General features: G+C 60.0%; 200 protein-coding genes, 1 tRNA gene, 5 pseudogenes and 2 riboswitches (1 of these 208 cut by a window edge). Of the genes and pseudogenes, 100 read left to right on the top strand and 106 right to left on the bottom strand.

Annotated features, from left to right (window positions below; genetic code table 11):
* On the bottom strand, window positions 1–2,454 hold a 2,454-nt coding region (cobN, locus tag AC1RP7_RS17055), incomplete at its 3' end, for a cobaltochelatase subunit CobN (protein ID WP_493183994.1).
* Between the two features lie 3 nt (window positions 2,455–2,457).
* Entirely contained in the window at window positions 2,458–3,528 is a 1,071-nt protein-coding gene (cobW, locus tag AC1RP7_RS17050) for a cobalamin biosynthesis protein CobW (protein WP_493182996.1), read from the bottom strand.
* A 103-nt stretch (window positions 3,529–3,631) separates the two neighbouring features.
* Window positions 3,632–3,844: riboswitch (cobalamin riboswitch) on the bottom strand.
* Window positions 3,845–4,049: 205 nt separating this feature from the next.
* A riboswitch (cobalamin riboswitch) is annotated at window positions 4,050–4,275 on the top strand.
* 121 nt (window positions 4,276–4,396) lie between these two features.
* Here cobW and AC1RP7_RS17045 point away from each other — a divergent pair.
* From AC1RP7_RS17045 to cobM, 4 genes are all read left to right on the top strand, one after another.
* Window positions 4,397–4,588, top strand: a complete 192-nt coding sequence (locus tag AC1RP7_RS17045; protein WP_057714565.1) for a CbtB domain-containing protein — start codon at window positions 4,397–4,399, stop codon at window positions 4,586–4,588.
* A gap of 11 nt (window positions 4,589–4,599) precedes the next feature.
* A complete protein-coding gene (locus AC1RP7_RS17040; protein ID WP_057714563.1) occupies window positions 4,600–5,307 on the top strand; it encodes a CbtA family protein in 708 nt (235 codons plus the stop codon).
* A complete protein-coding gene (locus AC1RP7_RS17035) occupies window positions 5,304–5,717 on the top strand; it encodes a cobalamin biosynthesis protein (RefSeq protein ID WP_102671349.1) in 414 nt (137 codons plus the stop codon). Before AC1RP7_RS17040 ends, AC1RP7_RS17035 begins: the two co-directional genes overlap by 4 nt.
* Before the next feature lie 81 nt (window positions 5,718–5,798).
* Window positions 5,799–6,545 (top strand): precorrin-4 C(11)-methyltransferase, encoded by a 747-nt coding sequence (gene cobM / locus AC1RP7_RS17030; protein WP_493182998.1) that lies wholly within the window; start codon window positions 5,799–5,801, stop codon window positions 6,543–6,545.
* Window positions 6,546–6,737: 192 nt separating this feature from the next.
* On the opposite strand, the gene nfuA is transcribed toward cobM, so the two are convergent.
* Both nfuA and AC1RP7_RS17020 read right to left on the bottom strand, forming a co-directional pair.
* The gene (gene nfuA, locus AC1RP7_RS17025; protein WP_008059275.1) at window positions 6,738–7,322 is read right to left on the bottom strand and encodes a Fe-S biogenesis protein NfuA; all 585 of its coding nucleotides are present in this window, start codon (window positions 7,320–7,322) and stop codon (window positions 6,738–6,740) included.
* A gap of 195 nt (window positions 7,323–7,517) precedes the next feature.
* A complete protein-coding gene (locus AC1RP7_RS17020) occupies window positions 7,518–9,827 on the bottom strand; it encodes a fatty acid cis/trans isomerase (RefSeq protein WP_493183000.1) in 2,310 nt (769 codons plus the stop codon).
* A 156-nt stretch (window positions 9,828–9,983) separates the two neighbouring features.
* Between AC1RP7_RS17020 and metH the strand changes: the two genes are divergently transcribed.
* A complete protein-coding gene (metH, locus tag AC1RP7_RS17015) occupies window positions 9,984–13,694 on the top strand; it encodes a methionine synthase (protein WP_340312144.1) in 3,711 nt (1,236 codons plus the stop codon).
* Between the two features lie 117 nt (window positions 13,695–13,811).
* On the opposite strand, the gene AC1RP7_RS17010 is transcribed toward metH, so the two are convergent.
* On the bottom strand, window positions 13,812–20,390 hold the full coding sequence (locus AC1RP7_RS17010; RefSeq protein ID WP_493183002.1) for an NEL-type E3 ubiquitin ligase domain-containing protein: 6,579 nt from the start codon (window positions 20,388–20,390) through the stop codon (window positions 13,812–13,814).
* Window positions 20,391–20,565: 175 nt separating this feature from the next.
* Here AC1RP7_RS17010 and AC1RP7_RS17005 point away from each other — a divergent pair, with 175 nt between their 5' ends.
* Window positions 20,566–20,784 (top strand): DUF2970 domain-containing protein, encoded by a 219-nt coding sequence (locus AC1RP7_RS17005; protein WP_057714552.1) that lies wholly within the window; start codon window positions 20,566–20,568, stop codon window positions 20,782–20,784.
* Between the two features lie 6 nt (window positions 20,785–20,790).
* Here the strand turns inward: AC1RP7_RS17005 and AC1RP7_RS17000 are convergent, their stop codons facing one another.
* Entirely contained in the window at window positions 20,791–21,876 is a 1,086-nt protein-coding gene (locus AC1RP7_RS17000; RefSeq protein WP_493183004.1) for an ABC transporter substrate-binding protein, read from the bottom strand.
* A gap of 523 nt (window positions 21,877–22,399) precedes the next feature.
* On the opposite strand from AC1RP7_RS17000, the gene AC1RP7_RS16995 reads away from it, so the two are divergent.
* Together AC1RP7_RS16995 and AC1RP7_RS16990 are read left to right on the top strand one after the other, a co-directional pair.
* A complete protein-coding gene (locus AC1RP7_RS16995) occupies window positions 22,400–24,058 on the top strand; it encodes a nitrite/sulfite reductase (RefSeq protein WP_090455659.1) in 1,659 nt (552 codons plus the stop codon).
* Complete coding sequence (locus tag AC1RP7_RS16990; protein WP_057714377.1) at window positions 24,042–24,536, top strand: DUF934 domain-containing protein; 495 nt, start codon at window positions 24,042–24,044, stop codon at window positions 24,534–24,536. Before AC1RP7_RS16995 ends, AC1RP7_RS16990 begins: the two co-directional genes overlap by 17 nt.
* A gap of 51 nt (window positions 24,537–24,587) precedes the next feature.
* On the opposite strand, the gene AC1RP7_RS16985 is transcribed toward AC1RP7_RS16990, so the two are convergent.
* Complete coding sequence (locus AC1RP7_RS16985) at window positions 24,588–28,475, bottom strand: dermonecrotic toxin domain-containing protein (protein WP_493183006.1); 3,888 nt, start codon at window positions 28,473–28,475, stop codon at window positions 24,588–24,590.
* Between the two features lie 188 nt (window positions 28,476–28,663).
* Complete coding sequence (sohB, locus tag AC1RP7_RS16980; protein WP_090455662.1) at window positions 28,664–29,686, bottom strand: protease SohB; 1,023 nt, start codon at window positions 29,684–29,686, stop codon at window positions 28,664–28,666.
* 201 nt (window positions 29,687–29,887) lie between these two features.
* On the opposite strand from sohB, the gene AC1RP7_RS16975 reads away from it, so the two are divergent.
* From AC1RP7_RS16975 to AC1RP7_RS16955, 5 genes are all read left to right on the top strand, one after another.
* Entirely contained in the window at window positions 29,888–30,598 is a 711-nt protein-coding gene (locus AC1RP7_RS16975) for a histidine phosphatase family protein (protein WP_493183007.1), read from the top strand.
* Window positions 30,599–30,662: 64 nt separating this feature from the next.
* Window positions 30,663–30,977: an SCP2 sterol-binding domain-containing protein gene (locus AC1RP7_RS16970; protein ID WP_007946492.1), complete on the top strand. Its 315-nt coding sequence runs from the start codon at window positions 30,663–30,665 to the stop codon at window positions 30,975–30,977.
* A 254-nt stretch (window positions 30,978–31,231) separates the two neighbouring features.
* Window positions 31,232–32,095 carry a LysR family transcriptional regulator gene (locus AC1RP7_RS16965; protein ID WP_057714369.1) on the top strand — a complete coding sequence of 288 codons (864 nt, stop codon included), beginning with the start codon at window positions 31,232–31,234 and terminating at the stop codon, window positions 32,093–32,095.
* Between the two features lie 106 nt (window positions 32,096–32,201).
* Window positions 32,202–33,347, top strand: a complete 1,146-nt coding sequence (locus AC1RP7_RS16960; RefSeq protein WP_493183008.1) for a sterol desaturase/SRPBCC family protein — start codon at window positions 32,202–32,204, stop codon at window positions 33,345–33,347.
* Window positions 33,344–34,423 (top strand): SMP-30/gluconolactonase/LRE family protein, encoded by a 1,080-nt coding sequence (locus AC1RP7_RS16955; RefSeq protein WP_493183010.1) that lies wholly within the window; start codon window positions 33,344–33,346, stop codon window positions 34,421–34,423. Before AC1RP7_RS16960 ends, AC1RP7_RS16955 begins: the two co-directional genes overlap by 4 nt.
* A 144-nt stretch (window positions 34,424–34,567) precedes the next feature.
* Here AC1RP7_RS16955 and AC1RP7_RS16950 read toward each other — a convergent pair whose 3' ends face one another.
* The 4 genes from AC1RP7_RS16950 to AC1RP7_RS16935 form a co-directional block, all read right to left on the bottom strand.
* Window positions 34,568–34,729, bottom strand: a complete 162-nt coding sequence (locus tag AC1RP7_RS16950; protein ID WP_173677945.1) for a hypothetical protein — start codon at window positions 34,727–34,729, stop codon at window positions 34,568–34,570.
* 107 nt (window positions 34,730–34,836) lie between these two features.
* A complete protein-coding gene (locus AC1RP7_RS16945) occupies window positions 34,837–35,070 on the bottom strand; it encodes a DUF465 domain-containing protein (RefSeq protein WP_057714363.1) in 234 nt (77 codons plus the stop codon).
* A 224-nt stretch (window positions 35,071–35,294) separates the two neighbouring features.
* A complete protein-coding gene (locus tag AC1RP7_RS16940; RefSeq protein ID WP_150814448.1) occupies window positions 35,295–37,406 on the bottom strand; it encodes a hybrid sensor histidine kinase/response regulator in 2,112 nt (703 codons plus the stop codon).
* Between the two features lie 226 nt (window positions 37,407–37,632).
* Window positions 37,633–38,322 (bottom strand): GntR family transcriptional regulator, encoded by a 690-nt coding sequence (locus AC1RP7_RS16935; RefSeq protein WP_007973313.1) that lies wholly within the window; start codon window positions 38,320–38,322, stop codon window positions 37,633–37,635.
* Window positions 38,323–38,462: 140 nt separating this feature from the next.
* Here AC1RP7_RS16935 and AC1RP7_RS16930 point away from each other — a divergent pair, with 140 nt between their 5' ends.
* From AC1RP7_RS16930 to AC1RP7_RS16895, 8 genes and pseudogenes are all read left to right on the top strand, one after another.
* Window positions 38,463–39,548, top strand: coding sequence for an ABC transporter ATP-binding protein (locus AC1RP7_RS16930; RefSeq protein WP_057714359.1), 1,086 nt, complete (start codon window positions 38,463–38,465; stop codon window positions 39,546–39,548).
* Between the two features lies 1 nt (window position 39,549).
* Window positions 39,550–40,467, top strand: coding sequence for an ABC transporter permease (locus tag AC1RP7_RS16925; RefSeq protein WP_015094870.1), 918 nt, complete (start codon window positions 39,550–39,552; stop codon window positions 40,465–40,467).
* The gene (locus AC1RP7_RS16920; RefSeq protein WP_007995935.1) at window positions 40,464–41,252 is read left to right on the top strand and encodes an ABC transporter permease; all 789 of its coding nucleotides are present in this window, start codon (window positions 40,464–40,466) and stop codon (window positions 41,250–41,252) included. The genes AC1RP7_RS16925 and AC1RP7_RS16920 overlap by 4 nt, the downstream gene beginning before the upstream one ends.
* Window positions 41,253–41,268: 16 nt before the next feature.
* On the top strand, window positions 41,269–42,336 hold the full coding sequence (locus AC1RP7_RS16915) for an extracellular solute-binding protein (protein ID WP_057714355.1): 1,068 nt from the start codon (window positions 41,269–41,271) through the stop codon (window positions 42,334–42,336).
* 136 nt (window positions 42,337–42,472) lie between these two features.
* Entirely contained in the window at window positions 42,473–43,669 is a 1,197-nt protein-coding gene (locus AC1RP7_RS16910) for an amidohydrolase family protein (RefSeq protein WP_492588181.1), read from the top strand.
* Window positions 43,666–45,153 (top strand): amidohydrolase family protein, encoded by a 1,488-nt coding sequence (locus tag AC1RP7_RS16905; protein ID WP_218497277.1) that lies wholly within the window; start codon window positions 43,666–43,668, stop codon window positions 45,151–45,153. The genes AC1RP7_RS16910 and AC1RP7_RS16905 overlap by 4 nt, the downstream gene beginning before the upstream one ends.
* A 12-nt stretch (window positions 45,154–45,165) precedes the next feature.
* The gene (locus AC1RP7_RS16900) at window positions 45,166–45,828 is read left to right on the top strand and encodes a flavin reductase family protein (protein WP_057714349.1); all 663 of its coding nucleotides are present in this window, start codon (window positions 45,166–45,168) and stop codon (window positions 45,826–45,828) included.
* 41 nt (window positions 45,829–45,869) lie between these two features.
* Window positions 45,870–45,947 (top strand): annotated as a pseudogene (locus tag AC1RP7_RS16895) (outer membrane lipoprotein carrier protein LolA); the annotation flags it as partial.
* A gap of 13 nt (window positions 45,948–45,960) precedes the next feature.
* Here the strand turns inward: AC1RP7_RS16895 and AC1RP7_RS16890 are convergent.
* From AC1RP7_RS16890 to AC1RP7_RS16820, 15 genes are all read right to left on the bottom strand, one after another.
* Entirely contained in the window at window positions 45,961–49,059 is a 3,099-nt protein-coding gene (locus AC1RP7_RS16890; protein WP_493183013.1) for an error-prone DNA polymerase, read from the bottom strand.
* Window positions 49,035–50,450 carry a Y-family DNA polymerase gene (locus AC1RP7_RS16885; RefSeq protein WP_493183015.1) on the bottom strand — a complete coding sequence of 472 codons (1,416 nt, stop codon included), beginning with the start codon at window positions 50,448–50,450 and terminating at the stop codon, window positions 49,035–49,037. The genes AC1RP7_RS16890 and AC1RP7_RS16885 overlap by 25 nt, the downstream gene beginning before the upstream one ends.
* A 7-nt stretch (window positions 50,451–50,457) precedes the next feature.
* The gene (imuA, locus tag AC1RP7_RS16880; protein ID WP_057714343.1) at window positions 50,458–51,075 is read right to left on the bottom strand and encodes a translesion DNA synthesis-associated protein ImuA; all 618 of its coding nucleotides are present in this window, start codon (window positions 51,073–51,075) and stop codon (window positions 50,458–50,460) included.
* A complete protein-coding gene (gene lexA / locus AC1RP7_RS16875; protein ID WP_007987463.1) occupies window positions 51,075–51,692 on the bottom strand; it encodes a transcriptional repressor LexA in 618 nt (205 codons plus the stop codon). The genes imuA and lexA overlap by 1 nt, the downstream gene beginning before the upstream one ends.
* A 165-nt stretch (window positions 51,693–51,857) precedes the next feature.
* Window positions 51,858–52,136, bottom strand: a complete 279-nt coding sequence (locus AC1RP7_RS16870) for a DUF971 domain-containing protein (protein WP_407516805.1) — start codon at window positions 52,134–52,136, stop codon at window positions 51,858–51,860.
* Window positions 52,133–53,095 (bottom strand): HEAT repeat domain-containing protein, encoded by a 963-nt coding sequence (locus tag AC1RP7_RS16865; protein ID WP_493183017.1) that lies wholly within the window; start codon window positions 53,093–53,095, stop codon window positions 52,133–52,135. Before AC1RP7_RS16865 ends, AC1RP7_RS16870 begins: the two co-directional genes overlap by 4 nt.
* Window positions 53,092–53,940, bottom strand: coding sequence for an ABC transporter ATP-binding protein (locus AC1RP7_RS16860; protein ID WP_057714336.1), 849 nt, complete (start codon window positions 53,938–53,940; stop codon window positions 53,092–53,094). Before AC1RP7_RS16860 ends, AC1RP7_RS16865 begins: the two co-directional genes overlap by 4 nt.
* Window positions 53,940–54,722 carry an ABC transporter permease gene (locus tag AC1RP7_RS16855; protein WP_429522441.1) on the bottom strand — a complete coding sequence of 261 codons (783 nt, stop codon included), beginning with the start codon at window positions 54,720–54,722 and terminating at the stop codon, window positions 53,940–53,942. The genes AC1RP7_RS16860 and AC1RP7_RS16855 overlap by 1 nt, the downstream gene beginning before the upstream one ends.
* A 146-nt stretch (window positions 54,723–54,868) precedes the next feature.
* The gene (locus tag AC1RP7_RS16850; RefSeq protein WP_493183019.1) at window positions 54,869–56,275 is read right to left on the bottom strand and encodes an ABC transporter substrate-binding protein; all 1,407 of its coding nucleotides are present in this window, start codon (window positions 56,273–56,275) and stop codon (window positions 54,869–54,871) included.
* A 214-nt stretch (window positions 56,276–56,489) separates the two neighbouring features.
* Entirely contained in the window at window positions 56,490–56,735 is a 246-nt protein-coding gene (locus AC1RP7_RS16845) for a 4Fe-4S dicluster domain-containing protein (protein WP_008050632.1), read from the bottom strand.
* 24 nt (window positions 56,736–56,759) lie between these two features.
* Window positions 56,760–58,490 carry a fumarate reductase/succinate dehydrogenase flavoprotein subunit gene (locus AC1RP7_RS16840; RefSeq protein ID WP_493183020.1) on the bottom strand — a complete coding sequence of 577 codons (1,731 nt, stop codon included), beginning with the start codon at window positions 58,488–58,490 and terminating at the stop codon, window positions 56,760–56,762.
* Window positions 58,487–59,239 (bottom strand): GntR family transcriptional regulator, encoded by a 753-nt coding sequence (locus AC1RP7_RS16835; protein ID WP_493183021.1) that lies wholly within the window; start codon window positions 59,237–59,239, stop codon window positions 58,487–58,489. The genes AC1RP7_RS16840 and AC1RP7_RS16835 overlap by 4 nt, the downstream gene beginning before the upstream one ends.
* Before the next feature lie 215 nt (window positions 59,240–59,454).
* Window positions 59,455–60,438: a Gfo/Idh/MocA family protein gene (locus tag AC1RP7_RS16830; protein ID WP_349736574.1), complete on the bottom strand. Its 984-nt coding sequence runs from the start codon at window positions 60,436–60,438 to the stop codon at window positions 59,455–59,457.
* A gap of 16 nt (window positions 60,439–60,454) precedes the next feature.
* Window positions 60,455–61,342 carry a Dyp-type peroxidase gene (locus tag AC1RP7_RS16825; protein WP_090455703.1) on the bottom strand — a complete coding sequence of 296 codons (888 nt, stop codon included), beginning with the start codon at window positions 61,340–61,342 and terminating at the stop codon, window positions 60,455–60,457.
* A 249-nt stretch (window positions 61,343–61,591) separates the two neighbouring features.
* Window positions 61,592–62,632 (bottom strand): AraC family transcriptional regulator, encoded by a 1,041-nt coding sequence (locus AC1RP7_RS16820; protein ID WP_493183022.1) that lies wholly within the window; start codon window positions 62,630–62,632, stop codon window positions 61,592–61,594.
* A 238-nt stretch (window positions 62,633–62,870) separates the two neighbouring features.
* On the opposite strand from AC1RP7_RS16820, the gene AC1RP7_RS16815 reads away from it, so the two are divergent.
* A complete protein-coding gene (locus tag AC1RP7_RS16815) occupies window positions 62,871–63,785 on the top strand; it encodes a SphA family protein (protein ID WP_493183090.1) in 915 nt (304 codons plus the stop codon).
* Window positions 63,786–63,910: 125 nt separating this feature from the next.
* On the opposite strand, the gene AC1RP7_RS16810 is transcribed toward AC1RP7_RS16815, so the two are convergent.
* From AC1RP7_RS16810 to AC1RP7_RS16800, 3 genes are all read right to left on the bottom strand, one after another.
* On the bottom strand, window positions 63,911–65,119 hold the full coding sequence (locus AC1RP7_RS16810) for a DSD1 family PLP-dependent enzyme (protein ID WP_493183091.1): 1,209 nt from the start codon (window positions 65,117–65,119) through the stop codon (window positions 63,911–63,913).
* Between the two features lie 74 nt (window positions 65,120–65,193).
* On the bottom strand, window positions 65,194–66,588 hold the full coding sequence (locus tag AC1RP7_RS16805) for a D-arabinono-1,4-lactone oxidase (RefSeq protein WP_492588168.1): 1,395 nt from the start codon (window positions 66,586–66,588) through the stop codon (window positions 65,194–65,196).
* 22 nt (window positions 66,589–66,610) lie between these two features.
* Window positions 66,611–66,997, bottom strand: coding sequence for a c-type cytochrome (locus AC1RP7_RS16800; protein WP_057714317.1), 387 nt, complete (start codon window positions 66,995–66,997; stop codon window positions 66,611–66,613).
* A 263-nt stretch (window positions 66,998–67,260) separates the two neighbouring features.
* On the opposite strand from AC1RP7_RS16800, the gene AC1RP7_RS16795 reads away from it, so the two are divergent.
* Together AC1RP7_RS16795 and AC1RP7_RS16790 are read left to right on the top strand one after the other, a co-directional pair.
* Window positions 67,261–68,886, top strand: a complete 1,626-nt coding sequence (locus AC1RP7_RS16795; protein ID WP_493183023.1) for an NADP-dependent glyceraldehyde-3-phosphate dehydrogenase — start codon at window positions 67,261–67,263, stop codon at window positions 68,884–68,886.
* 44 nt (window positions 68,887–68,930) lie between these two features.
* Complete coding sequence (locus AC1RP7_RS16790; RefSeq protein WP_340312219.1) at window positions 68,931–69,971, top strand: FUSC family protein; 1,041 nt, start codon at window positions 68,931–68,933, stop codon at window positions 69,969–69,971.
* 16 nt (window positions 69,972–69,987) lie between these two features.
* Here AC1RP7_RS16790 and AC1RP7_RS16785 read toward each other — a convergent pair whose 3' ends face one another.
* On the bottom strand, window positions 69,988–70,881 hold the full coding sequence (locus tag AC1RP7_RS16785; protein ID WP_218497317.1) for a DMT family transporter: 894 nt from the start codon (window positions 70,879–70,881) through the stop codon (window positions 69,988–69,990).
* Window positions 70,882–71,017: 136 nt separating this feature from the next.
* Here AC1RP7_RS16785 and AC1RP7_RS16780 point away from each other — a divergent pair, with 136 nt between their 5' ends.
* Complete coding sequence (locus AC1RP7_RS16780; RefSeq protein ID WP_046038550.1) at window positions 71,018–71,455, top strand: Lrp/AsnC family transcriptional regulator; 438 nt, start codon at window positions 71,018–71,020, stop codon at window positions 71,453–71,455.
* 56 nt (window positions 71,456–71,511) lie between these two features.
* The gene (locus AC1RP7_RS16775) at window positions 71,512–71,841 is read left to right on the top strand and encodes a YceK/YidQ family lipoprotein (RefSeq protein WP_493183024.1); all 330 of its coding nucleotides are present in this window, start codon (window positions 71,512–71,514) and stop codon (window positions 71,839–71,841) included.
* A 60-nt stretch (window positions 71,842–71,901) separates the two neighbouring features.
* Here AC1RP7_RS16775 and AC1RP7_RS16770 read toward each other — a convergent pair whose 3' ends face one another.
* Complete coding sequence (locus tag AC1RP7_RS16770; RefSeq protein WP_057714309.1) at window positions 71,902–72,573, bottom strand: Bax inhibitor-1/YccA family protein; 672 nt, start codon at window positions 72,571–72,573, stop codon at window positions 71,902–71,904.
* A gap of 123 nt (window positions 72,574–72,696) precedes the next feature.
* Here AC1RP7_RS16770 and AC1RP7_RS16765 point away from each other — a divergent pair.
* From AC1RP7_RS16765 to AC1RP7_RS16740, 6 genes are all read left to right on the top strand, one after another.
* Window positions 72,697–72,784 (top strand) — tRNA-Ser (locus AC1RP7_RS16765).
* Window positions 72,785–73,001: 217 nt separating this feature from the next.
* On the top strand, window positions 73,002–73,211 hold the full coding sequence (locus tag AC1RP7_RS16760) for a hypothetical protein (protein WP_493183025.1): 210 nt from the start codon (window positions 73,002–73,004) through the stop codon (window positions 73,209–73,211).
* Between the two features lie 232 nt (window positions 73,212–73,443).
* Window positions 73,444–73,779, top strand: coding sequence for a hypothetical protein (locus tag AC1RP7_RS16755; protein ID WP_493183026.1), 336 nt, complete (start codon window positions 73,444–73,446; stop codon window positions 73,777–73,779).
* 526 nt (window positions 73,780–74,305) lie between these two features.
* Window positions 74,306–75,358, top strand: coding sequence for an ADP-ribosylglycohydrolase family protein (locus AC1RP7_RS16750; RefSeq protein WP_493183027.1), 1,053 nt, complete (start codon window positions 74,306–74,308; stop codon window positions 75,356–75,358).
* 961 nt (window positions 75,359–76,319) lie between these two features.
* Complete coding sequence (locus AC1RP7_RS16745) at window positions 76,320–76,703, top strand: SMI1/KNR4 family protein (protein ID WP_493183028.1); 384 nt, start codon at window positions 76,320–76,322, stop codon at window positions 76,701–76,703.
* Between the two features lie 166 nt (window positions 76,704–76,869).
* Complete coding sequence (locus tag AC1RP7_RS16740; RefSeq protein WP_493183030.1) at window positions 76,870–77,202, top strand: DUF7957 family protein; 333 nt, start codon at window positions 76,870–76,872, stop codon at window positions 77,200–77,202.
* Window positions 77,203–77,268: 66 nt separating this feature from the next.
* Here AC1RP7_RS16740 and AC1RP7_RS16735 read toward each other — a convergent pair.
* Both AC1RP7_RS16735 and AC1RP7_RS16730 read right to left on the bottom strand, forming a co-directional pair.
* A pseudogene (locus AC1RP7_RS16735) lies at window positions 77,269–77,445 on the bottom strand (transposase domain-containing protein); the annotation flags it as partial.
* A 247-nt stretch (window positions 77,446–77,692) separates the two neighbouring features.
* Complete coding sequence (locus tag AC1RP7_RS16730; protein WP_105339730.1) at window positions 77,693–77,932, bottom strand: DUF2188 domain-containing protein; 240 nt, start codon at window positions 77,930–77,932, stop codon at window positions 77,693–77,695.
* A gap of 245 nt (window positions 77,933–78,177) precedes the next feature.
* Between AC1RP7_RS16730 and AC1RP7_RS16725 the strand changes: the two genes are divergently transcribed.
* Window positions 78,178–78,540, top strand: a complete 363-nt coding sequence (locus tag AC1RP7_RS16725; protein WP_493183032.1) for an NUDIX hydrolase — start codon at window positions 78,178–78,180, stop codon at window positions 78,538–78,540.
* A 202-nt stretch (window positions 78,541–78,742) separates the two neighbouring features.
* Here the strand turns inward: AC1RP7_RS16725 and AC1RP7_RS16720 are convergent, their stop codons facing one another.
* The 35 genes from AC1RP7_RS16720 to AC1RP7_RS16550 all read right to left on the bottom strand — a co-directional run bounded on the left by AC1RP7_RS16720 (window position 78,743) and on the right by AC1RP7_RS16550 (window position 109,470).
* Window positions 78,743–80,005, bottom strand: coding sequence for a hypothetical protein (locus AC1RP7_RS16720; RefSeq protein ID WP_493183034.1), 1,263 nt, complete (start codon window positions 80,003–80,005; stop codon window positions 78,743–78,745).
* A gap of 3 nt (window positions 80,006–80,008) precedes the next feature.
* Window positions 80,009–81,142, bottom strand: coding sequence for a nucleoid-associated protein (locus AC1RP7_RS16715; protein WP_493183035.1), 1,134 nt, complete (start codon window positions 81,140–81,142; stop codon window positions 80,009–80,011).
* 242 nt (window positions 81,143–81,384) lie between these two features.
* Window positions 81,385–82,179: a DNA adenine methylase gene (locus tag AC1RP7_RS16710; RefSeq protein ID WP_493183037.1), complete on the bottom strand. Its 795-nt coding sequence runs from the start codon at window positions 82,177–82,179 to the stop codon at window positions 81,385–81,387.
* A gap of 200 nt (window positions 82,180–82,379) precedes the next feature.
* Window positions 82,380–83,414 carry a phage late control D family protein gene (locus AC1RP7_RS16705; protein ID WP_493183038.1) on the bottom strand — a complete coding sequence of 345 codons (1,035 nt, stop codon included), beginning with the start codon at window positions 83,412–83,414 and terminating at the stop codon, window positions 82,380–82,382.
* Window positions 83,415–83,466: 52 nt separating this feature from the next.
* Window positions 83,467–83,673, bottom strand: a complete 207-nt coding sequence (locus AC1RP7_RS16700; RefSeq protein WP_057716592.1) for a tail protein X — start codon at window positions 83,671–83,673, stop codon at window positions 83,467–83,469.
* Window positions 83,648–84,505 (bottom strand): phage tail protein, encoded by an 858-nt coding sequence (locus AC1RP7_RS16695; RefSeq protein ID WP_493183040.1) that lies wholly within the window; start codon window positions 84,503–84,505, stop codon window positions 83,648–83,650. Before AC1RP7_RS16695 ends, AC1RP7_RS16700 begins: the two co-directional genes overlap by 26 nt.
* Before the next feature lie 9 nt (window positions 84,506–84,514).
* Complete coding sequence (locus tag AC1RP7_RS16690; protein WP_493183041.1) at window positions 84,515–86,851, bottom strand: phage tail tape measure protein; 2,337 nt, start codon at window positions 86,849–86,851, stop codon at window positions 84,515–84,517.
* A gap of 141 nt (window positions 86,852–86,992) precedes the next feature.
* Window positions 86,993–87,301: a phage tail assembly protein gene (locus AC1RP7_RS16685; protein ID WP_493183043.1), complete on the bottom strand. Its 309-nt coding sequence runs from the start codon at window positions 87,299–87,301 to the stop codon at window positions 86,993–86,995.
* Between the two features lie 11 nt (window positions 87,302–87,312).
* Complete coding sequence (locus tag AC1RP7_RS16680; protein ID WP_322617139.1) at window positions 87,313–87,816, bottom strand: phage major tail tube protein; 504 nt, start codon at window positions 87,814–87,816, stop codon at window positions 87,313–87,315.
* Between the two features lie 12 nt (window positions 87,817–87,828).
* A complete protein-coding gene (locus AC1RP7_RS16675) occupies window positions 87,829–88,992 on the bottom strand; it encodes a phage tail sheath subtilisin-like domain-containing protein (RefSeq protein WP_493183045.1) in 1,164 nt (387 codons plus the stop codon).
* 103 nt (window positions 88,993–89,095) lie between these two features.
* Window positions 89,096–89,683, bottom strand: a complete 588-nt coding sequence (locus AC1RP7_RS16670; RefSeq protein WP_493183046.1) for a hypothetical protein — start codon at window positions 89,681–89,683, stop codon at window positions 89,096–89,098.
* On the bottom strand, window positions 89,683–91,992 hold the full coding sequence (locus AC1RP7_RS16665) for a phage tail-collar fiber domain-containing protein (protein ID WP_493183048.1): 2,310 nt from the start codon (window positions 91,990–91,992) through the stop codon (window positions 89,683–89,685). Before AC1RP7_RS16665 ends, AC1RP7_RS16670 begins: the two co-directional genes overlap by 1 nt.
* Window positions 91,985–92,596, bottom strand: coding sequence for a phage tail protein I (locus tag AC1RP7_RS16660; protein WP_493183050.1), 612 nt, complete (start codon window positions 92,594–92,596; stop codon window positions 91,985–91,987). Before AC1RP7_RS16660 ends, AC1RP7_RS16665 begins: the two co-directional genes overlap by 8 nt.
* A complete protein-coding gene (locus tag AC1RP7_RS16655) occupies window positions 92,593–93,480 on the bottom strand; it encodes a baseplate assembly protein (RefSeq protein ID WP_493183052.1) in 888 nt (295 codons plus the stop codon). The genes AC1RP7_RS16660 and AC1RP7_RS16655 overlap by 4 nt, the downstream gene beginning before the upstream one ends.
* The gene (locus tag AC1RP7_RS16650) at window positions 93,477–93,803 is read right to left on the bottom strand and encodes a GPW/gp25 family protein (RefSeq protein WP_043302559.1); all 327 of its coding nucleotides are present in this window, start codon (window positions 93,801–93,803) and stop codon (window positions 93,477–93,479) included. The genes AC1RP7_RS16655 and AC1RP7_RS16650 overlap by 4 nt, the downstream gene beginning before the upstream one ends.
* A gap of 13 nt (window positions 93,804–93,816) precedes the next feature.
* Window positions 93,817–94,038 carry a hypothetical protein gene (locus tag AC1RP7_RS16645; protein ID WP_493183053.1) on the bottom strand — a complete coding sequence of 74 codons (222 nt, stop codon included), beginning with the start codon at window positions 94,036–94,038 and terminating at the stop codon, window positions 93,817–93,819.
* A gap of 55 nt (window positions 94,039–94,093) precedes the next feature.
* Window positions 94,094–94,654, bottom strand: a complete 561-nt coding sequence (locus AC1RP7_RS16640; protein WP_493183054.1) for a phage baseplate assembly protein V — start codon at window positions 94,652–94,654, stop codon at window positions 94,094–94,096.
* On the bottom strand, window positions 94,621–95,172 hold the full coding sequence (locus AC1RP7_RS16635) for a hypothetical protein (protein WP_493183056.1): 552 nt from the start codon (window positions 95,170–95,172) through the stop codon (window positions 94,621–94,623). The genes AC1RP7_RS16640 and AC1RP7_RS16635 overlap by 34 nt, the downstream gene beginning before the upstream one ends.
* Window positions 95,165–95,491, bottom strand: a complete 327-nt coding sequence (locus AC1RP7_RS16630) for a head-tail joining protein (RefSeq protein WP_493183057.1) — start codon at window positions 95,489–95,491, stop codon at window positions 95,165–95,167. Before AC1RP7_RS16630 ends, AC1RP7_RS16635 begins: the two co-directional genes overlap by 8 nt.
* 35 nt (window positions 95,492–95,526) lie before the next feature.
* Window positions 95,527–95,847, bottom strand: coding sequence for a capsid cement protein (locus AC1RP7_RS16625; RefSeq protein ID WP_493183058.1), 321 nt, complete (start codon window positions 95,845–95,847; stop codon window positions 95,527–95,529).
* A 68-nt stretch (window positions 95,848–95,915) separates the two neighbouring features.
* Window positions 95,916–97,982: a ClpP-like prohead protease/major capsid protein fusion protein gene (locus AC1RP7_RS16620; protein WP_493183059.1), complete on the bottom strand. Its 2,067-nt coding sequence runs from the start codon at window positions 97,980–97,982 to the stop codon at window positions 95,916–95,918.
* A complete protein-coding gene (locus AC1RP7_RS16615) occupies window positions 97,945–99,495 on the bottom strand; it encodes a phage portal protein (protein ID WP_116580515.1) in 1,551 nt (516 codons plus the stop codon). Before AC1RP7_RS16615 ends, AC1RP7_RS16620 begins: the two co-directional genes overlap by 38 nt.
* Window positions 99,492–99,704 (bottom strand): DUF6148 family protein, encoded by a 213-nt coding sequence (locus AC1RP7_RS16610; protein WP_116583236.1) that lies wholly within the window; start codon window positions 99,702–99,704, stop codon window positions 99,492–99,494. Before AC1RP7_RS16610 ends, AC1RP7_RS16615 begins: the two co-directional genes overlap by 4 nt.
* On the bottom strand, window positions 99,695–101,776 hold the full coding sequence (locus tag AC1RP7_RS16605; RefSeq protein WP_493183061.1) for a phage terminase large subunit family protein: 2,082 nt from the start codon (window positions 101,774–101,776) through the stop codon (window positions 99,695–99,697). The genes AC1RP7_RS16610 and AC1RP7_RS16605 overlap by 10 nt, the downstream gene beginning before the upstream one ends.
* Window positions 101,739–102,293: a terminase small subunit gene (locus AC1RP7_RS16600; RefSeq protein ID WP_493183062.1), complete on the bottom strand. Its 555-nt coding sequence runs from the start codon at window positions 102,291–102,293 to the stop codon at window positions 101,739–101,741. Before AC1RP7_RS16600 ends, AC1RP7_RS16605 begins: the two co-directional genes overlap by 38 nt.
* 162 nt (window positions 102,294–102,455) lie before the next feature.
* A complete protein-coding gene (locus AC1RP7_RS16595; RefSeq protein ID WP_493183064.1) occupies window positions 102,456–103,196 on the bottom strand; it encodes a hypothetical protein in 741 nt (246 codons plus the stop codon).
* Window positions 103,197–103,270: 74 nt separating this feature from the next.
* Window positions 103,271–103,594, bottom strand: a complete 324-nt coding sequence (locus tag AC1RP7_RS16590) for a phage holin family protein (RefSeq protein ID WP_057716591.1) — start codon at window positions 103,592–103,594, stop codon at window positions 103,271–103,273.
* An 824-nt stretch (window positions 103,595–104,418) separates the two neighbouring features.
* Window positions 104,419–104,865 (bottom strand): hypothetical protein, encoded by a 447-nt coding sequence (locus AC1RP7_RS16585; protein ID WP_493183065.1) that lies wholly within the window; start codon window positions 104,863–104,865, stop codon window positions 104,419–104,421.
* Window positions 104,866–105,086: 221 nt separating this feature from the next.
* Window positions 105,087–105,476 carry an antiterminator Q family protein gene (locus tag AC1RP7_RS16580; RefSeq protein ID WP_349736535.1) on the bottom strand — a complete coding sequence of 130 codons (390 nt, stop codon included), beginning with the start codon at window positions 105,474–105,476 and terminating at the stop codon, window positions 105,087–105,089.
* A 4-nt stretch (window positions 105,477–105,480) separates the two neighbouring features.
* Complete coding sequence (locus AC1RP7_RS16575; protein WP_493183067.1) at window positions 105,481–105,801, bottom strand: hypothetical protein; 321 nt, start codon at window positions 105,799–105,801, stop codon at window positions 105,481–105,483.
* Window positions 105,773–107,101 (bottom strand): tyrosine-type recombinase/integrase, encoded by a 1,329-nt coding sequence (locus AC1RP7_RS16570; RefSeq protein WP_493183068.1) that lies wholly within the window; start codon window positions 107,099–107,101, stop codon window positions 105,773–105,775. Before AC1RP7_RS16570 ends, AC1RP7_RS16575 begins: the two co-directional genes overlap by 29 nt.
* Complete coding sequence (locus tag AC1RP7_RS16565) at window positions 107,098–107,877, bottom strand: ATP-binding protein (protein ID WP_493183069.1); 780 nt, start codon at window positions 107,875–107,877, stop codon at window positions 107,098–107,100. The genes AC1RP7_RS16570 and AC1RP7_RS16565 overlap by 4 nt, the downstream gene beginning before the upstream one ends.
* Window positions 107,858–108,709 carry a phage replication initiator YdaU family protein gene (locus tag AC1RP7_RS16560; RefSeq protein WP_493183070.1) on the bottom strand — a complete coding sequence of 284 codons (852 nt, stop codon included), beginning with the start codon at window positions 108,707–108,709 and terminating at the stop codon, window positions 107,858–107,860. Before AC1RP7_RS16560 ends, AC1RP7_RS16565 begins: the two co-directional genes overlap by 20 nt.
* A gap of 1 nt (window position 108,710) precedes the next feature.
* On the bottom strand, window positions 108,711–109,208 hold the full coding sequence (locus AC1RP7_RS16555; protein WP_493183072.1) for a YmfL family putative regulatory protein: 498 nt from the start codon (window positions 109,206–109,208) through the stop codon (window positions 108,711–108,713).
* Window positions 109,209–109,248: 40 nt separating this feature from the next.
* Window positions 109,249–109,470, bottom strand: a complete 222-nt coding sequence (locus tag AC1RP7_RS16550; RefSeq protein WP_081500267.1) for a Cro/CI family transcriptional regulator — start codon at window positions 109,468–109,470, stop codon at window positions 109,249–109,251.
* Window positions 109,471–109,548: 78 nt separating this feature from the next.
* Between AC1RP7_RS16550 and AC1RP7_RS16545 the strand changes: the two genes are divergently transcribed.
* From AC1RP7_RS16545 to AC1RP7_RS16515, 7 genes are all read left to right on the top strand, one after another.
* Window positions 109,549–110,331, top strand: a complete 783-nt coding sequence (locus AC1RP7_RS16545; protein ID WP_407516850.1) for a LexA family transcriptional regulator — start codon at window positions 109,549–109,551, stop codon at window positions 110,329–110,331.
* Window positions 110,332–110,483: 152 nt separating this feature from the next.
* A complete protein-coding gene (locus AC1RP7_RS16540) occupies window positions 110,484–110,732 on the top strand; it encodes a DUF1654 domain-containing protein (RefSeq protein ID WP_493183075.1) in 249 nt (82 codons plus the stop codon).
* 321 nt (window positions 110,733–111,053) lie between these two features.
* Window positions 111,054–111,503 carry a tellurite resistance TerB family protein gene (locus AC1RP7_RS16535; protein ID WP_060540004.1) on the top strand — a complete coding sequence of 150 codons (450 nt, stop codon included), beginning with the start codon at window positions 111,054–111,056 and terminating at the stop codon, window positions 111,501–111,503.
* Window positions 111,500–111,703, top strand: coding sequence for a hypothetical protein (locus AC1RP7_RS16530; RefSeq protein ID WP_493183077.1), 204 nt, complete (start codon window positions 111,500–111,502; stop codon window positions 111,701–111,703). The genes AC1RP7_RS16535 and AC1RP7_RS16530 overlap by 4 nt, the downstream gene beginning before the upstream one ends.
* A gap of 65 nt (window positions 111,704–111,768) precedes the next feature.
* Window positions 111,769–111,969, top strand: coding sequence for a carbon storage regulator CsrA (csrA, locus tag AC1RP7_RS16525; protein ID WP_493183079.1), 201 nt, complete (start codon window positions 111,769–111,771; stop codon window positions 111,967–111,969).
* A gap of 150 nt (window positions 111,970–112,119) precedes the next feature.
* Entirely contained in the window at window positions 112,120–112,392 is a 273-nt protein-coding gene (locus AC1RP7_RS16520) for a hypothetical protein (protein ID WP_493183081.1), read from the top strand.
* On the top strand, window positions 112,389–112,850 hold the full coding sequence (locus AC1RP7_RS16515; RefSeq protein ID WP_493183082.1) for a hypothetical protein: 462 nt from the start codon (window positions 112,389–112,391) through the stop codon (window positions 112,848–112,850). Before AC1RP7_RS16520 ends, AC1RP7_RS16515 begins: the two co-directional genes overlap by 4 nt.
* A gap of 209 nt (window positions 112,851–113,059) precedes the next feature.
* Here the strand turns inward: AC1RP7_RS16515 and AC1RP7_RS16510 are convergent, their stop codons facing one another.
* Entirely contained in the window at window positions 113,060–114,037 is a 978-nt protein-coding gene (locus AC1RP7_RS16510; protein ID WP_493183084.1) for a putative phage abortive infection protein, read from the bottom strand.
* 118 nt (window positions 114,038–114,155) lie between these two features.
* Between AC1RP7_RS16510 and AC1RP7_RS16505 the strand changes: the two genes are divergently transcribed.
* The 8 genes from AC1RP7_RS16505 to AC1RP7_RS16470 all read left to right on the top strand — a co-directional run bounded on the left by AC1RP7_RS16505 (window position 114,156) and on the right by AC1RP7_RS16470 (window position 123,727).
* Complete coding sequence (locus AC1RP7_RS16505; protein WP_493183085.1) at window positions 114,156–115,961, top strand: DNA cytosine methyltransferase; 1,806 nt, start codon at window positions 114,156–114,158, stop codon at window positions 115,959–115,961.
* Between the two features lie 63 nt (window positions 115,962–116,024).
* The gene (locus AC1RP7_RS16500; protein WP_493183086.1) at window positions 116,025–116,267 is read left to right on the top strand and encodes a DUF4224 domain-containing protein; all 243 of its coding nucleotides are present in this window, start codon (window positions 116,025–116,027) and stop codon (window positions 116,265–116,267) included.
* Window position 116,268: 1 nt separating this feature from the next.
* Window positions 116,269–117,318 (top strand): tyrosine-type recombinase/integrase, encoded by a 1,050-nt coding sequence (locus AC1RP7_RS16495; protein WP_407516863.1) that lies wholly within the window; start codon window positions 116,269–116,271, stop codon window positions 117,316–117,318.
* Window positions 117,319–118,115: 797 nt separating this feature from the next.
* On the top strand, window positions 118,116–119,516 hold the full coding sequence (gene gabP, locus AC1RP7_RS16490; RefSeq protein WP_493183087.1) for a GABA permease: 1,401 nt from the start codon (window positions 118,116–118,118) through the stop codon (window positions 119,514–119,516).
* A 106-nt stretch (window positions 119,517–119,622) separates the two neighbouring features.
* Window positions 119,623–120,735, top strand: coding sequence for a choline metabolism transcriptional regulator GbdR (gene gbdR / locus AC1RP7_RS16485; protein ID WP_371318482.1), 1,113 nt, complete (start codon window positions 119,623–119,625; stop codon window positions 120,733–120,735).
* A 72-nt stretch (window positions 120,736–120,807) separates the two neighbouring features.
* Window positions 120,808–121,929, top strand: coding sequence for a Re/Si-specific NAD(P)(+) transhydrogenase subunit alpha (locus AC1RP7_RS16480; protein WP_102685615.1), 1,122 nt, complete (start codon window positions 120,808–120,810; stop codon window positions 121,927–121,929).
* An 11-nt stretch (window positions 121,930–121,940) separates the two neighbouring features.
* Entirely contained in the window at window positions 121,941–122,294 is a 354-nt protein-coding gene (locus AC1RP7_RS16475; protein WP_057712569.1) for an NAD(P) transhydrogenase subunit alpha part 2, read from the top strand.
* On the top strand, window positions 122,291–123,727 hold the full coding sequence (locus AC1RP7_RS16470; protein WP_493183993.1) for an NAD(P)(+) transhydrogenase (Re/Si-specific) subunit beta: 1,437 nt from the start codon (window positions 122,291–122,293) through the stop codon (window positions 123,725–123,727). The genes AC1RP7_RS16475 and AC1RP7_RS16470 overlap by 4 nt, the downstream gene beginning before the upstream one ends.
* 77 nt (window positions 123,728–123,804) lie before the next feature.
* Here the strand turns inward: AC1RP7_RS16470 and gbdR (AC1RP7_RS16465) are convergent, their stop codons facing one another.
* Together gbdR (AC1RP7_RS16465) and AC1RP7_RS16460 are read right to left on the bottom strand one after the other, a co-directional pair.
* Entirely contained in the window at window positions 123,805–124,908 is a 1,104-nt protein-coding gene (gbdR, locus tag AC1RP7_RS16465; protein WP_493183430.1) for a choline metabolism transcriptional regulator GbdR, read from the bottom strand.
* A 630-nt stretch (window positions 124,909–125,538) separates the two neighbouring features.
* Window positions 125,539–127,197 (bottom strand): arylsulfatase, encoded by a 1,659-nt coding sequence (locus AC1RP7_RS16460; protein ID WP_057714255.1) that lies wholly within the window; start codon window positions 127,195–127,197, stop codon window positions 125,539–125,541.
* A 524-nt stretch (window positions 127,198–127,721) separates the two neighbouring features.
* On the opposite strand from AC1RP7_RS16460, the gene AC1RP7_RS16455 reads away from it, so the two are divergent.
* Window positions 127,722–128,507, top strand: a complete 786-nt coding sequence (locus AC1RP7_RS16455) for a transporter (protein WP_493183432.1) — start codon at window positions 127,722–127,724, stop codon at window positions 128,505–128,507.
* A 93-nt stretch (window positions 128,508–128,600) separates the two neighbouring features.
* Here the strand turns inward: AC1RP7_RS16455 and AC1RP7_RS16450 are convergent, their stop codons facing one another.
* The gene (locus AC1RP7_RS16450) at window positions 128,601–129,143 is read right to left on the bottom strand and encodes a histidine phosphatase family protein (RefSeq protein WP_493183426.1); all 543 of its coding nucleotides are present in this window, start codon (window positions 129,141–129,143) and stop codon (window positions 128,601–128,603) included.
* Between the two features lie 17 nt (window positions 129,144–129,160).
* Window positions 129,161–129,370, bottom strand: a pseudogene (locus AC1RP7_RS16445) (oxidoreductase); the annotation flags it as partial.
* 296 nt (window positions 129,371–129,666) lie between these two features.
* Between AC1RP7_RS16445 and AC1RP7_RS16440 the strand changes: the two are divergent.
* Window positions 129,667–132,987: an Ig-like domain-containing protein gene (locus tag AC1RP7_RS16440; RefSeq protein WP_256353550.1), complete on the top strand. Its 3,321-nt coding sequence runs from the start codon at window positions 129,667–129,669 to the stop codon at window positions 132,985–132,987.
* 66 nt (window positions 132,988–133,053) lie between these two features.
* Here AC1RP7_RS16440 and AC1RP7_RS16435 read toward each other — a convergent pair whose 3' ends face one another.
* From AC1RP7_RS16435 to nirB, 4 genes are all read right to left on the bottom strand, one after another.
* The gene (locus AC1RP7_RS16435) at window positions 133,054–134,673 is read right to left on the bottom strand and encodes a methyl-accepting chemotaxis protein (RefSeq protein WP_429521438.1); all 1,620 of its coding nucleotides are present in this window, start codon (window positions 134,671–134,673) and stop codon (window positions 133,054–133,056) included.
* A gap of 94 nt (window positions 134,674–134,767) precedes the next feature.
* Window positions 134,768–135,208 carry a CBS domain-containing protein gene (locus tag AC1RP7_RS16430; RefSeq protein WP_218497508.1) on the bottom strand — a complete coding sequence of 147 codons (441 nt, stop codon included), beginning with the start codon at window positions 135,206–135,208 and terminating at the stop codon, window positions 134,768–134,770.
* A gap of 101 nt (window positions 135,209–135,309) precedes the next feature.
* Window positions 135,310–135,696 (bottom strand): nitrite reductase small subunit NirD, encoded by a 387-nt coding sequence (nirD, locus tag AC1RP7_RS16425; RefSeq protein WP_493182723.1) that lies wholly within the window; start codon window positions 135,694–135,696, stop codon window positions 135,310–135,312.
* A complete protein-coding gene (gene nirB, locus AC1RP7_RS16420; RefSeq protein ID WP_493182721.1) occupies window positions 135,696–138,257 on the bottom strand; it encodes a nitrite reductase large subunit NirB in 2,562 nt (853 codons plus the stop codon). The genes nirD and nirB overlap by 1 nt, the downstream gene beginning before the upstream one ends.
* 667 nt (window positions 138,258–138,924) lie before the next feature.
* Between nirB and AC1RP7_RS16415 the strand changes: the two genes are divergently transcribed.
* The 5 genes from AC1RP7_RS16415 (at window position 138,925) to AC1RP7_RS16395 (ending at window position 144,775) form a co-directional block, all read left to right on the top strand.
* The gene (locus AC1RP7_RS16415) at window positions 138,925–140,031 is read left to right on the top strand and encodes an acyltransferase family protein (protein ID WP_218497514.1); all 1,107 of its coding nucleotides are present in this window, start codon (window positions 138,925–138,927) and stop codon (window positions 140,029–140,031) included.
* Between the two features lie 378 nt (window positions 140,032–140,409).
* Entirely contained in the window at window positions 140,410–140,970 is a 561-nt protein-coding gene (locus tag AC1RP7_RS16410; RefSeq protein ID WP_340317428.1) for a lipid-binding SYLF domain-containing protein, read from the top strand.
* A 223-nt stretch (window positions 140,971–141,193) separates the two neighbouring features.
* The gene (gene gltS, locus AC1RP7_RS16405; RefSeq protein WP_150813964.1) at window positions 141,194–142,408 is read left to right on the top strand and encodes a sodium/glutamate symporter; all 1,215 of its coding nucleotides are present in this window, start codon (window positions 141,194–141,196) and stop codon (window positions 142,406–142,408) included.
* 167 nt (window positions 142,409–142,575) lie between these two features.
* Window positions 142,576–142,875 (top strand): hypothetical protein, encoded by a 300-nt coding sequence (locus tag AC1RP7_RS16400; RefSeq protein ID WP_090456009.1) that lies wholly within the window; start codon window positions 142,576–142,578, stop codon window positions 142,873–142,875.
* Window positions 142,876–143,035: 160 nt separating this feature from the next.
* Entirely contained in the window at window positions 143,036–144,775 is a 1,740-nt protein-coding gene (locus AC1RP7_RS16395; RefSeq protein WP_150813962.1) for a dipeptidase, read from the top strand.
* 160 nt (window positions 144,776–144,935) lie between these two features.
* Here AC1RP7_RS16395 and AC1RP7_RS16390 read toward each other — a convergent pair whose 3' ends face one another.
* Window positions 144,936–145,280 (bottom strand): DUF6124 family protein, encoded by a 345-nt coding sequence (locus AC1RP7_RS16390; RefSeq protein ID WP_340317437.1) that lies wholly within the window; start codon window positions 145,278–145,280, stop codon window positions 144,936–144,938.
* A 515-nt stretch (window positions 145,281–145,795) separates the two neighbouring features.
* Between AC1RP7_RS16390 and AC1RP7_RS16385 the strand changes: the two are divergent.
* From AC1RP7_RS16385 to AC1RP7_RS16355, 7 genes and pseudogenes are all read left to right on the top strand, one after another.
* Window positions 145,796–145,891, top strand: a pseudogene (locus AC1RP7_RS16385) (flavodoxin); the annotation flags it as partial.
* A 40-nt stretch (window positions 145,892–145,931) separates the two neighbouring features.
* A complete protein-coding gene (locus tag AC1RP7_RS16380) occupies window positions 145,932–146,423 on the top strand; it encodes a (R)-mandelonitrile lyase (RefSeq protein WP_429521441.1) in 492 nt (163 codons plus the stop codon).
* Window positions 146,424–146,496: 73 nt separating this feature from the next.
* The gene (locus AC1RP7_RS16375) at window positions 146,497–147,282 is read left to right on the top strand and encodes a carboxymuconolactone decarboxylase family protein (protein ID WP_493182720.1); all 786 of its coding nucleotides are present in this window, start codon (window positions 146,497–146,499) and stop codon (window positions 147,280–147,282) included.
* 2 nt (window positions 147,283–147,284) lie between these two features.
* Complete coding sequence (locus AC1RP7_RS16370; protein ID WP_493182719.1) at window positions 147,285–148,355, top strand: alpha/beta hydrolase; 1,071 nt, start codon at window positions 147,285–147,287, stop codon at window positions 148,353–148,355.
* Window positions 148,356–148,403: 48 nt separating this feature from the next.
* Window positions 148,404–149,459: an alpha/beta hydrolase gene (locus AC1RP7_RS16365; RefSeq protein WP_492624147.1), complete on the top strand. Its 1,056-nt coding sequence runs from the start codon at window positions 148,404–148,406 to the stop codon at window positions 149,457–149,459.
* Between the two features lie 80 nt (window positions 149,460–149,539).
* A complete protein-coding gene (locus AC1RP7_RS16360; RefSeq protein WP_340317447.1) occupies window positions 149,540–150,433 on the top strand; it encodes a LysR family transcriptional regulator in 894 nt (297 codons plus the stop codon).
* A 124-nt stretch (window positions 150,434–150,557) separates the two neighbouring features.
* Window positions 150,558–151,040: a DUF6130 family protein gene (locus AC1RP7_RS16355; protein WP_493182717.1), complete on the top strand. Its 483-nt coding sequence runs from the start codon at window positions 150,558–150,560 to the stop codon at window positions 151,038–151,040.
* Window positions 151,041–151,145: 105 nt separating this feature from the next.
* Here the strand turns inward: AC1RP7_RS16355 and AC1RP7_RS16350 are convergent, their stop codons facing one another.
* Window positions 151,146–152,123: a LysR family transcriptional regulator gene (locus tag AC1RP7_RS16350; protein WP_090456025.1), complete on the bottom strand. Its 978-nt coding sequence runs from the start codon at window positions 152,121–152,123 to the stop codon at window positions 151,146–151,148.
* A gap of 394 nt (window positions 152,124–152,517) precedes the next feature.
* On the opposite strand from AC1RP7_RS16350, the gene AC1RP7_RS16345 reads away from it, so the two are divergent.
* From AC1RP7_RS16345 to AC1RP7_RS16285, 13 genes and pseudogenes are all read left to right on the top strand, one after another.
* On the top strand, window positions 152,518–152,847 hold the full coding sequence (locus AC1RP7_RS16345; RefSeq protein WP_090456027.1) for a DUF485 domain-containing protein: 330 nt from the start codon (window positions 152,518–152,520) through the stop codon (window positions 152,845–152,847).
* A complete protein-coding gene (locus AC1RP7_RS16340; protein WP_493182716.1) occupies window positions 152,844–154,493 on the top strand; it encodes a cation acetate symporter in 1,650 nt (549 codons plus the stop codon). The genes AC1RP7_RS16345 and AC1RP7_RS16340 overlap by 4 nt, the downstream gene beginning before the upstream one ends.
* A 173-nt stretch (window positions 154,494–154,666) precedes the next feature.
* A complete protein-coding gene (locus tag AC1RP7_RS16335) occupies window positions 154,667–155,917 on the top strand; it encodes an OprD family porin (protein WP_493182715.1) in 1,251 nt (416 codons plus the stop codon).
* Between the two features lie 288 nt (window positions 155,918–156,205).
* A complete protein-coding gene (locus AC1RP7_RS16330) occupies window positions 156,206–157,909 on the top strand; it encodes an AMP-binding protein (protein ID WP_493182713.1) in 1,704 nt (567 codons plus the stop codon).
* A 101-nt stretch (window positions 157,910–158,010) separates the two neighbouring features.
* A complete protein-coding gene (locus AC1RP7_RS16325; protein ID WP_150813951.1) occupies window positions 158,011–159,519 on the top strand; it encodes a CoA-acylating methylmalonate-semialdehyde dehydrogenase in 1,509 nt (502 codons plus the stop codon).
* 89 nt (window positions 159,520–159,608) lie between these two features.
* Entirely contained in the window at window positions 159,609–160,499 is an 891-nt protein-coding gene (mmsB, locus tag AC1RP7_RS16320) for a 3-hydroxyisobutyrate dehydrogenase (protein ID WP_493182711.1), read from the top strand.
* A 2-nt stretch (window positions 160,500–160,501) separates the two neighbouring features.
* On the top strand, window positions 160,502–161,590 hold the full coding sequence (locus AC1RP7_RS16315; RefSeq protein ID WP_493182710.1) for an enoyl-CoA hydratase/isomerase family protein: 1,089 nt from the start codon (window positions 160,502–160,504) through the stop codon (window positions 161,588–161,590).
* A gap of 18 nt (window positions 161,591–161,608) precedes the next feature.
* Window positions 161,609–162,760, top strand: a complete 1,152-nt coding sequence (locus tag AC1RP7_RS16310; protein WP_493182708.1) for an acyl-CoA dehydrogenase family protein — start codon at window positions 161,609–161,611, stop codon at window positions 162,758–162,760.
* 66 nt (window positions 162,761–162,826) lie between these two features.
* A pseudogene (locus AC1RP7_RS16305) lies at window positions 162,827–163,597 on the top strand (cache domain-containing protein); the annotation flags it as partial.
* A 123-nt stretch (window positions 163,598–163,720) separates the two neighbouring features.
* Window positions 163,721–164,455 (top strand): methyl-accepting chemotaxis protein, encoded by a 735-nt coding sequence (locus AC1RP7_RS16300; protein WP_462687492.1) that lies wholly within the window; start codon window positions 163,721–163,723, stop codon window positions 164,453–164,455.
* Window positions 164,452–165,132: a TetR/AcrR family transcriptional regulator gene (locus AC1RP7_RS16295; protein WP_493182704.1), complete on the top strand. Its 681-nt coding sequence runs from the start codon at window positions 164,452–164,454 to the stop codon at window positions 165,130–165,132. Before AC1RP7_RS16300 ends, AC1RP7_RS16295 begins: the two co-directional genes overlap by 4 nt.
* Window positions 165,133–165,310: 178 nt before the next feature.
* A complete protein-coding gene (gene acmB / locus AC1RP7_RS16290) occupies window positions 165,311–166,495 on the top strand; it encodes a methyl acetate hydrolase AcmB (RefSeq protein ID WP_493182702.1) in 1,185 nt (394 codons plus the stop codon).
* Between the two features lie 107 nt (window positions 166,496–166,602).
* On the top strand, window positions 166,603–167,526 hold the full coding sequence (locus AC1RP7_RS16285) for a transporter (RefSeq protein ID WP_154908504.1): 924 nt from the start codon (window positions 166,603–166,605) through the stop codon (window positions 167,524–167,526).
* A 67-nt stretch (window positions 167,527–167,593) separates the two neighbouring features.
* Here the strand turns inward: AC1RP7_RS16285 and AC1RP7_RS16280 are convergent, their stop codons facing one another.
* The 4 genes from AC1RP7_RS16280 to AC1RP7_RS16265 all read right to left on the bottom strand — a co-directional run bounded on the left by AC1RP7_RS16280 (window position 167,594) and on the right by AC1RP7_RS16265 (window position 173,233).
* The gene (locus AC1RP7_RS16280) at window positions 167,594–168,622 is read right to left on the bottom strand and encodes an AraC family transcriptional regulator (RefSeq protein ID WP_493182700.1); all 1,029 of its coding nucleotides are present in this window, start codon (window positions 168,620–168,622) and stop codon (window positions 167,594–167,596) included.
* 54 nt (window positions 168,623–168,676) lie between these two features.
* Window positions 168,677–169,633, bottom strand: a complete 957-nt coding sequence (locus AC1RP7_RS16275; protein ID WP_090456048.1) for a LysR family transcriptional regulator — start codon at window positions 169,631–169,633, stop codon at window positions 168,677–168,679.
* An 86-nt stretch (window positions 169,634–169,719) separates the two neighbouring features.
* On the bottom strand, window positions 169,720–171,492 hold the full coding sequence (locus tag AC1RP7_RS16270; protein WP_493182699.1) for an acyl-CoA dehydrogenase C-terminal domain-containing protein: 1,773 nt from the start codon (window positions 171,490–171,492) through the stop codon (window positions 169,720–169,722).
* Window positions 171,493–171,610: 118 nt separating this feature from the next.
* Complete coding sequence (locus tag AC1RP7_RS16265; RefSeq protein ID WP_090456052.1) at window positions 171,611–173,233, bottom strand: acyl-CoA synthetase; 1,623 nt, start codon at window positions 173,231–173,233, stop codon at window positions 171,611–171,613.
* Window positions 173,234–173,463: 230 nt separating this feature from the next.
* Here AC1RP7_RS16265 and AC1RP7_RS16260 point away from each other — a divergent pair, with 230 nt between their 5' ends.
* Entirely contained in the window at window positions 173,464–175,734 is a 2,271-nt protein-coding gene (locus AC1RP7_RS16260; RefSeq protein ID WP_407516424.1) for a PAS domain-containing sensor histidine kinase, read from the top strand.
* Between the two features lie 10 nt (window positions 175,735–175,744).
* Entirely contained in the window at window positions 175,745–176,380 is a 636-nt protein-coding gene (locus AC1RP7_RS16255) for a response regulator transcription factor (protein ID WP_102672425.1), read from the top strand.
* Window positions 176,381–176,384: 4 nt separating this feature from the next.
* On the opposite strand, the gene AC1RP7_RS16250 is transcribed toward AC1RP7_RS16255, so the two are convergent.
* Both AC1RP7_RS16250 and AC1RP7_RS16245 read right to left on the bottom strand, forming a co-directional pair.
* Window positions 176,385–180,794: a response regulator gene (locus tag AC1RP7_RS16250; protein ID WP_493182697.1), complete on the bottom strand. Its 4,410-nt coding sequence runs from the start codon at window positions 180,792–180,794 to the stop codon at window positions 176,385–176,387.
* Between the two features lie 51 nt (window positions 180,795–180,845).
* Window positions 180,846–182,003, bottom strand: a complete 1,158-nt coding sequence (locus tag AC1RP7_RS16245; RefSeq protein ID WP_493182695.1) for an HD-GYP domain-containing protein — start codon at window positions 182,001–182,003, stop codon at window positions 180,846–180,848.
* A 281-nt stretch (window positions 182,004–182,284) separates the two neighbouring features.
* Here AC1RP7_RS16245 and AC1RP7_RS16240 point away from each other — a divergent pair, with 281 nt between their 5' ends.
* Entirely contained in the window at window positions 182,285–182,986 is a 702-nt protein-coding gene (locus tag AC1RP7_RS16240) for an EthD domain-containing protein (protein WP_493182694.1), read from the top strand.
* Between the two features lie 50 nt (window positions 182,987–183,036).
* Here the strand turns inward: AC1RP7_RS16240 and AC1RP7_RS16235 are convergent, their stop codons facing one another.
* From AC1RP7_RS16235 to AC1RP7_RS16210, 6 genes are all read right to left on the bottom strand, one after another.
* Complete coding sequence (locus AC1RP7_RS16235; protein WP_493182693.1) at window positions 183,037–184,035, bottom strand: 3-hydroxybutyryl-CoA dehydrogenase; 999 nt, start codon at window positions 184,033–184,035, stop codon at window positions 183,037–183,039.
* Entirely contained in the window at window positions 184,035–185,141 is a 1,107-nt protein-coding gene (locus AC1RP7_RS16230; RefSeq protein WP_493182692.1) for an NAD/NADP octopine/nopaline dehydrogenase family protein, read from the bottom strand. Before AC1RP7_RS16230 ends, AC1RP7_RS16235 begins: the two co-directional genes overlap by 1 nt.
* Before the next feature lie 96 nt (window positions 185,142–185,237).
* Window positions 185,238–186,212 carry an AraC family transcriptional regulator gene (locus AC1RP7_RS16225; RefSeq protein WP_493182690.1) on the bottom strand — a complete coding sequence of 325 codons (975 nt, stop codon included), beginning with the start codon at window positions 186,210–186,212 and terminating at the stop codon, window positions 185,238–185,240.
* 85 nt (window positions 186,213–186,297) lie between these two features.
* Complete coding sequence (locus AC1RP7_RS16220) at window positions 186,298–187,653, bottom strand: spinster family MFS transporter (RefSeq protein ID WP_493182688.1); 1,356 nt, start codon at window positions 187,651–187,653, stop codon at window positions 186,298–186,300.
* A 148-nt stretch (window positions 187,654–187,801) separates the two neighbouring features.
* A complete protein-coding gene (locus AC1RP7_RS16215; RefSeq protein ID WP_493182686.1) occupies window positions 187,802–189,052 on the bottom strand; it encodes an OprD family outer membrane porin in 1,251 nt (416 codons plus the stop codon).
* 630 nt (window positions 189,053–189,682) lie between these two features.
* Window positions 189,683–190,378 (bottom strand): winged helix-turn-helix transcriptional regulator, encoded by a 696-nt coding sequence (locus AC1RP7_RS16210; RefSeq protein WP_090456076.1) that lies wholly within the window; start codon window positions 190,376–190,378, stop codon window positions 189,683–189,685.
* A 103-nt stretch (window positions 190,379–190,481) separates the two neighbouring features.
* On the opposite strand from AC1RP7_RS16210, the gene AC1RP7_RS16205 reads away from it, so the two are divergent.
* The 5 genes from AC1RP7_RS16205 (at window position 190,482) to AC1RP7_RS16185 (ending at window position 196,031) form a co-directional block, all read left to right on the top strand.
* The gene (locus AC1RP7_RS16205; RefSeq protein ID WP_493182684.1) at window positions 190,482–191,423 is read left to right on the top strand and encodes a carbon-nitrogen hydrolase family protein; all 942 of its coding nucleotides are present in this window, start codon (window positions 190,482–190,484) and stop codon (window positions 191,421–191,423) included.
* 71 nt (window positions 191,424–191,494) lie between these two features.
* A complete protein-coding gene (locus AC1RP7_RS16200) occupies window positions 191,495–191,929 on the top strand; it encodes a GFA family protein (RefSeq protein ID WP_493182682.1) in 435 nt (144 codons plus the stop codon).
* Between the two features lie 261 nt (window positions 191,930–192,190).
* Window positions 192,191–193,603 (top strand): NAD(P)/FAD-dependent oxidoreductase, encoded by a 1,413-nt coding sequence (locus AC1RP7_RS16195; protein ID WP_407516432.1) that lies wholly within the window; start codon window positions 192,191–192,193, stop codon window positions 193,601–193,603.
* Window positions 193,604–193,619: 16 nt separating this feature from the next.
* Window positions 193,620–194,579 (top strand): alpha/beta fold hydrolase, encoded by a 960-nt coding sequence (locus AC1RP7_RS16190; RefSeq protein WP_493182679.1) that lies wholly within the window; start codon window positions 193,620–193,622, stop codon window positions 194,577–194,579.
* Between the two features lie 24 nt (window positions 194,580–194,603).
* Window positions 194,604–196,031 carry a GGDEF domain-containing protein gene (locus AC1RP7_RS16185; RefSeq protein ID WP_493182677.1) on the top strand — a complete coding sequence of 476 codons (1,428 nt, stop codon included), beginning with the start codon at window positions 194,604–194,606 and terminating at the stop codon, window positions 196,029–196,031.
* Between the two features lie 245 nt (window positions 196,032–196,276).
* On the opposite strand, the gene AC1RP7_RS16180 is transcribed toward AC1RP7_RS16185, so the two are convergent.
* A complete protein-coding gene (locus AC1RP7_RS16180; RefSeq protein ID WP_493182675.1) occupies window positions 196,277–197,179 on the bottom strand; it encodes a universal stress protein in 903 nt (300 codons plus the stop codon).
* Between the two features lie 486 nt (window positions 197,180–197,665).
* Between AC1RP7_RS16180 and AC1RP7_RS16175 the strand changes: the two genes are divergently transcribed.
* The 3 genes from AC1RP7_RS16175 to AC1RP7_RS16165 all read left to right on the top strand — a co-directional run bounded on the left by AC1RP7_RS16175 (window position 197,666) and on the right by AC1RP7_RS16165 (window position 200,536).
* Window positions 197,666–198,064 (top strand): hypothetical protein, encoded by a 399-nt coding sequence (locus tag AC1RP7_RS16175; protein WP_218497584.1) that lies wholly within the window; start codon window positions 197,666–197,668, stop codon window positions 198,062–198,064.
* Between the two features lie 332 nt (window positions 198,065–198,396).
* Window positions 198,397–199,569 (top strand): acetyltransferase domain-containing protein, encoded by a 1,173-nt coding sequence (locus AC1RP7_RS16170; protein ID WP_493182673.1) that lies wholly within the window; start codon window positions 198,397–198,399, stop codon window positions 199,567–199,569.
* A gap of 199 nt (window positions 199,570–199,768) precedes the next feature.
* Complete coding sequence (locus tag AC1RP7_RS16165; protein ID WP_493182671.1) at window positions 199,769–200,536, top strand: metallophosphoesterase; 768 nt, start codon at window positions 199,769–199,771, stop codon at window positions 200,534–200,536.
* Window positions 200,537–200,544: 8 nt separating this feature from the next.
* Here AC1RP7_RS16165 and AC1RP7_RS16160 read toward each other — a convergent pair whose 3' ends face one another.
* Window positions 200,545–201,498, bottom strand: coding sequence for a LysR family transcriptional regulator (locus AC1RP7_RS16160; protein ID WP_090456093.1), 954 nt, complete (start codon window positions 201,496–201,498; stop codon window positions 200,545–200,547).
* A 143-nt stretch (window positions 201,499–201,641) separates the two neighbouring features.
* Between AC1RP7_RS16160 and AC1RP7_RS16155 the strand changes: the two genes are divergently transcribed.
* Window positions 201,642–202,820, top strand: coding sequence for a M20 aminoacylase family protein (locus AC1RP7_RS16155; RefSeq protein ID WP_154908537.1), 1,179 nt, complete (start codon window positions 201,642–201,644; stop codon window positions 202,818–202,820).
* A gap of 38 nt (window positions 202,821–202,858) precedes the next feature.
* On the top strand, window positions 202,859–204,157 hold the full coding sequence (locus AC1RP7_RS16150; RefSeq protein ID WP_090456097.1) for an MFS transporter: 1,299 nt from the start codon (window positions 202,859–202,861) through the stop codon (window positions 204,155–204,157).
* A gap of 64 nt (window positions 204,158–204,221) precedes the next feature.
* Here AC1RP7_RS16150 and AC1RP7_RS16145 read toward each other — a convergent pair whose 3' ends face one another.
* Window positions 204,222–204,422, bottom strand: coding sequence for a YbdD/YjiX family protein (locus AC1RP7_RS16145; protein ID WP_090456099.1), 201 nt, complete (start codon window positions 204,420–204,422; stop codon window positions 204,222–204,224).
* A 199-nt stretch (window positions 204,423–204,621) separates the two neighbouring features.
* Here AC1RP7_RS16145 and ahr point away from each other — a divergent pair, with 199 nt between their 5' ends.
* Window positions 204,622–205,653 carry an NADPH-dependent aldehyde reductase Ahr gene (gene ahr / locus AC1RP7_RS16140; RefSeq protein ID WP_349736891.1) on the top strand — a complete coding sequence of 344 codons (1,032 nt, stop codon included), beginning with the start codon at window positions 204,622–204,624 and terminating at the stop codon, window positions 205,651–205,653.
* Window positions 205,654–205,778: 125 nt separating this feature from the next.
* Here the strand turns inward: ahr and AC1RP7_RS16135 are convergent, their stop codons facing one another.
* The 5 genes from AC1RP7_RS16135 to AC1RP7_RS16115 all read right to left on the bottom strand — a co-directional run bounded on the left by AC1RP7_RS16135 (window position 205,779) and on the right by AC1RP7_RS16115 (window position 210,193).
* Window positions 205,779–207,329 (bottom strand): ArnT family glycosyltransferase, encoded by a 1,551-nt coding sequence (locus tag AC1RP7_RS16135; protein WP_493182668.1) that lies wholly within the window; start codon window positions 207,327–207,329, stop codon window positions 205,779–205,781.
* A 3-nt stretch (window positions 207,330–207,332) separates the two neighbouring features.
* Window positions 207,333–207,611 (bottom strand): lipid-A-disaccharide synthase N-terminal domain-containing protein, encoded by a 279-nt coding sequence (locus tag AC1RP7_RS16130; RefSeq protein WP_095945709.1) that lies wholly within the window; start codon window positions 207,609–207,611, stop codon window positions 207,333–207,335.
* On the bottom strand, window positions 207,608–208,348 hold the full coding sequence (locus AC1RP7_RS16125; protein ID WP_090456107.1) for a glycosyltransferase family 2 protein: 741 nt from the start codon (window positions 208,346–208,348) through the stop codon (window positions 207,608–207,610). Before AC1RP7_RS16125 ends, AC1RP7_RS16130 begins: the two co-directional genes overlap by 4 nt.
* Window positions 208,349–208,396: 48 nt before the next feature.
* Window positions 208,397–209,374: an NAD-dependent epimerase gene (locus AC1RP7_RS16120; RefSeq protein ID WP_493182666.1), complete on the bottom strand. Its 978-nt coding sequence runs from the start codon at window positions 209,372–209,374 to the stop codon at window positions 208,397–208,399.
* A 198-nt stretch (window positions 209,375–209,572) separates the two neighbouring features.
* Window positions 209,573–210,193, bottom strand: coding sequence for a cell wall hydrolase (locus AC1RP7_RS16115; RefSeq protein WP_493182664.1), 621 nt, complete (start codon window positions 210,191–210,193; stop codon window positions 209,573–209,575).
* A gap of 142 nt (window positions 210,194–210,335) precedes the next feature.
* On the opposite strand from AC1RP7_RS16115, the gene AC1RP7_RS16110 reads away from it, so the two are divergent.
* Entirely contained in the window at window positions 210,336–211,187 is an 852-nt protein-coding gene (locus tag AC1RP7_RS16110; protein ID WP_493182662.1) for a CAP domain-containing protein, read from the top strand.
* Window positions 211,188–211,248: 61 nt separating this feature from the next.
* Window positions 211,249–211,974 (top strand): hypothetical protein, encoded by a 726-nt coding sequence (locus AC1RP7_RS16105; RefSeq protein ID WP_493182660.1) that lies wholly within the window; start codon window positions 211,249–211,251, stop codon window positions 211,972–211,974.
* 432 nt (window positions 211,975–212,406) lie between these two features.
* Here the strand turns inward: AC1RP7_RS16105 and AC1RP7_RS16100 are convergent, their stop codons facing one another.
* From AC1RP7_RS16100 to AC1RP7_RS16085, 4 genes are all read right to left on the bottom strand, one after another.
* Complete coding sequence (locus AC1RP7_RS16100) at window positions 212,407–212,556, bottom strand: DUF2474 domain-containing protein (protein ID WP_150814425.1); 150 nt, start codon at window positions 212,554–212,556, stop codon at window positions 212,407–212,409.
* Window positions 212,543–213,559: a cytochrome d ubiquinol oxidase subunit II gene (gene cydB, locus AC1RP7_RS16095; protein ID WP_489847747.1), complete on the bottom strand. Its 1,017-nt coding sequence runs from the start codon at window positions 213,557–213,559 to the stop codon at window positions 212,543–212,545. Before cydB ends, AC1RP7_RS16100 begins: the two co-directional genes overlap by 14 nt.
* A 17-nt stretch (window positions 213,560–213,576) precedes the next feature.
* Window positions 213,577–214,998 carry a cytochrome ubiquinol oxidase subunit I gene (locus AC1RP7_RS16090; protein ID WP_150814423.1) on the bottom strand — a complete coding sequence of 474 codons (1,422 nt, stop codon included), beginning with the start codon at window positions 214,996–214,998 and terminating at the stop codon, window positions 213,577–213,579.
* Between the two features lie 120 nt (window positions 214,999–215,118).
* The gene (locus AC1RP7_RS16085) at window positions 215,119–217,443 is read right to left on the bottom strand and encodes an FdhF/YdeP family oxidoreductase (RefSeq protein WP_493182659.1); all 2,325 of its coding nucleotides are present in this window, start codon (window positions 217,441–217,443) and stop codon (window positions 215,119–215,121) included.
* 459 nt (window positions 217,444–217,902) lie between these two features.
* Between AC1RP7_RS16085 and moaA the strand changes: the two genes are divergently transcribed.
* Together moaA and AC1RP7_RS16075 are read left to right on the top strand one after the other, a co-directional pair.
* Window positions 217,903–218,901 (top strand): GTP 3',8-cyclase MoaA, encoded by a 999-nt coding sequence (gene moaA, locus AC1RP7_RS16080; protein WP_154908571.1) that lies wholly within the window; start codon window positions 217,903–217,905, stop codon window positions 218,899–218,901.
* Window positions 218,902–218,906: 5 nt separating this feature from the next.
* A complete protein-coding gene (locus AC1RP7_RS16075; RefSeq protein ID WP_090456124.1) occupies window positions 218,907–219,806 on the top strand; it encodes a bestrophin family protein in 900 nt (299 codons plus the stop codon).
* A gap of 263 nt (window positions 219,807–220,069) precedes the next feature.
* Here AC1RP7_RS16075 and AC1RP7_RS16070 read toward each other — a convergent pair whose 3' ends face one another.
* Window positions 220,070–221,275 carry a molybdopterin molybdotransferase MoeA gene (locus tag AC1RP7_RS16070; RefSeq protein ID WP_493182657.1) on the bottom strand — a complete coding sequence of 402 codons (1,206 nt, stop codon included), beginning with the start codon at window positions 221,273–221,275 and terminating at the stop codon, window positions 220,070–220,072.
* Complete coding sequence (moaB, locus tag AC1RP7_RS16065) at window positions 221,272–221,811, bottom strand: molybdenum cofactor biosynthesis protein B (protein ID WP_150814417.1); 540 nt, start codon at window positions 221,809–221,811, stop codon at window positions 221,272–221,274. Before moaB ends, AC1RP7_RS16070 begins: the two co-directional genes overlap by 4 nt.
* A 285-nt stretch (window positions 221,812–222,096) precedes the next feature.
* Between moaB and AC1RP7_RS16060 the strand changes: the two genes are divergently transcribed.
* The 7 genes from AC1RP7_RS16060 to AC1RP7_RS16030 all read left to right on the top strand — a co-directional run.
* Window positions 222,097–222,987 (top strand): LysR family transcriptional regulator, encoded by an 891-nt coding sequence (locus tag AC1RP7_RS16060; RefSeq protein ID WP_090456130.1) that lies wholly within the window; start codon window positions 222,097–222,099, stop codon window positions 222,985–222,987.
* Window positions 222,988–223,133: 146 nt separating this feature from the next.
* Complete coding sequence (fdhD, locus tag AC1RP7_RS16055) at window positions 223,134–223,961, top strand: formate dehydrogenase accessory sulfurtransferase FdhD (RefSeq protein ID WP_493182655.1); 828 nt, start codon at window positions 223,134–223,136, stop codon at window positions 223,959–223,961.
* A 43-nt stretch (window positions 223,962–224,004) separates the two neighbouring features.
* Window positions 224,005–224,511 carry a cyclic pyranopterin monophosphate synthase MoaC gene (gene moaC, locus AC1RP7_RS16050; protein ID WP_493182653.1) on the top strand — a complete coding sequence of 169 codons (507 nt, stop codon included), beginning with the start codon at window positions 224,005–224,007 and terminating at the stop codon, window positions 224,509–224,511.
* Entirely contained in the window at window positions 224,508–224,759 is a 252-nt protein-coding gene (moaD, locus tag AC1RP7_RS16045) for a molybdopterin converting factor subunit 1 (protein ID WP_154908576.1), read from the top strand. The genes moaC and moaD overlap by 4 nt, the downstream gene beginning before the upstream one ends.
* Before the next feature lie 3 nt (window positions 224,760–224,762).
* Window positions 224,763–225,251 (top strand): molybdopterin synthase catalytic subunit MoaE, encoded by a 489-nt coding sequence (gene moaE, locus AC1RP7_RS16040; RefSeq protein ID WP_493182651.1) that lies wholly within the window; start codon window positions 224,763–224,765, stop codon window positions 225,249–225,251.
* A 44-nt stretch (window positions 225,252–225,295) separates the two neighbouring features.
* Complete coding sequence (gene chrA, locus AC1RP7_RS16035) at window positions 225,296–226,654, top strand: chromate efflux transporter (protein ID WP_154908580.1); 1,359 nt, start codon at window positions 225,296–225,298, stop codon at window positions 226,652–226,654.
* A 474-nt stretch (window positions 226,655–227,128) separates the two neighbouring features.
* Window positions 227,129–227,961 carry the 5' portion of an NAD(P)/FAD-dependent oxidoreductase gene (locus tag AC1RP7_RS16030; RefSeq protein WP_349736873.1) on the top strand. Its footprint extends 451 nt past the window's final position, so only the first 833 of its 1,284 coding nucleotides appear in the window; the start codon lies at window positions 227,129–227,131; its stop codon lies beyond the right edge, outside the window.

Genomic DNA, 227,961 nt, shown 5'->3' with positions numbered 1-227,961 from the left:
TGCTCGCGATGGTGTGTCAGCCACATTGGTGTCGACTGACACACCATCGCGAGCAAGCTCGCTCCCACAGTGGTCAGCTAATGCCTGCGAAATCAGTTGTGTGGCGAACAGTTCGAGGCGTTCGCGGGTATCGCCGGTGGTGCGCCACAGTTCAGTGCTGATCAACGACAAGGCATTCGGTCGTGGTCCAATCCACGGCTCGGCCAAGGCGCAATCAAGCGGATCGAATCCTAGTCCGAAGGCCTTGGCCAGCGCCCGCAGCAGACTCGACTGCGCACCCCGGCCATCGCCCCGTGGAATGCGCAACAGCGCCAGCAAGGTATCGATGCGCAATCGCCCGATGGGCGATTCGCCGAACACATGCAGGCCGTCGCGGATCTGCGACTCCTTCAAGTCGCACAGGTAAGTGTCGAGTCGCGGCAACCAGATCGCCGCATCGGCATCGCTGTCGAGTTGTTCGTCCAGTTGCAGTTCACGGTCGATGTGGGTGTCACGCACCAGTTGCAGGATGTCGCGCTGCAACTCTCGGGCGCGGCGCGGATCGAGCAGCTGCGCTTCGTAATATTCGTCGGCCAACAGCTCGAGGTTACGCAGCGGGCCGTAGGTTTCGGCGCGGGTCAGCGGTGGCATCAGGTGATCGATGATCACCGCCTGGGTACGCCGCTTGGCCTGGGCGCCCTCGCCCGGGTCGTTGACGATGAACGGATAGATGTTCGGCAGCGGCCCGAGCAAAGCGTCTGGCCAGCAATGTTCCGACAGCCCCACGCCCTTGCCCGGCAGCCATTCGAGGTTGCCGTGTTTGCCGACGTGGATCACGCCGTGGGCGCCATAGGTGTTGCGCAGCCAGAAGTAAAACGCCAGGTAACCGTGGGGCGGTACCAGGTCCGGATCGTGATACACCGCGCTCGGATCGACCTGATAACCCCGGGCCGGTTGAATGCCGACGAAGGTCAGGCCAAAACGCAGGCCGGCGATCATCATCCGCCCGCTGCGATACATCGGGTCGCTTTCCGGCGCACCCCAACGTTCGAGCACCGCCGCGCGATTGGCTTCAGGCAAGGCGTTGAACATCACCAGATAGTCATCCATGCCCAGGCTTTGCTGGCAAGGACGCAGGTCAAGGGTATCGAGGTCGTTGCTGACGCCGCCCAGTAACTGCTGGATCAGCGCGGTGCCGCTGTCTGGTAACTCAGCCGGTAATGGATAACCTTCGGCATGCAACGCCCGCAGGATATTCAGCGCCGCTGCCGGGGTATCGAGGCCGACGCCATTGCCGATGCGACCGTCGCGGGTCGGGTAGTTGGCGAGAATCAAGGCAATGCGCTTTTCAGCATTGGGCACCCGCGCCAGATCGATCCAGCGCCGCGCCAGTTCGGCAACGAAATCCATGCGTTCCGGCTGCGGCCGGTAGCAGACTACATCCGACTGACTACGCTCACTCCGCCACGCCAGGTCCTTGAAGCTGATCGGACGGCTGATGATGCGCCCGTCCAGTTCCGGCAAGGCAATGTGCATCGCCAGGTCGCGAGGGCCAAGCCCCTGTTCACTGGCGCGCCAACCCGGTTCGTTGTCCTGGGCGCAAATCGCCTGGATCACCGGAATATTGCGGCGGAATGGCCGCAGATGCGGTGCTTCCGGGCTGGACTGGGCAAAGCCGGTGGTGTTCAGAATTACCGAGACGCAGGCCTCGTCGAGCCAGTCCTCGACCACGCAAAGGCAGCCGGGTTCTTTCAGGCTCGCCAGCGCAATCGGCAACGGATTCAACCCCGCTGCCTGCAAACGTTGGCAAAAAACATCAATGAAAGCGGTGTTCGCCGCCTGCAGATGCGAGCGGTAAAACAGCACCGCCGCCACCGGTTGACCCACGTGCCAGTCGGCCTGCCAGTCGCTCAGCGCGGCAGAGTGTTTGTGCCGATGGTAAATCGCCGTACGCGGCAGGATTTGCGGCTCACCCCAGGTGTAATCACGGGCCAGCCAGCGGTTGGCCAGGCAGCGGAAGAAGTCGAGGGCGTTGCCCATGCCGCCCTGGCGCAGAAACTGCCAGAGCCGGTCGCGATCCTCGGCACCGACGGTGCTCAAGTCGCTGAGCTCCGGGTCCGGGCGATCATCACCCGGCACCAGAATCAGTTGCACGCCGCGCTGCGACAGCTCGACCAGACGCTCGATGCCGTAACGCCAATAGGCGATGCCGCCGTGCAGCGAGATCAGAATGACCTTGGCGTGGCGCAAGACTTCATCGACGTACAGGTCAACCGAGGCATGGTTCTGCACCTGCATCGGATTGGCTAGGCGCACGCTCGGGTAATCGTCGGGCAACTGCTGCGCCGCTTCGGCGAGCAGCGCCAGGCTGGAATCGCCGCTGCACAGGACCACTAGCTCGGCAGGAGTTTGTCCAAGGTCGGCAATGTTGTCATCCGACACGAAACCGCCGGGCTGGGTCCTGAGCAGGTGCATGGCTTACACGCTGAGCGCGGCGCGCAATTGCGCTTCGAGAACAGTGGCGTCCAGTTTCTGGCCGATCAGCACCAGGCGAGAGACTCGCGCCTCTTCGGCGCCCCACTGGCGGTCGAAATGCTTGTCAAAACGCGTACCCACGCCCTGGATCAGCAGGCGCATCGGCTTGCTCGGAATCGCAGCAAACCCCTTGACGCGCAGGATGCCGTGCTGGACCACCAACTGGGTCAGTGCGTCCAGCAGCAGGCTTTCGTCGGCTTGCGGCAGTTCGATGGAGATCGAATCGAAGGCGTCGTGATCGTGGTCATCATGATCGTCGTCGCCATCGTGATGATGGTCGTGGTGGCTGTGGCGGCTGTCGATGTGTTCTTCGGAGCCGACACCGAGGCCTATCAGCACGTCCAGCGGCAGGCGACCACTGCTGGCTTCGATGATTTTCACCGCTGGCGGCAATTCCTCGGCGACTTCCAGGCGCACACGGGCCAGGTCCGTCGGGTTGATCAGGTCGGTTTTGTTGAGGATCACCAGGTCAGCGCTGGCCAATTGGTCGGCGAACAGTTCGTGCAGCGGCGATTCGTGGTCCAGGTTCGGGTCGAGTTTGCGCTGGGCGTCGACCTGATCCGGGAACGCGGCGAAGGTGCCGGCGGCCACGGCCGGGCTGTCGACCACGGTGATGACCGCATCCACCGTGCAGGCACTGCGGATTTCCGGCCACTGGAAGGCCTGCACCAGCGGCTTGGGCAACGCCAGACCGGACGTTTCGATGAGGATGTGGTCGAGATCGCCGCGACGGGCCACCAGTTCGCGCATCACCGGGAAGAATTCTTCCTGGACGGTGCAGCACAGGCAGCCGTTGGCCAGTTCATAGACACGGCCGTTGGCTTCTTCTTCGGTGCAACCGATGGAGCATTGCTTGAGGATTTCGCCGTCGATGCCCAACTCGCCAAATTCGTTGACGATCACCGCGATGCGGCGACCCTGGGCGTTGTCGAGCATGTGGCGCAGCAGCGTTGTTTTACCCGAGCCGAGAAAGCCTGTAACGATGGTGACGGGGAGTTTGGCCAGTGTTTTCATCGGATGCCCTATGGCTAAGCTGGCGGGCATACGGGACGACGACCGGCAACGCGCACGCGCGTGCCTGAAGAGTTCGCCACCGGATCACCCCGCCCGGTTGAAAGTGAGAATCTGTGACGAGGCAGGTCTCCTGGCTGACGGTGTGCCGGGCTTGAGCCTGGCATTCGCTGCGCCTTCCCGCCGGCCTCATGGATTGAGTCAGCAGTGGCGTGGCAACGAACATCACCGTTCACAGTTGCGGGGGCAGCCGCGGCATTGACCGCGTTCCCTTCTTAGCTTCGACAAACGCCGAAGAACCTCGAAAGCGCAAGGCTACGCATGGTCTTGGGGCGGGTCAATGTTCATGCTGAGTTCTGTAGCGCCTGTAACGACCCAATCGCGAGCAAGCTCGCTCCCACAGGGGATGGGGCTCTTTGAGAAAAATGCGGTCAAATGTGGGAGCGAGCTTGCTCGCGATTGGGTCGACCCGGTTCCGAATTGAGAACCCCTGCCAATTGACGCCCAACCCCCGCCCATGCTCTCCTACACACCTTGTTACGGGTGCCCTTCACAGGGTGAAACGGGAAACCGGTGAATCATGTGCTTTACTCTTAAGCCATGTCAGTCCGGTGCTGCCCCCGCAACGGTAAGCGAGCGAAGCGTCAGATCCACTGTGCCACTGCGGCATGGGAAGGTGATGCTTTCAGGTCCAGGCGCAAGCCTTTGCCCCTCGTGAGCCCGGAGACCGGCCCGCAACACAAAGTGACCAGTACGATCACTGAACCAACAAACCCGCGGTGGGCGGGCGCTGTTTGAAACCTTGCGCGCCTGGTCGTGCGGGGTTTTGCATGCGCTCTTATTCCCCGCTGACAGACCAGAGGGAAACGCCATGTCGATCATCAGCAGCGCCGAACACACAGCCGCAAGCACCACCTCAACCCTGACCCAACGTCTGGCCGCCGCCGTCTGCGCGTCGATCCTGGGCGCATGCCTTGTGTATTTCGCCGGTTTCTCGCACATCGAAGCGGTGCACAACGCCGCCCACGATACCCGTCACAGCTCCGCGTTCCCGTGCCATTGAGAGCTGTCGACATGATCAAGCGTATTGCGCAAACCGCAGGTTTCACCGGGCTGCTGGCCGCCCTGTTGCTGACCCTGCTGCAAAGTTTCTGGGTCGCCCCGCTGATTTTGCAGGCCGAGACCTACGAAAAAGCCGAACCGGCCGCTGTTGAAATGCATGAACACGCCGACGGTGCGATGGCTGCTCACACTCATGATGCACAAGCCTGGGAGCCGGAAGATGGCTGGCAGCGCGTGCTGTCGACCACTGGTGGCAACCTGGTGGTGGCGGTCGGTTTCGCCCTGATGCTGGCCGGCCTGTACACCTTGCGTGCGCCGACCAAAACCTCTCAAGGCCTGCTCTGGGGCCTGGCCGGTTACGCAACCTTCGTGCTCGCGCCGACCCTCGGTCTGCCACCTGAATTGCCAGGCACTGCCGCCGCCGACCTCGCACAACGGCAACTGTGGTGGGTCGGTACCGCCGCCTCCACCGCCGTCGGTATTGCGCTGATCGTGTTCAGCCGTCACTGGCTGATGAAAGTCCTCGGCGCGGCGATCCTCGCCGTCCCCCATGTGATTGGCGCGCCGCAACCGGAGGTGCATTCGATGCTTGCTCCAGAGGCACTGGAAACCCGGTTCAAAATCGCTTCGCAACTGACCAACGTGGCATTCTGGCTGGCCCTGGGCCTGATCAGCGCCTGGTTGTTCCGTCGCAAAAGCGATGGTCAATACAACGCATGACTGACGTCAGCACAGCGCCGACCCTGGTGGTCGGTCTGGGCTGCCAACGGGGCTGCCCCGTCAGCACGTTGCTGGCGCTGCTCGATCAGGCGCTGGAGGCGCACCAGATAGCTCGTCATGAAATCAAGGCGCTGGCCAGCATCGATTCGAAGCGCGACGAACCTGCACTGATCGAACTGGCTCAGCAACTCGGCCTGGAACTGATGTATTTCAGCAGTGAGCAACTGGCCGCTTATGAACCGCAACTCAGCCATCAATCGCAAATAGCGTTTGAACGCACCGGTTGCTACGGCGTTGCGGAAAGCGCCGCACTGGCCCTGGCCGAACAACTGGCCCAGGCCCCGGCAAAACTGCTGATTCCACGACAAAAATATGCCCAGGCAACCCTGGCATTGGCTGGCGCTGCGTAAAAACCGATAATCCCCGCCTTTGATCATGAACATTCTTCATCTGAAGACCTGTTCAGCCCCTTTTTCCCACAGGAACCGACGATGACCGTCTACTTCATTGGCGCAGGTCCCGGCGACCCCGAACTGATCACCGTCAAGGGCCAGCGGCTGATTCGCAGTTGCCCGGTGATCATATATGCCGGCTCACTGGTACCGGCCGCCGTACTGGAAGGTCACTGTGCCGAACAGGTGGTCAACAGCGCCGAACTGCACCTGGAACAGATCATCGACCTGATCAAGACCGCCCACGCCAAAGGCCAGGATGTGGCCCGGGTGCACTCTGGCGATCCGAGCCTGTATGGCGCCATTGGCGAGCAGATTCGCTATCTGCGTGAACTGGGCATTGCGTTCGAAATCGTACCCGGCGTGACTGCCACAGCCGCTTGCGCAGCGCTCTTGGGCGCGGAACTGACCCTGCCGGACATTTCGCAGAGCGTGATCCTGACTCGCTACGCCGACAAAACCGCCATGCCACCCGGAGAGGAATTCTCCAGCCTGGCGCAGCACGGCGCGACCATGGCGATTCATTTGGGGGTCAGTCACCTGACGAAGATCGTCGAGGAACTGCTGCCCCATTACGGCGCCGATTGTCCGATTGCGGTGGTGCATCGAGCGAGCTGGCCGGATCAGGATTGGGTGGTGGGCACGCTGGCAGATATTGCCGGGAAGGTTGAATCAAAGGGATTTCGTCGTACGGCGTTGATTCTGGTGGGTCGGGTGCTGGGCAGTGACCACTTCAGCGAGTCATCGCTGTATCGTGCGGGGCATGCGCATCTTTACAGGCCCTGATTCACCACCAACCCTGTGACGAGGGGGCTTGCCCCCGTTCGGCGGCGTAGCCGTCGCAAATCCTGTTTACCCGTAAAAAACCAGGGCCGCTTCGCAGCCCAACGGGGGCAAGCCCCCTCGCCACAGGTTTCCAATCACCCATAAAAAAACGGCGCTCACGGGGCGCCGTTTTTTCAATTCGCAGCGAACACCTTAGTAGTAGGCGTTTTCTTTCTGCGTGTGGTCGGTCACGTCGCGAACACCTTTGAGCTCCGGGATGCGCTCGAGCAAGGTGCGCTCGATGCCTTCCTTCAGTGTCACGTCGGCCTGGCCGCAGCCCTGGCAACCACCACCGAACTGCAGGACGGCGATGCCGTCTTCGACCACGTCGATCAGGCTGACCTGACCGCCGTGGCTGGCCAGCCCCGGGTTGATCTCGGTTTGCAGGTAGTAGTTGATGCGCTCGTTGATCGGGCTGTCGGCGTTGACCATCGGTACCTTGGCGTTTGGCGCCTTGATGGTCAGCTGGCCGCCCATGCGGTCGGTGGCGTAGTCGACAACGGCATCGTCCAGGAAGGCTTCGCTGAAGTGGTCGATGTACGCAGTGAAGCTTTTCAGCCCCAGCGCGGTGTCTTCGGGTTTTTCTTCGCCCGGCTTGCAGTAGGCAATGCAGGTTTCGGCGTACTGGGTGCCAGGCTGGGTGATGAAGACGCGGATGCCGATGCCCGGGGTGTTCTGCTTGGAGAGCAGATCAGCCAGGTAATCGTGGGCGGCGTCAGTGATGGTAATAGCGGTCATGGAAACTCCTCGCAGGCTTGGGCGCAGTTTACGCCAATCAACGCGCCGGACAAAGTCCTAGTATTTTTGTCGGGAAAGATTGTCCACAAACCCCCTGTAGGAGCGAGCTTGCTCGCGATGGTGTGTCAGTCGACATCAATGCAACTGATCCATCATCGCGAGCAAGCTCGCTCCTACAGGGGGGGCGGTGATTGTTCAGAGGTTCTCGTAGCGATTCATGTCCAGCACGCCCTCTTCCACCGGATCGTTTTCGTGGATGTAGCGGCTCAGGTCATGGAAATAAGCCCAGAATTGCGGATGACTGCGGCGTATTCCCCAGCGTTCGACGATTTTCTCGAAGCTGTCGGTGTCCTTGGCGCTTTCCATCGCATCCACAAACGCCGGCACCTGCCCGGCCGGGATGTTGAACATGAAGTTCGGGTAGCTACTGAGCACACCCGGGAAAATCGTCAAAGTGTCGAGCCCCGGTTGATAGCGCAGTGATTCACCGAGCAAAAACGCCACGTTGCTGTGGGCACGGTTACGCAACAGGCTGTAGACCTCACGCTTGCCGCTGCCGGTTTCAATACGCAGCAGCGTAGCCTCCGGCAACTGATCGATGACCTTCAGCCCGGCGGCCGGACGCGAAGTCAGGCGGCTCAATGCCTGCTCGGCACTTTGCAGGTCCGGATCGATGTTTGGCCGCGAACAGTAAGCGCCGTCGCAGCGATTGATCGGGTCGGGCCTTGCATTGAGATCGCCATAACGGGCCAGCAACTGCATGGCAAAGTCGCGCTTGGGGTCCAGCGCGTCAAGCTTCAGCGCGGTCGGCTTGTCGTCGTCGATGGTCTCGTAGTCGAGCCACATCTTGAATTTGCCACTATTCTGATACCAGTCATCAAGGTAGTCATCCCGGGAGTCGGCGGGCATCAGGCGCAGGAAATTCTGTTCGGCACCGTTGCGGATCAAGTCGAAATACAAGCGCGTCTGAGCCTGATGGGACAGGTTCCCGAACACATCGAAGTTCACTGCCAGTTGATAATAGGTGCGCTCCAGCAGCGGATAGTCGAACAGCCATATAGTTTGCGGCACCTCACCGATCAGTCCTTTGGTCACCGAAGCACTGTCGAAATGGCGGAAGATACTCAGCAACGCATTGTCGTTGCCGGCCCACAGGGTCGACCAGCTCGGTGCTGGTTCATCGGCATAGCTGTCCCGGCGCAAGGCTTCATATTCGTTACGCTTGTCGCGGTAGTCGTGCCACAGGCTGAGGACGCTGCCGACATCATCGTTCTGCCCCGGCATCGCCAACAACGGCGTGGCCTGCCCGCGATAATTCGGTTCCGTGACATACAGGTCGTGCTCGGGCGCCTGGAACAGCGCCCAGAAATTATCGCGGATCACGTCCGTGGCGATCTGGCCGCGACACACTGGCCCACGAATGAACGTGCGCACAAAGTATTCGGCGTTATCGAGCATGAACTGATAGCGCGCCTGGGCCGGAATCGCTTCGAAAGTGGCAAACGGGTTGGCCCGGCTCTGCGGTCCATAGCCCGGCAATGCGTCGACCTGCCAGTTGCCGCTGTAGAACAGGCTCTTGACCCGCGCCAGCTTCGCCGGACCCAGCGGATAGGTGATGTGGGTCTTGTGCACGATCACGCCCTGCACCGGCCACAGGCGATAGTAAAACTGCGTGCCCGGATCATCGTTCGGGCGACGGGTGTTGATCAGGTCAATCGGCTGGCCGGTCGGGGTGCGCGAACGCACCCACTGGAAGAAATGCCCAGGGTCACCGTCCTTGAAGTAGAGATGGGCCAGGAACCAGTGCTCGTACAGCCAGCGCCCCACCAGGCTTTCCCGGGCTCCCGGTGAATTGAGCAGGTTTTCCCATTGCACCACCTGCAAGGCTTCCCTGGCGCTGGGCGCCAGCGCCTGCTGATCGATCGGCGCGCCTGCCGCCAGCCAGCGTTGCAGCGTCTGGTACTGCTGGTCGGTCAGGCCGGTCACTGCCAGCGGCATGCCCTCCTTCGGATGCTTGGCGGCATAGCCGTCGAACTCCGCGGGCATGGCACACATGTTTTCCCGGTTCAGGCCCAGGACGATGTCTTCCGGCAGCTTCGCGTTGGGTTGCAACGGAGTCTTGTGGCCAAGCTCCAGCATCCGCGCCATCAGTGCGGCCTGGTTGCCCTGGGCATCGAGCACCGAATAGAAGCCCTTTTGCTGCCAGGCCTGTTTGCCGGAGGCGTCATAGAACAGTCGGGTCGGTGCAACCGCCTGGCGGCGGTCACCGTCGTAGACCGGGACTTTGGTTGCGCCACGTGCCGCGCCCTCACCGCTGCCCAGGTTGAGCTGACAGGCGGCGTCATTGCAGGCGTGGCAGGCCACGCACTTTTCAGTGAAGATCGGTTGAATGTCGCGGCTGTAGGAAATAACAGGTGACATGGCAGAGGAAATCGCCGGGCCTTGCGCCACGGCGCCCCAGCTTAAAAACAGCAGCAATGTGCCGATGACGAAGCGATACGACATGTCCCTGGTCCCGAATCCTGAAAAAACGTCGCGATTCTACCGGTCTGTCACCCTTACCAACATGAACGATATTCATGCAAATTCGAGTCACGCTCCAAAAGCGCACAGGTTTGCTATCATCCCGGCCCTTCGTCATGGCCTTACCGAGTAGTCCAAATGTCCGATCGCAGCGTTCGCCTTCAAGCTCTCAAGCACGCCCTCAAAGAGCGCATCCTGATTCTCGATGGCGGTATGGGCACGATGATCCAGAGCTACAAGCTCGAAGAGCAGGATTACCGTGGCAAACGCTTCGCTGACTGGCCAAGCGATGTCAAAGGCAACAACGACCTGTTGGTCCTGACTCGCCCGGACGTGATTGGCGGCATTGAAAAAGCCTACCTGGACGCCGGCGCCGACATTCTGGAAACCAACACCTTCAACGCCACCCGGATTTCCATGGCCGATTACGGCATGGAAAAACTGGCGTACGAATTGAACGTAGAAGGCGCTCGCCTGGCGCGCAAGGTCGCCGATGCGAAAACCCTCGAGAACCCGGACAAACCGCGTTTTGTTGCCGGCGTGCTCGGCCCGACCAGCCGTACCTGCTCGTTGTCCCCGGACGTCAACAACCCTGGTTACCGCAACGTCACCTTTGATGAGCTGGTGGAGAACTACACCGAAGCCACCAAAGGCCTGATCGAGGGCGGCGCCGACCTGATCCTGATCGAAACCATCTTCGATACCCTCAACGCCAAGGCCGCGATCTTCGCCGTACAAGGCGTATTCGAGGAATTGGGCGTCGAACTGCCGATCATGATTTCCGGCACCATTACCGACGCCTCGGGCCGCACCCTGTCCGGCCAGACCACCGAAGCGTTCTGGAACTCCGTGGCCCACGCCAAGCCGATTTCCGTCGGCCTGAACTGCGCCCTCGGCGCCCGCGAATTGCGCCCGTACCTCGAAGAGTTGTCGAACAAGGCCAACACCCACGTTTCCGCGCACCCGAACGCCGGCCTGCCGAACGAGTTCGGCGAGTACGACGAATTGCCGTCGGAAACCGCCAAGGTCATCGAAGAGTTCGCCCAGAGCGGCTTCCTCAACATCGTCGGCGGCTGCTGCGGCACCACGCCGGGCCACATCGAGGCCATCGCCAAGGCCGTGGCCGGTTATGCGCCGCGCGAGATTCCGGACATCCCGAAGGCTTGCCGCCTCTCGGGTCTGGAGCCGTTCACCATCGATCGCAACTCGCTGTTCGTCAACGTCGGTGAGCGGACCAACATCACCGGTTCCGCCAAGTTCGCCCGCCTGATCCGTGAAGACAACTACACCGAGGCCCTGGAAGTCGCCCTGCAGCAGGTCGAAGCCGGCGCCCAGGTGATCGACATCAACATGGACGAAGGGATGCTCGATTCGAAGAAGGCCATGGTGACCTTCCTCAATCTGATTGCCGGTGAACCGGACATCTCCCGCGTACCGATCATGATCGACTCCTCCAAGTGGGAAGTGATCGAAGCCGGCCTCAAGTGCATCCAGGGCAAGGGCATCGTCAACTCGATCAGCATGAAAGAAGGCGTCGAGCAGTTCATCCATCACGCCAAACTGTGCAAGCGCTACGGCGCCGCCGTGGTGGTGATGGCCTTCGACGAAGCCGGCCAGGCCGACACCGAAGCGCGCAAGAAAGAAATCTGCAAACGCTCCTACGACATTCTGGTCAACGAGGTGGACTTCCCGCCGGAAGACATCATCTTCGACCCGAACATCTTCGCCGTCGCCACCGGTATCGAAGAACACAACAACTACGCAGTCGACTTCATCAATGCCTGTGCCTACATCCGTGACGAGCTGCCGTATGCGCTGACCTCCGGTGGCGTGTCCAACGTGTCGTTCTCGTTCCGTGGCAACAACCCGGTGCGCGAGGCGATCCACTCGGTGTTCCTGCTGTACGCGATCCGCTCCGGGCTGACCATGGGTATCGTCAACGCCGGGCAACTGGAGATCTACGACCAGATCCCGGTGGAGCTGCGCGACGCCGTGGAAGACGTGATCCTCAACCGCACCCCGGAAGGCACCGACGCCCTCCTCGCCATCGCCGACAAATACAAGGGCGACGGCAGCGTCAAGGAAGCCGAGACCGAAGAGTGGCGTAACTGGGACGTCAACAAGCGCCTGGAACACGCACTGGTCAAGGGCATCACCACCCACATCGTCGAAGACACCGAAGAATCGCGCCAGTCCTTCGCTCGCCCGATCGAAGTGATCGAAGGCCCGCTGATGGCCGGCATGAACATCGTCGGCGACCTGTTCGGCGCCGGCAAAATGTTCCTGCCGCAGGTGGTTAAATCCGCCCGCGTGATGAAGCAGGCTGTGGCCCACCTGATCCCGTTCATCGAACTGGAAAAAGGCGACAAGCCAGAAGCCAAGGGCAAGATCCTGATGGCGACCGTCAAAGGCGACGTGCACGACATCGGCAAGAACATCGTCGGCGTGGTGCTGGGCTGCAACGGCTACGACATCGTCGACCTGGGCGTGATGGTGCCGGCGGAAAAAATCCTGCAGGTGGCCAAGGAACAGAAGTGCGACATCATCGGCCTGTCCGGCCTGATCACCCCGTCGCTGGATGAGATGGTCCACGTCGCCCGCGAAATGCAGCGCCAGGACTTCCACCTGCCGTTGATGATCGGTGGCGCCACCACTTCCAAAGCGCACACGGCAGTCAAGATCGAGCCGAAATACAGCAACGACGCGGTGATCTACGTCACCGACGCCTCCCGCGCCGTGGGCGTGGCGACCCAGTTGCTGTCCAAGGAACTGAAGGCCGGTTTTGTCGAGAAAACCCGCCAGGATTACATCGAAGTTCGCGAGCGCACGTCCAACCGCAGTGCCCGCACCGAGCGCCTGAGCTACGGCGCAGCCATCGCCAAGAAGCCGCAATTCGACTGGGCGTCCTACACGCCGGTCAAACCGACCTTCACCGGAGCGCGGGTGCTGGACAACATCGACCTCGACGTTCTGGCCGAATACATCGACTGGACGCCGTTTTTCATATCCTGGGACCTGGCCGGCAAGTTCCCGCGCATTCTCCAGGACGAAGTGGTCGGTGAAGCCGCCACCTCGCTGTACAACGACGCGAGGGAAATGCTGCGCAAATTGATCGACGAAAAGCTGATCAGCGCTCGTGCGGTGTTCGGCTTCTGGCCGGCCAACCAGGTGCATGACGACGACATCGAGCTCTATGGCGATGACGGCAAGCCAATGACCAAGCTGCATCACCTGCGCCAGCAGATCATCAAGACCGACGGCAAACCGAACTTCTCCCTGGCCGACTTCGTCGCGCCCAAGGACAGTGAAGTGACTGACTACGTGGGTGGTTTCATCACCACCGCCGGCATCGGCGCCGAAGAAGTGGCCAAGGCCTACCAGGACGCCGGCGACGATTACAACTCGATCATGGTCAAGGCCCTGGCCGACCGCCTGGCCGAAGCCTGCGCCGAGTGGCTGCACCAGCAGGTGCGTAAAGACTATTGGGGTTATGCCAAGGATGAAGCGCTGGATAACGAGGCACTGATCAAGGAACAGTACAGCGGTATCCGCCCTGCTCCGGGCTACCCGGCCTGTCCGGATCACACCGAGAAAGCTCAGCTGTTCGCCCTGCTCGATCCAGAAGCCCAGGAAATGCGCGCAGGCCGCAGTGGTGTATTCCTCACCGAGCACTACGCGATGTTCCCGGCGGCAGCGGTCAGTGGCTGGTACTTTGCTCACCCGCAGGCGCAGTACTTCGCCGTGGGCAAGATCGACAAGGACCAGGTGCAGAGCTACACGTCGCGCAAAGGCCAGGAACTGAGCGTTACCGAGCGCTGGCTGGCGCCGAATCTCGGTTACGACAACTGAGTGATCAACTGAAAAAAACCTTGTGGGAGCGAGCTTGCTCGCGATAGCGGCGTATCAGTCAACATTGATGTTGAACATCAAGCCCCCATCGCGAGCAAGCTCACTCCCACAGGTGATTTACCTGCTTGAGGCAGCCGTCAGCTCCGCGACCTCCTGTCGGGACAATTCGATCATCTTCGCGTTGCGCGCCGCCCTCTGCTCGAAAAGCTGAGTCAGTAATGCCGCATCGTCAGCGCTTTCAACTTCCTCCTGAACATCCATCTCATCCAGCGCCTTGAACACCTCAGGATGTTTTTCCTTGAGATAACTTTCCCAATAGTCGCGCTGGATCAAGTCTTCAAAGAAACCATCGGACTGCTCTGCGTTGACGATCTCGATGCGCGCGTCCGCCAGTTGTCGAGCGGTCACTCCCGAGGCATAGGTCATGTGTTTCGGTTGCCCTGGCAGCTCCAGGCCGTCCGCCCATCCTTGTGTCAGCCCGATTCGATAGCCTAAGCGTATTTCGGCCTCATCCTGCCCGCTTTGCGCGGCGATTTTCCTCGCGAGGTCGTCGACCTTGTCCAGTCGAAACAGCTGCCGGGATAAATTCAGCAGTGCATGCCCCTTCACACTCGGGCGCCCGACGGGAATATCAAGCAAGGCATTGTGGGTGAAGACTCTGCTTTCCAGCCCACTGAACGTCAGGATTCGACCGTCGACACACGTGCCGTGGGTGCTGGAACTGGCAAACAGGATCTCCCGTAGTTCGGTATTGCTGGCGGCGGCTTCAATGACCGTCCAGACCCGCCGCGTCAGATCGGCGTTAGCCACCCTGAACTCCTGCGTATCCTGCAGTCGCGAAAGCAGGTGAAAGAACGCCGCATTGTCCGGTTCCGCCGCGAGTTGATTCCACATCCCGGTTTTACTGGCCACTTCCTCGGGAGGAAGATGGGTTAACCACGGTGTTTTTTGTTCGGTATCCGGCTCAGTCTCAGGCAGTTCCTCATCCGTATCGATGCCTTCACTGCTATCGTCGCCATCGCCGTTGGCGTCATCGATCAACTCGTCAAGATCGGCCCGCGAGATCCCCAGCACCCTGTCGTGGAAACCCGCTTCACGGTAATCCCTGAGGCGTTCAAGGCTCTCAAGCGACAGGTTGAAGTTGTCGCTCAAATCCGTACCGGCCGTCAAAACGTCATGGTCGCCACTCAGGGCCTGCTCGGGGATCGACGTGATGTCGTTGCCACTGAGATTGAGCGTGCCCAGGTGCTGGCTGTCGAACACCCCGTCCGGCCATTCGGTCAAATTATTGTTGCGCAGATCCAGCGTCTCCAATTGCTCGAAAACGCCGATATCAAAGGTATCCAGTTCGTTGTAGCTCAAGTCCAGCCAGCGCAGACGCTCCAGATTACTCAATGCGGCATACAGCAGTTCGGCATCGTCCATCCGGTTCGAGGACAACTCCAGACGCTCGAGCCTGTCCATGTCACAGACCGGCTCTGGAACGCCATCCAGCCCATTGCCATTGAGGTCCAGGGTTTTCAGGCGGGTAAAGGCCTTGAGGAACCCGTCGGAACCTTGCCGGGTAAGTTTTACGCTCGTCAGTTTCAACGTGCCGACATGCTCGAACGATGCCGGCACCTCAGGCAGGTCACCCAGTTGCAGACCGTTGAGATCCAGCACCGCATCAGCCACCGCGCCCGTGCTGCTCAGACCTTTTTGCCAGCATTCGACGATCCGCAAGGCAGCCTGCCTGCGAATGCTGGAAGATGTCATCCAGCCGTTTCCGCGAGATCCCCGGGTAAACAGCCAGTCATTCAATTGGCGCGTGAGCGTTTCATAGGTTTTCTCCCATTCGGCAATTTTCACGCTCGCAGCTTCGCTGCCCTGCATCTGTTCGATCATTTGCAAGGCGTCATCATCGGCGAGTGTCGGTTTCAGCCGTTGCAGGCGCTTTGTTAAAACTGCAACCCCTTCTCCCGCCGGGACTTCCGGCAGCGGCAACAATTGAAGCGCGATCGAACTGGCGCTTTCGAACGGCGGGAAATCCTGTGGCACCTGCTCCAGGTCGAACCGTTCCAGCGCGCCGGCCGGAAGACCTTTGGCCATTTCCATTCGATGCCGGGCTGCGTTGCGCATGGCGACGGCTTGAGGGGTTAAAGGTGTGCCCGCGAGGTTGGTCTTGAGCAGCGTCTCATCCGCAAGCGGCTCCGGCAGCGCGTTGACCCTGCTGTCGCGCAAGTCCAGCCAATACAGCTCTGGCAGCTCCTGTACCCCGGTCGGCCATTCTTGCAGCGCCGTGCCACTTAGGTTCAAGGACTTGAGGCGGGTCATTGCACTGACATCCAAGGTATTCAACGGGTTGTTGCTCAAGTCCAGGTATTGCAGTGCCTGCAATCCATCAAAAGCCTGCTGAACCCCGGCGTCGCCAACAATCCGGTTATTGGAAAGATCCAGATCAGTCAGTTTTTCAAGATCACCGGGCGCAAAGGGCACTTCAGTCAAACCGCTGCCACTCACGTCGAGTCTTTCAAGCCCGGGAAAACCGCGGACGAACTTGCGAGTCTGCTCGACGGGGGCACTATTACCCTTCAGATACAAGGTTCGTACTTCAGGGAAGGCACCGTCCGGCAATTCTGGAAACTCGCTCAACGCCAGGCTCGGCAGATCCAGTACCGAGGCATCGGCCGTCGAGCCGTAGCGTTTGAATGCGCCATTGCGCCAGCAGATTCTCAGGGCATCTGCCGTCCATGTACGTCCGATGATTTCGTTGGCCGCTGCAGGCATTCGCAGCGCGCGTTGGGACCAGTCCTCAAGATGCCGGTTGAGCTGATGATGCTGCTCACTCAATGCTTCGACGGCGTCGAATCTCGCCCCTGCGTCTTGCCACTGTTCGACAAATTGATTGAATAATCCCGCGGACGGGTCATTGATGCCTTCAGCAAGACGTTTCAACTCGCCCTTGCAGTAATCCCTGACCATTTCTTCCAGATCAACAAGGTGCCGGGGCTGACGCCGGAGATACTCATAGGCCTGCTTGAAGTTTGGGCGCGGCATGTTCGACCAATCCAGCGACAACCCGGACCAGAGTTTTTCATGCCCTTCGAAAATGCCTTCGGGGAATGTACTGATGGCTGTACCGGTGAGGTTAAGACGTTCAAGTCGGGGCAGTTCCAGAACCCCGGTTGGCCACTGATCCATTGACGGCGCGATCACGTCGAGCAGACGCAGATTGCGCAGCCGGCTTACGTCCAACGGCACGGGAACGCCCCAGGTTGAATACACGCTGAGCTCCTCGAGCGCCGTCAACGCACCCAGTCTCGACGGCATGTCTGCGGCGAAGGGCGCGGCTGAATACAGGCTCAGCCCCCTGAGGTCCGGCATGCTGCTCAGCACTTGGGGCACGGTGCTGAAATCGTTGCCCGTGGCATTGATCCGCAGTCTTTTGAGCTTGGGAAAATTCGCCAACAACGCATCGACATTGGCGTCGGTGATGCTTCGACCCCGGACATACAGATCACCCACATGGGAGAAGTCCGCCGACAGCGCAGGGATCGGGTCGTCACAGACCAACTCAAGCAATCTGTAGCGCGGATGCTCCCCGGCCAGCGGCGAATTACGCCAGGATTGCTTGAGACTCTGCGCGACCGAGGCCTTGCCTCCGAGCATCGACTCCAGGACAGAACCCGCTATCGGCTCGCCGACCCATTGATCGAGCGTCGCCTCGAGGGTCTCCCACTCGCGCATACGCTCCTGCAGGAGGCTATAAATCTGTGCGTCGGTTTTACCCGCGCGCAGTTGCGCCAGGATAAACCCATTGGCCTGCTGATCCGTCAGCGCCGGATACACGTCCTGTACCCGCGACACCAGAGAAGGATTCAAACCTTGCCCGCGCCCGCTGGCGTAGTAGCCCACCCGACGCTCCGTTACGCGTACGGGCGGCTTGAACGCCTTGCCGTTACCGCTGCGCTGTTCCAGCATTTGCGACAATTGCGCCCGATGCTCGAAGGCCGAGTCGATGACAGCCTGCTTCAGATCGACGCTTTGGCCCACGTGTGGAACGCCCAATGCGCGACGGGATTCATCGGGCAATGCGTGCATGATCGAGGCGTAAAAGTTATCGCCGGTGGCGGGCACGCCATTGAGCGTCTCGCCACGCTCATCAAATGCCTGATAGGACGGGCCGTTTTTAACCACGTACTTACGGATTGTCGCGGCCTCGCTACCAATGCCGTCGATGAGCGGACCCTCGATGTGGCCGTCGCGAATCTCCAGCCGCACCTCGCCGGACCACCCCGGCATTTTTTCCAGGGCATGCAGTGCGAGCCACCGGCTGTCAGCGGACAGCGCGGATTCCATGCGCAGGCCAGTGAAAGCCCGGGCCTGACGCCCCTGTTGTGCATACCAACGGGCCTCCTCCAGCATTTTCAGGGGAATTCGACTCATTGTTTTCAGGCGGGTGAGCTCTTCGGCATTGGCATCGAGCAGAACCCTGCGAGCGGCGGCATTACTCAGCCCCGGACTGGCGCGTTGCAATTTTTCGAGCAGTGGTCCGCCAATGCTGGGGTCGGCTTCGAACAGCCGCAAGGCGTGGGACAGCTCCGGCGGCGGCGCAAGATGATCCATGTGCATCTTGCGCAAGGCATTGTCCTCGACACCACAGGCCTCGGCGATGTCGAGCAGTTGCTCATCGGAAAAAGCCTCGGTGATATGGCCGATGCGCCGCAGCAGTGTCAGCCGATCCCAGGTCCGGGGACGCTCCAGCACATGGCGCCAGGCGCCATGCCCGTTGTGTTCGAGTATGGGTTGCCAGGCACCAGTATCAGTCGGATGCCGGATACGCCATTTCTTCAGCGAAGGGTCAAAGGTTGTTTCGTAGACCTTGCCACCCTGCCGAATGAAGGTTTTGCCATTTATCCGGTGCAGCCCCGACGCATCAGGGACTGAATGGCGAGGCAGGATGAGGTTGCGTTCGTAACCGCTCAGGTCAGGTTTCCATAAGCGGGTTTTGCCGTCGTCGCGTTTGATGGATTGCAGGCGCTCGACCAGCGGTTCGGGTTTCACCGCCGTCAGCTTGGCCAAGCCTTTGCCCGCACCGGCCATCACCGCGGCCAGCGCCAGATTCTCGGCCACATCGACCAGGTGCGCCTTGGCCGCCGTTCGATCTCCTTCACTCCACTCGATCGCCCCCTCAAACGACTCGTACAGCAGCTGACCCGCCATGACCGTCAGCATGATCTCCCCCAGTACCGGCACGAACATCGACACCATGTTCAGGCCCAGCATGCCTAATTCCAGCAGATGATTGAGCTTTTGCGCCCGCACTCGCGCATCGACGTCCGCCGTGGGCACCGCATGGCTGCGTGCGTCGGCGATGACTTTCTTGCGGTTTTGCTCGTAGAGATAAGTCCACAGATCACTGTTGGCGGACCAGATGCCCGCCACGCCTTCGCGAATCATCCCGAATGGATTGAGATAAGGATCTTCGACCGACTCACGTTTGCCCGCAGGTTCTGGCGGCAGCTCTTTGATGCGGGCGACGGACGACAACGGGGGCACGTACTGGAGGACCTTCAACCAGAATGAATGCAAAGGATCAGTCGGAGAGTCGGCGGCCTTGCGGGTGAACTGGCTGAAGTAATAAGGGCGGTCGGCGTAGGCGACGAACTGGCTGAAAAAGCGCTGGTGGGCGGTCGGCCCACTGCCACTGGCGGGCAATGCGTCCTGGGCGGTGAACTGACGCTTGAATTCTTCACGCAGCTGCTCAGAGGTATAGCGTTTGAGCGGGTGCTCGGGATCGTGGGGAATGTAGACGATGTAGTCGTTGGTATAACGATATTGTTCACTGATGCTGAACACGACGCAGCCCGTCATCCTGCGCTTCATCAGGTTCAGGTCACGAAACCAGACTGGCCTGCTGCCTACACGGGGATGGACCTCGCCATTAACCACCGAAAGGATCATTGCGTAATCGTCGGGTTCGATGTCTTTTTTCAGCAGCGCCAATTCAGCGGCTGCTCTCATTGCCGCTTTCTGACTGGCAATGAATTGCTCGGACACTGTCGATTTCTTCTGCGCAGCCGTTGCCTGGAAAAACGCCTCGACACGGGTTTGATACTGCGCGCCGATATCCAGCTTGCGGCAGAGTGAGAGGAATTGCGTGACCGACATGTTGAGGGCAGTGACCTCGAACGTACCAGGCGTGGAAGTCTCGACTACAAAGCCCGACCCGCGATGAAAGGCGCCCGCCTCGCATTCGGACGCTTCGCAGTTATGCAGTGCCGCCTGCAACAACGAAAGCTTCATCACCTCGAATGTGCTGATCTCGATTTCAAGATCGCTGACTTCCAGCGCTCGCCTCAGGCACACCAGGGTTTTGTTGACATCGGCCTCGACCCCGAACTGATCCTTCAGCGCCTTTTGCAGTATCGGCTCGGCAAAGCTTTCGGCATCTGGCAGCGACGACATGGTTTTGTCGAGCAGGGTCTGGCAAACCAGGCTGTCGTTGAAACGGTCTTTCAGTGCCTGCTGTTGCTCGCTGGAGGCTCGCGAGTACCAGCGCGGCGCGAGCGAGCCGCTGGCTTTTATGGCCGCCCGCCGCTGCGGCGTGGCATCGACCAACCAATCAGGCGTCAGCTGTTCAAGTAGTTCGCGGTGAATGCTGGTTTGGCCCGCAACCAGAGGTTGACGGGGCACAGAGGGGGGATGGGTAGACATTGTGTCGCTCCTGAAAATTGGAACGACAGAACATCATTTCAGTGAACCGTATCTGCGGTAGATAGTTATCGCATCGGCCCAGACTGATTTCAATATGCGTCGATTCGCAGGCCGGCCGCACCACTGGCCGGCAGATTGTCTATGCTCTGAGGACTTACTGACAGGCGAGGGATTTATGGACGATCCGGTCGACAACAAGCCGCCAACCTTCTGGCAGATGTTGCACAGCGTCATGGCGGCAGCGTTCGGAGTGCAGAGCAACAAGAACCGGGCGCGGGATTTTACCCACGGCAAGCCCAGTCATTTCGTGATCCTGGGGATTTTGTTCACCACGGTATTTGCCCTGACGCTGTTTGGCATCGTCAAACTGGTGTTGCTGCTGGCAGGGATCTGAAACGGCTCAGTGCATCAGGATTTGCAGGCTGAACGGATAGCGGTAGGACGCTGGTCGCCCCTTCGCCGACAGCTTGTGGAAATCCACCCCGAAATTCTGTGCGCTGCCCAACGCAAGCAGTTGTTTGGCTTGCGCCCGGTTAATCAATTGCAACAGCGGAAGTTGTCGGTCCCGACCGCCGTACTGGCTGATGTCGACCCCTTGGTCATAGTCATGCAGCTCAACCAGTGCCCAGCCACCCAGGCTGAAATGCCCGCCCAGCAACACGCTCAGGCGGTTGTCGAGCAGCGCTTGCAATGCTGCGGGTGAATTGTTGATGGCGCCGAACAATGCATCCTTGCCCGGAACACCGCCCGATTCGACATACGCCTGCATGACGCCAAACGCCATTTCGTCGTTGGCCGCCCACACCAGTGAAGTCTGCGGATAACGCTTGAACAACAGTTTGGCTTGCTCGTACGCGCGCTGACGTGTCCAGCCACCGTACACCAGCTGACGCAAACGCACTTGCGGGTGTTCGGCCAGCGCCCGACGCATGCCCTTCTCACGCAACTGCGCCGACGGCGTGACCTTCAAACCGGAAAAAGCCAGCAGGTCAATCATCTGGCCCGGGGCCACCGGGGGATGCAACCGAATCAACTCCTTGAGCATCAGGTAGCCGCCCTCCTCATCGTTGGGCACCAGGCTGCCGATCCAGTCGGGATACTTGTCGGGTCGGGCGCCGAGCAGTTTTACCTGATCCACAGTCAAGGCATTGTTGACCAGAAACAACTTCACCCCGCTGCCTTGTGCCAGGCGCAGCACTTCGGGGGCAACGGATTGTTCGTTGACGAACACAAGGTAGTCGGGACGATTGTGTCCCTGGAGGGCTTCGCGCGCCTGCTTGATGATGTTTTCAGGCACCCGGTCGGAGTACTGGATCCGCAGGTCCATGCCCAGATCCCTGGCGGCGGCCTGCATGAACTGCGAGTAACTGACCCAAAAAGCTTCCTTGGTGGTTCCCGGGTTAAGGAACAGCACTGACGCCGCTTGAGCGCACGGTCCCGCGACCATGCCCAGCGCCAGTAATACACCCCTTAGAAACTTCAACATGTGTCGTCCGAGCCCCCGGAAATTCGCCGCGCATTATAGCCAGCGAACGTCCGTAAAACGGCGACTTTTCCGGTTTTTGTCAGACAATCGTCGGAACCGGGCCCGGACGGGGTCGCTTACTGATGACTGACCCAGAATACCGCGGTCCCCACGACCAGAATGATCAGGAACAAAATGGCCCATGCATCAACGGTGCTATCGCTTTTCCGTGCTTTGGTTGGGTTGCTCATTGCATCGCCTCTTGTCGGTTTTATCGGTGATTGCATAAAGACTCGAGCAGAGTAAAGACGACGATTGCCCGCATCACAAACAGGGTCTTTGTAACAGCGCCCCTCATTAGTCGATTTGGTTCTTTACATATGCTCAAACATCACTTTTACGCATAACTGCAAACTGGTATCGTGCCCCGGCTCCGTAGGGAGTGCGCGGCCGTGCGCGCAGAATTGCCGAGGTATTATCGGACGCCAGCAAGCCAAAAAACGCCGCTGTTTCCGACCGGCCCAAGCCTGAGAACAGGACTTATATGTACGTATACGACGAATACGATCAGCGGATCATCGAGGACCGCGTCAAGCAGTTCCGTGATCAGACCCGACGCTATCTGGCAGGCGAGCTGAGCGAAGAAGAATTCCGCCCCCTGCGCCTGCAAAATGGCCTTTATATCCAGCGTTTCGCGCCTATGCTGCGAGTCGCCGTGCCTTACGGCCAACTGACTTCGCGCCAGATGCGAATGATGGCCAGGATTGCCCGCGACTACGACAAGGGCTATGCCCACATCAGTACCCGGCAGAACGTGCAGTTCAACTGGCCGGCCGTGGAAGACATTCCGGACATTCTCGCTGAACTGGCCACCGTGCAGATGCACGCGATCCAGACCAGCGGCAACTGCCTGCGCAACGTCACCACCGACCAGTTTGCCGGTGTCGCCGCCGACGAACTGATCGACCCGCGCCCATGGTGCGAGATCGTCCGCCAGTGGACCACGTTCCACCCGGAATTCGCCTACCTGCCGCGCAAATTCAAGATTGCCGTCAACGGTTCGACTTCCGACCGTGCCGCCATCGAAGTCCACGACATCGGCCTTGAGCCGGTGCACAACGCAGCCGGCGAACTGGGCTTTCGCGTACTTGTCGGCGGTGGCCTGGGTCGTACGCCGGTGGTGGGTGCATTCATCAATGAATTCCTGCCGTGGCAAGACCTGTTGAGCTACCTCGACGCCATCCTGCGGGTCTACAACCGCTATGGCCGTCGCGACAACAAGTACAAGGCGCGGATCAAGATCCTGGTCAAAGCGCTGACGCCTGAAGTCTTTGCGCAGAAAGTCGATGCGGAAATGGAGCACCTGCGCGGTGGCCAGACCACGCTGACCGAAGCCGAAGTGCAGCGCGTCGCCACACATTTCGTCGATCCGGACTACAAGGCGCTGGGCAACCAGACCGCCGCCCTGGCCGAGCTCGACCAGCAGCACCCGGGCTTCGCCCGCTGGCGCGTGCGCAACACCCTGGCCCACAAGAAGCCGGGCTACGTGGCCGTGACCTTGTCCCTGAAGCCAACCGGAGTTGCACCGGGCGACATCACCGACAAACAGCTCGACGCCGTGGCCGACCTGGCCGACCGCTACAGCTTCGGTCAACTGCGCACCTCCCACGAGCAGAACATCATCCTGGCCGACGTCGAGCAGGAGAAGCTGTTCGCCCTGTGGGGCGAGTTGCGCGAGCAAGGTTTCGCCACGCCGAACATCGGCCTGCTGACCGACATCATCTGCTGCCCGGGCGGTGATTTCTGCTCCCTGGCCAACGCCAAGTCGATCCCGATCGCCGAATCGATCCAGCGCCGCTTCGACGACCTGGACTACCTGTTCGACATCGGCGAACTGGACCTGAACATCTCCGGTTGCATGAACGCCTGTGGTCACCACCACGTCGGCCACATCGGCATCCTGGGGGTGGACAAGAAAGGCGAAGAGTTCTATCAGGTTTCCCTCGGCGGCAGCGCCAGCCGTGACGCCAGCCTGGGCAAGATCCTCGGCCCGTCCTTTGCCCAGGAAGCCATGCCTGACGTGATCGAAAAGCTGATCGACGTGTACATCGAACAACGTACCGAAGACGAACGCTTCATCGACACCTATCAGCGTATTGGTATCGACCTCTTCAAGGAGCGTGTCTATGCAGCGAATCATTAAGAACAACGAGGTCGTCGACGAAACCTGGCACCTGCTGCCCAAGGACTTCAACATCGACGAGATCAGCAACTGCGACGACCTCATCGTGCCGTTGCAGCTGTGGCGCGAACATAGCCGCATGCTCCTGGCCCGCGATGGCGGCCTGGGCATCTGGCTGGACGCCGATGAAGAAGCCGAGGAAATCGGTGAAGACGTGGCGCAATTCCAGGTCATCGCCCTGAACTTCCCGGCATTCACCGATGGCCGCAACTACTCCAACGCCCGCCTGCTGCGTGACCGTTACGGTTTCAAGGGCGAATTGCGGGCCATTGGCGACGTGCTGCGTGACCAGTTGTTCTACATGCATCGCTGTGGTTTCGACGCGTTCGCCATTCGCGCCGACAAAGACCCGCACGAAGCCCTTGAAGGCCTCAAGGACTTCTCGGTGACCTACCAGGCCGCTGCCGACGAACCGCTGCCGCTGTTCCGTCGTCGCTGACCGTCACCCCTTGAACCCCGACCCGGGGTTCAAGGGGTTTTACCCTTCGCGCTAAAACACCGGATTATCCACCAGCGGAATCGGACGCCCCATGGCGACCCAGTCGCAGTACAGCCGGACTCGATCTTCCAGCAACACGAACAGCCTGAACGGATTGTCCGCATCGGCCGTCCGCGTTTCGACACAGTGCAGCAACCAGCCCCACAACTCTTCTGACGCATCCGCTTCGTGGAGCAAGCGCCACACACGCGCCTGCAGCGACCAATAACCGACCCGGAAATCCGCCGTCAGGCTCAATCCATCCATGACCCGGAGCAACGCACTGCCCGATGGCTTGACGGCCAATCGTTGCCAGATCTGTTGCCGCGCCTCGCGCACGCTTTCATCACCCTCCTCCAGCCAGGGCGTCGCACTGCCGTAATCGGCACCCGGCTCACTCAACCACAAATTGATACCGGTGCGCTCACGATGACTCACCAGGCGCAACAACGTGTCTTCATCCGTCAGCGGATTGCCCCACAGTTTCACCCGGTCCCGGGACACCGCCTGAATCAGTATCGAGTAGGGAACCCGACCGATCCGGTTGCCTCGCAAGTCGAGCGAGGTGAAGTACGGCTGATCGGCGATGCCTATCGGACAATGGCTGATTCCGGTGTTTCTCAGGTTCAACACACGCAGTTCATTCATCCCCAATACCACGGGCGGTACAGTCAACGGGTTGTCACTCAGATCCAGCGTTTGCAAGCTCACCAGCTCACGAAACTGCGAAGCCGTGCGCTCCTGAAGCTGCAAAAAGGTGGAACTCAGGTTGAGCGTAGTGAGGTGGGGCATTTGCCGAATCGGTGGAGGCAACACACCTTCCAGCACGCCGTCTGCGTTGAGCCGCCGCAGGTCGACACGTTCCAGGTTCAGGGAACGCAGGTTCGGAAAACTTTCGAGAAAGACGCTCAGGCTCTCGCGCTCGACCAGGTGCAAGCCCCGCATCGATAGCTCGACGACCTCATTGAAGCGCACGTTCATCGTTGGCAACCTATGGTAGTCCTCGAAGCCCAGATCCAGCCTGTAACCAGAGAACGTCTCGCCGGACATGACTCTATTGATCTGGGGCGGGCATTTTTGCCAGATGCCCATCAGTTCGTCGCCCAATTCAATTCGCGTTTCACGCTCAAAGCCGATCACGGTTTGCAGAAGTTCGACATTGTGTGCCGCCACCTGCTCAGGGCTCATGCCTGCGGCGTCATCATCGTCCACCGCAAGAAAATCCACGTCCATGTCATCGACATCCAGCACGGCCTGGTCGATCCACTGGCGCAGATCGGCATGCAACTGCTGCATCTCGAGAATCAGGCGATCCACCAGCGCTTGAGCGCCGTTACCCGCCATCAGGAGCAGCTCATCCGCCTGGGCATCGGTGAAATCCGGATACAGATTCTTGACCTGCAGTCGCATGATTTCATGGGTCAGCGCAGCGGCCTGTGGCGTATTCGGAAAGCCGCCACCGCGCAACCCCGTGGCTTCGAAGGACAACCGCGAATCCATTCGATTCAAGCCGAGTATCAGCTCGGAGCGGGGCAAGGCATGTGTGCCAATACGCAGGCGCAACTGGCTGGCCGCGTCTGGGGAGCGCAGCGACATCGCCGCGCGTTCCTCCCCTGACAATAGATCGACCAGTGCGGTAAACAGATCCGAACCCTCGCCGTCGGTAGCCGCCATCGTGGAATACCGATAGCGATCACCGACCTTGATCAAGCGCCGGCAATCCGCCGAATCGGGCGGGCCGCAACGGTCCAGGACCCGGCCACTGATTGACCCGTCGTGCACTTCGATGCGTAAGTCTTTCGGCCAACCGGGCAGGCGTGGCAGGGAATGCAACGCCAGGACATCGGTTTCCGGATGGACGATCGAACGCAAGTACAGACCTTCATAAGCCCGGTTGAGTCGTGCATGTTGTTGATACTCCCGCGACTTGCTGTCCAGGCGCTTGAACAGTAGCAGCGCCTCGTCAGCATCGACGGGCCGATTGATGTCAACTCCCGAACGGTCGAGGATCTGCTCCACGGCGCTTTTCGGCAAACCTTGGTACTCACGCTGAAACAGGCGAACCCACTCTTTGTCCGAGTGCTGGAGCGCCTGATATCGGGCGTTGAACAATCCGGCCCGGGCTTGCGGGTCGGCGACGATTTCGAGTTCCTGATCGAGCTTGAAGCGTGTGATGGTGTCGGCGAGCAACGGCGTCGGCGGACGGCCAGTCTGCATCAGGCGCAGCATATCGTCGTCGACCGTACTGACCCGGGCGATCTGCGCCAATACCTCATCACTGAAGGCAGCAAGGGGTGTGCAGACGCCACGCATCAGCTCCACACGTGTCGACACCGGCGCCGGAGCCGATCCGGGTGCGGGCTCGGTCGGGGTTTCGGGATGCGGCTCGCTCCCGGGTTCCCGGGGTTCGTACAACGTTCCGGCGATTTTTTCTTCGCCCTTGAGTGCCGCCACCGCCCCGGCCAGCGGGAGTGCATTGAGCAAGCCGAACACCGTGCGCGTCACGCCCTCGGAGCGTTGCTCCGGTGTTTTACCGTTGACGGCCTGATCGAGGCCATAACCGGCGTCGATCAGGCCGGCCAGTACCAGGACGCCCTCACCTCCCGGAATGAACAGTGCCAATGGCCCCAGTCGGTTGATCCACTGCACGAGCGGTTCCACCACCGCGCTCAGGTTGTCGCGATTGACCTGGGCATCGTCGCGGATGGTTTTGACGCTGGCCATGGAGGCCTGCTTCATGGTCAGCACCAATTGCGCGAACGGATCGGTGTCGGCAGGCGGACGCTCAAGGTCGATATAGTCCTGCGGGTCCCAGAAACCGTCGTTGTTGAACAACCCTGCGTTCTTTTTCAGCCAGTGTTCCTTCGGGTAAACCGCCATGCCCTCCAACGCCGTCGACACCCCCGCATGGAAGGTACCGTCTTCACGATCGTCCTCGGCAAAATGCGCGACCAGCGCTTGCCGTGTGGCGGCAACCCTGCCTTGGTCCACGATCCATTGACGCAGGTGCCGGAAGTCGGCGAATTCATGCAAGGGTGAGGAGTTGCCGGGAATGTTCAGCAAGACCCGGCCGCTGTGACGGTGGCGATAACACCAGATATCGTCCGATGTATAGCGATAGATCGTCAGCCGACCGACCTCGATTGGCGCGCTGATGCGGGTGGGCGCCTGCACCTGGCCGATGGTCAACGCATTCCAGGTCTGCTGCGCTGGCAACCCGGCGGCCTGCATGGCCAAGACCAGGCCTTCCTGACTCAAACTGCCCTCCTGATGTTGCAGGCAGGCGCTCATGATAAAGGCGGCCTTGACTGAGGTTCTCAGGTCGTAAGGCGCCGCCTGGACGATACGCTTATCGGAGGGCCACGCGCGATCAAGGTAAGCCTGATAGCGGGTTTGCAAATCCAGCTCCCACACCCACTGTTTGAACGCCGCAGGCCTCAGGGCAATTTGCGTTGCCGGCCCATAGACCTGGGGCGTGGTCTGGCGATAAATGCCTTCGTAGGTGTGGTGATTGCCATTGCCGTGATCGGCGAATTCATCGACATGCTCCACGATGCGAACGGACGGACCGACATCGGGCGGTGTGTACAAGCCAAATGCGCTTTCGGCAAAACGCCCGTCACCGACGGTCTGGTAGTTCGCCAGCAACGCCTGCACCAGGGTTTGCGTGTTTGCCACCTGGCCTTGCTCGATACCGTCCTGCGGTGGGTGCCCGCGATAGCGGTAATCCAGGGTGACCAACAGGGCCTTTTGCGGGTCGATGTCTTGCCCCCATTTTGCCTTGATCAACTGGGCACCGAACTGCTCGGGAGACTGCGGCAAAGCCGCGCCCACCACAGACTTCAGTGTTTCGCGCAGCGGTGCAAGATCGGGATGAAGCGGTGTCTGATGGTCATTCATATGCGTTCCATGGCAATTATTCCGGAACACCAACATAACCAACCGCCGCATTACCGAAAGCAGGAACGGTCGCCTGCTGCCTACAGAGATTTCGCCGGGCCGTGGAGGACATCAGGCAAGTATTCGCAGGCAAAAAAAAAACCGGGGCTAATGCCCCGGCTGGATGTTTTGCAATATCTCCTGCCCCGTTACCAGAAGCGTTGCTGGGTCAAACGGCTCCACCAGCTCAGCAGCACACGATCGACCGAGCCGCTGGCGGCCATGCCAATGCGCTCTTGCAGGCTTTTGCGCTCGGCATAGTGCAGGTGATAAAGCTCGGACTGCCTGGCGCGTTCGGCGAGGTACTCGTCGCTGGTCTTGAGTTCATCGACCAGGTGTTTTTCCAGCGCCGCCACGCCAAGCCAGATTTCTCCGGTGGCCACTTCATCGATCGCCAGTTGCGGGCGATAGCGCGACACGAAGTTCTTGAACAGTTGATGGGTGATATCCAGGTCTTGCTGGAACTTCTCCCGGCCCTTCTCGGTGTTTTCGCCAAACACGGTCAGTGTGCGTTTGTACTCACCGGCGGTCAGCACTTCGAAGTCGATGTCGTGCTTTTTCAGCAAGCGGTTGATGTTGGGTAACTGCGCCACCACGCCAATCGAGCCGAGGATCGCGAAGGGTGCGCTGATGATCTTCTGGCCGATGCACGCCATCATGTAGCCACCGCTGGCCGCGACCTTGTCGATGCACACGGTCAAGGGCACGCCGGCCTCACGGATACGCGCCAGTTGCGAGGAGGCCAGGCCGTAGCTGTGAACCATGCCACCGCCGCTTTCCAGGCGCAAAACCACTTCGTCCTTCGGTGTGGCCAGGGTCAGCAAGGCAGTGATTTCGTGGCGCAGGCTTTCGGTGGCCGAAGCCTTGATATCGCCATTGAAATCGAGCACGAACACCCGGGGCTTGGCCTCGGGTTTTTTCTTCTGTTTCTTGTCGGTTTTAGCCTGGGTCTTGCGCAAGGCCTTGAGCTGATCCTTGTCGAGCAACGTCTGCTCCAGGCGTTCGCGCAGCCCTTTGTAGAAATCATTGAGTTTGCTGACCTGCAACTGGCCCGACGACTTGCGCCGCCCCTTGCTGCGCAAGGCCGCAAAACTGGCCAGGACCACCAGAATGGCGATCACCAGGGTCACGGTCTTGGCCAGAAAAATGGCGTACTCGGAAAAAAACTCCACAGGGACTCCTCAAACGATGCGCGGCTTGAACGCGCGCGGGATACCTCCAGCATACCCATGCGCCGACCTTGCTACCAGCCGTGAAAGCTCTGGTAACAGGCCTGTAACGGGCATTTCAAACAAGCGTATGTTTTTTCATTGACAGCACACCGCCATCCTCATAACCTCGCCAAACCTTCAACGTACCGGGAAGACGCGGACGTGGGCAGTATCTATTTGATTCGACATGGCCAGGCCTCCTTCGGTGCAGACGACTACGACGTGCTGTCGCCGACCGGTATTCGTCAGGCTGAAATCCTGGGTCAGCACCTGGCCGAACTCGGGATCAGCTTCGACCGCTGCCTGGCGGGGGATCTGCGCCGCCAGCAGCACACGGCCAACAGCGCGCTGGAACAATTCGCCGCGGCAGGCCTGCCGGTGCCGCTGCTGGAAACCGACTCTGCCTTCAATGAGTTCGACGCCGATGCAGTGATCCGCGCGCTGTTGCCGGCCATGCTGCCGGACGAACCCGAGGCCCTGGACATCCTGCGCAACGCCGCGCAAAACCGTGGTGAGTTCCAGCGTATCTTCGCCCTGATCATCGAGCGCTGGTTGGCCGGCACCTACGACACACCGGGCCTGGAGAGCTGGCTGGGGTTTGTCGAACGGGTGAGGGCCGGTCTGCATCGCATTCTCGACCAGGCCGACAACACCCAGAAAATCGCCGTGTTCACGTCCGGCGGCACCATCACCGCCCTGCTCCACCTGATTACGCAAATGCCTGCCCGGCAGGCCTTTGAATTGAACTGGCAAATCGTCAACACCTCGCTCAACCAGCTTAAGTTTCGTGGTCGCGAGGTGTCCCTGGCTTCCTTCAACAGTCATGTGCACCTGCAACTGTTGAAGGCCCCGGAACTCATCACGTTTCGCTGAGTCCGGACTATTGTGACCCTGGCTGTAATCACCCAGCTCTTATTACCCAAGAAAGGATCGAACCATGACCTCCGTAGCTGATGCCGTACAAGCAATGAAAGCCAAGTTCAACCCAGCCGCTGCCGCCGGTCTGGACCTGGTCTTCGGTTTCCGCATCGACGACACCAAGAACTTCTCGCTGATCGTCAAGGACAGCACCTGCGAGCTGCAGGAAGGCGAGAACCCGGACGCCCAGGTGACCCTGGTGATGGACGGCGAAACCCTGCAAGGCATCGTCGACGGTTCGACTGACGGCATGCAAGCGTTCATGGGCGGCAAACTGCGCGCTGAAGGCGACATGATGCTAGCGATGAAACTGTCCGAGCTGTTCCCGTCGTAAGCACCTGGTTCCCGAACTTCGGGAGCGTGCCTGCTGCAAACGAATCCCGCCCTTAGTGGCGGGATTCGTCGTTTTTGCTGGTCCTGTGGCGAGGGGGCTCACCATCGTTCGACTGCGAAGCAGTCGCACAACCAGAGATTTCGACTTGTCGGAAGGACGTCAAGGGCCGCTTCGCGCCCCAACGGGGGCAAGCCCCCTCGCCACAGGTCAGGTGGTGCTCTTACAATGCGGGCACTTACACCACCGGCCACCCCATGGACATCGACCTCGCCCGCACCTTCCTCGAAATCGTTCGCCATGGCAGCCTGGCCGCGGCTGCCGAGAAGCTCCATGTCACCCAGACCGCGATCACCGCACGGGTGCAAAAACTCGAGAGCCAACTGGGCAGCACCCTGTTCGTGCGCAATCGTGCCGGCGCCCGCCTGACGCCCAATGGCGAAGCGTTCGTGGTGTATGCCAATCAGCTGGTGCAAACCTGGGAAGCCGCGCGGCGTGATTTGCCGTTGCCCGAAGGTTATCGCGATGTGCTGCACATCGGTGGCGAGGTGAGTCTGTGCAACCCGTTGATGCTCGGCTGGGCCGGCGAGATTCGCAAGAACATCCCCAGCCATGCCCTGCGCATGGAAATCCGCGACGGCGAAAACCTGCTGCGCCAACTGGAGTTAGGCGTTCTGGATGCCGCGCTGGTGTATCAGCCCGAATATTGGCCGCGCCTGCAGGTCGAGCAGATTCTCGAAGAAAAACTGATTCTCGTGCGCCTGGCCGACAAGCCCGATCCTTATGTGTACATCGATTGGGGCGCTGATTTTCGACGCCAGCACGACGCCGCGCTGCCGGAGAAGGCCAAGGCTGCGCTGAGTTTCAATCTGGGCCCGCTGGGCTTGCAGTATCTTCTCGAAAACGGCGGCAGTGGCTACTTCCGCACCCGCGTCGTGCAGAGTTATCTGCAAAGCGGCGCCCTGGAACGGGTGCCCAAGGCGCCGGAATTCAACTATCCGACCTATCTGGTCTACTCGCGCGATCGTGACTCGCCGACGCTGCAACGCGCCTTCGACCTGCTGCGCAAAGTCATCGACTCCGACGAAGACTGGTCGCAGCGATGGGATCCGCTGACCTGAGACCGGTTTGCACCGGATCATGGCCGTTGTGTCCTTAAGGTTCGGTCCGTCAAATCACCGGGATCGGCTAATCTGAAAGAGATAACAAAAACGACAGGTGATTGCAGTGAGGCAGACCACCGAAGGATTCCGCGGCCGTTACCGCGCCGACATTCATCCGCTCTACAACCCCTGGCTGCATGGCGCGTTTGTCCTGGTGTTCGGGGCACTGGCAATCAGCGTCTTCTGGAGCAACGTACAACAGGTGCGGCCAGCGGAATGGCTGGCGGTGCCCGTCACGCTGCTGCTGTTCAACCTCGGTGTGTACATGGTGCATCGCCACCTGGGGCATCATAAAAAGAGCTTCGCCCGGCTGTTTTACGCCCGTCACGCAGGCGACCACCACAGCTTCTTCACCCCCGGCCACATGACCTACGACAGCGCCCGCGACTGGCGGGTGATTCTGTTTCCGGCGTGGCTGATCGTGCTGCACACCCTCGCCGTCGCCCTGCCCCTCTGGTGGCTGCTCAAGCACATCAATACCAACGTCGCCGGATTGGTCGGCGGCCTTCTTGTCCTCGGCTACCTGACTTATGAAGTGTTTCATGCCTGCGAGCATCTGCCGTCGCGCAACCCGCTCACACGGCTGCCGTGGATCCGCCAGATGCGCCGCCTGCACGAACTGCACCACCGCCGTGAACTGATGCAGGCGCGTAATTTCAACATCGTTTTCCCGCTGATGGACTACCTGTTCGGCACCCTCTATTGGGAGCCTGAACCTGAACCGCTCAACCCGACGAGAACCCCCATGACCCGCATGCAGCATCAGGTTGTCATTGCTGGAAACCCGATCCAGGTACTTGCCTACGCCAGCACCGTGACCCTTTGGCCGCAATGGCATCCGTCGTCGCTGCGCATCGACGGGCCAAAAGGCCCGCTGCATGCCGGCGCACGTTTCGAGGAAGACATCCGTGCCGGCGGGCGCGACGGGCACTTGCGCTGGGAGGTGGCGGAGTACCTGCCCGGGCGGCGCTGGAGCGCCGAGGCCCGGGGTGACCACGGCCTGTCGCTGGTGGTGACCTATGAATGCGATGCCACAGGCGAAGACACACGTTTCGTCCGCACCCTGGAATATCAGTTCAGCGGCCTGGCAATGCGCATTGCCAACCGCTTGTTGCTCAAGCGGCGCATAGACCGGGAATCGGCGGCGTCGATGCTGGCATTGCGCGACATGGCACAGAAGTATCTGGCTGCGACAGGGGGCGGCGTGTGAGCAGAACCTTCAAATGTCTGTTGCTGGTCATCGTCGTCATCGGCGCCTTCCTGCTGCTGATGCCCACCAAGGTGCGGCCGGTGGCCTGGACACCACAAGCCGCGCCGTCCCTCACCAGCGGAATCTACGCCGACAATCAGCGGCTCAAGGAGGTGGAGCGCGTCGGCGCCGCCAATATCGACGGGCCGGAAGCCTTGTTGCTGGAAAACGACACGCTCATCACCGGCCTGCACGACGGGCGCCTGATCCGTACGAGCCTGGACGGCAAGACCACTAGTATCCTGACCGATACCGGTGGCCGGCCACTGGGCCTGGCCCGGCATCCCAATGGCCTGCTGGTGATCGCCGATGCCGTCAAAGGCTTGTTGTCCCTCGACGCCCAGGGACGCCTGGTGGCCTTGACCACAGAGGCCGACGGCGTTCCCTTCGGTTTTACCGACGACGTGGCCATCGACAAACCCGGTCACTACGCTTATTTCAGCGATGCTTCGAGCCGCTTCGGCTATGGCCACGACGGTGAGGCCGTGATCGAACACGGCGGCGACGGTCGACTGCTGCGCTACGACTTCCAGACCGGCAAAACCTCGGTTGTGCTGGATAAGCTGGAGTTTGCCAACGGCGTGACCCTGGGGCCGGACGATGCCTATGTACTGGTCAATGAAACCGGCGCCTACCGCATCACTCGTTATTGGCTCAGCGGTCCGAAGGCCGGCACCCAAGACCTGTTTATCGACAACCTGCCAGGGCTGCCGGACAACCTGTCGTTCAATGGCCACGACCGGTTCTGGGTGGCGCTGTATGCCCCCCGAAACTCCTTGCTCGACGCCACGGCGGCGCATCCGTTCGTGCGCAAGATGATCGTGCGGGCCATGACCGTCTTGCCCAAGCCCGTGGAAAAACACGGATTTGCCCTGGGCCTGGACCTTGATGGCAAAGTGATCGCCAACCTGCAGGACGGCAGCAGCGACAATTACTCCCCCATCACTACCGTGCGCGAGTATGGGGACTGGTTGTATTTCGGTTCGCTGAAAGCCCGGAACATGGTGCGATTGCCGCTAAGTAAGGCATTGCAATGAACAGTCCCCTTCCTGAACTCACCGAAGCCCCCCTGTAGGAGCGAGCCTGCTCGCGATGGACTCAAATGCACTGCGTTTAGTCAGTAAACATACGGCATCGTTAACGACCATCGCGAGCAAGCTCGCTCCTACAGAGGGCGGTGTTCATTCTGGATCGATGTCGACACCCTCATCATCCGGCCACTCATCGATGCCCGGCTCTTCCTCGGGATTGACTGTGGTGTGTTCGGGGCTCAGGGGTTCGGGATGAGTGGGGATCGGGTCGTAGCCACCCTGTTGTTCGCTGGGGTATTTGGGCTGGGTCATGAGGCACCTCGTTGAGAGCCATAACAGCGGTCTCTGAACATTCGAGGTGCCGGTTGTGATGCCGTTCCAACTTTCCCGCCACCGGTCGTCGGTGGCAGCTCGCTGGGTCAGGACGACGAGCCAAGTTGCTTGACGATCTTGTCCTTGACCAGCAGACGTGCCTCCTTGAGCTTCCTTACGGTGTCATCGTTGGACTTGGCCTCCTCTGCTTTCACCACTTCGGCATCCGCCTGGGAATACTTGTTAAGCAGTGAATCCAGTAACGGATCCTTGGTGCGTTTCTGCTGGACTTCTTCCTTTGAGCGTTTCAGATCCTGATAAAGGTCATGGGGCACCGGCATGGAACACCTCCGTTTGTTGATCGGCAGCGAAACGCGATCAATTGCGTTCACCAACTATCAGAATGGCCTCGGTTAGCCCGTTCTGTCGACCACCTGTCAGACCAGCGGTGTCCGTTCGTCGTCCGGTCGCCAATGCGATAAAACCTTGCCTGCACCGGCGCCTCCACGGGTTGACGATCACTCGGTCACCTTTGAAAACCTGCGTGGAGAATCACCTGTTTTTGTCAGCCGTTAAGCACCGTGCGCACCATCTGCGTCAGTGCCTCGGGGTTGTAGGGTTTGCTCAGCAGGTGGGTGTCGGGGCTGAGCTGGTGATTGCGCGAGATGATGTCGCGGGTATGCCCCGAGGTGAACAACACAGCCACCGGTGGCTCCTGCACTTTCGCCCAGGCCGCCAGGTCCGAACTCTTGATCAGGCCGGGCATGACCACATCGGTGAAAATCAGGTCCACCGCCAGCCCTTCCAGCAACATTTGCATGGCGACGTCACCGTTGGTGGCCGTGAGGACCTGATAGCCCTCCTCGCGCAACAACTCCACCGCCGATACCCTCACAGCCTCATTGTCCTCGACCACCAGGATGCGTTCGTGCCCACCCCGTTGCGGCACATCAGGGCCCGGCGTTTCGCTGGGTGCCGCGCGCAAGGTGCGGGGGAAGTACAGCTGCACCCGGGTCCCCCGCCCCACGTCGCTGGCGATTTCGATATGACCGCCACTCTGCTTGACGAAGCCAAACACCATACTCAAGCCCAAGCCGGTGCCCTGCCCGTCGGCCTTGGTGGTGAAGAACGGCTCGAACGCCTGGGCCAGCACCTGCGGCGGCATGCCGACGCCGGTATCCGTCACGGACACCCGTACATAGTCCCCGGGGGCAATGCCCTTTGCGGCGCAAAATTTGCGATCGAGGACGATGTTTTCCGCGCACAGGTCAATCCTGCCCTCGCCTTGAAGGGCGTCACGGGCATTGATCGCCAGATTGAGAATGGCGTTTTCCAGTTGGTTGCGATCGACAAACACATTCCAGGAATCTTCGGGTGCCGTCATGTGAACCTGAAGGGTTTCACCCAGGGCACGCAGCAACAGCTCCGCCAGGCCATCGAAAATCTGCCGCAAGGTGAAGACCGCGGGTGACAACGGTTGGCGGCGGGCGAATGCCAGCAATTGCGAAGACAGCTTGGCACCGCGCTCGACAGCGGCAATCGACGCCGAGACCCGGCGCTGCACATTGGCGTTACCCGGCTCATGACGCGCGAGCAAGTGCAGGTTGCCGGCGATCACTTGCAACAGGTTGTTGAAGTCATGGGCCACACCACCGGTGAGACCGCCGATGGCTTCCAGCTTCTGTGACTGGCGCAGTTGTTCTTCCGCCGCCAGCCGCGCCTCGACCTCATCGGCCACCCGCTGTTCCAGGTTGCGGGTGAACTTGAGCAGGGACTCTTCGGCGGTCTTGCGTTCGTGGATGTCGATCAGCACGCCGGGGAAACGAAACGCCTCGCCCTGCTCATTGAACTCGCAACAACCACTGGCGAGTACCCAGAGGTAGCTGCCATCCGGGCGCCGGATCCGGTATTCGACGTTGTAGGGCTCGCCCGTCTCCACCGACAGTCTGACTCGTTCCTGAACCCAACTGCGGTCATCCGGATGGATCCGGCTTTCAGCGATTTCCTGAGACAGGTTTTGCAGGTCTTGCCCGGGTGGATAAGAGAACGCGCGAGCGAAGCGCTCGTCACCCGACATCACGTTGGCCTTGATGTCCCAGACAAAGGAACCGAGCAAGGCGCCGGCGTTCAGCGCCAGGCGTACCCGTTCGTTGTCGGCGCGGTAGGCGTCTTCAGCCGCCTGTCGCCGGTGTTCGGAGATCACCCGATCGGTGGTTTCCACCACCATGGCCATGACCCCGGCCGGGCACCCGTCATCGTCGGCCACCGGGCTGTAGTAGAGGTCCATCCAGACATCTTCCGGAACCCCGTCACGCAGCAGCACCAGTTCTTTGTTGCGATAGGACAAGGTGCCGCCCGCCAGGCAGGTGTCGACCACGTGGCGATTGAATTCGGCAACTTCCGGCCAACCCAGTTCCACGGCAGAGCCGAGCAGATACGGATGACGCCCACCGGCAAACTTGGAATAAGCGTCGTTATAGATCATGTACCCGGACTGGCCCCAGAGCATCACCATCGGCAGTGGGGACGCGAGCATCAACTGCACCGCGCTGCTCAGGCTCCTGGACCATGAATCGAGCGGGCCAAGTTCGGTCCGGCTCCAGTCGAACGCACGAATGCGCCCGGCCATTTCGCCGTTCCACCCGGAGCACCCGTGGCTTTCCTCTAGAAACTGCATCGGCTGGCTCTATCCCGGTAAGTTGCACCCGTTTGTTTCGAGCATCCTGCACGCTATTCGTTTCATAGAGGTATAGCTGATTCTCGCGGGCCACTGGAGATCCCTTGTGGGAGCGGGCTTGCTCGCGAAGGCGGTGTGTCATTCAACATATTCATCTGCTGATACACCGCTTTCGCGAGCAAGCCCGCTCCCACAATTTGGTCCTCGGTAACCGAGAGTCCGTGCACTACACCTCGATCAAGTGCTTTAGCGGGTTGTAACTGCTTTTCAGGGTGGCCGCGACATCCAGAATGGCCTTCTCGATGCCATTCAAATGCATGCAGGTCAGTTCGATGGCCGCACTCTGGTTGCCTGCTTCGATGTATTCGATCAGCCGCAGGTGTTCGTCGTCGCGACAGGCTTCGTGGCTGTCGTCATCCAGAGCGGCGGCATACAGCGACGCCCGGGAAATCAGCTTCTGGAACCAGTCGAGCAACACCGGGTTGTTCAGGCTGCGGGCCAGTTTGATGTGGAACTCGCCGAGCAGGTGAATCAACCGCTCGTGATCACCGCTTTGATGCGCTTCATCCTCCAACAGCAAGTGATCGCGCAGGTCCTGGGTCACCGCCGTATCACGCCGACGGCACAGTTCGCTGACGATGCCGATCTCGACCAGGCGACGGGTTTCGAACAGCGAACGGATCTCTTCGTCACTGGGCAGCGACACCGACGCACCTTTATTGGGCTCGGTGGTGACCAGCCCGTCGGCTTCCAATTGCTTGAGCGCGGCCCGGACAGACGTGCGGCTGACATTGAACAGCTCGGCCAAAGAGGCTTCGCCGAGCTTCATGCCCGGACGCAACGAACGCTTGCTGATCGCCTCGTAAACCCCTTGGTAGACGCGGTCGACCGTAGTTTCCAGTTTCTTTTCCGTCATTCATCAACTCCTTGCGCCCTGTGCAAACGACCCTGGCGAATGAACAGCCATTGAAAAAGGGGCTTGCACGGACAGATTAATCCGGGTATTTCTAAATTGCATCCAGATTTTGCATACAATAATTAGAGGAATGCACCATAATGGGTCATCCAACAGCAATCGAAGTGCGAAACGTCTCAAAGCGATATTCCGACGATCCGGGGCTGGCACCAGCCCTCGATAACGTCTCGGTGGACATTGCCGACAACGAATTCTTCACCCTGCTCGGCCCCTCCGGCTGCGGCAAAACCACCCTGCTGCGCACCATCGCCGGCTTCGAGCATGTCAGCGACGGTGAGATCCGCCTCGCGGGCGAGCCGGTCAACGATTTGCCGCCGTTCAAGCGTCGGGTCAACACGGTGTTCCAGAGTTACGCGCTGTTTCCGCACATGAGTGTTGCGCAGAATATCGCCTTCGGCCTCGAGATGCAGGGCCTTGATCGCAAACTGATTCCGCAGCGGGTCGATGAGATGCTCGCGCTGGTGCAAATGCAGCACCTGGCCAAGCGTAAACCGGCCGAGCTGTCCGGCGGCCAACAGCAACGGGTGGCTCTGGCCCGGGCCCTGGCGCCAAAACCCAAAGTGCTGTTGCTGGACGAACCGCTGTCGGCCCTGGACCTCAAGCTGCGCAAGGAAATGCAGGTCGAACTCAAGCGCGTACAGAAAGAAGCCGGGATCACCTTCATTTTCGTCACCCACGATCAGGAGGAAGCGCTGACCCTGTCCGATCGCATCGCCGTGATGTCCGCCGGCAAGATCCTGCAAATCGGCTCGCCCAATGAAATCTACGAACGGCCGCAACACCAGTTCGTCGCGCAATTCATCGGCGACATCAACTTCCTTCCCGGCCATATCAAACGTGGCCAGCAGAACGAAAAGCTCTTCGTGCCCAACGGCATGCCCGTGGAAATCCCCTGCCCGGCCCAGGGCTTTGACGGCAGCAAGGTGCAACTGGCGTTCCGCCCCGAGCGCTCGCAACTGGTCGAGCCGACCCAACCGCATCACCTGCGCGGTGTGATCGAGGCCGTGCTGTATGTCGGCACGGCCACGCTCTATCAATGCCGCCTGAACAACGACATCAAGGTCATGCTGCGCGAGAACAACGAAGGCCTGAACCACGGGCGGGTGGTGGGTGATCGCGTCGCGGTCAACCTGCCGCCCCACGCCTGCCTGCTGATGGAGGCCTGAGATGAGCGTCAGCAGCACTTCCCCAGCCCTCAACCGTGCGCTGTTGCTCAGCCCGGTGGTCCTGACCCTGCTGGCCCTGATCGCCATTCCGCTGGGCATCATGGGCTACATCAGCCTGCTGCCGCGCAACGTCTATGGCGGCGTCGACTGGCAGGCCGACTGGCAATTGCAAAGCTACGTGCAACTGTTTTTCCAGGAAGGTTTCGACGGCGAACTGGAGCTGAACTGGGTCTACGCCCAGGCATTGCTGCGCTCGGTGTTCCAGGCCGGTGGCACCACGGTCCTGTGTTTCCTGTTCGGCTTCCCCGTGGCGTTGTGGATGTCGAGCCTGACACCCCGTCGGCGCAACCTGATGGTGTTGCTGATCACCATCCCGTTCTGGACCAACCTGCTGATCCGCAACTACGCCTGGCTGATCATCCTGCGCGAGCACGGCTGGGTCGCCCAGAGCCTCAACGCGCTGTTTCCCCAGGCCGGTGGCATCACCCTGCTCTACAACGACTTCGCGGTCAGCGTCGGCCTGGTCTACAGCTTCCTGCCGTTCATGATCCTGCCAATCTACTCGACCCTGGAAAAACTCGACTGGCGTTTGGTGGAAGCCGCCTATGACCTGGGTGCCAATCGCTGGCACGCGTTGCGGCGGATCATCCTGCCACTGTCGATGCCGGGGGTGATCGCAGGTGCCTTGCTGGTGTTCGTGCCAAGCCTGGGCGCCTTCATTACCCCGGCGATCCTTGGCGGCGGCAAGACGCTGATGATCGGCAACCTGATCCAGCAGCAGTTCGGTACCGCGCGCAACTGGCCGCTGGGCAGTTCGCTGTCGTTCCTGTTGCTGGGGATCATGTTGCTGTCCCTGGTGCTCTACGCCCTCTATAGCCGCAATGCCGCCAAGACCCAACGCCCGGGAGCACAAGCATGATCGCCCTGCACCTGAAGAAACTGCCCCTGACCCGTGAAGTCAGCCTGTTGATGCTGGCCTATCTGTACCTGCCGATCTTTGTATTGATCGCCTACAGCTTCAACGCCAACCGCTCGGCGACGGTGTGGACTGAGTTTTCGTTCGCCTGGTACGGACGCATCCTGGCCAACCCGTCGATCCAGACCGCGGCGCTCAACTCGATCATCGTCGCCAGCATCGCTACGGTCTGCGCCACGGCGATTGCCCTGCTCGCGGCACTGGCGACCTACCGGCCGTTCTACGGACAGAAAATGGTCGAGGGCGGGATCAACCTGCCACTGATCCTGCCGGAGATCGTCACCGCCGTGGCCACCCTGCTGCTGTTCATGGCACTGGGGATCAAGCTCGGTCTGCTGACGGTGATCGTCGCGCACATCGGCTTCTGCATTCCCTTCGCCTACCTGCCGATCCGCGCGCGGCTCAATGACCTGGACAAGAGCCTGCTGGAAGCGGCGAACGACCTGTACGCCAACCCCTGGCAGGTGTTTCGCCGGGTGACCTTGCCGCTGCTGTGGCCGGCGGTGCTGTCCGGTTCGGTGCTGGCGTTCGTGGTCAGTCTCGACGATTTCATCATGACCTTCTTCGTCGCGGGCCCCGGCTCGACGACCCTGCCGGTGTACATCTTCTCGGCGATCAAGGCCGGCGTGACGCCAGAGATCAACGCGATTTCGACCCTGATGCTGGTGATTTCCATCGTGCTGGTAGTGCTGGCCTTCTGGCTGGGACAGCGCGGCAAACAACAATAAGCCTGGAGACTTCTATATGAGCAAGAAAGTGAAAAGCATGCGTTTCGCCGTTGCCGGTCTGGCCTTGAGTTGCTTCACCGCATTCACGGCGTTCAGCGCCCAGGCCGCCGAGCCCAAGGAACTGTTCTTCTACAACTGGACCGACTACTACCCGGTGGAACTGTTGGCCAAGTTCGAAAAGGAGACCGGGATCAAGGTCACCATGGACGGCTACGACAGCAACGAAACCCTGCTGGCCAAGTTGCAGGCCGGCGGCGCGGCCTATGACGTGATCGTGCCGTCGCAATCGATCATGCGCACCCTGATCAACCAGGACCTGCTGCTGGAAATCGACGCCTCGGCCCTGCCCAACTTCCAGTACGTCAAGCCGGCGTTCCGCGACCCGAGCTTCGACCCCGGCCGCAAGTTCTCGGCACCGTACCTGTGGGGCACCACCGGGTTCTCCTATGACAGCGCCCGGGTGCCCGGCGGCAAGCTCGACGACTCGTGGAAAGAGTTCTTCGAGCCGCGCAAGGAACTGCAAGGTCAGCTCGCCGCCCTCGACACCTCCAGCAGCGTGATCAACGCCGCCAGTCACTACCTGAATGTCGACGAGTGCAGCGAAAACCCGCAGGACGCCAAGCGCATCCTCGAACTGCTGCAAAAACAGAAACCCTTCCTGAAGATGTACAGCTCGGACAACACCGTCGACCGCATGGCCAGCGGTGAAGTGATCATGATGCAGAACTGGAACGGTTCCACCGCGCGGGCCACCTTGCAGAAGAGCACGATCAAATACGTGTATCCGAAGGAAGGCCTGGCGATGTTCCAGGACAACTTCGCCGTACCGAAAAGCGCGCCACACCCCGGCAACGCGAAGATCTTCATCGACTGGATGATGAAACCGGAGAACGCCGCCGCCGTGTCCAACGCCATCGCCTACGCCAACGGCATCCAGAGCGACAAGCTGATCGACGCCAAATGGCGGGTGATGGACGCCATCAACATGCCCGACGAATTCGCCGCGCGCCTGCGCCCGGAAAAGGAATGCAGCAACAAGGCGCGGGAGCTGCAGGACCGCATTTGGGCCAAGCTCAAGGGCTGATTGCCTTTCGACCGAGTCGCGCCCATCGCGAGCAAGCTCGCTCCCACAGGGATTTTGTGAACGTCAAAGATCTACTGTGGGAGCGAGCTTGCTCGCGATGAGGCCCGCCAAGACACCATTGAATTTGAGGTTTGCAATGAATCAACCCCGCTGGCTGCGCAACGTGCGCCCCTACGGCGCCACCGCCGAAGACCTGCTGATCGAAAACGGCCGCTTCAGCCAACGCCGCCCCGCTTCGAACGAAGCCCTGTCAGCCACCGACATCGACGGCCAGAACCAGTTGCTCACCCCCGCCCTGGTGGAAAGCCACGTGCACCTGGACAAAACCCTCTGGGGCCAGCCCTGGCGCCCCAACAGTGCCGGCCCGACCCTCAAGGACTACATCGCCAACGAACGGCGCATCCTGCGTGAAGTCACCACACCGATTGCGCAACGGGCCGGCGCCCTGCTGGAAAACTGCATCGCCCGCGGCTCGCTGACCATGCGTTGCCACGTCGACATCGACCCGGAATTCGGCCTGCGGCATGTCGAGGCCATGCAGCAACTGCGTGAAAACTACCGCGACCTGATCGACCTGCAACTGGTGGTGTTCCCGCAGACTGGTTTGATCAGCCGCCCCGGCACCGCCGAACTGATGCGCGAAGCCATGGCCCTGGGCGTGGAGAATGTCGGCGGGCTGGACCCGTGCGGTATCGACAACGACCCTGTCGCACAACTGGACTTCGTCTTCAAACTGGCCAGCGAATTCGACCGTGGTGTCGACATTCACCTGCACGACAAAGGTGAGCTGGGCCTGTGGCAGATCGCCCTGATCGCCGACTACACCGAGCGCTTCGGCCGCCAAGGCCGGGTGATGATCAGCCACGCGTATTGCCTGGGGATGTTGCCATGGAGCCAGGTCAAACCGGTGGCCGAGCGCCTGGCGACGCTGGGTATTTCGCTGATGAGCTCGGCCCCGGCCGATTGCGCGGTGCCGCCGTTCCTGGCCCTGCGCGAAACCGGCGTGAATGTGTGCCTGGGCTCGGACGGTATTCGTGATGCCTGGTCGCCCATGGGCAACGGCGACATGCTGGAGCGGGCGATGTTGCTGGCGTTCCGCTTCGACTTGAACAAGGACGAAGAACTGGCGGCAGCGTTCGAGGCGGCGACCGTCAACGGCGCCCAGGCGCTGGGTTGCCAAGCCAATCGCCTGGAGATTGGCCAGCCGGCGGACTTCCTGTTGATGCCGGTACAAACACTGGGTGAGGCGGTGGTTTCGCGGCCGCTGCGTCAGGTCTATCGCGCGGGTCAGTTGATTGCTGCGGGTGGTCGCTTGCTGGAAAGCCGTCTGTGAAGCGCATCGGCTTGCGGGCCAGTTGCGTGGTCGGTTTCGACGGCACGCGGCATGTGTTGTGGCGCGATGGCGAAGTGGTGTTCGAAGGCGCGCGCATCGAGTTTGTCGGGCGTGGTTATGCGGGGCCGGTGGATCAGTGGGTTGATTACGGCAATGCGCTGATCGGTCCCGGCTTCATCGATCTGGATGCCTTGGGCGATCTCGATTCCACGGTGCTGACCCTGGACAACGGCGACGAGCGCGACATGGGCCGGATGTGGTCGGCGCAGTATCTGGCGCGTGGATCGCGGGAAAGCTACAGCCCCGAAGAAGAAGTCTTCAAATACCGCTACGCCTTCACCCAACTGATCCGCAACGGCATCACCACGGCCATGCCGATCACCTCGATGTATTACCGCGAGTGGGCCGAGACCTACGACGAATTTGCGGCGGTCGCAGGTGTGGCCGCCGAACTGGGGCTACGCACTTACCTCGGTCCCTGCTACATGAGCGGCATGAGTTACTGGCAGGCCGATGGAACCCTGGCGCACCACTGGGACGAAGCCCGGGGGATGACCGGGCTCGACGCCGCCGAGCGGTTTTTCCGGGATTTCGACGGCGCGCACAACGGCCTGATTCGCGGTGCGCTGCTGCCCGATCGCATCCAGACCTGCACCCCGGTGCTGCTGCAACGCACCGCCGCGCTGAGCCGGGAACTCAACGCACCGATGCGTTTGCACTGCTGCCAGGGCCTCGGTGAAGTGGCGATGGTCGAGCAACTGCGCGGCACCTCGCCACTGGGCTGGCTGCAGCAGCTTGGGCTTTTGACCCCGCGCAGCCTGCTGCCCCACGGCATCTACACCCGAGGCGATGACGACCTGCAACGGGTGGTGGACGGTGGCGCAAGCCTGGTGCATTGCCCGGTGGTGTTCGCCCGGGATGGCGAGGCGCTGAATTCGTTCGGACGCTATCGGGCCAAAGGCATCAACTTCGCCCTGGGCACCGACACCTGGCCGGCGGACTTGCTGGACAACATGCGCCAGGGCCTGAACATCGCTCGCCTTATGGAAGGCGGTAACGATCTGACCAGCACCCTGGACCTGTACAACGCCGCGACCCTCGGCGGTGCCAAGGCACTGGGCCGCGACGATCTCGGACGCCTGGCACCCGGGGCCAAGGCCGACATCACCGTGTTCAACCTGCGCGGGATGCACCTGGGGCCGCTATTCGATCCACTGAAAAATCTTGTTCTGGCCGGTCGCGGTGACGACTGTATCGCCAGCTACATCGACGGCCGCTGCGTGATGCGGGACGGCCAGGTCGAGGGCCTCGACTACCCCGCCATACAACGCCAGGCCCAACGCCAATTCGAAAAATTGATGCGCAGCCACAGCGACCGAGCCTTTGACCAACCGGACTGGAAAAGCCTGTTCCAGCCCGCCATCCCGTTCGCCGACGACTACAGCGCACAGGCGCCACTGAGCGCGATTGATCCACTTCTCTAGAGATTTCTGCCCATGCAAAGCTTCGACTTCAGCACATTGAGCCCACGGGACAAATACAAGATCCTGATCGGCAGCGTCGTGCCACGGCCGATAGCCCTGGTCACCACCGTCGACGGCGAAGGCCGGATCAACGCGGCGCCGTTCAGCTTCTTCAATGCGCTTTCCGCCGATCCACCGATCCTCGCCCTGGGCGTGGAAAACTACGGCGACCAAAGCCCCAAGGACACCACTCGCAATATCCAGCTCAACCAGGAATTCACCGTGAACATCGTCAGCGATGCCTTGGTGGAAGCCATGAACGTCTGCGCCGTGCCCTTCGCCCCCGGCTTCGATGAACTGACCGCCGCCGGCCTCACCGCCATCCCCGGCACCACGGTCAAATGCCCGCGCATCGGCGAAGCTCCGGTGGCGCTGGAGTGCCGCCGGATGATGGCCCTGTCCATCGGCCAATCCCGGGAGATCATCTTTGGTGAAGTGCTGATGGCCCATGTGCGTGACGAACTGATCGATCCGAAAACCCTGTACATCGACCAGTTGGGGCTGGATGCGATAGGACGCATGGGCGGGCATGGTTATGCGCGTACGCGGGATTACTTCGACTTACCGACACGCTCGTTGCAGGCCTGGACGGATGCGCCGGGGGGTGGGGAACGGTTTTGGCCTGCCACCAAATAACCAGAGATTGCACAAAACCTGTAGGAGCGAGCTTGCTCGCGATGGTCGTCAACGATACCGCTGGTAACCTGACACCCCGCGGCGCTCTCAGGTTCATCGCGAGCAAGCTCGCTCCTACAGGGGGGCGCGTCGTCAGCGGAAATCGCGACTGCGCACACTGATACCGTCCAGCAACGGGCTCAGATCACTCAAGCGTCCGGCTATCAGATGCCGGACCTCACCCTCTTTCTCCCAGCGCCCATCGACCTTGAGCAACTGCGAGCCGACCAGCACCTGGCGCTGACGCTCGGCCAGGTCGCGCCACACCACCACGTTGACGTTGCCGAACTCGTCCTCAAGGGTGACGAATGTCACGCCGCTGGCGGTGGCCGGGCGTTGTCGGCCGGTGACCAGCCCGGCAACGCTGACTGGCCGACCGTGCTCGACGTCCAGCAACTCCTTCGAACTGCGGCAGCGCCGCGCCTTCAACTCACCGCGTAACAGGGCCAACGGATGCGGCCCGAGGGTGGTGCCGACACTGGCGTAATCGGCTTGCAGGTCCTCGCCCACAGTGGGCTTTGGCAACGACACCGCGTCCTCCTCCCGGCTCGGCAGGCCGGCAAACAAACCCAGCTGCTTTTGTACCCCGGCCACTTCCCAACGTGCCCGATGCCGGTCGCCGGCCAGGCCACGCAACGCGCCGGCATCGGCCAGTTGCTCCTGGGCGCGGGCATCGAGTCGCGCCCGTTCGCCGAGGTCGGCAATGTCGGCAAACGCCCCTTTGGAGCGTGCCGCCTCGATGCGTCGGGCATCGTCCTCGCGAAAGCCCTTGATCATGCGTAGCCCCAAGCGAATCGCCGGTTGCGCACCGCTGATCGGTTCCAGACTGCAATCCCAGTCGCTGGTGCGCACGTCCACCGGGCGAACCTGCAAATGATGGCGCCTGACGTCCTGCAGAATCTGGTCCGGGCTGTAGAACCCCATCGGCCAACTGTTGATCAGCGCACAAGCGAAGGCCGCCGGCTCGTGGCATTTCAACCAGCAACTGGCGTAAGTCAGCAAGGCAAAACTGGCCGCGTGAGACTCGGGAAAACCGTAGCTGCCAAAGCCCTTGATCTGCTCGAAGATCTGCGCGGCAAACTCCGGCGTGTAGCCTTTTTTCTTCATGCCGGCGGCCAGTCGATCCTTGTGCGGTTCGAGCCCGCCGTGGCGTTTCCAGGCAGCCATGGAGCGGCGTAGCTGGTCGGCCTCGCCGGGGCTGTAGTCGGCGGCGACGATGGCGATCTGCATCACCTGTTCCTGAAACAGAGGCACGCCAAGGGTGCGTTTCAACACCTCCCGCAACTCTTCGGAGGGGTAGGTTTCAAGCTCTTCCTTGTTTCGACGACGCAGGTACGGATGCACCATGCCGCCCTGGATAGGTCCGGGGCGAACGATGGCCACCTCGATCACCAGATCATAGAACTTGCGGGGCTTGAGCCTGGGCAGCATCGACATTTGCGCCCGGGACTCGATCTGGAACACGCCGATGGTGTCGGCACGACCGATCATGTCGTAGGTCTGTGAATCCTCGGAGGGCACCGTTGCCAGGCTCAAGTCCCGGTTGCGATGACGGCGCAGCAAGTCGAAACAGCGACGAATCGCGCTGAGCATGCCCAGGGCCAGGATATCCACCTTGAGCAGCCCGACCGCATCGAGATCGTCCTTGTCCCACTGGATGATGGTGCGCTCGGCCATCGCGGCGTTTTCCACCGGCACGAGGTGATCCAGCGGCTGCTCGGAAATGACGAAGCCGCCGGGGTGCTGGGACAGGTGCCGGGGGAAGCCGATCAGTTGCTGTGTCAAGCTCAACACCCGACGCAACACCGGGCTTTCAGGGTCGAAACCGCCTTCACGCAGGCGCTCCACGGGCGGCGTTTCATCACTCCAGTGACCACAGCAATCGGCCAGGGCATTGATCTGGTCTGGCGGCAAACCCAACGCCTTGGCCACATCGCGCACCGCACCGGCCGCATGATAAGTGCTGACCACGGCTGTCAGTGCCGCGCGGGTCCGACCATAGCGCTGGAACACGTACTGCAAGACTTCTTCGCGGCGTTCGTGCTCGAAGTCCACATCGATATCCGGTGGCTCGTTGCGCTCCCTGGAGAGAAAGCGCTCAAACAGCATGTTCATTCGCTCGGGGTCGATCTCGGTGATGCCCAGGGCGAAACACACCGCCGAGTTGGCCGCAGAGCCTCGGCCCTGGCAGAGAATCTTCTCGCGCCGGGCGAAGGCGACGATGTCCTGAACGGTCAGGAAATAGCTTTCATAACCCAGCTCGGCGATCAGCCCGAGCTCCTTGTCGATCAGCCCGCGAACCTTTTCGCTTGCACCGTCGGGCCATCGCTCGCGCATGCCGCGCTCGGTCAACGCCCGCAGCCAGGACTCTGCGCTGTGCCCTTCTGGCACCAGTTCGCGGGGATATTGATAACGCAACTGGCCAAGATCAAAGGCGCAGCGCCGGGCGATGTTCAGCGTTTCTGCCAGCAAGCCGGGCGGATAAAGTTCCCCCAGCACGTCCAGGCTGCGCAGATGGCGTTCGCCGTTGGGATGCAGGCGCAGCCCGGCATCGGCCACCGGCAGGTGATGACGGATCGCGGTCATGGTGTCCTGCAAGGCGCGCCGGCCGCGAGCGTGCATGTGCACATCGCCACTGGCCACGGCCGCAATACGCAACTCCCTGGCCAGGCTCAGCAGATCGTTCAGGCGCCGGGCATCGTCCTGACCGCGGTGCAACTGCACCGCCAGCCACAGGCGCTCGGCGAAGACCTGTTTGAGCCAGCGCCCCTGTTCAAAGGCATCGACAGCGTCCGGCACCCACAATGCCAACAGGCCCGGCAACGGTTCGCTGAAGTCTTCGCGCAGCACCTGATACTGGCCTTTCTGCGTGCGCCGCCGGGCGCGGGTGATCAATCGGCACAGCGCCTGATAACCCTCAAGGCTCTCCACCAACAGCACCAGTTTCGGACCGTTCTCGATGCGTATTTCACTGCCGATGATCAGCGGCAACTCCACGGACTTCGCCGCTTGCCAGGCGCGAACGATGCCCGCCAGGGTGCATTCGTCGGTGATCGCCAGGGCTTGATAACCCTGTTTTTTCGCGCGCTGGAACAGCTCGAGGGCACTGGAGGCACCGCGCTGGAAGCTGAAGTTCGACAGGCAGTGCAGTTCGACATAGTCGATGCTCATGCGAACCAGCCCTGCAACCACAGCGGGCCGTCCTCACCGACCGCCCGGTAGGCCCAGCCCTGTTGGCCTGCACGGGTTTCGATCAGGTAATAGTCACGGCGTACGTCGTCACCGTCCCACCAACCGGACTCGATGCGTTCCGGCCCCATGAGGATGCGCGCCGAGCCCTGATGCACGGCCAGCGGTTCAGTCAGCAGCCAGCCCGGCCGTTTCACCGCGGCCGGCACCGCGCAGGGCTGGCTGTCGGCACTGGCCTGCCATGCACACTCGGGCCGGTGATCGGCCTGGAAGCGCAGGCCATGTACCGCGTCATCCCCCAGCCGTGCACGCAGACGTTCGCGCAGTTGCTCCCAGGGCAAGGACTGCTGCGGGCGATCGTCGAACAGTTCCTGATGTTGGGGTACGAAAGTCGGCAAATCCTCGGCGCGCAGGCGAAAGCCGCGCACCGGCGCCTCGACCTGGACTTGCTCCAGCCGCCCCCGGGCCAGTTCGAAGAGCATCGCCGGATCGCGCTCGGCGCTGAGCAGGCCGACCTTGATGACCGTGTCCGGCAACCCGGCGTGTTCCAGATGCAGGTCGAAACGCTGTACGCCGCTGTCGCGACCACAGAGGAACGCCGACAGGTCGCCGGTCAACCGGCGCAACGGAAACAGCAAGGCTTGATGGGACTGCACATCGAAATTGAGCTCGATCCGCACATCGAAGCGGTCCGGCGGCAGGTAAAACGCCAGCGCCAGCCGCCGTAAACCCGACAGGGCATCCAGATGCTTGAGCACCTGAGCCTCGAAACGCCGGGCCAGGCTATGCCGGGGCAGCGCCTGCACCTGGCTCAAGGTGCGCAAGCCCATGCGCGACAAGGCCGTGGCGACCGAGGTTTCGAGACCGATCCGGTCGACAGGCATTTGCCCCAGGTGATGCTGCAAGGCTTGATCGTCCGGCACCACCAGACCGTCATAGGCGTTGGCCAGCACCCGCGCCGCCACCGGGTTGGGCGCGGCCACGATGCGGTGCCGAAATCCCAGTTCGTCGAGCTCACGGCGCAAAAGCGCTTCGAATTGCGGCCAGGCGCCGAACAAACCGAGGCTGGATTCGATCTCGAACACCACGGCCCGGGGGTAATGCACGCTGACCTGGGAACTGAAGCGATAGGCCCAGGCGGCGAGAAACTGCTGCCAGTGTTCGATGTCGGCGGCGTCGTATTCGGCCGTGACAAAGCCTTTGCTCAAGGCCTGTGCCGCGCTCATGGACTGACCGGGATGCAAGCCCAGCGCTCGCGCCGCGCCGTTGACGGCCTGCAGCACCCGGCGCTGGGCCGGGCCGGTCAGCAACGCCAGGGGCTCCTCGGGATCGGTGCGCTGACGCAGTACCGCGTCCAGCGCCAATTGCGGGAAAAGAATGCAGACCCAGCGCATGGCAACCTCAATGCCCCACGGCGAAGGCAATCGGCGCCGAACGAGCCAGGCCGCCGCGGCACTTGAGCACGCGCAGTTGTGCCGGTCGGGCATCGATGGCAATGCGCAGGGCCGCCGGCGAAGGGTTGATCGCTTCACTGAGGGGGCGATAGGCGAAGGCCAGGGTCTGGCCGGTTTCCGCCGCCACCTGCAAGCGGCGCAAGGCACGGTCATCGGCCTTGTGCGGCCAGCACAGCACCGCGCCGCAACTGCCCGAACGCAGGCATTGTTCCGCGGCCCACAGCGCATCGCGCTCGCTGGCCTGGATGATCGACAACTGACGCAGATCGACCCCGGCACCCTGCCACGCCTGGGGATACGGCACATAAGGCGGCGCCACCAGCACGATGCGCTCGCCCGCCGCCGACAGCCGTGCCAGCGTCGGCCACACCAGTTGCAACTCGCCCACGCCCTGCCCGGCCAAGAGGATTTCCGTCAGCGCCGCCTCCGGCCAGCCTCCGCTGGGCAATGCGGCGTCCAGCGCGGCATGCCCGGTGGGTTGCGGGCTGGCGGCTGGTGGCGCAGGCCGGCCCTTCCAGACCTGGCCGCCATTGAACAGCGTATCCAGCGCAACGACGGCACCCATCAGCCTTGCCTCACCAGGCCACAGAACACGCCTTCGATGGCCAGGTCCCGGTCGGCCTCGACAATGATCGGCTGGTAGGCCGGGTTGCGTGGCAGCAGGCGAACCACATCGCCGACCCGCTCGAAGCGCTTGATGGTGACTTCGCCGTCGAGTCGCGCCACGACGATCTGGCCGTTGAGCGCCTCGGGGTTGCGGTGCACGCCCACCAGATCGCCATCGAGAATGCCGTCCTCGATCATCGAGTCACCCCGGACCCGCAGCATGTAGTCCGGCACCCGCGAAAAGATCGACGGATCGAGCAGCAAGCGGCTATGGACCTCCGCATCGGCCCCAATCGGCGCACCGGCCGCCACCCGGCCGAGTACCGGGATGTCCAACAACTCGGGACGCGGCGGCTGCCCGAGCAGGCGAATGCCCCGGGCCTGATGCGGGTTGACCTCGATAAACCCGGCTTCGGTCAGCGCCAGCACATGCTTGCGCGCCACGCTGCGGGAGGCAAAACCGAACGCCTCGCTGATTTCAGCGAGGCTCGGAGGCTGACCGTGCTCGGCGATGCGATCGCGGATAAAGGTCAGGATGGCGGTACGGCGGGGAGTCAGAGTCGTCATGGAGTACATTTGTACTCTTTTGGCTTTTGCCTGGCAAGAACCGTCAATCATCTGGTGGCAGGACCAGTGACCTGTGGGAGCGAGCTTGCTCGCGATGGTCTTTCATTCAACATGTGTATCGACTGACCGGGCCGCATCGCGAGCAAGCTCGCTCCCACATTGGATTTCAGTGACTCAAGAGGTGAGTTGTGCAAGATACGCCCACGGATAAATCCCGCGCTCATGGCCATCGCTGAACACCAGTTGCAGTCCGTACCCCTGCGAGTGCAATTCAACAACCCGAACCCGCCCATCAACCATCGGCGCCATTCCCCGCATGCGAAACGCCCGACACTGCGAACACGGGCACTGGCGACGCAATTCGGCATGGTCCAACACCTGTTCGCGACCATCCGGCCAGTTCAGTCGCAACTGCTGTTTGCTTCGAGAATTACCCACCGCCAGCGGATTCATTGCAGTTGACTCAAGGCAATGCGTACGGCCTTGCGCACTTCCGGGTCGCCGTCGTCCTGTGCGGCCTGCAATGCCGCGATGGCCCGCGGGTCGCTCAATTCGCCCAGGGCCAACGCGGCTTCCTTGCGCAGGTTGCTGATGCGGTGGCCGAGGGTGTCGATCAACGCATCGATCGCCGGTCCATAACGTAAGCGACCGAGGCTGCGGGTGGCGCGCAGACGCACTTGCCAGTAATCGTCGCCCAAGGCGTCGATCAGGGCCGGGCCGGCGTCTAGGTGGCCGACCTTGCCCAGGGTGGTGGCGGCTTCTTCGCGGACTTGCCAGGCAGCGTCGCGCAAGGCCTGGCGCAGGGCCGGCAGCACCTGCGCGTCAGACGCCAGGCCCAACGCCCCGGTGGCGGCACGCCGAACTTCAGTGTCCGGGTCAGCGCTGGCCAACTGCGCCAGGGCCGGCAAGGCATCGAGTTGCTTGAGCCAGCCGAGCACGCCCACCGCCTCGCGGCGCACGCTGGCGCTTTCATCGTCCAATGCAGCGGCAGCCGCCGTGGCGGCATCGGGGCAACGCAACTCGCGCAACGCCCTGAACGCGGCGATGCGTACGCCGCTGTCGGCGTGCCCGGTCCACGGCAGAATGACCCGGCCCGCCGCTTCACTCTTGAGCAGGCTAAGGCTCTGCGCTGCGGCCGCCTGCACCGCCGGGGATGGATCCGTCAGCGCCAGGCACAACGCTTCGACCACGGGCTCATCCTCCCAGGCTTCCAGCAACCGCGCGGCTTCGGCGCGAACGTCGGCAATCGGGTCTTCGGCCAGTCGATTGATCAACCACTGCAGGCCATCCGGCTCCTCGAGATCGGCCAGTTCGATCAGCGCGATCCGGCGTACACCGGGGTCGTCATCGGTCAGGCGCGGTTGCAGGGCAAGAATGTCGTCGTTATCGGTTACATCGAATAGTGAGGTCATAGGGCAAATCGCGGCAGTTTGTTTTCAGGGGGAAGACCGAGCGGATTCAAGCGTGGCAGTTGCCGACCGTCTTCGTGGCGCAGGAGTTCGAGGCAATGGCGCTTGAGGTGCGAGAATTCAGGGCGGGTCATCAGTTCCGTGCTGCGCGGCCTGGGGAAGTCCAGGCGCAGGTCTTCGATGATTCGCCCGGGGCGCGAGCTCATGACCAACAGGCGATCAGCGAGGAACAGCGCTTCGTCGATGTCATGGGTGACAAACACCACGGTGGTGCGGATGCGCGTCCAGATGTCCAGCAGCAGTTCCTGCATGTTCAACCGGGTCAGGGCATCGAGGGCGCCAAAGGGTTCGTCCATCAACAACAGGCGCGGACGGTTGACCAGCACCCGGGCAATTTCCACCCGTTGCTGCATGCCGCCGGAGAGCTGGTCGGGCCAGCGCCCGGCAAAACCTTCGAGGCCCACCAGGGCGAGGATTTCATCCGCCGCCTTGTGCCGTTCGGCCTTGCCGACGCCGCGCATTTTCAGGCCGAAGGCGACGTTGTCACGCACCGTGCGCCAAGGAAACAGTGTGTGCTGCTGGAACACCATGCCGCGCTGGGGCGATGGGCCCGACACCGCTGCGCCATCGACATTCAGCGTGCCGGTGCGCGGTTGCAGGTGGCCGGCCAGGGCGCCGAGCAAGGTGGACTTGCCGCAACCGGACGGCCCGAGAATGCACACGAACTGCCCTGGCTCGATCTGGCAGTCGAGGCCCTGTACCGCTTCGAAAGCCGCGTCCCCCTCGCCCAGGCTGATTGACAGCCCGCGAATGTCGATACGCCCTTCCAGGTGTTGAAAAACGCTCATCAGGCTTTTCCTCGTGGTCGATGCCAAGGCGTGAAAAGCCCGCCCAGACGCTTGATCAACAGGCTGCTGCCCATCCCGAGCACGCCAATCAGCAACATGCCGACGACGATGTCGGCGTAGTTCTGGATGGTGTAGGACTCCCAGGTGTAATAGCCGATGCCGAATTGGCCGGAGATCATTTCCGCCGTCACCAGGCAGAACCACGAGGTGCCCATGCCGATGGCCAGGCCGGTGATGATGCTGGGCGCAGCGCCCGGAAGAACGACCTCCAGCAGGATTGCCCGGCGCCCTGCCCCGAGGCTTTTCGCCGAGGCGATCAGCCGTGGATCGACGCCTTCGACGCCGTGCACGGTGTTGAGCAGGATCGGGAACAATGCGCCGGTGAAGGTGATGAACACCATCGACAGTTCCGACGAGGGAAACATCAGGATCGCCAGGGGAATCCACGCCACTGCCGGGATCGGGCGCAGCACTTCCAGGGGCGGCAGCAAGAGATCTTCGGCCCATTTCGAGCGACCGATGGCCAGGCCCAGGGCCACGCCAATGATCAGCGCCGCGAGGTAACCGGCGAATACCCGGCCGAGGCTGCTGCCCAGGTGCTGGGCGAGCTTGCCCGAGTCGCCGAGGCCGAGGGCGGCTTCAATGACCGCCACGGGTGTCGGGACGTTGGCGAAGGTCACCAGGCCGAGGTTCCAGTGGTAGCTGGCGGCGAGTTGCCAGAACAGCAGGCAGAGCAGCAAGGATGCGGCTCTGGGGATCCAGCGTGAATATGATCGGTACACAATTATTCCTCTCAACCCACCTCCTGTAGGAGCGAGCTTGCTCGCGAAGAACGCCAACGATTACGCGCGCTGTCTGACGGATCGCGTTGTCTGGACGTTTTTCGCGAGCGGGCTCGCTCCTACAGGGGGCTGTAGTGTTTCGGCTGTTAGCGAACAGCCACGGCCTGGGCAGTGGCATCGGTAAAGTCAAAGACCTTGCCGCCCTGCGCCGTGGCGAACTGTTGGGCCTGGCCTTTGAGCAGGAACGCGCTCAGCTGCCCTTTCCCGTCGGTGGCAAACCACGCCTGATCCGCCAGCAGCTTGATCCCGCTGTCACTGGCCTGGGCGTACACCGCGCGGATGCTCCGGCCTTCCTGCTTGAGGCTGGCCAGCGCGGCAAACGCCGCTTGCGCCGAGGCGTACTGGCGGACTTTCGGCTCGCCGCGCACCCAGATTTCCGCCACGTGGCTGAAGTCGGTGATGGCTTGACCGCTGGCGGCATCGACGGCCTTGAGCGGCGCCTGCCCGTAACTGGCCAGTTGCGCGCTGTAGTCCAGGTTCGAGGCCTTGAAGGCGGCGCGGATGTATTGGTCGTCAATGAAGGTGTTGAGATCCAGACCGCGATCGGCCTTCTTCAACAACTTGAGGGTATCGATGGCGGTGCCCACGGCCTGACGGTATTCCGGCTTCCAGCTCAGGTCGCGGGTCTGCACACCGAGTGGGCCATGGAACAGATAATTGACCTCGGCATCGACCCCGGTGACCTTGGCGATCAACTCGCTGTATTTCTCCGGTTCAGCCGCCAGCAGCTGGTTGGCTTCGATACTCGCCCGCAGGTAAGCGACGACGATTTCCGGGTACTTTTTCGCATAGGCCTGATCGACCAGCGCACCGTGGAAGGTCGGCGCGTTGGCCTGGGCTCCGTCATAAATCTTGCGGGCGAAACCACGGCTGGGGAACAGTTCGGCGAAGGGCACGAAGTCAGCGTGAGCATCGATCTTGCCGGCCTGCAACGCGGAGCCGGCGACTTCCGGCGGCTGGGCGATGATGTTCACGTCCTTGAGCGGGTCCCAGCCCTGGGCCGCGACGGCGCGCAACAGCATGCCATGGGCGGTGGAAGCGAACGGCACGGAAATGGTCTTGCCCTTGAGCTCTGCCAGCGACTGCACACCCGATGCGCTTGGCACCACGATGCCGTTGCCGCTGCCCTTGATGCTGCCCGACAGCACGCTGATAAACAGGCTGTGCTTGCCCGCCGTTTCGAACGCCACGCCGTTGAACGCGCCGGGGAAGTCGGCCATGGCGCCGAAGTCGAGTTTGCCGGCCACCATTTCGTTGGTCAGGGGTGCGCCGCTGGTGAAGTTTTTCCACTGCACCTCGTATTGGGCGTCCTTGTAGGGGCCATCGTGGGGCAGGTATTTGTCCAGCAGCCCGAGTTCGCGAATCAACAATCCGCCGGCGGCGCAGTTGATGGTGGTGTCCTGGGTACCGATGGCAATGCGGATGGTTTCGGCCGAGGCCGACAGGGTGAATGAAGCCAGTACCAGACCGGCCAAAGCTGCACGCAACATCATGAGTGTTTCCCCTCGAATCATTTATAGGATGTTCGTCTCCGCCACGATCAGGGCGCGGTGGGAAACGAGGGGTGTCTTGAATCAGGCGTCCGGTGGTGCCGGATGGCGTTTTGGGTTGTTCGAGCTGGCCTCATCCGCGAGAAAGCTCGCTCCCACAGGTTTTTCTGGTGTATGCAGGACTTGCGACTGGCCTCGATCCCACAGGGACAGTATTTCAGCGCAGCAGGTACGGGATTTCGACTTTCACCGCACCCGTCGGACAGTCCTTTTCACAGGGCATGCAGTACCAGCATTCGTCGAACGCCATGTAGGCCTTTTGCGTGGCCGGGTTGATCGCCAGCAGGTCCATCGGGCAGACGTCTACGCACACGGTGCAGCCTTTGTGGGCGATGCATTTGTCCTCGTCGACGGTGACGGGGGCGTTGGAACGGAAGAAAATTTCCTGGGCTTGATAGGCCATTTCACAGTCTCTCTTGGGTGATGCTCAGGCGGCATCCGCGCCGACCCGCAGCCGGTCGTAGGCCTGCATCTCGTCGGCATCGAGCGGGATGATGTAAGGCTCGACGGCTTTCTTGAAACTGCTCATCAAACCGTTCTCGTCTTTCTTCAGGTGGCAATGGCAAAACCAGTCGCGGTCGTTGCGTTGCGGGTGATCGACGCGATGGTGGTAAAGCCCCCAGCGGCTTTCGGCGCGGAACAATGAAGCGCGGGCGGCCATTTCGGCGCAGTCGCGGATCATGCTGACTTCCATGGCGCGCATCAGCTCGTGGGCGTTGTGCGCCTTGATCTGGTCGAGATCACGCTGGATGTCGCTGAAGCGTTGCAGGCCGATCTGCATCTTCTTCGTCACTTTCGGCGGTTGCAGGTAGTCGTTGACCAAGCGCCGCAGCTTGTATTCGACCTGGGCTGGCGGCAGGCCGTGCTCACGCTCCAGTGGTGCGTAGACCCGTTGTTTTTCGGTTTCGATCTGCTGGGCATCCAGCGCTGAAAACTCACGCCCGGAGACAAAATCCGCCGCGTTCTGGCCAGCGAACCACCCATAGGTAAACGCACCGAGCATGTAGTTGTGCGGCACCGCAGCCATGTCTCCAGCCGAGTACAAGCCCTTGACCGAGGTCTCGGCCTTCTCGTTGACCCACACCCCCGACGCCGAATGCCCGCTGCAAAAACCGATTTCCGAGATGTGCATCTCGACCATCTGCGTGCGGTAGTCGGTGCCGCGATTGGCGTGGAACTGGCCGCGACTCGGACGCTCGTTGCTGTGCAGGATCTCTTCGATGTTCTGGATGGTTTCCTCGGCCAGATGATCGAGCTTGAGGAACACCGGGCCATTGCCGCTTTCCAGTTCCTGATGGAACTCCCACATCATCTGCCCGCTCCAGTAGTCGCACTCGATGAAGCGTTCGCCCTTGTTGTTGGCGGTGTAGCCGCCCAAGGGGCCGGTGACGTAGGCGCAGGCCGGGCCGTTGTAATCCTTGATCAGCGGGTTGATCTGGAAGCATTCCAGGTTCGCCAGTTCGGCCCCGGCATGGTAGGCCATCGAGTAGCCGTCGCCGGCATTGGTCGGGTTTTCGTAGGTGCCCATCAGGTAGCCCGAAGACGGCAACCCCAGGCGTCCGGCGGCACCGCAAGCGAGGATCACCGCCTTGGCCTTGATCACGTGGAAGTCCGCCGTGCGGCAGTCGAAGCCCATCACGCCGTTGACCGCGCCCTCTTCATCCGTCAGCAATCGGGTGCAGACCAGGCGATTGGTGATACTCACCCGCGCGCGCTTCAACTGCCGATAGAGGACTTTCTTGATGTCGTGCCCTTCCGGCATCGGCAACACATAAGCGCCCATGTGGTGGACCTTTTTCACCGCGTAGTCGCCGGTTTCGTCCTTCTCGAACTTCACGCCCCAGCGGTCCAGTTGTTCGATCGTTTCGAAACTGTGGGTGGCATAGGCGTACACCGCGGCCTGGTTGACGATGCCGTCGTTGGCGATGGTGATTTCCTTGGTGTACTGCTCCGGCGTCGAGTGGCCGGGAATGATCGCGTTGTTCAGGCCATCCATGCCCATGCTGATCGCGCCGCTGCGCTTGACGTTGGCCTTGTCGATCAACAACACCCGCAGGTCGCGGTTGCGTTCCTTGGCCTTGATCGCCGCCATGGGGCCGGCGGTGCCGCCGCCGATCACGACGATGTCGTATTCCTGCTCCAAAGTGCTTCGGGTCATGCCTGCTCCCCTTTTTGCCGGTCGATCCGCAGGCGGTACTGGAAGGCATCGCCACGGTAGTAAAGGTGTTCGAAGTCCAGCGGCCGACCGTCGACATCGTGGGTCAGGCGTTCGATGTGCATGATTGGCGAGCCAGGTTCAACGTTCAGCGCGTGGGTCAGGTCGCTGTCGGCCAGTACCGCATCGATGGCCAGGTCGGCGTGCCCCAGGGTCAAGCCGCAGTCGTTTTCCAGGATCAGGAAAATATCGCGGGTGACCAGGTCGGCTTTTTCCAGGCGCTCGCCAATGGCCTTGGGCAGGTAAGTGATTTCCAGGGAAACCGGCTCGCGATTGATCAGGCGCACACGTTTGATCTGCGCCACGACCTCGCCTTCGGCGATCTGCAAACGCTCGGCCACGAGCTTGTCGGCGGCAATGAATTTGAAGCTGCGCAGGCGGTTGATCACCTCATAGCCGCGATCGGTCATGGACTCGGCCAGGCCTTGCAGGGTGCTGACGTTCTGGAAGGTTTTCGGCTTGGCGACGAAAGTGCCCTTGCCGTGGATCTTGAAGATCAGCCCTTCCTTTTGCAGGTCGCCCAAGGCCTGGCGCACGGTGATGCGGCTGACCTTGAACAACGCGCCAAGCTCGCTTTCTGAAGGCATCTGGCTGTCTTGCGGGTATTCGCCGTCGAGGATGCGGGCGCGCAGCACATCTCGCAGCTGGGTGTGCAACGGGACGCTGCTCAGGGATAGAACGTTATCGGTCATGGCAGATCACTTGTTATAACGAGTTATGACGTGATCTTAGAGAGGCAGAGTGAGGATTGAGAAATACTGTTTGAGAATAAGGTTAGATCCACCACCGTCCCTGTGGGAGCGAGCTTGCTCGCGATGGCGGCGGGTCAGTCGACTTCAATGTTGAATGTGCAACCGCTATCGCGAGCAAGCTCGCTCCCACAGGGGGTTGTGTGTGATCTGAGAAATCAGTGCCGCTTGAGAATCTGGTCCATCACCCAATCGGTCTTCAGCGCCTGCTCGGCCACGGCGGGGTGCTGCGTCTCGCCACGAATATGCGCATTCATGCCCAATACGTGGTGCCACTGAATGTGTGCGTGATGCTCGATGGTCAGGCTGAGGTGCTCGCCAGCGTGCAGCTCGTCGGCGTGCAGTTCAACCGGGTGTTCATCGAACACTGAAAAGGTGATCCGGCCTTTGCTGCCAATCACTTCGACCCGGTCTTCGCGACGGTCTGCAACGAAGTTCCAGCAGCCCATCCCCAGTGCCCCGCTGGCAAACCGCCAAGTGGCGCTGACGGCATCTTCGGCCGCGTACAAACCGGCCTGCCGCGCGGTGAACCCGGCGACTTCGACGATATCGCCGAACAGGTACTGAAACAGGTCCAGGCCATGGCTGGCCAGATCGGCGAAGTAACCTCCACCGGCAATTGCCGGGTCGGTGCGCCAGTTATCGGTGCCGCTCCGGTCCGCTGCCGACGGGGCTTTGGTGAGGGTCCAGCTCAGGTGCCGGACCTCGCCGATCCGCCCCTCTTCCAGCCATTGCCGCACTTGCCGGAAGCGTGGCAGCGAACGTCGGTAATAAGACACGAACAGGTGCAACCCGGCATCGGCAAACACCTGCTGCATTTCACGGCTTTGCCCGGCATTCAGCGCCATCGGTTTTTCCACGCAGCAATGCTTGCCGGCCGCGGCCACTTGCAAAGCATAGGCGTGATGGCTGTCGGGCGGCGTGGCGATGTACACCGCGTCGACCTCGGGATCGTTGATCAGCGCCTGCGCATCGGTGTAGACCCGAGCGATGCCGTGGCGCGTGGCGTAGTCGGTGACGGCTTCCAGGCGCCGGCCCATCACAGCGACCAACGCCGATCCGGGCGCCTTGTAGAAGGCCGGCCCGCTTTTGCGTTCAGCGACACTGCCACAACCGATCATGCCCCAGCGCACCAGGTTCATAGGCACTCCTTGCGGCTCAGCCGACGCGCAATGCGCGCAGGTCCAGTCGACCGTCCTTGAGCGGCGGGCACCAGTAGTAGCCTCCGGTGATCGGACGGCTGATGCGGTACAGACCGTCGGTGATGCCGTCTTCCAGGCCACTCATGCGGCGTAGTTGGGCTTCGAAGGCGTCGAGGGAAAAACCAAAGGCCAGGAACATCAGGCCGGCACGGTCACCTTCGATCCACGGCATCGAGCGGCGCACCACGAAGGCTTCAGGCGCAAAGCTTTCCTGGGCGGTGCGTTTGACGTGGGCGGAAACCGGCGCGTCGTCGATCTCTTCGTTATCGCTCAAGCGGCGACCCATGATGTTGTCTTTTTCATCCGCCGACAGCCCATGGAAACCTTTCAAGTCATGCTGCCACTGCTGGATCGCGGCGAAGCTGCCACCCACCGTGCCGTCCGCGCCCTCACCCACCAGGGCGGCGGTCACGGCGGCTGCGTCGTGGGGGTTCTCGGTGCCATCTTCGTAGCCGGTCAGGTCATGGCCGGTCATGTGGCGGAAGGTTTCGTTCATCTGCACCAGGCGCAACGCCGGGGCCAGTGCCGCCGAGATGGCGTTGCTGCGGTTGAGCAATTCGCCACGGTCTTCACCGTGCAGCCAGCACCAGAGCGCGTGTTGGGTCGACGGATTGTCGACGCCGACGCCAGTCAGTGCCGGGAAAGTGCGCAGGCCTTCGATCTGCCCATCCAGCGCCTTGACCAGGGATTCGCCGAAGCCGACGACAGCCGATTTCCCGTCCACCAGTTGCATCAAGTTGTCGAGCGCGGCCGGCAGTGCCGCAACGGATTCGAGGGCGAAGAACATATGGCGAGCTTGAGGCGGAACGGGGGTGGCGAGAATGCCCGGCTGGTAATGACTCATATGAACTCCTTGAAAAAGAGCATGGAGTTTAACCGGAGTACGAGGGTTTGTGTGCCGTCAGAGGCCAGGAACCTGTGGCAAAGGGGGCTTGTGTGGCGAGCGGTTTCTGTGGCGAGGGGGCTTGCCCCCGTTGGAGCGCGTAGCGCTCCCCTGCATTTTCAGTCATACCGAGTCGCCAGGTTTTGGGGCTGCTTCGCAACCCAACGGGGGCAAGCCCCCTCGCCACACAAGCCCCCTCGCCACAGAAGATCAAACCACGCTGGGGCTTTCGTTGCGGAACGCACTCGGACTCATGCCGGTCCAGCGCTTGAACGCCCGGCGAAAGCTGCGCACGTCGCTGTAGCCGACTTCCTCGGTGATGCGTTCGATGGACATGTCCGGGTTGGCCAGCAGGCTCATGGTGCGGGCCTGGCGCACTTGTTCCAGCAGCGTTTCGAACGTCAGCGCATGTTCGGTGAGGCGGCGGCGCAAGGTGCGGCTGCTCATGTTCAGGTCGCCGGCGATTTTCTCGATGTGGCTGCCCTCGGTCAGGTCCCGGGCAATCGCCCGTTCCACCGCCTGGATCAGATCCATTTTCTGGTGCACCTGCGCGGCTTCCAGTTCGAGCAGTTTCACGGCCTGACGCAGGGCCAGGGAATGATGATTGGGCAAGTGAACGCCCAGCCAATGTGCATCGATCACCATGCGGTTTTGCAGGCAACCGAAACGCACGTCCGGCCCCAGCAGGCGCGAATATTCGCCGAGATAGTCCGGTGCGGCATGCACGAACTCCACGGCCGTCGGCTTGAAATCCGCCCCGACCAGCGCCCGGCCGTACACCAGCAGGCTGGCGAAAAACTCCTCGACCGCGAACAACTGCACGTCGGCGAACGGCAAGCGGCATTCAACGTCGACAAACACCCGATCCCCCGCCTCCTCCACACTCGACACGACAATGCCGCCTGAGGTGTGTTGATGGCGAATGCCCAGTTCGAAGGCATCGCGCAGGGTCTTGCACAGCGACAACACATGCCCCAACAACCCCAGCGTGCCGAGCACATTCTGCGCGCCGACCCACAAGCCCAGCCCCTGATTGGGCAAGGCCTTGAGCGCGCGTTGAATCATGGCCACGGCCTGGCGATGGGAAATACGCTGCGCCGGGTCCTGCAGGTCTTCAAAGGTAAAGCCCAGCCCTCGGCACAGGCTCTCGGGGTGGATGCCTTTTTGCTCGGCGACTTCGGCCAGGGTCTGCAGGAGAAACGGCGACACCAGCGCCAGTTCAAAGGTGGGATCGATCACTTTCATTTGCATGGGGCTATACATTCCGGGTCGAGCTGCATTCTTATTTTTGTAACCGGTTATGTCGAAGGAAGTTAGCACAGGGCTCAAAGACTGTCCGCAGAAGCCCCCCTAAATGGCCGCCAATACCCTGCCTTGCAGGGCGCAGACAGCTTATTTCTATGTTGCGGCCCTCGTATGGATGCCGGACAGCCCGACAACAATAATAATGAGTACACCCATGATCCCGACCCGCACGACACTCCCCCTGATGGCCATTGGCCTGGCCGGCGTCTGCGCCCTGCAACCGGCACTGGCCACCGAGACTGGCGTGGACAACATCGGCACCGGCACCGACGGTTTTTTCATGTTGCCGCTTTCGCCCGACAGCCTTCCGGACAACATGGTTGCGTTCAACCTCTACTACAACCACTACAAAGCCACGAAGCTCAATATCAGCTCGCTCGGCGGCAAGGTGCCGAACGTCGAGATCGAGTCCACGGCGGTCATTCCACGCCTGGATTACCTCAGCCCGGTGCGCGTGTTTGGCGGCCGGCTGGCCGGCTACATCGCGCAGCCCTGGCTCAAGCAGGAAGTCTCGGTGTTCGGCTTGCAGGACACCCGCGAAGGCATGGGCGACACCACGGTCGCGCCGATCATCCTCTGGGACATGGGCCCGAACCTGACCCTCGGCGCCGCCATCGAAATCACCGTGCCGACCGGCGAGTACAGCGTTGACCGCCTGGCCAACACCAGCAACAACTTCTACACCTACAAACCGTTGTTCTCCTTCACCTGGCTGCCGACGGACAGAACCGAGGTGTCGATGAAGACCACCTACAGTTTCAACGAGAAAAACAAGGACACCGACTACAAGTCGGGGCAGATTTTCCACTTCGATTATTCCGCCAGTTTCAAGATCACCGACGACCTGATGCTCGGGTTGAACGGCTACTACCTCAAGCAAACCACCGACGACAAACAGTTCGGCCACACCGTGCAGTTCAATGGCCAGGACGTGAACGACGGGGTACGCGGCCAGGTGTTTGCCATTGGTCCGGCACTGCACTGGACTTTTCTCGAATACGCCAGCGCGGAGATTCGCTGGGCCAAGGAGTTCGACGTGGAAAACCGGCCTGAAGGGGAAATGCTTTGGGCCAAGGTCAGTATTCCCTATGCGTTCTGACTGAACTGACGCCATCGCGAGCAAGCTCGCTCCCACAGGGGGGGATGCATTCCAACTGGGAAATGCATTCCAAATTGTGGGAGCGAGCTTGCTCGCGATGACGGCGGAACAAACACTGAAAAACTTCAGGAATACACAGGCCAGGTATCAACAATCCGCCCACCCCGAACCGCCAGCAAATCCCCGAACTGCAACAACACCGACTCCGTCTGGGCAGGCCGCAAGAACACCTGGTCCTCCACCGTCAGCCCCACCGCCGCCGAACCATTGACCATTTCCTGGTTCGAGCTGCGGCCATACACGCCATTGCTCTGCAACCCCGCTGGCGATTCGAACTCCGCCATCCAGTTACCGCCATAGATGAAATACGTCTCGCGCTGATTGGTGTCCCACCAGGAAAACAGCCTGGACTTGCCATCCAGCGCCGGGATGTTTACAGCCCCGGTGCTTTTCAGCACCGGCGTGGCGATAAAAGCGGCCGGCACATGCTCCGCCAGTGACGGCAAATCATAATGAGTGGGCTTGAGCAGCCCCGTCCCCACCGACACTTCGCTGCTGAGCTGTTCGTGTTCATGCATGCGATAGCTCGGGCTGCCGGCCGTATTGAGGGTCAGCCCTTCGCGCCACAGACCGGGGTATTGCTGACGGGTAAAATCGACGCAGCGGTTGTAAACCACCATTACCTTGGCGAACAGCTCCTCGGGCGAGCCCAGGATCCCCGGCACGCCCATGCCCACGAACGGGTCGTAGCCCATGTACCCGGCGAATTCCAGGTGCTGCGGGTGCTGGCTGATCAGCGCCAGCATCTGCCCGAGTACGCCAAGGTCACTGACGCCACCGCGATGCAGCCCGACATCCAGTTCGATGTTCACCCGTACTCGCGTGCCCAGCCCTTGAGCCAGGGCGAGGTATTGCTGCAGGCGCTGCGGTGTGTCGAGCAACCATTGCAATTGCTTCGAAGGGTCGAAAGGTCCCTTGTGCGATTGATAGAACAACTCGGCCGAACGCACCGGCAGCGGCTTGCCCAGCAGAATATCGGCCTCGGCAAACTGCACCGCGTCATGATTGAGAAACGGTTGGTGAAACGACATCAGCCGTTGCGTACCGGCGCGCTGGGCGATGTAGGCCAGAAGCCCCGGAGCCGGCAGTGATTTTTCCACCAGGCGCAGGTGCTTGCCGGCGCGCTTGACCGATTGCATCACCACATCGATGTTGTGATCCAGCCGATCAAGGTCGATCAGCATCACCGGTCGCATCGGCCCGTGGTCCTTGAGTTCGCGGTTCAGCGCAAGGAAGTAATCGCTGTACGGCGCGCCTCGGTCACCCGGCCGCAGCCACGCCCCGACACCCACCAACAAGGCGCCGACACCGGCGGTGCCGAGCAAGAAATTGCGGCGATTGACGGCCATCAGCTCACCCCCAGAATCGATGACAAGTGCGCGTTGAGAAATTTGCCGCTGGGGTCGAGCGCTTGCCGCACCTGGATGAATTCCTGCCAGCGCGGGTACAGCGGCTGCAGGTTTTTCGCATTCAGCGTGTGCAACTTGCCCCAGTGCGGCCGGCCGTTGTACTTCCAGAAAATCGGCTCGATGGCGGCGAAGAAGTTGTGATGATCCATCTGGTAATGCTGGTGGACCGAGATCGAACAGCTGTCGCGGCCTTCGAACATGCTCAGGGGAATGTCGTCGGCCTTGACGTAACGGTACTCGATCGGAAACCAGGTGCGCAGGTCCTTGTCCTGGATCAGTTTGAGGATCTCGCGCAAACAGGCTGGGCCGTATTCGGCCGGCACGGAGTATTCCATTTCATTGAAACGTACCGTGCGCACGTTGGCATAGATGTCGAACGAGTCACCCACCCGGTCATCGAAACTGGCCAGATGGCGCAAGTTATTGAGCATCGTGCGACGCAGGTCCGGGAAGTCGCTGGCGTATTTGTCGATCTTCTCGATCAGCGTGACAAACTCGTTGCCGCCCTCCTCATCCGCCGGGACCGGTGGTGTCGCCGGGTCGCTGGTTTCGTTCAGGGCGATCGACAAGGCGTAGTCGGAATGCGTCACCACGAGCATTTCCCAGTGCTGGTTTTCCCGGGTGTTCTTGTCCAGGTCTTCCAGCAGCTCTTCGGTTTTAGCGATCCATTGGCGCTCCCGCAATCGATACGCCGGGCGGTTTTGCAGGCGTACCCTGGTGGCCACGCCCAACGCGCCCAAGGACACCCTCGCGGCACTGAACACCTCAGGATGGCGGCTGGCATCGCAGTCGAGCACGTCGCCGTTGGCGGCCACCAACTGCAAGCCGCAGACATGCGCCGAATACGATTGAAAGTCTTTGCCGGTACCGTGGGTCGAGGTCGAGATCGCGCCGGCCAGGGTCTGGTAATCGATGTCAGCCATGTTTTGCAGGGCCTGGCCGATGTCCTTGAGCGGCGTGCCCATGCGTGACATCGGCGTGCCGGCGGCGAACTCGGCCTGCAGCGTTTGCCGATCGTGATCGAGCAAACCCGTGAAATAGCTCAGCGACAGTAAGGTGCCGTCGGTGGGCACCAGCGCACTGAAGGAATGCGCCGAGCCCACCGGACGAATCTTGCCGGGGGCCTGGCGCACCACTTGCGTCAACTCATCCAGGTTCTTGGGCGCCAACCGCGCCGCCGGCAGGCAACTCTGGCCTCCCGACCAGTTGCGCCAGGGAATCAGGCGTGGCGCGCGCAGCAGCTCGGCCAGTGCCGGCGTTGAGCCGAGCGCGGTAAAGGCGCCAATGACGCTCGCACGTTGCAACAACTGACGCCGTGTCAGGTCCATCGTCATGAATCGCACCCTGCCGTTCTTGTTATTGGATTTGCTGGCCGGACATAAAGGCAATCAGCGCCAGGAACTGTTCTTGCGAACACTGCATGCACATCCCCATCGGCGGCATGCCGTTGTAACCGTTGATCGCGTGATCGAGCAGCGTGTCGGCGCCCTGTAATACCCGTGGTTGCCAGGCCTTGATATCGCCGGTCAGCGGCGCCCCGGCCGCCGGATTGGCATGGCAAAGCTTGCAGCTGTTGTCGTAGACCTGCGCGAGTTCCGCGTCGGCGGGTCTCGCGGCACCTGCTTCGCTGCGGGTCGGCGGGTTGTTCGGCTCTTTGCCGCACCCTGCAAGCAACGCCGCAAAGACACAGCCCACCAAGGCCAAACAAAGGCTAGGCTTTTCAGTTAATCGGCTTGCCCGCATGGCTGTCCTCTCAATGGCTGCCCGGCCAGCCGGGTGCACTTTTTTGTTGTGATCAAGGAGAGTCAACATTAAGGCACCCCGCGCGGGCGGGTTGAGGGCATTGGGGGCCAACAAAGGGCGCTTCTGAGGCCATGACGCTCGGCACCGATAAATCCCCGGACATCATGCTGTTCGGCAAAACCCTGAGATGAGTCATGACAAGCGTTGCTGAGGTCTGCTAAAACGATTCATCAGTGCATCAGCCAATCCAGAGGGGTAGCGACATGACCACAGCCAATAATCTCCAGAACCTGTTCCCTAGCCCCGCCGAGATCCCGGAAAAGTACCGCCTTGACGGCCAGACCGAGCAGCGCGAGTACCTGGTCGATGGCCAACTCAGAACCTGGAACGGGCCGTTGGCCCTGGTCCGCAGCCCGGTATACCTGGCAGGCCCGAATGGCGATGAACAGGTGATCCTCGGCAGCACGCCGCTGCTGGATGCCGACACCGCCTTGACCGCCCTCGACGCCGCAGTCCGTGCCTACGACCGTGGCCAGGGCCTGTGGCCGACCATGCGCGTGGCCGAACGCATCCAGCACGTCGAAACCTTCCTCGCACGCATGCGCGAGCAGCGCGACGCCGTGGTCAAGTTGCTGATGTGGGAAATCGGCAAGAACCTCAAGGACTCGGAAAAGGAGTTCGACCGCACCTGCGACTACATCGTCGACACCATCAACGCCCTGAAGGAACTCGACCGCCGCTCCAGCCGTTTCGAACTGGAACAGGACACCCTCGGCCAGATCCGTCGCGTACCGATGGGCGTGGCCCTGTGCATGGGGCCTTACAACTATCCGTTGAACGAAACCTTCACCACACTGATCCCGGCGCTGATCATGGGCAACACCGTGGTGTTCAAGCCGGCCAAGCTCGGCGTGCTGCTGATTCGCCCGCTGCTGGAAGCCTTCCGCGACAGCTTTCCGACCGGGGTGATCAACGTCATCTATGGCAGCGGCCGCGAGACGGTCAGTGCGCTGATGGCCAGCGGCAAGATCGACATCTTTGCCTTCATCGGCACCAACAAGGCCGCCAGTGACCTGAAAAAACTCCATCCGAGACCCCACCGTTTGCGCGCGGCGCTGGGCCTGGATGCGAAAAATCCGGGCATCGTCCTGCCGGAAGTGGATCTGGACAACGCGGTCAGTGAAGCGGTGACCGGTTCGCTGTCATTCAATGGCCAGCGCTGCACCGCTCTGAAGATCCTGTTTGTCCACGAAGACGTGGTCGAGTCCTTCATCGACAAATTCAATGCCAGGCTCGCCAACCTCAAGCCCGGCATGCCCTGGGAAAGTGGCGTAGCCCTGACACCGCTGCCGGAATCGGGCAAGGTCGACTATCTGCATGCACTGGTGGCGGATGCCGAAAGCAAAGGCGCCAAGGTAGTCAACCCCAACGGTGGCGAGGCTCGTGCGTCATTCTTCTACCCGGCGGTGCTGTACCCGGTCACGCCGCAGATGCGGGTTTATCAGGAAGAACAGTTCGGCCCCGTCATCCCCATCGTGCCCTACCGTCATCTGGATACCGTGATCGACTACGTGCTGGAGTCGGACTTTGGCCAGCAATTGAGCATCTTCGGCACCAACCCGGTGGCGGTTGGCCGGCTGGTGGACACCTTCGCCAATCAGGTCGGGCGCATCAACCTCAATGCCCAGTGCCAGCGCGGCCCGGACACCTATCCCTTCAATGGTCGCAAGAACTCGGCCGAAGGCACCTTGTCGGTCCATGACGCACTGCGGGTGTTTTCGATCCGCACCCTGGTGGCGACCAAGTTCCAGGAGACCAACAAAGACCTGATCAGCGAGATCATCAGCGGCCGCAGTTCGAGCTTCCTGACCACCGACTACATCTTCTGAGGAGAGCCAGCCTGAGTACATCCAGAGCCCATCGACTGCCACCGCTGCTGCGCCGATTGCTGCGTCCGTTGCTGGACCCGTACCGGCGCTACCGCCATGCCCGGGTGATCCATGCGGTGCGGGTGTCGCTCGGGTTGCTGGCGACGATCCTGCTGACCACCGGCATCAATCTGCCCCACGGTGAGTGGGCGTCGGTGACCATGCTGGTGGTGATAGGCGGCTTGCAGCACCACGGCAACATCGGCAAGAAAGCCGCCGAGCGCGCCATTGGCACCTTGATCGGCGCCGGTGTCGGCCTGGTGTTGGTGGCACAACAGGCCTGGCTGGGGATGCCCTGGCTGACCTATTTCGCGATGTCGGTGGTCTGCGGGTTTTTCTCGTATCACGCCATCGGCAAGGGTGGTTACACGGCGCTGCTGTCGGCGATTACCGTGTTCATCGTCGCGGGGCACGGCGACAACCCGGTCACCGATGGCTTGTGGCGCGGGGTGGATATCCTGATCGGCATTGCCCTGGCCCTGGCGTTTTCCTTTGCCCTGCCGCTGTACGCGGTTTACTCCTGGCGCTACAACCTGGCCGATGCGCTGCGTGATTGCGCGAAAGTCTACGGGCGCATCATTGACGGCCAGGCCATCACCGCCGACGAACACCTCAAGCTCATGACTCGCCTGAACGCGGCGATGGTGCAACTTCGCTCACTGATGCCCTCGGTGTCCAAGGAAGTGAAGATTTCCATGACCGAACTCGATGCCCTTCAACGCAATTTGCGCATGTGCGTCAGCACCCTGGAAATCCTCGGCAATACCCGACCGGATGCCAATGACCTCGAGGCGATGTCGCTGATGCAAACGGCATTGAAAGTCGAGCATCGACAGATTCGCGTGCAATTGATCGGCATGGCCCGGGCGTTGAAATCAGGCGCCGCCCAGCGGCTCAATCGCCCCGTGGATGTGCCGCTTGTCAGCCTTGATGCGCCGGTCTACAACACGCTGGACGGGTATCGCTTGCTGACCCAACAACTGGCCGCCAACGTCGGGGAGATGCGCCAGCGCTTGGCCAAGAGCGCGCCGCGCTGGAACATCTGACGCCCCTGGTTGGCACTCAAGGCGTCACCGTGCGCCGAAACTTCAGCGTCCAGCCTTGTTGCATGCCGGCAGCGGCCAACAGAATCGCCGCGACTCCAATCCATTGCAGTGGCTCCAGGCGATGACCGAAGGCAAACCAGTCGACGAAAATCGCCGCGATCGGGTAGATGAAGGACAGTGCGCCCGTCAACGCCGTCGGCAGTTTTTGAATCGCGCCGTACAACAACACATACATCACGCCGGTGTGCACCATACCCAGCGTCACCAGGCTGGCCCACGCGCTTGGCGCCTGGGGCAATACGGAAAGATTCGCGAAGGGCGCGAGCAGCAGCACGCCTGTGCTGACCTGGATCAGCGCGATCAAATGCGGTGGGGTTCCAGTCAGGCGCTTGATGATCAACGCGGCAATTGCGTAGAGAAACGCCGCGCCCAACGCCAAGGCAATGCCCATCAGGTAATCGCTGCCGCTTTCGCCCTGGCTGCCATGGGCACTGACAATCGCCAGCATCCCGAGAAACGAAACGCCCAGCCAGGTCAGTTTCTGCGCGGTGATCTTTTCGTTGAGGAACAACGCCGCCAGCCCGACCAGCATGAAAGGCTGGACGTTATAGACGGCGGTGCCGATGGCAATCGACGCCCGGGAATAGGACGCGAACAACAGCACCCAGTTGCCGACGATCGCCACACCGCTGAGCACTGCGAGCAGGAACGTGGTGCGGGTCAGAATGCCGGGGCGCAGAAAGCCGAAAGCCGCGCAAATGAGCAGCAAGGTGCCAGCACCGAACAGGCAGCGCCAGAACACCACATCCAGCACCGGTTGCCCGGACACCAGCACGAACCAGCCGATGGTGCCGGAGATCAGCATGGCGGCCGTCATTTCGAACGAACCGCGGCGTAGGGTTTTGTCCATCATCAGACTCCTGTGTTTGTGGCCAAAGTATGCCAATGCGCCCAGGGGCTACTCCAGAGCAAAAAGCAGGCTAAACTCGGGATCTGCCTTTTTTATCAAGGCCTTTTTGGAAAAATGCCTAACAGAGGGTTTTGCCATGACCGATGACATCGACCAGCTGCTGATCACGGCGCTGATGGAGGACTCGCGACGCTCGCTCAAGGCCCTGGCGCAAATCAGCGGCCTGTCTTCCCCCAGTGTTGCCGAGCGTCTGCGCCGCCTGGAAGAGCGAGGCGTGCTCAAGGGCTACACCGTTGAAATTGACCCGAAATGCTTCGGCTATCAACTCCAGGCCATCGTGCGTATTCGCCCGTTGCCGGGGCAATTGCAGGAAGTGGAGCGGCAAATCATGGCCATTCCCGAATTCACCGAGTGCGACAAAGTCACCGGCGACGACTGTTTCATCGCGCGCCTGCATGTGCGCTCGATGGAACAACTGGACACCCTGCTCGACCGACTCAACACCCACGCTGAAACCAATACGGCGATCGTCAAGAAAACCCCGGTCAAGCGCCGGTTGCCGCCCATGGCGTGAGTGATATTTGTTTCAGACTGAAGTAGATTGAGGGTTTCCGGCGAAGGATTGACGGCATGAAAACTCAGGCAATACTACTGGTGGCTATGATGTTGGCGGGTTGCGGCACGATTCAGACGGTTGTGCGCAGTGACGAAGTGGCCTCGAAAAGTCTCAAGGAACAAAAGAGTTACTGCGGCGCGGTACCGCGAATCTACAGCGGCGTGACCTACGACTTCTGCTACCTGAACGCGCCCCTCGAAGACGGCCGGGATGCGCAGGTACATGGTCCCGCCCCCGCTATCGTGTTGCTCGACGTGGTCGCGTCCGGGGCGATGGACACACTGCTGTTGCCCTACACCATCTACCGCCAGCAAGCCGACGGCAGCATCGTCATTACAGAGTAAGCCTGGATTTGTGGTAATAAAAAACCCGCCTGAGCGGGTTTTTTAGTTCAAGGCCGAGGATCAGTCATCGCGGCTCATGATGCCGAACAGCTGCAACAAACTGACGAACAGGTTGTAGATCGATACATACAGGCTGATGGTGGCCATGATGTAGTTACGCTCGCCGCCATGAATGATGGCGCTGGTCTGGAACAGAATGCAGACCGAGGAGAACAGCACGAAACCTGCGCTGATCGCCAGTTGCAGGCCGCTGATCTGGAAGAACAGGCTCGCCAGCGTCGCACCCAGCAGCACGAAGAAGCCTGCCGTGATGAAACCGCCGAGGAAGCTCATGTCCTTGCGGGTAATCAGCACATAGGCCGACAGACCGCCGAACACCAGCGCCGTCATCGCGAAAGCCGAGCTGACCACTTCAGCGCCGCCCTGCATACCCAGGTAACGGTTGAGGATCGGGCCAAGCAGGAAACCCATGAAACCGGTCAGGGCAAATGCCGACACCAAGCCCCAGGCCGAATCACGGAGTTTGTTGGTGAGGAAGAAAAGACCGTAGAAGCCGATCAGCACCACGAAAATGTTCGGGTAGCCAACATGCATCTGCTGGGCAACGTAGGCTGTCACACCGCTGAAAGCCAGGGTCAGGGCGAGCAAGCCGTATGTGTTGCGCAGGACGCGGCTAACCTCTAGCTGCTCAGCCTGCACGCTGTTATTAACTGCGTAATCCTGTTCGCGCATGGCGACACTCCTGTTGGTTTGAAACGTTCAGTCGCAAAGATCATAACAGACGCTCTGTAACAAGCTATGCAGAGAGTTTGACAGTGTGTTTCATTCAGGTATTATGGCGCCCGCAACGCAAACGGAGGTGTGGCCGAGTGGTTTAAGGCAACGGTCTTGAAAACCGTCGACTGTAACAGGTCCATGAGTTCGAATCCCATCGCCTCCGCCATCTTTGTACCGACAAAGCCCTGATTATTCAGGGCTTTGTCGTTTCTGGGGTTTGCCGAAAATCTTGGCGCTCGACATGTGTTCCATAACTATTTTGGAAGTGTTCCAGAACTAACCCGCGTTTCACCCTTCTCCGGCGTCCAGCCGACCGCTTCACCATCCTATTGTGTGACGCCACGTTTCGGCTGCTACGCTCACCTCTTCATGGAGGAATCGCGATGCCAAATTCAGACCTACTCCCATCCCTGCTCTTCAAGCTTAATGAAAACCAGCTCGCCTTGGAGGCTGCCATCATGGAGCTGACGCTTTGGGCTGAGCAGCGCGGAGCGACCGAGATCGGTGGCAATGTGCGCGGCGCCTTGGAAACGATCGATAAGAATGAAGAGTTCATCAAGATGACGCTCGCGGTACTGATGACACCAGAGTGATCGCTCAAGGGTAGCAATCGGCCAAAAGCCGACATTTGACTGAGCAGCGGCCTTCGGGCAGAAACGCTCAGTCGCAAGCACTTATATGGCGGGGTAACGAGTCCGCGCGCTGGGTGCAAATGACGTATCACGTGGAGTAAAAATGTCTGATCAATGAGCAGGCGATCAACCACGATGCGACATGGTCGACGGCTGGTCGCAACCAACCCCATCCGATAAAAGGAACTGCCGTATGTCGAGCGAGATAACCAAACAGATCCGAGCGTTGAAGGATCTGCCACGGTGGGAGGTGGAAAATCAGGGCGATGCGATCAAAGAGCAGATCGAGAAATTGCGCAAGGCAGAAGTCCTAAACGAAGCGGCGGCTGCGCAGTTGGTAGCGGACGTGAATAATGAGAGAGCTCGTATTTTTAGGTCGCCAGGGAGCGTGATGACGCACGAGCGCGACGAGGAAACGGGCCGAGTGTTGTCCAGTCGTATCGATCACCCCGACGGAAGCGCTCAAACTCGGGTACGTGACGCCGACGGTAATCTCACCGATTGGGTGGACGTTCCCACATCGAAATAGACCAGACGTGCCGGACTGAACGGAAGCGCATTGGCATAGCTCCCGACACTGAGTTATGCAGTGACTCCTCTTTACACGAAAAGGATGCAAACCTCAAAAGCTTGGCCGCCGGGGTTTGCTTCACCGAAACTCCGAGTCAATTGCTTTCGCGATAGACCGCTATGGGTCGGTTGCTGCCCTTGGTGACAGGCAGCAATCGGCCAGGAGCGGACGGTGGACACAGTGAGGTCAAATTGGTGGCTTCATCGATGGTGCTTTCGAATCTAGAAGGCCGTAGGGCTTGAGTCCACAGTCGATTTCCGTCAGTCGTGACAGGCAGCGATTGCAGTGGTTAGTATCTGAAGCTGCGGGATATTTGGCAGTTGATCGTCGACTGCAAGAGCAAGCTGCGCTGGGCGCAAATTCAGGAATCGGAAAACAATGAGCTGCGTTCGGCGTTGAGGGCGGAAAATGCCCACGTTGAACACCTCAAGAGACAGCCCGGATCTGCTGCAAATGTTGATTCCGGCCTCGTAAGGATACGCACATGAACAGAATTGACCGTATCAAAGGCTGCCTGCTTGGCGGCGCAGTGGGAGATGCGTTGGGTGCGCCCGTCGAGTTTCTGGAATGGAATGCCATCCGCGCCACCTTCGGCGCGCAAGGGATCGTCGACTATGCACCGGCTTATGGACGACTCGGCGCCATCACCGACGACACACAGATGATGTTGTTCACCGCCGATGGCCTGCTGCGTGCGTATGTCCGTGGTAGTTCGCGGGGCATCTGCCACGTTCCCAGCGTCATTCATCATGCCCTTTTGCGCTGGCTAGTGACCCAAGATTGTTCGCCTAACACCCACGTCAGCCTCGACGGCTGGCTGGTTAAAGAGCGCGCTTTGTGGTCCCGCCGCGCGCCCGGCAACACATGCCTCAGTGCGCTCAAAGCCAGTAAACACTTCGGCCAGTTTGCCGAAAATAACAGTAAAGGCTGTGGCGCAGTGATGCGCGTTGCGCCCTGCGCCTTTTTCCGCAAGGCCTTCGACTACGCCGCAGACTCCGGCCGCCTGACCCATGGCCACCCTACCGGCTACCTGGCTGCAGGCCTTTTCGCCGACATACTCCAGCGCATGGCCGACAGACAAGACAGTCTGGAACATGCCATCACCGAAAGCCTGGCCAAACACGGCGACAAACCCGGCATGGAAGAAACACGCAGCCTGATCGAGCGTGTGCTCTTCTGCTACTACGAAGGCTGCCGCCCAACCCCGGAGCGCATCGACGAGTTCGGTAGTGGATGGACTGCGGAAGAGGCACTGGCGATCGGCATCTGGTGCGCGCTGACGGCTCCCTCGTTCGAACAAGGAGTGATTAATGCCGTGAACCATAGCGGCGACAGTGACAGCACTGGTTTGATCGCCGGGCATTTGCTTGGAGTTCAGCATGGTCCGGCCGCGATTCCGGAGCGGTGGCTGGAGGGGTTGGAGTTGCGGGGAGTGATCGAGAAAGTGGCGCAGGATATCGAGAGGGTGCCGCGGGATTATTCGGGGTATGGCGGGGAGTTTGAGCCGGACATCAATGTGGATTATCCGGGGAGCTGAGCATGTCGATACGACCTCAACCGTTCACCTTCGAGTGCGCCGATTGAGGATGGAAAATTTGCCTGTTGCGACGGGCAATAAACGACTCACGGCTGACTCCGCTCTAATCGCGATTGGTCGCTCTCTTGCCTTTTTTGTACCCGCATATGGATGCGTGTAAAAGGTCTGCAAAGGGTCGGATACAGCCCTTGGTGACAGGCAGAAAACGGCCAAAAACGGACGCTCACAAGTAGACGAGGAATTACGCATGGACATGATACGTTATCAGACACAAACGGCGAAAAGCGCTACGCCACTTATGTGGTCTACTTATAGTTAGGGTTTTCATACATATGCAAAACGATTGGACGTTCGATCAAGCGAAGAATGTTGCAGCCATAACGACACGACAGGCACTGCGGGAAGGACTCCCTATCCTGTGCGTAGTCCATTACGGTGATGATCATTCTTGGTCATTCACCTGTGGCACAACTAATGCCCCATCTGATGCCCTAGTAGTCAGCATGGAATGCATCGTCGAGCACGACCCAACATTGATCGACATCGCAAACCTTCCGCCTGGTTGGGGGGCCTACCGTGAAGCCTTGGGGAGCGAATGGGAGTGCTACGAGATGGAGCAGGCCGAATGAATACTCAGCTATCTGCATCTGCCTAACGCCCACCGCCAACATCCAGCAGACATTGGGCTCTTACTAAACCATGGGCATCCACACAAATGGTGTAATCGTTAGCCTATGTCCACAATGGGTTGAGAGGCGCCCTTCGTGCCTGGCAGCAATCGGCCCAGAGCGTGTAAAAACGTTAAGTCCCGTTTCGATCTTCGAGGCTGAGAGCCAAACCATCGACATTTTTGATGCACCGCAAGCTCAGGGGATGGGATATGACCGTTAAAGTAGGGGGTATCGCTGTGGGCCGTGGCGGCCGTTAGCTACAATTATTTTGATACTTTGGGGGCATTTAAGTGAATATCTCAAACATTAAAGGAATTGCTACAATTAATGGTGCTATCTCGAATATTCAGCTATCTGAATTACAGAGAAAGCTTCATATACAGCTGCCAGATGCTTATGTGCAAATGCTTAATTCTGCGAATGGCTTTTCATTACAAAGTGGCGTAACCATATATTCTTCTGATGAGCTTGTTGAGAGAAATGAAACTTTCGAGGTGAAAAAATATGCTCCGGGCTATCTTTCGATAGGCGACGACAGTGGTGGCCGCTCTATAATGATCCCGCTTACAAGTAACGGTGTTTTCTTGGTAGATCAAGGCAGTATGGTTCCTGACGATTTTGAGAGGGTCAGTATTTCGATAACCGATTGGATTACTGGTGGGTGTGCGCTCTAAAATATGTCTGGTGGAGTTGGACTTTCTCCTGCAGAGCGGGACACCAACTTCCCATTAAATTGATGCGGCCAATCGCATGAATTCTCTCAAGCCGACGTCGCAGCGTGATACGGTAGAAAGCCGCATTGGAGTAACTATCGCGGTGATAGGGACAGGAATAGAGCGTATGCAACTCGAAGTTAGCGGCAACTGGATTTTTGGGGAAGGGATAAGGTTTGAGGTTGAATATCCTGCCCTTGAAGCCGTATTAATCAACGGGCGGGTGCTGGTAACGTTTGACTGGATGGCTTTTGAGAGGAATGCTCCTGCGCAAAATCTCTTTTGCTACGACTCGTCAGGCAATCTACTTTGGCGAGCGCCAGCTATTGGAATGGGGGCCGTGGATGCCTATACCGGTGTAATGAACGAGGAGCCTCTTTGGGTAGGAAATTTTTCTGGATACGATTGCCGGATAGATGAAACATCTGGCCAGGTTCTAGAGACTCGCTTCACGAAGTAAACACTGCCCACGTCTCCAAAGACCAACCTCACCACACGCTGAGCGTCTGCCCAACACATTGCGCGGTTAAACGGGTGCCCATTTGTGCGGCAGCAGCTCGGCAACCTCACTTGCCCGCTGCGTAGGCAGGCGCGTAAGTACGTCCTTCAGGTAAACGTACGGGTCATGCCCATTAAGCCGCACCGATTGGATCAAACTCATGAGCGCAGCCGCACGTTTGCCACTGCGTAACGAGCCTGAAAACTTTACGAAATGCACAATCAAGTCCCGAAATCGATGCAAGCGTCTAAACCTTTCAATCGAGTGGACATGCCCCGGCAAGCCAGGTCACGCCTCTCATCTCAAACGTTCTGACTGTCTGCAAAGGGTCGGAAGTAGACGCTCGCCGAGGGTAGAAATTGACTACCGCCAAGTCAGTAGAAACGGTCTTTCCCTTCAAAGCAAATTAGCTGGCTCGCAAATCAAAAAGCCCCCTTAAGGGGGCTTATGCTTAGCCTTTCGGCGGATTTGGGTCATTACCAGGAGCTACCGTGTCTTTGTCGCGAATTCGTCCATCAACGCCCTTCGTCGTCAGTTCGCCTCCCCCTTGGTTTTTGAGCATCTCGCGAGCGGCTTTTTGGGCCTCCGCTTGGGTGTCATGGACGCTTGATGCGCGGCTTGCGTCATTGCGCTTGTTTTCCCAGGTTCCGTCGGATCGCCTGGATATTGTCCTGTCTCGGTCTTTACTCATGGTCGCCTCCTTTGCGATGTGGCCATTGAGGTATAGCCCAAGCCATCAAAAATGCATGTACGCCTATCATGAGGGCTGCCAGTGGCCAGAAGCGATCAGCCAAGGCCACGTCAAAATCACTCATTCCGAAGACAATCTGGCACTTTTTTGAATTCGGCGGGCTCTAAATGCTGCATTCGTCGATAATTGCACCTTGAAGATGACATTTTTATTACAATTTAATGGCAAACCTTCCGGGTCAGAAGATGAAAGTCAGAGCTACAGTCATATGCGAGAGAGATAGGCATATCTTGCTCGTTCGAAAACCGAAGTCGAAATGGGTTCTGCCTGGTGGCAAGGTAGAAACTGGCGAAGCTATCGCTGGAGCTGCCGCTCGAGAACTCCAAGAAGAAACCGGGCTGAACGTTGATCAGCTCCTGTACATTTTTGAGTTCGATGCAGGCAACACACGCCACCATGTTTTTGAAGCCTCAGTCCCAGATGCCGAAAACGCCACGCCTCAAAACGAAATATCCGAGTGCATTTGGCATTCTCTGAGCGCGTTTCATGACTTAGACACAAGCGATGCGACGAAATCAATTGTGAGTTCATTTCTACGCCGCCTTTAACTCCCCCCCCCGGATCGTTCTGGTTCGCGCAAAGGTTAATCGTCTTCGCATCATTCCGAGTGTCCACATAGGGTCGGTTACTGCCATTCGTGACCGTCAGCTATGGGTCGTATTCAGCCGGTCGTGACAGGCTGATATCGGCCAGACGGACATCCGTCCATTTAACGGCATTTCATTAGCACTTGTGTCCGATCTCCATTGGCTATGGGCTTAGAAAAATCGGGTCAATATTAGGGCCTGCGAAAATTGCTGATATGGCAGTCACAACAACCCATAGAAACGAGTCCCAATATTTTACGAGAGCCACCAGCACCGCCCCGGCCGCGGGCAATAGCGCCAGTACCTGCAATAGCTGAAAGGTACGCCGCAAAGTACGCCCCTGCTTTTCGACTTGCTCAATTGTAATTTTGAGCAGGCCCTGAAGCTTGGGGGGATATGTTTTGATTTTGTCTTTGAAGTCGTCGAAAACAACATTGAAGCTATGCAACAAGCGGTTCGTCTGAAGCATCTGATTGTGCAAGATCGCGAGTAAGACCAACGACACAACAATCAAGCCAAGTACCAGAACGAACCCTTCAAATGCAGAAGTACTGTTGTTCAGGACAACCCACCCAGCAAAAGAGACCGGGAGCGCCAGCATTTTGCCGGCGATGTCCCCCAACACGCCGCTGAGCTTGGTCCCATAGTCGATTTCCGCCTGTGCCAATTCGCGCCGAGCCTTCTCGAATGAGAAGCTGTAGACGTAAGTTTGCAAATTGGCGCGGTAGGTAGCGAGGACCTCCTTCCATTCGCGTACCACTACGAGGAAGTGATTTGGCTCGCTTTCAAACTTCTCAATTACGCTGGCGATCGCCATCCGAATCATCAGCTTGCGTTCTGAGAGATGAGCCTTGTTCTCGTTTTTGCGATTGAGAATCTCCTCAAGCAGACTCATGTGCCTGAGTTCATGCCCAAGCACATGTTCATCAACCTGCGTCGGCAGCAGAAACGTTCTGGGCGGTTTTGCGCCGTCGGGAGGCAAAGCGAAGAACAAATTGTAGGTGTCTGGGCTGCTGTCCTTGTCCACCCCGATTGCTAGCAACGCCAGAAGCTCGATCAGCCTGCAAACTCGTCTGAGCTCTTTAATTTGTGTTGGTTCGCCAGCGTCGAAATCTGCCCAACCTAAGTCAACGACGTATACGTTCTGCGGAAACTGCCCTTTGCCCAGTGACCCGTTACGGGCCAAGTCGCTAACGTTCGCGTAAAACCGGCCAGATTCATTCGTAGGTAGGCGGAGCTCGATCTCTACCGCACCACCTTCAACTATTTCATGATGCTGGATTTTGCCAAATTCGGGCTGCAGGTCCTTGCATACCTGCAGCGCGGCAGTGATGTCGGGAGTGGGCAGTCCTTCATAGGAGACCACACCACCTTCGATGGCTGGTGCTCCCATTGCCCGGTAAAGGGCCACGACATTGGAAAACATGGCTTACCCAACCCTGGCCTGAAGCTCTTTTTCAATCAAATCGACCAGTTCCTGGTTCATGTTCGACAGGGTCAGCTTCTTGCGACCCTCATCGTAATAAACATCGGACGTTGCCTCCTTCCCCAAGGCACCACGTTCGAATTGAAGCGACCAGCTCGCAGCTTCGCCTTTGATCCTGGTCTTCTCTTTCAGCGATTTGGGATTGACAGTAAAGTCCTCAGGGACTCGATGTTTTTCGTCGTTGAGATAGTCTTTCAGTCCCGCAATCTCATCGACCAGATCAGGTGGAACGAGCTGAATTGCCGCATGGCAGATCGCATCTAGCCGAGCGGATTTGCCATCCGCCAGTCGGTCCTGCAAGTACCGGACAACCGCCTCTTTCGCCTTGTAAGCAAAGGGCTTGAGTTCTTTATTGTTACGGAAGTAACGGCCAACGTAATCAATGGCATTTTTGGTTGCCCGGCCGGATGCCACGCCTTTGGCGCATCCCAAAGCGGAGATAAAATAGTCAGAAGCCTGGCTGTCCCGGCCGCGGCTGATAAAGCACAGATAGGTCGAATCAACCTCTTCTGCGTCCTCAGCTTCTACAACTGCGTTACCCGCAGCAGCACATACGGCGGCGGCAGTGACCGACGCGAATTTCACCAAGTTGATCCTGGCTGCCTGCTGAACCGTCTTCAGGTCCACTTCCTGAATAGCCTTGGGCACATAGTTCTCATCGAGCTGGATGCCGCCACGCTGTTTGATACTGGCGACCAGAAAGAAGTCAGACGCACCTGAGGTGTATTGCGCGCAGAGAATATGGCCGCCGGTGGCCAAGGTTTGGTCCCTCGCCTGCTCGACAAGCTGATCCATGGCTAAGTGGGTTAACGCGATAAATTCAGCCTCATCACCACAGACATCCACGAAAGCGCTAAACCGATCAGGAAATGGACCTTGGCGACCATCGTCAGCAAATTGCCCGTAGACCACACTGTTGCCTTCTTTACCAATCAGACCGTTGATACCTTCGACAAGAGACTCTAAAGCCGGGTTTTGTGTATCGAGGACAACGTCCTTTTTCACCACGTCAGAAACAAAATCTGTATGAACAATCTTTTTGAAACTGTGGATGATGGCGGTTTTCAGTGTGATCACAAGTCGACTTCCATTTCAGTAATATCAATGTGAGATTACGAGAGTCAGAGTTGACCTGCAAATGGCCATTGGTCTGCTGCCCGTATTCTCTAGCGGTCAACAGAGCCAAATGAAGGTGATTGATATAGATACTGTATATATAGCCAGCATCCTTGTCGAGCTCGCTATGCTCGCATGATATTGACTGCTAATGGCCGATTTCTGCCAGTCACGACGGGCAGCAGACGACCCAAGCTGTCACGTCAAAATAGTCCTCCCAACGCTGCCGGCTCCCAGTTCATGATCACCAGTTCGCCACTGACCTCGGCCTTACCCTGCCGCTGGTTGGTCGTGGTGTAGCGGATATCCAGCGTCTCAAAGTGAAAGCCTTCGAACACCCGGCGGATGTCCGGGTGGTCGTTAATGCTGACCATCACCCTGCCCTTGCAGCGACGCATGAAATCCGCCATGCGTTCGTAATTTTCAAAAGGAAAATCCACCCCATAACCAGCGGTCTGCCAGTACGGCGGGTCCATGTAGTGGAAGGAGTGCGCCCGGTCGTAGCGTTCGGCGCATTCCAACCAGGGCAGGTTTTCCACGTAGGTACCGGACAGGCGTTGCCAAGCGTTTGAGAGGTTTTCTTCGATCCGTAGCAGGTTGATCGACGGGGTGGTGGTCGCGGTACCGAAGGTCTGCCCGGATACCTTGCCGGCGAAGGCATGGTGCTGCAGGTAGAAAAATCGGGCAGCACGCTGAATGTCGGTAAGCGTTTCGACGCGGGTCATTTTCTGCCACTCGAACACCTGGCGCGAACTGAGCGCCCATTTGAATTGGCGCACAAATTCTTCGAGGTGGTTTTGCACCACGCGATACAGCGTGACCAGGTCGCCGTTGATGTCGTTGAGCACTTCCACCGGTGCCGCCTGGGGCCGCATGAAGTACAGCGCGGCGCCGCCGGCAAAGACTTCGACGTAGCATTCGTGAGGAGGAAACAGCGGGATGAGACGATCGGCCAGGCGGCGTTTGCCGCCCATCCAAGGGATAATAGGGGTAGACATGAATAGCAAGACCTTTACTGTATAAATAAACAGGTGCTAGGCTCGCTCTGCTTTGTGCACAGAGCAGGAGCCTTGGCGGGACTTGCAGGGACAATCTGCGGGGACGGTGGCCAGGCTGAATGTTGACGCATCCAGACTGGCCGCTCCTTTTACTTTTATTTTTGAAACTCTGACTCGGGACGACTCACACGCCCGGGCAATCAATCCGGCACTTCAAGCACGACTTGCTGCGGCTTGCCGGAGGCCTTGGCCTTACCCTCCTTGCCACCATTGCACTCGACCGACACCGTCCACCCGGACGGGGTGAAAGTATGATCGACCGACTCCACCAGGTATTCGCCATCGAGCCCGCGCTTGAAGCCTTGCGCATTAATCATGATTTCGGCAAACAGATCGGTCCGGCCCGGCAGGTCGAGGCGCACCGAGGCGGTGGATCGGTTGAACGCGGCCAGACGTGCCTTGGCGGCCGCATCGGCTGCCGTGCGGTCCGGGTAGATATGGCGATCGGTGTGCACCGGTGGCATGCCTTCGGGCACGTTGGGATTGTCCAGGTGTGAGACCAGCAATTCCCCGCTGGCGGGGTCTTGGTACTGGGTACTGACCCCTTGATGGGCGCTGCGGTCGCTCAAGCGAAACTGCCAGCGGGTCACGTCGCTGCGCTGCAGGGTAATGACACCCAAAGCCCGGCCACTGGCGCTCTGCCCACCCTGTCGCGGCAGGACCAGCAGCTTGCCGTCGGCCACCTTGGCCGTGCAGTCGTGCTTTTTGGCCACCCGGGTGATGAAGTTGAAGTCGGATTCATTGAGCTGGTCCATGCGCGGCACCCGGGTGTCGACCGAGCACGACGGGTGCCAGCCATTGCGCGCGGCCACGTCACCGACGATCTGCGCCAGGCTGACGTCCTCCCAACTGCCGCTGCGCGTGGTCTTGCCACTGCCGCGCATGTCGCTGGCCTTGCCGCTGATCACTAGCGTGTCCGGCGGGCCGGAAACCGCCACCTCGTCCACGGTGTAGCGGCCCATGCGCGTCAGGTCGGTGCCGGCATAACCCAGGTAGACCTCGATGCTCGCGCCGCGCACGGGCAACGACACCGCGCCGTCACGGTCATCAATGCGCAGCTCAAACGAATCCGAGGCCATCCCGGGTCGATCGGATAGCTGCAGCGACACCAGCCGATCATTGATCAAGGTGGTGATGTCGGCACCGTCGGCGACGATGCGAAAAAGTGGTTGCATGTCGGCACCTCAGACAAGAAAAAGCCCGCACACGGCGGGCTGGATAACGGGATTAATCCCACAACGAAATGACGCTGTCAGTCTCGACCACCAGGTCCGGCAGCGTGATCAGCACGCCGGCCCGGAACGGTTGCGGCTCATCGGCCAGGCCCTGATTGGCGGCCAGCACCGCCTCGACGCTGCGGTTCAGATGGCCGTAATAGTGGTGGCACAGAGTGTCGAGCAGATCCCCATCAGCCGTTCTGCAGGTCATCGCCATAACGGGCAAACTCCAATGAAAAGCCCTGCTTGCGCGGGATCGCCCCGGGCAGCAACGCGCTTTGCTCTTCTTCGATGTTGGTCAAAACCCAATTGCCCAGCACCTCGCCGTAACCGGTGGTGAGGTTCAGCGGCAGCAACTTGGCACCGATGCTGCGCAGTCTATCCAGCTGCTTCAGCCCACCTTTGAAGCTCGGGTAGATCGCGCCCTTGATGGTGATTTTTTCCTCACCCAGGCCCACCGCCTGCTGTGCCGGGCGCCGAGTCAGGCGTTCCTGCGCGGCCCAGCGAAACGCCGTCTGCCGGCGCAGCTCGTCAAACGCCGCGGTGTCTAGGTTGAAGTAGTACGGCCGCTCATTGGCTTTCAGCGGGTAGAGGATCAGCAGGTGCGGGAACGGCTTCACCGCGTCGGGAATCGGCGACATGTCGCCGGCAAACCATTCCGTGGGGAAGATGTTACCCAACGCGGCATTGGCCTTGCCGGCGACCTTGTTGAACGCCGCGCCAAAGCGGCCAATCTGCTCAGTCAACGCAGAAAAATGCTCATCAAACTGGGCCAGTGCGCGCTGGGTCTGGTTGTAGTAGCTGGCCACCTTACCGATCTTGACCTGCGCCGAGTTGATTGCACTTTGCAGACGGCGGGTCTTGTCGCTCAGGTCCTCGCTGAGAAAGGGCAAGCCTTCCAGCGCATCGGCCGCCCCGCTGATTTCATTGAGCGCGCCATTCATGGGTCCGGTCATCGACTCGATGTCCGTGCGGCCGGCTTCACCGGCGTCGACCATGTACTTCAAGCCACCCTGCAGGTGCTCCAGGTAGGTTTTTTCATCCGCCATAACACTTCCTTAGCCCACATGGGGCGCATCAAACAACTGGCGGTCACGCGCCTCCCGGGCGAAGTCGTCAAACTGGCGCCGCAGGTACGGCATCAGCTCCTGAACGAACTGCGCCGGGTCTTTCACATCGCCCTGTACCTGAAAAACCGGGGCTGGGGCGAAGGTGAATTGCTGATCGACCTTCGGCCATTCGGGTGTCTTCGCTGCCGTGCTCGACATCAATGCCGCCGCCGTGACCGGCACAGCGGGAGCGTTTTCCATCGAGCGCACGACCGCGCCCACGCCTTGGCCGGCGGCCATGGGCAAGATACCGATCGGTGCTTTGGCCGGCGTGTCCGGCCCGCCAAACAAGGCCTTGCCCATGGTCGCGCCCACGTCACCGCCGCCCCACGCGCCGACCATGCCACCGATCACTCCGCCAATCGCGGTTCCGATCAGTGGGATGATCGAACCGATGGCCGCGCCGGCCGCTGCACCCGCCAAGCCACCAGCCAAGCTACCTGCCGCCTCGCCGTAGCCTTCGGCCTTCTCATCGCGCGTGGTCGCGTTCTGGTAAGTATCCACCACCTGGAAGCCGGCAGCAGCCACCGCCAGCGCCCCGCCCGCTTTCATTCCCCGGGAAAGCCGATTGGAAGAACCTTTTCCCTTTCGATCTGGATCGCGATCCAGCCCGTCGCCATCACCGTCCTTCGCGTTGGTCACGAACACCCGCTGCACGATGTTGGATCGGTCGCCGGCCGAACCGCGCGCGATGTTGGCCAGCCCCCGACCGATTTTCAGCGCGGCCCAGGCTTTGCCCAATACCAACGCACCGGCAGTGAGTGCCGCCAGGCCCAGCACCGCCTTGGGCGTCTCCTCAGACAAGGCGGTCAAGCCACGGGCTGCCGCGCCAATGCCGGCGGCCAGCGCATCTGTCGCCGGACGCAAGGCATCCCCGATCGCTCGCAGCGAATCGTTGAACGCCTGACCGGCTTCGGCCCAGCGTTGCGACGAGCTCTCGCGACGTTCGTTCAGATTTTTGTCGAGAATGTCCTTGCGCGGGCCGTCGGGGTCCGAAGCGCCTTTTTTCAGCTCCGCATACAGTTTTTTGTTCTGGGTGTACGCCATCAGCGCGGTCTTGACCTGCATGTCGGCAAACACGTCACCGGTACGTAGGGTCGCGGCCAGGGCATCGGCCATCACTTGCGCCTTGGCCGGATCCGTCTCCTGGCTGATTTTGGTCAGGCCCTGATCCAGCTGTTTAGCCTTTTTGGGGTCGGTCTTTTCCACGTACCGGCGAGCCAGTTCAAAACTGGCTTCAAAGGTCGACAGGCCCTTGCCAATGGCGGCATTCATCGAGCCCTGATAGTCGATCCCGGCATCGGCATAACCTTTGACCGTTTCCCCCGAGCCGATTTTCGCGATCCAGTTTTTCAGGTTGTTCGCCGCCTCATCGGCACTGCCGGCGCTCTTGATCTGCACCTGCAGCATGGCGCCCAACTGGGTCACCGCATCCTGACCGGTGATGCCGCTGCTAGCCATCTGCGCCAGCAGTTCCGGAAACCACTTGGCCATGTCGGCTGCTTCGAAGCTGCCTTGCTGGCCCAGCAACGCGACCGACGCCAAGGCCTGTTCCATTTTCTGCGGGTCGGTGATCTTGGCGTTGTTCTGCATCGCCAGAATCATCTTCGCCGTGTCGGTGCCCGACGCGCCCTGCCCGACTGCAAACTTGGCAGCCACCGGGGCGTACTTCAGCGCTTCGGCCAGATCCATGCCGCCACCGACCAGCTGGTTCACCAGCTCGGCCACCTGGGTGTTGGCCATGCCAGTGTCTTTCGAAGTCTGCACAATGTCGCGGGCGGTGTTCACTTCCTGTTGAGTATTGGCGGTACCGGACTTGATCGCGATGTCACGAATGATCGCCTGGAAATCTGCGCTGACCTTGGTCGGCACGGCCGCCAGGGTGGTGCCGGCCACCGCCGTGCCAAATCCGCTGCGTAAACTTTCCCGCCCCTCCTCGACCTGGCCCATCCCTTTGGCTTTGAACTCGGCGCTGCGCACCACCTTGCCCAGCGCCAGGTACTCCTGACGCAGGCGTCCGACTTCAACCCCCTGCTTGCGCAGGCTGCTGGTGTTGGTTTCCAGTTTGCGCAGTAAGGCATCGGCGTTGGCCGCCCCGGTGTCATGGGCTTTCTTCCATTCATCGCGCAGGCGTATGGTCTCGCCGATGACTTTCTGCAAGCCCTTGGCGCGAGTGGTTTGCGCCTCGAGCTTTTTCATTTCGCCGCTGACGTTCTTGAAGGCGGCGCCGAGGGATGAATCGACGGCGCCACCAATCACCAGTCCGAGCGAGAGTTTGTTCGCCATGCTTATCACCTACGTGCGACGGGGTGGGCTCAATCCGTGAGCCACCAGACCATCTCGGAAAACGACAGGCCCTGAATCTCGGCCGCCGAAAAATTCAGCTCGACCGCCAGGCGTTTGGCCAAGGCCTTTTGCAGGCGGGGGTTAAACCCCGTCGTCTGCTCCCAGACGAAAATAGGCGGTCTGCAGACGACGGTAATCACGCATCAGCAGCCCCTCCAGATCGCCACGGCCGATGCTCGCCAGGCTGCAGAACAAAACCATTTCCTGCTCTTCTTCGTTGCTTCCGCCCTGCAACGTGGCGGCGCGCATCTCGCGCACCGTCGGCTCACGTAGGGTCAGCTTGTCGACCTTGACGCCATTGGCCTCGCTCGGTTTGGATAAGATGACGGTGGCGATGCCATCGCCCAGTTGCAGCCACTTGGGCAGAACATTGTCTTTTGCGTTGCTCATGGTAGTGCTCCTTACATGCCCAGGGCAGACCGCACAGCGGCCAGTTGGTCGACGCCATCGATGACGCGGATCGAGTTGAGAGGATCGATTTCAAACATCACGCTGCCGTCGATCTCCAGCTTGTAATAGGTCACGGCGACGGCGTACTTGAACTCGCCTTTTTCACCCGGTTTCCAGTCCCCCGGGTCGACTTCCTTGAGGCTGCCACGCAGGGTGGCGACCACCGACTTGACCACACCTTTCTGGCCCTTAAAGGCACCGCGGAACGAGGCGTTGAACCCGGTCAAGTCGGACTGACCGAAGAACTTCAGCACCTCGCGGCGCACACCATTGGTGAGGAAGCTGGCTTCCAGCTTCTCCATACCCATGTCGAGTTCGACCGCCGCGTCCATGCCGCCCGCGCGGTATTCGTCAGTCTTGAGGGTCAACTTGGGCAGGGTCAGGCTCGGCACGTCGCCTTGCAGGCTGATGCCGTCCACGAACAGGTTGGTGTTGTAGAGCACTTCCGGAATCATAAAACGGCCTCCTTAGGCAGCGGTGTCCAGCACTTCAGTGATCCACTGATCGGTCACCTCCACGCGGAAGTTCGGGTTTTCGGCCGGCGGCACGTCGGTGAACCGGATGTTCCAGTACACCTTGCCGTCGCTGAGTTCGCTGGAGGTGTTCAGCTCTTCGTCGGCATAGACCTCAAAGTTGATGATCGCGCCCTGATTCTTCAGGTCGCGCATGAACGCCTGCAGGCCTTCGGTCACGTCCTTGACGTAGGTCGCGGTGATCGAGCGGTCGACGGCCCACTTGTGTGCGTAGAGGATGGCGTCCATGACGATATCCAGCGTGCGCACGCGGGTGACGAACTTCCATTTCGGGTCGCTGGACAGCGTGCGGTTGCCCCACAGCCGGTAGCCGTCATCGCGGATGATCGTGGTGATGTTGGCGTTGTTCAGCAGGTTGGCCCGGCAGGACGCATCGCCGTCGAGAAACTCGATCGGGCGCGTGGTGCCGGTGATGCCGACAAACTCCTTGTTCGACGGCGAGGCCCAGAAGCCGTAGGTGGCATCGGTCCAGGCAAACAGGCCGGCGGTCCAGGCCGAGGCTGGTGCGTTGACGGTAGCGCTGGTTCCGGTGTCCCAGAACTGCACGCCGGGGTCGACCATGTAGGCGTGTTTGCTGCCGAAATTTTCGGCATAGGCGATCGCGGCTTCGTCGGTGGTGTTCGGCCCGTCGAGGATGGCCATCGCCCGCATCTTGTCGCCCAAGGCGACCAGCTCGGTGGCCACCGCCAGCGTCGCCGAGTACCCCGGCGTCACCAACAACCGTGGCTGCGCGTTGAACTTGCTTTTGCCGTTGAGCAACGCCTGCATGCCGGTCCGGCTACCGTCGGCCCAAACCCCGCCGATGATCGCTGACAGCTGCTCAGCCGGATCCTCCAACAGCGGCACACCGACGGCGACAATCACAGCCTTGGACCGCTTGAAAATGGCCTTGCAGTCCTGGGTGATCGCCGCATCCGGACCCCAGGCCGCCACCGCTTCGCTTTCGCGGGTGATCAGCAGCAGTTCGTTGGCCGCCGCGGTCGCCGGCGGCCCTACGGTGAAGGTGTTGCACAGGCCGATGATCGAGGCGGACGGGGTGGCGATATGCCGGGCGCCGGTGTCCACCAGGGTCACGGTGACGCCGTGAAAGAAACTCATAGAGTGATGCTCCAGAAACGAAAAAGCCCCGCATCAGCGAGGCCGTGGGGATGTGCGGTGAAGTGCAATAACGGAAAAGAAAACGCCCCGGCAATGCGGGGCGTCAGGGCGCGGTGCGGGTCAGTCCGTCCGGCTTTAACGGTCGTTTATCACTGTTTGGAAAGTCTGGCGAAGTTGGCCAGGCCCGCAGTTCATTGCGGTAGGTGCGCCAGGCGAGCTCCGTATTGAGCGCGGCCGGGTCAGCATCCAGATGCTTGTCGATCTCTCTGCCAGCCCAGTGCAGTTCATTTTCGATCCACGATCGTTCTCGCCGGCTCTGTAGCGCCAGGTCGCGTGCGGCATCGAGCGCCCAAACGAGACCATCCCAGATATAAGCCGCACTTGGTCGGGGCAAGGTCGTCAGCTCGGCCGGCAGTTCACCAGGCATCGAATGCGTCACCTCGGTACCATCGGTGGTGCGGTAAGCCACCCCACGGTAGTCGGGCACCACCACCCATGCCTCGTCCCTCCAAACGACCACCTCACCATTCCCGGCTTGCGGTGGTTCCTCTAACGTGGCGCCAGCCGGGAGACCGCAGCCACGGCTCACATAGATTTCGTGTTGGCCGAGGTATTCACCAGTGGTTTCGCTGAACGTGTAAACCTCGATCCACCCACTCTCATCAAAAAAACCATTCACTAAAGTAGTCATCAATACATCCTGCAGATGTAGTTGTAAGCCACGTTGCGCATACGGGTTTCCGTACTCACACGGGCGACGGCTGAAGGATTGAAAGTTACAGACATGTTGCCCGTTGTACTGACTCGTGGTGCAGCGGGTATATCACTCGTCATGTAACCAGTAGCCGTAAATACGCCGGTCGCGGTATTCACCAGCAACATCGAATCATCGTCCTGTAGCCTGAGTTCACCCGTCATGTTTTGTAGCGTGTCGAGTTGAAGGCTCAACACGGCGCGCCCAGAGTCGGGGTCGATTCCACGCCCGCCATCCAGACCACGAATCGACTCGGCGCGCATGTCTGGCAGGAAGCCGCTGGGATACACGGCGGCCAATGCCGGGTACCACTCGACATTGAACGGCTGCCCCCCCATCAAAACGCATTTCTCGGGTGGCGTAGCGGTTGGCCATGGAAACGGCACGCCGACAGGGATGGAAAATATGGAAGCAGGATCAAAATTGCTTTCGGTCCAGATCTTCCCGAAGTCGGTTGCATCAACCTGTAAACCCACGTCGCTCGAGGCGGGTCGATAACCAATGTAGACCTTGTTCGACTCCTGACCCGCACCACCGCCTTGCTGCACGGGAGTGAAACCCAGTGCCGCCTGGTACGCAGCAGGGTCAAAGTTGCTAGTGTTCCAACCCGTTACCCACTCACTGAATTCATATCCCTCTGGGGTCTGAACTGCGCCTCGGGTATAGGTTGTACCGGAGTTATAGCTGGTGATTTGTTGCCAGAGGGTGTCTTGACTGACTGCAACCAGCATGGGGGAGAATTGACCGCCGGCAGGCATGTTCAAGCTGGTGTTCACCCGGTAAATGCCCACAGTGGTGATTGTGTTTAGATCAGTGCCGTCGGGAAGGACAATCCCCCCGTGACCGATACCATAAGCACCCGTGAGCAATACACGGCCTGGCGTGTCATCTTGGGGGTAGATTTGTTTAACCAGATTGGTTGAGTCCCATATGCTTTCCCATTCGCCCCAAACACCGGCAGTCAAGGCCCGGCGGTGTAGGGTGTGGTCGGCATTCCCATAAATCTCCTGGAAGGCGTATTGACCTGGTGTAATCGCCGAGACGCGAACCCAACCCTCATAGATCCCGCCACCTGGCCCTCCTATGCCATTGCTGATGAAATAGAGGGCCGTCTCCGCGTTCAAACCACCGATGTCAACATCACTGACCGCATAGGCAGGCCCGCCCCAGCCGAACGCTCCGACCTTCATCAGCGCATCAGGCGTTTCATCGTGCAGATGGACCTGCACAGCAGCGGTCGCAGCGGTGCCCAGCCCGAGGTTATTCCGAGCCTCGACCACATCCGCAACATCGCCCAGGTTTTCGCTGACTGCCAGGGCATCGGTGATGCCGTAGCCGGCCAGGGTAGTCGGGTTGGTACCGGCGACCACACGCCCGAGGGCATCGACGGTGACACTGCGAAACGTGCCCACACCGATCCCACTGCCGCCCGCGATCATTTCAAACTGCAAACCGGTGGTGCCGAGGGTGATCGGCGCGTCGGTGACCAACTGCCAGAGGCTGTCGCCATTGGTCGTGCCCTGCTCGACGTGGATAAACAACCCCGGGGTCACTTCCAGGCTGTTGTCGGCATCGGCGGCCCGTGTCCAGCCTTCGGTGCTGACAACATACAGGCCGTTGTTCTGGGCTTCTGCCTGGGCGGTCACCAGCACTCGGTCACCAACGACCACGGCCACGTCATCGATAGTCTGCACATTGCTCAAGGCAATGGCGGCGGTCGCCGCCACCCGCGCTGACTGCTTGTGATCCAGCTTAGCCAGCGCTTCGCTGATCGCGAGGTCGACGTATTCACGTGTGGCCAGCACCACCGCCGGGTCGATCTTCAGCACGATGTTCGCCGAGCTGCTGACGATGAAGTTCATCCGCACGACCTGGGTCTTACCACTGCCTTGGTCGAGCAAGGGTTTATAGCTCGGCGCGCAGTTGGCCACCGCCACCAGATCGCCGTCGACGTCATAAAGGCCGATCTCGCGAATCCACTCACCGCCCACTTCCGGCGGAATTATCTGCTCGGTGATGACGGTGTTGGGGTTGGCCGGATCGACCCGGATCTGGTTGATCGGCGCCCGGCGCCATTCGTTGATCAGCTGGGTCTGCAGGCGATCGGGAATCGGGTCAGTGCCGTTGGCATCGCCCAGGCCCATCTCGGTGAACATCCAGTCCAGGCCCATGGCGATGGCATTGGCGTGCTTGGCTTCACCGACCGCCGTGAGAATGGCAAAAAACTGACTGGTTTTATCAATCATAGGGATAAACGTCCAAAGTATCGGTTTCATCGACGCAGAGCGCCGGGCCAAAGGTGCCGGTCACGTCGATGTCTTTCGGTGCCGGCGGGTACACGTCGATCTCTTCACCTTCTTGCACGCACACGGCAATGCCCAGCACCCCCTCGGTCTGCAGGCTGAGCGCCAGGTTGGTCATGTGCCGACTGACCGGACGGGCGTCGTCGATCAACCACGCCAGTTCCTCGTACAGTTCCTCGGTAATGCCGGCGTCATTCAGCCCCACCTCCAGGGCGAACGTACCGGGCACGCCTTCCGGCACGGTGTCGAACCATTCCACAACATCGATCAGGTAGCCCAAGGGCTCGACCACCCGACGCAATGCACCGATGGTGCCTTTGCGTGCATGCACGTCGTACGCCGAACGGATTGCCGTGCGCTTGGCCTCCTGCGTCCAGTTGTTGTTCCAGCGGTCCACCGACCAGGCCGACGCCAGATACGGCAACAGGTGTTCAGGGCAGGTATCGGCGTTGTACAAACTGCGCAGCGGAATCAGTGTGTTTTCAAAGTTGGCCGCCTCAACGGCCAGCTCTAGCGGCGTGCTGTTGAGGGGCAGCTGACTGCTCATGTCAGACTGTCTCCCAACACCACGTTGTAGCCCGTGCAGTAAGCCGCCTCGGCCTTGCTCGGTCTGACGTCCGTCCAGTCGAGCAGCTCAACGCGGGCGATGCCGGGAACGTGCAATTGCGCATCGATCCCCGAGCGCGCCACTTCCAGACCGAGGCGACGGCGTGGGTTGATCCACTCACTCAGGCGTTTCTGGCTTTCGGCCAGGTAGGCTTCGTTTTCCGGCCCCGGTGCCTGCGGGTACAGCACCGCTTCAATGTGGTAGTCGATGACCACAGCGCTCTGCACCGTGAGGCGGTCGGCCACCGGCCGCACGTCTTCGTCATTGAGGTGCAGCCGGACCTCTTCCAGCAGCTCCGGCGAGGCGGCGCCGCTGCCTTCCAGGCTAAGCACGGTGACCACCACCACAGCCGGTGACGGACTTTCCGCCGTGGCATCGGCCACCAGGCCCGAGGCGTTGCGCGCATGCAGGATGTAGCTGTTTCGCGGTCCCGCCGTGGTCAGCCCCTCATACGACAGCTGCACTCGCTCGCGCAGGGCATCGTCTTCCTCAAGCACCTGCGGCGTCGGCGGCACCGTGCTCGGGTCTCCCGCCTGAATCACCAGGCGCTGCAGGTTGACGTTGGCGGCGAGGTGATCGAGGTCGGCCCGTTCGGCATGGGCCAACAGCAAAGCCTTGCCCGCGTCGTTGACCCGCGCCCGGTTCTGCAAGGCGCCATACGCGGCCTGCTCGATCAGCTTGAGTACTGGGTCGCTTTCGAGTTCCGCACTCCAGTTGTCGCCCATGCTCAGGCGGAAGGCTTCCAGCTTCTCCTGGTAGACCACTTCAAAGTCGAGGTCTTCGAGTACTTGCGGCGGCGGCAGGACCGCCAGTTCCATAGTCATGCGGACACCTCCAAAGTCACGTCGCTGCCCAGGTACTGCCCGGTCAGTTCAAAGGTGATACGCCCGTCGAGAATGGCCACGGCGCGCACACGGCCGAGTTTCAGCCGTGGCTCCCAACGCCCGAGCGTACTGGCCACTTCGGCCTGCACGGCACTTTTCCAGCCGTCATTGACCGGCAGGTCGACAAACCGCCGCAGCTTGCTGCCGTACTCCGGGCGCATGCGCCGGCTGCCCAAGGGAGTGGACAAGATGTCCTCGATGGACTGGCGCAGGTGATCGAGGCCGGAAATGAGTTGGCCGGTGCGGCGGTCCAGTCCGATCATCCCGATCATGGGATCAGCCCTCGACCGCGACAAAATCCTTGCGGCCATGCAAATAGTCGAGCGCGACCGTGTCGTCCGACGCCACCGCGACTTGTCCTTTTTTGACTTTCAAGGTGCGCCCGGCGTCCAGCAGGATCAGTACCCGCGAGGTGTACAGCGTGTCGCGAAAGATGCTCAGCGTGGCCGGCTCGGGTGCATCCGTGGCGGCGGGAACGGCCTTGGTTTTACTCGTCATGCTTTCTCCAGACATGAAAAAGCCCGCGCGCGGCGGGCTGAAAGTGAATGTGTGTTCAATGCGAGTGGTTGCTGCTGTTGCCCCCGGCATCCATGATCGTGCCGGCACCGTTGATGTCGCCGGACACGCTCAGCGATCCGTCGATAGCCACCTCACCCGCCAGGATGATTTGGCTGGCCGTCACCCGCACTTGTTCCGGCGTCACTTCAAACTGCGAGCCACCGACCGAGATGGTCGCGCGGCTGCCGTCGGGTAAGGCGATGCTGTAGCTACCAGCCTGCCAGTCGTAAACCAGTGAGCCGCCATCGTCAAAGTGCCAGGCCTCGACGTGATCGCGGTTGTCCGGTGGCGTCCCGGTGTTGCCATACAACCCCGGGAGAAAGGTGCCCATGGCCGGATCACCGCTGGGGCTGAACAGAACACCCTGCTCCCCCGTACTCGGCGCACGCCAATGACGTGCCTTGCCGGCGGCCAGGCTATGCCAGCGCACCCAGGCACTGACCCAGGCACCGGCCTTGACCCGCACCCGGCCGGCCATCAGATCGACGCCGACCACCACACAGGGCAGCAGCATGGCGGCGATCATCCGGTCGTGTTCAGCGCTGGCGTATCCCATGCCAGATCCTCCGGCTGAAAGTAGTGATCTTCATTGCCGGTACCGGTGCAGCCATCGACGTTCAGGTACAGAGAACCCGGCGGCTCGACTGGCCATAACCATTCGGTTTCACCGATCTGGAATATCTGCTTCCACTCAACGATCCACACCACAAATTGCGCCAGCTCCGGCATCGAGTCGTCCGGGAATGCACGTACGTCCTGCACCTCTTCGACAAAGTCCAGCCCCCAATACTGCCCACGCAAAATCTTGCTGATCTCGGCGGCCAGAATGGCGGCCTGCAAGGCCGCTTTGCTGATGGTGGAATCGACCATGATGCACACCTGAAAGCGGCCGCTCAGGGAAGTTTTGCCGCTGCCATTGTCGGATGCTTCGCCGATTTCCGTCAGGGCGAACAACACCGCCGGCAGACCGACTTCCGCATTCAACTCGGGAAACGCCTCGACACTGACCACCGACGGCAAGCCGGCGCGGAATGTCGCCTCGATCGCATTGTGTAAGGTCGTCAGCTCATCCATTGTTCAAACTCAAAATGAAGTTGACCATGCCGGCGCCGTCCGGCTCACGCTTGCTGACCTTGTAGCGGCCGCCGCCCTGCTCTGCCGGTAGATCGATGGTGAGAAACGTGTCTTTCTCGATGCCCACCGCATCCACCACGCGGGCGGTGAAGGTGGGTGCCAGAACGTTATCCGTCACGATGGCATTGCCCAGACGCACGCTCTTCGATTTACCGCCCACATCCGCACCGACGAAGGGCGAGAAGAACGCACCGAACAACGCTTGGCCATCCGGCTTGATGGCCCGATCGCCCAGACGATCGACCAGCACAGCATCCATCCGGGCTGTGACGTCACGAAAGCGGCCTAGCGTGGTCACTGAATCAACAACGCTTCGGCAATACCGCCGACCGGAGCACTCATCAGCTTGCCGAAGGGCACCGTGTCACCAGTGGCCGTGAGCGGATCAACCAGCACGCCGGCTTGCAGAGCCACCTTTTGCCCCAGCAGCAGCGCTGCATCGGCAGGCAGGCGCCAGACGCCGTCGAGATGGCCAACCAGGACATCACCCGCCACACCACTGGCGATCGGGATGACCACCGTATCAACCAGCACCAACGGCACCCCCGCCGTCGCGCCACCGTCTGGCGCCACAAAAGTCAGCGTGCTGCCGGGACCCGAATAATTCTTGGACATGCGCATTTCTCCTGTACAGAAACAACAAACCCCGCTCGCGGCGGGGTGTTTAGGGGAATCTTCAACCGTTAACGGCTGGCTTTCGCAAGTGGCACGACACCGACTGACTTGTTCAGACCGCGATAATCCAGCGCCGCGACCCCGGCATCGATCCGCACCTTGCTCGTCACACCATCAATGGTGAAGCCCTGCTGCTGCTCCATGTAGGGCTGTTCAACGCCGTCCAGGTAAGCAACTTCGATGGTGTCAGCACCTTGGCGGGCGGCTTCATACCAGGTGACCGGCGAATCATCGTCCAGGCGTGGCTCGGCGATCACCGTGGCGAAATTGCGGATCGGGTTGTCGATGCCAGCATTAGTGTCGACGCCAGGCACCGACGCCGAGCGGATCAGTTGGTTGGTCTTGTCTTCCAGCGCCACCGGCACCAGGACAAACGCCGGGCGAATGTTCAGAGTGCGGGCCTTGCCACCCTCGACCTCGGTTTTCTGCAAGGCCATGGCGGTCTTGGCCTTGCTCAGCGCCTCAATCGACATATTGGCGCCGGTACCGGAGAACAGGTTGTTGCGCTCGGCATCGAACAGCGCTTTGCCGTCGCTCATCACCGGTGAATGGATCAACGTGTCATAGACCAGATCGCCGATGGTGCCGCGCGCGGCCAGACCCATGTTGTAAGGCACCGTGCTCAACTGATCGAGGTCATCGTTGATGATCGCCTGCCGGGTGATGCTGAACATCTCACCGTAGGTTGCCAGGCGGATTTTTTCGCCACGGTCATTGGTGGTGATGTACTTGTATTCAGCCCCTGGGCGAACTTCACGTAGGCTCGGAAACGCACCCATGCCGACCCGGGACGCCACCTTGAAGTCACTCAAGCGGCCCTTTTTGGTCCACAGGTGATAGGTCTCCGGCGCCTCGTCCCAGCCGAGCAGGACCGACTTGGCGGCGCTGTCCACCAGGATGTTGCCGAAGTCGCTGGAGTCATGGGTGAATGCCAAGCCGACCATGGCCATCGGATCAAGGGTGGCAACCAGAATGCCGCGATCATGCAGCGAGGCGCGAGCCAGCTCGCGCAGGCTCATGTGGTTATAGGCGTTGTCTTTCTGGTTTTCCGCCTGACCCAAACGACCGGCCAGCGAGGCGCGCACCGAATCGCCAACCAAGTTGCCGTTGCTAATGTGGCCATGGTGGTGAGGTCCACCCGTTGGGGTGGTGGTCGAGCCCAGCGCAACCAGCAGTTTTTCCCGCGCCATCTCGGCCGTGCAGCTCAGGTCATTGAGACAGGTGTTGAGCAGCTCGGTGTGGCTGGTGACCAGCGAGCCACAGAACGCGGCATTGATTGCCGTGCGGCGCGCCCCGTCCGCCGCCATGACCTGGGCGCGCATCTGATCCAAGGTCAGCGCGACCGGCGCCGGATCGACAACTGGCGCAGGTGTCGGGGCTGGAGCTGAGGCCGGTGCTGGGGTTGGAGCGGAAGCGCGCGGATTGAACAGATTTTGTGCCGAGGTAGGCATGTTGGTGAACTCCTGCATGCGTTTTGAAGTGAGTTGAGCGGCCGCCTTGAACGGTTCGAGCACCTTGTCAGCGAAACCGGCCGCCACCGCTTCGTTGCCATCCATCCAGGTTTCCGCCTTGAGCAGCGCCTGAATGTCCTCGATCGCCTTGCCCGACTTGCGCGTATACGCCTGAATCAGCGTGCTCTCGACCTTGTCGAGTAAGTCGGCGTACTCGCGCATGGCGTCGGCATCACCTACCTGACCACCCCATGGCTTGTGAATCATCATCATGGCGTTGGCCGGCATATTGATTTCATCCCCGGCCATGGCAATCACGCTAGCCATCGAAGCAGCGAGACCGTCGATGTACACCACCACCCGCGCCGAATGGCCGCGCAGCAGGTTGTACATGGTGGTCCCTTCAAACACGTCGCCGCCCGGAGAGTGAATGTGCAGATTGATCTGAGACACGTCGCCGATGGCGGCCAAATCGCGGGCGAACTGTTTGGCGGTAATGCCCCACGCGCCGATCTCGTCGTACAGCATCACCTCGACCACCCCGCGCTGCTGCGCCGCACGGAGCGAGTACCAGCTTTCACCGGGCTTATTCGTCGGGGTTATCGAGGCCCTCGGCCTCATCATCGGCAGGCTTCGTTTTGTTTTGCTGTTCATTGCTTTGCGATTTTCCATAGGTCTCGTGATAGAAGTCCGAACTGAAGACCAGTCCCTGTTCCCGGTTGGTTTTGATTTCCGAAGCCCGGGAACGCTTGAGTTCCTGCGGATTGCGCTGCCGCGCCCGCGCCACTTCCGATTCATCGGAAAAGCCGGCCTCGACCAGAATTTTCCAGGCATTGGCCTCATGGATCGGGTTAATCCAAGGCATCACCGGCCCTTGGTAGATCGCGCCGAACACCGTGTCCGGATCAACGTCGACCGGTACCTTGATCACCCCGCTGGCAATCGCCATGTGCAGCCATTCGCGATAGACCGGGCGGCTCCAGTAGTCGATAAATTCGTGCTGCAGCAGGTCATAACCTGCCTGCCCCTCGACCAGCTCCTGACGCTGTGCGGAATAGGTGCCGTCGTAACTGCGGGCAACACTGGAGTAGGTGCCACGGGTTCCGGCGGCCACGGCCTTGAGCTGACCGTTGCGGAAGCCTTCGAGAAAAGGGTTGGGCCGATTGCTTTCGATCATGCCGACGTCCTCGCCGGGCAGCAGGCCGTCGAACACCATGCCCGGACCGATAGGAATGCTGCGAGCAGCGGCAGCCTGGCCATTCACCGCCGATGGCGTGGTGTAGTCGTCCGGTGTGCCTTTTTTGATGTACATGGCCAGTGCCGCACTGATACGTGCGGCAACCCGTTCGCTTTCCTCGTAATCCTTGATGTCTGCCAGGCGAATCAGCACGGCATGCAACAGCGGTTGGCCGCGGTTTTGACCGATGCGCTTCCGGTGCGCGATGTGAATCATCTGTTCGACCGGGACGCGCTTGGTGGTCAAAGTCAGCTGGAAACCGGCGGCATGTCCGGGGTGATGCTTGACCAGGTGATAAGCCCGGACCCGCCGCCACTGATTGCGCTCGATCCCCTGCACAATGCCCTTGGCTTCATCGTTGTATTCCCACGGCAGGTAATCCGGCTCCAGCAACTCCAAAGCGAAGGGCACCACGCTCAAATGCTCATAGCTGGGCACACGCCCCTTGAGCTTCTGCGCCAAGGCTTCGCCATCGCGTAGCCAAGTTCGACACACCTGCCGCTCCATCTGCGGTCGGGACAGCTCGCCGGACGTTTCCGGGCGCAACGACCACTCGGCCCAGCGGGCCTTGATCTGCGCCGCAAACTCCAGATGCACTTCCCCGGCGTAACTCAAGGGAAACGGCTCGACCGCGATGCCCATGCCGCCCACCACCCGCTCTTCCAGACGATCGAACAAACCGGTGACGATGTCGTGGTCTTCGTCCAACTTGCGGCACTGCTCGCGCAAAGAGCGCGCCGAACGTTGCAGCGAGCGGTCCGCGCTGGCCGATTGTTTTTTGGCTTGGTGCGTGCGGGTCGCCTGCGCCGCTTCAAAGGCCATGATGGTGCTACGGGCACGCAGACGGTCAGCTACCAGCCCGGGAAACACCGGGGCCAGCACGCGGTCCAACAGGTTCATCGGAATGTCGCCAAGGCGTACGGCGGCTGCCCCGCCGCTGCTGCCTGTTGTGCTCGCAGCCGGCGCTCCCATTCCAGCCGACCAGCGCGGATTTCCTCCAGGTCATCCATGATCAGCTTGCGACCGTTAAAGAGGATTTCTTTGCCCTGCAGGATGGCCAGCTCGGCCTCCAGATAGCGGTCCACCATGTCTTGAGCGGTTATAGCCATGCGCCTTGTCCTGTATTAAGCCAGCCGCCCGACTCGGCGGGCTGGTCGGGTGATTGTTCCGGCTCTACCTGAGGCACCGACACCGGGGCCGATGTCGGTGCGGCAACGGTGGCCGGTTTGCTTTCCTGCTCGATACTCACTGGCACAATCCAAGTGCCTGACGGCAACTGCTGTGCAAGCAGGTCGAGATTCATGCCAAAGCGCTGCTGTGTTATGCGTAGCGCTGCCAAGGCGTACACCAGGCAATCGAGCGCTTCGTTTCGGCGCCCACCGGCATCCCAACGTTGCACACGCTGATGCTTGACGATCACCCACTTGCGGCGCTCGGCGGTGAGTTGCCGCAATTCGTCTTCGCCGCAAATCATCTCGTTGGCAGGCAGGTGGATACAGCCAGGCACAGACGCCCCCGAACCGTCCGGCTGCATCCTGAGGCGGCCATAAATCAGCTCTTTGGCATTGTCGGTCCCCACTTCGACCAGGTAGACACGTCCGCCTTTGACCTTGGTTTTCTTACGCGGCCAGGTCGCAATCGGCTTACCGTAGGTCGATGCACCGAACACAGGGATCACCCATTGGGTGCCGTGTTTGATGCATTCCTCACGCACTTCATCGCAGTAGTGACCACCTTGGTCCCAACACCAACGCTCCACGCCCATCACCGTGCCATCCGCCCGGGTGAAGGTCTTGTGGATCTCGATGCCGACCTTGGCCCTTAACTCGATGCTGCCCGGGTCACCTTGCAGCACGAACTTATGGACCAGCCACGCTTCCTCACCTGCACCAAACGCCCAGACGCGGCCTTCATAGCGGTCATCTTGGGTATCAATGCCGCCGAACAGGGCAACCGCTTTGGCCGGCACTTGCGGGTAGATCTCCCGGCGCGCGTGCAACTGCTGCCATTCAAGCTGCTCGCCTTGGTCCTCTTCCCATGCTTCGCCCAAGGTGGTGTTGACGAAGGTTTTGAGCTTGCCCCGATCCTTCTTGATCTTGAGCCATTCCGTGACAACTTCGGCCCAGGTCACAAACTCCGAGTACACCGTCCAGATATGGAAAGTCACCGAACGCGGCGACGGCATTGAAGTGTCCACATCGGTGAACCAGTCCATGCCATCACGCGTCCAGATACCGGTCCGCTCGCAGATGTAGCGGCCGTTGACCGATGCCGCGACCATTTCGTGGTATTCGAAGGTACAGCCATGGCCGGACTCGCACAGGTACCAGGCCTTGGTTACCTGCCCCAGCTCATCCACCGCCCACTTGATACCGAACGGCGTAGCCGGGTCACCCCACTTTAGGTATTGCTCGGTACCGCAGCACGGACACTTGATGTTGAAGCGCAGAAAGTGCGGGGAATCGTTGGCCGCCCGCGTGATCTGGCAACCCTCCCCCGAGGTTTCCTCATTGTCGTCAGCGACCACCACTGTCGTCGGGGTCGATCCGCGTATGGACTTTTTGAACGTGGCACCTTCCAGGCGCTTGTCGCCAAGAATGGTCGGGGCCCCCTCGCCCTCGATGTCCGCGTTGAACTTCGACAGCTCGTCATAAATCACTTCATCCGGGCTTTTCTCCCGGTAGTTTTTCGCCGCCGTGCCACCTAGGCACCACAGCATTTTGGCGTTATCGAAGCGCTTTTCATCCAGCGTGTTGTCGCGATGTTTCACCCCATACCAAGGCGCCAAGGCGCGTACCACGGGGCTGTCACGAATCATCGTTTCGATGTGCCGCTTCATCATGCCATCAGCATCGCCATCGGTTGGGCACCAGACGATGACGTTGCGCTTCTTGTGCTGGACCTTGTAGCCCATGTTGGCCACCAGCATTTTGGTGTAGCCAACCCGCGCTGATTTCAGCACGTTGACTTCACGGATCAGGTCGTTGCCCATCGCATTGAGAATCGCGACCTGAAACGGTGCCGTCGTCCAATCGCCTTCCTGATAGGACGACTCGGACGACAGATAGAAATGCTCATCAGCCCACTCAACCGCTGTGCGCGGAGGCTCTTTGTAGAGCCCGGCGAGTCCCTTGCGGACACCCTCAACCAGCGCCCTCATCCAAGGTGTCGATAAACTCATCAAGCAACTCCGGCAAAAGATCAGCCAAGCCGACCGCATCATTACGCGTCACGGCGACTTCGCGCTGGATCGCCTCAAGGTGACGCACCTCGATGTCGGGGCACTTGCGTTTAACCTTCAAGTGCACGGTATCGAGGGTTGACCCGAGCTTTGCGCTCAGGCGAGACAATGCGAACAAGCAAAAATCGACCGGTACCAGCTTCTTGGCCTTCACCTTGTTTCGCATTTCCTGAGCGTCCGCCTGCTCAGTTGTCAGTCGCAGTTTTTGCTGCGCCTGTTTGTATTCAATGAGCGGATCAATCGGATCACCGTTGTCGTCGACAGGTTGGTCTTTTGTCACCTGATGCTTGAGCCGGTTATCCAGCACCGACCGGACGTCGTAGAAGACATCGCGGCCGATCTTCGCAACAGGCTGAACGCCCCATTTATCAAAGGCCTGAGTCGTGATGCCGAGGCTGGTAGCCATGCGCGATTTGTTCAGCCAATGAGGCTCGCGGGAGATGGTCGGATTCGCCATGGACTAAACAACAACCTCGATTCAAAAATGGGTCATATATAGCGAAGCAGCGGGGCCCGAATTACCCCCTGCCCCCCGCCCCCTCGGGAGGACCCGTTAAATTTTCGTCTGCGCAAACAAGTCGAGCATCACCAGCCAGAAACCGGCCTTTCTTGCTCGTTGTCAGGGCTTGGCAGTGGCCATTGCATCGGCAAATGCACCACGGAACTCAGCGCTGTAGTTGGCCTTACAGATGTTGTTGGCGATCTTGAAGAACGGAAAGATCGTGCGGTACATCGGCGCGGTGCGGCTGAAGACAAACATCGGCCGGACGGCATCGCCAAACGCTGTCTCTTTGCGTTCCCACACCCCGGCTGTTCCCCCGACAATGCCGGAGAAATAGCTCTTGGCGTTGCCCTTGCGTTGACTGCGCTTGCTGTTCGAAGCATTGGCCTGATATCCACGCGACGTTTCGGCAGCGCCAAGGCCCGACAAGATCCGGGTCATCGTTCCTCGGGAAACGTTGCCATGCTTGTCGAGCACGTTGGGATTAGGGATCGCGAACTGGCTGGACTTCATAAAGCCACGCGCGATCAGAGCCTTTTCAAAGCGCTTATGCGGTCGTGGCCCACCCCTGACAGTCTGCTGAAGGTAGGTATCAGCGGGGATGCCAGAGGTCCAAGAGTCCTTGAAATACACCTCGGCCGGCTTGCTTTTGGTGGCCATTTTGACGAACAAGCTGTTCATCGTGGTTCGGGTTGGCCGGTCCAAGCGCTGCGCCATGACGGCCAGTTCACCCTTCTTCACACGCCGAGCCAAGCGTGTAGCGGTCAAGGCAAGCACATGCGGAATATGCTTTTTCTCCAGCTCCAGCAGCGCTTCAGACACGGGCAGCATGTTTGGCGTGATCTTGATTTTGACCATTTAGTTTTCCGCGATAGCCGAGAAACAGCTGTCTGGTGGCCCGTTGAGCGGATCATGCATGCTGCTTTACCACGCTATGAATTATGCGATCTGATACCAGCTTTCCTGGCCAGAAACTGGGTGTACAAACCGCCGGTTACATCAGCACCGATGACCGCGATTACGATGCCTAGACCGGCGGCAAGATAGAAGCTGCTCCACAGCGCCATCGCGAGCAACAGCGTAGCCATACCCAAGAGGCCAGACGCAAGAAAACGCAGCGCTACACGCTGGAGGATCTGCCGAAGACCAAGGTCAGTACCTGAGGCTCTCAACATTTCCCCAGACAAACCGGCCATGCTCAACAATACCAATAGCCAAAGGGGCACATCGGCAAGCGCCTGTTGCTCTGTGTTCATCTGTATACCTCGAATAGATCCGACCTCTATGTCACTGTCATCCGCTCGGAGCAAAGAGCCAGGCATAGGGCCGAAAACGAAAAAGCCCCGCTCGATGGCAGGGCTTATAAAAGGGTACAAAACCCCCGACTCAATGGTCGGGTTCTTGAAAGGCGTTTCGCTGCGTTCACAGCAATACACGCTGCTATAAAAACAGGTCTATTCCGCGCGGAAAAGGTTTTTTCGCAGCGTATGCGAAATTGCACCCAACTTGACCACACGATTACATTCGATCTAACCATCAGATGCATGGAATTTGCCCATCATGCTTTAACCATGATGGACAGAAAACAACGCACGTCAGGCCTGCGCGACAGGCGGCAACCGGCCGATTCTATTGAAAAAGTCGGCCATCGTTTCCACAGTAGAAAAGTACGCGCTTGAGATTGAAATCTTTACTTTGAGCAGAGGGATTCGGGGCTCAGATTTCGCATAGCGACGCGCAAAAATGGCGTTTTCAGCGGTCAGTAAGGGGCAGTCTGGAAGCACCGACTTTTTCAACAGAATCGGCCAGTAGCGGACGGTGGACAGAGTGACGGCAAATCGGTTGTGGGGAGGATCAGCTTCACAAACACGGCAGCGTTACAAAACGCAAAGCGAGCATAACCACGCGTTGCACCTCTTCATTGCCCTCGATACCAGCGAAGGCAGCAATGCACTGAGGTAGAACGATGTATGGAGTGTGACTAAAATCGTTTTTTAACGGTTGTGGTTAGACGCTCTACCAAGTGTAGAACTTGGTCAGGGTTATCGCGTCGCACGGGGTGTGCCTGCGGGTGTAAATATCATTTACGGTGCTCTTTGGGCTTCGAGGCTAGCTTGGTCTCCAACTCAAGAATCTGCCTATCAATTTCTGCCAGCAGAGCACGTAACAATTTCTGCTGTCCTCTGCAGAAGTCCAAGCGGTATAGATTTTCAGACTGCCGTCGCTCAGTAAGAAACGTTTTGAAATCGTCTTCAAGGGCAGCTACAGAGTTGACGTAAGATGTACTGGCTTCTTTGGTATTTGCTGCACCAGTCCTAGAGGTGCCAGAATAATGGATAGCGTACCTATCAATCCAACTATTGAGGCTGGTAATGTTGGTTTCGTATGGTTCGCCTTTTGAGTCCATAACAAACTTACGCTTATTAGGTTTCTCGCCAGCAGCTTTAGCTTGAGCAACATGCTCTACCCACTTTTCAAGCACCAGTCTCCTCTTCGCTTCCCGCGCCACCTTCACCGACCAAGACATATTGCCTCCCCTGCTCTGCGTTGGACCGCTCTCAACGTCCGTGAGCACAGCCCTTAAAGCGTAGCTCAAGGAGCTCGCCATGCTGAATGCCCGACTTCCTAGTCAGCAGGTGCTTTTTCACAAATATGGGGAATGTGAATCGCCCCTCATTCTGTAGACACTAATGACTGGCAGCTATTGATTGTGCTGCCTTTCGCGAAAGGCAGCAATCGGCTAATAGATTAAGCAGCTTGCCGCATTGCATCGATAGCACAATCGATCCAAGCAATGCCTGCTCTCGCCAATTCCCGCACCTTCCCTTCACTTATGCCGTAGTGCTTTCCAACCCGAACCATGGGCCATTTCGCACCGTAGTAAAGCCAAATAATATCGCCCATTTGTCGATCACGGTGTGAGAGCCGTGCAACTGCGCTATCAATAGCTCCGGCCCACTCATCAGTAATGCAATAGCTTTTGCTCGCCGACACTTGCGGCATTGCCTGACGCATTAGCGCCAAAGTCGGTGAGATGTAGATGGGGACGCCAGCCCCATCCATCCGCCACCAGCCCCACTGCTCCAGCAGGTATTCGGTATCACCCAAAGGTCGGCCCGCCGGCTTTCGAATCATCATGTTCTCAATCCCCTGTGAAATTCGTACCGCCGGCACCGCGACGGTTGTTCTGTTGGTAGTACGCGGCCGGACCAGATGCAGACGGGCCTCGCTGAAGTACTTCAATTTCGCGCTGAGCCTGCTGCAATTTGAAGCTCAATTGAGTCACCAACTCGTCCAAAGAAAGCACCAACCTGCTGCCCCGAATAACCCAACCTGAGCCATTGCAAGCAGTACAAATCAACTCATAAAACAGCCCTTTCACTACTGCTTTGCCCTTACAGGTCGGGCAAGGCTCTAGCTCGATCCGCTTCCTCTTAAAGCCAAGCCCCTGCCCTTTCTGCATGTTTTGAATCCTCTCCTATGGTTGTTTCTTGAAGGGCATCACAGGCCTTATTCTGTAAGGCCTCTAGAGGTTTACTGGAATCTCCGGATCTAACACCGGTCAACCCGTGAATCAGGGCCAAGCCCTTCTGATCTAGATGGGCGTGCCACTGCTCCAAGGCATCGCGTTTACGGCTCATCACGTCCGACTGGATGTACACCTTCACGTTATGGCCCATGGCGTGGTTGATCAGTAGCTCGCCAATCAGGTGGTCAATGCCGATATCTGCCCAACCAGTGCGCGCCAATTTGCGCAGATCGTGACTGGTCCATTCGCCCTCCCCCAACCGGGTGAAGACAGCACTGGCCTGCCCTTCACTGAGAGCCTTGCCATGCCGCGCAGGGAATAGAAACTGGCCGACATAACCCATGGCTTGCTGAGTCTCGCGATAGCGGATCAACATCTCGCGAACCTGGTCAGTTAGCGGTAGGTGATGCTCGACGCCAGTTTTGGTGTGTTGGGCCGGGATGAACCACTCGCGCTCAGCCAAACTGATATGCGACCAGCGTGTCTGCCGGGTTTCGCCTATGCGGGTACCGTGGCACAGCATCATCAGCGCCAACATGGCGTCGGCCGGCGCAGTCGACACGACTATGGACAATTGCTCCAGTAGCTGCGGCAGCTGAACGCCACGCAGCCGGCATGACTTGACTCCGACCTTAGTCTTGCTGAAGTCGCTGAATTTGATGCCTGCCATAGGGTTAGCAGTGATAAAACCAAGTTTGAACGCTTGCTGCAGCGCCTGGACCAGAAGCTTGAACACCAGCTGCACATAGCCAGTGGAGTAGCTTTCCTGCAACGGCCAGACCAGCTCGCTGTCGAGAGTGGCTTTGTTGATATCGCTAATCGGCAGATCACCCAGGCGCGGTATCAAATGACACTTGATGGCCGAGGCAGCGGTGCTCTTGCGCTTGGTGGAAAGATTACGATCACGGGCCATGCGCTCTGCGTACCAATCCAACAGTTCGCCGCTGGCAACCCACTTGGACAGCGTCGAACCTTCATTGGCGGCCACCCGCATACGCACCACCGGCAATGCAGCGACCACTTGTTTGGTGCTCAGATCAGGGAAGCCACCGATACGGTGCCAGGTGCGCTTGCTGAGAAGGTACCAGGAGCCGCGGGAGCGACTCTTCGCAAAGCGAAAGTGCAATGCCGGGTGACTGGCATCCCGTAGATCGCGGACATGCAACTTCTTGGCATTACGCTGGATCTCGGCATCCGACAGTTTCACCGTTAGGGTTTTGATCAAGGCCTTCATAGTCGGGTACCGCGTTGAGATTCCCACTCGAATGCCACACCAATACAGCCGTTTTCGCGGATGCGGTCGACACAGCGCGCACCAATGGCGTCGTTCAGTTCGGAGGGAGAAAGGTTGCTGACGATGATCGTCGGGCGGCATTGTTCGTAACGACCATTGATGATGCTGAACAGAGTGGCCAGCTCGAACTCGCTCTGTTTGGTAGCGCCGACTTCATCGAGCACCAGCAGGTCCGCGCCGATCACCTCACGCAAGATGTGCGCCTCGGACTCGCCTGAGCGATCATTGAACGTCGCCCGAATCTCGCCGATGAGCGTGCCCACCGTGCGGTAAATCGCCTTGACCATGCATTCGTTAATCAGGTGACTGACCGAGGCAATGGCCAGGTGAGTCTTGCCGGTACCGACCTTCCCCAACAGCAACATGCAGCGACCTTCCCGGCGATGCTTCGAAAAGTTGTCGACATAGTCGGTACAGGCATCCAGGGCAATCTGCTGGGCCGGATTCGACACGACGAAGTCGGCGAATGTCTTTTCCGCGAAGCGCTTCGGAATCCGGGCGCTTGAATGCTGAACCATCCGAAACTGCAGGCGCTTGCGCTCAAGCTCCTGCATGTCGCGTTTGTTGCTCGCGCAGACGGGGCAGCCAGACAGATCGCCACCCTTGAGGATGACCGCCGAGTAATCGCCATGATCAATGCAGCATGCTGGCTGACGGCCAATGACGTGGAATTTGCGGTCAATCTGAGCGCGGAGGTTAGAGACGGAAGGTGCCATTGGCGTTCTCCTTGGTGCCGGCCTTGTAATCGCGAGTGTCAAAGCCGGAATGGCGACTGGTCGGAATGGGTGCAGGGATGACTGCTTTGTCGGGGAAGATACCCGTCCATCCGTTGCTGATCGAAAGGGCCAGAACGGAATCGGGGGCTGGATGGTTCGCCAAGGCCTTGGCCTGTTGTTCGCAGCTTTTGGCGGTGAGGGGTTTGTGGATTTCCTTGCGGTGCTGGCACCAATCGCCCCAAACCTCGACGCTGACATTTTCCGGTTTGGCGGTCAGCGGGTTGAATTTTGACGACTTGCCTAGCGCGTTAGCGCCCTGATTTCCCTGATTACTGGTTACCTGATTGGTACCCTGATTACTGGTACCCTGATTTGTCGGAGATTTTTCCGACCCTCCTCGGATATTTTTCCGATCCTGTTCGGATTTTTTTCCGACCCTGCTCGGAGTTTCTTCCGAGGTAGATCGGATTTTTTTCCGACCTTCAAACACATCAGAGGTCGGATATTTTTCCGACCCGTCCAACTTCCGATTCCACTCTTTGGCCTTTTCGGTCAAACGAAACAAACTGATGTTGGAAGTGTGGGATAGCTCGATCAGCCCGGCGGTCTCGAGCCCTTTGAGAAGTCGGTACGCGGTATCTGGTTTGTCGGTGAGCAAGGGCAATTCCTCCACGATCTTTGCCTTGCTCAAGGCAAAGAAAATCCCGTTATCGGTCTTGATTGGTCTTGCCCAGCTAGGACACTCGTAGACAAACGAAAACAGCAGCGCCTGCTGAGAGTTCAACCCCCACTCCAGTGCTTTCACCTGGTTGATCGTGATCGTGAACTGCATATCAACCCTTCCCGCTTGGCGTTCGGGCTGGGCGATTCGATTTGTGCAACTCAATCAGTGCGGTCACCTCCTCGTGCCGGGCAGCCAAGTGCTTCGCGTGCAAGGCCAGAATCTCAGCGGCTTCCGCTGCAGTGATTTCTCCGTCCTCCAGCGCCAGGGCAAGAAACTGGTCAACCCGACCGCGCTTCACAGAAGTACGCAACGAGCGCTGGTGCATGTCTACGTTGTCCAACTCACCAACCTCAGGCAGGCGAACAAATACGCCGCCGTACATCGCGCAGATGTAGTCCGGCAAGAAGGTAGTTTTGGCTTCAGTCTCAAGCGTGCAGACCTCATCGTCGGTGAGGGGTCTGACACCTGCCGACTCGTAAATTCGGTTCTTGAAGCGCTTGAGATTCTCTTCGCCAAGAAAGTCAGAGGCGTATGCAAGCCCACCAGGGAATGCATTGGCAGAGGCAATGACTGCTTTGCGACGGGTGTCTAGCACTGGCGATTTCATCGTCTAGTTTTCTCTCGGCGCCGTTGCGCTCAAAGTTTGCTCATGAAATGGGCAGCATCCGGCGACGCGACCTTTTTGCGCTTTGGACCGGGAATGGTCTGAGCTCTTCAGCTGTGAAAGAGCCATCTGCGTGTTCCGTAACAAAAACGTCACGGCCTGCCTGCAGAGCTTTATTTACTGAACTTTGGGTCATACCTAACAAATTTCCGGCCTTGGTCTGCCCCTTCTCGGTAGCAAATTGGCTGAGGGTAATTTGACGCACTGTCCGATCTCCGGTGGTGTATCTGAAGCAATAATATCTCCCATGGAGCTTTTTTAATCAACTCCAAAGGAGATGGCAATGTATCTCCACCGGGAATACTCTTCGGAAATGAAAAATGACAGACGACCATTGCTTGACTGGGAAAAGACGGAGTGCGCCGCATTAAAAGCGGAGCTGGCTTCCTACAATGCGCGTGCCCCTAAAGGCGAGAAACTGACTCAAGAAGAGATCGCGCTCTCCGTAGGCATGAGCCAAGGCACGCTTAGCAGTCACTTGAATGGTAACCGTGCGCTCAACAAGGAAATGGCAGCTGAGATAGCTAAAATGCTTGGCATACCCGTAGAGCGGTTTAGCCCCCGGATCGCGAAAGAAATCTCTGATTTAGCGATTGCTGCCAATGCTGTTCCATCAGTCGAATCATTGCAGTCAAACGTCGAGCCAGGCCCGCCAATTATCAGCTCTCCTCGTCGAATCGATATTGTTGGAACAGCGCAACTCGGTCACGAAGGCTACTGGACAAGTCTTGACCAGGCTGCTGGCTGGGTTGAGACCTACTCCAGAGATGAGGACGCCTATGCACTCCGACTGAAGGGTGACTCGATGGCTCCGGCAATTCGTAGTGGCTGGATCGCCGTTTGCGAGCCCAATCACCGACTAGTGCCTGGTGAGTATGTGATGATCACCACTACCGATGGCCAAAGCATGGTCAAAGAACTTCTCTTCGAAACCGACGAAGACGTCAGCCTCATGTCGATAAACACGGCATACGGTGAACGACTGACGATCGCTCGGTCTGATATCGAGAATATTCATTACGTAGGGGCGATCCTTGCCCCCAGTAAAGTATTGGGCAGAATCTAAATCTGATCCGTTCAATTTGCCCCCCTGATGCCTCCCTCCTAAAGCCCGCCAACAGCGGGCTTTTTTATTAAATGATTGTTTTTAATCATTAATATTTAGCGCTAACAAGGCAAACCGCTCAGTGTATATCCATACACAAATGGAGCAGTGCTATGGCAAAACCACAAAACAAACCAACATTGCCGGACTCATTTGAGCTTCTCGGTCTCCGCATCCAAAAAATCATCAGCGCCCCAACCGCCCAGAAACGAAAGACAGCCGTCATTCGTAAAACCTCAGATGAATGCCCACGAGATTGGAAGCGACTCCTTGAGGACATAGCCGATACCGAACACGTAACGTTGAGCCCAGAAGAAGACGACGCCATCCGTGTCTCCTGGAGACTGCCAGCCAATATTTGATCGCCATAAAAACTCGCGCAATGCGGGTTTTTTTATAGCCATCGGAATATTTATCTCCTGTGGAGTTGACTTAAATAGCTCCACGGGAGATATTTAAGCCGTTGCCACGAAATAGACCGGCGACGCGGGATCTCCCGCTGCTCTTTAACAACCTCACAGATACAAGGCTGTCACCAGCAAAAAGACTAACGCACCCGGCGTGGACGACTCCTACCTAAGTGCGCCGTATCTGAGTCCCGCTGACAGCCCAAACAAATTTCACTACATGGCCTTGGCAACAGGGCCATGTGGGAAATCCCCTCCCCTGTATGAGGAAACACCATGTTCGGAATGAAAAAACTCTTCGGAAAACAAGTCGGCAACGCCCAGGCCGAAATGAAGAAGGTCGTTAACCGCGACTTGATGCAGGCCATTGTCGGTGGCGGCCTATTGGTCGCTGCGGCTGATGGTGAGATTGAAGCCAGCGAGGTTTCCAAGCTGGATGAGTTGATTCGCTCCAACCCGAATTTGACGCACTTCGGCAGTGAGATCACCGAAACCATCAATCGTTTTACAGGTCAGTTGAACGCCAACTTTCAAGTAGGTCGATTGGCGATCAAACGAGAACTGGCCGACATCAAAAACGTTCCGGCCGACGCGGAGGAAGCCTTCGTCAACATTCTTGCCGTTGCCCAGGCTGATGGTCAGATCGAGCCAGCAGAGCTGGTGGTGCTCAAGGAAATTGGCATGCACTTCGGTCTGCGCCTGGCTGACTACGGTATCGAGGCGTGAAGTACGCGACAAAGGTTCTGCTGATCCTACTGGCACTGATCGTCGGCTGCATGTTGCTGAGCAACGTAGCCTCTCGGGCCACTTGCTCCTACTACGGCTTCCAGACTGACCGAGAGACCCGCTACGCCGCCTTTGTTGGCTGCATGGTTCAGGTTGACGGTGCGTGGTTTCCCCGTAATGAAATCCGCGTAATGCAATGACGTTTCACTGATGCCGCTTCTTGCAAGGCGGCATTGGGAAACCCACTCACGCAAGGAAATGGATAATGCTGATTTTGACTCGCAAAGAAGGCGAAAGCATCAACATAGGCAACAACATCACGATCACAGTGCTGGGGGTTAGCGGCAAACAGGTACGTATCGGAACTAGCGCACCAAAGGATGTCCAGGTGCATCGAGAAGAAATCACCCAGCGCATTCAGGCGGGTTTGTCGAAGTCCGCGATGGCACCACCTGCGATCACTTAAGCAGGTCTTTGTGACGCAAATATTGGCCCGGTTCCGATCGGGCTTTTTTACGCCTGCAATTTATCAAGCAGCCCCCTTCCCTGCCCAATGGCCACCAGCAGGTGGCCGGACTGCTGATGAATACACCTAACCGACTCCGAGGGATCAACCATGCATCCATCGTTTCAAGAGCGCATCGATGACCTCGGTGCGCCGCTGCAAGAATCAAGTGCCGTCCGGGTCGGGTACTTCGCCCGTATTGGACAACCAGCCCCAGCCAAACCGGTGCGCTACCAAATCGCCGGCGGAAGCTTCGGCATGTACCAGATTAAAGACCTCACCACTGGCAAGACTTGCGCCTTCCGTAGTACCTACAAGGCCGCTCATGACCTTGCCATGCAGTTCGAAGCAAAGGCCAATCGCCAAATTGCGGTGACGCTATGAAAAAGCGAAAGCCCAATAACATGCGTACCCGGTTAGAGCGAGCGAGCCGGGCACTGCTCAATGCCAATCACGTCGCGGTGGTCCACATCGACCCCAGCGGACGCCAAGGGATGATCAACAGAAAGAGCTGCAAGAGCATCCCGCCAGGACAACGCATGGCCGAAGCAGTCTGCGACTTTGCCCATCGCTGGACGATCTATGTCAGCGTCCAGTGTCGAGATCAGCGCGGCCATCGCTACACCAAATCGGTAGAGGTCGCCCCTCAAGGCAACTATCTGGCCGCCCACCTCGAAGACGTGATTGAGGACACCTACAAAACCCTGGTCGCCGAGAGCAATCCGAATCATCGAGTCGCGTCGGGCTGGATCGCCATCCCTACCGAGATATCGCTGACTGAAGAACAGGCCGCCCGGGTGTTTGACGCCGCGGGTGTCTGGAGTCAACAGAGGGCTGCATGAGACGAATCAACAACCAGGTGCGACAGCGCCGACGACAGACATGGCTGGATCTACCGGCCCACGGAATTGAAGAGACAGGCCATGGCCGAGGAACAACAGTTGCCGACAGCGGAAGCCAGCAAGAAGCGCCAGAAGGACGCGGCCAACAACGCCGCGCTGGGCATCGAGAAACTCTAACCCACCAGATCTTTAACCCCATCTTTGACAGCTTATTTAGCATCCGGAAAAAGAATTAATATTTCTTCATTCTGACCGAACGCCTCTAAATCCAACTCAACTGCATGCATAGGATCAAGCAACAGCTCTGGATCCAAATTATCGAACAACGCGTGCTTATAGATGAATCGCTGAAATTTTTCACCCCTAGGTGAAAGTGAATTGTAAAACAAAATAACCAGTTCATAATCAGACAGCAACGACCGCACTACTAATCCAAAGTTAGCATCACCTTTGTAATTAGAACTTTCGACAAAACGAAAAACCGAATATAAGCTTCGAAAATAAAGACTCAAATCTGCGCGAGCGATTTGATATAGAAGTTCGTATGAAACGGCATGCGTTGCATCTGAACCATCAACGGACAAATGCTCCTGTATAGCACGGAGGCTTTCAGACCAGTCTCTAAAACAGTCGCGACCGCGCGCAATCACTTCGTTGGTTGACCTGTTTTGCAAATCGAAGTTCCGCACCACTTCTTGCTGCTGCTCTAGCATGCTATAAAATTGCGACTCAACCTGTTGATTTGCAATCTGGGCACGAGTTTCAGACAAATCTTTCCTCTGAAAAAGAAGTGTAATCAGTACGCCGGAGAATGCGAGCCCGGAAAAAAGGGCGTTCAACGTGCCAAAACTATCCCCGAATACACCATCTCTAACCCTATCCGGTACATTTAAAAAAGGAATATTCCACAGTAAAACAACCAGATAACTACCATATATGGTGAATACTGCACATAAGACGACTGCAACTCTGCAATAGCTAGCGAGCTTATCTCCAAGACTATTGGCATGTATAAGCAAGCGATAGCCTAAAAAAATAAAACCAGTCAAAAGCAGGCAGTAAAAATACCCGCTTGCACTCGAAAAAGATGAATTCAAAAATATATCTGAATACTGATCTGATGCTCCCGCGACCCCCATCAAATTACTGTGTCCAAGAGTCTCGGTATTTATATCAAACCAACTCACTTTAACAACTCCCCTGTCCGCGTTCTCGGCGCGCTCAATTTAAAACAGATCTAATACAGCATCCTAACCCAAAGTGCCACTATTCCGCATCCGGACACGGAGGCGGCGAGGATCCCCTATGTCCGCACAACAGAATTTGCCTCAGTTCATCCACCGCCAGCCAAGCATGGGCTTGCCGTTCGAAAAAGAACTGGTAGTTGACCTGTTCGCCGGTGGCGGCGGCGCTAGCACCGGGATAGCCCGGGCGTACCGGGAGCCGGATGTCGCGGTAAACCACAATCCTATCGCCCTAGCTGTTCACCGCGCCAACCACCCGCGGACGGCCCACTATGTCGCGGACGTGTTCGAGGTGGATCCGGTCCATGCCACCGGCGGCCAGCCGGTTGGCATTCTCTGGGCCTCGCCGGATTGTCGGCATCACAGTAAGGCCAAGGGCGGTGCACCGCGTGACCGTGGGGTTCGCGGGCTCGCCTGGGTGGTGGTTCGCTGGGCGCATGCCACCCGGCCGCGCCTGATGTTTCTGGAGAACGTCGAGGAGTTTTGCGACTGGGGGCCGATCGATGAGGAAGGCCAGCCAATCAGGGCCGAACGCGGGCGCACCTTCAATTCATTCATTGCCGCGCTCAGCACCGGGCTGGCGGCCGATCACCCCGACATGCCAGAGATCCTGCAATCGATCGGCGAATACGTGCCGGCGGAAAGTCTGGTGCGCGGCCTCGGCTACAACGTCGAATGGCGCGAGCGCATCGCGGCCAACGCCGGTACCCCGACCATCCGCAAGCGTCTGTACCTGGTGGCCCGCAGCGACGGCAAGCCGATCGTCTGGCCAGCGCCAAAACGCCATAAAGTGCCGACGGCGAAACAGCAGCCATGGCGCACCGCTGCCGAGTGCATCGACTGGAGCAACCTCGGTCGCACGATATTCCGCGAAAAGCCGATGGCGGTGAACACCATGCGCCGCGTGGCCAAGGGCTGCTGGCGCCATGTGCTGACCAGCACGAAACCATTCATTGTCCCGATGCGCGGCACATCGCAAGCCCATACCAGCACCCACGGCGTCGACGAAGCACTGTCGACCATCAGCGCCGGCGGTACCCATCACGCACTTGTGCAGCCCGTAGCGGCGCCGTTCCTCACGGAGTGCGCCAACGGTTCAGCCCAGCGCAACTTCGATGTGCAGGAACCGCTGCGCACCCAGGTCGCTCAGGTTAAAGGTGGCCACTTCGCAATGGCGGCCGCGAACATGGTGACACTGCGAAAAGGCTCAATCGGAGCTGAAATAACCGAGCAACTCAACGTGGTGGCCACCAGCACCGGTCACCATGCGGTATCAGCTGCGTTCTTCGAGCAGGCGAACGGCGGTTACTACAAAGGCGGCGGCCGTTCGGCCTTCGACCCCATCTCTACCCTCTGCCAATCCGGCGCCAATCAGCGATTGGTGAACGCCTACCTGGTGAAGTACTACGGCAACGAGAAGGACGGCATATCGCTCACCGAACCGATGCACACCCTGCCGACAAAGGACCGGGTTGCACTGGTTGAGGTGGTGCAGGTGCCGGACACGCTTACGCCGGAGCAAATGGAAGGCGCCCGCCGCTGCGCCGCATTCATGCATGAGCATCTGCCGGAGCACTTCAAAGATCCGGCCGAAATGGTAATGGTCGGTGGCTATGTGCTGGTAGACATCACCCTGCGCATGCTGCAGCCGCCAGAGCTGAAAGCTGCGCAAGGCTTCGACAAGGACTACATCATTGATCGCGGGCTGTTCGTCGACCCTGTGACAGGTGCCGAAGAGTGGCGCGACATCAACAAAACTGACCAGGTGAGGCTGATCGGCAACAGCGTTTGCCCGGATGAGGCCGAGGCATTGGTCAGTGCCAACGCCGCCGACATTATCGAGCTATACCAGCGCCTCGCGGCATAACCCCTCCTCTCACTGCCTCCGTTTAAAACGCGAGCAAGGCAACGCTTGGCATGGAGAAACATCATGGAATCCGAAATTCTCTCAGACGAAGAACTCACGGATCTCACCGGCTACAAGGCTAGGGCTTACCAGAGGCGCTGGCTGGTGGATCGTCAATGGGTGTTCGTTGAAAGCAGGGGCAAGCGGCCACTGGTTGGCCGGATGTACGCCCGCATGAAGCTGGGCATGATCTCCCCGGCCATTGCCAATCCCAGCCCTCCTCCTACGGCGCCGGCATGGACGCCCGACTTTTCGCGAGTGAACTGATATGCGCCCCCGCAATACGGAAAATCACCACCTCCCCCCTCGGATGTATCAGCGGTCTCGAAAGCGTAAAAGCGGCCAGGTATGGACCGCGTACTACTACCGCGACCTCTTAGGGAAGGACATCCCGCTGGGAAAGGATCTGGATAAAGCGAGGATCAAGTGGGCGGAACTTGAAGCCAAAGAGAAACCCTTGGACTTGCGCACCATGAAAGGAGTATTCGACCGGTATATCCGCGACATCATTCCGAAGAAGGCCGCTCGTACGCAGAAAGACAACATGGCCGAGATCAAGCAGCTCCGCCCCATGTTCGACAGTGCTCCGATCGACTCAATCACTCCAGCAACAATCGCTGGCTACCGAGATGCTCGGACGGCAAAGGTCCGAGCCAATCGGGAGATCGCGACCCTTTCCCACGTATTCAACATGGCGCGGGAGTGGGGCCTGACGGAAAAGGAAAATCCCTGCCAGGGTGTGCGCAAGAACAAGGAGGTGCCGCGGGACTATTACGCAAATGATGTGGTGTGGGATTCGGTTTACAAGAAGGCAGCTCAGGAGCTGAAAGATGCGATGGACCTGGCCTATCTGACCGGGCAGCGGCCGGCAGACGTCCTGGTGATGAGAAAGGATGATGTCGAAGGTGGCTATTTGATGGTGCAGCAGAACAAGACACACAAAAAGCTTCGCATCCAGGTGATTGCAGGAGGTTCGGCAAACACTTTGGGCAAGCTGATCGCACAGATAACCGAGCGCAACACTGGGCATGTTTCGAATTACCTGATCGTCAGCCGTCATGGAAAGCGGATGACCGCGACGATGCTGAGAAAGCGCTGGGACATGGCACGAGAGAAGGCTAGGTTGGCTGCTGTCGAGATAGGCGACGAACTGCTGGCAGTGAAGATCGGTGGATTTCAGTTCCGGGACATCAGGCCGAAGGCTGCTTCGGAAATCTCCGATGTCGGCGAAGCGAGTCTGCTGCTTGGGCACACGAAAGGCGACATTACCGAACGGGTTTACCGCCGAGTCGGCGCCATTGCCAAGCCATCAAAATAGCCTGAGAAACAGTTCCAGAACTCAAAGCGGGCCCCTTGTAGAATGCGGTCTGTAGAGGTGCTGAAGAATAAAAGTAATGGAACGGAAAACCGCTGCACGCCCTAGCCTGATTGACTTTAAATATCGGTCTTGAAAACCGTCGACTGTAACAGGTCCATGAGTTCGAATCCCATCGCCTCCGCCATATTTGTACCGACAAAGCCCTGATTATTCAGGGCTTTGTCGTTTCTGGGGTTTGGGAATCGGTGCTGCTTTTCAGAGCCGTTACAAAACCATTTGGTAACCCCTCGACCAAGCTGAAAGCGCCGCTATAGGGAAAAGGTCGCCAGCTGACCTTCTTGACCGGCAGTAAACGGCTGTGGATTCAGCCGGTCGCGACAGGCAGTAATCATCCGATCCGCTCTTCCCGCAGAGATCTCGCGGCCCTCGGCCCGAAACCTTCTCGGCCGCTTAAACCTTCCAGGCAATCCCCATCCGTTGCTGCTTTAGCAGAATCCTCAAAAAAACAAAATGATTCCACCTGGCCAATTCGTGACCGATTGGTATTCGCTGTGAACGCTAAATTGGCACGTGTCGATATCAGGCAAGGAGGCGGCGTGAACAGGTAACTGAATTATCGAACAAGCCGGGTAAGGTGGCGCCTCTTTTCATGGAAATAACCACATCGCGACGATGGGTTTGATAAGTACGGCAGCGTTTGAAGGGTGCCACTTTCAGGAAGCGGCAGCAGGAAACGATGATGATCCGTTGCCCCCATCACTTCGCTTAAATGTCGATCAGCAGAGAAAAAAAACCCGATGATTAGCCCGAGCTCCAAGGATTCGAATGGCCAATTGGCACAGGGCTTCAAGCCTCGTCACGTAACAATGCTGTCAATCGCCGGGATTATCGGCGCCGGTTTATTCGTTGGCTCAGGACATGCCATTGCAGCTGCTGGCCCGGCCGTCCTGCTGGCCTACCTATTCTCAGGCCTGCTTGTGGTTCTGGTCATGCGTATGCTCGGTGAAATGGCGGTGGCCAACCCGGACACAGGCTCGTTCTCCACCTATGCCGACCAGGCAATAGGTCGTTGGGCAGGCTTCACCATCGGTTGGCTGTACTGGTGGTTCTGGGTACTGGTGATCCCTATCGAAGCACTGGCCGCCGGCCATGTGTTGAACCAGTGGTTTCCCCAGATCGATGCCTGGCTGTTCGCCCTGGTGTCGATCATTGCGTTGGTGATCACCAATCTGTTCAGTGTCTCCAAGTACGGCGAATTCGAATTCTGGTTTGCCATGGCCAAGGTGGTGGCAATCATCGGTTTCATCGGCGTGGGTTTTGCCGTGTTGATGGGCTGGGTGCCCGAACGGGAGGTCAGCGGCTTGAGCGGCCTGATGGCCGAGCATGGCGGATTTGCCCCCAACGGCCTGTCGGCGGTAGTCGGCGCTTTCATCACCATCATGTTCAGCTTCATTGGTACTGAAGCGGTCACCATCGCCGCCGCCGAATCCGACAATCCCTCGCAGAACATTGCCAAGGCCACGCGTTCGGTGATTTGGCGCATCGGCGTGTTCTACCTGTTGTCGATTTTCGTGGTCATCTCCGTGGTGCCCTGGAACGATCCGCTGCTCGCCCAGGTAGGCTCCTACCAACGGGCACTGGAGATCATGAACATTCCCCACGCCAAGTTCATGGTGGACGTGGTGGTGCTGATCGCCGTGGCCAGTTGCATGAACTCCTCGATCTACATTGCTTCGCGCATGCTGTACTCGCTGGGTCGTCGTGGCGATGCGCCGAAGGCGCTGAAGGCGACCTCCTCCGAGGGCGTGCCGCGTGCAGCAGTCATCGCCAGCACCGTGCTGGGCGCGGCGATCACCGTGTGGAGCTACTTCATGCCCGCCGGGCTGTTTAACTTCCTGCTGGCCAGCTCCGGCGCGATTGCCCTGCTGGTGTACCTGGCCATTGCGGTGTCGCAACTGCGCATGCGCCGGATGTTGCGTCGGCAGAACGTTGAGCTGACCTTTCGCATGTGGCTGTTTCCATGGCTGACCTGGCTGGTGATTGCGTTCATTTGCGCAGCGCTGGCAGTCATGATGATCACCCCGGAGCACCGTACCGAAGTCAGCACAACCATTGGCCTGGCGCTGGCGATTTCCTTTATCGGCCTTGTGACGTCGCGTCACCCTGCGCAGGCTGCGAGGGTGACGTCAGTGGGATAAACCAAGGAGGTATTTGCGCCAAACCTACTCCCTACGCCAAGGCTGGGGAGTATTACCAGCTCCTGCGTCTCAGGCCGTAATCGCTCTCTGTGAGGACATGACCACGATGTCATCGAACTCCACCGTGTCCGACGGTACGACTCAATCCGTTGGTTTTCTGCTGCTGGATAAATTCACACTTATTTCCCTGGCGTCCGCAGTAGAGCCACTGCGCATGGCCAATCAGTTGTCGGGACGAGAGCTATATCGCTGGCATACGTTCAGCCCCGATGGAGAGCCTGTCTGGGCCAGTGACGGCGTGCCGATCACTCCGGATGCTTCGTGGAACAATCCATTAGTGGCGGACACTGTAATCGTGTGCGGTGGTGTTGGAATCCAGAACGTGATTACCCGCGAGCACATTACCTGGCTGCAAGCATTGGCGCGTCAATCCAGACGGTTGGGAGGTGTGTGCACCGGTAGCTGGGCGCTCGCCAAAGCCGGGCTGCTCGACGGCTACGAGTGCAGCGTGCATTGGGAATTTTTGGCCGCCATGCAGGAGGCTTTCCCACGAGTCAGCATCAGCGCGAGTCTCTTCACCCTGGACCGAAACCGATTCACAAGCTCCGGGGGAACAGCGCCGCTGGACATGATGCTGCACCTGATTGGTCGCGATCATGGTCGTGAATTATCCGCAGCCATCTCTGAGATGTTTGTTTACGAGCGCATACGCAACGAACAGGACCATCAGCGGGTTCCGCTCAGGCATGTGCTGGGAACTCATCAGCCTAAGTTGCAGGAGATCGTCGCGTTGATGGAAGCCAATCTCGAGGAACCGATCGACCTGGATAACCTTGCAGAATACGTTGATCTGTCACGTCGACAGCTGGAACGGCTATTTCAGAAATACCTTCACTGTACGCCGTCACGCTACTACTTAAGGTTACGTCTTATTCGAGCGCGACAACTGCTTAAGCAAACATCATTGTCGATCATTGAGCTGGCGTATGTATGCGGTTTCGTGTCCACACCACACTTTTCCAAGTGCTATCGCGAGTACTTTGGTGTTCCACCTAGCGACGAGCGTTCCGGCTCTGAAATTCGTCGAAAACCGGCAACGCTCGCGACTACACAGCAGTCATCAACTAAACCACTGACAGCGCTCGACCAGGCACGAAACGAATCGACTTTTGCCAGTGTTCGAATGATTGATCGTTTCGACTTGGCGCAATCGTGCTGACAGGACGTCCCTGCCACCCCATTCATCCGTAGTGCATGGGTTTACTCAATAAGATCACGCAGGAGATTTGACGTGCACATTGGTGTTCCTCTCGAAACCCAGACCGGTGAAACACGGGTTGCTGCAACCCCGGAAACCATCAAGAAGCTGATCGGCCAGGGCCATAAGGTCACTGTACAAAGCGGCGCCGGCATTAATGCCAGCGTTGTCGACAGTGCCTATGAAGCGGCAGGCGCAAGCATTGGCAGCGCCAACGATGCGTTTGCTGCCGAGCTGATTCTGAAGGTGGTCGCGCCCAGCGACAGCGAGCTCGCCCTGATCAAGAGCGGCACCGTAGTGGTGGGCATGCTCAATCCGTTCAGCAATGAAACCATCGCCAAAATGGCCGAATGCGGCATTACCGCCTTTGCCCTGGAAGCCGCGCCGCGCACCTCCCGCGCCCAGAGCCTGGACGTACTGTCGTCGCAAGCCAACATCGCCGGCTACAAGGCTGTGTTGCTGGCCGCGCACTACTACCCGCGTTTCATGCCAATGCTGATGACCGCTGCGGGCACCGTGAAAGCGGCCCGCGTGCTGATCCTCGGTGCCGGCGTGGCCGGCTTGCAGGCCATCGCTACCGCCAAGCGCCTGGGGGCGGTGATCGAAGCGTCTGACGTGCGTCCTGCGGTAAAAGAACAGATCGAATCCCTCGGCGCCAAGTTCGTCGACGTGCCTTACGAAACCGATGAAGAGCGCGAATGCGCCGTCGGTGTCGGCGGTTACGCCCGCCCGATGCCGGCCAGCTGGATGCAGCGCCAGGCCGCGGCCGTGCACGAACGCGCCAAGCAGGCGGACATCGTTATCACCACCGCGCTGATTCCGGGCCGCAAGGCGCCGACGCTGCTCAGCGCGCAAACCGTGGCCCAGATGAAACCGGGTTCGGTGGTCATCGATCTCGCGGCCGCCCAGGGCGGCAACTGCCCGCTGACCGTGGCCGACCAGGTGGTCGTCGAAAATGGCGTGACCATCGTGGGCCCGACCAACCTGGCCAGCGCCGTGGCGGCTGACGCTTCGGCGCTGTACGCCCGCAACCTGCTGGACTTCATGAAACTGTTGTTCGATAAAGAAGGACAACTGGTGATCAACCTTGAAGACGATATCGTCGCCGCGTGCCTGATGTGCCGCGACGGCCAGATCGTGCGCAAGAACGGCTGAGGATAAAAACAATGGAAGACATGCTGATCTCTGACGGTATCTACAACCTGATCATCTTCGTGCTGGCGATCTATGTCGGTTACCACGTGGTCTGGAACGTCACGCCTGCGCTGCACACCCCGTTGATGGCGGTGACCAACGCGATCTCGGCGATCGTGATCGTCGGCGCCATGCTGGCAGCGGCCTTGACCGTGACGCCACTGGGCAAGACCATGGGCACCCTGGCCGTGGCCCTGGCCGCGGTCAACGTATTCGGTGGCTTTTTGGTCACCCGCCGCATGCTGGAAATGTTCAAGAAGAAAGCGCCGGCAAAAGCTCCGGCCGCCAAAGCTGAAGCAGTCAAGGCCGAGGTGCAGCAAGCATGAGCATGAACCTGGTTACTTCCCTGTATTTGATCGCCTCGGTCTGCTTCATCCAGGCGCTCAAGGGCCTCTCGCACCCCACCACGTCGCGTCGCGGCAACCTGTTCGGCATGCTCGGCATGGGCCTGGCGATCCTCACCACGGTCGGCCTGATCTACAAACTCGGTGCCGAACTGGCCCAGGACGGTATCGTCTACGTGATCATCGGCCTGCTGATCGGCGGCACCGCCGGTTCGATCATGGCCAAACGCGTTGAAATGACCAAGATGCCGGAGCTGGTCGCCTTCATGCACAGCATGATCGGCCTGGCCGCGGTGTTCATCGCCGTGGCTGCCGTGGTCGAGCCGCAGTCGCTGGGCATCGTCAAGCAACTCGGTGACGCGATCCCGGCCGGTAACCGCCTGGAACTGTTCCTCGGTGCCGCCATCGGTGCAATCACCTTCTCCGGCTCGGTGATCGCCTTCGGCAAGCTGTCGGGCAAGTACAAGTTCCGCCTGTTCCAGGGCGCACCGGTACAGTTCAGTGGCCAGCACAAGCTGAACCTGCTGCTGGGCCTGGCCACACTGGGCCTGGGCGTGACGTTCATGCTCACCGGCGACTACACCGCTTTCGGCGTGATGCTGGCGTTGGCCTTCGTGCTCGGCGTGCTGATCATCATCCCGATCGGCGGCGCGGACATGCCCGTGGTCGTGTCGATGCTCAACAGCTACTCCGGCTGGGCAGCGGCGGGCATCGGCTTCTCGCTGAACAACTCGATGCTGATCATCGCCGGTTCGCTGGTAGGTTCGTCCGGTGCGATCCTCTCGTACATCATGTGCAAGGCGATGAACCGCTCCTTCTTTAATGTGCTGCTCGGTGGCTTCGGCAATACGGCGGACGCGGCCGGCCCGGCGGGTTCGAAAGAAGCCCGTCCGGTGAAGTCCGGTTCGGCCGACGACGCGACCTTCCTGCTGACCAACGCCGACACCGTGATCATCGTGCCGGGCTACGGTCTGGCGGTGGCACGTGCTCAGCACGCGCTGAAAGAGCTGACCGAGAAGCTGACCCATCGCGGCGTGACCGTGAAGTATGCGATCCACCCGGTTGCCGGCCGTATGCCCGGCCACATGAACGTGTTGCTGGCCGAGGCCGAAGTGCCTTACGACCAGGTGTTCGAGATGGACGACATCAACTCCGAGTTCGGCCAGGCCGACGTGGTACTGGTGTTGGGCGCCAACGACGTGGTCAACCCGGCCGCGAAGAACGATCCGAAATCGCCGATTGCCGGCATGCCGATCCTCGAAGCGTTCAAGGCCAAGACCATCATCGTCAACAAGCGCTCGATGGCCAGCGGCTACGCCGGCCTGGACAACGAACTGTTCTACCTGGACAAGACCATGATGGTGTTCGGCGACGCTAAAAAGGTCATCGAAGACATGGTCAAAGCCGTCGAGTAACCCTCTGCGCAACACTGAAATGACGCGCCCTCCCCTATCCTGCGAACGTTATGCTTTCGCAGGACAGGGGTGAAGATTTATAGACGAACGCTGGCAAAGGTTGACTCGTTACGTGCCTGGCTCAACGCTGACATCGAACCGGCCAGCGGCGACAGCACCAATGCTTGCGGCAGCGGTATCATCGCCACCTGCTGCGTGGTATTGGAGCCGACGCGCTCGTCACGCGGCGGAATGCCGAAGTACTCGCGGTAGCACTTGGAGAAGTGCGGCGTGGACACAAAGCCACAGATCGACGCCACTTCGATGATCGACATCGGCGTTTGCTTGAGCAACTGGCGCGCGCGAACCAGGCGCAGTTTCAGGTAGTAACGCGACGGCGAGCAGTGCAGGTACTTCTGGAACAGGCGTTCGAGCTGACGACGGGATACGTCGACATACACCGCCAGTTCGTCCAGGTCGATCGGTTCTTCGAGGTTGGCCTCCATCAACGCGACGATTTCCTGCAGCTTCGGTTGATTGGTACCGAGCATGTGCTTGAGCGGCACGCGCTGGTGATCCTGTTCGTTGCGGATGCGCTCGTAGACAAACATTTCCGAGATCGCGGCGGACAGTTCACGCCCGTGATCGCGGCTGATCAGGTGCAGCATCATGTCCAGCGGCGCGGTACCGCCGGAGCTGGTGAAGCGGTTACGGTCGAGGGTGAACAAACGGGTACTCATTACTATCCGTGGGAAAGCTTCCTGCATCGCCGCCAGGCACTCCCAGTGCACACTGCAATCGAAACCATCGAGCAGTCCGGCGCAAGCCAGGGCCCAACTGCCGGTGCAGACCGCACCGAGTCGGCAAGCCTTGCGGGCCTGGCTTTGCAGCCAGGATACGTGTTCACGGGTAACGGTGCGCTGGATGCCGATACCACCGCAAACGATGACGGTATCCATCGGCGGGGCTTTGTGCATGGAGGCGTCAGGGGTGATTTGCAGGCCATCACTGGCCCAGACCTGGCCGCCATCGACGGTGAGGGTGGTCCAGCGATACAGCTCGCGACCGGACAACTGGTTGGCCATCCGCAGCGGTTCTACAGCGGACGCCAGAGAAATCAGCGTGAAATTGTCCAGCAACAGAAAGCCGATGGATTGAGGCGCACGGTTCTGGGGTTGGGCCCCGGAGTTGAACGTCGTCATCGCGGTATCTCCTCACACAAAGCGGGTGATTGGCCTCAGGCAAAGGCTCTTTTTATACCCCCATCCAAAAGTGGGTGGGTTTGTTCCTATTCAACCTGCAAAGGTCATACCCAATTACCTATGGTTGAACGGATCCAAAAACGACATCGCCCAATGTCTCTACGCTGAGGGTTTGCAGGGCGGGAGCCATAAGGAAAACGCTTGATTTTGAGCCTGTGCTTATCAAGCTTGTGCACATTCGTAGCACATACGCGAGAGATGTCTATAAACGACGACTTATTTGTCACCGACACTCACATGTCGGTTTTTGAAAACAATAATGACCAGTGCCCCGATTTTGGGCTGACACAAGCGTCATGCGCTATAAAAGTGATCTGCGACCGGTTGAATCCACAACCCATAGCTGCCTTTCAAAAGTGGTTGAAATTCGGCCATCAGGATGACCGTTCAGCCGTGCAGATAAGCCGGCAAGCCTTACCTGCCCGATTGCCGGGTAAGCAAGTGGATTAGCACATCATCGTCGATTTCGAAGACCACTGACTTTGCGTCGATTTCCGTTAGGAACTCACGACTACTCACTAACGTCAAATGGCGACCTCTGATGAGGCCGCCATTTTTCAGCTGATTTGATCAGTTGCCGTTTGGCATCGACAAGTTGATGCCTTCTTTTTTCAGGGCATCACGCACGGTTTGGAATTTCTGGTACTGCGACAGCTCGATCGGCCCGTCATAACCCATGCTTTGCAATTTGCGTGGCGGGTAATCGACGTAGGTTTTCATTAGCTTCATGATCGCCGCCGAGATCGGCACCATAGTCCAGGTACGCTCAGTAAAGTTGTTCATGAAGAGGTCATAGCGCTCTTGCGGGTCTTGCCACAAATCAAAGACTTGCGGCACGGTGGCCACGTATTTTATTGCGCCTTTCCATCCTAGATTAGTGTCCACGGCCAGACCACCGGTTGCCGCGCCATCATCGCCGCGCAGGTTGAATACGGCCTTATAGTTTCCGACACGGGCCGCACCCGGGGACAATTCGTTCTCAGTGAAATAGAACCACTCCTTGCGCGGTGAAGGGCCGTTGCCAGTGAGTACTGGCGTCATATCATAGCTGTCGAAGAGGATTGGCTGACCCTCGCGATCTTTCTCGGGCAACTTCACGCCAGCCACAGAGGCGAACGTCGCCATCAAATCCAGGCCACCGAGAATCTCGTGGTTTTTCGTGTCCGGCTTGATCTTGTCTGGCCAGACGGCAATGGCTGGTACCCGATTACCCCCCTCACGCACTGTACCCTTGGTCCCGCGAAATGGGGTGTAGCCGGCATCCGGATAAACATCCTGCCAGGCCCCGTTGTCAGTGGTGTAAACCACCAGCGTGTTTTTATCCAGGCCGAGTGCCTTGAGCTTGTCCATGATGCGGCCGATGTGAGTATCGAGTTCGACGACAGAGTCGGCGTACTTGGACTTGGACATGGACTTATGAATGAACTCCGGTGCTGGCATGTTCGGCTGGTGCACTTTCATGAAGTTGACGTTGATGAAAAACGGCTTGTCCGATTTGGCCGCGGTGTCTAGAAACTCCAACGCAGCTTTTTCGACATAGTTGTCAAAGAACGGTATGCCGACCACGCCAGGTTTGCCGTCCACCACAGGTGTGTCCACGTACTGACCATTGACCTTGAACTCTTCGACCGGCTTTTCACCTGCCTTGCCGGACAACGCGCCTTTGGTGACCTTTTCAAACATCGCACGGGTTTCCGGATCCATGTCGGGGAACCATGTCGGGTCTGCGTAGGTGTAGGCATTGAGGTGATACAGGCCGACGTATTTCATCACGTCATAACCTTGAGCATTGGGAAGGGCATAGTCGGCTTCACCCAAATGCCATTTGCCAGTGAAATAAGTGTCGTAGCCACCGGTTTTCAGCACCGATGCCAGCGTCCATTCGGCGGCGGGCAAGCCACCGCCCTGGCCCTGGAAGGCCACGGTGGTCATGCCGCTACGATTGGGGATGCGCCCGGTTTGCATGGCCGCCCGACCAGGCGTGCAGCTTGGTTGCGCATAAAAAGAGTAAAAAGTAACACCTTCTGCCGCCAGCTCATCAATACTGGGCGTAGGCATGCCGCGACCAACCCCACCGCCGTAGGGACCCAAGTCGCCATAGCCGGTGTCGTCGGAGACGATAAACAGGATATTGGTTTTTTCCGTTTGAGCGGCGTGAGCAAGCCCGTTCAATGACAATAGTGCAGCAAACACGACAGACAGCTTGAAACGATCCGATAGCTTGTCCATACCAGCAATCCTCGTTGTTTCATTGTGTTGGCAACCTGGTGATGAGTGCACAACTACATTGACACTTGGTGCGTTGACCACCGAGTAATTAGCCTAGGTATTGAGTACAGAATCATTTCCCCCTTGCTACATGACCATGCACAAGTTAAGGCGCAGGATAGAGTTTAGTGCGGTTTTTCAGATGTACGTGATGAGTGCTCTGGCTGTATCAATAGAAGTTTTCTGAAGAAACCTTCTTCTGTTTCGGTCTAATAAAGTTTAGGGACACTCCTTTCAATGGAGAATGTTTCGCCCCGTTGTAGAGGGGGACGACTGATCGATGGCTCAAGGGAACATTAGTTGATACGAGTTAATCCGACTGGCCGGAGACAGTATTTTTCCCCGTCGAACATAGTTCAGATACCTGATCTAAGCTCATTGGCGGCAGGGTCATCCTCAGCCTTGTAACCGCGACACAACAACCCAAGCTCTCAATTTCGAGAAAGGAGTTGGTAGTGAACAATGGCGTTCGACTTGTTCCTTTCATTACCTTTGCGGTGGCATGGCCCGAAATTAGCCTCGCTGCCGATAGTCAGGCCGAGCTGGCCAAGCAAACGCTGAATCCCGTCGCCGCACTCTACAGCGTACCTATTCAGTACAACTGGAACCAAAAACTCGGCCCGAGCGGTGAGGGCTACCAAAGTGTCACCAACATCCAGCCAGTGCTGCCATTCAGTATTAATGACGAGTGGAACCTGATCTCCCGAACCATCCTGCCGATCATTGATCAGCATGGTCTGGTACCTGGCGGGCAGGCGGACAAATCCGGTATGGGAGATGTGACCCAGAGCTTCTTTTTTTCACCCAAGCAGCCGACTTCCAGTGGCTGGATTGGGGGGGCAGGACCGGCCATTCTGGTTCCGACCGGCAGCGATGAGCTTTTGAGCAGTGAGCAATGGGGGTTGGGGCCCACAGTGGTGGCCCTCAAACAGAGCAATGGTTGGACCCGCGGCATTCTGGCCAATCACATCTGGTCGCTGGAAAACAGCCCGCCCGATGACAAGGACAAGGTCAACGCGACTTTCCTGCAACCTTTCTTCAGCTACACCACTCACACCTACACCACCTTCGGCATCAACACCGAATCCACCTATGACTGGCAGACCCGCGAATGGTCAGTGCCAATCAACCTGTTCGTCACCCAGTTGTTCAAAGTGGGGCATCAACCCATGACCCTGCAAGCAGGACCACGCTATTGGGCAGACAGTCCGAAAGATGGTGCCGAGGGTTGGGGATTCCGGGTGGCGTTTACACTGTTGTTTCCCAAGTGAGTGCCAAAGCTCAATGGAGCATGTTAAGCGTCTGCTTTTGGCCGGTTTCTGCCTGTCGCCACCCGCAGCAACAGGTATCTGTCCAGGCACCTTTTACATACCGCCATATTGATACACCGTCGCACTCCAATACTGGCTGCCGTTACGTTTTTGGCGAACCCATCCATCTGCCACCAGTTGTTTGGCGATCATTCGATTCATAAAGCCATGACCGAGCAGCAGAACCGGTCCTTCGCTGGCAAGGGACTGAAGTCGTCGAGCTGCCGTGCTGGCGCGCATCCTCGCAGTGCCGGCGGATTCGACTCTGCGTGAGTAACCGCACAACCATAAGACTCGAAGGATAAATGCCCATGTAAACGGCGATAGCCGTGGCAGTTTCCAGTGACCATAAGGCAGTTGCGCTTCACAGAAAAGCGCGTCGACAAGGGCGGGCTTCAGGCCAAGAGCCTGGACGGAGGTCAGCGCACGAGGCGCGCTGCTTGAGACAATCACCGTGGCGGTTGCGGCGAGCTGCATGCTGGCATCCGGAACGGGTTGGTCGGTTATTTCGGACTGGTTGTATTGCTCGATCCAGTCTTTCATATCGAGCGCTGACATCTTGTCGGTTGCGACCAGCTTTGGCTGGCCGTGACGCATCAGGATTATTTCCCTACTCACAGTATGTTTACGTCCTTGTTCAGGTGTGCGGTCAATGTGGAAGAAGTGCGGTTCCGGGAACTTAAGGTTTGACTCTCGAACCAATCGTGATCGCGGTACCACGCCACCGTGTCGGTGATTGCCAGCCTTAGCGCCCGGAATCTCAGGCCAAGCTCTTGTTCACTTTTGCTGTGGTTGAAGCAGGTGCGGTCCTTCTCCCCTACTATCGCCATAAATGGGGGACTACACCCACTCAACCGGGTGTTTACCACCAAACTTGAGGAATATTCCCCACTTCCCCCTTCTCTGGCTTAAAACACTCAGAAACAGCTTGTTAATTAGATTGAACTTTTTCTTCGTCTCGTGGTAGTGGCTCATTAGTTGCACACCCCTTGGTACCCGTAACAGCTGTCGCCCCGGATTTGGAGACGACGGGGCATCACGCGTGGGGTGAAAAATGAAACGCACTACTCCATCTTGCGACTCTTTCGGCTTGCTGCGCAAATCAAGCCTGCATTGTGCGATGTTCCTTACCTTGGCCACGGCAGAAGCCGCGCCGCTGGATGATTTCGGCCCGCCACCACCGACGGACCCCTCGGCGTTTACCAATCCGCCGGCCGACCCCAAGGCTGCGCTGGATGCCATAGAGGCCATGCCACCCGCCAACAAGGGCGCCTACGCCCTGCCCAACGGCGTGTTCGGCACTCGCACCACGCCAACGGTCGACAACGTGCTGCCGCCAAACTTGCAAACTTCCTTCAAAATCCCCACCAACGGCAAGCCCAGCCCGTTGTTCGGGGCCCAGCCATACACTCAGCAACTGCTGCTGTTCGAAGAATTCGGCACGGAAAAACTCGACCCGACACTGCCGGCACCGCCCCTGACCTTCCCGGTTCCGATCGTCGGCCCGGCGCCCACGCAGGACCCGAACAACATCGCCCGCAGCGGCCCTTCGGCCGCGGCGCTGGAAGCCTTCATGCGCCAGCCGGGGCTGTACCCGTTTCCGTCGCAGTTTTCCAACGTGCTGGACCGCAACCCGTGGAAAGCGCAGATCGAAGCCTTCCTCAACCGCCATCCGGTCGGCTCGCCGGCCGAAGGTCGTCCGCCAGGAAAAGGCTGGTCGCACCAGCGCTGGAACGAGTTCTACCCACAGGTCGCCTTCAAGACCGCTCAAGCCGGCGCCAAGCTCAACGGCGGCATGCGCGACCGCCGCCAGTTGCACAACTACGCCGTCGGTGAGTTCGGCCCGGGCGGGCTCTACAACCAGACCTCGGACAACCCGATCATCGCGGGCACCACCAAAGGCATCGACACCCGCTTTCACCCCAACATGCCAATTCAGAACCACAAGGCGCTCTGGACCTTCGACGGCACCTTTCCGCCAAAACTGCTGATGGTGCGGTACGGCCAACCGGTGCTGATGCGCCACTACAACGCCCTGCCGATCGATCCGTCGGCCAACATGGGGTTCGGCCTGCACACCCTCAGCACCCACGAACACAACGGCCACTCCCCGGCCGAAAGTGATGGCTTTGCCAATGCGTTTTTCTTTCCGGGGCAGTACTACGACTATCGCTGGCCGATACAGTTGGCCGGTTACGACAGCATCAACACCAGCGCTCAGGATCCGCGCGCGGCGTTCCCCTGCGCGCCGGGTGAAACCCTGTTCGTCAACGATGCCACGCCGGGCCTCAAGACGTGCAACAACGGCAGCATCAAGATCCGTGGCGACTGGCGCGAAACCATGAGCACCCACTGGTTCCATGACCACATGCTCGATTTCACCGCGCAGAACGTCTACAAGGGCAACGCGACGATGATGAACTACTACAGCGCCCTGGATCGCGGTAACGAAGCGTTTGTAGACGGCGTCAACCTGCGCCTGCCCAGCGGTTCGGCATTGCCCTGGGGCAACCGCGACTACGATGTGAACCTGACGGTGGCCGACAAGGCCTGGGATACCAATGGCCAGCTGTGGTTCAACCCGTTCAACACCGATGGTTTTCTCGGCGATCAGATTCTGGTCAACTGGCAGTACCAGCCGCGCCTGAACGTGCGGGCGCGCAGCTATCGATTCCGTATCCTCAATGGCTCGGTGTCGCGCTTCTTCAGGATCGCACTGGTGCGTGAAATCGTCGGCACCGGTGGCGAGTTCCCCGGCCCGACAGGCTCCGGCCTGTCCTACACCCGCGTGCCGTTCCACTTGATCGCCAACGACGGCAACATAATGGAACACGCCGTGCCATTCGACGGCAGCATGGACCTGGACGCCGACGGCGATGTGCAGGACCACAACGCCATCCTGCCCAGCATGGGCATCGCCGAGCGTTTCGACATCATCATCAATTTCTCGAAACACGGGATCAGGACCGGCGACAAACTGTACTTCGTCAACCTGATGGAGCACCACGACGGCAAGGGGCCGGAGGCTTTACCGCTGAGTCTGGCCGATGTCTTGTCCGGCAGGTACAAGGCGGTGCTCAAGCTGGGCAGCAAAGGGCTGGAGTGGGACGCCGGCGATCCGGTGGTCGGCAAGTTCATGCAGATGGTGGTCCAGCCTTATGCCGGCCAGGACGTGAGCATGAACCCCGCCGACTTCGAACCCGCCAAGCCGGGCAAGCCGGTGGGTAAAAGCATGATCACGCTGCCCCTCAACCGTGACGACCCGGCGGTGCAGGCCAAGCTCAACGCGGCGCGGCATCGCGAGTTCATCTTCGGCCGCTCCGACGGCACCGACGAAGAACCCTGGACCATCAAGACCGACGGCGGTTTCGGCTTCCAGATGGACCCTCGAATCATCAGCGCCGCTCCGCAACTGGCCACCGGCCCGACCCCTGCCGGCTTCTCCGGCGACGGCACCCTGGAAGTGTGGAAAATCAGGAACGGCGGCAACGGCTGGAGCCACCCGGTGCACGTGCATTTCGAAGAAGGCATCGTCCTCAACCGTGACGGCAAGGCGCCGCCGGAATGGGAAAAATGGGCACGCAAAGACGTCTATAACATCGGCGAAGGCATCGACAGCTCGCAGGACGTGGACATTGCGATCCGCTTCCGCGAGTTTGCCGGGACCTACCTGGAGCATTGCCACAACACCCAGCACGAGGACACCTCCATGCTGCTGCGCTGGGATGTCGAGCACCCCGGCCAGTTCCAGCTGATGCCAACCCCCCTGCCCGGCTGGGACGGCGTCACCTACGTCAATTCCGCCGCGCTGCCGACCTTCCGCACTGGCGATAGACGTGAAGAGGACGGCGATAACCAAAAACCGATTGCCAACCCCGACAGCGCCATCAGTAACACCGGCCAACCGGTGATCATCAACGTCCTGGCCAACGACAGCGACCCTGACGGTAACGTGCCACTTAAAGTGGTAGGTCTGGAGCAACCGGACTCAGGCAAGGGCGTGGTCAGCACCGATGGCCTGCGTGTGACCTATACACCACCGGCCACGGTCCCCGCGCCGTTCACCGCGACCTTTTCCTATAGCGCCAGCGATGCCAGGAACGCGGAGTCGGAACCGGCGATGGTGTCCGTGGCGGTCTCGGCAGCGATCAACGAGAACCTGATCGTCACCAGCGCGACCGTCACCGCCCGCAGCAACAGCCGCTGGTATTGGGTCCTGTCCGGCACCACCTCCCGTGGCACGGGCAATACCATCACGGCAACGGCCACGACCACGACCGGTACGGTGAACCTTGGCGCCGCCGTCCTGACGCAGACACCGACAGGCGCGCGCTGGAACATAGCGGTGACCACCGCCGGCAGTGGCCCCTCGCCTAGCCCGACGGCGACCATCAAATCGGCCTTCGGCAAAACCGTGACGGTGCCGATAAAAGCGAACTGAGTACAACCTGGCTTTAGCGATGAGGGCCTCCTTGAGGCCCTCTTGCTACAAGCAAAACGAATCTGCCTAGATTTTAAAGCGCGCCACCGTCTGGTGCAGCGCTCCAGCCATCTGCGCCAGCTCCTGACCGGCTGCGTGGGTATGTCGGGCACCCAGTACGATCTGCTCGGACAAGTCACGAATGCCCACCAGGTTGCGGTCCACCTCACGCGCCACCAGGGCCTGCTCCTCCGTGGCACTGGCGATCAGCAGGTTGCGTTCATTGATCTGCGAAATCGACCGGGTGATCTCCTCCAGTGCCTCGCCGGAGCGTTGCGCGACTTCCAGGGTCGTCTGCACCAGGTGACCGCTGCTTTGCATTGCGGTCACCGCATGCCCGGTATCGAGCCGAATATTGCCAATCATCTGCTCGATTTCCTGGGTCGACACATGAGTGCGATGAGCCAGCGCCCGCACCTCATCGGCGACTACCGCAAAACCACGCCCGGCATCACCGGCACGAGCCGCTTCAATCGCTGCATTGAGGGCCAGCAAATTGGTTTGCTCGGCAATGCTGCGAATCACGTCCAGTACCGCGCTAATGTCTTGTACACGTCCGGCCAATTGCTGAACACGTTCGGAGGTATCCATCATGCCGTCCGCCAGCGCACCTATCGAGGCCACCGTTTCCTGAACTTGCTCACGGCCGCGTTGTGCGGTCTGCTCGGAAACCCGGGACGCCTCGCTGGTGCTGACGGCATTGCGTGCGACCTCGTCGACGGCCGCCGTCATCTGATTGACCGCCGCCGCAGCCTGTTCGATCTCCAGGCCCTGAAGTTGCAAACTGCTGCTGGTCTGACTGCTGACCGTGCTCAGCTCTTCGGACGAACTGGCCACCTGATCGACCGACACGGCGATGTGCTTGACCATCGCGTTCAAGCTTTGCTGCATCCGGTGCATGTTCATCATCACGCTACCGTCGGCATTTGCATTCACTGGCACTTGAATCGTCAGGTCGCCCTGCGCGATTTGACTCAAGACCCGCGCGGCATCATCGGGCTCGCCACCCAAGGGCCGGGTGACACTGCGCGTCACGATGACCGCCGCGGCGATGACCGAGGCCAGGCAGAATACAAGCAGCCCCAACATGTTCAGATACGCTTCTTCGTACAGGGCCTGCGCCGATCTTTCACGATCGGCGAAGATCTGCCCCTGCAGCGCCATCAAGGCGTCCAGACTTTTATAAACCTGCTGTTCGGCGGGAACGACGTGCTGTTTCAACTGCGCCATCGCGGCATCAAAAGCGCCTTGCCGGATCAACACCTGCACCTGGGTGAATGCGTCGACGTAAGCCTCGCGATTCTTTTTCAGGGCAGCATAGGCGGTCTTGCCTTCCGGCAGATCGAACAGCGGCTCGAGGGTTTTCAGTGCCAGGCTGATACGCTTTTTGGTGGCATCGATGGCCTCTTGCACTTGCTGATTGTCTTTGTCGATCAGCAAGTCCCGGGTGTTCCTGGCGTTGTCCCGTACACCTGTGGCAATGACCATGATCGGATCGATTTTCGGCCAGTCCCGTTTGACGATCAGCATGGCCTGTTCCTTTAGCGTTGCCAGATCGTGCAACGCATACAACACCAAACCTGTCAGTACCAACGGCGCAATTGCAAAGCCGATGACGATACGTTGTGCCGTGCTCAACCTGGCCATGTCATATGCTCCCTGATTAATTCCCGCCCGACCCCCGGCACATCTGAAAACAGCATGTACTCACAAGCCTTCGATTCACCCTGCCCCGGTCGCTTTAATGTCCGCGAATATAGTGTTCCAGTTGCCGGATCAGTTCGGCCTGCTCGACGATGGCTTCTTTAACCAGATCACCAATCGACAACAGGCCAATCAGTTGGTCGCCCTCCACCACCGGTAGATGGCGCAGGTGACTGTCGGTCATGACCGCCATGCAACGCTCAATACTCTGCTGACTGTCTGCTGTCACCACGGGCGCGCTCATGATGGCCCGGACCGGCGTACCGACCGAAGAGCGCCCCTGCAGAACGACCTTGCGCGCATAGTCGCGTTCGCTGATAACGCCGACCACCTGCCCCTGCTCCATGACAGGTAACGCACCGACATTTTTTTCGGCCATCATCTTCAACGCTTCAAGCACCGTCTGGTCTGGCGCGATGCTATGCACCCGTCGGTTCTGCACGGCCTTGAGCTTGAGCAGTTGTGCGGCTGTTTTCATACGAGCCTCCGATACTGTTTGTCATTGATCATCGACTCCGCCGGAGCCAGGCATGAATCATTAATTGAGTGAGCGTTCAGACCGCGTCGAAATCCATGTGGTCAGGCCACCGCGACCTCCACCTGGCCTCCGTTGAGGCGCACAGGCCAGACCCGCAAGCGCTGCTGCGGGTACTCCAGACAACTGCCGTCCTCAAGGCGGAAATGCTGTTTGTAGAGTGGCGAGGCAATTACCAGATCGCCCTTGATGCTGCCGATCAGCCCGCGACCGATGACATTCGCCCCGGATTGCGGGTCATGATTATCGATGGCATAGAGGGTCTTGCCTTCGGCAGCCGGCAGGAAGAACAGCGCCACTTGTGCACCGTCCAGCCAGACGACGACGCCGGAGTTACTCACCAGATCATCCTGGCTGCACACCGCTTGCCAGGCATCGGGATGGACCAGGGAGGAACTGGAATAGGCTCGCTGGGTATCGGACTGGCTCATCAGACAATCTCCTCAATGACAGGGATAAGGTGGAGTTCAGCGGCCATGATCGGCCGGCGCTGACCGCGTTCCTGGACAAAATGGATGTCCGGGTCCGGGCGTTGATCGTTGACGAAGGTGCGGAAGCGCTTGAGCTTTTCCGGGTCTTTAAGGGCATTGGCCCATTCGCACTCGTAGCGGTTGACCACCAGCTGCATCTGCGACTCGAGCTCCTCACCCAGCCCGAGGCTGTCGTTGATGATCACGTCCTTGAGGTAGTCGAGGCCGCCTTCCAGGCTCTCGCGCCAGACCGAGGTACGCTGCAACTTGTCGGCGGTGCGGATGTAGAACATCAGGAAGCGGTCGATGTAACGAATCAGGGTCGCGTCATCGAGGTCGGTGGCAAACAGCTCGGCGTGGCGCGGGCGCATGCCGCCGTTACCGGCCACGTAGAGGTTCCAGCCTTTCTCGGTGGCGATTACGCCCACGTCCTTGCTCTGCGCCTCGGCGCATTCACGGGTGCATCCGGAGACGGCGAACTTGAGCTTGTGCGGCGAGCGCAGGCCCTTGTAGCGGTCTTCGATGGTCAGGGCCATTTGTACGCTGTCCTGTACGCCATAACGGCACCAGGTACTGCCGACACAGGACTTCACCGTCCGGGTCGATTTGCCATAGGCGTGCCCGGTCTCAAAACCCGCTTCAATCAGCTCGGCCCAGATGTCCGGCAACTGATGCAACTGAGCGCCGAACAGGTCGATGCGCTGCCCGCCGGTGATTTTGGTGTAGAGGTCGTATTTCTTCGCCACCACGCCAATCGCGATCAGCTTGTCGGCCGTGATCTCCCCCCCGGCGATTCGTGGCACCACCGAATAGGTGCCGTTTTTCTGCATGTTGGCCATGAAGGTGTCGTTGGTGTCCTGCAACGGCACCAGCGACGTGTCCATGATCGGCTGGTTCCAGCACGAGGCGAGGATCGAGCCCACCGCCGGTTTGCAGACGTCGCAACCGGTGTGGCCACGGCCATGTTTGGCCAACAGTTCTTCGAAGGTGATCACTCCCTCTACCCGTACCAGCGCATAAAGCTCCTGACGGGTATAGGCGAAGTGTTCGCACAGGCTCTTGTCGACACTGACGCCGCGGGCAATCAGCTCATGCTCGAACACTTGCTTGAGCAGGCCGGCGCAACCGCCGCAGCCGGTGCAAGCCTTGGTCTGCGACTTGAGCTGGCCCAGGTCCGTACAGCCGCCGTCGATGGCCGAACAAATGGAGCCCTTGGTGACGTTATGACATGAGCACACCGTGGCCGACTCGGGCAGCGCTCCCGGGCCCAGGGTCGGCGCGCCTTCGGAGGACGGCAGAATCAGGCTGGCCGGTTCCGACGGCAAGGCAATGGCGTTCTGCATGTATTGCAACAGGGTGTCGTAATAGCTGTTGTCACCGACCAGCACTGCACCGAGGACGTGTTTGCCACTCGCATCCACCACCAGGCGGCGATAGCTGGCGCTGGCTTCGTCGATGAATTGATAGCTGCGCGCGCCCGGGGTGTTGCCGTGGGCGTCGCCGATGGAGCCGACATCCACCCCCAGCAGCTTGAGCTTGGTGGACATGTCGGCACCGGTGAACGGCTCGGCGACTTCGTTGCACAGACGGGCCGCGACGCTGCGCGCCATCTGGTAGCCCGGTGCGACCAGGCCGAACAGGCTGCCGTTCCATGAAGCGCATTCACCGATGGCGTAGATGTTCGGGTCGCAACTTAGGCACGTGTCGTCGATCACCACGCCACCGCGCGGACCGATCTCCAGCGCGCATCGACGAGCCAGCGCGTCTTGAGCGCGGATACCGGCGGAAAACACGATCAGGTCGGTTTCGAGGAACTCGTCATTGGCGAAATTCATGCGATAGCGGTACTGCTCGCCCGCACTGATCGATTGCGTGGCGCGGGACAGGTGTACACCGACGCCCAATCGTTCGATCTGCGCCTTGAGCGCCTGGCCACCGAGGTCATCCAGCTGTACCGGCATCAAGCGCGGCGCGAATTCCACCACGTGGGCTTCAAGGCCCAGGCTCTTCAACGCGTTCGCGGCTTCCAGCCCCAGCAAGCCACCGCCGACCACCACGCCGCGCCGGGCATTGGCCGCCGCAGCCCGAATGGCATCGAGGTCTTCCAGGGTGCGATAGACCAGGCGCGATTCACCTTCGGCGCCTTCGATTGGCGGAACGAACGGATAAGAACCGGTGGCCAGAACCAATTTGTCATACGAGACGCAACCTTGCGAGGTGACCACCTGGCGACGGACGCGGTCGATTTCCAATACCGGCACACCCAAATGCAGCGTAACGCCGGGCGTCTGGTAAAGCGACGCATCGGACAGCGCCAGCGACTCGGCATCACGACCGGAGAAGTACTCGGAAAGATGCACACGGTCATAGGCGCGCATCGGCTCCTCACTGAAGACGTGCAGCCGGTAATGGTCAAGCGCTCCCCGCTCGATCAGCTGTTCGACACAATGATGTCCGACCATGCCATTACCGATCACGATCAGCGTTTGCATCTTGTTCAACGTGGCAACATTGGAATTCATAGAAAGCACCCAGCCCGAGCCAATCACGGTTTTAAAAGCAAAAAAAAACGCCTGAAACCTTTCGGTTCCAGGCGTCTTTGCCTGTTCTTTTGCGGTGTTCAAACCAGGCATCTATGCCTGATCCACCGATGCTGCCCACGACCTGTTCGGCCAATCGATCGTCGTTGACCGAGGGGGCTGTCCACACGAATGCGTTCCAGGTGGACCTGAAGTCAGCCTTGCAGCCTTTGTGCCAGCCAGCGACACAGAGACTTCAACTATCTGGAAACACTGACTTTTGAGCCTGAGGGGATTGTCACGACGCTGGAGCTACCGCAGGCGATAGCGCTTTGCGGCGCTTCCGACTGGTGCACGTTGTTAGGCATGGCGCTTTATAAAAGTGCATGCACTGGCTTCTCACTCCACGTGGTCTGCCAACCGTGAAAGTCCTTCATGGCAGAATTACACCGCGATTTCAAAGAGATAAGAAACAGCACGAGAACCAATGGAAACGGGCACCTCCTCACTTTTCACCACCCGACCTCACCACCCTCCAACGTCATGATGATTTTCAGTAATCTGCGGAAATCAAAGTGATGGCCAATTGTATGCTTTGTATCAAAGCTGTGATTTAATCGCCGCCCTCCCGACAGGCTCGACCTGCCAGACAATCGCATTGGAGTGCTTGATGCGCGCCGCACACATACAAAACCTGACTGGGCTACGGGGATTCGCTGCCTTGTCGGTCCTGCTGCTTCACATTCGATACGGTGATCTCGCCAATGCCTACGGTAGCCTGGCATTTCTCTTCCAGACGAGAGGCCTCGGAGTAGATATATTTTTTATCCTGTCTGGATTCATTCTGGCCTACGTCCACGGGAAAGACTTTGCAGACGGAGTTCGTCCAAGTGGGGCTATCAAGTTCTGGGTGGCCAGGCTTGCACGGATCTATCCTGTGCACTTGTTTATGCTGGTTATAACCGCGTTCATTCTGCCGATGCACCGACTCTATGAGTGGTCCCCAGTCGATAGCGCCTACACCTTCTACGCGAACCTGTTTCTGGTGCATGCGTGGGGCATAACTCCCGACCTGACATTCAATCAGCCTTCATGGTCAATCAGTTGCGAGTGGGCGGCATACCTGACCTTTCCATTCATCGCCTACTTCACAAGAAAGTGGGGAAAGATTTCGTTCTCACTCCTATTGATCGGTCTGGCACTCTATGCGCCCTACCTGCAACCGAAGTTGCTTGCCAATGGCACTTGGACCATCAAGTGCATCGTCTACTTCGTAGCCGGGTACTGCACATACCAGGTATGCCATGACCTGCCGGACTCCAAACTCTGGAGAGTCATCGCAATCGCAATGGCCCCACTGATCCTGCTGATGCTCTGGGCAACCAGCATCCAGTATTACTTCAACATGGTTTTCCCGTTCCTCGTGGTCGTGATGATTGCAAGTCTGTTCCGTGCAGGACCGATTTGGGCTTATTCCAACCCGGTGTCGGTGTACTTCGGGAAGATCAGTTTCAGCCTCTACATGTGTCACATCATGGTGCTGTTTGTTGAGCGCAAGCTGTTTGGCATGATGGATCTGAAGTTTGAGATTCCCATCATCGTGGCCTTCTCGATGTTCCTGTACCACTGCATTGAAGAGCCTGCGCGGAAAGTTATCCGGATGGTGTCCGAAGGTGGTCACCGCGAGCGTCCCCAGAAAAACTTCGCCGATAGCTTCGCATTGCCAACTCCAGCATCGGAGCCGGAACCGCAGAAAGAGCGCCCAACGCTGGCGTAGTAGAAGAAGGCCCATCAAGGATGCATTGGCCTTCCTTATTCAACAAAGCCCTGATTATTCGGGGCTTTGTCGTTTTCGGGGTCTGGAAAACCCTCCCCCCCCCCAACTTCAGCCCACACCCTGGCCTGGATAAACCCTGGCAACGGGAAACAATCGGCCAGAAGCAGAACTGACAGCGAACCCGGCCGATACGCAACGGTCATAACAGCTGATGGCAGCGCAAATGATCAGTGGCCCCCGGGCCGGCTTCATTCACGAGCGAGGCCTGCAATTCACACATTTCAGGGCGCGCCGGATAACCTCAGTGGATTCGGTTCCTGCATGACGCAGGCACTTGCCGCTGCTCTCATCCCCCTGCTCCCTCAGCGGAGTACGCAAATGACTCAATCAATGCGGTTCTTCCTGTCGTTCTTCCTCGCGATTGCAACATTGGCATCGGCCGGTTTCCTGAACAATGCCGCAGCGGCCACCGCCGAGGATCTGAATGCCGATGCTCGACAAGCGTTGCAGGCGCTCTACAAGACCAATCCATTCTCCGAAACCATCTCGCACCAAGCCAAGGCTGTGCTGGTCTTCCCGAACATCATCAAGGCGGGACTTGTATTCGGCGGCAGTTATGGCGAAGGCGTTTTAATGAAGGGCACGAAAGTCGAGAACTACTACAACTCCGTCAGCGGTTCATGGGGACTGCAGGCCGGTGCCCAGTCGTACGGCTATGTGGTTTTCCTGATGACCGATAAAGCCGTGGACTATGTAGCCAAAACCAAGGGCTGGGAAATCGGTGTAGGGCCAACAGTTGTGTTTGTGGATGAAGGAGTTGCGAAGAACCTGTCCAGCTCGACGCTCAAAGACGACGCCTACGCGTTTATCTTCGACCAGCAAGGGTTAATGGCGGGGGTCAGTATCGAGGGGACGAAGATTTCTCTGATCAAGCGCTGACGTCACCGTCAGACTGGCCATCGGGAGCGTGATGGCGGCCTATGCCAACCCGGATGGGGGTTCCCCTTTAGGCTAGGCTGTCCTCACTCCTGGCGTACAGACGCACCTGATGATTGGGAAGCCATCTGGACGAGCAAGGCTGTTTCGACCGTTCATTGATCCAGGTCTAAACATTGAATGACCGAATCCTGATAATGACTTTTCAGTTTTAGGTAGGCCTTAAATGACTTCACAGCTCTTCCAGGTTCACGGCCTCGTGAGTTTTACCCTTGCCATCCTCCTGCTTTTCCTCGGCAAAACCCTCGTCCAGCACAACGCCTTTCTCCGTCAATACTGTATCCCCGAATCGGTCGTCGGCGGCTTCGTCTGTGCGGCGGTTACGTCCTTGCTTTACTTTGGCCTGAATATCCAGATCGAATTCGATCTGCAAATTCGCGACACCCTGCTGCTCTATTTCTTTGCCGGCATCGGCTTGAAGTCGGACATGCGCCAACTGCTCAAGGGCGGGCGCCCGCTGCTGATCCTGCTGTTACTCGCCGCTGTGTTCATTCTGCTGCAGAACTCGCTGGGCATGGGCGTGGCCGAGGCTTTTGGGCTTGATCCCAAGGCGGGCTTGATGGTGGGCTCCATTTCCCTCACGGGTGGGGTGGGCACGACCCTGGCCTGGGCACCGCTCTTCGTCGAAAAACTGGGCATCAGCAACGCCCACGAACTGGGCATCGCCAGCAACACCGTCGGCCTGATTGCCGCTTGCGTCATCGGCGGCCCTATCGCCAACCAGCTGATACGCCGTTATCAACTGACGCCGTCCAGGGATGCGGAGCTGGAAGTCGGCATTCTCGAACAACAGCCGAGCAAGGCGCTGGACTACTACGACGTGCTCTGGGCCTGGATGTGGCTCAACCTGACCCTGATGCTCGGCTATGGACTCAACCTGCTGCTGGTCGATGCCGGCATCACCCTGCCCAAGTTTGTCAGCTGCCTGTTCGCGGGCATCGTCATTCACCACCTCGTTCTGGCCTTTGTCGGTGACCAGCGTCTGAAAACCTGGAGCGGTGCCAGCCTGGGCCTGTCGCTGATCTCCGATATCTGTCTGGGCATGTTTTTGACCATGGCCCTGATGGGTCTTCAGCTCTGGCAACTCAGCGGCGCGTTGATGTTCATTCTTTGCGCATTGACCCTGCAAATCCTGCTGACGGTCGCCTATACGTATTTTGTGGTCTTCCGTTTTATGGGGCGCAATTACGAAGCCAGCGTGATCGCTTCCGGATTCGGCGGGATTGCCCTCGGTTCCACGGCAACGGCCATCGTCAACATGTCGACCGTGACGCAAAAGTACGGCGCGGCGCACCAGGCCTTCCTGATCGTGCCGCTGGTGTGCGGCTTTTTCATTGACCTGGTCAATGCCGTGATCATCAGCATGTTCAGTGGTCTGTAGCGACCTCGGCCCGGCTCTCGGACGGCCGGACACACCGAACTTGGGAAAGCGGACGAAAGGAGCAGCAGGATCGATGCCGCAAGGATAGGCTCAGAGTAAGAGAGTGCCCCAGCCCTGATCCGGCCAGGTACGATCTCAAATGCGCCTCTTGCTACAGGGGAACCGGGATGACGGGACACACTGTGCGCCAATGCTCGTCATGGATCCTGCTATCCCTGCTCGCCGTCGATCTGGCGCTGATAGCCGGCTGTTCAGGCAAAGCCAGTACGGCTCAATATTCAGCCCCCAGCGTCGGCTCGACCTGCTATGCAAAAGCCCTCCCCACTGTCGGCGAAGGAGGCCTCGCCTGGGGCGACACCCTGGACATGGCTCGCCAGAAATCCCTGAGTAATTGCATACGCTATTCCGGCCGATCCGGCGGTACGCCAAGTACCTGCAAAGTGGTGATGGCGGAATGTAAGCATTGATAGAGCGGTTTTTCATTTCTGCGCCGCTTTTGCATTTCTGTGCGACAGATCCCACTTCAGGGGCTCCCGTTTCACACGCTCGCGGTGTTAGCTTTGAGATGTTTCTGATCAATCGATCAGATATTTCCTACGAACCGCCTGCAAAGGAATGCCCCCAGCAATGGATTTCTCCCTCAAGCACCTGGCTGCGACCACCCTCATGCTCGCCAGCCTTTCGTCGTTCACCACCGCTGCCCACGCCAACATCACCCCGCAACAGAACGCGATCATCCTCAAGACCTTCAGTGATGCATCGGTCAAGGATTTCAGGCAGTTCCTGGGAAGCCTGGCCAAGAGCGATATCGCCAAGACCGACGACCTCGGCCCGGCCATCCGTGCCTTCCTCGACAACAAGACGCTTACCGCCGGGCAACAAAACGAAATCCATCGTTTGCTCGGCCTCTATGCCCGGGTGAAATACGGCAGCGCGGCCACCGAAACCCTGAAGGAGCTGGTGGCCATTCCGACCGTGCGCGTGGACGGTGTCGACCAGCACGACAATCCCGAATTCCTCAAGATTGCCGAGAAGATCAAGGGCCTGGCCCAGGCGTTCAACCTGAATTTTCGCAACATCGACAACCGCGTCTACGAGATCTCCCTGGAAGGCAGCGGCGATGAAGTCGTGGGCATTCACGCCCATGCCGATGTGGTGCCGGTGACGCCGGAAAACTGGGTGCTGCAGGACGGCACCCGCCTTGATCCGTTCAAGGTCACCCTGATCGGCGATCGCATGTATGGCCGCGGCACCGAGGATGACAAGAACGGCATCGTGGTGGCGCTCTACGCCATGAAGATCATCAAGGAGGAGAAGCTGCCGCTGGCCCGCAACTTCAAGCTGCTGGTGGATACCACCGAAGAGACCACGGGCGACGCCATCCCCTACTACTTCGAACGCAACCCCACACCCAACTACAACCTGGCGCTGGATGGCGGCTACCCGGTGGTGATCGCCGAGAAAGGCTACGGCACGGTCATGGCCAGCTTCGCCAAGCGCACCGCGCAAGGCAAGGGCGCAGAGATCACCTCGATGACCGGCGGCCTGGCCACCAACCAGATCCCGTCGACATCGGTTGCGACCCTGGTGACCGACAAGCCCGCCGAACTGGCCGCCAGCCTGCAAAAGGCCGGCACCGAGTATGCCAAGCGCAACGGCGGCAACTTCGCGGTCGCCGCCAAGGTCGACGGCAAGGACGTCAAACTGACGGTCACTGGTGTGTCCGCCCACTCCTCCGAGCCCGAGTCCGGCGTCAACCCGGTGGCCAGGATGCTCGACTTCATCAATGGTCTCGACGGCAAGGTCGCGCTCAAGCACAACCAGATCACCGACGCCGCGCGCTACGCTGCCGATAACTGGGGGCTGGACTACCTGGGTGGCAAGTTGGGAGTCGGTTTTTCCGATGAATTCATGGGCCCGCTGACCACCTCCCTGACCTATGTCGGGATGGATGACAAAGCCTTCAAACTCGCGGTCAACCTGCGCGTGCCGAAGGGCAAGACGCCGGATGTGCTCAAGTCCGAAATCGCCGCAAAGCTGGACGCCTGGAGCAAGAAGACCAGCATCGCACCAACCTTCGACCTGTCGATCGCCGAACCGATGTATCGCAACCCCGAGGGTGAATGGGTCAAGGCCTTGCTCGCTGTGACCAGCGAAAACCTCGGCATGGAACACAAGTTCGGCACCTCCGCCGGCGCCACCTCCGTGCATGAACTGCCCAACGGCGTGCAATTCGGCCTGGCCATGCCGGACGTCAAATACACCGGTCACAACGATAACGAGTTCAAGACCACCGAGCAGTTCCTGCTGGACTTGCAGATCGTGACCGAAATGATGGGCCGCATCGGGCAATTGCCGAAACTTTGACCCCCCTTCGGACCCGCCACCCTGGCGGGTCCATTGCTTTCACTTCCAAATCACATGCCGGCCCCTGTAGGAGCGAGCCTGCTCGCGAAAAACCAGAGGACGTCGCGGTAAGTCTGGTTTCCCGCGTCATCGTTACCCCCCATCGCGAGCAAGCTCGCTCCTACGGGTCGATTTGATCCAGCACCCGGTTCGCCGTGATCTCCGCCAGCATCACGCTGTTGGAAATCCCCAGCAACGCATTGCGCGACCCTCCGTCCAGGTGATCCACCAACTGATGGACCATCACATCGACCGACGCGAGGGTTTCGACCAGATAAACCATCAAGGTTTCGGGACTCGCCTGCGGGTCCACGGTGAACAGGGTACAGGGGGCACGCGGTGTGGCTTTGATATCGGCTATCGAGGGGATGTGAAAATCGGGGGCGGCTTCGTTGAGCCTGCTTGAGTCGGGTTCAGGTGGGGAGACCGGATCGGCCTCCGGTGGGTTTGGCGTTACCTTGAACATGATCTTCAATTCCTGAGTGATGCGGTCACCGCTTCGCGACTAAACGAAGGGGTGGCAGCTGTACGCAGGTTAGTCGACCGGGGAATTGAAGAAGCCGGCGCACCCGAAGGTGCCCTGCGCACAGCCACCATCAAATACAGGTGTAAATACCTGTCTGACGGACACTTGTGCGACTTCAATTACCACCAGGCGACTAAACCCGATCACTGATGGGCAGTGACACGAATCAAGTTACCGACGGCCTGCGAGGCGCACAAGCCGGCGGATTCTGGCGTAACCGTAGGCAACGGCGCAAGGTCTTGTAGCTTGCATGAAGTAACCTTAAACACCTTTAAACAAACACTCTCCGACGATGTTGAGTGACATGGCGCACTTGCCCGGATTGATGAATAAACCTCATGAACCCTTGCCGATTTACCCGTCTAGTACTCATCCGTTAGCTCGCTTACTGTTTCCCCGGCGGTCCTGCACCCAGCCGATACCACTGACGTGCAGCCTGACCATCAAAAGCGGGAATTTGGGGTGAAACCACCCCGCCCGTTGTGCGCTCGTTCCTGACGGCCCACGACCTGAGAGGGAAAACCATCATCCCCTTCAACACCCACGGCGGCTGCCTCGCAGTTGGCTGACCCGCCTTTAGGAGCAACATTGATGAATCCCTTGATCGCCCCATTGGTGGCCTTATCGCTCATGGCCGGGGAAGCCTGCGCCCAGTCCTCCAACGGGATCCGCATCACCCACGCCGGCTCCCAGCCCTCCGTCAAGGGCGCTGCGGAAAACTTCACCGGCACGGTTCGGGTTGATGGCCTGTTCAAGGGGGACTCCCCTGCCCGCATCGGCGGTGGCACGGTGACCTTCGAACCCGCCGCCCGCACGGCCTGGCATACCCATCCGCTGGGGCAAACGCTGATCGTCACCGCCGGAGTCGGCTACGTGCAGCAAGAGGGCGGCCCACGTCAGGAAATCCGTCCGGGCGACATTGTCTGGATCCCGCCGCAAACACGTCACTGGCATGGCGCGACGGCCACCCACGGAATGACTCACATCGCCATCGCCGAAGCCGAGGACGGCAAGGCTGTCACTTGGGCGGAAAAAGTCTCGGATGCGCAGTACGAAGGTCAATCGCCCGCGCAGGGCTTGTAGCTGTTTGTTGTAGATCAACCTCACTCGAGCACCGCCTGCCAGGCAGTGATGAGCAATGGATGGAGCTTTCACGATGACCACTGATACACCGATTGCACATCGCAAGACCGGTGCCCTCCCCGCGCTGATAGCCCTGTGTCTGGGCCTTGGCTTGATGTCGGGTGTGGCCACTCAGAACGCCGAGGCATCGCAACCCATGACCAGCACACAACCTGCGGCACAAACGCTGTCGGCCAGGCAACAGGCCATTCCACTGATCGCAGCGTTCATGGCGACCAGTGACATGCCCAGGCTCAACGCTGCCTTGAACCAAGGCCTGGATGCCGGCCTGACGGTCAGCGAGACCAAGGAAATCCTGGTGCAGCTCTACGCCTATGTCGGCTTCCCCCGCAGCCTCAATGCGTTGAATGAACTGATGACGGTGGTGCAAGCGCGCCAACAACGCGGCATCCAGGATGCGCCTGGACGCGAACCCAGCCGCGCCATTGCAACCGGTGAGGCATTGCTCGCGGCAGGAACGGCCAATCAAACCCGAATTTCCGGTGGCCCGGTCAAGGGGCCGGTGTTCGATTTCGCCCCGGTCATCAACCGGTTTCTGCAAACCCACCTGTTCGGCGACATCTTCGAGCGCGACAACCTCGACTGGCAAAGCCGCGAGCTGGCGACCGTCGGCGCTCTGGCCGCAACGCCGGGTGTGGAGTCGCAGTTGCGCTCGCACATGCGGGCGAGCCTGCGGGTGGGGTTGAGCGTGGAGCAATTGCGCCAAGTCATCGAGGTACTGGCCGAGCACGGCGATGGACAATCCGCCAAACGTGCAGGCACAGCCCTGACACAGGCACTTGCTGCCTCGGGAGGTTGAACATGAAGACTGGAAAAAACCTGCTGAACATCACCCTGCTGAGCGTGCTTGCCGCCTATGCAAACCATGCCAATGCCGCCGCCCCCTTGATGATTCAGGAGCAAGGCAGCTTCGCCGCCGGCGGGACGATGATCACCGCACCGGGCTCGTTCAATCCGCGCAAACCCATGACCCCTGATGGCCAGACTTACCACGGCGACCATGCCTACACCTTCTACCAAATCCCGGTCGATGCGCGAAAACTGCCCATCGTCATGTGGCACGGCGCAGGCCAGTTTTCCAAGACCTGGGAAACCACCGCGGATGGCCGCGAAGGCTTCCAGAATATTTTTCTGCGGCGCCAGTTCGGCGTGTATTTGATCGACCAGCCGCGTCGTGGCGATGCCGGCCGCAGCATGGTCGAAGCAACGGTCAAGCCTGTCCCGGACGAGCAGCTCTGGTTCAACCAGTTCCGTATAGGTCTGTGGCCCAACTATTTCGAAGGTGTGCAGGTTGCCCGGGATGCGCAAACGCGCGATCAGTTTTTCCGCGCGATGACGCCGAATACCGGTCCGTTCGACATGGGCGTGGTCTCCAATGGCGTGTCGGCGGTCTTCGACAAAATCGGCCCCGGCATCCTGTTCACGCACTCTCAGGGTGGCGGGCCTGGTTGGTTGACGGCGATCAAGAACAACAAGGTCAAGGCCATCGTGGCTTTCGAGCCAGGCAGCAGCTTCGTCTTCGCGCAGGGTGAAGTACCCGCGCCGATTCCCAGCGCGTTCGACACGGTACAAGGCGCAGCGGTGCCGATGGATCAGTTCATGGCGCTCACGCGCATTCCGGTCCTGATCCTCTACGGCGACAACATCCCGGAGCAAGCCGTCGACCTGCCCGCTCAGGACAGCTGGCGCGCCCGACTCACCATGGCCCGACTTTGGCGCGATGCCGTCAACAAACACGGCGGTGACGTGAGGCTGATCCACTTGCCGGAGATTGGCATCAAGGGCAATACCCACTTCCCCATGTCGGATCTGAACAACGTGCAGATCGCGGACCTGGTGTCCGGGTTTCTGACAGAAAAGCATCTGGATTGACGGCTTCAGCACATTTTTAACGCGCCTTTTAATGCTCCGGAGACACTTATGAGAAACACAATTTTGAAAGCCTCGCTGATGGCCGCCATGGTCGGTATTTCTGCTGGCGAAGCCGGCGCCGCCGACTACAAAAAGAACCCATTCACCCTGGCTTACGACGGTGCAATTACCAAGAATGAACCCGGCAAGGTCAACATCCATCCGGTCACCTACAAGCTCAATGGCCTGGACATCGCTGCCAACGTCTACACCCCTGCCAACTACGATGCGAAGAAGGCTTATCCGACGGTGGTGGTGGCGCACCCCAATGGCGGCGTGAAAGAGCAAGTCGCCGGTTTGTATGCCCAGCGACTGGCTGAACAAGGCTACATCACGATTACCGCCGATGCCGCGTATCAGGGCGCAAGTGGCGGACAACCGCGCAGCATCGACAAGCCGGCGTACCGCATCGAGGATATCCACGGCATGGCGGACTTCATCACCCAGTATGCTGGCGTCGACGGCAAGCGTCTGGGCCTGCTCGGCATCTGCGGTGGCGGTGGCTACTCGTTGGCCGCCGCGCAAACCGACAAGCGATTCAAGTCGGTGGCGACCGTGAGCATGTTCAACTCTGGCCGGGTGCGTCGCAATGGCTACAACGACTCGCAACTGGGCACCATCGAGCAACGCCTGCAACAGGCTTCCGCTGCCCGCGCCCAGGAAGCGGCCGGAGGTGAAGTGCTCTATTCGGGCGATGCCAACCTCACCGATGAGCAGATCGCCAAACTGCCGTTCGAGCTGTATCGCCAGGGTTATGAGTACTACTGGAAGACCCATGCCCACCCTGATTCAACCTTCAAATACACCACGAGCAGCCTGCTGGACCTGATGCGCTTCGACGCCACCAACCAGATCGAACTGATCAATCAGCCATTGCTGATGATCGCCGGCAGCAAGGCCGACAGCCTGTACATGACCCAGGATGCGTTCCCCAAGGCCACCGGTACGAAAGACAAAGAGTTGTTCATCATCGACGGTGCAACGCACATCGAAACCTACTGGGTTCCCAAGTATGTGGACGCAGCACTCGGCAAGTTGACGCCGTTCTACGCAAGAACCTTGTGATTGGTTCGTTGGGGTCGCGCATCCATGCGTAACCTGATTACATGGAATAATCCCGCGCTCCGCATGAGAGGCTCTCATCAATGTCCCGCGCCAATCTCAACGATCTGCAAGCCTTCGTGGTCATTACCCGCGAAGGCAGCTTCACTCGCGCCGCCGCACAACTGGGCGTCTCGCAGTCCGCGCTGAGCCACACCATGCGCGCTCTCGAAACCAGGCTCGGCGTTCGCCTGCTGACCCGAACCACGCGCAGCGTATCCCCCACAGAGGCTGGCCAGCGGCTGTATCAGTCCATGGCGCCGCGCTTCGACGAAATTGAACTTGAACTGGCTGCGGTCAGCGAGTTTCGCGATACCCCGGCAGGCAACGTGCGGATTTCAGCCTCCGAACATGCGGCGAACAACATCCTTTGGCCCAAGCTGTCGAAGGTGCTTCCCGACTACCCGGACATCAAGGTCGAAATCACCGTCGACTACGCCCTCTGCGACATCGTCGCGCAGCGCTACGACGCGGGCGTGCGCCTGGGCGATCAGGTGGCCAAGGACATGATCGCCGTCCCGATCGGCCCCCCGTTGCGCATCGCCGTAGTGGGGTCTGCCGAATACTTCAAACAGCGGCCGTATCCGAATGAGCCAAGGGATTTGGCCGCACATAATTGCATCAATTTGCGCCTGCCCACCCACGGGAACCTGATGCAATGGGATTTTGAGAAGGACGGTCACGAACTCAAGGCGCGTGTCGAAGGACAATGGACGTTCAACAGCAGCGTGCCGATCCTGCGCGCTGCTGTCGCCGGATGCGGGCTGGGGTTCCTGCCAGAAGATATGGTAGCCAGGGAGCTTGCCGACGGAAGCCTTGTGCGGGTACTCGAAGACTGGTGCCAGCCTTTTGCCGGTTACCACCTTTACTACCCCAATCGCCGTGAGCATTCTTCAGCGTTCGGCGTAGTGGTGGACGCGCTGCGTTACAAGCGCTGAGTCGTCCATGGTCAACATGCCTGGATGGCACGGATGAAATACGTGAGTGATTCCAGTTTCAAATAAACACTGGGAGATACTCGGGTTGATCTAGGCTTGAATGAAATCACGCGGGAAAAAAACCATGTCCCTCGCTCCCGGAAATCTATTGGCCCTGGTTTTGGGTGTCTTTTGCACAGCCGTGTACGGACAAGGGGTAGCAGACACCGATTCCCCACCGGCAATACTTCCATTGGCATCCGAGACTGCGCCAAAACTCATTGCCTACCCGCCGCTTGCCGAGCCCCTTGCCCGCGGTGTTGTCATTATCCAGTATCGAACAGAACACGCCAGGATCATGCCGGTATTTGGCAAAGCAGCTGTTGAAGTATCACCACGTCTCGGTCACCTCCACGTGACGGTTGACGACTGGAAAGGCACATGGGCGCACACCAGCGAAGACCCGATTATCCTGGTTGGACTGACGCCCGGCACTCACAAGGTTCTTCTTGAAGTGGCCGACCCGACTCACAAAATCCTCGCCAGTACGACAGTGAGTTTTATAGTGCCGGAGAAGAAACCGGCGGACGCTCCCCACATTGACAATGATCACGCAGTAAAACCATGACGATTGAGTGTTCATAGTTGACTGCGGTGGTGTGAGTAGCCCCTGATTTCGAAAACACATCTGACCAACTACTTCGCTTTACTTCTGGCTGCACAACTCCCCCTCTCAGGGTGACGGTAGATAGCCCATCACACGTGACTCGCCCATCAGCAGCGGGCGATTCAGTTCCGCACAAGCACGCAAGTACTCGGCCACCAGAGTGACCCGCTTCAGCTTGCGCAGGTCCTCGCTGTAATACATCCAGAACTGCCGCGTGATCTCCACTTCACCGGGCAGCACTTCGCACAGGCGGGGATCGGGGCCGGCGAGGAAGCAAGGCAGGATCGCCAGCGCCCGCCCTTCCAGGGCTGCGTGGTAATGAGCCACCACGCTGGTGCTGCGCAGGCGACTGTTGGCGCCGGGCATCAGGTCGTTCAGGTAGAGCAGCTTGAAGCTGAAGGCCAGATCCTCGACGTAGGTCACGAACGGGTGAACGGCCAGGTCCTCGCGACAGCCGATCGTCGGATGACTGGCCAGGTACTCCGGCGTCGCATACAGACGCAGGCGGTAGTCGCACAATCGCGAGCACACATAGGGACCGCGCTCGGGCCGTTCCAGGGTGATGGCGATGTCCGCCTCGCGCCGTGACAGGTTGATGAAATGCGGGACCGGCAAAATGTCCGCCGAGATATGCGGGTAGTGCTCGAGGAAGTGGCTCATCTGCGCAGTGATGAAACAGGTCCCGAAGGCTTCGGTACAGCCGATGCGCAGGTGCCCGGCGAGCCCCCCGGTGGTGCCGAAAACCTGCTCGCAGGCTACCAGCAGCGTACTTTCCAGGGATTCGGCGTGGCTGACCAGACGCTGCCCCTCCACGGTCAGGACAAAACCTGCGGTTCGCGACTTCTCGAACAACAGAGCACCCAGACACTGCTCCAGGGCGCGGATGCGCCGCGACACCGTGGTGTAGTCCACCCCCAGGCGGCGAGCTGCACCGCTGGCGGTGCGGGCACGGGCGACCTCGAGGAAGAAACGCATGTCGTCCCAGTTCAGTGGGTTCTGCGTTGTGCTTTTTTGCATATCCATCGGGCTTTTCTGCCAATACATATGGGAAATATGCACTTATATACTCGCATCTCACCCAACTTGGCCAGCGTCGTTTTCAGGCCAGGAAAGCCCCCCACCCCAATAATAAATACCGAGGGCTGACAGCATGAGCGCATGGATAAACACCGGCTTGCACGCCGGACTCAAACAGCTGCGCAACAGCGCAATCGCGGCCACGGTTCTCGTCTGCCGTTGGCCCGATCCGCTGCTCGCCGCGCCGCGGATCGGGCTCGCCCTCCTGCACCGCCCTCTCTCCACCGCAAGGTCATCCGGGCGGCAATAACTCCAGCACATCAGCATTCAGGTGGCGTCCCGCATGGGGTCGCTGCCCGGGTACCCGTACGCCCCTCAAAAGGCCGAACAACAAAAACAACTAGAAATGCGGAGCCGCACCATGACGACCGACCATCCGAACCACGTCCAGACCTGTGCACTGGTCAGGGCCAACCCCAAGTTCCACCGCCTCGCGCGCCAGCGTGCACTGCTGGCCTGGACGCTGAGCGGCGCGGTCCTGGCTATCTATTACAGCTTCATCATGGTGGTGGCTTTCGCCCCTGCCTGGCTGCACCTGCCGCTCTACGACGGCAGCCACCTCAGCCTCGGCATGCCAATCGGCGTGACGATCATCCTGTTGTCCTGGCTACTCACCGCCTGGTACGTGCACAGCGCCAACACCCGCTTCGACGTACTCAGCTCGCAGATCCTGCAGGAGTCCCGCGCATGAAACGCCTGTCCGCCCTTCTCGCCCTCAGCCCTGTGCTGGCCCATGCCGAGCCCATCATTGCGCAGAAGCAACCGCTCAACCTGCACGCCATCAGCATGTTTTTCGTCTTCGTCCTCGCCACCCTGCTGATCACCTGGTGGGCGGCACGACGCACCCGCTCCGCCGCCGACTTCTACAGCGCCGGTGGCGGCATCACCGGCTTCCAGAATGGCCTGGCAATCGCCGGTGACTACATGTCGGCGGCAACTCTGCTGGGCCTGTCGAGCCTGGTCTTCGCCAAGGGCTACGACGGCTTCGTCTACATCATCGGCTTCTTCGTCGGCTGGCCCATCGTCACCTTCCTGATGGCCGAACGCTTGCGCAACCTGGGGCGCTACACTTTCGCCGACATCGTCTCCTACCGCCTCGATCAAACCCGTGTGCGCAGCTTCGCCGCCCTCGGATCGCTGACCGTGGTGTGCTGCTATCTGGTGGTGCAGATGGTCGGTGCCGGTCAACTGATCAAACTGCTGTTCGGCCTCGACTACCGCACGGCGGTGGTGGTAGTCGGACTGCTGATGCTGGTCTATGTCATCTTCGGCGGCATGCTCGCCACCACATGGGTACAGATCACCAAGGCGGTCCTGCTCCTGGCGGGCGGCACGACCCTGGTGCTGATGGCCCTGAGTCGCTTCGATTTCAGCTTCGAGACGCTGGCCGCCCAGGCTGTGGCCGTGCATGCCAGCGGCGTGCAGATCATGGGCCCGGGCACCTTGCTGGCCGACCCGATCAACGCGGTGTCCCTATCCCTTGGACTGGTCTTCGGCATTGCCGGCCTGCCGCACATCCTGATGCGCTTCTTCACGGTGCCCAATGCCAAGGAAGCGCGTAAATCCGTACTGTTCGCCACGGTGTTCATCGGTTTCTTCTTCCTGGTGGTCTGCGTCCTGGGCTATACCGCCATCGTCATCGTCGGCACCGATCCTCAGTACTACGTCGATGGCAAGCTCGGCGGGGCCATGATTGGCGGCAGCAATATGGTAGCCATGCACCTGGCAAAGGCAGTGGGTGGCAACCTGTTTCTCGGTTTCCTCTCTGCCGTGGCTTTCGCCACCATTCTCGCAGTGGTGGCTGGCCTGGCCCTGGCCGGTGCCTCGGCCATCTCCCATGACCTTTACGCTTCGGTATTGAAGAAGGGCTGCGCCGACGAGAAACAGGAAATGCGCGTGTCGCGCATCGCCACCATCTGCCTGGGCATCGTTGCGATCGCCCTCGGCATTCTGTTCGAAGGCCAGAACATCGCCTTCCTGGTCGGCCTGACGTTCGGCATCGCCGCCTCGGCGAATTTCCCGGTACTGATCATGGCCATGTACTGGGGCGGCCTGACCACCCGCGGCGCCCTCTATGGCGGCCTGACCGGCCTGGTCAGCGCACTGGCCCTGGTGATCGGCTCGCCGTCGGTGTGGGTCGGCGTACTGGGGCATGCCCAGGCGCTCTTCCCTTACGACCAGCCCGCGCTGTTCTCCATGCCACTGGCCTTCCTGGTCATAGTGGTCGCTTCCAGGCTTGACCGCAGCGAACGCGCCGACCGCGAACGCGCCGCCTATGCCGACCAGTTCGTCCGTGCCCAGACCGGCCTTGGAGCTGCCATGGCCAGCAGTCACTGACGCTGCTTTTTCCGGGGCTGACGCCCCGAGCGCGAGTCCGCTCCTTTGCTTCGCGCTTTTTTACGCCCGACCTGCGCCGCTCGGCGCAGGACACCCCAGAAGCGCCCCTCCCTCGCCAACGCCAAGCGGCGCGGGAGCGGCTCGTCGACAACAAAAACAACAAAAGGCAACCAATGAAACCCACCACCCTCACCCTGTTCCTGGCCGGCACCGGACTCGCCGCACAGGCTCACGCCGATTTCTTCGCAGACAGCACGGCCAGGCTGGAAACGCGCAACTTCTACTTCAACCGCGACTTCCGCCAGGCCAATGCCACCCAGTCCAAGCAAGAAGAATGGGCCCAGGGTTTCCTGCTTCGCTACGAATCCGGCTATACCGACGGCATGATCGGCGTCGGTATCGACGCTCTTGGCCAGCTCGGCGTCAAGCTCGATTCCAGTCCCGATCGCTCCGGCTCCGGCCTGCTCAAGCGCGATAACGAGCCGCCCAAACGCGCCAAGGACGAGTATGGCGAACTGGGCCTGACGGCCAAGTTCAAAGCGTCCAACAGCGTGCTCAAGCTCGGCACCCTGACCCCGAAGTTGCCGGTGCTGCTGGCCAATGACTCGCGCCTGTTGCCGCAAACATTTCGCGGTGGCCAGTTGAACGTCCAGGAGATCAAAGGCCTGAGCGTCGATGCCGGGCGCGTGGATCGGGTCAACCAGCGCGACTCCTCGAACTACGAGAAAATGGCGATCACCACCACCGGCGCCAAGGGCATTGTCAGTGGCCAAGCCCGCAGTGATGCCTTCAATTTCGCCGGCCTTGCCTACCAGTGGAACGACCGGCTAAACACGGGCTACAACTACGGCGGCCTGGACGACTTCTACCACCAACACCAGTTCAGTCTGGTCCACGTGCTGCCGCTGGGCGCAGGCCAGACGCTCAAGAGCGACCTGCGCTACGCCCGCTCCACCGACGACGGTAACAGCAACATCGACAACAACGCCTTCGGCGCCATGTTCACCTATGCCCTCGGTGGCCATGCCTTCGGTCTGGGCTACCAACGCATGAGTGGCGACACCGGCTTTGCCTACGTCAATGGCAGCGACGCCTACCTGGTCAACTTCGTGCAGATCAACGACTTCGCCAACAAGGACGAGCGTTCCTGGCAGGCGCGCTACGACTACAACTTCGCGGCGCTCGGCATTCCCGGCCTGACCTTCATGACCCGCTACCTGGCCGGCGACAGCATCGATCTGGGCGCCCGCAGGCCTGAGGGTCGCGAATGGGAGCGCGACACCGACATCGGCTACGTGGTGCAGAGCGGCCCGCTGAAAAACCTCGGTCTGAAGTGGCGCAACGCTACGGTGCGCACCGCCCACTTCGGTAACGATCTCGACGAGAACCGCCTGATCCTCAGCTATACCCTGGCGCTCTGGTAAGCCCCCGCAAAAGGCGGGTGCCGCTCACATCGCTTGACGGTGCGGGCAGCACCCGCCTTGTGCATTTCTGGCGCATCGGGGATGCCGCCAGCCTGTGTTTTTTTGCACAACGCACGGGACTTTTTGAGCATTCTTATTTGATTTATGCATGCCTATACTCGATTCAACCGCCTGGTCATGAACCAGGTCAGTCCCAATAAAAATAAACAGGGCACCCACCGTGAAGCCATTCTTGCTTGCCGTCGTCTCCCCACGTTCAGGTACCCGCGCGCGTCTCGGGAGACTCCAATGAACAACAACTGCCAACCTTTCCTCGCCGCCCGAGACTTCCTGCTGGAACACCGCACCGATTACGCCACAGCTGTGCGTGATTTCCGCTGGCCACAGTTGACCGAGTTCAACTGGGCTCTGGATTACTTTGACGCCATGGCCGAGGGCAACCAGGCCAATGCCCTGTGGATCGTCGAAGAGGACGGCAGCGAACAACGCTACAGCTTCCAGCAACTGGCCGCGCGTTCCAATCAGGTGGCCAATCACCTGCGTGCCCTCGGCGTGCGCCGTGGCGAACGCATCCTGCTGATGCTCGGTAACGACGTCGCCCTGTGGGAAACCATGCTGGCCGCCTTCAAACTCGGCGCCGTGGTCATTCCCGCCACCGCCCTGCTGACCCCTGAAGACTTGCGTGATCGCATCGAGCGTGGCCATGTGCGTCATCTGGTGGTCGGCGCCGCTCATGTCGACAAGTTCGACGGCCTGGGTGAAGGCTGCAGCCGCATCTGTGTTGGCCCGGCCCCCGCAGGCTGGACCCCGCACAGCGCTGCCAGCGAATATTCCGAACAGTTCGAAGTCGAGGGCCAAACGCTCGCCACCGACCCGATGCTGCTGTACTTCACCTCCGGCACCACCTCCAAGCCGAAGATGGTGCTGCACAGTCACCAGAGTTACCCGGTCGGCCACCTATCGACCATGTACTGGATCGGCCTGCAGCCGGGCGACCTGCACCTGAACATTTCGTCCCCGGGCTGGGCCAAGCACGCCTGGAGTTGCCTCTTCGCACCATGGAATGCCGGCGCCTGCATCTTTATCCACAACACCGCACGCTTCAGCGCGCAAGCCCTGCTCGGCGTGCTGGAACGCTACGGCGTCACCAGCCTGTGCGCGCCGCCTACCGTGTGGCGCATGCTGATCCAGGAAGACCTGGCCAGCTACAAGACACGCCTGCGCCTGCGTGAACTGGTGGGCGCCGGTGAGCCGCTCAACCCGGAGATCATCGAGCAGATCCTGCACGCCTGGGGCCTGTTGCTGCGCGACGGTTTCGGCCAGTCGGAAACCACCGCCCTGGTCGGCAACACGCCTGGCCAGCGGCTCAAGCCGGGGTCCATGGGCCGTCCGCTGCCGGGCTACCGGGTGACCATGCTCGACCCTGATGGCGTGCCGGGTAACGAAGGCGAAGTGGCCCTGCCGCTGGATGTGCGCCCGCTCGGCCTGATGCTGTGCTACGAGGACAGCCCGGAAAAGACCGCCGAAGTGATGCGCGACGGCTACTACCGCACCGGCGACACCGCGCAGATCGACGAAGAGGGCTACATCACCTTCGTCGGCCGCGCCGACGACGTGTTCAAGGCTTCCGACTACCGCATCAGCCCCTTCGAACTGGAAAGCGCGCTGATCGAGCACCCGGCGGTAATGGAAGTGGCCGTGGTGCCAAGCCCCGACCCGGTGCGCCTGGCAGTGCCCAAGGCCTATCTGATCCTGGCCCATGAAGCCCAGGGCAGCCTCGAACTGGCCGGCAGCATCTTCGCTTTCGCCCGCGAGCACCTGGCGCCCTACAAGCGGGTGCGGCGCATCGAATTTGTCAGCGAGCTGCCCAAGACCATCTCCGGGAAGATCCGCCGGGTGGAACTGCGGCAAATGGAAACGCAGCGCCGTCAGGGCGACGCACGTGGCCCGCAGGAATACTTCGAAGAAGATTTCCCGCAACTCAAGGGCTGAACCCAGGCTGGTACGCCGGCCCTTCTGAATCCAAATCCGACCGCTCGGCCATCCAGGCCGAGTGGCTTAACTCGACCCAAAGAAAGTAGGCAGAACTGAAAATGACCTCTTCCAGCATTCCAAGCGTCAAGCTTCTCATCAACGGCGAATTCGTCGAATCGCGCAGCACTCAGTGGCGCGACGTAGTCAACCCGGCCACCCAGGAAGTCCTGGCCCGCGTCCCCTTCGCCACCGCCGAGGAAATGAACGCCGCCGTCGCCAGCGCCAAGCAAGCCTTCAAGACCTGGCGCAAGACCCCGATCGGTACCCGTTCCCGTGTCTTCCTCAAGTACCAGCAACTGATCCGCGAGAACATAAAGGAACTGGCCGCCCTGCTGACCGCCGAGCAAGGCAAGACCCTGCCTGATGCCGAAGGTGACGTGTTCCGCGGCCTGGAAGTGGTCGAGCACGCCGCCAGCATCGGCAACCTGCAGATGGGCGAGTTGGCCAACAACGTGGCCAACGGCGTCGACACCTACACCCTGCTGCAACCGCTGGGCGTGTGCGCCGGCATCACCCCGTTCAACTTCCCGGCGATGATCCCGCTTTGGATGTTCCCGATGGCCATTGCCACCGGCAACACCTTCGTCCTCAAGCCGTCCGAGCAGGACCCGCTGGTGACCATGCGCCTGGTGGAACTGGCGCTGGAGGCCGGTGTACCCAAGGGTGTACTCAACGTCATCCACGGCGGCGTCGACGCGGTGAACCTGATCTGCGACCACCCGGATATCAAGGCCGTGTCCTTCGTCGGTTCGACCAAGGTCGGCACCCATGTCTACAACCGCGCCACCCAGAACGGCAAGCGCGCGCAATGCATGATGGGCGCGAAAAACCATGCCATCGTCCTGCCCGATGCCAACCGGCAGCAGACCCTGAACAACCTGCTGGGCGCCTCCTTCGGCGCCGCCGGCCAGCGCTGCATGGCTCTGCCCGTGGTGATCCTGGTCGGTGAAGCGCAGGCTTGGCTACCGGACCTGATTGAGCGAACCAAGACCCTTAAGATCAACGGTGGCACCGAGCCGGGCACCGACATCGGCCCGGTGATTTCCTGCGCCGCCCTGGACCGCGTCAACGGCCTGATCGCCAGCGGCATCGAAGAAGGTGCAAAGCTTGAACTGGATGGGCGCAACCCGAGCGTGCCGGGCTACCAGGACGGCAACTTCGTCGGCCCGACCATTTTCTCCGGCGTCACGGCGCAAATGTCCGTGTACCGCGAAGAGATCTTCGGCCCGGTGCTGTGCGTGATGCACGCCGCCAACCTGGATGAGGCAATCGAGATCATCAACGCCAACCCGAACGGCAACGGCACTGCCCTGTTCACCCGTTCCGGCGCTGCCGCGCGTCACTTCCAGGAAGAGATCGACGTCGGCCAGGTCGGCATCAACGTGCCGATCCCGGTACCGGTCCCGCTGTTCTCCTTCTCCGGTTCGCGCGCCTCCAAGCTGGGCGACCTAGGTCCCTACGGCAAGCAAGTGGTGACCTTCTACACCCAGACCAAGACGATCACCCAGCGCTGGTTCGACGAGGACGACACCAGCGGCGCGGTGAACACCACCATCACCCTGAAATGACCTTTGCCGGCCGGCGCCTTGCGTCGGCCGACGACAAGCGCGCGCAGGATTTCCTGCGCCACTGCCCCCTATCGTAAAAGGTAGCCAACATGCATATCGGATTTCTCGGCCTCGGCAACATGGGTGGCCCAATGGCCCGTAACCTGCTCAAGGCTGGCCACAGCCTGACCGTCTTTGATCCCTTCCCCCAGGCGGTCGCCGCCCTGGTGGAGGCCGGCGCCAGCTCCGCCGACTCGCCCGCCGCCGTGGCCAAGGCCAGGGTCGAGGTGATCATCACCATGCTGCCGACCGCCGAACACGTGAAGCAGGTCTATCGCGGCAAGGACGGCCTGCTGGCCAATATCGGCCCAGGCGTGTTGCTTATCGACAGTTCGACCATCGACCCGCTGAGCACCCGCGAAGTGGCCAAATATGCCCTTGCCCAAGGCAACCCGATGCTCGACGCGCCGGTATCCGGCGGCACCGGCGGCGCGGCGGCAGGCACCCTGACCTTTATGGTCGGTGGCCCGGACAGTGTGTTCGACCAGGCCCTGCCGATCCTATCGGCCATGGGCAAGAACATCGTGCACTGCGGCGCAGCTGGCAACGGCCAAGTGGCCAAGATCGCCAACAACATGCTGCTCGGCATCTCCATGGTCGGCGTCGCCGAAGCCATGGCCCTGGGTGTGGCCCTGGGTATGGAAGCCAAGGTGCTGGCCGGGATCATCAATACCTCCAGCGGTCGCTGCTGGAGCTCGGAGGTCAACAATCCGTTCCCGGATGTACTGGAAAACGCGCCGGCCTCACGCGGCTACAGCGGCGGCTTTGGCAGCGACCTGATGCTCAAGGATCTGGGCCTGGCCACCGAAGCGGCCAGGCACGCGCGTCAACCGGTCGCGCTCGGTGCTGTAGCCCAGCAGCTGTACCAGACCTTCAGCCTGCAAGGTAATGGCGGCCTGGACTTCTCCGCCATCATCCAACTGTTCCGCGGAGAAGCCTGAGCATGAGCGAGCAGCAAGCCCCGGTGCTGGCCAGCGTACGCAACCGCGTCGGCCACCTGACACTGAATCGGCCAAGCGCGTTGAACACCCTGGACCTGCCCATGGTGCGCCTGCTATGCCGGCACCTGTGGGCTTGGGAACAGGACCCGCAGATCGTCGCCGTGACCATTCGCGGCGCCGGTGAAAAGGCCTTCTGCGCCGGTGGCGATATCCGCATGCTGTACGACAGCTACAAGGCCGGCGACAACCAGCACGAGCTGTTCCTCGAGCAAGAGTATGCCCTCGACGAATACCTGCATGGTTACACCAAGCCCGTGCTGGCGCTGCTCGATGGTTTCGTCCTCGGCGGCGGCATGGGCCTGGCCCAGGCCGCCTCGCTGCGGGTGATCACCGAGCGCACGCGGATGGGCATGCCGGAAGTCGGCATCGGCTTTTTCCCCGATGTCGGTGGCAGCTTTTTCCTGCCGCGCCTGCCGGGGGAACTGGGAACCTATCTGGGCATCACCGGCTGCCAGGTGCGTGCCGCCGATGCCCTCTATGCGAACCTTGCCGACTACTACCTGCCCAGCGAACGGCTGGCCGAGCTGGATGCCTGTCTCGACCACCTGAACTGGACCGCTGCGCCCGACGAAGACTTGCAGGACTTGCTTGCCGACATGGCCACAGAGCGTCTTGCCGGGTCCGAGCTCAAGGCCTGTCGCCAGGCGATCGACGAGTATTTCGCCTTGCCCGATGTCCAGGCCATTCGTACCGCGCTGCAGCGTGAACAACGCCCCGAGCTGCAAGACTGGGCCGAGCAGACGGTGAAACTGCTCGACAGCCGCTCGCCATTGGCGATGGCCACGACGCTTGAGTTGTTGCGCCGTGGTCGTTACCTGAGCCTGGCCGAGTGCTTCGCTCTGGAGTTGCACCTGGACTACCAGTGGTTCGACAAGGGCGACCTGATGGAGGGTGTACGCGCCCTGATCATCGACAAGGACAAGCGCCCACGCTGGAACCCGCCAACCCTGGCAGAGCTGGAACCTGCCCGGGTGCAGGCCTTCTTCAACGAGTTTCAACGCGCCTGCGGCAAGCCCGTACGCACCGCCTGATCGGCAGGAGACTTTGCAATGCACGATATCGAATTGACCGAAGAACAACGCATGATCCGCGACATGGCGCGTGACTTCGCCCGCAGCGAAGTCGCGCCGCATGCCCAGGCCTGGGAGAAGGCCGGCTGGATCGATGACGCCGTGGTGGCGCAGATGGGCGAGTTGGGCCTGCTGGGCATGGTCGTGCCGGACACCTGGGGCGGCAGCTACACCGACTATGTGGCCTACGCCCTGGCCGTGGAAGAAATCTCGGCCGGCGACGGTGCCCTCGGCGCGCTGATGAGCATCCACAACTCGGTAGGCTGCGGCCCCCTGCTGAAATACGGCACCCCCGCGCAGCAGGACAGTTGGCTGCCGCTGCTGGTCAGTGGTCAAGCGATCGGCTGCTTCTGCCTGACCGAGCCACAGGCTGGCTCCGAGGCGCACAACCTGCGCACTCGTGCCGAACTGCGCAACGGTCAATGGGTACTCAATGGCGCCAAGCAGTTCGTCAGCAACGGCAAGCGCGCCAGGCTGGCCATCGTCTTCGCCGTGACCGATGCGCAACTGGGCAAGAAGGGGCTGTCGGCCTTCCTGGTACCGACCGACAACCCCGGCTTCGTGGTCGACCGCAGCGAACACAAGATGGGCATCAAGGCCTCCGATACCTGCGCGGTGACCCTGAACAACTGCACCATCCCCGAGGCCAACCTGCTGGGAGAACGCGGCAAGGGCCTGGCCATTGCCCTGTCCAACCTGGAAGGCGGCCGCATCGGCATCGCCGCCCAGGCCTTGGGCATCGCCCGCGCCGCCTTCGAGGCAGCCCTGGGCTATGCCCGCGAACGCGTCCAGTTCGGCAAGCCGATCATCGAGCACCAGAGCGTGTCCAACCTGCTCGCCGACATGCACACCCGACTCAACGCCACCCGCCTGCTGATCCTGCATGCGGCGCGCCTGAAAAGCGCCGGGCAACCGTGCCTGTCCGAAGCCTCCCAGGCCAAGCTGTTCGCCTCGGAAATGGCCGAGCGCGTGTGCTCCAGCGCCATGCAGATCCATGGCGGCTACGGTTACCTGGAAGACTACCCGGTAGAGCGCTACTACCGCGACGCGCGCATCACCCAGATCTACGAAGGCACCAGCGAAGTCCAGCGCCTGCTGATCGCCCGCGAACTGAGCCACTACGCGCTCTGACCTCCTCCAGCCGGACGCGACTGCCGCGTCCGGCTTTTCCCTGTCTTGCCCCTTGTGGAGCTGCCCATGCCCGGCTTGCGCAATATTTCCATTAGCCGCCGTCTGTGGCTGATTTTGCTGACATCCATCCTGATGCTGCTGATACTCGCCGGCCTGATGCTCAAGCAGAGCTATAACGACCTTTATACCGCCAAGGCGCTGAAAACCCGCCACGTGGTCGAGACCGCCAGCGGCATCCTGCGTCACTTCCAAAGCCTGGAAGGCCAGGGCCTCAGTCGTGAGCAGGCGCAGCAGCAGGCCATCGCGGTCATGCGCGACTTGCGCTACGACCGCGAGGATTACTTCTGGCTCGAAGACCTCGACACGCGAATGGTCATGCACCCCAATGCCGGGCTCGAGGGCAAGCGCATGGCCGGTACACTCGATCCGGACGGCAAGGCGCTGTTCGACGAAATGGTCGCCACGGCCAAACGCGATGGCGCCGGCCTGGTGCACTACCGCTGGCCCAAACCGGGTTCCGACGCGCCGGTGGAAAAGGTTTCCTACGTCGAATTGTTCAAGCCCTGGGGTTGGATTGTCGGCTCGGGGATCTACATAGACGACGTGCAAGTCGAGTTCCGCCGCCAGTTGATTCAGGCCTGCGTCATATTGCTGACGATCGCCCTGCTGCTCAGTGCGCTGATCCTGCTGATTGCCCGCAGTATCGCCTCGCCACTGGCGCGGGTGGTCGATGCGATGGAGAACATCGCCAGCGGCGAAGCCGACCTGACCCGCAATCTGGATAACCGCTGGCGCGATGAACTGACAGACTTGAGCGGCCATTTCAACGTGTTCACCAACAAGCTGCGTGGCGTGATCGGTCAGTCCATACAGTCCGCTGACAGCCTGGACCAGGCTTCGAAGTCGCTCGGCGAAATCGCCGCCGATAGCCAGAACCACAGCCAGCAGCAATCGCAGCAGATGGAACTGGTGGCCGCCGCCATCCACGAGGTCTCCTACGCCGTGCAGGAAGTGGCGAAGAACGCCGAGCACGCTGCCAACGAAGTTCGCCAGGCCGAAGAACAGGCACGTCGGGGCCAGCACAACATCGACATCAGCCTGCTCCAGATCGACCAGTTGTCCGATACCATCGGCCAGGCCGTCGAGGTGATCCAGAGCCTGGCCCGGGAAAGCACCCAGATCGGCAGCGTGCTGGAAGTGATCCGCGCCATCGCCGAGCAGACCAATCTGCTCGCGCTGAACGCCGCCATCGAGGCGGCGCGCGCTGGCGAACAGGGTCGCGGCTTCGCTGTGGTAGCAGACGAAGTGCGCCTGCTGGCCCAGCGCACCCAGCAGTCCACCGCGCAAATCCAGGACATGATCGAACGCCTGCACGGCAACTCGCAAGCTGCAGTAGATGTCATCAATGCCAGCAGCCAAGCCGCTCGACAAACCGTGGAACAGGCCCACCAAACGGCTGAAAGCCTGCACCAGGTACTCGGCGCACTGCGCAATGTCACTGAACTGAACGCCTCGATCGCCAGCGCCACCCTGGAGCAGTCACACGTGGTCGAGGACATCAACCAGAACGTGACCCGCGCAGCCTCCCTGGCCCACGAAAGTGCCCAGGCAGCAGACCGGTCCAACGAGGCGAGCCAGGAACTGGGCCAACTTGCGGGTCAGCTCAATCGGCTATTGGGACAGTTTCGCGTATGAGGTCGATGAGTCACATGCAGCCCTCCAAAACCCTTTTTGCCGTGCCTGTCGACGAAGAACGCAATACGCGTTACCTGGAAACCCGGCACAAGGCTGTCGAGCTGTTCGCCAGGCATGGTTTCAGCCGAGTCAGCATGCGCGACCTGGCCACTTGCCTGGGGATCACCGCTGGCTCCCTCTACAACCACATCGATAGCAAAGAGGAACTGCTGTTTGAGTTGATCGAGGAGCTCTACGAAGCGTTGCTTGACGGCGCCAGCCTGGTGACCCGTCGCAAATCCGCCCCCACTGTACGACTGCACGGCCTGCTTGAGGCGCACCTGCGGCTCCACGAGCGTATGGCCGCGCATTTCCGCCTGGCTGAGTACGACCTCCATTGTTTGAGCTGCGAACAGCAAGCCTCGATTCTGACCCTGCGCCGACGCTACGAGCAGCATCTGGTGGAGACCATAGACCAACTCACCGGTAAACCGGCTAGCGTCACCCGGCGCGCGACCGTAAGCGGCATCGTGTCCTTGCTCAATCAACTACCGGCCTGGGTTGGGCAGCCCAAGGCCGGCATTGGAGCACGCCGCAAGCTGCTGCATGAGATGGTGATGAGTACCCTGCAGGGTGCATTGCGGGCAACTGAGGCGGCAGTCATTCACGCATCGCCCTCCTCCCTGGCACTTAAATAAGTACCTGATTCCGACACCCTCTGCCGGCAGCCGACAAACCCTCGGATTTTATTTTCTTACTCTCCACTGGCCCCGATGTTCATCGCTTCACGTCGGGCCAATCAGTCCTGCCACTGCACACCCCACCATAAGCTCCAGCCCAGCGGGCTATGGGTCGGGTGTAAGGAGAATAAAAATAATGAATCCAGGTTTTACATCATCACTCAACCACTTGCTCGATGCTGCCACGGCTGGATCGCAGCGCGTCCCAGGCGTAGTCGCGGCAATAGTCGGGCGTGACGGTCTGGTCTATGAGGGTGCGTCAGGTCAACGGACGCAGGGTCAAGCCCCTGCCATGACGACCGACAGCGTTTTCGCCATGTTTTCCACGACCAAAGCGATAACCGCCACGGCGGTGCTGCAGTTGTTCGAAGAGGGCCGACTGGATCTCGATGCGCCTGCCAGGAACTATGTGCCGATGATCGGCGAACTGAAGGTGCTCGAGGGGTTTGATAGCGACGGAACACCTCGCCTTCGCGCCCCCAGAAAACACATCACCACTCGAATGCTTCTGCTTCATACGGCCGGTCTGGGTTATGAGTTCTTCAACGAAAACTACAACCGACTAGCCCAGGAACAAGGACAACCCAGCATCATCAGCGGGTCGTTGGCGGCGCTTCAAACACCCTTGCTGTTTGAGCCTGGTGAACAGTGGGAATACGGCTCCAACATGGATTGGGCCGGCCTGGTGGTCGAGGCCATCACCGGCAAGCGTCTGGGTGAAGTCATGCAGCAGCGTATTTTCGAGCCGCTGGGCATGACCGATACCGCCTTTACCATGACCCCGTCGATGCTCCAGCGGCGAGCCAGCATGCACCAACGCGCAGAGGATGGATCGCTTTGCGCACTCGAGGATTTCATCCTTCCACAGGCTCCCGAAGTGCACATGGGAGGCCATGGCCTGTATTCGACCGTGAAGGATTACTGTCAGTTTATCCGTGCCTGGCTCAACGATGGGCAGGGGGATCACGGACGGATTCTCAAACCGGAAACGATTCGTTTCGCGGAAAAAAATGGTCTCGAAAACCTGAAAGTAAAAGCCCTTCCCGGCGTTATCCCCAGTCTCACCAATACCGCAGAGTTCTTCCCGGGCATGCCCAAGTCGTGGGCGATGAGTTTCATGATCAACGATCAAGACGCCCCCACCGGTCGCCCTGCGGGTTCTTTGGCGTGGGCCGGATTGGCCAATCTTTTCTATTGGATCGACCGCAAGAACGGCATCGGCGGTTTTTGGGCCACCCAGATATTGCCGTTCGCCGATTCCGTTTCGGTCAATGCCTATCTGGATTTCGAAACGGCGGCCTACCGCTATCTGACCCGCTGACCCGGCACTGATTCGATGCAGATCGCATGAGAGCCCCCCGGGGCTCCAGGCGATGCTGCACAAAAAAATTCCTCTCCAAAAACCAACAAAAACAAAACAGGTGATTCATGGAGATCTCCACACGTACCCCTGCGCGCGTTCGGCCCCTGGTGCGCGCACTTGACACTTCAACGATCGGTGCCGGCCTCGTGCTGGCGATTCTGGCGGGCAATGCCCAGGCCATCGATGTGGACGCCGGCGAATACACCGCTGCGCTTCCAGCCGGCAGCAATATCGGTTTGCTTTACCTGCAGCATGCGCAGCGGCGCTCGCTTTACAGTGATGGTCACAAGGTTGCGATCAAAGCGGGGCTCGACTCGGATATCGGCATACTGCGCGCCGCGCATTACCAGCAGTTGGGCGACTACACGATCAATACACAGTTCCTGCTGCCCTTCGGCCGCCTGGAAGGAACACGCGATAACGACTCGCTGGGACAAACCAGTGGCATGGGCGATCTGATTCTGGCGTCCACTCTATGGCTCGTGAATGACCCGGCGAAAAATCGTTACTGGGGTATTGCACCCTACCTGTACGTGCCGACCGGAAACTATGACCGCAACGATGCACTCAACCTTGGCGAAAACCGTTGGAAGATGACATTGCAGACAGGCTATGTGACCGGTCTCACTGAAAAACTTTCCCTGGACCTCACCGCGGATGTGACCTTCTTTGGCAAAAATGACGACCTCACGAGTCAAGACCTGACGTTGCGCCAGAAGCCGCAGTGGCAAACCCAGACCTACCTGAGGTACGCCGTGACACCAAAACTTTCGGTGCATGTCGGTGCGTCTCGACTCTGGGGCGGTGAGACGCGCATTGACGGTCAGGATCAGAACGATGAACCCGACACCAGTAAATACCGTGTCGGCTCGTCATACTGGATAACCCCCTCCTTCCAGGCCCTGCTCAACTACGGCCAGGACGTCTCGGTCGACAACGGTTTCAAGGAAAACCAGCGGGTTAACCTAAGGCTGTTGTGGGTGTTCTGACCCACAGTGAATGGCACCGAGAGCGGGCTGGACACCGCTCTCGGTGCCCTCGTAGCGCCTCCAATCGCTAGCGCAGCCGGCGCTGCAAGGTCTGGGAGGGTAATTCACTGAAACGCTTGCGATAGATCCCCGCAAATTCACCCAGGTTCAGATAACCCCAGCGAAAGGCGATGGCCGAAACGGTGGTTCCCGATTGCGGGTCCGCCGCCAGCAAATCGCGGTGCGCCCCCTGCAATCGCTGCTCACGCAGGAACGCACCGGGCGTCATGCCGCGAAAACGCGCGAAGGCACCACTCAATGTCCGCACACTGGTCCCTACCGCACTGGCAATCTCACCCATCGTCGGCAGGCTCGCAGCATTGGCACTCATGAACTCTTCGGCAGCCCTGACATAACGGGGTGCAATCCGGTTCAGTGGACTATTCAAATCAAGCCCTGCCCGCCCGGCGCGGCCAGCCCATTCTTGCAGCATATGAACGCAAAGACTTTGCTCCAGGTGAGTACCCATTCGCCCTTCAGCCATGTGTGCGGGAGCTTCGGCAATACAACGAACCGTGTACTCCAGCAAACTCAGCCAGCTCGACCCGACTCCGCCGATGACGCACTTGTGTCTCCAGAACTGATCATCGGGCACGAACCCAAACCACTGCAGCGCCATCCGCTCCAAAACGGCATGAGGAATGGTCAGATTCAGTTGCAAGTGATCAGGGTCGAGGTCGATCCGGTACTCGACACGACTGCAATCGGCAACGAATGATTCACCCATTGCCGTATCCTCAGTGACGGAACGCCGGGTCCAGTGCCGGGCATTGCCGCGAATAGTGGTGAGCAGTAGCGCATTCCCCGCTTCGGGCGAAAATTCATCGACGCTCACCGGCACGCCATAGGCAAAACGAGTCAGCGTCAACTCGCCAATCCTGGACGAATGCATGGTGGCGTGCGGCTTGATGGCCTGCCCTTTGGGTGCCACACGGTAGGGCATATACATGCGATCCGACCAGTCGCTGATTTCATCCCACTCGGTTGAAAAACTTTTGTGATGCTGGTGAATCGGCTTGCCGCTGGCATCGGTTAACAACGCATGTTCAAGAAGCATAGAGACACCTGATTTTTATTTTTTTAGGGTCCAATCGATGGCCAGACCTGCAACTCAGAGCAACGGCGGGTAGACCATCTGGTGTGATTCGCCCATCAGCAGCGGACGATTGAGCTTCGCGCAAGTGCGCAGGTAGTCGGCCACCAGGGTAATCCTCTTGAGGTTGCGCAGGTCCTCACAGTAGTACATCCAGAACTGTCGCGTGACCTCCACCTGATCCGGCAGCACCTCGCACAGGCGCGGGTCGGGACCGGCGAGGAAGCAAGGCAGGATCGCCAACGCCCGCCCTTCCAGAGCCGCATGGTACTGGGCGACCACGCTGGTGCTGCGCAGGCGGCTGCGCGCGCCGAGCATCAGGTCGTTCAGGTAGAGCAGCTTGAAGCTGAAGGCCAGATCATCGACGTAGGTCACGAACGGGTGACCGGCCAGATCCTCGCGACAGCCAATCGGCGGATGACTGGCCAGGTACTCCGGCGTCGCATACACACGCAGGCGGTAATCGCACAGCCGCGAGCACACGTACGGACCGCGCTCGGGCCGTTCCAGGGTGATGGCGATGTCCGCCTCACGCCGTGACAGGTTGACGAAGTGCGGGACCGGCAAAATATCCGCCGAGATATTCGGATAGTGCTCGAGGAAGTGGCTCATCTGCGCTGCGATGAAACAGGACCCGAAGGCTTCGGTACAGCCGATGCGCAGGTGCCCGGCAAGCCCTCCGGTGGTGCCGAAAACCTGTTCGCAGGCTACCAGCAGTGTACTTTCCAGGGTTTCGGCGTGGCAGACCAGGCGCTGCCCCTCCACGGTCAGCACGAAGCCTGCGGTTCGCGATTTCTCGAACAACATGGCGCCCAGGCTCTGCTCCAGGGCGCGGATGCGTCGCGCTACCGTGGTGTAGTCCACCCCCAGGCGGCGGGCTGCACCGCTGGCGGTGCGGGCACGAGCGACCTCGAGAAAGAAGCGCATGTCGTCCCAGTTCAAGTGACCTTGCGTTGTACTTGTTTGCATATTCATCAGGCTTTCCTGCCGTACTTTGAGAGGGCCAGTGAATAAAAAGCGCGGGCCCGGGGAGTGGCAAGGCGCCGCGCAACGCTTAATCGTCAGAACTGTTCGTCAGCAAGGCCGTACAGTGGTGCACTGCCGGCGCGGATGCTGGCTTCCAGGCTCAGCGTCCGTGGCAGCAGGCGCGCGAAGTAGAACTCGGCGGTGGCCAGTTTGGCAGCGTAGAACGGCGGGTCCCGGTCAAGTCTGGACCGGGCCACGGCGGCCATGCGCGACCACATGTAGGCGTAGGCGACATAGCCGAACAGGTGCAGGTACTCCACGGAGGCTGCGCCGACTTCGTTGGCGTTGGCTTTGGCCCGCTCCAGCAGCCAGTTGCTGAGGCCCTCCAGGCGTTCCAGGGCCTTCAGCAGTTCGCTGCCATACGCGCTTTCGTGGTGCAGTGCGAAGTGGCGCACTTCCCGAGCGAACAGGCGTAGCGCGACGCCATCGTTGGCCAGCACTTTGCGTCCGAGCAGGTCCAATGCCTGGATGCCATTGGTGCCTTCGTAGATCTGTGCAATGCGCACATCACGGACCAATTGTTCCTGACCCCATTCGCGGATGTAGCCATGGCCGCCGAAAACCTGCTGGCCGTTGATGCAGCTTTCCAGGCCGGTGTCGGTAAAAAACGCCTTGGCCACTGGCGTCAGCAGCGCAACCAGGATCTGCGCGCAATCGCGCTCGCTGGCATCGTCGGAAAATTTCGACAGATCCAGTTGTTGCCCGACATAGCAGGCGAATGCGCGACCGCCTTCGGTCATGGCTTTCATGCCCAGCAGCATACGCCGCACATCCGGGTGAGCGATGATCGGGTCGGCCGGCTTGTCCGGGGCCACGGCACCGGTGGGCGCCCGACCTTGAACGCGTTCGCGAGCATAGGTGACGGCGCTCTGGTAGGACGCCTCGGCGCAGCCGATGCCCTGAATGCCAATCGACAGGCGTTCGTAATTCATCATGGTGAACATCGCCGCCAAGCCTTTGTTCTCTTCACCGACCAGCCAGCCACTGGCGCCGTCGAAGTTCATCACGCAGGTGGCCGAGGCCTTGATGCCCATCTTGTGTTCGATCGAACCGCAACTCACGGCGTTGGCCGAGCCGAGGGAACCGTCGGCATGGACCAGGACTTTAGGTACGACAAACAGCGAAATGCCCTTCGGGCCAGCAGGCGCGTCCGGCAGTTTGGCCAGTACCAGATGAACGATGTTTTCAGTCAGGTCCTGATCGCCCCCGGTGATGAAAATCTTGCTGCCGGTGATCTTGTAGCTGCCGTCAGTCTGAGGTTCGGCGCGGGTGCGGATCAGCCCCAGGTCGGTACCGGCATGGGCCTCGGTGAGGCACATGGAGCCGGCCCAGCGGCCTTCATACATCGGCGGCAGATAGAGGTTTTTCAGGGCGTCGCTGGCATGGGCGTCCAGCGCCAGGCAGGCACCGGAACTCAATGCGGAATACAGCGCAAAACTTGAGTTGGCGCCGTAGAGCATCTCTTCGAACTGCACGGCCAGCATTTTCGGCATGCCCATGCCACCAAACCCGGGGTTGCCGGACAGTCCCACCCAACCGCCTTCGATGTAGGTTGCGTAAGCCTGTTTGAAACCGATGGGGGTGGTGACCCGGCCCTCATGCCACTGCGCGCCTTCTTCGTCGCCACTGCGATTGAGGGGCGCAATCAGGTGCGAGGTGACTTTGGCCGCCTCCTCGAGAATGGCGTCTGCCGTATCGGTGTCGATGCTGTCGGTCAAGGCCGGCAGGCGCGCCCACATGGCCGGAGCATCGAACACTTCGTGCAGCACAAAGCGCATGTCGCGCAGCGGGACTTTGAATTCGGGCATAACGTAAACCTCGTTGGCACGGTTGTGTCATGGGCAGGGCACAGCCGAATTCGGCCTGCACGAACCCGCAGCAGCAGGTCAAACACCTGCTGCCAGATGGATGCAATGTCGGATCGGGTCAGAGCGCCTTGGCCCGGTCACGCAACACATACTTCTGGATCTTGCCTGTGGAAGTTTTTGGCAAGAGCGTGAAGATCACTGTGCGCGGTACTTTGAATCCGGCCAGATGCTCACGACAGAAACTGATGATGTCAGCCTCGCGAACGTCCTGGTGATCAGCCTTCAAGGTGACGAAGGCGCAGGGTGTTTCGCCCCATTTCTCATCGGGACGGGCGACCACGGCTGCTTCCATCACACCCGGGTGGCGATAGAGCACCCCTTCAAGTTCGATGGTGGAAATGTTCTCGCCGCCCGAGATGATGATGTCTTTGAGCCGGTCCTTGATTTCGACGTAACCGTCAGGATGCCAGACGGCCAGGTCACCGGTGTGGAACCAGCCGCCTTCGAACGCTTCGGCAGTGGCGCTCGGGTTCTTCAGGTAGCCCTTCATGACGGTGTTACCGCGAATGAAGATCTCACCGATCGTCTGGCCGTCACGCGGGGTTGGCTCCAGCGTTGTGCTATCGCCGACCATCAAGCCTTCCAGCGTCGGGTAGCGCACGCCCTGTCGCGACTTGATCTGCGCCCTCTCCTCCAGGGAAAACTCATCCCATTCGGCGTGCCAGGCGCAGACCGTCACCGGGCCATAGGTTTCGGTCAGGCCAAACACATGGGTGACCTTGATGCCCATCTCTTCGACGGCACCGATGACTTTGGCCGGTGGCGCAGCGCCCGCGACCAAGGCATTGACCGGGTGATCGATGGCCGCTTTCGCTGATTCGGGCATGTTCACCAGTGCATTGAGCACGATCGGCGCACCGCACAGGTGAGTGACCTGATGCTCGCGGATCAGCGTGAGGATTTTCTGTGGATCGACCCGGCGCAGGAAAACGTGCACACCCGCCAGGGCAGTGATGGTCCATGGATAGCACCAGCCATTGCAATGGAACATCGGCAGGGTCCAGAGGTACACCGGATGGTTGCCTATGGCCCAGGTCATCTGGTTGCCCAATGCGCTCAGGTAAGCGCCGCGATGGTGGTAGACCACGCCCTTGGGGTTGCCGGTGGTGCCTGAAGTGTAATTCAGCGAAATGGCCTGCCACTCGTCGCCCGGCCATTGCCAGTCGAATGCCGGGTCGCCTTCGGCCAACAGCGCTTCGTAGTCAAGGTCGCTCGCGGCCTGACCTTCACCGTATTCCGGGTCATTGACGTCGATCACCAAAGGCGGGTGATCCAGCATGCCAAGCGCTGCCTGGATCACATCATGGAACTCGCGGTCGGTAATCAACACCCTGGCTTCGCCATGCTGCAGCATGAATGCGATCGCCTCGGCATCGAGGCGCACGTTGAGCGGGTTGAGCACGGCGCCGATCATCGGCACACCGAAATGCACTTCAAGCATCTCGGGAATGTTGGGCAGCATCACCGCCACCGTGTCGTCCTTGCCGATACCGCGACCGGCCAGCGCCGAGGCCAGGCGTCGGCAACGGGTGTAGGTCTGCGCCCAGGTGCGGCGAATCGAACCGTGGATTACGGCGAGGTGATCGGGATAAGTGCTGGCGGTGCGCTCGATGAAACTCAGCGGAGACAAGGCAATGTGGTTGACAGCCGAAGGGCCTAGGCCTTGGTCATAGATAGACATGTGCGGGTACTCGATGGCTGATTGTTAGCTCTATGGTTGACCTTGCAGCGCAGTCGCCGCAGTCACCTTCAAAGTCCGGATGACTTTATATAACACTGCGTCATTGATATGGAAGTAGAACCTACGTCGTATAGTATTAGTACTATATATATTTCTGTTAAGTCCGAATCAATGCCGCCAACGCTCCAAGGCTGGTATATGCTTGGTTTCCCTGAGAAAGTGGACCCGCAATGACCCTGACGCCCGTTCGATTGCACAGTTGGTTGCGCCTGCAGCGCGAGGGTGTGTCTCTGGCCGCCCGGGCCGATGCGCTGTGTCGGGCGCTGCAGGATTGCCCTGAGGTGCAGCGGGCGGTTTACCTGAGCTGGCAGCCCAATGCGCGGATCTACAGCCATGAGGGCGCCGCCCAGCATTTACCGCCGGGACTTGGCGACCCGGCGCTGGCCAGCGACCAGTTGCTCTTCGAGCATCTGGTCGAGGCAGGCCGCCTGGACCTGGCTCAAGTCCGTCAACTCGATTGCTGGTTGTCCGGCCGGTTGCGCCGGGCCGCGATCAGCCATGGCCAGGTATTTGATCTGGCCTTGCAGCCGGGGCAGCCGGGCTTGTTGCTGGTGGAAGTGCGCGAGGGCGTGAGTCTCGATTGGCTGGGCTGGGTACAGGATTTGCTGACGACGCTGCTGAGCAGCGTCAACGGCCTGCTGCGTGGTTCGCCACTGTTGGGTCACGATCCGCAACCGAGCCTGTTGCTCGATGCGCAAGGTCGACCGCTGGAGTTCAACGCGGCACTGATGGCGCTGCTCGCCGAGAAGTCACTGACCGATGTGTTGGGCTTTTTACCGGTCAATCATCGGGTGCTGGTGCGTGCCTGCCTGGACCAGCAACGCGCCGTCGAAGGTGTCGAGGCTCAGTTTGAAACGCAGATCCTGATCTGGACGTTCATTCCCGATCCCCAGGACAACCGAGTGCTCGCCCGTTGCCGCGACGCCACGGCGCAAGTGCTGGCGGAGCGTGAAGCGGCCACCGCACGACGGCTGTACCGGCTGATCATCGAAAACACGACTGACCTGATATCCCGTCACACCCCCGAAGGTCGCGTTATCGATGCATCACCGGCGTCCTGGACCCTGCTCGGTTACTGGCCTGAAGAGTTGCGCGGGCAAATGGCCCAGGGCCTGTTTCATAGCCAGGACCTGGCCGCTCTGGTGCAGCGCGCGCGCGATGCGCTGGAGCAGGATGGCTATCACACCATGACCTATCGCATTCGCCATCGCGACGGCCACTACCTGTGGTTCGAAACCGCCAGCCGGGCGATCCGCGAAACCTACACCGGGGCGGTGGTCGAAATCGTCAGCATATCCCGGGACATCACGGCCCGGGTGCAGGCCGAGGAGAACAAGCGACGCCTGGCCGAAGTGGTCGAGGCCAACATTGACCCGGTGTTGTTCATCGCTCCCGAGGGCCAGGTCACTTACCTCAATCCAGCCGCGCGACGCATCCTCGGGATTGATGAGCAACAACCCATGCCGGCCCTGGCCACGTTGTTCGCAAGCGGCGACCTTGCGCGCCTGCAACGCGATGGCTGGAGGCGCGCCGAGCGCGACGGTGTCTGGAGCACCGATGCGCGTTTGCAACCACCGGGCGGGGGCACATCGGTGCCGGTGTCGCTGGTACTGCTGGCGCACCGTTCCGCCGGCGGTGAGCGTTATTACTCATTGGTCGCGCGCGACATGACCGAGCGCGAGCTGCGGGAAGTGCAACAGCGCCGTCATCAGGACGAACTGGCACACACCGCACGGCTGGTCACTCTCGGTGAACTGGCCTCGGGGATCGCCCACGAAATCAACCAGCCGCTGGCTGCCGTGGTCAACTATGCGAATGCAAGCCAGCGCTACCTGCAAACGCTGGATTCCAATCCCCAGGCCGCTGCCAGAGTGACCCAGGGCCTGGAACGCATTACCCATCACGCCACCCACGCATCCGAAGTGATCCGACGGTTACGCTCCTTTTTGCGCAAGGGACAGCGTCGCATGCAGGCGCTGAACTTGACCGACGTCGCCCGCGAAGCCGTGCGTTTGTGTGCCTGGGAGGCGAGTAATTGCCAAGTGACAATCGAGGATCGACTGCCGGATAATCTGCCACCCGTTTATGCCGACCGCGTGTTGCTGGAACAGGTGCTGCTCAATTTGTTGCGCAATGCCATCGATGCCAACCGTGAGCAACATCCCGGGCAACCCTCTGTGATCGTGATGGCCGTAGAGCATGGCAGTGGCGCCTGCGTGGAAATCAGTGTGCGAGACCAGGGGCCGGGCGTCAGCGAGCCGGAACTGGAACAGATATTTACCCCGTTTTACACCAGCAAGGCCGATGGCCTGGGGCTCGGTCTGTCCATGAGCCGCAGCATCATCGAAGGTTTCGGTGGCGAATTGAATGCCCGGCGCCAGCCTGTCGGGCTGCTGATGTGTTGCCGCTTGCCGCTTGCCGGCCCAACAAAACAACAATAGGAATCAGGTAATGGCAGGTGTAACGGAGCACGTTGTGTACGTGGTCGATGATGACCAGGGCATGCTCGAATCGACGGTCTGGTTACTGGAGTCGGTCGGGCTCAAGGCCTTGCCGTTTACCAGTGGCGTCGCGTTCCTCGATGCCTGCGATGCAAGCCTCGATGCTTGTGTGCTGCTGGACGTTCGCATGCCCGGTATGGGCGGGTTGAACGTGCAGGAAGAAATGCGTGTGCGCCAACTGAACCTGCCCATCATCTTCGTCAGCGGGCATGCGGATGTGCCGATCGTGGTGCGCGCGTTCAAGGCCGGTGCCCATGACTTTATCGAGAAGCCCTACAACGAACAGCTGTTGCTGGACAGCGTGCAACAGGCGCTCAGCAACTGTGCCGCCAACCGTTCGGGCAACCAGGGCCACGAAGCCTTGCAGGCGCGCTTGTTGACCCTGACCCCGCGCGAGCGCGATATCCTGTTGCCACTGGTGCAGGGTTACACCACCCGCGAAATCGCGGAGCAACTGGGCGTAAGTGCAAAAACCGTTGATCTGTATCGCGCGCGCGTCATGAAACGCATGCAGGCCAACACGCTGCCGGACCTGGTGGGCATGGCCATCGCGGCGCAGATGGTCGATCCGCTGAAGTTGCGTTGATTCCTCAGGACAGGTTTTCAAGCAGCTCCAGCGCCTGATCAAAATCGAAGCACTCCGCTTGCCGCACAACCCGAAGCAATTGCTCGGTCATCCGCGGGTCTGAAGCCAGCCCCTGCAGTTTGAGCAAGGCTGTCAGCGCCTGGGTGTCGCTCTCGGCCAGCAAAGATCGGACGTGGGCCAATTGCGCATGCCATTCGCTGCCCGGTGGCACGCTTGATGAGTCTGCGCACGATGTCGGCTCGCGGAGTACCGATAAACCTTCCAGCACCGTTGTCAGGCAACGCTCGACCTGCACCAGCCGGTCAGCCAGGTCCTGCTCCGCCCCATCGTTCGTCCCACCGTTCAGACACGCCTGCTCCAGTGCGGCGGCTGCATTCGCCACTTCAACGGCACCAATGTTGCCCGCCGTTCCGCGCAGGGTATGGGCCAGCCTGACCGTCGTCGAACGATCGCCCTGGCCTCGGGCAGCCAGGAACTCGGCGCAAAAAGCCTGGTGGCTGGAGCGAAACTTGCGCAGCAGTCGCAGATAGAGCTCGACCTTGCCCATGCAGGTGCCCAGGCCCGCTTTCAAATCAATGCCGGGAAGGCTGGCTGGCAGGCTCGCCGCTGACTCCGTGGTGACCGGCGAAACGTCGGCCGACATCGCGCCACGGTCAGCTCGCGGATGTATCCACTTGGCCAACGTGGCAAACATGTCGTCGACGTTCAAGGGTTTGGAGATGTGGTCGTTCATGCCGCAGGCCAGCGCCCGCTCGCGGTCCCCCGCCATGGCGTCGGCAGTCATGGCGATCACCGGCAGATTCGCCCAGCGTGGCTGCTCACGTATCTTGCGGGTCGCGGTATAACCATCCATCACCGGCATCTGGCAGTCCATCAACACACCATCGAAGTCTGCGTCACGCTCCAGTTGGTCGAGCGCTTCTGCGCCGTGAACGGCCAGGCACAGCTCGATCCCGGCGCTCTCCAGCAGTTCACAGGCCAGCTCGCGGTTCAGCTCATTGTCTTCGACCAACAGCAGTCGCGCGCCACGCAGGCTGGCCATGGCATTGGCACTCTGGCCAAGTCGCGAGCTGGCCCGGGTATCGGCCTGGGGGATCTTGCCGAGCACCGTGCCCAGCGCCTCAAGCAAAGTGGACGGCGTCACTGGCTTGGTCAGCACCACCGGCAAATGAATGCCGTACCGACTGGCCTCTTCGCGGGCTTCCTCGCGACCGAACGCCGTGACCATGATCACCGACGGCGTTTGCGCCAGTTTGGCGGCCTGCATCTGCCGCACCGTTTCCACGCCGTCCATGCCAGGCATGCGCCAATCCATCAGCACCAGATCATAGGGCAGCACCTTCGCTTCGGCGTCCACCAGCATGGCCAGTGCGGCCCGGCCGCTTTGCGCGACGTCCACCTCCACGCCAAAACTGCGCGCCATGCTGGACAGGATCTCCCGCGCGCTGGCGTTGTCATCGACCACCAACACACGGTTGCCCAGCAATTCGTCGGCGGTCACCATGCGCCGTAAATGGCTGTCGCGCTGCACCCCCAGGCTCACCTCGAAATGGAAAGTGGAACCAAGGCCCGGCTCGCTCTCTACCCAAATGCGCCCGCCCATCAATTCCACCAGATGCCGAGAGATGGCCAGGCCCAACCCGGTGCCACCGTATTTGCGGGTGGTGGTGCTATCGGCCTGGCTGAAGGGTTGAAACAGGCGCGAGCATTGCTCGGCGTTCATGCCGATCCCGGTGTCGCGCACCCAGAAATGCAGCTGCGCCTGCTCTCCTGCCGCGCCCCGGTGCTCTACGCCGAGCACGATCTCGCCCTGCTCGGTGAACTTCGTCGCATTGTTGCCCAGGTTGATCAGCACCTGGCCAAGGCGCAACGGGTCGCCGATCAAGGCGGTCGGCAGCTCGGCATCGGTGCTGAACAGCAATTCCAGGCCTTTGTCCTCGGCTTTGAGGCCGATCATGCTGGCAAAGCCGTCGAGCACGGCCTCGAGGTGGAAGGGAATGTGCTCCAGGTGCATCTTGCCGGCCTCGATCCTGGAGAAGTCGAGGATGTCGTTGATGATCACCAACAGGTATTCCGCCGAGCGGTGGACCTTTTCGATGTAATTGCGCTGGCGGTGGTCGAGCTCGGTTCGCAATGCCAGGTAGCTCATGCCGATGATGGCGTTCATCGGTGTGCGGATCTCGTGGCTCATGGTGGCCAGGAAGTTGCTCTTGGCCCGGGTCGCCTCTTCTGCGGCCTCCCGTGCGCGCTGCACCTCGGCCTCGGCGGTCTTGCGGTCGGTGATGTCAAAGTACCAGTTGGCCCCCATGCCCCGCTCCCCCAGCGTCATCGTGACGGCCGAAACCAGTACGTCGAAGCGCTCGCCTCCAGCGCGCTGCAGGGTGGTCTCGAAGTTCAGCACTGCACCTTGCGCTGCCGCTTCGAGAAAGCGCTGGTGTGCCTGCGGGTCGACCCAGAACTGCGCCGGATCCGCACCTTCGAGTTCAGCCAGACGAGTCCCGAACAGACTGTCGAACTGCGGATTGCAGTAGGTCGGACGGCCATCGACGTCCCTGATCACCATGGCCACCGGGCTACTGTCGAGTACTGCGCGCAACTGTGCCTCGCTGGTCTTGAGTGCCGCCTGCAGCTGACGCCGTTCACTCACGTCGCGCACCGAAGCGCAGACGCATACGCCGTCCCCTTCCAGGCTCGGCAGATGCGACAAGCTGATCTCCGCCGAGAACAGACTTCCGTCTTTGCGCACGCCTTGCAGGTCGTCCAGGTTGGCCCCCATCTGGCGAGTGGCGCCGTGGGCCATGAAGCCCTTGCGCAGCGCCTCGTGGCGCCCTCTGCTGGCCAACGGCACCAAACGATCGATGGACTCGCCGATCAGCTCACCGGCGCTATAGCCGAACAGCTGATCCAGTTGGCGATTGGTGCGCAGGATCTGTCCTTGGGCATCGACCACCAGCATGCCGTCCGGCGCCGCTTCGATAATCCCGCGATACCAGGCTTCGGTGGCACGCAACGCCGATTGCTGGGTTTCCAGTGCCTGCGCCTGCTGCTCCAGTTGCAGCGCCTGTTCCGCCATTTCATTGGCCTGGCGACGGGTTTCCGCCAGCAGGGTCTTGACCGCCTGATTGCGCTCCAGAATCGCCATGGCTGCGGCCAAACGTGGGGTGGCTTCCTGCAACAGCAGCAGTTCACGCTCGCCCAGGGGCTCCAGCCCGGCCAGTTCGAGCACCCCCAGCAACCGCTCGCCACGGACAATAGGTTGCAGCAGCAGGCAACGGGCCGGGACCTCACCAAGGGGCGAGCACAAACGCCAATATTGCTCCGGCATCGCCTGAAACTGACGCGGCACGCGGTCCACCGCGCACTGCCCCAACAGGCCATCGCCGAACATGACTTGCGCCTCGGGTGGCCGCTCGGAATCGGTGGCATAACGCCCCATCAACAGCAGCGTGCCGGAATCCTCCTGCGCGCTGTACAGCACCCCCTGGCAGATTCCGTGCAGGCTGGCCATGCACTGCAGGAACACCTGCGCCAGTTCGGCCGGGGTTTCTGCCTGCTGCAGATCGACCTGCAATTGGGCGGTATGGGCCTTGATCCAGCGCTGGCGCTCAAGCTGTTGGGATTCGGTCTGCAGTTTGGCGATGGCCCGCGCCAGATCGCCGGTTTCGTTGTTCAGGTCGGTGTGGGGAATCGGTTGATCGAGCTGCCCCGCGGCCAATTGGTCTACCGCCACCCGCACCCGGTTCAGTGGATTGCGGATCGACTGGCTGACGACCCAGGACAACAGCAACGCCAGCGACAAACCACCGAACAACAGTACGTAGGTCAGCCTGGTGCTGTGTTCGGCAAACTCGGCAATGTCCTTGGCCGTGTCGCGAATCGAGGCTTCCTTGATCTGGACGATCGCGTACAAAAGGCCGTCGGCCTGCCGGGCAAGTTGCTGGAATTCACTGCTATTGAGCAGTACCAACGCCTTGTTCTGCTGGCCCTGGTCGATCGATAGAAAGGCCTGGTCGCTATGACGCTGCAACTGTTGCAGCAGCAGGTCGAGCTCGGCGAGGCGCGCCAGATTATCCGCGCGCCTTAAGGTCACTTTGGCGCGGGCCACGGCCTGCTGCAGGCCTTCGCGGATATCATGCAGTTGCTGCAGGGATTCGACGCGAATCTGCGCGCTGTCGGTGCCCACCGCACGCTGCAGTGCTTGCATCATATGGGGCAATTGCACACGGGCTTCCTGCAAGTGCTCCATGCCGACCAGTTCCTGCAGATAGAGGTTCTGCATGTCCTGCTTCAGCGATTGCTGGGTGCGCAGGCTTTGCACGCCGAGCACCAGCACCAACAGCAGCAGCGCCGAGAAACCCAGGATCAGTTTGTGAAGCAGCGCGAGGCGCTCAAGCAGGGTACGCAATCCGGCCATGACTATCCTCGTGGACCTGATGAAAACACTGACGAAGAGACAATCGCGGGTTCACGGAGCCTGGCCGATACGCTCCAGGGCAGCCCGCTTGCCGGCCATGTCCTGGTCGGTATCGGCGAAGCGCTCGGCAATGGTCTGGAACTGTTCGAGGCAATCGAGGAAGGCATCGCAGATATCGGGGTCGAAGTGCGTGCCTCGTCCCTGACGAATAATCTCGACGGCCTGCGCGTGGGGCATCCCCGCTTTATAGACCCGACGGCTGATCAATGCGTCATAGACGTCCGCCACTGCCATCAACCGGGCGCTGACGGGGATGTCATCACCCGCCAGCCCTTGCGGATACCCACTTCCGTCCCATTTTTCCTGGTGACTGTAGGCAATCTCCTTGGCCAGGCTGAGGAACTCGGCGCGAATGCCAAGCTGATCCTCGGCATGCTGGATGGCGTCACGCCCCAGCGTCGTATGAGTCTTCATGATCTCGAATTCTTCCTCGGTATAGCGTCCCGGCTTGAGGAGAATATGGTCGGGGATGCCGATCTTGCCGATGTCGTGCAGCGGCGCCGACTTGAACAATAATTCGATGGTGTCCTCGGTGAGAAAGTGACTGAAGCGCGGATGAGCACGCAGATGCTCGGCCAGCACCTTGATGTAATGCTGGGTCCGTCGGATATGGTTGCCCGTTTCGTTATCGCGAGTCTCGGCCAGTGAAGCCATGGCCTGGATGGCCACATCCTGGATCGCAATCACCTCGCGGGTCCGACGCGCCACTTCCTTCTCCAGATAGTCGTTGTGATCACGCAGGAAGTCTGCAGCCGCCTTGAGCTTGAGCTGGGTATCCACCCGCGCCAGGACCAGCGCCGCTCTGATTGGTTTGGTGATGTAGTCGACAGCCCCCAGTTCCAGGCCATGGATCTCGTCTTCGGTGTCGGCCATGGCCGTCAGAAAGATGATGGGAATGTCACGGGTACGCGGGTCGCGCTTGAGCTGCTGCGCCACTTCATGGCCGGACAGCCCGGGCATCATCACGTCCAGCAGGATCAGGTCAGGGAGTGAGTCGCCCTGTAGTACGCGCAAAGCCTTTTCACCGCTATTGGCAGCTTTGACCCGGTAGCGATCCTTGAGCAGATCCGTCATCAGCATCAGGTTGTCGGGCGTGTCATCGACCACCAGCAGGGTCGGCGGACTGTAATGACTGTGTTCGGCACTCATGGCGGGTGGCTCCCATGCCAGACGTTGACATCCCGAGGCAACACTTCCACTGCCGCCCCGGCGCAAGAAAGCTTAGCTGCTGTTCTCCAGGGCTGCCCGGCGCCGAGCCCGAACCAGAAGTGTCAGCCGCCGCCCTCATCGTGTGGGTCAGTAGTCTGTTTGAGGTATTACCCAAAGCTGACCTTGATTGACTATGACGCCAGGGATTTTCGGTCATCCGGATGGACCTGGCAGCACGACCGCCGCTCCATCCATCAACCGCAACGAGGAGCTTGATAGCTATGGAAAAAGTCTTCTATCTGCTGTGGCGTGATACCCAAGTCAGTCCTGATTCCTTCGCCCATCGCTTGCGCAGTGAGGTCGCCGGGCAATTGCAGGCACTCGGCGCCCGTGGTGTGCAATTGAACCTGGCCGATGCCGATGTGCAACCCGCCGCCGGCCTGCGCCAGGAAAACAACCGACCATTGCCCGATGGCAGCCTGTCGCTGTGGCTGGACAGTGCCAACGGGCCGGCTCGCCGCCCTTTCGATAACCTGATCAGCGCGGCAACGGCGCGCCTGGCCGCCTACCTGGTCTGCGAGTCGGTCGCCATCGCCAATACCCGCTTCCCTGCAACACCCGGTGAGCGTACCCACGGGTTTGCCCAACTGGCCCTGCTGACCCGCCCTCCACGCCTGACTCCCGAGGCCTGGCTGGACATCTGGCGCAACCATCACACGACGGTGGCCGTGGACACCCAAGCCAACTTCCAGTACGTGCAAAACCTGGTGGTGTCGGCACTGACCCACGGCGCGCCACGGATCGATGCCATCGTCGAAGAATGTTTTCCGCCAGCGGCCATGACCGATCCCATGGCCTTTTTCGATGCGGCGGGCGACGAAGGGAAATTCCAGCGCAACCTGGCGGCGATGATGGACAGTTGCAGCCGCTTCATCGATTTCGACAAGATCGACGTGCTGCCCACCAGCCAGTACTGCCTGTAGGACCGGAAAATCGTCAAGCGTGTCAGGGCCCGGCATCCGGGCCCTGATGCTCAGGCCTGCTTCAAGGCGCCATCGAACGCAGGCGTCAGCCCCGACAACTCCAACTTGCGGACAAAGTCGCCCAGACGCTGCTGCTTGTAGGCTTCCACGTCCATGTCACGGTAGTCATAGAAACCCTGGCCATCGCGCAAGCCATTGCGGCCGTTTTGCATGTTGTCGGCGATCACTTGTGGTGACTCGAAACGCGGTGACAGCGCTCCACTCAGGTAACGCGAGGCGTAGTACAAAATGTCGCCGCCGCCCCAGTCGATGAACTCAAGCAGGCCCAGCACCGAGAAGCGCAAACCAAAGCCGACGCGTACCGCCGTGTCGATATCTTCTGCGCTGGCCACGCCCTCTTCCACCATCCGTGCCGCTTCGTTCATCACCAATGCCTGAATGCGCGGCACGATGTAGCCAGCCACCGGGTTGCACACCACGGGCACCTTGCCGATGCGTTTGAGCAGTTGCAGCAGCCGTTCGACCACCTGCGGGCAGGTCGCTTCGCTGCGGCTGACTTCCACCAGCGGCATCAGGTACGCGGGATTGAGCCAGTGCGCGTTCACGAAGCGCGCAGGCGTGCTGACCATTTCGCTCAACTCGGTGACCAGGAAAGTCGAGGTGGTCGACGCGATGATGGTCGACACCGGCACATGCTCGCTGACCCAGGCGAAGGTCTCCTGCTTGACCGCGATGACTTCCGGCACCGCCTCGAACACCAGGTCGCACCTGCGCAATACCTCTACGGCCTGGGATCTGGATTGCAGCGTCAACCGGGCTATCGCGATGTCGGCCTGTTCCAGCCGGAGCATGCCGAGGCGTACCAGCATCTGCAATTCGCTGCGGATGTTGTTGCGCACACGTTCGAAGTAGCCCTGCCGCTCATCCTCGGCGCGATCCTTGATATCGATGAGGGTGACCGGCAGGCCCGCATGGATGAACGCCAGGGCAATGCCCTCGCCCATCCGGCCGGCGCCGACCACGCTGACTTGGGGCAGCGCGGCGTTCATCAGTTGTAGCCCCTGGTCAGCAGTTCGGTCATCTGCGCCCGACTCAGTGTGGCCAGACCGAGGTTTTCCAGGGTGCGGCCTTCGGCGTAGAGATCCCGTGCAGCGACGACCGAGGCAATGCTCAGCAGGCCCTGCGCGACCGGCGTCGGCACACCGGCCCAGCGGCCGACGGACACCAGGAAGGACAGGCCCAGGCGGGTGTCTTCGAGCATGTAGCGATGCTTCTGCAGGTCGATGTCCTCGCGCCAGTCACCGCTGTCGGTCAACTTGCCATGGGCACCGCGACCGTACATCCACTCATCACCTTCGGTGGTGTTGTAGTGGTCAGCGAGGGGAAAGTGCGGCGCGCCGTAGGTCAGTGCTTCGCGCACGGCCATGCGTTCGGCATCAAGCTGGTTGGTCACGCGACGAATCGACGGTTGGGTGCCTTCGTTGTGAATGTCCCAGGCCTCGAAATGCTCCAGCGGCCCGGCGTTCATCATGATCAGCGGCGGATGGATGATGGGGCCTGCGTTCATCAACGCACCGCTCAGGGCGTCTTCAATCGGTTCGACGCTCGGGTAGGCTTCACGCAGCACCGCAAAAGCATGCTCGGACAGGTTGCTGGGGAATACACCGGTCGGCAGGCGGGTGGCATAGCCGCTGATCACCAGGTCGCTGGCGCCATGCTTGCGTACCAGGTACGGCAGCGTACCGGTTTCAGCGAAGGCGACCTTGCTCCGGTTGCCCGCATCGGCCATGGCCTTGGCAAACACGAAACTGCCAAAGGTGCCCGGCGGCAGGAACACCACCTGACCGTCGTGCAGGTGCGGCGTAACATGTTTGGCCAGGTCTTCGTGGGAGGTCGACGGCAGCGGGATGATCACCAGTTGCGCGTCGCCCAGGGCTTCGGCCAGGTCGTCGGTTAACGACAGCTTGTCGCCCTTCTGGCCGACTGACAACTGGCGAGTGCCCCGGTAGTCCTTGATGGTCAGCCTGCCGATGGCCAGCAGCTCTTTGAGCGCGGTGGAATCTCGACGCCACAGGCGGGTCTGGTGCCCCTTTTCAGCCATTTCGACAGCAGCGGCGTAACAGCCGTGACCACCACCCAGCACGGTAATATTCATGCAGATACTCCTTTTTGTCAGAGACTCGATCCTATCGAGCCGCACCGCCACAGACTCCTCCGATTGCGCAGCCGAATGACCGATTGCGCAGGTGTCTCAATGCTTCTGCCGCCGCAGGGTGTCCGACGGCAGGCAACCATAGCGTTGCCGATAAGCGCTGGAGAAATGCCCGAAGCTGTTGATGCCATGACGCAACAGGATATCGGTGACGGTTTCGCCGGCCCTGCCCTGCTTGAGCGACTCGTGGATGACCGCCAGGCGCCGGTCGCGGATGTACTCGACCGGCGCCTGCTGGAGGAACTGGTTGAAGCCGTTCTGCAAGGTGCGCACCGAGACACCACACAGTTCGCTCAGGGTCGTCAGGCTGATCGGTTCGTCGAGGTGTTCCTCGATGTAGTCACGGGCCTTTTTCACGTGGTGCGGCAGCGGCGCGCGCGTATCGATCAACAGATCCGCGGAGTAGTTATGCGGCAGCTGTGTGAGCAGCAACTGCATCAGGTATTCGGACAGGCCGCTGGCGAGGCGCGAACCGTCAACGCCGCTGCCGTAGAGCCGGCAGATGTAGTCCAGGGTGTGATAGAGGCTGACGACGCCGGCGCCCAGGTGGTCGACGCTGACATCAAAGATCACCGACTGGCGCAGGCTGCGGCCGAGCAGGCGTTGCAGCTGCGTCTCCAGGGCATCACGGTCGACACGCAGGATCAGGTTGCGGCACTCGCCATCGGTGACGATGCGGCTTTGCGCGAACGGCGAGGAAACGCTCAGGTAGCCCGACTGCATCGCCGCGCTGCGCCGCCCGTGGGCCACCTCGCAATGCCCCTGCAAGGTGATGCGAAACAGATACTGATCGGCAATGTCGCCGATGATGATCTCCACCGGCGCGCCATAACGCAGGTCGAGCAGCGCCGAATCGCCGAAGAATACGCCGTTGAGCCGGGTGTAGATCGGCTCGTCACGCAGCACATTGAAACTGTGGGGGCACAGGTATTGGCTGACCTTGTCCTTGATTTCGCGGTAATCGGCCGAACTGAGCAGGCTGTGCCGTTCCAGCAGGTGTACGTCATTCAACATCAAGGGTTCTCCTGACGTGGAGCGTCTCGGCCCCGCTCCCTTTGACAGGAGCGAGGCCGGGGCGCCGATCGTGGACTATGACCAATCAAGCCCGGGTCGGATACTCCCGGGCATAACTTTCGCGAAAACGACGGCAACCACGCCAGAGCAGCAGCACGGTCAACGCCGATGCACCGGCGATCACCAGCGACATCGACGACCCTACCGCCGCGGGCGATCCGAAATAGCGGTCGGTCAACAGCGCCACCAGCGTGGTGCCCAGGCCCAACCCCAGCAGATTGCTGATCAGCAGGAACACGGCCGAGACCTGTGCGCGCACCTGGTTCGGTGCAAGGATCTGCATCGCCGCCGTGGACGCCGGCATCGGGAACGAGGCGAAGAACATCGCTGGCACCAACAGGGTCACCGACAGCCACAGTTGATCGACTTGAGAGAACAGCACGGCCGGCACCGCCATGCCGAGGGCACCGATGACACCGGTGCGCATGGCAGCGTCCTGATGACCTTTCTTGGCCAGATAATCGGTGAGCCATCCACCGAACAGCACCCCGCCGGTGTTGGCCACCAACAGCACGGTGCCGAGCATGTAGCCCGCCTCCATCGGCGACAGGCCGAACTTGCGGATGTACAGCGCCGGGCTCCAGCTCATCAAGCAGAACAGGGCCATGGCGTAAAATGAAAAGCCCAGGTAATGACAGGTGAAGGTGGCGCGGTGGCGGCCGAGGAAGCGCAAGCCATCACCCATCCCGACCTTCTTGGCCCGACCCTGCGCATCCACCTGCAGGCCTTTGCGCGCCGGATCGCGCACGGTGAGCCAGATCAACAGGCCGACCACGATGCCGGGCAGACCGACAATGAAGAACGCCAACTGCCAGGCCTTCATCGCGCCGAGAAAGGCGACCTCGATGGTGTTCATGTCCTTGAGCATCGCGATCACATAGCCGCCCACCAGGAAGGCCAGACCACCACCGACGAACGAGCCGATCGAGTAGATGCCCACCGCGCGGCCGAGTTTCTCCTTGGGGAACATGTCGCTGAACATCGAGTAGGCCGAGGGCGACAGGGCTGCCTCGCCGACACCGACGCCAATGCGGGCGAGGAACATGTGCAGGAAGTTCTTGCTCAGACCGCAGGCCGCCGTCGCCAGGCTCCAGAACACCACGCCGACGGCGATGATCTTCGGTCGCGAGAAGCGGTCGGCCAGATAGGCGATGGGCATGCCCATGAACGCGTAGAACAACGAAAAGGCCAGCCCGTGCAGCAGGCTGAACTGGGTGTCGCTGATCTGCAGGTCGGCTTTGATCGGCTCGATCATCAGCGCCAGGATCTGCCGATCCACAAATGAAAAGATGTAGGCGATCATGCACAGGCCGACCACATACCACTCGTAAATGTAGGTTTTCTTCTTCTGCAGGACCGCGTTATCGACCTGGATATTCACTAGTGTTTGCTCCTCTTGGAATCCGCTCATGCGCGCAGCGGTGCGCAGAACAACGACTGGAAAGTTGCGGGGCAGATGCAAAGGACAAAGGGTTCGAACATGGTCAGGCCTCTTATTGTTATGGGGGCAAATCCCGGGTGGACGCGGCTTACCAGAACTTCCAGGTGTAGGTCGTGGCGACACGGAATTCGTTGTAGTCGTAGCCGTACTTCTGTTTCACGTCGATGTTGCGCAGGTCCAGCCCCAGGCCTTGCAGCGCCCCGCTCTGGACCACGTAGCTGAGCCCCAGAAAGCGTTCGCTTTCCTGGTTGTCGCTCAGGTTGTTGCCTCGGTCCCAGTTGGTACCCTTGATATAGCGGGTGTAGAGCTTCAGCCCAGGCACGCCCATCCCGGCAAAGTCATAGCTGTAGCGCGCCCCCCAGGACTTTTCATCCGGGCGGACAAACCCCAGGGACGACCAGTGCACCAGGTAAGGTTGGGGGATAAAACCGTTCATCGTCGGGAACACGCTGTCACCGAGCATGCGCTGGTAACTGAGGCCAAACATGTGGGCGCCTTTGAGCAAGGTGAACAAGGCGCCGTAGGAACGGTTGTCGATCTCACCGTTCAAGGCATTGCCATCTTCATTGTTATTGAAGTAGCGCAAGTCGGTTTTAAGTTTGTAGCCACTGCCCAGGTCAGCCATATGCATCAGGCCGAAATAGTGTTGCTGATAAATATCGTGCAACACGCCGTAGAAATAACTGGCTTGCAAGTTCTTGGCAATGTCGTAAGTTGCGCCGCCGAAGTCCAGGCCGTCACTGTCGAGATTATCGGTGGAGCCAAACTTGTATAGCTTCTCGTGGTTGGAAGATTCCCGTGTCACGGCGGACCAGAAACGGCCACCGGTCATCATCAACCCATCGACTTCCCTGGACTCGACCACGGCCCCTTGATAGATCGTATCCAGTTGCCGACTGGGGTCATCGGACGCCACCGGCAGTTGTGGACGAAGGTCACCGACCTTCAACTCGGTCTTGCTGTAGCGCATCTTGAAAGTTGCACCGGCGCGACTGTAGTCATCGGCCGTCTGCTGGTCGCGGACGCTGTACGGCAGCGAACCGTCATTGCCCGACGAATCCAGGCGCACCGCGTACTGTGCATCCACATCAAGGCCGATTGCCAGGGCCGTGTCGGTGTAACCGGAGGTAAACTGCGCATCGAAACCCTGGGACCAACTATGCACTTCAGAAACCGGTGCATTGGTATTGGTGTAGTTACGGTGCAAGTAGAAGTTTCGCGTATCCACTTTCAAGTGACTGTCATCAACAACATCGGCATAGGCTGTCAATGGCGAACAGATAACTCCCAACACGCCGGCAATACCGAGCCCACGGCAACATTGCTTTACCTGATACATCTAACTTCTCCACATCTGTATGTGCTGGGCACTGTATTTATAGGAGCAGATTCGAACTAAAAACTAAAAATGCCGGCAGCCGAACACCGAGCCTTCTTGCACAGCAAGGCGGATTGCATCAGGGATATAAAGAACGATGGGTTCGAGCATTGTCAGACCTATTGTTGTTATGGGGTAAAGCGCCAGGCGGGCTCAGTGGAACAGCCAGCCAAGACGACACGCCTCTTGTCTACCCAAGGTAAGTGAGTAGGCGCCGCGCCGATATCGAGATGAACAGCATCCGTTGAGGGGAAAACTTCAACCCGGCTAAAGGTTTCCCTTAGTCGACTCAAAAGCGCAGGGCACACGGTGGGAGATGGCAAGCCTGAATTGCATAAGCCTTCCTTAAGCGAGGTCTTGTTGTTGGATGGGCCCTAAGCTAGCGATTGCCCTGCCTGCCAACCTCCCCGATTGCGCAGGCGATTCTCCAATTGCGCAGCCTGATGCAGACTGCCTGAGCACTGCAGCCTGCGAGCCCCCTGCAGCAACAGCACTTCGCCGCGCCATTCGGCGAACTGGAAGCTCATCCCCTGGCGCCGGGCCATCCGGAGGCGGACAAGCTGCTGATGCTCTATCGCAATCTCGAGATGGCTATTGCAAAGGCTGGATTGCAGCGCTCCGGGTACCGGCGAACGCACTCGTGCCAAGCCAGCGCCACAGGTTTTCCGCATCCTGCACAGCGCCGTCTACACGCAGCTCTCGCGACTGAAGAACCTCCCTTGGTGTGCGGTCGCCAGTCCACACCTCGGTCAACGCACGCACGCTAGAGTCCACGACGAGCGTGAGCTCGCGTCCGGGGTCGTCGCGGCACAGATCTGCCACACCATGTTCGACCACGAGCCACCACTCTTGCTCGCCGGACCGCGCGTCGCGAAACCTGAAGTGAATGACCACCGCCCGGGACGGGAACATCTCGATGCGCGCGAACCGGCGCACGTCCCACATGAGCAGGCCCGCGTCGAGTTCGTTATCGCGAAGGCGACTACCTATCCAACGCGCGCCCCAATGCCCTAGCGCCATGATGATGGGGCGCAGTTCCTCGCCTGCCTCGGTCAGGCTGTACTCCCAGACTTTGCCCGTGGCCGTGCGATGTACGACACCGATATCTTCCAGGTGGCGCAGCCGCTGTGCCAGCAAGCTGGTGGACATACGTGGTACGCCGCGGTGCAGTTCATTGAAGCGTTTACTGCCGCACAGCAGCTCGCGCACGACCAAAGGCGTCCAGCGCTCGCACAGTGCTTCAGCACCGCGCGCGACCGTACAGAACTGACCGTAGCTTTCATCCATCGCCCGTACTCCGCACATACAACGCTTCAGATTCTGAACTAGCCTCGCGGTATCGCCACGCGCACGCTGAAACCTGCGAAAGCCACCGTCTCAGGAGAACGCCATGACCAAGATAGCCATCATTCAGCGGCCGCCAGTGCTGCTCGATCGCAGCGCGACGATCGCCCGAGCCGTGCAATCGGTCGCTGAGGCGGCGGTGGCGGGAGCCTCGCTGATCGTTTTGCCCGAACAGTTCATTCCAGGTTACCCGTCGTGGATCTGGCGGCTGGCGGCGGGAAAAGACGGGGCTTTAATGGGCCAGTTACACACGCGTCTGCTGGCCAACGCCGTTGATATCGCGAACGGTGACCTGAACGAATTGTGCGAGGCCGCCAGCACTCATGTCGTGACGATCGTATGCGGCATAAATGAATGCGACCGGCGCCATGGCGGCGGCACGCTCTACAACAGCGTAGTCGTTATCGGTACGAACGGCGAAGTGCTCAACCGGCATCGCAAGCTGATGCCAACGAACCCCGAGCGCATGGTCCATGGTTTCGGTGATGCGTCAGGGTTACGTACGGTCGATACACCGGTCGGCCGTGTTGGAACACTCATCTGCTGGGAAAGCTACATGCCGCTGGCACGCTATTCACTGTATGCCCAGGGGGTAGAGATCTACATCGCACCCACGTATGACAGTGGCGATGGCTGGATCAGCACGATGCGTCACATTGCACTCGAAGGCCGCTGTTGGGTGCTCGGCAGCGGCACTTTGCTGCGCGGCAGCGACATTCCCGATGACTTTCCGGCTCGCATGCAACTGTTTCCCGATCCGCAAGAGTGGATCAACGATGGCGACTCGGTGGTGGTCAACCCTCAAGGCCGGATCACAGCCGGTCCATTACACCGTGAGGCAGGCATTCTGTATGCGGACATCGACACCTCACTCGTGGCGCCAGCGCGACGGACGCTCGACGTCACCGGGCACTATGCGCGCCCTGACATTTTCGAACTGCAGGTGCGACGCACGCCGGCGACAGCGGTGCACTTCATCGACGAGTGAAGCTAACCAACGCTCAGGCGATCCATCCCAACTTCGACGGTATGTGTAATAACTGATGAAGGAGTCATTCCATGAACATTCAAAAGTCTTACAAAGGCAGTTGTTTTTGCGGCGCAGTCGAGTTCACCGTCAGCGGAGAGCCGGCCGCAATGGGCTATTGCCATTGCGAGTCGTGTCGACATTGGTCAGCAGCGCCGGTCAATGCCTTCACGCTGTGGAAACCCGAGGCGGTGCAAGTAACTCGGGGGGCTGACAACATCGGCACCTACAACAAGACACCGCAGAGTTATCGCAAATGGTGCAAGAGTTGCGGCGGGCACCTCTTCACCGAACACCCAGGGATGGGGCTCATCGACGTGTATGCCGCTGTCATCCCGGATCTCGCGTATTCGCCAGGAGTTCACGTGCACTATCAAGAGGCCAGGCTGCACATCAAAGACGGGTTGCCCAAGCTGAAGGATGTCCCCAGCGAATCAGGGGGATCGGGCGTCAGCATGGACGAATAGCGCCAGCACGGTAGCGTGCGGCGATCCGACCTTGCCTGATTACGCCAGTTGCCATCTGTTCGGCAATGTCATGACCACCGGTTAACTGTAATCCAGGCCGTGTAGTTTTTCTTCGCGCATGCCGACTTGAGTATGGACATTCAGGCTGCAGCCATTAATTCCATTGGTTATGTGGGTGAGGAGCATTCGTTCTATTGCGCGCGGCATGGGTGGCTAATCTACGGAGGTTGAGGGGGGCAACCGTCAGGAAGGTGCAACCATATGGACGCAAATCCGATCGAAACCGACTATCTGATCATCGGGGCTGGCGCGACGGCCATGGCCTTCGTCGATACGCTACTCAAGGAAACGAATGCACGTATCGTGATGGTGGATCGGCACGGTCGACCTGGCGGGCACTGGAATGATGCCTACCCCTTTGTCCGATTGCACCAGCCCTCGGCCTTCTATGGCGTCAACTCACGGGAACTGGGCAGCGGAACGAAAGACACAACGGCACTGAACGAGGGCTTGTATGAGCTGGCCTCCGGCGCCGAGGTGATGAGCTACTTCGACCAGGTGATGAATCAGCAGTTTCTGCCGTCAGGTCGGGTCCGTTACTTCCCCATGTGCGACTACACCGGCGACCGCATTGACGACCACCGGTTTACCTCGCTGATCAGCGGCGTAAGCCATCAGGTGCGGGTGCACAAAAAGGTCGTGGACGCCACCCATGCCCAGACGGCGGTGCCCTCGACCCACCCACCCAGATACAAGGTGGAACCCGGCGTGCAATGCGTGCCACTGAACGACCTGCCGAAGATCCAGCACCCACACACTGGCTACGTTGTGGTGGGATCGGGCAAGACCGGGATCGACGCCTGCCTGTGGTGCCTGCAAAACGGTGTTGCGCCCGAAAAAATCTGCTGGATCATGCCGAACGATCCGTGGTTGATCGACCGGGCCAACTTGCAACCCGGCCTCGACAGCTTCGAACGAACAATCGGCGGCCTCACGGCACAGCTCGAGGCTATCGCAGCCGCGGACTCGATCCCGGACCTGTTCTCCAGGCTTGAGGCGGCGGGCCAGCTCTTGCGCCTGGATACGTCCGTCGAACCCACTGCTTACCGCTGCGCCACCGTCACTCAAGCGGAATTACGCGAGCTTCGACGCATCGACAACATTGTGCGCCTGGGGAGAGTGAGCGTTATCGAGCCAACGCGCATCGTGCTCGAGCAGGGCAGCATCGCCACGAGCCCAAATGCTCTGCACATTGATTGCAGCGCCAGTGCCATCCCGACACTCCCTGAAATGCAGGTGTTCGACGGCGGCAAGATCAACCTGGTGATGGTAAGCAGCTGCCAACCCTTGTTCAGCGCGGCCTTGATCGCTTATGTGGAAAGCCACCTGGACGATCAAGCGCAAATGAACGCGTTTTGCACAATGGTCCCCCCGCCTCACGTCCCCACGGACTGGATCAGAATCTGGGCCGTCTACCTGGGTAACCAGCTACGCTGGGGAGAACATGAAGGTCTGTCCCGCTGGATCAGGCAGTCGCGTTTGTACTTCATGACGGCGGTGGTCAGGGGCTTGCAAGAAACCGACACCGAGAAACTGGCACAGCTGCGTCGGCTCTCTGTCAGCAGGCAACAGGCTCTGACGAATCTGCCGCGTTTGCTGGAGGTCATCGCTTGAATCGCAGGAAGCGCACATGAACGAGCCACACCTCGAACTGCTCGACATCAATGGCATCCGCATGCAGGTCGCCATCCAGGGCTCCGGTCCCTTGGTCTTGCTATGCCACGGATTCCCGGAGCTGGGGTACTCGTGGCGCAACCAGCTTGCTGCGCTGGCGGCCGCCGGCTACAGAGCGGTAGCGCCCGACATGCGCGGCTATGGCGGCACAGATGCGCCGGCCGAACCCGACGCCTACACCACGCTCCACCTGGTAGGCGACATGGTCGAGTTGGTCAACGCACTCGGCGAACAGCAAGCCGTGATCGTCGGCCATGACTGGGGCGCGCAGGTAGCCTGGGGCGCAGCTTTGATGCGACCCGATCTGTTCCGCGCGGTGGTCGGCATGAGCGTTCCCTTCTCGCCACCGACGCGCGTGGAGCTCCTCAGCACGCTTGCCTCGCGGGGTATCAGCGACTTCTACATCCAGTATTTCCAGACGCCGGGTGTGGCCGAGGCCGAGTTGGAAATGGACGTCGAGTCGTCGATCCGGCGCATCTACTTCAGTGGCTCGGGTGACGGACCCGATTGGCCGGTGTTCGGCCGGCTGCAGCCGGGCCAGGGCTTCCTCGGCGCGATGGTCGAGCCCGAAACCCTGCCAGTCTGGCTAAGCCTTGAGGACATTGCCTATTACACCCGCGAATTCACCCGCAGCGGATTTCGCGGCGGCTTGAACTGGTACCGCAACATGACGCGCTCATGGGCACTTCTGGCACCTTGGCGCGGTTGCATTATCCGGCAGCCGTCGATGTTCATTGCCGGGAGCCGCGACGGCGTGCTGAAGTTTCCGAGTTCCCCGCGGCAGATCGAAGCCTTCGCGCAGACACTGCCGGGACTGCGCGGGTGTCATATCCTCGAAGGTGCCGGCCACTGGATACAGCAAGAGCGCGCGACAGAGGTCAATGAGCTGCTGTTGGGCTTCCTGAAAGAACTCTGAATTGATTTAAAACTGGAGGGAACCATGAACAATCTCATCGCCACCGACGAGTCACCTGAAGCCGTTCGCCTCATGGTCAGGGTTTACGCCTACTTGCTGCTCGCAGGATTTGCGTTTGTTCCGGCCTATCTGATTGGGTACTTGTACTTTTTTCAGGACCCCACGCTTACATTCGAGAATCACCTGTTCCATATAGTTGCGATCACGACAGCCACCCTGACCGGCTCGTTTGTTACGTACGTAACGTGGCGCTGCTATCAGTCATCGGGAGATCCGCTGCTGCGATGGATGACGCTTGGTTTTCTCGGCTTTGTACTGATCTATGCGTTGCATGGTGCGTTCACCGGGCAAGCACACCACAATATCTGGCTCTTCCTGCTTTATGGACCCGCCTCTCGCCTGGTCATGTCGATTCTGCTGTTAGTCGGACTGCTGTCGTACCACCGCCCACCTGTTGCCGCGGACCAACGAATGAAGGCCCGCCCGTGGTTGACCTGGATAGGACTGTTCCTGCTGGTCGACGTGGCAGTGGCGTACGTCGCGAATTCGCCGATCGCCAGCAATCTCGCGGTGCGCCTATCGATGGAAGGTGGTGCCCTCGTTCTTTCCACATTGACCGTGACAATACTCCTGCTGCGCCGTATCCGTTCGCCGCTAATGACCATTTTTATCATCTCGGTCACCGCGTTCGCGCTGTCATCTCTTGCCTTCATCCTTGCACGTCCGTGGAACCATATGTGGTGGCTCGCTCACGCGATCTTCGCCGGCGGATTCTTCATGTTGAGCTATGGGGTAGTGCAAGCGTTCCTCACCACGCGGTCGTTTTCGAAGATTTACAGCCAAGAGGAGTTGATGGTGCGTCTTGCCGAAGCGATGGCGTATGCCGAGAGCGCCCTGCAGGAACTCCAGCGCACCAATCAAGAACTCGGGCACCTTGCGGCGACCGATCCACTGACCGGCGCTGATAATCGTCGTCGGTTCATGGAGCGGGTCGAAGTCGAAATTGGCCGGACCAAACGCGGCGGTGCGCCGTTCTCCGTGTTGGCACTCGATCTGGATAATTTCAAGTCCATCAACGATCGCTTCGGGCATCAGGTTGGCGATGACATCCTGAAGAGTTTCGTGGAGAAATGCCTCGATTCGATCCGCCCGTATGACGGTGTAGCCCGAGTGGGTGGGGAGGAATTCATGATACTGCTGCCTCAGACTTCACTTGAAGGCGCGCACGAAATCGCTGAGCGTCTGCGAAGCACCGTTGCAAATAGTGTTTTCCATGGCCAGCAGCGGTCAACCGTGGTCACAGTGAGCATCGGCGTATCGCAATCCGGTCGCGATGGCGACACCATCGAGGCAATTCTGCGTACAGCCGATCAACGCCTGTATCACGCTAAACACGAAGGCCGTAACCGTGTGGTCACTACCTTCAAAACCAGCCTCCAACCTATGCCTTGACCATCGTCTCGAAGTCGCTGAAAGCGTCGGCACCGATACCCCGTGCCAGTGTTTCGGACTGTGCGACAGATCTCGAAAAAAAGTCGCAAACCCCACTTCGCTTCGGGGCTTGCGACTCATTTGGCATTGTCATGCGCTTTGCCCGAGCCTTTCCCATGGTCACTGGCTGCAATCAACCAAACTCCGTCATAACCATGCGTCAGTGGGAATATTCCAGTCACCTACGCCTTGCGGTGTCTTCTCGATCACTGATCCGCAGAACCCGTAACGGCGAAAATGTTGCAGGGCACTTGATACAGAACATGCTCCGTCGTACTGCCCACCCATTTGCCCAGTCCCTTGCGATGCGCATTTCCCATGACGATCACATCGGCCCGGTGATGCGCTGCAAAGTCGGCCAGCGCTTTGCCAGGCGGTCCTGCAACGAAGTGTTGCCGCTCAGTGGGTACGCCATAGTGGTCGGCCAATGCGATAAACGACTTTTGCAGTGACTTGCGTACATCGCTGCTGAAGCCTGGCATCGTCACTGCACCAGCGCCTGCGTCGGATATATGTGTCAGCGATAGATCGTAGGCATACAGCAGATGCAACTCCGCATTGCATTGCATCGACAACCCGTTCGCCGCCTGGATGATGCGGTCGTTGATGCCAGTGATCTGGGTCTCGGGTTGTGACGGATCAACTGCCGCCACTACCACCCGTGGAAGTGGACACCTGAGTTCGCTGACCAGATGCACAGCCACCGGACATTCGCGCAACAAGTGCCAATCCAGAGGTGTAATGAAAACGCGTTTGAGCGCTGACTCGTGTTGCACGTCCTTGATAACCAGATCCGGTTGCATTTCTGCCACATGCCGAAGTATTTCTTGCAGCGCGGTGCGCGTAACAAGCACTTCGGTGCTCACTGCAACTCCGCGTCCGCGGATTAGACCGGCCTCATCCTTCAGCCACTTTTCGTTTTCTTGCTGACAGGCCTCACGAAAACGCGCACCGGCGCTCATCAAACCCAAGAGGTTGGAGTCTTCGATAAACACCGTGATATGCAGCGCTGCGCCAGTGGCTTCGGCAATGGCGACAGCTCGCTCCAACGCCGGGGTGTGACGCATGACTGGACCGGCTATCAGAAAGAGTCGTTGATACTGGCTCATGTAACACCTCCAAATGCTTCGGGATATCTAGCTCCCCCAGCGTTGTCGCCTGTCACACCACCGACGATTTACTATCGCCTCAACTATCTGGATCGACACTATCAATATACGCCTGGATGCCATCATCCCCCTACTTGGCCGAGTCCACTTTTTCAACAGAATCGACTGAACGCTGCCGGTCGCCGTCGCCGATATTCGACCGAAAGCCCACTGTCAGCGCGTTACATTTGAGTCGCCCCGATTTACTGGACGCATGACCAGTTGAATCCACAGTCGTTTACTGGCGTTCACTAAAGGCTGTAAACCGCCAGGAACGGTTATCGAGATAGCAAACCTCAAAGGGGCCGCACACTGGCGTCGTTAGCTATTTAAGCAGTGGCCCCTAGAACTTTTCTCTATTTATCGGTCTATGTGGATAGCCACATCCGTTCGGTAAACGCGAACCCGCAGGCTCCCCCACAAATCAACCAGAGGTTGTCTTCGCTCATGAAATTCCATGACCCACGGATGGTGCTCTTCGGCCTGTTCGCGTTCGCGGCAGTGGGCTCGGCATCAGCAACACAGATGAAGACCTCAACCCCTGTTTTCGCACCTGAAGTCGCAGTCGTTCAGGTGCCGGCCCAGACTGCCGGCAATCCTTGGCCGACCTTGGCCAGCATGGCCGGCAAGCAACCAGGGCCGTTGCTTGCCCATGACGACCGATACTGGCATGACGGCCGCTGGCACTCTCGTAGAGACGATTGGCGCCGTGACGACTGGCGTAGAGATAACTGGCGCAGAGAGCAGGCCCGCCGCGAAGCAGAACGCCAACGTTATTGGGAACGCCACCATGATCGGGCCATGCGGCACCGCTATGAGGACGATCGCCGCTACTATCGTCGCTAGTGCGACGCCAAGGGCAATTCGCCTGCAACACGGGCGATGCACCGCCAACCTGCGAAACCGGCCCGAAACAGCTGTACTCGCTCATCGGGTTGTAGAAGCTGGCTAGAAACGTCGACGAGGTACGAGCGACTCCTTTTCGCCCTCCTCGCCGGCGTTGAAGGCAATATGCAAACGATCATGGTTATGCTGCCGCCCTCCTCCAGTTCCGATGACGCCGAGCCACCCCATGCGAATGCACACGAGGCAGACATACATGTTATGTTATATCTTATATAAACATGAACTGTCAGTCGCCACTGGCAGAGCCATCCACTCCCTGCTTGCGACATTCGATGACAACTTCTACTCACATCCCCCCCATCACAAGCTTGAACCAACGCCTGCTGTCCATTGATGCCCTGAGGGGATTGGTAATCCTCCTTATGCTGCTGGATCACGTGCGCGAAACGTTCTTTTTGCACCGACAAGTAGCAGACCCCATGGACATCGAATCCACTGAGCCGGCGCTGTTTTTCAGTCGCACACTTGCTCATTTGTGTGCGCCGGTGTTCATACTGCTCACTGGACTTTCCGCTTACCTGTATGGCCAAAAGCACCAGGGCAAGGGCGATGTGTCAGCCTTTTTGTTCAAGCGCGGTCTATTGCTGGTACTGCTGGAGTTCACCCTGGTGAATTTCGCCTGGACATTTCAGCTCCCACCTACGGCGATCTACATGCAAGTGATTTGGGCCATTGGCATCTGCATGATTGCCCTGGCCGGACTGATTTGGTTACCCAGGCCCATGCTGTGCTGCCTGGGCCTGGTGATCGTGGCCGGGCACAATCTGCTGGATAATCTGCACTTCGCGACAGGCTTGCCCATGCATATACCCTGGGCCATTCTGCATGATCGCGGCTGGATCGATGTCTGCGACAGCTTACGTCTGCGCACCTCTTATCCTGTGCTTCCCTGGATCGGTGTGATCGCCCTTGGATACAGTATCGGCCCCTGGTTTTCTGGCCAGGTTCTGGCCGCGGAGCGTCAACGTACTCTGCTGCTTGCCGGGGCCGGAACATTGGTCGGATTTGTCGCACTGCGAGCAGTCAATGGTTATGGCGAGGTGCATTGGGTCGCCCATGAAGGCATCACGCAAACCCTCATGAGCTTCTTCAACATTACAAAATACCCGCCCTCCCTGTTGTTCCTTTTGCTGACGTCGGGCATGGGCCTGTTACTGCTTCGTGCCTTGGAACAGGCTCAACAACGCAAGTGGGTCAATGCATTGGCAGTCTTTGGCGCGGCGCCGATGTTCTTCTACTTGCTCCACCTTTACGTACTCAAGGCGCTGTATCTGCTCAGCGTGGCGTTGTTCGGATTGAACCAGGGAAATTTTTTCGGTTTCGACAGCATTTGGGCTGTGTGGCTGACGGCGGTGCTCCTGGCTTTATCCCTGTATCTACCCGTGCGCTGGTTCGCGGCATTGAAGGCACGCCGTCGCGATATCAGATGGCTCAAATACTTCTGATCAGGGCATTTGCTCACAAAAGTGGCCCCTGGAGAGCAATGCCAGTCAGGTAAGCGTTTGAACGCCTCCCAGAGGGATGGTGGCAGGTCGTTGGATCAGCGTTCACTGAAGATCAAAACTGTGGGCGGCAGACTTGTGGCAACGGGTTATCAACGCGTAAGTTGATGACCTGCCCTTAACGACACGCCGGAGTTGATCCATGCGCATCGCCTTGCTGTCCGACATGCACCTGTCCGTCAATACGATCCCGTTTCCCGTCGTGGATGCCGATATTGTCGTGCTCGCCGGGGACATCGCCCGGCCGGCCAAGGCTATCGAGTGGGCCAGAGCCTGCCCGGTTCCACTGCTGTACGTGGCAGGCAATCACGAGTTTTATGGCAGTGACCTGGTCTCCACCTACGAACAGTTGAACAGCCTGACGCAAGGTACGCAGATCCACATTCTGGAACGTTCGGAGTACGTCCACGACGGCGTACGTTTTCTCGGCTGCACCTTGTGGTCTGACTATCGCCTTCTCGACAGCCCCGAGGACCGGGCGCTGGGCATCGATCTGGCGACCCGGCTGATTCGTGACTTCAGCCACATCAAGATCGCCCCCGATTTCCCTGACCTGTTCACGCCGGCCATTTCCCAGCTGGTGTTTCTGCAGACGGTCGCCTGGCTGGAAGACTGCTTCACCCGCGACAGCAGCACACCCACGGTGGTGGTCTCTCATTTCGCTCCTACAAAGTCGAGCATCAGCCCGACCTTTGCCGGTTCGCCGATCAACTCAAGCTTTGTCTCGGACCTCGAAGCGCGGATCAAGGACTGGCAGCCGGCACTGTGGCTGCATGGCCATACCCATGGCAGCTTTGATTATCGAGTGGGTAACACCCGCGTGATCTGCAACCCCCGGGGCTATGCCAAGAATGGCATCAATGAAAATCCTGATTTCGATGATGCCTTCGTGATCGATCTGGATCTGTGAAGCGACCCTCAAATCAACAGTTCCAGCGTATCGAACAGTTCGACATCTTCCGGCCGTGTCGACCGGGCGCGGCGGCGGATGACCTGGAACAGGCAGTCGACGAAGCATTGCCCGGCGACCCCCAACTGGGCATTGCGCGGGGTGACGATGCCGATGGTGTCGGTGGCGAAGGTTTCCGCCAGCGCCAGGCGCCCCACCCGTTCGCGGTAGCCCGGGATGGTGAGCATCGGCTCCGGGAAGTAACTGAGCATGTCTGTCTGCTCCACCAATGAAAGCGTCAACTGCGGTGAATGCGCGCGGTGGATGTGTTGCATATCGATCTGCGCACCGTGTTGCCAAAACAACTCGGTCATCAAACCTTCATGGCTGGCATCCGGGTAGTTGACCACCCAATCCTGATCCAGCAAATCGTGGATCGAGCGGCTGTCGCGCCGTGGATGCTCATGGCGGGCCACCACGGCCATGCGGTAAGACAGAATCTGCTCGCTGACGAACTCCGGGCGCGGCAGCAGTGATGACACCAACCCCACTGCAAACTCCATGGTGCCGTCGCGCAATCGCGGCAACGTCACCGCCATCAAGCCTTCGAAAATCTCCAGGCGTACCCGTGGCATGCGCTGGCGGAATAGCGTCACGACCTCGGGTAACAAGGTCATGCCCATCCACGGCGAAATGCCGAGGCGCAACTGCCCTTCGGCCTGGTCGCTCAGGTGTGCCAGTTCCAGTTGCGCGCGTTCGAGTTGGCTGAGCATCTGCCGCGCATGCTGCAACAGTGACTGACCGTAGGTGGTCAGCACCACACCGCTGGCATTGCGCAACAGCAGTGGCAGGTTCAAGTGTTCCTCCAGTTCGCGCAACGCCTTGGCCACTGCCGTCTGCGACACCCCCAGTTGCCGCGCCGCCGCACGAATGCTGCCGCAGTCGGCAATCATCACCAGCGCCCGCAATTGATGCAGCTTCATCCCTTCCTCCTGATGCACCAGGGTGTAAACCAGCGGTTTTCAGCCCACCTTTTTTGCGACTGCCGCGACATTCGCCAACTCATTAGCATCACAGGGTATCAGTCCAACAGCCGAAAACGACCAATAAAAACGAGGAGAATCTGATGACCGATTTGCCCGCCCTGCCCGGCATTCGTGCACTCGAAGAAGAGATGATCGCCCTGCGCCGACACATCCACGCCCATCCGGAATTGAGCTTTGAAGAGTTCGCCACCGCTGACCTGGTGGCGAGCAAGCTCCAGGCCTGGGGTTACCAGGTACATCGCGGCCTGGGCGGCACCGGTGTGGTCGGGCTGTTGCGCCAAGGCTCCAGCGGCAAAACGATCGGCCTGCGCGCCGACATGGATGCGCTGCCGATCATCGAGCAGACCGGGTTGCCCTACTCCAGCCGCCACGAAGGCGTGATGCACGCCTGCGGTCACGACGGGCACACGGCGATGCTGCTGGCGGCCGCCCGTTACCTGGCCGAGAGCCGAGAGTTCGACGGCTCGCTGGTGGTGATTTTCCAGCCGGCCGAGGAAGGCGACGGCGGCGCTCGGCGCATGCTCGATGACGGTCTGTTCGAGCTGTTCCCCTGCGACGCGGTGTTCGCGATGCACAACATGCCAGGACTGCCGGTGGGCAAACTGGGCTTCCTCGCTGGCCCGTTCATGGCCTCGACCGACACCGTGACCATTCGGGTCGACGGCGTTGGCGGTCACGGCGCCATGCCGCACAAGGCCGTTGACCCGGTACTGGCCGGCTCGGCCATCGTCATGGCATTACAAAGCATTGTATCGCGCAATGTCGCGCCGCTCGACACAGCGGTTGTGACCGTCGGCGCGTTCCACGCCGGGATTGCCGCCAACGTGATTCCCGATCACGCCGAGTTGCAGTTGAGCGTGCGTGCGCTCAAGGCGCAGGTGCGTGACGAGCTGATTGTACGGATCACCGCCGTGGCCGAGGCCCAGGCTACGAGTTTCGGCGCCCGCGCCACGGTGACGGTCGACGAGGCGCAACGCTTCCCGGCTCTGTTGAATCATCCCGAAAGCACCGAGTTCGCCCGGCAAGTAGCGCTTGATTGGGTGGGCGAAGACGGCTTGATCGCGAACATGCAACCGCTGACCGGGAGTGAGGATTTCGCCGTGATGCTGGAGCGTTGCCCCGGTTGTTATTTGCTGATCGGCAACGGTGATGGCGAAGGCGGCTGCATGGTGCATAACCCCGGCTACGACTTCAACGATGACTGCCTGCCGACAGGTGCGAGCTACTGGGTGCGGCTGGTCGAGACCTTCCTGGCCTGACCTCATCCCTATCGCCCTCGTCTTCTGGAGTTCGTCAAATGTCCACTCCCGTCTCTACCGCCATGCCTGATACCGCTGCGACCCGGCAGCCGATTGGTGCGAAAGCCATCGCCGCCATCACCATCGGCTCCGGTCTCGAGTTCTACGATTTTTCCGTCTACAGCTTCTTCGCCACACTGATCGGTCGCCAGTTTTTCCCGGTCGAGAGCACGCTCGGGCAATTGCTGCTGTCCCTGGCGACCTTTGGTGTCGGTTTCGGCATGCGCCCCATCGGTGGCCTGGTACTCGGCGCCTATGCCGACCGGGTCGGGCGCAAACCGGCGATGATGCTCACCCTGTGGCTGATGGCGCTGGGTTCGCTGTTGTTCACCATCGCCCCCACCTATGCGCAGATCGGCGTCTTCGCACCGTTGATCATTGTGCTGGCACGCCTGATCCAGGGCTTCGCCATCGGCGGTGAGGTCGGTGCCTCTACGGCAATGCTGATGGAACACGCCGATGACAGAAGCCGCGGGTTCTACGGCAGTTGGCAGCTGTTCAGCCAGGGCTTGAGCTTTCTGCTCGGCGCACTGGTGGCCCTGGCACTGAGCTCGTCCCTGCCGCCCGAGGCGCTGGAGAGCTGGGGTTGGCGGGTGCCGTTTGCCCTCGGGATGCTGGTGATCCCGGTCGGCATTTATATCCGTCGTCACCTCAAGGAAACCGCCGCAGAACAAGGTCATGAAGCGTTCTCCAGCGTGCGGGTGATCTTCACCGGCTACCGTCGCCTGATCGTGACCGGGGTGCTGTTGGTGATCGGTAGCACCGCGTCCAGCTACATCGTGCTCGATTACATGACCAACTACACGGTCACGGTGCTGCACCTACCGATGACCATGGGCACCACCGCCGCCTGCCTCGGCGCGCTGGTGCAGATCAGCCTGTCGATCTGGGCCGGCCGGCTCAGCGACCGTATCGGCCGGCGCCGCACCATCGCTCTGGGCAGTATCCCGATGCTGTTGCTGATCTATCCGGCGTTCATGCTGATGAACCAGTTCCCGACGCTCGGCATGCTGCTGGCCGTCTCGTTGGTCACCACCCTGTTGCTGGTGTTGATCACCGTGCCGACCCTGGTGTTGGTCACTGAACTGTTCCCAAGGGCGATTCGCGCCACCGGGTTATCGATCATCTATTGCCTGGGTGTCTCGGTGTTCGGCGGCTTCGCGCAGTTTTTCGCCACCGGTTTGATCGGCCTGACCGGCAATAACAACGCCCCGGCGCTGTATGTCATGGCGTGCCTGTGCCTGACCTTGATCGGGCTGGCGATGGTCAAGGAAACGGCCGGCAAGCCACTCGATTAGGCCGTTGTGACCATGACGGGCGTATGCGTCGGATTCTTTCAAACCGCGCATACGCCCAACGCCTTCAACAACACCGCGTATTGCATTTGCCCCGGCCAAAACGCGCTTCCTGGCGTTCGCGGAAAAACATCTCATAGCTCATGACTGGCTCGCCCGGACGGTTGCGGGCCATTTGTGCCACGTAGTTGTCGTACTCGGGAACGCCCACCATCAATCGGGCGCTCTGGCTGAACAATCTGGCGATCTGCTGCAGTTTGCTGAACATGACTGATCTCTCTGTATGCGTGGGACCTGGCCCATGAAACCGCGTTCATGTATCTGCACTGTGTCCACATCGGGCGCCTTTGTATTTTCATGTATCCAGGCTCGCACCCGATGGAACGCCGGCAACCCGCTACACTTTCCTCGCTCCGCCGCGGCACCAAAGCGGTCAAGACCCCTGACTTCTGATCTGGAGGTATCCCATGAGCGACAGCAGCGAACTCACCACCTTTACCGGCTGGGCCGCCACCGCAGCGGGCGCGCCACTGGAACGCTACAGCTACGATCCCGGTCCGTTGGGCAACGACGAGGTGGAAGTCGCCGTGGAATATTGCGGCGTCTGCCACTCCGACCAGTCGTTGATCGACAACGATTGGGGTATCAGCCACTACCCGTTTATCCCCGGCCATGAGGTGGTCGGCCGTATCGTGCGGCTGGGCGACCAGGTTCGCGGTCTGGAAATGGGGCAACGGGTGGGCATCGGTTGGTACAAGGGCAGTTGCATGCATTGCACCTCGTGCATCGAAGGTTCCCATAACCTGTGTCGCACCGTGCAACCGACCATCATCGGCAGCAATGGCGGCTTTGCCGACCGCATTCGTTCGCACTGGGCCTGGGCCCTGCCGATCCCGGCCGGACTCGATCCGGCAATGGCCGGGCCGCTGTTCTGCGCTGGTTCGACCGTGTTCAACCCGCTGTTGGAATTCGGCATCAAGCCCACTGACCGGGTCGGCGTGGTGGGTATTGGCGGTCTCGGTCACCTGGCGTTGCGTTTTCTCAACGCCTGGGGCTGCGAAGTCACGGCGTTCACCTCATCGCTGAGCAAGCAGGACGAAGCCAGGCGCCTGGGCGCACACAAGGTGGTCGCCTCGACCGATACCAATGCGCTCAATGCCATTGCCGGCACCCTGGACTTTCTGCTGGTCACCGCCAACGCCAACCTCGACTGGAGCGCCATGCTCGCCACCCTGCGCGGCAAGGGTCGCCTGCACTTTGTCGGCGTCGTGCCCGATGCCATACCGATGCACGTGTTCGAGCTGATTCCCCAGCAAAAAACCATGTCCGCCTCACCGGTCGGCTCGCCCGCCAACACCGCGACCATGCTGGAGTTCTGCGCACGCCACCAGATTGTGCCGCAGGTCGAGATGTTTCCCATGAGCCGCATCAACGAGGCCATCGATCACTTGCGCAGTGGCAAGGCGCGCTACCGCGTGGTGCTGGACGCCAGTCAGTGACCTTGTAGGAGCTGGCTTGTCGGGTCGCCGCATCGCAGCGATGGTCGTTAACGATAACGCGTGTGAACTGGATAAACGCGGCGCATTTGAGTCCATCGCCGGCAAGCCGGCTCCTACAAATCCCCTCAGGGATTGGCTACCTGCGCAGGCGCCAATGGCATGTGCGGGTCATTCCAGGTGAACCGATAGGCTTTGCCGGCCTCTTGCGGCAGGCATTTGCCGTTATCGGCATCCGCGCCCACGATCGACCAGTTCGCCCGGGCGTTTTCCCCCAGTTCACGGGCCGCTTCGGGCTTGAAGCACTGGTTCAGTACGTCATCCGGCACCAATGCGTAGGCCTTGGGGTGTTCGCGCAGATACAGCGCGGCCTTTTCGATGGTCGAATTGTCCATGCCGAAATGCACGATCGGTTGCCGGGCGAACAACCAGTGCCCCTCCTCCCAGTTGACCAGCACCAGATCGGCGCCCCGGGTCATGGACGCCGCCTGGGTCATGAGCACCTGATCAACGTTGGTGCCGTCCTTGAGCGGTTCGATGAAACCACGGGCGAACCACAACGCGAACCAGGTCGCCACCAGTGCCGGGAACACCCGACGCATACGCGGGTGCCGTTTGAACCAGCGCGTGAGCAGCCACGGGATCAACGGCGCGGCGACCAGCACCAGCCCAGGCAGCGCCGGGTAGATGTACAACTTGCGCTTGCCTGTGCTGATGCAGAAAAACAGCACCACCAGCACCACCCAACCGAGCAACACCAAGACCCGGCCGTCGCGTTTTTGCAACTGACGGCGCCAGGCCGGCACCAGCCATGGCAGCACCAGCACCAGTGGTAGCCAATACTGCGGGATTACGTTGGTGAAGAAATACCAGAACGGTTCGCGGTGATGCCACGCGGCGGCATAGCGGCCCGCGGTCTGGCGCAGGAGGATCTCCCGTGCATAGGCAACTTCGTCCGCGCTGCCATTGAAGAGGATGGACAAGGCCAGGGGCAACAGCCAGATCGCGATGGTGCCAAGCATCAGCGCAAACCCGAGCAACCACTTGCGCGCCTCGCCCGGCATCGCCACCACACCGGGCCAGCCTTTGCGCACCCCATAGGCGTAGGGAATCAGCAACAGTGCCGGCAGGAAACCCACACCTTTGGTGATCACGCCAATGCCCATGGCCGCGCAGCCCGCGTAGAACCAGCGCCACGCAGGTCCCAGCAGCAGGTGCCGTGCCAGACCGTACAGGCCCAGGGAGGTGAACAGAATCAAGAAACTGTCGATCTGACCGGTGCGCAGGATGCTGTAGGTCTGGTAGGTCGCCAGGTACAACAGCGCGGCGTTGCGCCCGGTACGCTGGGTCCACAGGCGACGGCCCAGGTCATAGACCATCGCCGTGACCGTCACCGCCGAAAACAGTCCCGGGATATAAAGCGCGATGTTGGGTTTGCCGGTCAGCCAGGTGAAGAACGCCACCGTCCACATGAAAATCGGCGGCTTGTCACCGTAGATCTCGGCGGCCCGGTGCGGGATCAGCCACGAGCCGTTCTGCAGCATCTCCAGCGCGACACCGAGGAAACGCTCTTCGTCCACATTCTGAGCCTGACGCAACCCCATGCCCGCGCCGATCAGCAACAGGGCAAGCAGCATCAGACCCAGGCACTCGACCCTGGGCGACAACGATCTACGCATTGCTTATTCCTTTGCGCTTCTGCTTTTGGCAATCAATTGCAGGTTGCGAAAATAGACCAGGGAGCCAAACGCCTGCCCGACGATGAACACCGGGTCCTGGCGGTAAATGGCATAGGCGAGCAACAAGGTGCTGCCGACGATGCTCAGGTACCAGAAGTTGGTCGGGATCACGCTGCGTTTCTTGTACTCGCTGTACAACCACTGCAAGACAAACCGCCCGGTAAAGGCAGCCTGCCCGGCAAAGCCGACCAGCAACCACAGGGTTTCACGGGTCAGAATCATCCTTCGAGCTCCTGGGCCTGGGTGTTCAGGCGTGTGCGTTTGATCAGCCACCAGACGCCGATCAGGTCAAGAATGCCGACCAGCGCACGGTCGAGGTTGCCGTATTTCGATACCCCGGCCGTGCGCGGACGGTGGTTGACCGGGTGCACGATCATGCGCCCGTTATGACGCTGGATCAGCGCCGGAATATAGCGATGCATGTGGTCGAAGTACGGCAGACGCAAGAACGCCGCGCGCTCGATCAGCTTCAGGCCACAACCGGTGTCCGGGGTCGCGTCCTTGAGCAGGCGCCGGCGCAGGTTGTTGGCGAACCGCGAGGCGTAGCGCTTGCTCGCGGTGTCACGGCGATTGACCCGGTGCCCGGCCACCAGTTGTACATCGACCTTGCCCGGTTCGCCGCGCACCAGCGCCAGCATGCCGGGAATGTCCGCCGGGTCGTTCTGGCCGTCGCCATCGAGGGTCGCCAGCCACTGCCCGCGTGCCTCACGGGCCGCGTGGTACAGCGAGGTGCTCTGCCCCAGCGACCGCTCGTGATGCAGGATGCGCAAGGTGTTCAAGCCGTCATGGCGGATCTGCCGCAGTTCCTGCAGGGTCGAATCGGTGCTGCCATCGTCGACCACGATGATTTCGTAAGCCTCATCGGCCAGCGCCACGCGGACTTCTTCAAGCAATGGCTTGAGGTTGTTCGCTTCGTTCTTGGCGGGAATCACTACGGATACAAAAATGTCTTGGCTCATGGGGTCTCTCTCGCCTTTTTTGATTGTTCGAGATCAGAGGCGAACGCTTCAAATCTGATAGAACTGCCGATACCACTTCACGAATTCACCGACGCCGGTTTCCAGCGTCACCTGCGGGCTGAAACCCACCCAATCGGCCAGCGTCGAGACATCGGCCCAGGTCTTGACCACGTCACCGGCCTGCATTGGCAAGTAGTTGCGCCGGGCCTGCAGGTCCAGGGCTGATTCCAGGCACTCGACGAAATCCAGCAACGCCACCGGCATGCCGCGACCGATGTTGAAGAGCCGGTTGACCCCGGCGACAGAGCCTTCCGGCACCGGAGGCCTTGGCCGCAGTCGGGCGATCCCTTCGACAATGTCGTCGACAAAGGTGAAGTCGCGGTACATCTGCCCCTGGTTGTAGATGTCGATGGGCAGGCCTTTGAGGATGGCGTCGGTAAACTTGAACAGCGCCATATCCGGACGACCCCACGGGCCGTAGACGGTAAAGAAGCGCAGGCCACTGGCTTTCAGGCCATACAAATGGCAGTAACTTTCAGCCAGCAGTTCATTGGCGCGCTTGCTGGCGGCGTACAGCGAAACGGGATGATCGACAGGGTCCTCGACACTGAATGGCATCTTGCTGTTGGCGCCGTACACCGAACTGCTCGAGGCGTAGATCAGGTGCTCGGGGCGATGGTGCCGACAGGCTTCGAGCACATTGAGGAAACCCACCATGTTCGATTGCCCGTAGACATCCGGGTTGTCCAGCGAGTAACGCACCCCGGCCTGGGCCGCCAGGTGCACCACCTCGGTAAAAGCGTGTTGTTGAAACAGGCTCATCAGGGCAGGTTTATCGACGATGTCCATTTTCCGGAAGCGAAAACCCGGCAGAGTCTCCAGCACCTTGAGACGTGCGTGCTTGAGTTCCACGTCGTAATAGTCGTTGAGGTTATCGATACCAACGACCTCCTGACCCTCGCGGCACAGGCGCTGGACCGTATGAAAGCCGATGAAACCGGCCGCACCGGTGACCAGGACGGTCATGGGAAGCGCGCCGGCGACTGCGCCGCGATCGACGCGAGATGACTGATCCGGACCCTCGTCAACTTCATGTGTAGTCCCTGCTTATGGCTTCATTCGCGCACGGTTGCGTTATGAAGCTTATAAAACAGACACATTTCAGTTTGGATAACGCCTCGCGCCACCTCGAAAAAATAAAATATCCGGCCGAAAACACCGCGGTTATCTGGCCGATCCGCCATGGGGTTTGTAAAACCGGAACAAACCGATATCCACGGTCCTGATGTATTGCCTGGCCCAATCCGGCTTGACGGTACGATCATGGAAATACAGGGCACCCTGGGTGCGATCCGGCAGCTCCTTGTTCAGGGCCTTGCGCGCGATTTCCTTGGCCATCGCGTAAGGCACTTCTTCCTGGACCGAGTCGGACTTACCGTCGCACCACCAGGAAAACTGGCAACTCTTGGTTTCCGAACCCTGCTTGACCACTTTGCACACCGTGTCCGGAAAGCCCTCGTGGCCCAGGCGATTCATGACCACGTTGGCCACCGCCTCCATGTCGGCGGCGTCCTTGCCCTTGGCTTCCCAGTAAATGGACCGGGCCAGGCAGGTGATCGCATCGTCCAGCGGCGCGGCGCCGGCCGGGTCGACGGCCTGGACTTCTGACGGGGTAATGGCTTCTGCCTTGGGCGCTGGTGCCGGGTTGTTGCTCTCGGCGGCTTTCTGTTCCAACACCTCGGCCTTGTTCTCGGCCGATTCCTGTTTTTGCGCTTGATCCGCAGCGGATACCGGGCCGGCAAGCAACGTCAGGGCGAGGCAGGTGGCGATCCAGTCGAAGCGCATGGTCGGTGTCACTTGGTGAGTGGTTCAATTGAGTCTAGTAGTGAAATGATTTCGCCCACCCCACTACACTCTGGATAAATCCGTTGTCTTAGATGGGCCAACTTCGCGCATCATGGGCGCAATCTGCTCAAGGGGGATTTTCATGGGTTTCATTTCATCCGCAATGCGTTTGGCCGGTGTATCACTGGGCCTGGTATTCGCCGCCAACGCCGTGGCGGCCGACGAAGCGCAATTGATCGAATCGATCAACGTCTACCGTAGCCAACCGCAGCGCTGCGCAGGCCAGGCTTCATCGGAACTGCCACCCCTGTCGGCCGACCCGCGCCTGGTGCTGACCGCCCCGAACATCGGTAATCTGCAGCAGGCCATGGTCACTGCCGGTTATCCCATGAAGAATGTGCAGGCCATCAGCCTGTCCGGGCCTCGCGATGCCGCCTCGGCGATGAAGGCGATTCAGGAGAGCTTTTGCCAGATCGTCCTCGACCCGCAATTCGTCGATGTCGGCGTCAGCCGCCAGGACCGTGAATGGCGCATCGTGGTCGCACGGCCGTTGTTGAGCGCACGCCTGGGCGACGCGCAGGCCGAAGGCCAGAAGCTGCTCACCGAACTCAACGCCGCACGCACCCGACCACGCCAATGCGGCGCGCAATCCTTCGCCGCCGCGCCACCGCTGGCCTGGAACGCCACCCTGGCCACCGCCGCCGAAGGCAACTCCCGCTCCATGGCCAACAACAACTACTTCGATCACAAAGACCGCGATGGCCGCACCCCGGGCGACCGCGCGGAACTGGCCGGCTACGACTTCCAGCAGATCGGCGAAAACATCGCCGCCGGCCAAGACACCGCGCACAAGGTGGTCGAAGGCTGGCTGGCCAGCCCCGGCCATTGCGCCAACCTGATGAACCCACAGTTCCGCGAACTGGGCGCGGCTTACGCGACCGATCCGAAGAGCGATGCGGGGATTTACTGGACGGCGATGTTTGGGGCGCAGTAATGACAAGACTCTGAATGTGTCGCGGACGGGCCATCCAACGGGGCACCTGCAGGAGCGATGCTTGCTCGCGAAGGACGTCAACGATAAAGCGGGTTGTCTGAATGCCCGCGTTGTCCTGGCGTTTTTCGCGAGCAAGCTCGCTCCTACACGGAATCGAGCTCAATTGCGGGCAGGCAGGCCGATGGGGCAGATCAAAATCAAAAGCCCGAGCTACCTCGTACCTGTAGGAGCGAGCCTGCTCGCGATGGACGTCAACGATAACGCGGGTTGTCTGAAAGCCCGCGTTGTCCTGGCGTTTTTCGCGAGCAAGCTCGCTCCTACACGGAAACGAGCTCAATTGCGGGCAGGCAGGCCGATGGGGCAGATCAAAATCAACAGCCCGAGCTACCTCGTACCTGTAGGAGCGAGCCTGCTCGCGATGGACGTCAACGATAACGCGGGTTGTCTGAATGCCCGCGTTGTCCTGGCGTTTTTCGCGAGCAAGCTCGCTCCTACACGGAAACGAGCTCAATTGCGATCAGGCCGGCCGACGGGGCAGATCAAAATCAAAAGCCCCAGCTACCTCGTACCTGTAGGAGCGAGCCTGCTCGCGATGGACGTCAACGATAACGCGGGTTGTCTGCTTGATCGCGTTGTTCAGACGTTTTTCGCGAGCAAGCTCGCTCCTACACGGAAACGAGCTCAATTGCGATCGGGCAGGCAGGCCGATGGGGCAGATCGAGATCAAAAGCCAGAGCGACCTCGTACCTGTAGGAGCGAGCCTGCTCGCGATGGACGTCAACGATAACGCGGGTTGTCTGAATGCCCGCGTTGTTCAGACGTTTTTCGCGAGCAAGCTCGCTCCTACACGGAAACGAGCTCAATTGCGATCAGGCCGGCCGATAGGCCGCCTCGGGCGCTTTTGCGGTACACGCCCCCTCGTGAGGCCGAGTGGAGGTTCTGCGTAGTGGGCAACCCGGCATGGATGCCGGGTTAGCCGCCGCCGGCCATGGATGGCCGATGGCGGCGGGCCCACGGAGCAGGACCGGAGCGAGGGCATGCCGAGCCACAGCGAGGCACCGAACGTCAGGGGCAAGAGCCCTTGGTTACTTGGGGCTTTTCCAAGTGACCCGCTGTAAGAGCAGAACCATAGGTGGCCGTTACCGCAGGAATGGATATTCACCCAATCCAATCCATGCATACGCATCAACGTGAACTGGAACTCCTTAATGACTGGCCATCAGTGGCTACTCATCCCGGCCGCATGCATCAACATCCGCAATGCCCCCGCCACCACTCCCAACGCAACCACACTGCCCAGCCAGATCACCACCAGCCACCCAAGTCGCTTGTACCAAGGTGCCCGTTCACAAGAATCAATGGTAGCCATCGCCAATCCTCACTTTGCCGCGGAACACGTAGTAGCTCCAGACCGTGTACATCAGGATGATCGGCAGAATGAACAGCGCGCCGATCAGGATGAACAACTGGCTGGTTGGCGGTGACGCCGCTGCCCACAGGCTGATCGACGGCGGCACGATGTTCGGCCAGATGCTGAACGCCAGGCCGATGTAACCCAGGAACACCAGCATCAGGGTGAAGGCGAACGGCCAATGGGTGTGACGTTGGCGCAGGGTCCTGAGCAGGCCGAACATCGCCAGCAAAGCCAGCAGCGCCAGGCCTCCGAACACAGCCAGGTGCGCATGGGCAAACCAGCGCGTGGCGATTTCCGGATGGAGGATGGGCGTCCACACACAGATCACACCGATCACCGCCAACAGCAGCCAGGCCAGGGGCCGGGTGAACAAGCGCATCCGCGATTCGAGCATGCCTTCGGTCTTGACCAGCAACCAGGTGCTGCCGAGCAGCGCATAAGCGACGATCAGACCGACACCACAGAACAGCGGAAAGGGTGCCAGCCAGTCCAGCGAACCACCGGCGAACTGGCGATCGACCACCGGGATGCCGGCAATGTAAGTGCCGATCACCACGCCCTGGGAAAAGGTCGCCAGCAGCGAACCGCCGATGAACGCCATGTCCCAGATGTGACGTTTTTCAGGGCTGGCCTTGAAACGGAACTCGAACGCCACACCGCGAAAGATCAAGCCGCACAACATCAGGATCAGCGGCAGGTACAGCGCTTCCAGAATCACCGAATAGGCCAGCGGGAAAGCGCCATACAGCGCCGCGCCGCCCAGCACCAGCCAGGTCTCGTTGCCATCCCAGACCGGTGCCACGGTGTTCATCATCACATCGCGCTCCTTCGCATCCGGGATCAGCGGAAACAGAATGCCCAACCCCAGGTCGAAGCCGTCCATGATCACGTACATCATCACGCCGAAGGCGATGATCACGCCCCAGATCAGCGATAAATCGATACCTTGAATACCCATGACTCAACTCCCTTCCTTCAATTGACGCGGGCGTCGGTTTCGAGAATTTCAGCGTCGGCGGACAGCGGCCGGCGCGGTGTGACCAGCTGATCGGAGTGCCCGTCAACCGGATGCCCGTGATGGGGCTGCGGTCCTTTGCCGACCAGTTTCATCATGTAGCCGATGCCCACCGTGAACACCGAGAAATAGATCACCACGAACAGCGCCAGCGAGATGCTCAACTGCGCGACGCTGTGATTGGACGCGGCATCGGCGGTACGCAGCAGGCCATACACCACCCACGGCTGGCGCCCGACTTCGGTGGTGATCCACCCGGCCAGCATGGCGATCAGGCCACTTGGCCCCATCCACAACATCAGGCGCAGGAACCAGCGATTGCGGTAGATGGCGCCGCTGCGGCGCAGAGCCAGGCCGAGCACGCCGGCCAGCACCATCAACATGCCCAGCCCGGCCATGACGCGGAAACTCCAGAAGACCACCGTCGCATTGGGTCGGTCCTCTTTCGGGAAGCTCTTGAGCGCCGGGATCTGCTTGTCGAGGCTGTGGGTCAGGATCAGGCTGCCCAGGTACGGAATCTCGATGGCGTACCTGGTTTTCTCGGCCTGCATGTCGGGGATGCCGAACAGCACCAGGGGCGTGGCTTCGCTCCCGTTGTTTTCCCAGTGCCCTTCGATGGCAGCGATCTTCGCCGGTTGATGCTCCAGGGTGTTCAAGCCGTGGGCGTCACCGACCACCGCCTGGATCGGGCAGACGATCAAGGCCATCCACAACGCCATCGACAGCATCTTGCGCACTTGTTTGGTGTCGTTGCCGCGCAGCAGGTGCCACGCCGCCGACGAGCCGACAAAGAACGCGGTGGCCACGAAAGCGGCAATCGCCATGTGCGCCAGGCGGTACGGGAACGACGGGTTGAACACGATGGCCAGCCAGTCCAGCGGCATCACCCGACCGTCGACGATCTCGAAGCCCTGAGGCGTTTGCATCCAGCTGTTGGACGCAAGAATCCAGAAGGTCGAAATCAGGGTGCCGATGGCGACCATGACCGTCGAGAAGAAGTGCAAGCCGCGCCCTACCCGGTTCCAGCCAAACAGCATGACCCCGAGAAAACCGGCCTCAAGGAAGAACGCCGTGAGCACTTCATAGGTCAGCAACGGCCCGGTGATGCTGCCGGCGAAGTCGGAGAAACGGCTCCAGTTGGTGCCGAACTCGTAGGCCATGACCAGCCCCGAGACCACGCCCATGCCGAAATTGACGGCGAAGATCTTCGACCAGAAATGGTAGAGATCGCGGTAGGTGTCGTTGTGGGTCTTCAGCCAAAGCCCTTCGAGCACCGCCAGGAAACTGGCCAGCCCGATGGTGATGGCGGGAAAGATGATGTGGAACGAAACCGTGAACGCGAATTGAATGCGCGCCAGGTCCAGTGCCTCCAGGTTAAACATGTCGATATCCTCATTGCGGCTGAAAAACGGCGGCACACGGCCGGGCCACCGTCAGGCCGGAGGCCTGCAGCCAACACAAGTCGAAAGGGTTAGGTGAGCGGCACCGGGCCGCCCCCGGTGCTACGCGGCGGAAGTCGAAATCAGGTTGCTGGCCTTCGCCTGCTCCAGCCGGATGGCGATGAACTTGGAAGTCGGGGTGAAGGTGCGGTCACCGTAACTTTCCAGCGGCACCAGCGGGTTGGTCTCGGGGTAGTACGCCGCTGCCTGACCGGCCGGAATGTCGTAGGCGATCAGGGTGAAACCGCTGACCCGACGCTCGCGCTCGTCGTCCCACAGCGCCACCAGGTCGACCTTCTGCCCAGGCTCAAAACCCAGCCGGCGAATGTCCTGCTCGTTGGCGAACACCACGTCGCGCATGCCGTACACCCCGCGATAACGGTCATCCAGGCCATACAGCGTGGTGTTGTACTGATCGTGGGAGCGCATGGTCTGCAGAATCAGGTGTGGCTTGACCGTCAGGTTGCGCACGCCCTCGCTGATCAGGTGCTCCGGCAGCACGCTCGGAGTGAACTGGGCCTTGCCACTGGCGGTTTTCCAGATGCGCCTGGCCGCGTCGTTGGGCATGTGGAAACCGCCCGGATGCAGCAAGCGCTGGTTGAAATCTTCGAAGCCGGGAATGGTGTCGGCAATCATGTTGCGGATGCGGCCGTAGTCGCCGATGGCCCAGTTCCAGTCGATCGGATGCTTGCCCAGTGTCGCGGCGGCGATGCCGGCAATGATCGCAGGCTCGGAGCGCAGGTGTTTCGACTTCGGTTTCAGTTGACCGTGGGAGATGTGGATCATGCTGAAGGTGTCTTCCACGGTCACGCCTTGCGGCCCTTCGGCCTGGATATCGATGTCGGTGCGGCCCAGGCACGGCAGGATCAGCGCTTCACGGCCGGTGACCAGATGGCTGCGGTTAAGTTTGGTGGCGATGTGCACGGTGAGGTCGCATTTACGCAACGCGGCGTGGGTACGTGGCGTGTCGGGGGTGGCCTGGGCGAAATTGCCACCCAGGGCGATAAACACTTTCGAACGCCCCTGCTCCATCGCGCCAATCGCCATCACGGTGTTGTGGCCATGCTCGCGCGGTGGCTTGAAGGAGAAGCGTTTTTCCAGGGCATCGAGCAAATCGGTGGGTGCCAGTTCGTTGATGCCCATGGTGCGGTCGCCCTGCACGTTACTGTGACCGCGAACCGGTGACAGGCCTGCGCCGGGGCGGCCGACGTTGCCGCGCAGCAGCATCAGGTTGATGACTTCCTGCAGCGTCGGCACCGAGTGCGTGTGCTGGGTCAGGCCCATCGCCCAGCACATGATCACCCGCTTGGACCGGGCGTACATGCGGGCGGCGAGTTCGATGTCCGCCAATGGCATGCCCGACTGCTGCTCGATGTGCTCCCAACTGGTTGCGTCGACTTCGCCCAGGTAGGCGCCCATCCCCGAGGTGTGTTCGGCGATGAACTCATGGTCGAACACCGGTTCGCCGCCGCTGACCTGAGCTTCGCGCTCCCACTGCAGCAGGAACTTGACCATGCCGCGCATGACCGCCATGTCGCCACCCAGTGCCGGGCGGAAGTAGGCTGTGTTGGTCGGCTCGGAGCCGTTCAGCAGCATTTCGATCGGGTGCTGTGGGTGCTGGAAGCGCTCCAGCCCGCGCTCTTTGAGTGGGTTGATGCAGATCACCTGGGCACCGCGCTTGACCGCTTCGCGCAACGGTTCAAGCATCCGCGGGTGGTTGGTGCCGGGGTTCTGACCGATGACGAAAATCGCATCGGCATGTTCCAGGTCGTCGAACACCACGGTGCCTTTACCCACGCCGAGGCTTTCGATCATGCTCACCGCGCTGGCTTCGTGGCACATGTTGGAGCAGTCCGGAAAGTTGTTGGTACCGTAGGCCCGGACGAACAGCTGATAGAGAAAGGCGGCTTCGTTACTGGCTCGGCCCGAGGTATAGAACTCGGCCTGGTCCGGCGATTCCAGCGCGTTGAGGTGCCGGGCGATCAGCGCGAACGCTTCGTCCCAGGTGGTTTCCACGTAACGGTCGGTGGCCGCGTCATAGCGCATCGGGTGGGTCAGGCGGCCCTGATACTCCAGCCAGTAATCGCTCTGCTCGGCCAGCGCCGAGACACTGTATTTGTTGAAGAAGGCCGGGTCGACCAAACGGCCCGTGGCTTCCCAGTTAACCGCCTTGGCGCCGTTCTCGCAGAACTTGACCATGCCGTTTTCCGGCGACTCGCCCCAGGCACAACCGGGGCAATCGAACCCGCCGTTCTGGTTGGTCTTGAGCATGGCGCGAATATTCTTCAGCGCGTTTTCACTGCCCAGCCAGTTTTTGGTAACAGCAATCAGCGCGCCCCAACCAGCGGCGGCACCTTTGTAGGGTTTGTAGCGGTCGACTTGAGACATGGTACTTCTCCGTGACCTGATTCAGGCCATTGATCGTTTGACGGAGAAAGCATATGAATAGGGATTAATTATTGTCTAATCGCTATTTACGACCACATGATCGAGGATATTTATCATCGATATTTATTGTTGTTTATCAATAGCTTATAAGATCTAAACAGCCGTTAACGTTGCAACTTTATCCATCATAGATGTACTCGATCAACCGGTTACTAATAGTGATTGGACGGGCCGACAAGTTGCTCTTAGCCTGCGCACAACAAATCCGTTTTCAGCGCTCCTACACCTGCGCTCAATAAATCCGTTATCGGCGCAATATTTGTAGGAGCGAGCTCTGCTCGCGATGGACTCCAGAGCACCGCGTTCAGCCAGCAAGCACGCGTAATCGTTAACGACCATCGCGAGCAGAGCTCGCTCCTACACGGAACATTCATTCAATGCGTGCCAAGCGAGGGTGTCATGTCAGAACAAGTCTTGATCGATGGATTCTCCCGGCGCGTGGACTATCTGCGGATGTCGGTCACCGACCGCTGCGATTTCCGTTGCGTGTATTGCATGGCCGAGGACATGCAGTTTCTGCCCCGCCAACGGGTGCTGACCCTGGAAGAGATTTATCAACTTGCACAAAGCTTCGTGGCGCTGGGCACCCGCAAGATCCGCCTGACCGGTGGCGAGCCGCTGATCCGTCCGGGCGTGGTGCAGTTGTGCGAGAAGATCGCCGCCCTGCCCGGCCTGCGTGAACTGTGCATGACCACCAACGGTTCGCAGCTGGCCAAACTGGCCGGGCCGTTGTTCGAAGCCGGGGTCAAGCGTCTCAACATCAGCCTCGATTGCCTGGACCCGCAACGTTTTCGCGAACTGACCCGCACCGGTGACCTGGCGCAGGTGATCAAAGGCATCGACGCTGCCAACCAGGCGGGATTTCGCAACACCAAGCTCAATTGCGTGGTCATGAAAGGCCGCAACGACCATGAGATCAATGATCTGGTGAGCTTCGCCATCGACCGTAACCTCGACATCTCCTTCATCGAGGAAATGCCGTTGGGCACCATCGACGAGCACAGCCGCGCCGAATCGTTTTTCGCAAGTAGCCAGGTCCGCGAACGCATTGCCGAACGCTACACTTTGATTGATTCCGCCGAGTCGACCCAAGGGCCGTCGCGCTACTGGCGCCTGGCCGAGGCGCCGCAGATTCGCCTGGGGTTCATCTCACCCCACAGCCACAACTTTTGCGGCACCTGCAATCGGGTGCGGCTGACCGTGGAGGGACGTCTGCTGCTGTGCCTGGGCAATGAACACTCCGTGGATCTCAAGGCGGTCTTGCGCAGCCACCCCGGACAGCCCGAGCGCCTGGAAAAAGCCATTATCGAGGCGATGAAACTCAAGCCTTATCGACACAACTTCGAAGTGAACGACGATGTTCAGGTCATTCGCTTCATGAACATGACGGGCGGCTGAAACCCATGATCGTGAGACCCAAACCCAACCTGATCGGCGTGCTGACGTCCCTCAAGGGTTCGATTGCCAAACGCATCGCCTGGCGCAGCCTGATGGTGACACTGCTCGCCTCGGCCATCGTGCTCATCGAAACCTTGCATCCCAGCTACTTTTCCAAGGTCAGCGCCACGCCCTTCACGCTGCTGGGCTTGTCGTTGTCGATCTTCATGAGCTTTCGCAACAACGCCTGCTACGACCGCTGGTATGAAGCGCGCAAGGCCTGGGGCGATGTGATCGTGGAGATCCGCTCGATGATTCGTGAAACCCTGGTGATCAAGGACACCGCTGAGCGCCACACGATCCTCAGCAACCTCTGCGGCTTCGCCCATGCCCTCAACGCGCGCCTGCGCCAGGAAAACGAAATGGCCGCCAGTGGCGACTGGCTGCACCCGATGCCCAAGGGCAACACCACGGACATCAGCGGGCAGATACTGATGCAGGTCGGTCAACAGTGCTCGTCACTCAACGAATCCGGGGCGATCAACGACTGGCGCTACACGCTCATGGCCAACCATTTGACCAGCCTGACCCATGCCCAGGCCGTCTGTGAACGGATCAAGAACACCCCGTTACCCTTCCCCTACACCCTGCTGCTGCACCGCACCATCTACCTGTTCTGCATCCTCCTGCCGTTCGCCATGGCCGAACCCCTGGGCTGGCTGACACCGATTTTCACCGCGATTGTCAGCTACACCTTTTTCGGCCTGGATGCGATTGCCGATGAACTGGAAGACCCCTTCGGCCGCGACGAAAACGACCTGCCCACCGATGCCATCGTGCGCAATATCGAGCGCGATGTGCTGGCGGCCCTGGGTGTGACGGAACTGCCACCGCAACTGGAGCCTGTGGATTTTGTGTTGAACTGATACTCAAGAAACACACAAATTCTGTGGGAGCGAGCTTGCTCGCGATAGCGGTCTACCTGCCAACATCTCTGTTGGATTTGCCGGCCTCATCGCGAGCAAGCTCGCTCCCACAGGGATTGTGGCCGGTCGCAAGGTTGACATTCACTGAAGATCAAAACTGTGGGAGCGAGCTTGCTCGCGATAGCGGTCTGCCTGCCAACATCTCTGTTGGATTTGCCAGCCTCATCGCGAGCAAGCTCGCTCCCACAGTTTGTTTGCGGAATTCAGAACAGCTCGCTGAAGGGAATAAACCGCGCCGTGTCGCCCGCTTCCAGTGTGCAGCCTTCCGGCACTTCCACCAGCCCATCGGCCCAGGATGCGCCCAGCAACACGCCGGAACTCTGGTTCGGATAGAGCACCGCGCGACCGGCTTCGAGTTTCGCTCGCAGGTACTCGCGGCGGCTTCCGGGTTTGGGCCAGGCAAAGCCGACCCTGACCGGGAAGCTCAAAGGCTCGACGTCTTCGACCCCCTGAATCCGCAACAGATAAGCCCGGGCCAACAGACCGAAAGTGACCAACGCCGAGGTCGGATTGCCCGGCAGGCCAATCACCGGCACGCGGCCGAAGTGGCCCACGGTCAATGGCTTGCCGGGTTTGATCGAGAGTTTCCACAGCAACGGCTTGCCGCACTCGCGCAGTACCTGGCCGAGGCAGTCGGCGTCACCGGCGGACACGCCGCCCGTGCTGAGCATCAGGTCCGTCGTGTGTTGCAGTTGTTCGAGCTTGAGTCGCGTCTGGCGTGGCTCGTCGGGGAGAATGCCGGCCTCGATGACCTCGCAACCCAACGCATTCAACCAATGGCTCAACAATGTGCGGTTGCTGTTGTAGATGCTGCCGGGCTTGAGCGGTGTGCCCGGATCGACCAGTTCATCGCCGGTGGACAGCAACGCCACCCGTGGTCGCCGCACGACCTGCACATGGGTGCAGCCCTGCGCTGCCGCGACCGCCAGTTCGAATGGACCGAGGCGCTTGCCGGCGCGCAGCAGCACATCGCCGACGCGGTTCTCCTGACCTTGCGGGCGGATGTTGCTGCCGGCGCTCAATGGCTGCTTGAAGCGGATACGTCCGTCATCCAGTACTTGCGTGTTCTCCTGCATCTCCACGCCGTTGGCACCCGGCGGAACCGGGGCGCCGGTGAAGATGCGCGCGCAGGTTCCCGGTGCCAGTGCTTGGGGGGCGTGACCGGCAAATACCTGTTGCGACACGGTCAGCGGTGCCCCGTCCCAACCGTCGACATTCAGGGCATAGCCGTCCATGGCGCTGTTCGGCCACGGCGGCAGATCGAGGGTCGCCACCAGGTCATTGGCCAACACCCGTTGCCGTGCGGCACTGAGCGGCACCGCTTCACTGTCTTCAATCCACTGTGCCTCGGCCATTGTCAGCAACCGTTCGATGGCATCCTCCACCGGCATCAAGGGTGAATAGCTCATCCCCGCGTCCCGCAAGCCTGCATAGGCTTGAGATGCGGTACGAAATTGCACGGCCGGTGGCGCGCGTCGAGTTGCTCGGCGAGGATGCCTTCCCACGCGGTGCGGCAGGCGCCCGTGGAACCCGGCAGGCAGCAGACCAGCGTGCCATTGGCCAGCCCGGCCAATGCCCGGCTCTGCACCGTCGAGGTGCCGATGTCGAGGATCGAAATCGCCCGGAACAGCTCACCGAAGCCTTCGATCTGTTTATCCAGCAAACAGGCCACCGCCTCGGGTGTGCTGTCGCGGCCGGTAAACCCGGTGCCGCCCGTGATCAGCACCACCTGGATGCCGTCGTCGGCAATCCAGTTCGCCACCTGCGCGCGGATCTTGTACAGGTCGTCCTTGAGCAGGTTGCGCTCGCTGAGGGTGTGGCCGGCTTCCAGCAAACGACTGACGAGTAATTGGCCAGAAGTGTCATTGGCATATTCGCGGGTATCGCTAACAGTCAACACGGCAATATTCAGGGGTATAAACAATGCATCCGGTTTGACGCTCATGGGGTTCTCCGGCAGATATTGATTAAATGACTTCCGGAGACTAATTCGATAATTCAAGCCGTGTCTAATCACTCTAACCAACCAGACTATCGAGCCAATCTATCAATATAAAAAGACCAGAAACAACAGCAATGATAGAGCCCGTCGATAACACCTTAGATAGCAGTGATTGGACGCACACCGAAGACAATGAGATCGTCTCGGCTCACGATTTCTGCCTCGCCTTGTGTCTTGCGCGCCTGAGTCAATACTTAACCCTTCACTCCCCCGCCAGCAGGTGCCGTCATGGACATCAAACAACTCAAGTTCCTGATCGCCCTGGAGCAGACCCGCCACTTCGGCCAGGCGGCCGCGCGCTGCCACATCACCCAGCCCACGCTGTCGATGCGCCTGCGCAACCTGGAGGATGAACTGGACCTGGTGCTGGTCACCCGAGGCCAGCGCTTCGAGGGTTTTACCGAGGCCGGCGAACGGGTGCTGGCATGGGCCAGGACCCTGCTGGCTGCCCACGACGGGCTCTTCGCCGAGGCCGCCGCGTGCCGGGGCCAGCTCGTGGGCAACCTGCGCCTAGGGCTGGTACCCCTCAGCAGCTTCAACCCGGTCACCTACATTCAGGGCCTGTCCCGCAGCTTTCCCGAGCTCAAGTACAGCCTGTCGTCCTTGAGTTCCGACCAGATCATCGAGGGCCTTGGCAACAATCAGCTGGACCTGGGCGTGTGCTACCTCGATCACGTCAACCCGAGCTATTTCGAGTTTTTCGAGATCGGCGAGACCCGCGTCGGCCTGCTGTACGACAATCGCCACTTCCATTTCGACGGTACGCAAATGAGCTGGGAGGACGCCGCCGAACTGCCGCTGGGGATGCTCAGCAACGGCATGCACTACCGCAAATCCATCGACCTGAGCTTTCGCAGCCGCGGACTGGACCCGCAACCGATCCTGGAAAGCGATTCGACTTACCAGTTGCTGCAGGCGATTCACGAGGGTTTCTGCTGCGCGATCATGCCGCTGGACAGTGGCCTGGAAGAGCCCATCGAACACCTGGCGTTCATCGAATTGCCGGATGCCAGCGTACTCGCGCCCCTGGGCCTGGTGATGCGCAAGACCGAACCGCGTTCGGCGATTGCCGAAAAGTGTTTCGCCGAAGCACGAACGTTATTCAGCCGGACTGACTGATCAAGTTTCAGCTTTAAATAAAACCGAACCGGACATGTTTGCCGAGTTTGATAGACATCACCAATCGGCACATCGGAACAAGCGATTGGACGCTGTTTAAAGTTAGCCGTAGCCTGAACTTAATTCAGCGCTTCGAGGTTCTTTTCATGTTGTGCCAAGTTGAACAAACCGATGTTCGAAGCGACACCAATGCCCCCGCGCCCCAACCGTTGAGTGTGAACTTTCGCGAGTACGACAACGCCGCGTCAGTCTGTCAGGCGGCGCTGGCATCAGAGATTGCCCTGGCAATCACCTACAACGGTCTGAGTCAGGCGGTGATGATGGTGTCGCCGGGCAACCTCGAAGATTTCATCCGTGGCTTCAGCGTCAGCAACGACATCGTTGAGGACCAGAGCGAAATCTACGACTTGCGCCTCACCCGATTCGACCAGGCCGTTCAAGCCGACGTGCAGATCTCCAGCCGCGCATTCTGGGCGCTGAAGAACCATCGTCGGCAAATGGCCGGCACCAGTGGTTGCGGGCTGTGCGGTGTGGAAGCGCTGGAGCAGGCCCTGCCGAAACTGCAGATTCTCGATCCGGTTGCCCTGCCGCCCGCCGAGCATTTCATCGACATCCGCAACCGCATCGAACAGGCCCAACAAATGGCCCGCAGCAGCGGTGCGCTGCACGCGGCGCTGTACTTCGACCCCCAAGGCAACGCGCAGATCTGCCGCGAAGACATTGGCCGCCACAACGCGCTGGACAAGTTGATCGGTGCCCTGCAACACGCCGGCATCGACAGCCGTTACGGCTTCACCGTAGTCACCAGCCGTTGCAGCCTCGAACTGATCCACAAGGCCGTCAGGGCCAGGCTCGGTACGCTGGTCAGTCTGTCGGCACCCACCGCCCTGACCGTGCAATGGGCAATCAAACATCGCCTCAACCTGATTCACATCCCCCACCGCAACGCACCACGCATTTACAGCCCGGCATGATGCCTTCACCTGATCACCGCGCTGGCAAGCGCAGGAAACTCCCATGACAGACATTTCAGATGCATCGCCCAATGGCCTGACCCACCTCGACAGCCAGGGTCGCGCCAACATGGTCGATGTCAGCGAAAAAACCTCGACGCTGCGTGAAGCCCAGGCCCAGGCCTGGGTGCGGATGCGCCCGGAAACCCTGAAGCTGATTCAAAGCGACGGACACCCCAAGGGCGACGTATTTGCCGTGGCGCGGATCGCCGGAATCATGGCGGCAAAGAAAACCCATGAGCTGATCCCGCTGTGCCACACCCTTCTGCTCAGTTCGATCCACGTCGAACTCAAGGCCTGCACTCCGGACAGCGTGAAAATCCTCGGTACGTGCCGCGTCGAGGGCCAGACCGGGGTCGAACTCGAAGCCCTGACCGCCGTCAGCGTGGCGGCGCTGACCCTCTATGACATGTGCAAGGCGGTGGATCGGGGCATGGTCATCGATGACATCCGCCTGCTGAGTAAACAAGGTGGCCGCTCCGGTCATTTCAAGTTCGAGGACGCACAATGATCCTGATCAATTACTTCGCCCGCTACCGCGAGCAGCTCAACCTGGGCGGTGAAAAACTGCCCCTGACCGACAGCCTCAAGACCATCGAGGACGTGCGCCGACTGCTGATGGCTCGCGGTGAGGTGTGGAGCCAAGTGCTGGGTGAAAGCAACCTGATGTGTGCACTGAACCAGGAGCTGTGCCATCCAGACCGGGTGATCGAGGACTATGACGAGATCGCCTTTTTTCCACCGGTCACCGGGGGTTGAGACATGACGGTTCGGGTCCAGCGTGAAATGTTCGACGTCGGCCGGCTGATCGACAGCCTGCAGGCAAACGATCCGGGGGTGGGTGCCGTGGTCAACTTCGTCGGCTATGTGCGCGACATCAATCAGGGTGAGGCGGTCAGCGGGTTGTTTCTGGAGCACTACCCGGGCATGACCGAACGTTCGCTGCAAAAAATCGTCGACAATGCCAGGGCCCGATGGCCATTGAGGGCCGTGCAGATCGTGCATCGGATCGGCCCGTTGGCGATCAGCGAGCCGATCGTGTTTGTCGGCGTCAGCAGCCCCCATCGTCAAGCCGCTTTCGAAGCCTGTGCATTCATCATGGACTACCTGAAAACGGACGCACCGTTCTGGAAACGCGAAGACGTGGCGTCCGGCGCACGCTGGGTCGATGCCCGTGACAGCGACCGGTCAGCCGTCGAGCGCTGGGCAGATAGGCCACATGAGGCGGCTATGCAACGCGCTCCGGCCTAGCTACAGTCATCGGCTCAAAGCTTTTCTGCACAAGGAGTTTCCGCTTGAGCCCCACGCCCTCCCCGATCACGCAACAGGATGTACTGCAACCCCGGTCCATCAGCCTGCGCGAAGCCTTCCTGTTCTGGCTCAAGCTTGGTTTCATCAGTTTCGGCGGGCCGGCGGGGCAGATTTCGATCATGCATCAGGAGCTGGTCGAACGCCGGCGCTGGATCTCCGAGCGGCGCTTTCTGCATGCCCTCAACTACTGCATGTTGCTGCCCGGGCCAGAGGCTCAGCAGTTGGCGACCTACATCGGCTGGCTGATGCACCGGACCTGGGGCGGTGTGATCGCTGGCGTGCTGTTTGTATTGCCTTCGCTGTTCATCCTGATTGCGCTGTCCTGGGTGTACATCGCCTTTGGTGACGTGCCCGTGGTCGCCGGACTGTTCTACGGGATCAAGCCTGCGGTCACGGCCATCGTGGTGCAGGCGGCTCACCGGATCGGCTCGAGGGCGCTGAAGAACGGCTGGTTATGGGGCATCGCCGCCGCGTCCTTCGTGGCCATCTTCGTGCTCAATGTGCCGTTTCCGTTGATCGTGCTCGGCGCGGCGGTCATCGGTTATTTCGGCGGGCGACTGGCACCGGAAAAATTCAGGACCGGTGGCCACAGCGCTGCGAAACGCTCCTACGGCCCGGCAGTGATCGACGACGACACCCCAACCCCCGGACACGCCCGCTTCAGTGGCTGGAAACTGGCGCGTCTGGCCGTGATCGGTGCGATCTTGTGGACACTGCCCATGGCCATGCTCACCGCGTTGTTCGGCTGGGAAGGCACGCTGACCCAGATGGCCTGGTTCTTCACCAAGGCCGCGCTGCTGACCTTTGGTGGCGCCTACGCGGTGTTGCCGTATGTCTACCAGGGCGCGGTCGGCCACTACGGATGGCTGACGCCGACGCAGATGATCGACGGCCTGGCGCTCGGTGAAACCACGCCAGGTCCGTTGATCATGGTCGTCGCCTTCGTCGGTTTTATCGGCGCCTACGTGCATCAGGTCTTCGGCCCGGATCAGGCCTTCGTTGCCGGCGCCATCGCCGCATCGCTGGTGACCTGGTTCACCTTCCTGCCCTCGTTCCTGTTCATCCTCGCGGGCGGGCCGTTGGTTGAATCGACGCACAACGAACTCAAGTTCACCGCGCCACTGACGGCCATTACGGCCGCCGTGGTGGGCGTGATTCTCAACCTGGCCTGTTTCTTTGCCTACCACGTGCTGTGGCCCAAAGGCTTCGAAGGAGCACTGGACTGGCCTTCGCTGCTGATCGCGATAGTCGCGGGCGTTGCATTGCTTGGATTCAAGCGCGGGGTGATCGAGGTGTTGATCGGCTGCGGGTTGATCGGCCTGGGTGTGCACCTGATGTTCTGAATCAAACATTTACACGCGCCGCAATCCTCCCTAGTATCCAGCCATCCCCCGGATGGCTTGTGCTACTGGCCACCGACGATTTCCGCCGCCGGAAACCTGCGCCATGCGTACTTTGCCGTCAGAACAGCACCTGCTGAACCTCTCGATCCAGGCCACCTCGCTGCTGGCCGTGGACGGCATTGCATGAAGCGCATCGTCAACCTGCCCATGGCCCTGCGCCGCTCCAAACTGCGTCACTCCGCACGTCCGCCGGATAGCGCCCTGCTCGCCTGATCGGCGAGCCCCCTCCTTCGCTATCCCTGCGTTTGCTCAGCGTATGCAATCCCTGTGGGAGCGAGCCTGCTCGCGATAGCGGAGTGTCATTCGAAATCAACTGTGAATGGCACACCGCGTTCGCGAGCAGGCTCGCTCCCACAGGTTGCGCACTTTGACTGACAGGCATTGAGTTTCTTTCAATTTCGTGTGGACACCGACATGACTCAACGTTGCAATTCCTACTACACCGCCACCCTCAACCAGGACACCGATTACCCGACGCTGCAAGGCCGGCACCGGGTTGACGTAGTGATCATCGGCGGCGGCTTCACCGGTGTGGCCACCGCCGTCGAGCTGGCGGAAAAAGGCCTGAAGGTCGCCATCGTCGAAAGCCACAAGATCGGCTGGGGTGCCACCGGGCGCAATGGCGGCCAGGTCACCGGCAGCCTGTCGGGCGATGAAGCCATGCGCAAACAGATGCGCCGCACCATTGGTGATGAAGTCGATGATTTCATCTGGAACCTGCGCTGGCGCGGGCACCAGATCATCCAGCAGCGCGTGGAAAAATACGGCATCGCCTGCGACCTCAAGCACGGCCACCTGCATGCGGCGTACAAACCCGCGCACATGGTCGGCTTGCGCAAGGATTACGAAGAGGCGGTGCACCGTGGCATGGGCGACGAGGTCAGCCTGCTCGACCGCAGCCAGGTGCGCGACCTGCTGCAAAGCGACCTCTACCACGGCGCGATCAAGAACACCCGCAACATGCACCTGCACCCGCTCAACCTGTGCATCGGCGAGGCCCGCGCAGCCGAAAGCCTCGGTGCGTTGATTTTCGAGAACAGCGAAGTGCTGGAGATCATCCACGGGGACACGCCTGGAGTGCGCACCGCCCACGGACACATCGACGCCAACCAGGTGCTGCTGGCCGGCGACGTCTACCACAAGCTGGAACCGGGCAAGCTCAAGGGCAAGATTTTTCCGGCCATGGGCGGCATCGTCACCACTGCGCCTCTGGGCGATCTGGCCAGACAGATCAACCCCGAAGACCT

Source organism: Pseudomonas sp. GW822-FHT01E03, assembly GCF_058802985.1.
The sequence above is the reverse complement of the archived record's forward strand: the minus strand, read 5'-3'. Positions and strand labels throughout refer to the sequence as shown.

Coding starts and splice junctions, on each gene's coding strand:
- AC1RP7_RS16245 (WP_493182695.1), bottom strand. CDS start 182,003: ATGAGTGCCGAACACAGTCATTACAGTCCGCCGACCCTGCTGGTGGTC.
- AC1RP7_RS16920 (WP_007995935.1), top strand. CDS start 40,464: ATGATCGCCCTGCACCTGAAGAAACTGCCCCTGACCCGTGAAGTCAGC.
- AC1RP7_RS16620 (WP_493183059.1), bottom strand. CDS start 97,982: ATGATGAGGCCGAGGGCCTCGATAACCCCGACGAATAAGCCCGGTGAA.
- AC1RP7_RS16990 (WP_057714377.1), top strand. CDS start 24,042: ATGCAGCGAATCATTAAGAACAACGAGGTCGTCGACGAAACCTGGCAC.
- AC1RP7_RS16060 (WP_090456130.1), top strand. CDS start 222,097: ATGGACATCAAACAACTCAAGTTCCTGATCGCCCTGGAGCAGACCCGC.
- AC1RP7_RS16655 (WP_493183052.1), bottom strand. CDS start 93,480: ATGACTATGGAACTGGCGGTCCTGCCGCCGCCGCAAGTACTCGAAGAC.
- imuA (WP_057714343.1), bottom strand. CDS start 51,075: ATGGGTGCCGTCGTTGCGCTGGATACGCTGTTCAATGGCGGCCAGGTC.
- AC1RP7_RS17010 (WP_493183002.1), bottom strand. CDS start 20,390: ATGTCTACCCATCCCCCCTCTGTGCCCCGTCAACCTCTGGTTGCGGGC.
- AC1RP7_RS16225 (WP_493182690.1), bottom strand. CDS start 186,212: ATGTTGAATGACGTACACCTGCTGGAACGGCACAGCCTGCTCAGTTCG.
- AC1RP7_RS16595 (WP_493183064.1), bottom strand. CDS start 103,196: ATGGTCAAAATCAAGATCACGCCAAACATGCTGCCCGTGTCTGAAGCG.
- AC1RP7_RS16625 (WP_493183058.1), bottom strand. CDS start 95,847: ATGTCCAAGAATTATTCGGGTCCCGGCAGCACGCTGACTTTTGTGGCG.
- AC1RP7_RS16630 (WP_493183057.1), bottom strand. CDS start 95,491: ATGGATGCTGTGCTGGTCGATCGTCTGGGCGATCGGGCCATCAAGCCG.
- lexA (WP_007987463.1), bottom strand. CDS start 51,692: ATGTACTCCATGACGACTCTGACTCCCCGCCGTACCGCCATCCTGACC.
- AC1RP7_RS16495 (WP_407516863.1), top strand. CDS start 116,269: ATGCGCCCCCGCAATACGGAAAATCACCACCTCCCCCCTCGGATGTAT.
- AC1RP7_RS16970 (WP_007946492.1), top strand. CDS start 30,663: ATGACCTCCGTAGCTGATGCCGTACAAGCAATGAAAGCCAAGTTCAAC.
- AC1RP7_RS16210 (WP_090456076.1), bottom strand. CDS start 190,378: ATGGATGAAAGCTACGGTCAGTTCTGTACGGTCGCGCGCGGTGCTGAA.
- AC1RP7_RS16355 (WP_493182717.1), top strand. CDS start 150,558: ATGTCCCTCGCTCCCGGAAATCTATTGGCCCTGGTTTTGGGTGTCTTT.
- AC1RP7_RS16125 (WP_090456107.1), bottom strand. CDS start 208,348: ATGAGCCAAGACATTTTTGTATCCGTAGTGATTCCCGCCAAGAACGAA.
- AC1RP7_RS16570 (WP_493183068.1), bottom strand. CDS start 107,101: ATGAAGGCCTTGATCAAAACCCTAACGGTGAAACTGTCGGATGCCGAG.
- AC1RP7_RS16815 (WP_493183090.1), top strand. CDS start 62,871: ATGGCCATTGGCCTGGCCGGCGTCTGCGCCCTGCAACCGGCACTGGCC.
- AC1RP7_RS16795 (WP_493183023.1), top strand. CDS start 67,261: ATGACCACAGCCAATAATCTCCAGAACCTGTTCCCTAGCCCCGCCGAG.
- AC1RP7_RS16410 (WP_340317428.1), top strand. CDS start 140,410: ATGACTCAATCAATGCGGTTCTTCCTGTCGTTCTTCCTCGCGATTGCA.
- AC1RP7_RS16365 (WP_492624147.1), top strand. CDS start 148,404: ATGAGAAACACAATTTTGAAAGCCTCGCTGATGGCCGCCATGGTCGGT.
- nirB (WP_493182721.1), bottom strand. CDS start 138,257: ATGAATTCCAATGTTGCCACGTTGAACAAGATGCAAACGCTGATCGTG.
- AC1RP7_RS16725 (WP_493183032.1), top strand. CDS start 78,178: ATGAAAGTCAGAGCTACAGTCATATGCGAGAGAGATAGGCATATCTTG.
- AC1RP7_RS16345 (WP_090456027.1), top strand. CDS start 152,518: ATGACGACCGACCATCCGAACCACGTCCAGACCTGTGCACTGGTCAGG.
- AC1RP7_RS16680 (WP_322617139.1), bottom strand. CDS start 87,816: ATGATTCCGGAAGTGCTCTACAACACCAACCTGTTCGTGGACGGCATC.
- AC1RP7_RS16160 (WP_090456093.1), bottom strand. CDS start 201,498: ATGAAGCTGCATCAATTGCGGGCGCTGGTGATGATTGCCGACTGCGGC.
- AC1RP7_RS16705 (WP_493183038.1), bottom strand. CDS start 83,414: ATGCAACCACTTTTTCGCATCGTCGCCGACGGTGCCGACATCACCACC.
- gabP (WP_493183087.1), top strand. CDS start 118,116: ATGATTAGCCCGAGCTCCAAGGATTCGAATGGCCAATTGGCACAGGGC.
- AC1RP7_RS16900 (WP_057714349.1), top strand. CDS start 45,166: ATGCAAAGCTTCGACTTCAGCACATTGAGCCCACGGGACAAATACAAG.
- AC1RP7_RS16805 (WP_492588168.1), bottom strand. CDS start 66,588: ATGACGATGGACCTGACACGGCGTCAGTTGTTGCAACGTGCGAGCGTC.
- AC1RP7_RS16185 (WP_493182677.1), top strand. CDS start 194,604: ATGAACAATCTCATCGCCACCGACGAGTCACCTGAAGCCGTTCGCCTC.
- AC1RP7_RS16885 (WP_493183015.1), bottom strand. CDS start 50,450: ATGCGCTGGGTCTGCATTCTTTTCCCGCAATTGGCGCTGGACGCGGTA.
- gbdR (WP_371318482.1), top strand. CDS start 119,623: ATGTCATCGAACTCCACCGTGTCCGACGGTACGACTCAATCCGTTGGT.
- AC1RP7_RS16460 (WP_057714255.1), bottom strand. CDS start 127,197: ATGGACAAGCTATCGGATCGTTTCAAGCTGTCTGTCGTGTTTGCTGCA.
- csrA (WP_493183079.1), top strand. CDS start 111,769: ATGCTGATTTTGACTCGCAAAGAAGGCGAAAGCATCAACATAGGCAAC.
- nirD (WP_493182723.1), bottom strand. CDS start 135,696: ATGAGCCAGTCCGATACCCAGCGAGCCTATTCCAGTTCCTCCCTGGTC.
- AC1RP7_RS16200 (WP_493182682.1), top strand. CDS start 191,495: ATGAACATTCAAAAGTCTTACAAAGGCAGTTGTTTTTGCGGCGCAGTC.
- AC1RP7_RS16740 (WP_493183030.1), top strand. CDS start 76,870: ATGCAACTCGAAGTTAGCGGCAACTGGATTTTTGGGGAAGGGATAAGG.
- AC1RP7_RS16675 (WP_493183045.1), bottom strand. CDS start 88,992: ATGAGTTTCTTTCACGGCGTCACCGTGACCCTGGTGGACACCGGCGCC.
- AC1RP7_RS16360 (WP_340317447.1), top strand. CDS start 149,540: ATGTCCCGCGCCAATCTCAACGATCTGCAAGCCTTCGTGGTCATTACC.
- AC1RP7_RS16930 (WP_057714359.1), top strand. CDS start 38,463: ATGGGTCATCCAACAGCAATCGAAGTGCGAAACGTCTCAAAGCGATAT.
- AC1RP7_RS16150 (WP_090456097.1), top strand. CDS start 202,859: ATGTCCACTCCCGTCTCTACCGCCATGCCTGATACCGCTGCGACCCGG.
- AC1RP7_RS16110 (WP_493182662.1), top strand. CDS start 210,336: ATGGGTTTCATTTCATCCGCAATGCGTTTGGCCGGTGTATCACTGGGC.
- AC1RP7_RS16575 (WP_493183067.1), bottom strand. CDS start 105,801: ATGCAGAAAGGGCAGGGGCTTGGCTTTAAGAGGAAGCGGATCGAGCTA.
- acmB (WP_493182702.1), top strand. CDS start 165,311: ATGAATCCAGGTTTTACATCATCACTCAACCACTTGCTCGATGCTGCC.
- AC1RP7_RS16075 (WP_090456124.1), top strand. CDS start 218,907: ATGATCGTGAGACCCAAACCCAACCTGATCGGCGTGCTGACGTCCCTC.
- AC1RP7_RS16130 (WP_095945709.1), bottom strand. CDS start 207,611: ATGATTCTGACCCGTGAAACCCTGTGGTTGCTGGTCGGCTTTGCCGGG.
- AC1RP7_RS16195 (WP_407516432.1), top strand. CDS start 192,191: ATGGACGCAAATCCGATCGAAACCGACTATCTGATCATCGGGGCTGGC.
- ahr (WP_349736891.1), top strand. CDS start 204,622: ATGAGCGACAGCAGCGAACTCACCACCTTTACCGGCTGGGCCGCCACC.
- AC1RP7_RS16650 (WP_043302559.1), bottom strand. CDS start 93,803: ATGATCGGACTGGACCGCCGCACCGGCCAACTCATTTCCGGCCTCGAT.
- AC1RP7_RS16845 (WP_008050632.1), bottom strand. CDS start 56,735: ATGGCCTATCAAGCCCAGGAAATTTTCTTCCGTTCCAACGCCCCCGTC.
- AC1RP7_RS16600 (WP_493183062.1), bottom strand. CDS start 102,293: ATGGCGAATCCGACCATCTCCCGCGAGCCTCATTGGCTGAACAAATCG.
- AC1RP7_RS16830 (WP_349736574.1), bottom strand. CDS start 60,438: ATGAACCTGGTGCGCTGGGGCATGATCGGTTGTGGCAGTGTCGCTGAA.
- nfuA (WP_008059275.1), bottom strand. CDS start 7,322: ATGACCGCTATTACCATCACTGACGCCGCCCACGATTACCTGGCTGAT.
- AC1RP7_RS16995 (WP_090455659.1), top strand. CDS start 22,400: ATGTACGTATACGACGAATACGATCAGCGGATCATCGAGGACCGCGTC.
- AC1RP7_RS16325 (WP_150813951.1), top strand. CDS start 158,011: ATGACCTCTTCCAGCATTCCAAGCGTCAAGCTTCTCATCAACGGCGAA.
- AC1RP7_RS16785 (WP_218497317.1), bottom strand. CDS start 70,881: ATGGACAAAACCCTACGCCGCGGTTCGTTCGAAATGACGGCCGCCATG.
- AC1RP7_RS16395 (WP_150813962.1), top strand. CDS start 143,036: ATGGATTTCTCCCTCAAGCACCTGGCTGCGACCACCCTCATGCTCGCC.
- AC1RP7_RS16190 (WP_493182679.1), top strand. CDS start 193,620: ATGAACGAGCCACACCTCGAACTGCTCGACATCAATGGCATCCGCATG.
- AC1RP7_RS17035 (WP_102671349.1), top strand. CDS start 5,304: ATGACTGACGTCAGCACAGCGCCGACCCTGGTGGTCGGTCTGGGCTGC.
- AC1RP7_RS16205 (WP_493182684.1), top strand. CDS start 190,482: ATGACCAAGATAGCCATCATTCAGCGGCCGCCAGTGCTGCTCGATCGC.
- AC1RP7_RS16285 (WP_154908504.1), top strand. CDS start 166,603: ATGGAGATCTCCACACGTACCCCTGCGCGCGTTCGGCCCCTGGTGCGC.
- AC1RP7_RS16375 (WP_493182720.1), top strand. CDS start 146,497: ATGACCACTGATACACCGATTGCACATCGCAAGACCGGTGCCCTCCCC.
- AC1RP7_RS16475 (WP_057712569.1), top strand. CDS start 121,941: ATGGAAGACATGCTGATCTCTGACGGTATCTACAACCTGATCATCTTC.
- AC1RP7_RS16610 (WP_116583236.1), bottom strand. CDS start 99,704: ATGGCTATAACCGCTCAAGACATGGTGGACCGCTATCTGGAGGCCGAG.
- AC1RP7_RS16910 (WP_492588181.1), top strand. CDS start 42,473: ATGAATCAACCCCGCTGGCTGCGCAACGTGCGCCCCTACGGCGCCACC.
- AC1RP7_RS16780 (WP_046038550.1), top strand. CDS start 71,018: ATGACCGATGACATCGACCAGCTGCTGATCACGGCGCTGATGGAGGAC.
- AC1RP7_RS16340 (WP_493182716.1), top strand. CDS start 152,844: ATGAAACGCCTGTCCGCCCTTCTCGCCCTCAGCCCTGTGCTGGCCCAT.
- AC1RP7_RS16840 (WP_493183020.1), bottom strand. CDS start 58,490: ATGACCCGAAGCACTTTGGAGCAGGAATACGACATCGTCGTGATCGGC.
- AC1RP7_RS16915 (WP_057714355.1), top strand. CDS start 41,269: ATGAGCAAGAAAGTGAAAAGCATGCGTTTCGCCGTTGCCGGTCTGGCC.
- AC1RP7_RS16710 (WP_493183037.1), bottom strand. CDS start 82,179: ATGTCTACCCCTATTATCCCTTGGATGGGCGGCAAACGCCGCCTGGCC.
- AC1RP7_RS16255 (WP_102672425.1), top strand. CDS start 175,745: ATGGCAGGTGTAACGGAGCACGTTGTGTACGTGGTCGATGATGACCAG.
- AC1RP7_RS16560 (WP_493183070.1), bottom strand. CDS start 108,709: ATGCAGTTCACGATCACGATCAACCAGGTGAAAGCACTGGAGTGGGGG.
- AC1RP7_RS16730 (WP_105339730.1), bottom strand. CDS start 77,932: ATGAGTAAAGACCGAGACAGGACAATATCCAGGCGATCCGACGGAACC.
- AC1RP7_RS16515 (WP_493183082.1), top strand. CDS start 112,389: ATGAAAAAGCGAAAGCCCAATAACATGCGTACCCGGTTAGAGCGAGCG.
- AC1RP7_RS17040 (WP_057714563.1), top strand. CDS start 4,600: ATGATCAAGCGTATTGCGCAAACCGCAGGTTTCACCGGGCTGCTGGCC.
- AC1RP7_RS16070 (WP_493182657.1), bottom strand. CDS start 221,275: ATGAGCTATTCACCCTTGATGCCGGTGGAGGATGCCATCGAACGGTTG.
- AC1RP7_RS16435 (WP_429521438.1), bottom strand. CDS start 134,673: ATGGCCAGGTTGAGCACGGCACAACGTATCGTCATCGGCTTTGCAATT.
- AC1RP7_RS16430 (WP_218497508.1), bottom strand. CDS start 135,208: ATGAAAACAGCCGCACAACTGCTCAAGCTCAAGGCCGTGCAGAACCGA.
- mmsB (WP_493182711.1), top strand. CDS start 159,609: ATGCATATCGGATTTCTCGGCCTCGGCAACATGGGTGGCCCAATGGCC.
- moaC (WP_493182653.1), top strand. CDS start 224,005: ATGACAGACATTTCAGATGCATCGCCCAATGGCCTGACCCACCTCGAC.
- AC1RP7_RS16100 (WP_150814425.1), bottom strand. CDS start 212,556: ATGGCTACCATTGATTCTTGTGAACGGGCACCTTGGTACAAGCGACTT.
- AC1RP7_RS16865 (WP_493183017.1), bottom strand. CDS start 53,095: ATGACCTCACTATTCGATGTAACCGATAACGACGACATTCTTGCCCTG.
- AC1RP7_RS16380 (WP_429521441.1), top strand. CDS start 145,932: ATGAATCCCTTGATCGCCCCATTGGTGGCCTTATCGCTCATGGCCGGG.
- moaB (WP_150814417.1), bottom strand. CDS start 221,811: ATGAGCGTCAAACCGGATGCATTGTTTATACCCCTGAATATTGCCGTG.
- AC1RP7_RS16350 (WP_090456025.1), bottom strand. CDS start 152,123: ATGTATTGGCAGAAAAGCCCGATGGATATGCAAAAAAGCACAACGCAG.
- AC1RP7_RS16535 (WP_060540004.1), top strand. CDS start 111,054: ATGTTCGGAATGAAAAAACTCTTCGGAAAACAAGTCGGCAACGCCCAG.
- AC1RP7_RS16280 (WP_493182700.1), bottom strand. CDS start 168,622: ATGCTTCTTGAACATGCGTTGTTAACCGATGCCAGCGGCAAGCCGATT.
- AC1RP7_RS16760 (WP_493183025.1), top strand. CDS start 73,002: ATGCCAAATTCAGACCTACTCCCATCCCTGCTCTTCAAGCTTAATGAA.
- AC1RP7_RS16720 (WP_493183034.1), bottom strand. CDS start 80,005: ATGTTTTCCAATGTCGTGGCCCTTTACCGGGCAATGGGAGCACCAGCC.
- AC1RP7_RS16940 (WP_150814448.1), bottom strand. CDS start 37,406: ATGCAGTTTCTAGAGGAAAGCCACGGGTGCTCCGGGTGGAACGGCGAA.
- AC1RP7_RS16295 (WP_493182704.1), top strand. CDS start 164,452: ATGAGGTCGATGAGTCACATGCAGCCCTCCAAAACCCTTTTTGCCGTG.
- AC1RP7_RS16640 (WP_493183054.1), bottom strand. CDS start 94,654: ATGGGATACGCCAGCGCTGAACACGACCGGATGATCGCCGCCATGCTG.
- AC1RP7_RS16440 (WP_256353550.1), top strand. CDS start 129,667: ATGTTCCTTACCTTGGCCACGGCAGAAGCCGCGCCGCTGGATGATTTC.
- AC1RP7_RS16155 (WP_154908537.1), top strand. CDS start 201,642: ATGACCGATTTGCCCGCCCTGCCCGGCATTCGTGCACTCGAAGAAGAG.
- AC1RP7_RS16585 (WP_493183065.1), bottom strand. CDS start 104,865: ATGTCTTGGTCGGTGAAGGTGGCGCGGGAAGCGAAGAGGAGACTGGTG.
- AC1RP7_RS16230 (WP_493182692.1), bottom strand. CDS start 185,141: ATGAATATTACCGTGCTGGGTGGTGGTCACGGCTGTTACGCCGCTGCT.
- AC1RP7_RS16090 (WP_150814423.1), bottom strand. CDS start 214,998: ATGTTTAACCTGGAGGCACTGGACCTGGCGCGCATTCAATTCGCGTTC.
- AC1RP7_RS16330 (WP_493182713.1), top strand. CDS start 156,206: ATGAACAACAACTGCCAACCTTTCCTCGCCGCCCGAGACTTCCTGCTG.
- AC1RP7_RS16615 (WP_116580515.1), bottom strand. CDS start 99,495: ATGAACCTGTTGGACCGCGTGCTGGCCCCGGTGTTTCCCGGGCTGGTA.
- AC1RP7_RS16935 (WP_007973313.1), bottom strand. CDS start 38,322: ATGACGGAAAAGAAACTGGAAACTACGGTCGACCGCGTCTACCAAGGG.
- AC1RP7_RS16660 (WP_493183050.1), bottom strand. CDS start 92,596: ATGAGCAGTCAGCTGCCCCTCAACAGCACGCCGCTAGAGCTGGCCGTT.
- AC1RP7_RS16755 (WP_493183026.1), top strand. CDS start 73,444: ATGTCGAGCGAGATAACCAAACAGATCCGAGCGTTGAAGGATCTGCCA.
- AC1RP7_RS16120 (WP_493182666.1), bottom strand. CDS start 209,374: ATGACCGTCCTGGTCACCGGTGCGGCCGGTTTCATCGGCTTTCATACG.
- AC1RP7_RS16215 (WP_493182686.1), bottom strand. CDS start 189,052: ATGTATCAGGTAAAGCAATGTTGCCGTGGGCTCGGTATTGCCGGCGTG.
- cobW (WP_493182996.1), bottom strand. CDS start 3,528: ATGAAAACACTGGCCAAACTCCCCGTCACCATCGTTACAGGCTTTCTC.
- AC1RP7_RS16670 (WP_493183046.1), bottom strand. CDS start 89,683: ATGACTACTTTAGTGAATGGTTTTTTTGATGAGAGTGGGTGGATCGAG.
- AC1RP7_RS16690 (WP_493183041.1), bottom strand. CDS start 86,851: ATGGCGAACAAACTCTCGCTCGGACTGGTGATTGGTGGCGCCGTCGAT.
- AC1RP7_RS16580 (WP_349736535.1), bottom strand. CDS start 105,476: ATGATGATTCGAAAGCCGGCGGGCCGACCTTTGGGTGATACCGAATAC.
- AC1RP7_RS16115 (WP_493182664.1), bottom strand. CDS start 210,193: ATGCGCTTCGACTGGATCGCCACCTGCCTCGCCCTGACGTTGCTTGCC.
- AC1RP7_RS16265 (WP_090456052.1), bottom strand. CDS start 173,233: ATGTCTATCTATGACCAAGGCCTAGGCCCTTCGGCTGTCAACCACATT.
- moaE (WP_493182651.1), top strand. CDS start 224,763: ATGACGGTTCGGGTCCAGCGTGAAATGTTCGACGTCGGCCGGCTGATC.
- AC1RP7_RS16270 (WP_493182699.1), bottom strand. CDS start 171,492: ATGCCCGAATTCAAAGTCCCGCTGCGCGACATGCGCTTTGTGCTGCAC.
- AC1RP7_RS16260 (WP_407516424.1), top strand. CDS start 173,464: ATGACCCTGACGCCCGTTCGATTGCACAGTTGGTTGCGCCTGCAGCGC.
- AC1RP7_RS16965 (WP_057714369.1), top strand. CDS start 31,232: ATGGACATCGACCTCGCCCGCACCTTCCTCGAAATCGTTCGCCATGGC.
- cydB (WP_489847747.1), bottom strand. CDS start 213,559: ATGGGTATTCAAGGTATCGATTTATCGCTGATCTGGGGCGTGATCATC.
- AC1RP7_RS16750 (WP_493183027.1), top strand. CDS start 74,306: ATGAACAGAATTGACCGTATCAAAGGCTGCCTGCTTGGCGGCGCAGTG.
- AC1RP7_RS16925 (WP_015094870.1), top strand. CDS start 39,550: ATGAGCGTCAGCAGCACTTCCCCAGCCCTCAACCGTGCGCTGTTGCTC.
- AC1RP7_RS16165 (WP_493182671.1), top strand. CDS start 199,769: ATGCGCATCGCCTTGCTGTCCGACATGCACCTGTCCGTCAATACGATC.
- AC1RP7_RS16145 (WP_090456099.1), bottom strand. CDS start 204,422: ATGTTCAGCAAACTGCAGCAGATCGCCAGATTGTTCAGCCAGAGCGCC.
- AC1RP7_RS16800 (WP_057714317.1), bottom strand. CDS start 66,997: ATGCGGGCAAGCCGATTAACTGAAAAGCCTAGCCTTTGTTTGGCCTTG.
- AC1RP7_RS16235 (WP_493182693.1), bottom strand. CDS start 184,035: ATGAACGCCGCGCTGCCCCAAGTCAGCGTGGTCGGCGCCGGCCGGATG.
- AC1RP7_RS16850 (WP_493183019.1), bottom strand. CDS start 56,275: ATGATGTTGCGTGCAGCTTTGGCCGGTCTGGTACTGGCTTCATTCACC.
- AC1RP7_RS16310 (WP_493182708.1), top strand. CDS start 161,609: ATGCACGATATCGAATTGACCGAAGAACAACGCATGATCCGCGACATG.
- AC1RP7_RS16590 (WP_057716591.1), bottom strand. CDS start 103,594: ATGAACACAGAGCAACAGGCGCTTGCCGATGTGCCCCTTTGGCTATTG.
- AC1RP7_RS16135 (WP_493182668.1), bottom strand. CDS start 207,329: ATGCGTAGATCGTTGTCGCCCAGGGTCGAGTGCCTGGGTCTGATGCTG.
- AC1RP7_RS16370 (WP_493182719.1), top strand. CDS start 147,285: ATGAAGACTGGAAAAAACCTGCTGAACATCACCCTGCTGAGCGTGCTT.
- AC1RP7_RS16390 (WP_340317437.1), bottom strand. CDS start 145,280: ATGTTCAAGGTAACGCCAAACCCACCGGAGGCCGATCCGGTCTCCCCA.
- AC1RP7_RS16700 (WP_057716592.1), bottom strand. CDS start 83,673: ATGGCGATGACCTGCAGAACGGCTGATGGGGATCTGCTCGACACTCTG.
- AC1RP7_RS16505 (WP_493183085.1), top strand. CDS start 114,156: ATGTCCGCACAACAGAATTTGCCTCAGTTCATCCACCGCCAGCCAAGC.
- gltS (WP_150813964.1), top strand. CDS start 141,194: ATGACTTCACAGCTCTTCCAGGTTCACGGCCTCGTGAGTTTTACCCTT.
- AC1RP7_RS16825 (WP_090455703.1), bottom strand. CDS start 61,342: ATGAGTCATTACCAGCCGGGCATTCTCGCCACCCCCGTTCCGCCTCAA.
- AC1RP7_RS16085 (WP_493182659.1), bottom strand. CDS start 217,443: ATGTCTCAAGTCGACCGCTACAAACCCTACAAAGGTGCCGCCGCTGGT.
- AC1RP7_RS16450 (WP_493183426.1), bottom strand. CDS start 129,143: ATGCGTCACGGCCAGCCAAAGCTGGTCGCAACCGACAAGATGTCAGCG.
- fdhD (WP_493182655.1), top strand. CDS start 223,134: ATGTTGTGCCAAGTTGAACAAACCGATGTTCGAAGCGACACCAATGCC.
- AC1RP7_RS16695 (WP_493183040.1), bottom strand. CDS start 84,505: ATGGCGGATGAAAAAACCTACCTGGAGCACCTGCAGGGTGGCTTGAAG.
- AC1RP7_RS16175 (WP_218497584.1), top strand. CDS start 197,666: ATGAAATTCCATGACCCACGGATGGTGCTCTTCGGCCTGTTCGCGTTC.
- AC1RP7_RS16470 (WP_493183993.1), top strand. CDS start 122,291: ATGAGCATGAACCTGGTTACTTCCCTGTATTTGATCGCCTCGGTCTGC.
- AC1RP7_RS16835 (WP_493183021.1), bottom strand. CDS start 59,239: ATGACCGATAACGTTCTATCCCTGAGCAGCGTCCCGTTGCACACCCAG.
- AC1RP7_RS17045 (WP_057714565.1), top strand. CDS start 4,397: ATGTCGATCATCAGCAGCGCCGAACACACAGCCGCAAGCACCACCTCA.
- AC1RP7_RS16415 (WP_218497514.1), top strand. CDS start 138,925: ATGCGCGCCGCACACATACAAAACCTGACTGGGCTACGGGGATTCGCT.
- AC1RP7_RS16275 (WP_090456048.1), bottom strand. CDS start 169,633: ATGAATATGCAAACAAGTACAACGCAAGGTCACTTGAACTGGGACGAC.
- AC1RP7_RS16635 (WP_493183056.1), bottom strand. CDS start 95,172: ATGGATGAGCTGACGACCTTACACAATGCGATCGAGGCGACATTCCGC.
- AC1RP7_RS16950 (WP_173677945.1), bottom strand. CDS start 34,729: ATGACCCAGCCCAAATACCCCAGCGAACAACAGGGTGGCTACGACCCG.
- AC1RP7_RS16240 (WP_493182694.1), top strand. CDS start 182,285: ATGGAAAAAGTCTTCTATCTGCTGTGGCGTGATACCCAAGTCAGTCCT.
- AC1RP7_RS16520 (WP_493183081.1), top strand. CDS start 112,120: ATGCATCCATCGTTTCAAGAGCGCATCGATGACCTCGGTGCGCCGCTG.
- AC1RP7_RS17005 (WP_057714552.1), top strand. CDS start 20,566: ATGGACGATCCGGTCGACAACAAGCCGCCAACCTTCTGGCAGATGTTG.
- AC1RP7_RS16545 (WP_407516850.1), top strand. CDS start 109,549: ATGTATCTCCACCGGGAATACTCTTCGGAAATGAAAAATGACAGACGA.
- AC1RP7_RS16870 (WP_407516805.1), bottom strand. CDS start 52,136: ATGAATCCGCTGGCGGTGGGTAATTCTCGAAGCAAACAGCAGTTGCGA.
- AC1RP7_RS16250 (WP_493182697.1), bottom strand. CDS start 180,794: ATGGCCGGATTGCGTACCCTGCTTGAGCGCCTCGCGCTGCTTCACAAA.
- moaA (WP_154908571.1), top strand. CDS start 217,903: ATGTCAGAACAAGTCTTGATCGATGGATTCTCCCGGCGCGTGGACTAT.
- AC1RP7_RS16860 (WP_057714336.1), bottom strand. CDS start 53,940: ATGAGCGTTTTTCAACACCTGGAAGGGCGTATCGACATTCGCGGGCTG.
- AC1RP7_RS16300 (WP_462687492.1), top strand. CDS start 163,721: ATGGAACTGGTGGCCGCCGCCATCCACGAGGTCTCCTACGCCGTGCAG.
- AC1RP7_RS16645 (WP_493183053.1), bottom strand. CDS start 94,038: ATGACGAGTAAAACCAAGGCCGTTCCCGCCGCCACGGATGCACCCGAG.
- moaD (WP_154908576.1), top strand. CDS start 224,508: ATGATCCTGATCAATTACTTCGCCCGCTACCGCGAGCAGCTCAACCTG.
- AC1RP7_RS16945 (WP_057714363.1), bottom strand. CDS start 35,070: ATGCCGGTGCCCCATGACCTTTATCAGGATCTGAAACGCTCAAAGGAA.
- AC1RP7_RS16555 (WP_493183072.1), bottom strand. CDS start 109,208: ATGAAATCGCCAGTGCTAGACACCCGTCGCAAAGCAGTCATTGCCTCT.
- gbdR (WP_493183430.1), bottom strand. CDS start 124,908: ATGACGACGTTCAACTCCGGGGCCCAACCCCAGAACCGTGCGCCTCAA.
- AC1RP7_RS16170 (WP_493182673.1), top strand. CDS start 198,397: ATGACAACTTCTACTCACATCCCCCCCATCACAAGCTTGAACCAACGC.
- AC1RP7_RS16665 (WP_493183048.1), bottom strand. CDS start 91,992: ATGATTGATAAAACCAGTCAGTTTTTTGCCATTCTCACGGCGGTCGGT.
- AC1RP7_RS16540 (WP_493183075.1), top strand. CDS start 110,484: ATGGCAAAACCACAAAACAAACCAACATTGCCGGACTCATTTGAGCTT.
- AC1RP7_RS16820 (WP_493183022.1), bottom strand. CDS start 62,632: ATGCAAATGAAAGTGATCGATCCCACCTTTGAACTGGCGCTGGTGTCG.
- AC1RP7_RS16565 (WP_493183069.1), bottom strand. CDS start 107,877: ATGGCACCTTCCGTCTCTAACCTCCGCGCTCAGATTGACCGCAAATTC.
- AC1RP7_RS16605 (WP_493183061.1), bottom strand. CDS start 101,776: ATGAGTTTATCGACACCTTGGATGAGGGCGCTGGTTGAGGGTGTCCGC.
- AC1RP7_RS16400 (WP_090456009.1), top strand. CDS start 142,576: ATGACGGGACACACTGTGCGCCAATGCTCGTCATGGATCCTGCTATCC.
- AC1RP7_RS16180 (WP_493182675.1), bottom strand. CDS start 197,179: ATGAGCCAGTATCAACGACTCTTTCTGATAGCCGGTCCAGTCATGCGT.
- cobM (WP_493182998.1), top strand. CDS start 5,799: ATGACCGTCTACTTCATTGGCGCAGGTCCCGGCGACCCCGAACTGATC.
- metH (WP_340312144.1), top strand. CDS start 9,984: ATGTCCGATCGCAGCGTTCGCCTTCAAGCTCTCAAGCACGCCCTCAAA.
- AC1RP7_RS16335 (WP_493182715.1), top strand. CDS start 154,667: ATGAAACCCACCACCCTCACCCTGTTCCTGGCCGGCACCGGACTCGCC.
- AC1RP7_RS16685 (WP_493183043.1), bottom strand. CDS start 87,301: ATGAGCAACGCAAAAGACAATGTTCTGCCCAAGTGGCTGCAACTGGGC.
- AC1RP7_RS16775 (WP_493183024.1), top strand. CDS start 71,512: ATGAAAACTCAGGCAATACTACTGGTGGCTATGATGTTGGCGGGTTGC.
- AC1RP7_RS16770 (WP_057714309.1), bottom strand. CDS start 72,573: ATGCGCGAACAGGATTACGCAGTTAATAACAGCGTGCAGGCTGAGCAG.
- AC1RP7_RS16985 (WP_493183006.1), bottom strand. CDS start 28,475: ATGAATGACCATCAGACACCGCTTCATCCCGATCTTGCACCGCTGCGC.
- AC1RP7_RS17020 (WP_493183000.1), bottom strand. CDS start 9,827: ATGTCGTATCGCTTCGTCATCGGCACATTGCTGCTGTTTTTAAGCTGG.
- AC1RP7_RS16500 (WP_493183086.1), top strand. CDS start 116,025: ATGGAATCCGAAATTCTCTCAGACGAAGAACTCACGGATCTCACCGGC.
- AC1RP7_RS17000 (WP_493183004.1), bottom strand. CDS start 21,876: ATGTTGAAGTTTCTAAGGGGTGTATTACTGGCGCTGGGCATGGTCGCG.
- AC1RP7_RS16315 (WP_493182710.1), top strand. CDS start 160,502: ATGAGCGAGCAGCAAGCCCCGGTGCTGGCCAGCGTACGCAACCGCGTC.